General features: G+C 55.7%; 189 protein-coding genes, 3 tRNA genes, 1 pseudogene and 2 CRISPR repeat arrays (1 of these 195 cut by a window edge). Of the genes and pseudogenes, 113 read left to right on the top strand and 80 right to left on the bottom strand.

Annotated elements, in window-relative coordinates; all coding sequences use genetic code 11:
- The 6 genes from tmk to DW133_RS05370 form a co-directional block, all read left to right on the top strand.
- A protein-coding gene (gene tmk / locus DW133_RS05395) for a dTMP kinase (RefSeq protein WP_118275614.1) crosses the window boundary here: on the top strand, positions 1-21 show its 3' end. It extends 591 nt beyond the left edge of the window; only the last 21 of its 612 coding nucleotides appear in the window; its start codon lies beyond the left edge, outside the window; its stop codon occupies positions 19-21.
- Positions 21-1,049, top strand: a complete 1,029-nt coding sequence (locus DW133_RS05390) for a DNA polymerase III subunit delta (protein WP_158571124.1) — start codon at positions 21-23, stop codon at positions 1,047-1,049. The genes tmk and DW133_RS05390 overlap by 1 nt, the downstream gene beginning before the upstream one ends.
- A 14-nt stretch (positions 1,050-1,063) precedes the next feature.
- On the top strand, positions 1,064-1,876 hold the full coding sequence (gene panB, locus DW133_RS05385; protein WP_118275612.1) for a 3-methyl-2-oxobutanoate hydroxymethyltransferase: 813 nt from the start codon (positions 1,064-1,066) through the stop codon (positions 1,874-1,876).
- A 65-nt stretch (positions 1,877-1,941) separates the two neighbouring features.
- On the top strand, positions 1,942-2,811 hold the full coding sequence (panC, locus tag DW133_RS05380; protein WP_233542124.1) for a pantoate--beta-alanine ligase: 870 nt from the start codon (positions 1,942-1,944) through the stop codon (positions 2,809-2,811).
- A complete protein-coding gene (gene panD, locus DW133_RS05375) occupies positions 2,801-3,187 on the top strand; it encodes an aspartate 1-decarboxylase (protein WP_118275611.1) in 387 nt (128 codons plus the stop codon). Before panC ends, panD begins: the two co-directional genes overlap by 11 nt.
- Before the next feature lie 99 nt (positions 3,188-3,286).
- Positions 3,287-4,474: an aspartate aminotransferase family protein gene (locus tag DW133_RS05370; protein WP_118275610.1), complete on the top strand. Its 1,188-nt coding sequence runs from the start codon at positions 3,287-3,289 to the stop codon at positions 4,472-4,474.
- A 427-nt stretch (positions 4,475-4,901) separates the two neighbouring features.
- Here the strand turns inward: DW133_RS05370 and DW133_RS05365 are convergent.
- Positions 4,902-4,991: transfer RNA gene (locus DW133_RS05365), tRNA-Ser, on the bottom strand.
- A 208-nt stretch (positions 4,992-5,199) separates the two neighbouring features.
- Here DW133_RS05365 and ppk2 point away from each other — a divergent pair.
- Positions 5,200-6,339: a polyphosphate kinase 2 gene (gene ppk2, locus DW133_RS05360; RefSeq protein ID WP_233542123.1), complete on the top strand. Its 1,140-nt coding sequence runs from the start codon at positions 5,200-5,202 to the stop codon at positions 6,337-6,339.
- Positions 6,340-6,532: 193 nt separating this feature from the next.
- On the opposite strand, the gene DW133_RS05355 is transcribed toward ppk2, so the two are convergent.
- Positions 6,533-6,802, bottom strand: a complete 270-nt coding sequence (locus tag DW133_RS05355; protein ID WP_118275609.1) for a heavy-metal-associated domain-containing protein — start codon at positions 6,800-6,802, stop codon at positions 6,533-6,535.
- Positions 6,803-6,906: 104 nt separating this feature from the next.
- Here DW133_RS05355 and DW133_RS05350 point away from each other — a divergent pair, with 104 nt between their 5' ends.
- Positions 6,907-7,674 (top strand): HAD family phosphatase, encoded by a 768-nt coding sequence (locus tag DW133_RS05350; RefSeq protein ID WP_118275608.1) that lies wholly within the window; start codon positions 6,907-6,909, stop codon positions 7,672-7,674.
- Here DW133_RS05350 and DW133_RS05345 read toward each other — a convergent pair.
- Both DW133_RS05345 and rpsT read right to left on the bottom strand, forming a co-directional pair.
- The gene (locus DW133_RS05345; protein WP_118275607.1) at positions 7,671-12,125 is read right to left on the bottom strand and encodes an acyl-CoA dehydratase activase; all 4,455 of its coding nucleotides are present in this window, start codon (positions 12,123-12,125) and stop codon (positions 7,671-7,673) included. The genes DW133_RS05350 and DW133_RS05345 overlap by 4 nt on opposite strands.
- 382 nt (positions 12,126-12,507) lie before the next feature.
- Complete coding sequence (gene rpsT / locus DW133_RS05340) at positions 12,508-12,771, bottom strand: 30S ribosomal protein S20 (RefSeq protein ID WP_118275606.1); 264 nt, start codon at positions 12,769-12,771, stop codon at positions 12,508-12,510.
- A gap of 332 nt (positions 12,772-13,103) precedes the next feature.
- Here rpsT and murJ point away from each other — a divergent pair, with 332 nt between their 5' ends.
- Together murJ and DW133_RS05330 are read left to right on the top strand one after the other, a co-directional pair.
- Positions 13,104-14,648 (top strand): murein biosynthesis integral membrane protein MurJ, encoded by a 1,545-nt coding sequence (murJ, locus tag DW133_RS05335; RefSeq protein ID WP_118275605.1) that lies wholly within the window; start codon positions 13,104-13,106, stop codon positions 14,646-14,648.
- A 26-nt stretch (positions 14,649-14,674) separates the two neighbouring features.
- Positions 14,675-15,262, top strand: a complete 588-nt coding sequence (locus DW133_RS05330; protein WP_199588804.1) for a macro domain-containing protein — start codon at positions 14,675-14,677, stop codon at positions 15,260-15,262.
- Between the two features lie 66 nt (positions 15,263-15,328).
- On the opposite strand, the gene hypE is transcribed toward DW133_RS05330, so the two are convergent.
- From hypE to DW133_RS05275, 11 genes are all read right to left on the bottom strand, one after another.
- Entirely contained in the window at positions 15,329-16,375 is a 1,047-nt protein-coding gene (hypE, locus tag DW133_RS05325; protein ID WP_118275604.1) for a hydrogenase expression/formation protein HypE, read from the bottom strand.
- Positions 16,376-16,404: 29 nt separating this feature from the next.
- Positions 16,405-17,523 carry a hydrogenase formation protein HypD gene (hypD, locus tag DW133_RS05320; RefSeq protein WP_118275603.1) on the bottom strand — a complete coding sequence of 373 codons (1,119 nt, stop codon included), beginning with the start codon at positions 17,521-17,523 and terminating at the stop codon, positions 16,405-16,407.
- 17 nt (positions 17,524-17,540) lie between these two features.
- Positions 17,541-17,780 carry a HypC/HybG/HupF family hydrogenase formation chaperone gene (locus tag DW133_RS05315; protein ID WP_118275638.1) on the bottom strand — a complete coding sequence of 80 codons (240 nt, stop codon included), beginning with the start codon at positions 17,778-17,780 and terminating at the stop codon, positions 17,541-17,543.
- 18 nt (positions 17,781-17,798) lie between these two features.
- Positions 17,799-20,138: a carbamoyltransferase HypF gene (hypF, locus tag DW133_RS05310; protein ID WP_118275602.1), complete on the bottom strand. Its 2,340-nt coding sequence runs from the start codon at positions 20,136-20,138 to the stop codon at positions 17,799-17,801.
- Positions 20,139-20,150: 12 nt separating this feature from the next.
- Positions 20,151-20,939 carry a hydrogenase nickel incorporation protein HypB gene (gene hypB, locus DW133_RS05305; protein WP_118275601.1) on the bottom strand — a complete coding sequence of 263 codons (789 nt, stop codon included), beginning with the start codon at positions 20,937-20,939 and terminating at the stop codon, positions 20,151-20,153.
- Between the two features lie 37 nt (positions 20,940-20,976).
- Complete coding sequence (locus tag DW133_RS05300) at positions 20,977-21,330, bottom strand: hydrogenase maturation nickel metallochaperone HypA (RefSeq protein ID WP_118275600.1); 354 nt, start codon at positions 21,328-21,330, stop codon at positions 20,977-20,979.
- Positions 21,331-21,334: 4 nt separating this feature from the next.
- Positions 21,335-22,453: a hypothetical protein gene (locus DW133_RS05295; RefSeq protein ID WP_118275599.1), complete on the bottom strand. Its 1,119-nt coding sequence runs from the start codon at positions 22,451-22,453 to the stop codon at positions 21,335-21,337.
- Positions 22,450-23,277 (bottom strand): [NiFe]-hydrogenase assembly chaperone HybE, encoded by an 828-nt coding sequence (gene hybE, locus DW133_RS05290; protein ID WP_118275598.1) that lies wholly within the window; start codon positions 23,275-23,277, stop codon positions 22,450-22,452. Before hybE ends, DW133_RS05295 begins: the two co-directional genes overlap by 4 nt.
- A gap of 3 nt (positions 23,278-23,280) precedes the next feature.
- Entirely contained in the window at positions 23,281-23,535 is a 255-nt protein-coding gene (locus tag DW133_RS05285) for a rubredoxin (RefSeq protein ID WP_118275597.1), read from the bottom strand.
- A 27-nt stretch (positions 23,536-23,562) separates the two neighbouring features.
- Positions 23,563-24,369 (bottom strand): hydrogenase expression/formation C-terminal domain-containing protein, encoded by an 807-nt coding sequence (locus DW133_RS05280; protein ID WP_118275596.1) that lies wholly within the window; start codon positions 24,367-24,369, stop codon positions 23,563-23,565.
- Positions 24,370-24,434: 65 nt separating this feature from the next.
- Positions 24,435-24,905, bottom strand: a complete 471-nt coding sequence (locus DW133_RS05275; RefSeq protein WP_118275595.1) for a hydrogenase expression protein HyaE — start codon at positions 24,903-24,905, stop codon at positions 24,435-24,437.
- A gap of 759 nt (positions 24,906-25,664) precedes the next feature.
- Between DW133_RS05275 and DW133_RS05270 the strand changes: the two genes are divergently transcribed.
- Both DW133_RS05270 and yddG read left to right on the top strand, forming a co-directional pair.
- Positions 25,665-26,375 carry a YggS family pyridoxal phosphate-dependent enzyme gene (locus tag DW133_RS05270; protein WP_118275637.1) on the top strand — a complete coding sequence of 237 codons (711 nt, stop codon included), beginning with the start codon at positions 25,665-25,667 and terminating at the stop codon, positions 26,373-26,375.
- Positions 26,376-26,390: 15 nt separating this feature from the next.
- Positions 26,391-27,317, top strand: a complete 927-nt coding sequence (yddG, locus tag DW133_RS05265) for an aromatic amino acid DMT transporter YddG (RefSeq protein ID WP_118275594.1) — start codon at positions 26,391-26,393, stop codon at positions 27,315-27,317.
- 62 nt (positions 27,318-27,379) lie between these two features.
- Here the strand turns inward: yddG and ilvD are convergent, their stop codons facing one another.
- Entirely contained in the window at positions 27,380-29,038 is a 1,659-nt protein-coding gene (gene ilvD, locus DW133_RS05260) for a dihydroxy-acid dehydratase (protein ID WP_118275593.1), read from the bottom strand.
- Positions 29,039-29,461: 423 nt separating this feature from the next.
- On the opposite strand from ilvD, the gene ccmA reads away from it, so the two are divergent.
- The 10 genes from ccmA to DW133_RS05210 all read left to right on the top strand — a co-directional run bounded on the left by ccmA (position 29,462) and on the right by DW133_RS05210 (position 37,916).
- Positions 29,462-30,154 carry a cytochrome c biogenesis heme-transporting ATPase CcmA gene (gene ccmA / locus DW133_RS05255; RefSeq protein ID WP_118275592.1) on the top strand — a complete coding sequence of 231 codons (693 nt, stop codon included), beginning with the start codon at positions 29,462-29,464 and terminating at the stop codon, positions 30,152-30,154.
- Positions 30,147-30,815, top strand: coding sequence for a heme exporter protein CcmB (gene ccmB / locus DW133_RS05250; RefSeq protein ID WP_118275591.1), 669 nt, complete (start codon positions 30,147-30,149; stop codon positions 30,813-30,815). Before ccmA ends, ccmB begins: the two co-directional genes overlap by 8 nt.
- A gap of 18 nt (positions 30,816-30,833) precedes the next feature.
- Positions 30,834-31,562, top strand: a complete 729-nt coding sequence (gene ccmC / locus DW133_RS05245; protein WP_118275590.1) for a heme ABC transporter permease CcmC — start codon at positions 30,834-30,836, stop codon at positions 31,560-31,562.
- A 29-nt stretch (positions 31,563-31,591) separates the two neighbouring features.
- On the top strand, positions 31,592-31,777 hold the full coding sequence (gene ccmD, locus DW133_RS05240; protein WP_118275589.1) for a heme exporter protein CcmD: 186 nt from the start codon (positions 31,592-31,594) through the stop codon (positions 31,775-31,777).
- Between the two features lie 76 nt (positions 31,778-31,853).
- Entirely contained in the window at positions 31,854-32,342 is a 489-nt protein-coding gene (ccmE, locus tag DW133_RS05235; RefSeq protein ID WP_118275588.1) for a cytochrome c maturation protein CcmE, read from the top strand.
- A gap of 113 nt (positions 32,343-32,455) precedes the next feature.
- On the top strand, positions 32,456-34,432 hold the full coding sequence (locus DW133_RS05230; protein ID WP_118275587.1) for a heme lyase CcmF/NrfE family subunit: 1,977 nt from the start codon (positions 32,456-32,458) through the stop codon (positions 34,430-34,432).
- Positions 34,433-34,434: 2 nt separating this feature from the next.
- Positions 34,435-34,965, top strand: coding sequence for a DsbE family thiol:disulfide interchange protein (locus DW133_RS05225; RefSeq protein ID WP_199588802.1), 531 nt, complete (start codon positions 34,435-34,437; stop codon positions 34,963-34,965).
- A 15-nt stretch (positions 34,966-34,980) separates the two neighbouring features.
- Positions 34,981-35,499 carry a cytochrome c-type biogenesis protein gene (locus tag DW133_RS05220; RefSeq protein ID WP_118275586.1) on the top strand — a complete coding sequence of 173 codons (519 nt, stop codon included), beginning with the start codon at positions 34,981-34,983 and terminating at the stop codon, positions 35,497-35,499.
- A gap of 17 nt (positions 35,500-35,516) precedes the next feature.
- The gene (gene ccmI, locus DW133_RS05215) at positions 35,517-36,806 is read left to right on the top strand and encodes a c-type cytochrome biogenesis protein CcmI (RefSeq protein WP_118275585.1); all 1,290 of its coding nucleotides are present in this window, start codon (positions 35,517-35,519) and stop codon (positions 36,804-36,806) included.
- A 276-nt stretch (positions 36,807-37,082) separates the two neighbouring features.
- Positions 37,083-37,916, top strand: coding sequence for an SIMPL domain-containing protein (locus DW133_RS05210; RefSeq protein ID WP_118275584.1), 834 nt, complete (start codon positions 37,083-37,085; stop codon positions 37,914-37,916).
- 106 nt (positions 37,917-38,022) lie between these two features.
- Here DW133_RS05210 and DW133_RS05205 read toward each other — a convergent pair whose 3' ends face one another.
- The 6 genes from DW133_RS05205 to DW133_RS05180 all read right to left on the bottom strand — a co-directional run bounded on the left by DW133_RS05205 (position 38,023) and on the right by DW133_RS05180 (position 46,545).
- Positions 38,023-39,093 (bottom strand): hypothetical protein, encoded by a 1,071-nt coding sequence (locus tag DW133_RS05205; RefSeq protein WP_118275583.1) that lies wholly within the window; start codon positions 39,091-39,093, stop codon positions 38,023-38,025.
- A gap of 312 nt (positions 39,094-39,405) precedes the next feature.
- Entirely contained in the window at positions 39,406-40,398 is a 993-nt protein-coding gene (locus DW133_RS05200; RefSeq protein ID WP_118275582.1) for an asparaginase, read from the bottom strand.
- A 36-nt stretch (positions 40,399-40,434) separates the two neighbouring features.
- The gene (locus tag DW133_RS05195; RefSeq protein ID WP_147408878.1) at positions 40,435-41,682 is read right to left on the bottom strand and encodes a hypothetical protein; all 1,248 of its coding nucleotides are present in this window, start codon (positions 41,680-41,682) and stop codon (positions 40,435-40,437) included.
- Between the two features lie 88 nt (positions 41,683-41,770).
- Positions 41,771-43,051 carry a citrate transporter gene (locus DW133_RS05190; protein ID WP_118275580.1) on the bottom strand — a complete coding sequence of 427 codons (1,281 nt, stop codon included), beginning with the start codon at positions 43,049-43,051 and terminating at the stop codon, positions 41,771-41,773.
- 199 nt (positions 43,052-43,250) lie between these two features.
- Positions 43,251-43,976 (bottom strand): response regulator transcription factor, encoded by a 726-nt coding sequence (locus DW133_RS05185; RefSeq protein WP_118275579.1) that lies wholly within the window; start codon positions 43,974-43,976, stop codon positions 43,251-43,253.
- Between the two features lie 37 nt (positions 43,977-44,013).
- Entirely contained in the window at positions 44,014-46,545 is a 2,532-nt protein-coding gene (locus DW133_RS05180) for a sensor histidine kinase (RefSeq protein ID WP_118275578.1), read from the bottom strand.
- Between the two features lie 580 nt (positions 46,546-47,125).
- Between DW133_RS05180 and rpmF the strand changes: the two genes are divergently transcribed.
- The 6 genes from rpmF (at position 47,126) to fabF (ending at position 52,119) form a co-directional block, all read left to right on the top strand.
- Entirely contained in the window at positions 47,126-47,317 is a 192-nt protein-coding gene (gene rpmF / locus DW133_RS05175; protein WP_118275577.1) for a 50S ribosomal protein L32, read from the top strand.
- A 363-nt stretch (positions 47,318-47,680) separates the two neighbouring features.
- Positions 47,681-48,676, top strand: coding sequence for a beta-ketoacyl-ACP synthase III (locus DW133_RS05170; RefSeq protein ID WP_233542122.1), 996 nt, complete (start codon positions 47,681-47,683; stop codon positions 48,674-48,676).
- 25 nt (positions 48,677-48,701) lie between these two features.
- Positions 48,702-49,634, top strand: a complete 933-nt coding sequence (fabD, locus tag DW133_RS05165) for an ACP S-malonyltransferase (RefSeq protein WP_118275575.1) — start codon at positions 48,702-48,704, stop codon at positions 49,632-49,634.
- Positions 49,635-49,655: 21 nt separating this feature from the next.
- Positions 49,656-50,411 (top strand): 3-oxoacyl-ACP reductase FabG, encoded by a 756-nt coding sequence (gene fabG / locus DW133_RS05160; RefSeq protein WP_118275574.1) that lies wholly within the window; start codon positions 49,656-49,658, stop codon positions 50,409-50,411.
- 102 nt (positions 50,412-50,513) lie between these two features.
- Complete coding sequence (gene acpP / locus DW133_RS05155; protein WP_118275573.1) at positions 50,514-50,753, top strand: acyl carrier protein; 240 nt, start codon at positions 50,514-50,516, stop codon at positions 50,751-50,753.
- A 130-nt stretch (positions 50,754-50,883) separates the two neighbouring features.
- The gene (gene fabF, locus DW133_RS05150) at positions 50,884-52,119 is read left to right on the top strand and encodes a beta-ketoacyl-ACP synthase II (RefSeq protein WP_118275572.1); all 1,236 of its coding nucleotides are present in this window, start codon (positions 50,884-50,886) and stop codon (positions 52,117-52,119) included.
- A 190-nt stretch (positions 52,120-52,309) separates the two neighbouring features.
- Here fabF and DW133_RS05145 read toward each other — a convergent pair whose 3' ends face one another.
- From DW133_RS05145 to DW133_RS05125, 5 genes are read right to left on the bottom strand one after another with little or no spacing between them, the layout of a single operon-like run.
- Entirely contained in the window at positions 52,310-52,819 is a 510-nt protein-coding gene (locus DW133_RS05145; protein ID WP_118275571.1) for a hypothetical protein, read from the bottom strand.
- 24 nt (positions 52,820-52,843) lie between these two features.
- The gene (locus DW133_RS05140) at positions 52,844-53,968 is read right to left on the bottom strand and encodes a DUF4143 domain-containing protein (protein WP_118275570.1); all 1,125 of its coding nucleotides are present in this window, start codon (positions 53,966-53,968) and stop codon (positions 52,844-52,846) included.
- A 4-nt stretch (positions 53,969-53,972) separates the two neighbouring features.
- A complete protein-coding gene (locus DW133_RS05135) occupies positions 53,973-56,348 on the bottom strand; it encodes an ABC transporter permease (protein WP_118275569.1) in 2,376 nt (791 codons plus the stop codon).
- Positions 56,349-56,362: 14 nt separating this feature from the next.
- Complete coding sequence (locus DW133_RS05130) at positions 56,363-57,370, bottom strand: HlyD family secretion protein (RefSeq protein WP_118275568.1); 1,008 nt, start codon at positions 57,368-57,370, stop codon at positions 56,363-56,365.
- A 10-nt stretch (positions 57,371-57,380) separates the two neighbouring features.
- Entirely contained in the window at positions 57,381-58,739 is a 1,359-nt protein-coding gene (locus DW133_RS05125; protein WP_118275567.1) for a TolC family protein, read from the bottom strand.
- A gap of 88 nt (positions 58,740-58,827) precedes the next feature.
- On the opposite strand from DW133_RS05125, the gene DW133_RS05120 reads away from it, so the two are divergent.
- From DW133_RS05120 to pepE, 31 genes are all read left to right on the top strand, one after another.
- Positions 58,828-58,911 (top strand) — tRNA-Leu (locus tag DW133_RS05120).
- 199 nt (positions 58,912-59,110) lie between these two features.
- On the top strand, positions 59,111-60,583 hold the full coding sequence (locus DW133_RS05115; RefSeq protein ID WP_118275566.1) for a DEAD/DEAH box helicase: 1,473 nt from the start codon (positions 59,111-59,113) through the stop codon (positions 60,581-60,583).
- Between the two features lie 93 nt (positions 60,584-60,676).
- A complete protein-coding gene (gene dusA, locus DW133_RS05110) occupies positions 60,677-61,657 on the top strand; it encodes a tRNA dihydrouridine(20/20a) synthase DusA (RefSeq protein WP_118275565.1) in 981 nt (326 codons plus the stop codon).
- Between the two features lie 45 nt (positions 61,658-61,702).
- Entirely contained in the window at positions 61,703-62,536 is an 834-nt protein-coding gene (locus tag DW133_RS05105) for an ADP-ribosylglycohydrolase family protein (protein ID WP_118275564.1), read from the top strand.
- 93 nt (positions 62,537-62,629) lie between these two features.
- Entirely contained in the window at positions 62,630-63,982 is a 1,353-nt protein-coding gene (locus tag DW133_RS05100) for a sodium:solute symporter (RefSeq protein WP_118275563.1), read from the top strand.
- A gap of 206 nt (positions 63,983-64,188) precedes the next feature.
- The gene (gene rpsB / locus DW133_RS05095) at positions 64,189-64,932 is read left to right on the top strand and encodes a 30S ribosomal protein S2 (RefSeq protein WP_118275562.1); all 744 of its coding nucleotides are present in this window, start codon (positions 64,189-64,191) and stop codon (positions 64,930-64,932) included.
- 228 nt (positions 64,933-65,160) lie between these two features.
- Positions 65,161-66,051, top strand: coding sequence for a translation elongation factor Ts (tsf, locus tag DW133_RS05090; RefSeq protein ID WP_118275561.1), 891 nt, complete (start codon positions 65,161-65,163; stop codon positions 66,049-66,051).
- A gap of 276 nt (positions 66,052-66,327) precedes the next feature.
- Complete coding sequence (pyrH, locus tag DW133_RS05085) at positions 66,328-67,050, top strand: UMP kinase (protein ID WP_118275560.1); 723 nt, start codon at positions 66,328-66,330, stop codon at positions 67,048-67,050.
- A 64-nt stretch (positions 67,051-67,114) separates the two neighbouring features.
- On the top strand, positions 67,115-67,678 hold the full coding sequence (frr, locus tag DW133_RS05080; protein ID WP_118275559.1) for a ribosome recycling factor: 564 nt from the start codon (positions 67,115-67,117) through the stop codon (positions 67,676-67,678).
- A gap of 114 nt (positions 67,679-67,792) precedes the next feature.
- Positions 67,793-68,494 (top strand): polyprenyl diphosphate synthase, encoded by a 702-nt coding sequence (uppS, locus tag DW133_RS05075; protein WP_118275558.1) that lies wholly within the window; start codon positions 67,793-67,795, stop codon positions 68,492-68,494.
- Positions 68,495-68,603: 109 nt separating this feature from the next.
- Positions 68,604-69,440: a phosphatidate cytidylyltransferase gene (locus tag DW133_RS05070; RefSeq protein ID WP_118275557.1), complete on the top strand. Its 837-nt coding sequence runs from the start codon at positions 68,604-68,606 to the stop codon at positions 69,438-69,440.
- A gap of 155 nt (positions 69,441-69,595) precedes the next feature.
- Positions 69,596-71,242: a CTP synthase gene (locus tag DW133_RS05065; RefSeq protein WP_118275556.1), complete on the top strand. Its 1,647-nt coding sequence runs from the start codon at positions 69,596-69,598 to the stop codon at positions 71,240-71,242.
- Between the two features lie 21 nt (positions 71,243-71,263).
- Positions 71,264-72,115, top strand: a complete 852-nt coding sequence (gene kdsA, locus DW133_RS05060; RefSeq protein WP_118275555.1) for a 3-deoxy-8-phosphooctulonate synthase — start codon at positions 71,264-71,266, stop codon at positions 72,113-72,115.
- 64 nt (positions 72,116-72,179) lie between these two features.
- On the top strand, positions 72,180-73,469 hold the full coding sequence (gene eno / locus DW133_RS05055; RefSeq protein WP_118275554.1) for a phosphopyruvate hydratase: 1,290 nt from the start codon (positions 72,180-72,182) through the stop codon (positions 73,467-73,469).
- 174 nt (positions 73,470-73,643) lie between these two features.
- The gene (locus DW133_RS05050; protein ID WP_118275553.1) at positions 73,644-74,057 is read left to right on the top strand and encodes a septum formation initiator family protein; all 414 of its coding nucleotides are present in this window, start codon (positions 73,644-73,646) and stop codon (positions 74,055-74,057) included.
- 54 nt (positions 74,058-74,111) lie between these two features.
- The gene (locus DW133_RS05045) at positions 74,112-74,378 is read left to right on the top strand and encodes a hypothetical protein (protein WP_118275552.1); all 267 of its coding nucleotides are present in this window, start codon (positions 74,112-74,114) and stop codon (positions 74,376-74,378) included.
- Between the two features lie 180 nt (positions 74,379-74,558).
- Complete coding sequence (gene htpG, locus DW133_RS05040) at positions 74,559-76,451, top strand: molecular chaperone HtpG (protein WP_118275551.1); 1,893 nt, start codon at positions 74,559-74,561, stop codon at positions 76,449-76,451.
- A 309-nt stretch (positions 76,452-76,760) separates the two neighbouring features.
- Positions 76,761-77,990 (top strand): sodium/glutamate symporter, encoded by a 1,230-nt coding sequence (locus DW133_RS05035; protein ID WP_118275550.1) that lies wholly within the window; start codon positions 76,761-76,763, stop codon positions 77,988-77,990.
- 125 nt (positions 77,991-78,115) lie between these two features.
- Complete coding sequence (locus DW133_RS05030) at positions 78,116-79,438, top strand: DNA recombination protein RmuC (RefSeq protein ID WP_147408877.1); 1,323 nt, start codon at positions 78,116-78,118, stop codon at positions 79,436-79,438.
- A gap of 46 nt (positions 79,439-79,484) precedes the next feature.
- On the top strand, positions 79,485-82,127 hold the full coding sequence (parC, locus tag DW133_RS05025) for a DNA topoisomerase IV subunit A (RefSeq protein WP_233542121.1): 2,643 nt from the start codon (positions 79,485-79,487) through the stop codon (positions 82,125-82,127).
- A 13-nt stretch (positions 82,128-82,140) separates the two neighbouring features.
- Positions 82,141-84,102: a histidine kinase gene (locus DW133_RS05020; RefSeq protein ID WP_118275548.1), complete on the top strand. Its 1,962-nt coding sequence runs from the start codon at positions 82,141-82,143 to the stop codon at positions 84,100-84,102.
- A 3-nt stretch (positions 84,103-84,105) separates the two neighbouring features.
- Positions 84,106-85,266, top strand: a complete 1,161-nt coding sequence (locus DW133_RS05015) for a metallophosphoesterase (protein ID WP_118275547.1) — start codon at positions 84,106-84,108, stop codon at positions 85,264-85,266.
- Positions 85,267-85,288: 22 nt separating this feature from the next.
- On the top strand, positions 85,289-86,464 hold the full coding sequence (gene dxr / locus DW133_RS05010) for a 1-deoxy-D-xylulose-5-phosphate reductoisomerase (protein ID WP_118275546.1): 1,176 nt from the start codon (positions 85,289-85,291) through the stop codon (positions 86,462-86,464).
- A 312-nt stretch (positions 86,465-86,776) separates the two neighbouring features.
- On the top strand, positions 86,777-88,939 hold the full coding sequence (nrdD, locus tag DW133_RS05005) for an anaerobic ribonucleoside-triphosphate reductase (RefSeq protein WP_118275545.1): 2,163 nt from the start codon (positions 86,777-86,779) through the stop codon (positions 88,937-88,939).
- A gap of 12 nt (positions 88,940-88,951) precedes the next feature.
- Entirely contained in the window at positions 88,952-89,425 is a 474-nt protein-coding gene (nrdG, locus tag DW133_RS05000) for an anaerobic ribonucleoside-triphosphate reductase activating protein (RefSeq protein ID WP_118275544.1), read from the top strand.
- A gap of 133 nt (positions 89,426-89,558) precedes the next feature.
- The gene (gene rseP / locus DW133_RS04995; protein ID WP_118275543.1) at positions 89,559-90,905 is read left to right on the top strand and encodes an RIP metalloprotease RseP; all 1,347 of its coding nucleotides are present in this window, start codon (positions 89,559-89,561) and stop codon (positions 90,903-90,905) included.
- 37 nt (positions 90,906-90,942) lie between these two features.
- Positions 90,943-91,959, top strand: a complete 1,017-nt coding sequence (locus DW133_RS04990) for a nitronate monooxygenase family protein (RefSeq protein ID WP_118275542.1) — start codon at positions 90,943-90,945, stop codon at positions 91,957-91,959.
- A gap of 208 nt (positions 91,960-92,167) precedes the next feature.
- Positions 92,168-93,460: a ferric reductase-like transmembrane domain-containing protein gene (locus tag DW133_RS04985; protein WP_118275541.1), complete on the top strand. Its 1,293-nt coding sequence runs from the start codon at positions 92,168-92,170 to the stop codon at positions 93,458-93,460.
- An 84-nt stretch (positions 93,461-93,544) separates the two neighbouring features.
- The gene (locus DW133_RS04980; RefSeq protein WP_118275540.1) at positions 93,545-94,492 is read left to right on the top strand and encodes a LysR family transcriptional regulator; all 948 of its coding nucleotides are present in this window, start codon (positions 93,545-93,547) and stop codon (positions 94,490-94,492) included.
- Positions 94,493-94,597: 105 nt separating this feature from the next.
- Positions 94,598-96,427 carry a flavocytochrome c gene (locus DW133_RS04975; protein ID WP_158571122.1) on the top strand — a complete coding sequence of 610 codons (1,830 nt, stop codon included), beginning with the start codon at positions 94,598-94,600 and terminating at the stop codon, positions 96,425-96,427.
- Between the two features lie 248 nt (positions 96,428-96,675).
- Positions 96,676-97,542 carry a dipeptidase PepE gene (gene pepE / locus DW133_RS04970; protein WP_118275538.1) on the top strand — a complete coding sequence of 289 codons (867 nt, stop codon included), beginning with the start codon at positions 96,676-96,678 and terminating at the stop codon, positions 97,540-97,542.
- Positions 97,543-97,640: 98 nt separating this feature from the next.
- On the opposite strand, the gene DW133_RS04965 is transcribed toward pepE, so the two are convergent.
- The 5 genes from DW133_RS04965 to DW133_RS04945 all read right to left on the bottom strand — a co-directional run bounded on the left by DW133_RS04965 (position 97,641) and on the right by DW133_RS04945 (position 103,320).
- The gene (locus tag DW133_RS04965) at positions 97,641-98,753 is read right to left on the bottom strand and encodes a porin (protein ID WP_158571121.1); all 1,113 of its coding nucleotides are present in this window, start codon (positions 98,751-98,753) and stop codon (positions 97,641-97,643) included.
- 106 nt (positions 98,754-98,859) lie between these two features.
- The gene (locus tag DW133_RS04960; protein ID WP_118275536.1) at positions 98,860-100,557 is read right to left on the bottom strand and encodes an FAD-dependent oxidoreductase; all 1,698 of its coding nucleotides are present in this window, start codon (positions 100,555-100,557) and stop codon (positions 98,860-98,862) included.
- 58 nt (positions 100,558-100,615) lie between these two features.
- Entirely contained in the window at positions 100,616-100,960 is a 345-nt protein-coding gene (locus DW133_RS04955) for a cytochrome c3 family protein (protein ID WP_118275634.1), read from the bottom strand.
- Positions 100,961-101,200: 240 nt separating this feature from the next.
- Positions 101,201-102,208 (bottom strand): cytochrome-c peroxidase, encoded by a 1,008-nt coding sequence (locus tag DW133_RS04950; protein WP_118275535.1) that lies wholly within the window; start codon positions 102,206-102,208, stop codon positions 101,201-101,203.
- 311 nt (positions 102,209-102,519) lie between these two features.
- The gene (locus DW133_RS04945; protein WP_118275534.1) at positions 102,520-103,320 is read right to left on the bottom strand and encodes a Crp/Fnr family transcriptional regulator; all 801 of its coding nucleotides are present in this window, start codon (positions 103,318-103,320) and stop codon (positions 102,520-102,522) included.
- A 349-nt stretch (positions 103,321-103,669) separates the two neighbouring features.
- On the opposite strand from DW133_RS04945, the gene bamA reads away from it, so the two are divergent.
- From bamA to DW133_RS04905, 8 genes are all read left to right on the top strand, one after another.
- A complete protein-coding gene (gene bamA, locus DW133_RS04940) occupies positions 103,670-106,006 on the top strand; it encodes an outer membrane protein assembly factor BamA (protein ID WP_118275533.1) in 2,337 nt (778 codons plus the stop codon).
- A 184-nt stretch (positions 106,007-106,190) separates the two neighbouring features.
- Positions 106,191-106,700: an OmpH family outer membrane protein gene (locus tag DW133_RS04935; protein WP_118275532.1), complete on the top strand. Its 510-nt coding sequence runs from the start codon at positions 106,191-106,193 to the stop codon at positions 106,698-106,700.
- Between the two features lie 188 nt (positions 106,701-106,888).
- Complete coding sequence (gene lpxD / locus DW133_RS04930; protein WP_147408876.1) at positions 106,889-107,962, top strand: UDP-3-O-(3-hydroxymyristoyl)glucosamine N-acyltransferase; 1,074 nt, start codon at positions 106,889-106,891, stop codon at positions 107,960-107,962.
- Positions 107,963-108,103: 141 nt separating this feature from the next.
- Positions 108,104-108,559: a 3-hydroxyacyl-ACP dehydratase FabZ gene (gene fabZ, locus DW133_RS04925; protein ID WP_118275530.1), complete on the top strand. Its 456-nt coding sequence runs from the start codon at positions 108,104-108,106 to the stop codon at positions 108,557-108,559.
- A 220-nt stretch (positions 108,560-108,779) separates the two neighbouring features.
- The gene (gene lpxA, locus DW133_RS04920; RefSeq protein WP_118275529.1) at positions 108,780-109,574 is read left to right on the top strand and encodes an acyl-ACP--UDP-N-acetylglucosamine O-acyltransferase; all 795 of its coding nucleotides are present in this window, start codon (positions 108,780-108,782) and stop codon (positions 109,572-109,574) included.
- Between the two features lie 86 nt (positions 109,575-109,660).
- Entirely contained in the window at positions 109,661-110,863 is a 1,203-nt protein-coding gene (gene lpxB, locus DW133_RS04915) for a lipid-A-disaccharide synthase (protein WP_118275528.1), read from the top strand.
- Positions 110,860-111,978, top strand: a complete 1,119-nt coding sequence (gene moaA / locus DW133_RS04910) for a GTP 3',8-cyclase MoaA (RefSeq protein ID WP_118275527.1) — start codon at positions 110,860-110,862, stop codon at positions 111,976-111,978. Before lpxB ends, moaA begins: the two co-directional genes overlap by 4 nt.
- Positions 111,979-112,105: 127 nt before the next feature.
- Positions 112,106-112,588, top strand: coding sequence for a hypothetical protein (locus DW133_RS04905; RefSeq protein WP_118275526.1), 483 nt, complete (start codon positions 112,106-112,108; stop codon positions 112,586-112,588).
- A 159-nt stretch (positions 112,589-112,747) separates the two neighbouring features.
- On the opposite strand, the gene DW133_RS04900 is transcribed toward DW133_RS04905, so the two are convergent.
- From DW133_RS04900 to DW133_RS04885, 3 genes are all read right to left on the bottom strand, one after another.
- The gene (locus DW133_RS04900) at positions 112,748-114,241 is read right to left on the bottom strand and encodes an APC family permease (RefSeq protein ID WP_233542120.1); all 1,494 of its coding nucleotides are present in this window, start codon (positions 114,239-114,241) and stop codon (positions 112,748-112,750) included.
- Positions 114,242-114,462: 221 nt separating this feature from the next.
- A complete protein-coding gene (locus DW133_RS04890; RefSeq protein ID WP_118275524.1) occupies positions 114,463-115,671 on the bottom strand; it encodes a porin in 1,209 nt (402 codons plus the stop codon).
- Between the two features lie 317 nt (positions 115,672-115,988).
- Positions 115,989-117,164 (bottom strand): porin, encoded by a 1,176-nt coding sequence (locus tag DW133_RS04885; RefSeq protein ID WP_118275523.1) that lies wholly within the window; start codon positions 117,162-117,164, stop codon positions 115,989-115,991.
- 408 nt (positions 117,165-117,572) lie between these two features.
- Here DW133_RS04885 and dcuC (DW133_RS04880) point away from each other — a divergent pair, with 408 nt between their 5' ends.
- From dcuC (DW133_RS04880) to DW133_RS04865, 4 genes are all read left to right on the top strand, one after another.
- Positions 117,573-118,952 (top strand): C4-dicarboxylate transporter DcuC, encoded by a 1,380-nt coding sequence (dcuC, locus tag DW133_RS04880; protein ID WP_118275522.1) that lies wholly within the window; start codon positions 117,573-117,575, stop codon positions 118,950-118,952.
- 52 nt (positions 118,953-119,004) lie between these two features.
- Complete coding sequence (locus DW133_RS04875; protein ID WP_118275521.1) at positions 119,005-119,790, top strand: hypothetical protein; 786 nt, start codon at positions 119,005-119,007, stop codon at positions 119,788-119,790.
- 100 nt (positions 119,791-119,890) lie between these two features.
- On the top strand, positions 119,891-120,397 hold the full coding sequence (locus tag DW133_RS04870; protein WP_158571120.1) for a GNAT family N-acetyltransferase: 507 nt from the start codon (positions 119,891-119,893) through the stop codon (positions 120,395-120,397).
- 40 nt (positions 120,398-120,437) lie between these two features.
- Complete coding sequence (locus DW133_RS04865) at positions 120,438-121,025, top strand: DUF2271 domain-containing protein (protein ID WP_118275632.1); 588 nt, start codon at positions 120,438-120,440, stop codon at positions 121,023-121,025.
- Positions 121,026-121,117: 92 nt separating this feature from the next.
- Here DW133_RS04865 and DW133_RS04860 read toward each other — a convergent pair whose 3' ends face one another.
- Positions 121,118-121,543, bottom strand: coding sequence for a rhodanese-like domain-containing protein (locus DW133_RS04860; RefSeq protein WP_118275519.1), 426 nt, complete (start codon positions 121,541-121,543; stop codon positions 121,118-121,120).
- 403 nt (positions 121,544-121,946) lie between these two features.
- Here DW133_RS04860 and DW133_RS04855 point away from each other — a divergent pair, with 403 nt between their 5' ends.
- The gene (locus DW133_RS04855; protein WP_118275518.1) at positions 121,947-123,422 is read left to right on the top strand and encodes an aldehyde dehydrogenase family protein; all 1,476 of its coding nucleotides are present in this window, start codon (positions 121,947-121,949) and stop codon (positions 123,420-123,422) included.
- 109 nt (positions 123,423-123,531) lie between these two features.
- Here DW133_RS04855 and DW133_RS04850 read toward each other — a convergent pair whose 3' ends face one another.
- Together DW133_RS04850 and DW133_RS04845 are read right to left on the bottom strand one after the other, a co-directional pair.
- On the bottom strand, positions 123,532-123,855 hold the full coding sequence (locus DW133_RS04850; protein ID WP_118275517.1) for a hypothetical protein: 324 nt from the start codon (positions 123,853-123,855) through the stop codon (positions 123,532-123,534).
- A gap of 507 nt (positions 123,856-124,362) precedes the next feature.
- Positions 124,363-125,214 (bottom strand): AraC family transcriptional regulator, encoded by an 852-nt coding sequence (locus DW133_RS04845; protein ID WP_118275516.1) that lies wholly within the window; start codon positions 125,212-125,214, stop codon positions 124,363-124,365.
- Between the two features lie 141 nt (positions 125,215-125,355).
- Here DW133_RS04845 and DW133_RS04840 point away from each other — a divergent pair, with 141 nt between their 5' ends.
- Complete coding sequence (locus DW133_RS04840; RefSeq protein WP_118275515.1) at positions 125,356-126,204, top strand: aldo/keto reductase; 849 nt, start codon at positions 125,356-125,358, stop codon at positions 126,202-126,204.
- A gap of 15 nt (positions 126,205-126,219) precedes the next feature.
- Positions 126,220-127,083, top strand: a complete 864-nt coding sequence (locus DW133_RS04835; protein WP_118275514.1) for an aldo/keto reductase — start codon at positions 126,220-126,222, stop codon at positions 127,081-127,083.
- Positions 127,084-127,201: 118 nt separating this feature from the next.
- On the opposite strand, the gene DW133_RS04830 is transcribed toward DW133_RS04835, so the two are convergent.
- Positions 127,202-128,770, bottom strand: a complete 1,569-nt coding sequence (locus DW133_RS04830) for a disulfide bond formation protein B (protein ID WP_118275513.1) — start codon at positions 128,768-128,770, stop codon at positions 127,202-127,204.
- A gap of 12 nt (positions 128,771-128,782) precedes the next feature.
- Complete coding sequence (locus tag DW133_RS10105; RefSeq protein WP_199588800.1) at positions 128,783-128,950, bottom strand: hypothetical protein; 168 nt, start codon at positions 128,948-128,950, stop codon at positions 128,783-128,785.
- Between the two features lie 115 nt (positions 128,951-129,065).
- On the opposite strand from DW133_RS10105, the gene DW133_RS04825 reads away from it, so the two are divergent.
- Positions 129,066-130,061 carry a LysR family transcriptional regulator gene (locus DW133_RS04825; RefSeq protein ID WP_118275512.1) on the top strand — a complete coding sequence of 332 codons (996 nt, stop codon included), beginning with the start codon at positions 129,066-129,068 and terminating at the stop codon, positions 130,059-130,061.
- Positions 130,062-130,179: 118 nt separating this feature from the next.
- On the opposite strand, the gene DW133_RS04820 is transcribed toward DW133_RS04825, so the two are convergent.
- A complete protein-coding gene (locus DW133_RS04820; RefSeq protein ID WP_158571119.1) occupies positions 130,180-130,956 on the bottom strand; it encodes a basic amino acid ABC transporter substrate-binding protein in 777 nt (258 codons plus the stop codon).
- Between the two features lie 283 nt (positions 130,957-131,239).
- On the opposite strand from DW133_RS04820, the gene DW133_RS04815 reads away from it, so the two are divergent.
- The gene (locus tag DW133_RS04815) at positions 131,240-132,274 is read left to right on the top strand and encodes a DUF362 domain-containing protein (protein ID WP_118275510.1); all 1,035 of its coding nucleotides are present in this window, start codon (positions 131,240-131,242) and stop codon (positions 132,272-132,274) included.
- Between the two features lie 140 nt (positions 132,275-132,414).
- Here the strand turns inward: DW133_RS04815 and DW133_RS04810 are convergent, their stop codons facing one another.
- Both DW133_RS04810 and DW133_RS04805 read right to left on the bottom strand, forming a co-directional pair.
- Positions 132,415-133,062: a MarC family NAAT transporter gene (locus tag DW133_RS04810; RefSeq protein ID WP_118275509.1), complete on the bottom strand. Its 648-nt coding sequence runs from the start codon at positions 133,060-133,062 to the stop codon at positions 132,415-132,417.
- Between the two features lie 194 nt (positions 133,063-133,256).
- A complete protein-coding gene (locus DW133_RS04805) occupies positions 133,257-133,637 on the bottom strand; it encodes a hypothetical protein (RefSeq protein WP_118275508.1) in 381 nt (126 codons plus the stop codon).
- A gap of 342 nt (positions 133,638-133,979) precedes the next feature.
- Between DW133_RS04805 and dcuC (DW133_RS04800) the strand changes: the two genes are divergently transcribed.
- On the top strand, positions 133,980-135,356 hold the full coding sequence (dcuC, locus tag DW133_RS04800; RefSeq protein WP_118275507.1) for a C4-dicarboxylate transporter DcuC: 1,377 nt from the start codon (positions 133,980-133,982) through the stop codon (positions 135,354-135,356).
- Between the two features lie 19 nt (positions 135,357-135,375).
- Positions 135,376-136,521, top strand: coding sequence for a beta-aspartyl-peptidase (gene iadA / locus DW133_RS04795; RefSeq protein ID WP_118275506.1), 1,146 nt, complete (start codon positions 135,376-135,378; stop codon positions 136,519-136,521).
- A 226-nt stretch (positions 136,522-136,747) separates the two neighbouring features.
- Here iadA and DW133_RS04790 read toward each other — a convergent pair whose 3' ends face one another.
- On the bottom strand, positions 136,748-138,094 hold the full coding sequence (locus tag DW133_RS04790; protein WP_118275505.1) for an ATP-binding protein: 1,347 nt from the start codon (positions 138,092-138,094) through the stop codon (positions 136,748-136,750).
- On the opposite strand from DW133_RS04790, the gene DW133_RS09985 reads away from it, so the two are divergent.
- The 3 genes from DW133_RS09985 to DW133_RS04775 all read left to right on the top strand — a co-directional run bounded on the left by DW133_RS09985 (position 138,093) and on the right by DW133_RS04775 (position 141,015).
- The gene (locus tag DW133_RS09985) at positions 138,093-138,383 is read left to right on the top strand and encodes a hypothetical protein (protein ID WP_147408875.1); all 291 of its coding nucleotides are present in this window, start codon (positions 138,093-138,095) and stop codon (positions 138,381-138,383) included. The genes DW133_RS04790 and DW133_RS09985 overlap by 2 nt on opposite strands.
- Before the next feature lie 424 nt (positions 138,384-138,807).
- Positions 138,808-139,371 carry an IS607 family transposase gene (locus DW133_RS04780; RefSeq protein ID WP_118275503.1) on the top strand — a complete coding sequence of 188 codons (564 nt, stop codon included), beginning with the start codon at positions 138,808-138,810 and terminating at the stop codon, positions 139,369-139,371.
- A 45-nt stretch (positions 139,372-139,416) separates the two neighbouring features.
- Entirely contained in the window at positions 139,417-141,015 is a 1,599-nt protein-coding gene (locus DW133_RS04775; protein ID WP_158571118.1) for a zinc ribbon domain-containing protein, read from the top strand.
- Between the two features lie 374 nt (positions 141,016-141,389).
- Here the strand turns inward: DW133_RS04775 and DW133_RS10025 are convergent, their stop codons facing one another.
- The 6 genes from DW133_RS10025 to DW133_RS04750 form a co-directional block, all read right to left on the bottom strand.
- Positions 141,390-141,806: a hypothetical protein gene (locus DW133_RS10025; RefSeq protein ID WP_158571117.1), complete on the bottom strand. Its 417-nt coding sequence runs from the start codon at positions 141,804-141,806 to the stop codon at positions 141,390-141,392.
- 39 nt (positions 141,807-141,845) lie between these two features.
- The gene (locus DW133_RS10100; protein ID WP_199588798.1) at positions 141,846-142,337 is read right to left on the bottom strand and encodes a hypothetical protein; all 492 of its coding nucleotides are present in this window, start codon (positions 142,335-142,337) and stop codon (positions 141,846-141,848) included.
- A 184-nt stretch (positions 142,338-142,521) separates the two neighbouring features.
- Positions 142,522-147,414, bottom strand: coding sequence for a RecQ family ATP-dependent DNA helicase (locus DW133_RS04765; protein ID WP_118275501.1), 4,893 nt, complete (start codon positions 147,412-147,414; stop codon positions 142,522-142,524).
- A 105-nt stretch (positions 147,415-147,519) separates the two neighbouring features.
- Positions 147,520-148,113 (bottom strand): TIGR00730 family Rossman fold protein, encoded by a 594-nt coding sequence (locus tag DW133_RS04760; protein ID WP_158571116.1) that lies wholly within the window; start codon positions 148,111-148,113, stop codon positions 147,520-147,522.
- Positions 148,114-148,410: 297 nt separating this feature from the next.
- A complete protein-coding gene (locus DW133_RS04755; protein ID WP_118275631.1) occupies positions 148,411-150,786 on the bottom strand; it encodes an aconitate hydratase in 2,376 nt (791 codons plus the stop codon).
- 609 nt (positions 150,787-151,395) lie between these two features.
- A complete protein-coding gene (locus tag DW133_RS04750; protein WP_118275499.1) occupies positions 151,396-152,619 on the bottom strand; it encodes an ATP-binding protein in 1,224 nt (407 codons plus the stop codon).
- Positions 152,620-152,783: 164 nt separating this feature from the next.
- On the opposite strand from DW133_RS04750, the gene DW133_RS04745 reads away from it, so the two are divergent.
- Positions 152,784-153,197 (top strand): autotransporter domain-containing protein, encoded by a 414-nt coding sequence (locus DW133_RS04745; protein ID WP_118275498.1) that lies wholly within the window; start codon positions 152,784-152,786, stop codon positions 153,195-153,197.
- A gap of 115 nt (positions 153,198-153,312) precedes the next feature.
- Here the strand turns inward: DW133_RS04745 and rpe are convergent, their stop codons facing one another.
- Together rpe and DW133_RS04735 are read right to left on the bottom strand one after the other, a co-directional pair.
- Positions 153,313-154,002 (bottom strand): ribulose-phosphate 3-epimerase, encoded by a 690-nt coding sequence (gene rpe / locus DW133_RS04740; RefSeq protein ID WP_118275497.1) that lies wholly within the window; start codon positions 154,000-154,002, stop codon positions 153,313-153,315.
- Between the two features lie 118 nt (positions 154,003-154,120).
- Entirely contained in the window at positions 154,121-155,347 is a 1,227-nt protein-coding gene (locus DW133_RS04735) for an aspartate kinase (protein ID WP_369907929.1), read from the bottom strand.
- Positions 155,348-155,725: 378 nt separating this feature from the next.
- Between DW133_RS04735 and cas3 the strand changes: the two genes are divergently transcribed.
- The 10 genes and pseudogenes from cas3 (at position 155,726) to DW133_RS04685 (ending at position 168,681) form a co-directional block, all read left to right on the top strand.
- On the top strand, positions 155,726-158,299 hold the full coding sequence (cas3, locus tag DW133_RS04730) for a CRISPR-associated helicase Cas3' (RefSeq protein ID WP_118275496.1): 2,574 nt from the start codon (positions 155,726-155,728) through the stop codon (positions 158,297-158,299).
- Positions 158,300-158,342: 43 nt separating this feature from the next.
- Complete coding sequence (gene casA, locus DW133_RS04725) at positions 158,343-159,818, top strand: type I-E CRISPR-associated protein Cse1/CasA (RefSeq protein WP_118275495.1); 1,476 nt, start codon at positions 158,343-158,345, stop codon at positions 159,816-159,818.
- Positions 159,815-160,339 (top strand): type I-E CRISPR-associated protein Cse2/CasB, encoded by a 525-nt coding sequence (casB, locus tag DW133_RS04720; protein ID WP_118275494.1) that lies wholly within the window; start codon positions 159,815-159,817, stop codon positions 160,337-160,339. Before casA ends, casB begins: the two co-directional genes overlap by 4 nt.
- Complete coding sequence (gene cas6e, locus DW133_RS04715; protein ID WP_118275493.1) at positions 160,336-160,947, top strand: type I-E CRISPR-associated protein Cas6/Cse3/CasE; 612 nt, start codon at positions 160,336-160,338, stop codon at positions 160,945-160,947. Before casB ends, cas6e begins: the two co-directional genes overlap by 4 nt.
- 14 nt (positions 160,948-160,961) lie before the next feature.
- Positions 160,962-161,996 carry a type I-E CRISPR-associated protein Cas7/Cse4/CasC gene (gene cas7e / locus DW133_RS04710; protein WP_118275492.1) on the top strand — a complete coding sequence of 345 codons (1,035 nt, stop codon included), beginning with the start codon at positions 160,962-160,964 and terminating at the stop codon, positions 161,994-161,996.
- A complete protein-coding gene (gene cas5e, locus DW133_RS04705; protein WP_118275491.1) occupies positions 161,989-162,699 on the top strand; it encodes a type I-E CRISPR-associated protein Cas5/CasD in 711 nt (236 codons plus the stop codon). The genes cas7e and cas5e overlap by 8 nt, the downstream gene beginning before the upstream one ends.
- Positions 162,665-163,315, top strand: a pseudogene (gene cas1e, locus DW133_RS10280) (type I-E CRISPR-associated endonuclease Cas1e); the annotation flags it as partial. The gene cas5e and the pseudogene cas1e, both read left to right, overlap by 35 nt.
- Before the next feature lie 47 nt (positions 163,316-163,362).
- Positions 163,363-164,492: a CRISPR direct-repeat array (repeat unit 28 nt; unit sequence GTCTTCTCCACGTCCGTGGAGGTGTTTC).
- 93 nt (positions 164,493-164,585) lie between these two features.
- Positions 164,586-164,919: a CRISPR direct-repeat array (repeat unit 28 nt; unit sequence GTCTTCTCCACGTCCGTGGAGGTGTTTC).
- Positions 164,920-164,948: 29 nt separating this feature from the next.
- Complete coding sequence (locus DW133_RS04695; RefSeq protein ID WP_199588797.1) at positions 164,949-166,091, top strand: alanine racemase; 1,143 nt, start codon at positions 164,949-164,951, stop codon at positions 166,089-166,091.
- A 511-nt stretch (positions 166,092-166,602) separates the two neighbouring features.
- The gene (gene trpE, locus DW133_RS04690; protein WP_199588806.1) at positions 166,603-168,102 is read left to right on the top strand and encodes an anthranilate synthase component I; all 1,500 of its coding nucleotides are present in this window, start codon (positions 166,603-166,605) and stop codon (positions 168,100-168,102) included.
- Positions 168,103-168,117: 15 nt separating this feature from the next.
- The gene (locus DW133_RS04685; protein ID WP_118275489.1) at positions 168,118-168,681 is read left to right on the top strand and encodes an aminodeoxychorismate/anthranilate synthase component II; all 564 of its coding nucleotides are present in this window, start codon (positions 168,118-168,120) and stop codon (positions 168,679-168,681) included.
- Positions 168,682-168,753: 72 nt separating this feature from the next.
- Here the strand turns inward: DW133_RS04685 and DW133_RS04680 are convergent, their stop codons facing one another.
- On the bottom strand, positions 168,754-170,598 hold the full coding sequence (locus DW133_RS04680) for a long-chain fatty acid--CoA ligase (RefSeq protein ID WP_233542119.1): 1,845 nt from the start codon (positions 170,596-170,598) through the stop codon (positions 168,754-168,756).
- A 233-nt stretch (positions 170,599-170,831) separates the two neighbouring features.
- On the opposite strand from DW133_RS04680, the gene DW133_RS04675 reads away from it, so the two are divergent.
- The 3 genes from DW133_RS04675 to DW133_RS04660 all read left to right on the top strand — a co-directional run bounded on the left by DW133_RS04675 (position 170,832) and on the right by DW133_RS04660 (position 173,920).
- Positions 170,832-171,710, top strand: a complete 879-nt coding sequence (locus tag DW133_RS04675; protein WP_118275488.1) for a hypothetical protein — start codon at positions 170,832-170,834, stop codon at positions 171,708-171,710.
- A gap of 543 nt (positions 171,711-172,253) precedes the next feature.
- Entirely contained in the window at positions 172,254-173,057 is an 804-nt protein-coding gene (locus DW133_RS04665; protein WP_118275486.1) for an RNA methyltransferase, read from the top strand.
- 104 nt (positions 173,058-173,161) lie between these two features.
- Complete coding sequence (locus tag DW133_RS04660; RefSeq protein WP_118275485.1) at positions 173,162-173,920, top strand: basic amino acid ABC transporter substrate-binding protein; 759 nt, start codon at positions 173,162-173,164, stop codon at positions 173,918-173,920.
- 152 nt (positions 173,921-174,072) lie between these two features.
- On the opposite strand, the gene DW133_RS04655 is transcribed toward DW133_RS04660, so the two are convergent.
- A complete protein-coding gene (locus tag DW133_RS04655) occupies positions 174,073-175,416 on the bottom strand; it encodes a sodium-dependent transporter (protein ID WP_118275484.1) in 1,344 nt (447 codons plus the stop codon).
- 229 nt (positions 175,417-175,645) lie between these two features.
- Positions 175,646-176,977 carry a sodium-dependent transporter gene (locus DW133_RS04650; protein WP_118275483.1) on the bottom strand — a complete coding sequence of 444 codons (1,332 nt, stop codon included), beginning with the start codon at positions 176,975-176,977 and terminating at the stop codon, positions 175,646-175,648.
- Positions 176,978-177,463: 486 nt separating this feature from the next.
- Between DW133_RS04650 and ilvB the strand changes: the two genes are divergently transcribed.
- Genes ilvB through ilvC form a run of 3 tightly spaced genes read left to right on the top strand, consistent with a single transcriptional unit; the run spans position 177,464 to position 180,761 of the window.
- Positions 177,464-179,209 carry a biosynthetic-type acetolactate synthase large subunit gene (ilvB, locus tag DW133_RS04645; RefSeq protein WP_233542118.1) on the top strand — a complete coding sequence of 582 codons (1,746 nt, stop codon included), beginning with the start codon at positions 177,464-177,466 and terminating at the stop codon, positions 179,207-179,209.
- A 2-nt stretch (positions 179,210-179,211) separates the two neighbouring features.
- Complete coding sequence (gene ilvN / locus DW133_RS04640; RefSeq protein WP_118275482.1) at positions 179,212-179,709, top strand: acetolactate synthase small subunit; 498 nt, start codon at positions 179,212-179,214, stop codon at positions 179,707-179,709.
- Positions 179,710-179,744: 35 nt separating this feature from the next.
- On the top strand, positions 179,745-180,761 hold the full coding sequence (gene ilvC / locus DW133_RS04635) for a ketol-acid reductoisomerase (protein ID WP_118275481.1): 1,017 nt from the start codon (positions 179,745-179,747) through the stop codon (positions 180,759-180,761).
- Positions 180,762-180,905: 144 nt separating this feature from the next.
- Here ilvC and bcsG read toward each other — a convergent pair whose 3' ends face one another.
- The 4 genes from bcsG to bcsA are packed head-to-tail and all read right to left on the bottom strand — an operon-like array spanning position 180,906 to position 188,771.
- Entirely contained in the window at positions 180,906-182,558 is a 1,653-nt protein-coding gene (bcsG, locus tag DW133_RS04630) for a cellulose biosynthesis protein BcsG (protein ID WP_233542117.1), read from the bottom strand.
- Positions 182,555-183,946: a cellulose synthase complex periplasmic endoglucanase BcsZ gene (gene bcsZ / locus DW133_RS04625; RefSeq protein ID WP_233542116.1), complete on the bottom strand. Its 1,392-nt coding sequence runs from the start codon at positions 183,944-183,946 to the stop codon at positions 182,555-182,557. Before bcsZ ends, bcsG begins: the two co-directional genes overlap by 4 nt.
- Positions 183,947-183,965: 19 nt before the next feature.
- Positions 183,966-186,182 (bottom strand): cellulose biosynthesis cyclic di-GMP-binding regulatory protein BcsB, encoded by a 2,217-nt coding sequence (locus tag DW133_RS04620; protein WP_118275479.1) that lies wholly within the window; start codon positions 186,180-186,182, stop codon positions 183,966-183,968.
- 21 nt (positions 186,183-186,203) lie between these two features.
- The gene (bcsA, locus tag DW133_RS04615) at positions 186,204-188,771 is read right to left on the bottom strand and encodes a UDP-forming cellulose synthase catalytic subunit (RefSeq protein ID WP_118275478.1); all 2,568 of its coding nucleotides are present in this window, start codon (positions 188,769-188,771) and stop codon (positions 186,204-186,206) included.
- A gap of 800 nt (positions 188,772-189,571) precedes the next feature.
- Between bcsA and brnQ the strand changes: the two genes are divergently transcribed.
- Both brnQ and DW133_RS04605 read left to right on the top strand, forming a co-directional pair.
- Positions 189,572-190,906 (top strand): branched-chain amino acid transport system II carrier protein, encoded by a 1,335-nt coding sequence (gene brnQ, locus DW133_RS04610; RefSeq protein ID WP_118275477.1) that lies wholly within the window; start codon positions 189,572-189,574, stop codon positions 190,904-190,906.
- 164 nt (positions 190,907-191,070) lie between these two features.
- Complete coding sequence (locus DW133_RS04605) at positions 191,071-191,538, top strand: hypothetical protein (protein ID WP_147408873.1); 468 nt, start codon at positions 191,071-191,073, stop codon at positions 191,536-191,538.
- A 337-nt stretch (positions 191,539-191,875) separates the two neighbouring features.
- On the opposite strand, the gene DW133_RS04600 is transcribed toward DW133_RS04605, so the two are convergent.
- From DW133_RS04600 to DW133_RS04590, 3 genes are all read right to left on the bottom strand, one after another.
- Positions 191,876-191,966 (bottom strand) — tRNA-Ser (locus DW133_RS04600).
- A 150-nt stretch (positions 191,967-192,116) separates the two neighbouring features.
- Entirely contained in the window at positions 192,117-193,499 is a 1,383-nt protein-coding gene (hutW, locus tag DW133_RS04595; protein WP_158571115.1) for a heme anaerobic degradation radical SAM methyltransferase ChuW/HutW, read from the bottom strand.
- A 55-nt stretch (positions 193,500-193,554) separates the two neighbouring features.
- Entirely contained in the window at positions 193,555-194,220 is a 666-nt protein-coding gene (locus DW133_RS04590) for a LysE family translocator (protein ID WP_118275474.1), read from the bottom strand.
- 115 nt (positions 194,221-194,335) lie between these two features.
- On the opposite strand from DW133_RS04590, the gene DW133_RS04585 reads away from it, so the two are divergent.
- Positions 194,336-195,328, top strand: a complete 993-nt coding sequence (locus tag DW133_RS04585) for an autotransporter domain-containing protein (protein ID WP_118275473.1) — start codon at positions 194,336-194,338, stop codon at positions 195,326-195,328.
- A gap of 22 nt (positions 195,329-195,350) precedes the next feature.
- On the top strand, positions 195,351-196,013 hold the full coding sequence (locus tag DW133_RS04580) for an NUDIX hydrolase (RefSeq protein ID WP_118275472.1): 663 nt from the start codon (positions 195,351-195,353) through the stop codon (positions 196,011-196,013).
- A 12-nt stretch (positions 196,014-196,025) separates the two neighbouring features.
- Here DW133_RS04580 and DW133_RS04575 read toward each other — a convergent pair whose 3' ends face one another.
- From DW133_RS04575 to serB, 8 genes are all read right to left on the bottom strand, one after another.
- Positions 196,026-196,970 (bottom strand): AEC family transporter, encoded by a 945-nt coding sequence (locus tag DW133_RS04575; protein WP_118275471.1) that lies wholly within the window; start codon positions 196,968-196,970, stop codon positions 196,026-196,028.
- Positions 196,971-197,023: 53 nt separating this feature from the next.
- Complete coding sequence (locus DW133_RS04570) at positions 197,024-198,166, bottom strand: hypothetical protein (RefSeq protein ID WP_118275470.1); 1,143 nt, start codon at positions 198,164-198,166, stop codon at positions 197,024-197,026.
- A 57-nt stretch (positions 198,167-198,223) separates the two neighbouring features.
- Complete coding sequence (locus DW133_RS04565; RefSeq protein ID WP_233542115.1) at positions 198,224-200,248, bottom strand: U32 family peptidase; 2,025 nt, start codon at positions 200,246-200,248, stop codon at positions 198,224-198,226.
- Positions 200,249-200,251: 3 nt separating this feature from the next.
- Complete coding sequence (locus tag DW133_RS04560; protein ID WP_233542114.1) at positions 200,252-201,046, bottom strand: ankyrin repeat domain-containing protein; 795 nt, start codon at positions 201,044-201,046, stop codon at positions 200,252-200,254.
- 1 nt (position 201,047) lies between these two features.
- The gene (locus DW133_RS04555; protein WP_118275469.1) at positions 201,048-201,818 is read right to left on the bottom strand and encodes a TatD family hydrolase; all 771 of its coding nucleotides are present in this window, start codon (positions 201,816-201,818) and stop codon (positions 201,048-201,050) included.
- A 20-nt stretch (positions 201,819-201,838) separates the two neighbouring features.
- A complete protein-coding gene (locus tag DW133_RS04550; RefSeq protein ID WP_118275468.1) occupies positions 201,839-203,620 on the bottom strand; it encodes a long-chain fatty acid--CoA ligase in 1,782 nt (593 codons plus the stop codon).
- A gap of 129 nt (positions 203,621-203,749) precedes the next feature.
- Complete coding sequence (locus DW133_RS04545) at positions 203,750-204,412, bottom strand: CatB-related O-acetyltransferase (protein ID WP_118275624.1); 663 nt, start codon at positions 204,410-204,412, stop codon at positions 203,750-203,752.
- Between the two features lie 13 nt (positions 204,413-204,425).
- Complete coding sequence (gene serB / locus DW133_RS04540; protein ID WP_118275467.1) at positions 204,426-205,304, bottom strand: phosphoserine phosphatase SerB; 879 nt, start codon at positions 205,302-205,304, stop codon at positions 204,426-204,428.
- 337 nt (positions 205,305-205,641) lie between these two features.
- On the opposite strand from serB, the gene DW133_RS04535 reads away from it, so the two are divergent.
- From DW133_RS04535 to DW133_RS04510, 6 genes are all read left to right on the top strand, one after another.
- A complete protein-coding gene (locus DW133_RS04535; RefSeq protein WP_118275466.1) occupies positions 205,642-207,189 on the top strand; it encodes an ABC transporter substrate-binding protein in 1,548 nt (515 codons plus the stop codon).
- Positions 207,190-207,261: 72 nt separating this feature from the next.
- Entirely contained in the window at positions 207,262-209,493 is a 2,232-nt protein-coding gene (locus DW133_RS04530) for an ABC transporter ATP-binding protein (protein WP_118275465.1), read from the top strand.
- Positions 209,494-210,414, top strand: a complete 921-nt coding sequence (locus tag DW133_RS04525) for an ABC transporter permease (protein ID WP_118275464.1) — start codon at positions 209,494-209,496, stop codon at positions 210,412-210,414.
- A 17-nt stretch (positions 210,415-210,431) separates the two neighbouring features.
- On the top strand, positions 210,432-211,289 hold the full coding sequence (locus DW133_RS04520) for an ABC transporter permease (RefSeq protein ID WP_233542113.1): 858 nt from the start codon (positions 210,432-210,434) through the stop codon (positions 211,287-211,289).
- Positions 211,290-211,317: 28 nt separating this feature from the next.
- Positions 211,318-212,856: an alkaline phosphatase family protein gene (locus DW133_RS04515; RefSeq protein ID WP_118275462.1), complete on the top strand. Its 1,539-nt coding sequence runs from the start codon at positions 211,318-211,320 to the stop codon at positions 212,854-212,856.
- A gap of 248 nt (positions 212,857-213,104) precedes the next feature.
- Complete coding sequence (locus DW133_RS04510; RefSeq protein WP_158571114.1) at positions 213,105-213,536, top strand: helix-turn-helix domain-containing protein; 432 nt, start codon at positions 213,105-213,107, stop codon at positions 213,534-213,536.
- Between the two features lie 334 nt (positions 213,537-213,870).
- On the opposite strand, the gene DW133_RS04505 is transcribed toward DW133_RS04510, so the two are convergent.
- Entirely contained in the window at positions 213,871-214,197 is a 327-nt protein-coding gene (locus DW133_RS04505) for a multidrug efflux SMR transporter (RefSeq protein WP_118275460.1), read from the bottom strand.
- Positions 214,198-214,892: 695 nt separating this feature from the next.
- On the opposite strand from DW133_RS04505, the gene DW133_RS09980 reads away from it, so the two are divergent.
- Positions 214,893-215,177 carry a transposase family protein gene (locus tag DW133_RS09980; RefSeq protein WP_147408872.1) on the top strand — a complete coding sequence of 95 codons (285 nt, stop codon included), beginning with the start codon at positions 214,893-214,895 and terminating at the stop codon, positions 215,175-215,177.
- A 476-nt stretch (positions 215,178-215,653) separates the two neighbouring features.
- Here the strand turns inward: DW133_RS09980 and DW133_RS04500 are convergent, their stop codons facing one another.
- Together DW133_RS04500 and DW133_RS04495 are read right to left on the bottom strand one after the other, a co-directional pair.
- Positions 215,654-216,646 carry an asparaginase gene (locus tag DW133_RS04500; RefSeq protein ID WP_118275459.1) on the bottom strand — a complete coding sequence of 331 codons (993 nt, stop codon included), beginning with the start codon at positions 216,644-216,646 and terminating at the stop codon, positions 215,654-215,656.
- Positions 216,647-217,093: 447 nt separating this feature from the next.
- The gene (locus DW133_RS04495; RefSeq protein ID WP_118275458.1) at positions 217,094-218,002 is read right to left on the bottom strand and encodes a LysR family transcriptional regulator; all 909 of its coding nucleotides are present in this window, start codon (positions 218,000-218,002) and stop codon (positions 217,094-217,096) included.
- Between the two features lie 99 nt (positions 218,003-218,101).
- Here DW133_RS04495 and DW133_RS04490 point away from each other — a divergent pair, with 99 nt between their 5' ends.
- From DW133_RS04490 to DW133_RS04480, 3 genes are all read left to right on the top strand, one after another.
- On the top strand, positions 218,102-219,049 hold the full coding sequence (locus tag DW133_RS04490) for a carbon-nitrogen hydrolase family protein (RefSeq protein ID WP_118275457.1): 948 nt from the start codon (positions 218,102-218,104) through the stop codon (positions 219,047-219,049).
- Between the two features lie 17 nt (positions 219,050-219,066).
- Positions 219,067-220,350, top strand: a complete 1,284-nt coding sequence (locus tag DW133_RS04485; protein WP_147408871.1) for a citrate transporter — start codon at positions 219,067-219,069, stop codon at positions 220,348-220,350.
- A 386-nt stretch (positions 220,351-220,736) separates the two neighbouring features.
- Positions 220,737-221,900: an IS3 family transposase gene (locus tag DW133_RS04480; RefSeq protein ID WP_118275455.1), complete on the top strand. Its 1,164-nt coding sequence runs from the start codon at positions 220,737-220,739 to the stop codon at positions 221,898-221,900.
- Between the two features lie 481 nt (positions 221,901-222,381).
- Here DW133_RS04480 and DW133_RS04470 read toward each other — a convergent pair whose 3' ends face one another.
- Together DW133_RS04470 and ompR are read right to left on the bottom strand one after the other, a co-directional pair.
- Positions 222,382-223,758 (bottom strand): ATP-binding protein, encoded by a 1,377-nt coding sequence (locus tag DW133_RS04470; RefSeq protein WP_118275453.1) that lies wholly within the window; start codon positions 223,756-223,758, stop codon positions 222,382-222,384.
- Positions 223,759-223,890: 132 nt separating this feature from the next.
- Positions 223,891-224,634: a two-component system response regulator OmpR gene (ompR, locus tag DW133_RS04465; protein WP_118275452.1), complete on the bottom strand. Its 744-nt coding sequence runs from the start codon at positions 224,632-224,634 to the stop codon at positions 223,891-223,893.
- A gap of 260 nt (positions 224,635-224,894) precedes the next feature.
- Between ompR and DW133_RS04460 the strand changes: the two genes are divergently transcribed.
- Positions 224,895-225,500 (top strand): hypothetical protein, encoded by a 606-nt coding sequence (locus tag DW133_RS04460; protein ID WP_118275451.1) that lies wholly within the window; start codon positions 224,895-224,897, stop codon positions 225,498-225,500.
- Between the two features lie 24 nt (positions 225,501-225,524).
- Here the strand turns inward: DW133_RS04460 and DW133_RS04455 are convergent, their stop codons facing one another.
- From DW133_RS04455 to DW133_RS04435, 5 genes are all read right to left on the bottom strand, one after another.
- Complete coding sequence (locus tag DW133_RS04455) at positions 225,525-226,310, bottom strand: ABC transporter ATP-binding protein (RefSeq protein WP_118275450.1); 786 nt, start codon at positions 226,308-226,310, stop codon at positions 225,525-225,527.
- 11 nt (positions 226,311-226,321) lie between these two features.
- Positions 226,322-227,329 carry an iron ABC transporter permease gene (locus tag DW133_RS04450; RefSeq protein ID WP_118275449.1) on the bottom strand — a complete coding sequence of 336 codons (1,008 nt, stop codon included), beginning with the start codon at positions 227,327-227,329 and terminating at the stop codon, positions 226,322-226,324.
- Positions 227,326-228,396: an ABC transporter substrate-binding protein gene (locus tag DW133_RS04445; RefSeq protein WP_118275448.1), complete on the bottom strand. Its 1,071-nt coding sequence runs from the start codon at positions 228,394-228,396 to the stop codon at positions 227,326-227,328. The genes DW133_RS04450 and DW133_RS04445 overlap by 4 nt, the downstream gene beginning before the upstream one ends.
- 153 nt (positions 228,397-228,549) lie before the next feature.
- On the bottom strand, positions 228,550-228,837 hold the full coding sequence (locus DW133_RS04440; RefSeq protein WP_118275447.1) for an HU family DNA-binding protein: 288 nt from the start codon (positions 228,835-228,837) through the stop codon (positions 228,550-228,552).
- Positions 228,838-229,576: 739 nt separating this feature from the next.
- A complete protein-coding gene (locus DW133_RS04435) occupies positions 229,577-230,638 on the bottom strand; it encodes a tetratricopeptide repeat protein (RefSeq protein ID WP_158571113.1) in 1,062 nt (353 codons plus the stop codon).
- Positions 230,639-230,686 lie beyond the last annotated feature (48 nt).

Here is a 230,686-nt window from a genome sequence, read left to right as displayed (position 1 = left end):
GAAGCAAAAGGATGGCTTTAATGTCTATCAAGCTTTATCCCTGGCAGGATGCGCTTGAAAAGGCGCTGCTCGACCTAAGGGACAGATTGCCCAACGGGCTTCTTGTCTATGGTCCCCGCGGAGCGGGAATTTTTGATCTGGTGCAGGCCTTTGCAAAGTCGCTTTTATGCACGCAGCCAGCCGCCGACGGCACGCCCTGCGGACGTTGCCACGGCTGTCATCTGGTTCGTGCAGGAACACACCCCGACATTCGCTACGTGGTAAGCGAAGCCGAAAGTCTGCCGAGAGAAATTCCGTTTGTGCCGCCCGATACTGCCGCGAGCGATCGTAAGACCGTCTATCGCGAAATTCTGATTCACCAAACGCGAGCGCTCACTGATTTCTTAAATCTCAAGAGTCATGAAGGCGGCGTTCGCATCGTTCTGGTTTATCCGGCCGATCGAATTCGTGCCGAAGCCGCCGCCTCGCTTTTAAAGAGCCTTGAGGAGCCGCCGGAAAACACCGTCTTCATGCTCGTTGCCGATGAAATTGACCGCGTACTGCCGACGATTCGTTCCCGCTGCCGTCTGATTCGCGCCGGAGCACCCACTCGCGAGCAGGCGCTCGAATGGCTTAAGAGTCAGGGCGTGCAGGATGCAGAGCGCAAGTTGACCGAAGCCGGCGGAATGCCGCTTGCTGTGTTTGACGAAGACGCTCGCTTTCGGCTTGCCGATGAGACGCGTGAACGTTTTCTGGCCTATCTGAAACTTGGTCACGCGGCGCCGCCCGCGCAGGCTCTTTCTGTAGCAGACAAGGACGTGACGCTTTCGGCCGCTGCGCTTTTCCTGTCACGTTGGGGCTGGGATTTGGCAAGCGCCAAAGTGGGCTGTGAGCCACAGTACTTCCCTGAATTTGCAGAAGAAATTAAGACTATCGCACAGGCGGCCAATCCGACGGGACTCTATACTTGGATCAATTCGGTTCGGGATATCCGACGTGTTTCCGAGCATCCGCTCAATGCCAAGACAATGATTGAAGCGCTTCTGATTTCCTACGCGCGCAATATTTGAGATTTACGATACGAATGACCACGCAAAAATCAAAAACAACGGTTGCCACATTCGGCGCCATGAAGGCTGAAGGCAAACGCATTTCAATGCTCACGTGCTACGACTACACCACGGCGCGTCTGATTGAAGAAAGTTCGGTCAATGCGATTCTCGTGGGCGACAGCCTCGGCAATGTCATGCTGGGCTATCCGGATACGCTTGCCGTTACGGTTGATGACATGATCACCTACGGTGCAGCCGTTGTGCGCGGCGTGAAAAATACGATGGTCGTGGTTGATATGCCTTTTATGAGCTATCAGGTCACGATCGAAGAGGCCGTGCGCAATGCGGGGCGTATTCTCAAAGAAACGCATTGCAATGCCGTTAAGCTCGAAGGTGGCCAATCCATCCGCGAAACAATCGCAAGGATTGTTGCGGCAGGTATTCCCGTGATGGGACATGTCGGCATGACGCCGCAGTCGGTCATGCAGTATGGCGGTTTTAAGGTTCAGGGCAGGGGCGATGAAGCGGCCGAACGAGTCTTTCAGGACGCACTGGCCGTGCAGGAAGCAGGTGCTTTTGCGGTTGTACTCGAATGCGTGCCTGCGGGACTTGCGTCCGAAATCACGCAAACGCTGCACATCCCGACGATCGGCATCGGTGCGGGCGTGGACTGCGACGGGCAGGTGCTCGTGACGCAGGATATGCTGGGTCAGTACTGCGACTACGGTCCGAAGTTTGTTCGCCGTTTTGCACAGGTGGGTGATACGATGCGCGCAGCATTCAATGCCTACGATGAAGCCGTCAAAGGCGGAGAGTTTCCGTCGGAAAAAGAGACTTTTTCCTGAAGATAACCGCTTCTGTTAATAATTGCTGCTAAAGATAATTTAAATCCGCTGTATCGGATCAAAAAATGGAACTCATGATTTTGTCCAAGCCTGCTCAGGTGCAGGCGCAAGTGATCGCTTGGAAGCGACAGGGATTGACGATCGGTCTGGTGCCGACGATGGGATATTTACATGAAGGTCATGCAAGTCTGATTCGTCGGGCTGCAGCCGAATGTGACCGTGTGGTGGTGTCGGTATTCGTCAATCCCACGCAGTTCGGCCCGAACGAAGATCTGGAATCCTATCCGCGCGACATTGATCACGATACGGCTCTTATCAAAGAGTGCGGCGGAAATCTGGTTTTTGCTCCGCAACCGGCAGATATGTACGGCGAAGGAACCCGCACATGGGTAACGGTCGAAGGTCTGACGAAAGAATTGTGCGGCCGCAGTCGTCCGATTCATTTCCGCGGTGTTGCAACCGTGGTTTGTAAGCTCATGAACATTGCACTGCCAGATCGTGCGTATTTCGGGCAGAAAGATGCGCAGCAGCTTGCCGTAATTCGGCAGATGGTTTCGGACCTCAATATGCCCGTGCAAGTCGTCGGTTGCCCGATCGTACGCGAAGCCGATGGACTGGCGAAGTCAAGCCGCAATACGTATTTGAATGAGCAGGAACGCGCTGCCGCGCTGGTGCTCTCCCGCTCGCTTGCCGAAGGCCGCAAGCTGCTTGAAGACGGATCAACCGACGCGGATCAGGTGATGGCCCGCATTGAGGAAGTTATCAAAAGCGAACCCTTGGCCCGCATTGACTATGTTCAGGCGGTAAACGCCGACACGATCGAACCGGTGCATAAGGTTGAGGGTACGGTGCTGTTTGCCATTGCCGTTTATATCGGCAAGACGCGCTTGATTGACAATTTCTACTGGACTGCCGAAGAAAGCCATGCAAATTGAGATGCTCAAGGCGAAAATTCATCGCGCCACCGTTACGCAGGCCGAACTCAACTACGTCGGATCGATTACCATCGACAGCGATCTTCTGAAGGCAAGCGGCATTTGTGAGTACGAAAAAGTCGACATCGTCAACATCAACAACGGCGAGCGATTTGCGACATATACCATTGCCGGTGAAGCCGGCAGCGGTGTCATTTGTCTCAACGGCGCTGCCGCTCGCTGCGCCTGTACGGGCGACAAAGTGATCATCATGAGTTACTGCACGTTAACTCCTGAAGAAGCTCGTGAGCACAAGCCGACGGTGCTTTTTGTTGATGAGCAAAACAAATTGGCTCGACTTGCTCATTATGAAAAACACGGATGTCTGGAAAACTAAACCGGTAATCCCGCCTAAAATGGAGCACCCTGCAGACGAACTGCAGATTGTTGTGAATTTGTCAGACCAAGCACTTCTCTTTCAGAGGGCCCAGTAAAAATGTCGAAGTCGCACCTGCTTCCGATTTTTTCGCCGCTTCCCGTGTGTTTCCAAAAAGGGGAGGGCGTATGGCTCACCGACACGCAAGGCAACGTCTATCTTGACGGCTTTGCGGGAATTGCCGTTAATGCCGTGGGGCACAATCATCCCCGATTGGTATCGGCGCTTCAAAAGCAGGTGTCCGAGCTGATTCATGTCTCGAACTATTTCCGCATTGACCTGCAGGAAGAGGTTGCCGCCAAGCTCTGCGAAAAAAGCGGCCTGCGCGGTTGCTTCTTCTGCAATTCCGGCCTGGAAGCCAATGAAGCCGCCATCAAGCTTGCACGCAAATACGGGCATCTCAAGGGCTTCAACGAGCCCAAGATCATTGTGTTTGACCATGCGTTCCACGGTCGTTCGATCGCGACGCTCTCGGCAACGGGCAACCCCAACGTGCGCCGAGACTTCGCGCCGTATCTGCCGGACTTTATCCGTGTGCCCGCAGGCGACGTCGAGATGATTGAAAAACTGGCGACCACGACGCCGGGTATCTGTGCCGTCATGTTTGAACCCGTGCAGGGCGAAGGCGGCATTATTCCGATTCCGGATGAAACGATGCGTGCTATTCGCGAGCTTTGCGATCGCCACGATTGGCTGATGATTCTTGATGAAGTGCAAAGCGGTATCGGCCGCACGGGCAAATGGTTTGCATATCAGCATTCCGGCATCGTTCCGGATGTGATGACGCTAGCCAAGGCTTTGGGCGGTGGCGTTCCCGTGGGCGCTCTCGTCTGCGGCGAAAAGGCCTACGGAGTGTTTGCCCCGGGCAATCACGGCTCGACCTTCGGCGGCAATCCGCTGGCAATGCGCGCTGCGACGACGGTGCTTCAGATCATCGAAGATGAGCGGCTGGTGAGCAATGCCGAAAAGATGGGGCAGTATTTGCAGGAAGGGTTCCGCAAGGCCCTGAAGGGTGTGCCCGGCTTTGTTGAAGTGCGCGGCCGTGGCCTGATGATCGGTATTGCCCTCGATCGTCCGGCTCATCAGTGTTTGGCCATCGGCTTGAAGCACCGTGTACTTTTCTCTGTGACCGCAGGAAACATCATCCGCATCGTGCCTGCGTTGAATATCGCACGACGCGAAGCTGACGAGCTCATCGAGCGTGTCACCGCTGTCGTGAAGGAATTTACCGCCGCTACCGCCAAGTAATGAGAGACAGCGATGGATAACGAAAAATTCAAGAAAATTTTGGAAATTGTGGTGCGTGTTGCCGGAGCAGCCGTGCTGATCTACTTCCTCTACAACATCATTCTCACGCAGCACGAATATTTCAGCTGACTTTAGGTGAGAGCGGCCGCTGGCAGAAATGTCGGCGGCTTTGTTTTGTTGGCACAGTTTCAGAACGCTGCATTTGGACGCCCGCAAGACCCGGCTGGAAACGGTGCGCAATCGTGATAGGCTGAACCGCTGCCGTCTTCGGCTCTGGCGTCCGTGACGAGGCCGCAACGGTACGGAAATATCCATTGGACAAAGGCTACGCCAGTCTTGAATAGGACTCAGAAAGAGGCTTGGGCCTGAAATCTCTGGCCAGGGAGGTTTGCGCCAAAAAAAGGCGAAGTGAAAGAGTAAATCGAATTGGCGGAAGCGGTGAGATTCGAACTCACGAACGGGGTTAACCGTCGCCGGTTTTCAAGACCGGTGCATTCAACCACTCTGCCACACTTCCGTTTTGAGAGAATGGCGATATTAGCAAATAACTGGCTCATAAGAAAATTTTGCGTTGCAAAAGTTTGTTCGCAAAAGTCGGCGATTGCCGCAAAATAAGCCGAGCGAATCATTGACATCCCCTTTGTTTGGTGTTGTGATTAACAAATCAGCCTAAAAACGGCAAGGAAAATGCCTTGCATCAGAAAAATTCAACCGGAGGGGAGCTCATGAGCGATAAAGATAAGAAGAAGGATCAAGCCGAAGGCGGCAAGAACGCCAAAGACAACAAGCAGGCTCCGACCTTAAATGACACTTTGGAGAAGGTGTTTCGCGACGTCGCGCTGATTGACCCTAAAGAAAACGTTGAGGGCGTTATCAAGGAGATCCTGCGCCAGGTGCGCGCGATGAAGACCGAGCTTACGGCCGAGGAGATGGCGCAACTTGTTTTTGAAAACATGCAGCCGAGCTCTCGTGATCATATGCTGGCGGGGTTACTCACCGACATCTTTGCGAAGTACGGCGAAATGAAGACGCGCCACACCAGAAATATGGATGAGCTTTCGCCTGACATCAGCAAGGGCGTCTTTCCGTATCTTCATAACTACGATGACGCGCTTTATAAGGAAGAGCTGTACGCTCTGCAGGTTGAGTTGCTCAAGATGCAACGCTACGTCAAGGATGCAGGTCTAAAGATCGCCGTGATCTTTGAAGGCCGTGACGCTGCCGGTAAGGGAAGTACAATTTCTCGCTTTACGCAGAACATCAATCCTCGCGGCGCACGCGTGGTCGCTCTTCCCAAACCCACGGACGCTCAGGCTGGTCAGTGGTATTTCCAGCGGTACGTCGCGCAGCTTCCGAGTCCCGGTGAAGTGGTCTTCTTCGACCGCTCGTGGTACAACCGCGCCGTTGTGGAACCGGTGATGGGGTTCTGCCGTCCCGAACAGACGCAGCTTTTTTTGAACGAAGTGCCGGCCTTTGAGCGCAGCCTTGTTGAGCACGGCATTCATCTCACGAAGTTCTGGCTGGACGTGAGCCGCGATGAGCAAAAGCGCCGATTCAAGCAGCGCCGCGTTGATCCGGTTCGCCGCTGGAAGCTTTCTCCGGTGGATATTGCTTCGCTGGATCGCTGGGACGACTACACGGCTGCCATCGAAGAGATGTTCCGCAAAACCGAGTCGCCTGTTGCTCCTTGGACGATCATTCGCAGCGACGACAAGCGTCGAGCTCGCCTCAATGCGATTCGAGTGTTTCTGCACAGCATCGAATATGCCGAAAAAGACGAAGAACAGATTGGACCGGTGGATGGTCTGATCGTAAAGTCGGTGCCCGAATACTTGCGTGGTTATCGTATGGGGCCTGCCATCTGACAGCGCAATTGACGCGCAACGGCTGCCGGAAGGTAGGCTACACAAAGGTTCGTTAATGAAACTTTATTGGAGCCTGTTTTTTCTGCAGCCGTTTTTTATTGCTGTAAAGAAATTTGACCCAACATACTGATCTTAAAAGAAATTAAATTTTATAAAGGGTCATGAACAGTTTGTTAGATTTTAGACTTTGATGTTACGAGAAAAGGCCTTTGATTTTGACGATGAAGCTTTCGGATTCGTACGGGCCGTACTCGTAGGACAGAAAATCGTAACCTTGCGAGACGATGGCCTGTTGCAGGGCAGCCTTGTCGATGACACCTTCGGATACGATGACGACCTGACGGGTCTTGCGGTTTGCACGGATTGTTTTTGCATCAGGTACAACCGATCGAACGGACTCGTTGATATGCGCTTCGCACATCTGACAGGACATGCCACCTACGCCGATAATGGTTTTAATCACGTTGAGTTCCTTTGGTTAACAATTGCAAAGCAGAATGATAACCATTCTTATTACGCTTGTCCTGACAAGGCTCGATATTGTGTCAACTGAGGTGCACACATAGAATGTCCGCCGGTATTTCCCTTCTCAGCAAAAGCATCGGCATGATTTCTTCCCGAGACTTCTTACGCGGTAAGTCCGCAGCCATTTTTGATTTTGACGGCACGCTAGGCGACACGATCGACCTCTGGAATAAGGTGGATGTGGAATTGGCGACGGAACTCGGATATCCGGGACTTGATTCGCGCGAGTGTCACGCATTTCGTGAAGCTGCATTGAGGCGGTACAAGAACCAAGAGAATCCTTACCGTTGTTATTGCGGCGACTTTGCCAAGAGAATCGGCTGCTCACTTTCGGCTGAAGAGGTGCATGCGCGCCGCTATCGAATTTCGCGCCGCATGCTGCGGGAGGAAGTGCGTTTGCGTGAGGGCGCAGCAGCTGCGCTAAAGCGCATCAAGAGTCTTGGTTTGAGAATGGCGGTAGCGACGACCACGCGCCGCGCCAACATCGAAATCTACTGCCGACAAAATCAGAACATCCTCGACGAGATTCATCTTAACGAAGTGTTCGAACACTTTGTATGCGCCGAGGACGTGCGCAACATCAAGCCTGATCCCGAGTGCTATCTCAAGGCGATTGACTATCTGGGACTGCCCGCTGAAGCGATCTTTGCTGTAGAGGACACGCTCTCCGGGGTGGAGGCGGCAGTACGAGCAGGCCTTGTCTGCATCGGCATCCGAGAGGAGAATTCGGTGCCGGATGCAGAAGAGATCAAAGCCCGGACGGCGATCTATTTTGACGATTACGCCGCGTTTCTCGCCTGGCTCGGTTAGGCGGAGTGCTTTTGCGGCTCAAAGCCTTCCTGATTGGTGCGGTTCGTGTTGGCGTCTTTAGGAACGACGTGAAGCTTTCCTGAGGCCTTGAGTTGATGCGCTCGCGTCATGAAGAGTTTTAGACGGTTGGAGACATTACTCTCGGCCGTGCCGCCTTCAAAGTCGATGCCGATCAGGTTGGCCTTGGGGTAGCGCGCTCGAAGAGCCGACATTACGCCTCGGCCGGTGATGTGATTGGGAAGACATCCGAACGGCTGCAGACAGACGACGTTGTCCGTACCGGTTGCTAGGAACTCAGCCATTTCAGCGGCCAGAAGCCATCCTTCACCGGCTTGCTGTCCCGGCGAAACCATGCCCTCGACGCGCTTGAGGTAAGCATTCAAGGGAGGCATATGACCGAGCGGGTTGCCTTCGCCCATAGCCGCTTGCGCTACGGAACGTAGTTTTTCCAGGTATCCCAACAGGAAGGAGCTTACGATGGCGCGCAGTTTGGAGCCTTCGGTATGCTGACTCTGCCAGATGGGGTCGGCCAAGCAGTATAGGAAGAATGTGGCCAGGTCGGGCAGCATGGGTTCGGCACCGGCTTCGCGCAGACGATCGGCTGTCGCAAGATTGGCCTTGGGATGGTACTGCAGAAGAATTTCGCCGACGATGCCGACTTTTGGCCGTTGTTTGCCGTCAAGTTCAACGGCGTTAAAGACGTTAACGATTTCTCGGACAGCGTCGTCAAACTCCTCGAGCTTGCCTGTGGCTGCCGCTTTGGCAGCCGTGGGCGTAGCCAGTTTAAGCGCGATGTCTGCACTGCCTTTGACGATTTCTCCGGCCTGCGCATGCAGGTACAGGCGCTGCAATACGTCGCCGAGCACGATCGCCATGGAAAGACGCTTGAGCCCCTTGAGTCCCAGTTTGAGGTGAGCGTGGCCGGTAAGGGCTCGGCCCGAAAGTGTAAGCACCGGAAGATTCGGGAAGCCCTTGTCGCGCAAGGCCCAGTCAAGCAGCGTCGGATAATTGGTAGCGCGGCACGGTCCGCATGTTTGGCTAAAAAGAATCGCGCTTTTTTCAGGTACGAAATCTTCGGCTTCCGTGGCTTCGAGAAGCTGACCAATCGTGACGATGGCCGGGTAACAGGCATCGTTGTTGACGTAGCGCAGGCCCAGCGTGACAGCATGATCGGACACGGTCGGCAGAAGCTTCATCGTGTAGCCGAAGTCCTTGAGAACATGCACCAGAAGCGGAAAATGAATCGGTGCCATCTGAGGAACGTAAAGCGTACGTTCGCGCAATTGCTGCGCAGTGAGGGACTGTCCTCGTTGCTGAGCGGTCGCAAGCTGTTCGGCTTCGGTGGGAGCGGGTTTGAAGAAGCGCGAGAAGAATCTGATCGGAGACTCCTTGACATGAACCTTCGGTTCGACGAAGTCGGGCAGCTCGTCAATCGACTGGGGCGTAACCTCGACGCCGTGCACGGCAAAGAGTGAGCGCAGACGGATGCGGGCAGCGCCCAGCGTATCTGTCTCGTCAATCTTTAGCATCGTGTAGAGCAGCTTATTCTTGTGCGCGATGCGCTTCATCTGTTCGCTTGTGATGGCATCGATGCCGCAACCGAAACTCACCAACTGCACGAGTTCGGTGTCGGGGCGAGAGGCGATGGCTTCAAACGACCGATAGAGTCGGCCGTGGAAAGCCCATTGATTGACAACGTCGAGCGTCTCGCGCTTGCCGGGCAGATCTTGGGCGATGAAGCTCACGGCGTCTTCGGTGAGCACGTGTGCGCCCATCGATTCGATCAAAGTCGGGATGCCGTGATGAATGTAGCTGTCGAGGTGATAGGGATGACCGGCGAGCACAACGACAAAGCCGGGCGCATTCCAGATTTCAAGCGCCTTGGCTTTGATGTCATGACGATAAGCTTTCAGCGCGGCAGAGGCTTTTTCGCAGGCCCTTACAACGTCCTTGTGCTTGAGCTGCGGGAACGCTTCACACAAAGCGCGCGCGACGGTTGAAAACTTTTCGATCGATACAAAGGGCGTCAGGATGCGAGTCTTGGGGGCCGCCGTTTCGAGTGCCAGACGCAGAGCCTCAGGGTAGCCGCCGACGACGGGGCAGGCATAAGAGTCTTCAGCTTCGGCAATGAGTTTTTCTTCCTTGGGAATGCAGGGGAACCAAATGTTCCGCACGCCTTTTTCGGCAAGCGACAGTGCATGACCGTGCGCGATCTTGGCGGGCAGGCACAGCGACTGGGAGGGCACGGTGTCCGAGCCCTTGGCCATGATGGCGGCGGTCGTCGGATCGGACAGAACGACGCGGAAACCGAGTTCGGTGAAAAGGGCGTGCCAATACGGATAGTGCTCCCAGGTATTGAGCACGCGCATAATTCCGATCTCGCCCATGGGGGCAGACTCAAAGGGAAGCACTTCGCCGCTAAAGAGACGCTCGATTTTCCAATCAACAAAGCCCTTATGCTTTTTCTTGCCGCTTCCGAGACTCTTCAGACCGAATTCGCATCGATTGCCGCTCACAAATTTGTTGCCTGACGCAAAGCGATGCAAGGTGAGGGCGCAGCTGTTTGAGCAGCCGCGGCAGCGAAACTCTCGCTTGACGATGTCCGAGGTGTCGAACAGTTCTGCCGAAGGTTCCCACACCGGTGTCTGTTCGTTTGTTCGCTCGCGGGCCAGAAGCGCAGCACCGTAGGCGCCCATAAGCCCCGAAAGCTGCGGACGAATCACCTGCAGACCGGTGTACTTTTCAAAGGCGCGCAGCACGCCATCGTTTAAAAACGTGCCGCCCTGAACAACAACCTTGTCGCCGAGGTCTTCGGGAGAGGAGATGCGTAGCACCTTTTCGAGCGCATTGCGAACGACCGAAATGCATAGGCCGGCGGCAATGTCTTCTGAGCTTGCACCGTCGCGCTGTGCCTCACGCACTTTGGAATTCATAAAGACGGTGCAACGAGACCCTAAATCGACCGGATGCTCGGAGCGAAGCGCCGCCTGAACGAATTCGGGCAAAGTAAGTCCCAGTTGCTTGGAAAAGCTCTCGAGGAAGGCGCCGCACCCTGATGAACAGGCTTCGTTGAGAGCCACGGACGTGATGAGACCGTTTTCGACCTGCAGGCACTTCATGTCCTGACCGCCGATGTCGATTACGAAGGTCACGTCGGGAATAAAGGAACTGGCCGCTTTTTGATGCGCAAGCGTTTCGACTTCTGTCATCGAAGAGCCCAAAGCGGCTGCTGCCAGATCGGCACCATACCCGGTGGTCAGGACCGAGCGGATGCGTGCAGCGACAGGCAGCGACTCCGTGAGTTTCTTCACACGCGGCATGAGCTGCTGAAGTGGAGCGCCCTGATTGCCTTCATACCAGGTGCAGCAGATTTCTCCGTCCGAGGTGATCAGGACGCCCTTTGCAGTGGTGCTCCCAAGGTCGATGCCCAAGAAAAGGTCGCCGCTTGCCTGAGAAAGATCAATTGTGGGGATGCGGGCTTTTGCGTGACGGTAAAGAAACGCGCGGCGCTCGTCCTCGTTGTCAAAAAGCGGTTTTGGTCCGGTGCGTTTGTCCAGGTTGACGGCTTCTCGACCGACGGCATCGATCAGGTTTTCTAGCGTCCAGAGGCGTTCATCGGCGTAAGCGCCCCGAGTTGAACTTTCCAGTGCGGCACCGTGCGCAACGGCGTACTGTGCGTCGGCAAAAAGCTCCAGCTTCACGGAATTGCGGGCAAGGCGCCGAGCAAAGGCTGCGCGCAGTTCGCTCAAAAAGGAGAGCGGACCGCCCAAAAGCGCCACGCGTCCCTGCAGAGGACGACCGCATGACAAGCCGCCCACGGCTTGTTCGGCAACGGCGTCGAAAACGGAACGGGCGATTTCGGACTTGGGGATGCCCGAGTTCAGGAGACCGACCACGTCAGTTTTTGCAAACACGCCGCAGCGGGAGGCAATCGGGTGAGAGGTGGCGGCTTTGCCAGCCAGGCAGTTGAGCTCGTCCAGAGGCAGCCCCAAAGCGGCCGACATTTGATCCAAGAACGCGCCGGTTCCGCCCGCGCATGCTTCGTTCATGCGCAGTTCCTGACTGCCCGTCAAATAGAGAATCTTTGCGTCTTCTCCGCCAAGCTCAATGGCCGCGTCCACCGGATGGCCTTCAGTGTCTTCTGCGGCGGCATTCTGGAGGTATTGAGCGGCGGCAATCACTTCCTGCACGAAGCCGATGCCGAGACGTTCGCTCAGAGAAAGGGCGCCGGAGCCGGTCAGGCGAACCCGCGTGCTCAAATGCGGATAGGCGCGCACCAGATCCTGCAGAAGAGAAATAAGCGTGGGAGTCACGGCACTTGCGTGACGCTGGTAGGCGTGTGCCAGGACGGAGCCGTCGGGACTGAGCAGGACGTACTTGACGGTAGTACTGCCCAGGTCAATACCCAGGCTAAATGTTTCTGAGGAGCCTTCAGGAATATCCGTTGTCATTACAAAACCGATGCAGACAAAACGCTGTCAAAAAGCAGACAAATCCGAGCCTAACAGTTTCGAAAAGCAACGGGGGAACACCTAAAAACTAGGGGAATCCCGCAATGCAATCTCAGCGCTCGCACTTACCGCTTGTCAAAAAAAGGTTAACTCAAATCCAATGCGTTTGCTGCGAGAACAATTTAAATTACGGTTTAATTTTCGGATTTTGAAATTTGCACTTTTGTCGATACGGAGGAACTAAACAGCGGAAAAGAATTGGGAAAAGAAAAACGCACCCGAGGAGCGATCGGATGCGTTTTCTTGTCTAAATGGCTAAACCGCTGACCTGAGGGAATCAGGCGTTTTAGCGTAGGAGCCTTCCGGCTCAGTGCCTAGAGAATTAGGCGAGCGCCTTGATGGCAGCAGACAGGCGGCTCTTGTGACGAGCAGCAGCGTTCGTGTGAAGAACGCCCTTGCGGCACATGGAGTCGATCACGCTCTGGGCGTTCTTGAAAGCTTCCTGAGCAGCGGCCTTATCGCCGGCGAGGATGAACTTGCGAACGCGCTTGATAGCGGTACGGTACTGGCTGCGCTGAGCAGAGAGGTGCTGATTGCGGGCAAGGGCCTGACGGGCGCGCTTGCGGGCTTGGTTGGTATTGGCCATTTAGTTTTGAATTCCTGAAAGTGGATGCCGCGGTTTCCGGATTCACGTCAACGAGCGCAAGCCTGTGCTTTTGCTTTCCAGACGAGCCCGTTTGCAGCTCGGCATCTGGCCGAAATCGGCCGGGTCTAAGTTTTACTACAATGTTGCTTTCTGCGCTTCGAATGACTCGCCGCTGCAACTCTGCGTCGAATTCGCCCGAAAGCAGAAAACGCGGCATTGTATCAAATCAGAAAGACCGATACAAGCACTTGAGCATGGAAAAATTTCTTTTGCAAAGAAAGGCCTAGCCGCCGCGCAGTAATCTCAACTTTTTGTCTGACTCACCGCTTCTCATGTCTTTACTCAAGTCGGCGGCCACGGTTTCCGTCTTCACGCTGTTGTCGCGCATCACCGGTCTGATCCGCGATATGCTGATCGCGCGTTATTTCGGCGTTTCGGCTGCAACCGACGCTTTTTACGTTGCTTTCCGGATCCCGAACATGCTGCGCCGCCTGTTCGCAGAAGGAGCATTCAGTCAGGCGTTTGTACCGATGCTCTCGCAGGTAAAGGAGCAGCAGCCCGAAGATGAGCAGAAGACTTTCATCAGCGATGTGTTTTCGCTTTTGGGGTGCGCCGTTTTTCTCGCAAGTCTGCTTGGCATCGCTTTTGCTCCGGTGGTGGTTTGGCTCATCGCCTCTGGCTTCAAGAACACACCGGAAACGTTTGATCTGGCCGTCTTTCTGACCCGCTGCATGTTTCCCTACATCATTTTCATGAGTCTCGTGTCGTTTGCCGCGGCCGTGCTCAATACATGGAAACACTTCGCGATTCCGGCCTTTACGCCCGTGCTTCTGAACGTGAGCTTCATCTGCTGCACGCTCTTTTTGATCCAGTATTTTTCCGTTCCGATCTATACGCTCGCTTTCGCTGTGATATTGGGGGGCGTCCTGCAGCTGTCCATGCAGTTTTTCGCGTTAAAGCGCATCGGCTGCTTTCCGCGCCTTGCAAGCCCCCGAAAGGCGCTTAAAAACGCCAACGTGCGACAGGTTTTGAAACTGATGGTTCCCGCTGTGGTGGGCGTGAGCGTGGCTCCGATTTCGATACTGATCAATACCAACATTGCCTCGCATCTGCAAAAGGGGGCCGTGACGTGGCTCAACTATGCCGACCGTCTGATGGAGTTTCCAACGGCGCTTCTCGGTGTGGCGCTCGGTAGCGTGTTGCTGCCGAGTCTTTCGGCCGCTTTTAACCGCGGGGAACTCGAGCGCTACAACCGGCTGCTCGATCGCGGCCTAAAACTTGTTTTTCTGCTGGCCATTCCTGCGGCCGCCGGTCTGGGTTTTCTCGCCGAAGGTCTCGCCGCGGTGCTGTTCCAGGGTAAAAACTTTTCAGCGGTCGACGTGTCGATGACCGCCATCGCCATTGAGGGCTATGCGGTAGGGCTGCTCGGTCTCATCTCGATCAAGATCCTGGCGCCGGCCTTCTATTCTCGCAAGGACATCAAGACGCCGGTCAAAGGCGCCATTGCTTCGCTCATCGTCGTGCAGTGCTGCAACTTTGTGACGGTCCCGGCGTTCGGGCACGCAGGCCTGGCGCTGTCTGTGGGGCTGGGGTCGGTTTTCAATGCGTTGGTGCTCTTTACACTTCTTAAAAAGCGCGGCTGGTACGCACCCGGCAGCGGTTGGCTTGTCTATGTGCTTCGTGTTTTGGCGGCGAGCGTTGCGATGATCGCTTTCCTTTTCTGGATTCAAACCGGTCTTGATTGGTCGGCCATGCAGGCTCAGTGGCTGCACCGACTAGTTCTAGTGGCGGGTGTCATTCTTGGCGCGGCTGTGACATACTTTGCAGTACTTGCCGTTTTGGGTTGGCGCGCGCGTGAGTTGCGCGGCGCCGACTAGTTATTTTCGCGAAAGAATACAACGACATGATTCCCATATCCGAGGCTTTGCGCAGCCGCTTGCGTGTCATAAAAGCGGACATCACGACGCTTACCGTTGATGCCATTGTCAATTCGGCCGACGCAGATCTCACCGGAGGCGGTGAAGTCGACAAGGCGATTCACAAGGCTGCCGGTCCCGAGCTTCGCAAAGCCTGCCGTACCTATGTGCTCGAGCAAGGCCGTTGCTTTGCCGGTGGCGCCTCCCTTACCGAATCCTTCAATTTGCCGTGCCGTTTCGTCATTCATGCCGTGGGGCCCACCTGGGTCGGAGGCGGCGACGGCGAAGTGGCGCTTCTGGCTCGCGCCTATGCACGCAGCTTTGAATTGGCCCGTTTACACGGCGCTCACACCATCGCGTTCCCGGCCATTGCAACCGGCCAATACGGTTTTCCTAAGCCTACGGCCGCCGCTGTCGCCCTTACCGTGGCAGTTCAGGTGCTTGAGCTCGAACCCCAGTTTGAATCGGTGACGTTCTGCACGTATGACGACGATACGCGCCAGATCTACGAAGCGCTGATCGAAGAGGGGTACCAGAACTACCTTCATCAGGGCAAACAAAGACCGCCCGCTTAACAAACAAAGTCAAAAAAGGCTGCCGTTGCATAAAAAATCGGCAGCCTTTTTTACGCTCTATACGCTTTAGCAGATGCGCGGTAACGGATCGGAGTTGAGCCAGTCGACAAGACGTTTGCCGCCGATGGCCGTCCGCATGCTCACAAGCCCGGGCTGCTCGGCTGTCACATGACCGATCACTGCAGCGTTTTCACCGTACTTGCAGGCGCGAATGATGGAGAGTGCCTCTTGGGAGGCATTTTCTTCCACGATCACGATCAGCTTGCCTTCATTGGCGATGTATAAGGGATCAAGTCCTAGGAATTCGCAGGCCGAAGCGACAGCCGGATGAATCGGTACGGCTTCTTCGTCGATTTCAATGCTCACTTGACTTTGCGCGGCAATTTCATTGAGCGTGGTGGCAAGTCCCCCACGCGTCGGGTCGCGCAGGACATGCACGCGTTCGCCTAAGGCGCTCAAGAGCGCTTCGGTTATTCTGTTTAAGGGCGCTGTGTCGCTTTGTACCTGCGCTTCAAATCCGAGTCCTTCGCGTTGCGAAAGAATCGTGATGCCGTGGTCACCCATCGTGCCCGTCACGAGAACAATGTCGCCGGGCTTTGCCGCCCTACCGCTTACACAGGTGCCGGGAATTTTTTCGCCTAGGCCGGACGTCGAAATGAAGAGGCCGTCGCCGTGGCCTTTTTCTACGACTTTCGTGTCGCCCGTGACGATGCTCACGCCGGCTTCAAGAGCGGCTTGCGCCATGGAGTTGACGACGTCGACTAACGTTTTAACGGCCAGACCTTCCTCGATGATGAAGCTTGCGGACAAATACAGGGGTTTGGCGCCGCACACGGCCACGTCGTTGACCGTGCCGCAGACGGCGAGCCGTCCGATGTCGCCACCCGCAAAAAAGAGGGGATGCACGACGTGTGCGTCGCAGCTCATGACGGGCTCTCCCTTGAGCGCCGGCATTACAGCGCCGTCGTGGGCTTGCGCAAGATAGGTGTTGCGAAAGGCCTTGGCAAAGACTTCGTCGATGAGCTGTGCCGTGGCTCTGCCGCCTGCGCCGTGCGTCATGTCGATGATGCCGTGCTTGATGTCGATCGGACGGATGTAGTTTTCCTTGGCCATGACTTTGGTGTTCCTTGAATTTTGTTCCGTTATGAAATGCGCCGAGATTCGTAGGAGAAGTAGGCGGCGCAGGCGCCCTCGCTTGAGACCATACAGGCGCCGATCGGATGAATGGGCGTGCAGACGGTGCCGAAGGCCTTGCAGTCGCGCGGCTCTTTTTCGCCGCGTAGAATGGCGCCGCATTCGCAAGCCTTGTTGTCGGGGACGTCGTGTTCAATGAGCCCGAACCGTTTTTCGGCGTCAAAAGCTGCGTAAGCCGGAGAGAGCGCGAGCGCACTTGCGGGTAATCGCCCCAAGCCGCGCCAAGCAAAACTGTCGCGCAGCACAAACGTTTCGGAAATGAGAGAGAGCGCGATTCGGTTGCCTTCCGTGGGTACGGCGCGCGAAAACTCGTTTTCCACCTGGGATTTGCCGGCATTGGTTTGCCGTACGAGCATCAGGATGGACAACAGCATATCCAAAGGCTCAAAGCCGCAGATGACAACCGGAATCTTCCACTCGTCGACAAATTTCCGGTAGGGCTCTTCGCCGATGACGGCAGAAACGTGAGCCGGTCCGACGATGCCGTCGATGAAGGGCTTGGCGTCCTTTCCGTGCGAGAGCATGATGTGGCGCATGGCCGCCGGCGTGATGACGTGAGAACAGACAACCGAGAAGTTTCCGACGTTTTGCGCCCTGGCCGCTTTAAGCACCAATGCCGTGGGCGGTGTGGTGGTTTCAAATCCGATCGCAAAAAAGACCACCTGACGGTCGGGATTTTCTTGCGCAAGCTTGAGTGCGTCCGAGGGCGAATAGACCATGCGCACATCGGCCCCCTGCGCCTTGGCCTTAAATAGCGTTTTACCGCCCGAGCCCGGTACGCGCATCATGTCGGCGTAAGTGCAAAGCGTCACGCCCTTGTTTAACGCGAGGTCAAGGGCCATGTCGACACGGCCGATCGGCAGCACGCACACCGGACAGCCAGGTCCGTGAATCATGCGGATATTGGCAGGCAGAAGATCGGTGAGTCCCCAACGCGCCAGCACATGCGTATGACCACCGCAAAACTCCATGTAGCGGTATTGACGCGTGGGATCGACCTCGGTGCGAATGCGATCGGCCAGTGCAAGGGCTTCATCCTTGCTGCGAAATTCGGCGGTGTACTGCATTGCATAGCCTCCCGAGATCAAGACGCCGCCATGGCGTCGGAACCCAGATTGCCGGCGGTGCGCATCGCCGCAAGCGTTTCCTGTGCTTTTAACGGATCTATACGCTGCAGGGCATAGCCTACGTGCACCACCACCCAGTCTCCGGGAACGACTTCGGGCGTGAGCGTGACGTCAATTTGTTTTTTGACGCCCGACATTTCAGCGACGGCGAGCGTGCCGTCAAGCGAGATGATTTGTGCGGGTACTGCTAGGCACATGACATTGCTTCCTTTCATTCAATGGGTAGCGGCATCGAGTCGTTGGCGCGCTACGGCGCACTGGCCGAAGCTGATGGCTCCGTCTCCGGGCGGCAATAGGCTCGGCAAGTATGTTCGATACCCCATCTGCCGCAGACGTCGACTGAGGTCTGCGGCGACAAATCGATTGAGAAACGTTCCGCCTGAAAGACACACGGTAGCTCCGGCAGGGAAACATTCGGCTGCGAGCTTCGCCATCCCGGCGCTGAATGCGGCATGAAAGCGCATCGAAATCGCCTGGGGCGTTCGGCCCTCAAGACGCATGGCAAAGAGGCGCTGTAGGAGAGCGGTGACCTGAAGAACATTCAAGCCTGACTCTTGCGTCACAACAAAATCGTCCTCTTCGTAGGAGGCGTCTGCAAAATCGCCGCCTGCGGCCTCCAAGAGCATCGCGGCCTGAGCTTCATCGCTTTGTTCGTCGCAGAGTCCGGCAATAGCGCTTACGGCGTCAAAAAGGCGACCTGCCGAACTCGTTGTCGAGGTCAGACGCGGATTGGAGGCAAGCGACAACATTGCAGCGACGGGGCGTTGTGGCCAAAGGGCGATCGCGGCACGGCGGCACTCGGCAGTGAGGGCAGCGGCAACGGCCATGCGCCATGGTTCCCGAGCGGCGGCGTCGCCTCCTGGAAGGGGTAGGTTTTGCAGGTGCCCCAAACGCTCAAAGGTGCCGTTGCTTTGGCAAAACAGTGCTTCGCATCCCCAGGCACGACCGTCAGTACCGAGTCCTACGCCGTCGAGCGACAAGCCGTAGACGTCGCCTTCGAGTCCATACTCAAAGGCAACCGCCATCGTGTGGGCGTGGTGATGCTGGACTTCGAACAAGGCAATCTTTCGCTCGGCGGCGATTTCTCTAGCCAGACGCGAAGCGTAAAAATCCGGGTGCAGATCGCAGGCTACGGCTTGTGTCGGGTGTGTTTCCAGAATGTCTTCAAAGTGCAGAAGAGCATCCTTGAGCGCATTGCAGGAGGCGACATTTTTGGTGTCGCCGATGTGGGCTGTGACGAACACTTCCTGTCCGCGGCCGAGCGCGGCGGTTGCTTTAAGTGAGGCTCCGGTGGCGGCGATGCCCGTCATGTCGCAATGTGTTTTGACGGCTAGCGGCGTATAGCCGCGTGCGCGGCGAACGAGTCGAGCGGCTCCGTCAACGACGCGCACCACGGAGTCATCGCAACGGCAGACGATCTCGCGATCGTGTGTGAGAATGGCGTCGGCGATGCCGTTGAGGCGCTCGCAAGCTTCTTTCGTATGAATCACCAAAGGTTCGCCCGAAGGGTTGGCTGAGGTCATCACGAGAGCGTCTTCGGAAGCTGCGTCAAGCCAACGGGGATCCGAGGGAAGTCCCGCCAACGCATGAAAAAGCAACAGATGAACCGGCGTGTAGGCGGTCATGAGCCCGATCTCATTTAGGTCGTCGGCGACATGGATAAACGCATTTCGGCAGCGTTCGGTCTTGCGCGCCAGAACAATGGGCCGAGCAGGCGAGTTCAGAAGTTCGATTTCAATGTCGTTGAAATCACCCCAGAGCCGCGCGCTGGCTGCATTGGTTGTCATCACCGCCAGAGGTTTGGCCTCACGGGCTTTGCGTTGACGCAAGCGGAAGACGGCATTCGCGTTGTGCGCATCGACAGCCAGATGAAATCCGCCCAGACCCTTGACGGCAACGATCTTTCCCTCCTTGATCATCTTTGCGGCGGCTACAACGGGGTCGTTGCAGTCAATGAGGGAGCCCTTCGTGTCGATGAGTCTCAATTGCGGACCGCAGACAGGGCAGGCGTTGGGCTGCGCGTGAAAGCGCCGATCGGCGGGATCGTCGTATTCGTGTCGGCAGTCTGAGCACATGGCAAAAGAGGCCATGGAAGTCATGGGACGGTCGTAGGGGATGCTGCGCGTGATCGTAAAGCGAGGACCGCAGTGCGTGCAATTGGTAAAGGCGTAGCGCCAGCGTCGGTTGCCGGGCGTAAACATTTCAATCGCGCAGGCACGGCAGGTGGCGGCGTCGGGTGTCACCATTGTGTGTGCCGTTCCTTGACGGCTTGCCGTGATCACGAAGTCTGTGGACCCCAGCGCAGGGTTCGTTTGTACGAGTTCCACGGAGTCAATCCGTGCGAGCGGTGCCTCGTCGCGTACGGTCTTGCGAAGTTCTTCTTCGAAACGATCGAGAACATCAACGTCGCCTTCGAGTATGGTGCCGACCCCTTCGGCATCGTTCCAGACCTCACCGGTGAGTTTGAGGGCGTGCGCCACGCGCCAGAGCGTCGGCCGAAAGCCCACGCCCTGCACAAGGCCCGTGATCCGGTAGGTGCGCCGCTCCATGGTCATGACTATCTCGTATTAGAGCTGAGCGATCATCAGGTTGGCCTTAAGCCATGCCCACCACTTTTCCAGCCCTTCACCCGTCGTTGCCGAGACTCGAAGCGAACGGATCGAGGGGTTGACACGACGTGCGTACTCTTCGCACTTGTCCATGTCGAAGTTGACGTAGGGGACGAGGTCAACCTTGTTGATGATCATCAGGTCTGCTGCAGCAAACATGTCCGGGTACTTGAGCGGCTTGTCGGCGCCTTCGGTCACTGAAATTACCACCACCTTGTGCGCTTCGCCCAAATCAAATTCCGCCGGGCACACCAGATTGCCGACGTTTTCGATCAAGACGAGGCTGTTTTCGACAGGTTCGTGCGCGCTCAAAGCCATCTTGACCTGTTCAGCATCGAGGTGGCAGCCCTTGCCGGTGTTGATCTGAATGGCCGCAGCACCCGTAGCGCGGATGCGGTTGGCGTCATTGTCGGTTTGCTGATCGCCTTCAATGACGAGAATTTCGGGGGAGTCGGCCGGTTTGGCACGTACTGTGGCGCACAGAAGTTCCGTTTTGCCCGAGCCCGGTGAACTCACGAAATTGAGCGCGAGGATCTTTTTGGCGGCAAACAGAGCGCGGTTTTCATCGGCAATCGCGTTGTTGCGGGCAAGAATGTCCTGCTCAACGCTGACGGTGCGGCTGTGCGTATGTCCGTGAGCGTGATTGTGGTCATGGTCGCCGTGGTCGTGCGTATGTGTCACGACATTGCCGTTTTCATCGATATGCGTATGGCTGTGAGGATTGCCGCAGCCGCAGGTGGTGCACATGGAAAACTCCTTAAAACGATTAAATGGCGTTGCCTATTTAGGTCTCGTCAAAGCTCAGTTCCAGACTGTCGACCTTGAGTTCATGCCCTTTGACGGGCATGAGCTGATAGCCGCCGCACGAGGGACAAGGATCGCCGTGTCGGTGCAGAGCTACGTTTTTGGCACATTTCATGCACCAGGCTTCACCTGCAACCCGGTTGATCACGAGTTTGGACTCGTCGGCGAGCGTGCCTCGGGTCACTGAATCCCAAGCAAAGAGAAGCGCTTGGATTTCAATGCCCGCGAGCTCGCCGATGCTCACTGTGACGGAAGTCACTTTGGCTTGCGGTTCGTTAACGAGGGTTGACTTAACGGCCGAGAGAATGCCTTCTGCAATGGAGACCTCGTGCATGGCTTTACTCCGTGTCGCTTGTATCGTTGTGGAAGCGAATTTGATAGGGAACGCACGGGTCGATGGCAGTCACGATCCAGGCTGCATCGCGCCGCCACTGATCCTGCGTACTGAACTCGATCATCGAAAGTGCCTGCTCGGCGCAACTGCCGGATGCGAAGTTCCACTCGGTCGGAGCAATAGTCTTGACGCCGGCAATCATGCCGTTTTCAACGATGACACGAACGATCAGGGAGCCGCGGGCGGTTTGTACATGCGCGAGCCCTGTGTGGGGCGCCGTTTGTGCGGCCAGCACTGTCCATTGCGGGGCGCGGCGCACTTTCCAGTAGTTCATGAGATCGATGAGACGCGCGACGAACTGAGCACGAATGCCGCAGCCGTATTGCTCCGCGATTTCATCAAGCAACGGCTGATTTTCGCAGCGACCGAGAGCGCCTGTCTGATGTGCTGTTCCGTTGATGAGTGGACAACTGACAGAAATGTCGCCCGAAACCCATGCCTCAATCGTTTCAAGAGAACAGCGAGGGTTGAGCATGGCAACCGAGGTATGCCGGCGGCAAGGCACGGTTTCCCATAGTTGAGCGTACAGGCGGCTAGCGGCCGTGGCGCCGTGCATCATCCAGGCTTCGAAGTCGGGCAGGGACTGCAGGGCTTCAAACTGATCGGGCGAAGACCCCGTCACAAAAGTCTGAATGGCCGGACCGATGGCTTCATCGAGACGATCGAAATCAGGTTCTTCTTTGGAGAGTTCCACAGTGGCCAGAGCGCGCAACTGACCGAGGCGGCGCACTTCCTCTGCCGGTTTGATGCCTACGGAAACGCAGGCGTCAAACGCGAGAAAGCGCAAGTGCTCGTTGATGATTTCGTAGACCACCTTGCGGGACCGCTGCGGGATTCCCTTTTGCTGTGCCGCGGCCATTGCGCATTCGAAGGCGGCCAGATGCGCCTGAGGGCACAGGGCGTATAGAGACTCGATGAGCGTTTTGGGCAGCGGCGAGTCGGCCGACTGTCCCGTGATGGCGCGGCTGATCTCGCCTTGGCGCGTCGAGCGCGTTGTGACTTTGGGGCGGGCCGGCGACGTAACGTCAACATCAATGAGGACGGAACCTTCTGTGAAACTCATGCTTTTTCCCCGGAAGTGCCGGGCTCAGGAGCGGTTGCATCCTGCGGCGGTTTGTCGGAAGCGCTCGGTCGGCGCTGTTGGTCCAAATCTACAGCAAGCGGCTGTGTGTATCGTCCGAGAAGTTCTCTTCGGGTGAGCTTTTCTTTGATCGGTTCGGGCTGGGGCTCCTGTGGCGAGAGGATGGGGTTTTCGGGCTCAGCTTGCTCTCGGAGCTCTTCGCGGCCGATCAACAGATTCAGACACGTTTGAGCAAAGGCTTTGGCGCTTGCCATATCCTGGAATTCAAAGACCGGGCTTTTCAGAGAAAGACTGCGGTAATGTCCGAGGATACTGTCGGCGCAGGCAACAAAACGGAAGGTTCCGGCGGCAAGTTCAATTTCTTCGATGCCTCCGGCCGGAACAAAACGCCAGCCCTCTCGCAGGGCGGGGGCAAGAATTGCCATGACAGCCCAGGGCGTGACGACAACGCCAATCCAGGCTTGCTTTTGATCAATGTGGATGCGCACGAACGGTGTGGCGGCAACGGAGAGCTTGGCGTTGACGATCGGAAGTCCCGCCATGCGGGTAGCCAGAATTTCCGTAAAGCCCGCTTCAAAGAAGCGTTGCGGGTCGGATGAGAAAATTTTGAGGTTCGTGCCGGCGTGGCGATTCTTCAGAGCCTGCATGCGCGCTTCAAGCGCTTCGGGATGCTCTTTTTCATAGGCACGCATAGCCGCTTCGCGGTCAAAAGGCTTGGGCCGGCGCAGAAAAGAGACCGGAGCCGGGGCGATGTGCTCGAGTCGCGAGCGGTTCTGTTCGGCGCCGTTGGCATCGTTGCGATTCATACACTACTCCGATGCGTCGTCAACGTCCAAAAACGGAATGAAGACATGCTTTCCGTTGCCGCAGTCCGGGCAGGTCCACCAATCGGGCAGATCCTTGAAGGCGGTTCCGGCAGGAGTCTGATTTTCCGGACAGCCTTCCTGAGGATCGTAGACGTACCAGCAGATCTTGCATTGCATCTTGGTGCTGTCGGCGATGCGCGCGTTGCGCTCGGCGTTGAGGCGATCAATGATGTTGAGTCCTGTTGCGATGTCGCTCATGACGCAAAAATCCTTTTCGTTTGCTTTCTAGCCCAGGGCGCCGCGTGCGAGGTCGCGCTCGATCCACTCGATCGTTTCGCGCACGAGCTTGGCGCTGCGCCCCATGTCATCGAGAGAGGCGGGAACTTCGGGCGGAACGTGCGTCACGCACAGACTGTCGAGAAGTACTTTGTGATTGTTGTTGATGATGACCGAGCGCCACAGGCCGCGCACTTTCGTTGAAAAGATGCGGCTTTCGGCAAAGCCCGAAAGCTCGATCGAAACGGGACCTTCGCCGATGCACGTCAAAATGAAGGTGCGGTCGGTGGGCGTGAGCGGCTGGCGCACCATGTCAATCTGGCGCGGCACCGTGTCGGGATCGGTCTTGGAAATGTCGGTTTGCGAGAGTGCGTCGTTGATTTCTCCGAGAATGGCCGGAGCGGCAAAAAGACCGGCCGGAAGCTTTTCCGGGATTTCGATGCGATCGGCCCCGTTCGAGATGGCCGCTTCAATCGAACGCGGAAGCAGAGCGGCAACGAGACTCTTGACTTGTCCGATTTCAAGAAGCCACAGACCGGGGATGGCCGTCTCGCATACTTTGACTTCAGCGTTGTGAAGCGAAATGCGCACTTCGCCCTTGCCGAGAGAATGCAGCAGAAAAGCGGCGCTCTGAGGATCGATTCCGCCAAGGTCGTAGATCCAGTCGGGAGACTTCTGCGTTTCGAAGGCCTGCAGGAATACCTGTTCGAGCTCCTTGAGAACTTTCAGCGACAGGTCGGCGGCGCGTCGTTCGGCGCCTCGATCCAGGTCCGGGCCGTCCCAGCCGGTCTTGCGTTTGAACTTTAATTCGATCATGAAGTGATCCTCTCAGAATTAACCTTGGCGGTTCGGCTTCGTGGTCGTTACCGCCCTCGGTACGATCAGTTTTGAACCGGTGCGATGACGAGCGTCTTCTTATGAGGTTTGGCGCGGGCGGTCAGAATCGCGATGAGTTCGCTCTGGTATTCGCCCCAGGGGCGCAGACCCTCGATGGCGCCCAGCATTTCGCCGCAGCAGTAGACCGCGACGGCCGGCAGTCTGCGGATGCCCAGATGTGTGGCAAGTTCTCTGCCGATGGCGGGCGACGTAAACCAGGCCGCGGCGAGCGTTCCTTCAAAGAGTTTTTTGATTTCGGGGGCAAGCACCGCCATATCGAGCGTTTCCTTGAACATGTTGGGATCGTCAACGATGCATAACAGTCCGAGACCGTTCAAGGATTTCAACAAGTTGACGTCGGCTTTCTCAAGCCACACAAAGTCGCCGGACTTCTTGAGCCGGATAAAGAGCGGATGCTTGTCAGGGTCGATGTGCACGAGCGCTTGCGTGACGGCATTGAGTTTGGTTTTTCCCATAAGAAGCGAAACCCCGACGGTAGAAACAAAGAGCGAAGCGCAACCGGCATAACACGCGATATGAGCTTCGACGGCTACGAACTATTCTCAACGCATTTGGACTCCGATTCAATAATTCAGAAGAATGGTCGGAATTACTTCCCACCTGTTCGAAAGAATTAGTCCTCGAATCAAAAGTGACGTTTTCAAAATAAGTGTCCCGTACATAAGGGTAAACGCTTATAGCGTGCCTCTGGTCGATTTTTGATCCTCAAGGCGGTGTGCCTAATTTTTAGGCACTGTAAAAAGCTACTGATTTTTATGAAAAAAATGACTTTCGTTCACAGTAATTCACAAAACGCGTGAATAAGTGAGCAGGGGTGCGGAAAGACTGATGGCTAGGTGTTAATCGCTTGAATTTAAAAGGAAAAATATAAAGGATCAAAATTTCGCTTGACAAGCTCAATCCGGTTTGCTTGACGGAGGACAGGAAAAAATGCCTGAAAAACGGCCCAAACGCGTCGGAAAGCCGACGGCATCTGCATTGTGGATAACTTAACCTGTTAAAGGCTCCAAATCCCTGAAAATTCAGCGGAAATGTCGCGCTTTTGTTAAGGCAGGCTTCAGCCGGCGGCAACGATGTAATGCAACGCTAAAAGCGAGGAAAATGACAGACCTCAATGCCGTCGGATTCGCTTTGGAGGAACTTTTTGCGCTACGCTTGCAAGCACTGAGCGGCCGATGGCCGCGGATGTGCGCACACAGAGGTTTGAAAGGAAAATGACGCAACGAGATCAGGAAATTGCAGAACGACTGGCACTGGTCAAGGGGACGCTGTCGCAGGTTTGTACACGAACGCAAAGTTCGGTTGAACTTGTGGCTGTTTCCAAGACGTTTCCTGCCGAGGCCGTACTGGCGGCAGCTCTGGCTGGACAGAGCATTTTCGGCGAAAACTATGCCCAGGAAGGATGTGCCAAGGTCGACTGGTTCAAAGAAAACCATCCGGAATGCAAGCTTGTGTGGCACTTCATCGGACCGCTTCAGGCCAATAAAACCCGCCCGGTGGCCGAACGTTTCGATTGGGTCGACAGCGTTGATCGTATGCGTATCGCTAAACGGCTTAACGATCAGCGGCCCGAAGGTTTGCCGCCCCTTAATGTTCTCATTGAAGTCAACATCAGTGGCCAGCAGAGCAAAAGCGGCGTCATGCCCGAGGAACTCCAAGCCGTGGCAAGGGAAATCGCCAAGCTGCCTCGACTCAAGCTGCGCGGGTTGATGGCCATTCCGGAGCCTGCTGAGGAAGATGAAGCGGTTCGTAGTCCTTTGCGTGCCATGAAGGCTCTGTTTGACGCTTATAAGGACGAATTCGGCTGGGATACGCTCTCGATGGGCATGAGCGCCGATATGGTGCAGGCCGTGGAAGAGGGGGCCACGATGGTTCGTGTTGGAAGCGCCATTTTCGGCGAACGACACTATCCGGCAAAGGCCTAACGAAAAGCGTTTTCTATGCTCAAAGTCAGTTCGCTTACGAGCACACAAGCAACGTTGGTCGGGCTTTTTGCGCCGATTTGCTGGGGAATGTCCGTGAGCCTTGTGCGAGGCATTGCCGAAGGTTTCGGAATGGCCCAAGGACAGTTTTTCCTCTACTGTGTGGCAACAACCTGCGTTTTTTTTATCGTGGGCTTGCCCGACTTTCATCGTATCGACAAGCGATATCTCTATTTCGGCATACCGACGGCCAATCTGAGCTCCCTGACTTTCTGTTTGGCCATCTTTACTTCGAGCGGCGGCGCGCAGACGATGGAAGTAGGTATGGTCAACTATTTGTGGCCGTCACTCACAATTCTCTTTGCCGTGCTCTTTAACGGCGTGCGTACACGCTGGTGGCTCTATCCGGGACTTCTCGTCGCTTTCGGCGGCATCATCGTGATTCTGAGTGGCGACAAAGGGTTTTCGGTAACTGAATTCGTAGCGCGTTTTGCTGAAAATCCCGTCTCCTATTTGCTTGCACTCGTTGCGGCCGTCACTTGGGCCGGGTACTCGAGTATGACGCGCGCCTGGGGTAAAGGAATAAATCCGTCGACGATTATTTTTGCCGTTGACACGCTTGTGTTTCTCGTTTTGTGGCTTCTTGACATCGGAGCGCAGCCGGTTGCCGCAAGTGCGCATGGCCTCATGAGCGTGATTTTTGGCGGCATCGCTGTCGGCATGGCATATGTCGTCTGGACGCTTGGCATGAGCAAAGGAAACATCACCGTGCTTGCTGCGGCGTCCTACTTCACGCCGGTGCTGTCTTGCGTTTTTGCGACCTTTTGGATAGGTGCCGAGCTGAATTCAAGTTTTTGGATGGGAGTGGTTTTGGTCGTGGTGGGCTCACTTCTGTGTTGGGACGCTACGGGGCGCGGCATGAAGAAGTTTCGTAAGGCTACCTGAACGAAAAGGCCTTCCGTCGAGAAGAGGACGGAAGGCCTTGCCTATTCAAGCGCGAGCTGACTTTAGCTCAGCACGGCGCCCTTCATGCCGGAACTCACCTGCTTGGCGTAACGCGACAGATAACCCGTCGTTACGCGCGGCTGTCGCGGCTGCCACTGTGCGCGGCGGCGTGCGAGTTCTTCATCGGACACATCAACGCTGATCGCGTTGTTCGGAATGTCGATCGTGATGATGTCGCCTTCTTTGATCAGAGCGATCGGACCGCCCACGGCGGCTTCCGGAGAAACGTGGCCGATGGCTGCACCGCGGGTGGCACCCGAGAAGCGACCGTCGGTGATGAGTGCCACGCAGTGACCCAAACCGGAGCCCATGATGGCCGAGGTCGGGTTGAGCATTTCGCGCATGCCCGGACCACCTTTGGGACCTTCGTAGCGGATCACGACCACTTCGCCTGCGTTGATCTGACCGCCGTAGATGGCGTTCAAAGCGTCTTCTTCACAGTCGAAAACGCGGGCTTTGCCGCTGTGGGTCATCATTTCGGGAGCAACGGCAGCGCGTTTGACCACAGAGCCTTCGGGAGCGAGGTTGCCCTTTAGAACAGCGATGCCGCCTTCCTTGGCGATCGGATTTTCAACCGTATGAATGATTTCCGGGTCGAGAATCTTGGCTCCGGCAATGTTTTCGCCCACTGTCTTTCCGGTTACTGTCAGACAATCAAGATGCAACACGCCGAGTTTGGATACTTCGTTCATCACGGCACGGATGCCGCCGGCTTCATCGAGCTCTTCGATGTAGTGGTTGCCCGCCGGTGCGAGGTGACAAAGATTAGGCGTCTTCTTGCTGATTTCGTTGGCAACCGACAGATCAAGATCGATACCACATTCATGCGCAATGGCAGGCAGATGCAGCATGGAGTTGGTGGAGCACCCCAGAGCCATGTCGACGGCCAGAGCGTTTAGGAACGCATCCTTTGTCATGATCTGGCGCGGCAACACGTTGTTCTTGACGAGCTCCATGACCTTTAGGCCGCTTTCCTTGGCCAGACGCAGGCGAGCCGAGTGCACGGCCGGAATTGTGCCGTTGCCGGGTAGTGCCATACCGAGCACTTCCGAGAGGCAATTCATCGAATTGGCCGTGAACATGCCAGAGCATGAACCACAGGACGGGCAGGCCTTGTTTTCCAGGTCTTCGAACTGGATCGGCGTGATCTTGCCAGTGCGGAACTGGCTCACCGCTTCGCTGATGTTGGAGTAGGAAACTTTGCGACCTTCGAAGTGACCGGCAAGCATGGCACCGCCCGAAATCACGATGGAAGGGATATTGAGGCGCGCAGCAGCCATCAGGAGACCCGGCACGTTCTTGTCGCAGGCGGCGACGAGCACCAGACCGTCAAAGGGATGGGCTGTTGCCATGGCTTCCGTGCTGTCGCAGATGAGTTCACGGGAAACTAGGGAATACTTCATGCCGACGTGGCCCATGGCCAGACCGTCGCAGACGGCAATGGCGGGGAACACGATGGGAACGCCTCCGCCGAGCGCCACGCCTTGCTTGACGGCGTTGACGATTTTGTCGAGGTTCATGTGCCCGGGCACGATGTCGTTTTGCGAGCTGACGACGCCGATCAGGGGTTTGCCGATTTCAGCATCGCAAAGACCGAGTGCTTTCAAAAGGCTGCGTTGAGGGGCGGCATTGATGCCTTTGGTAAGCGGATCACTTCTCATGGCTATCCTTTCTTTTTTTTGAGTACGGCTGCCTGTGGTGGACGAGGCAGAAGTGCAATGACCATCAATTGCGCAGGCGGTGCAAACGAGTCCGCAGGCTCGAGTACACCGCGATTTTTTGATTTTATTGCCGAGTCATTGATTTTCGAAATAAGCAAGATTGCCTAGAAAACGGTCAATGGCGCAGTAAAGCTCGAAAAATCGAGTTTCTTACGTGCCCGGCGCTTAATCCTAAGACTGCGTTAATCGGCCGAAATTAAACTCGCCAAAGACTAAAAAAGACGTATTCCCGAGCCTGTAGCCGCTCTGAATGCAAGGTGCGGACGGAAACGATCCGCAGCCCGACGCCCGATCAGCGTCAGGGTTTTGTTTCGGAGGTAAGGTTCGGCGGATGACTTCCAATTGGACAGATAAATCAAACCCATGACCCAAACAACCGAGGCCGTGTGCCTGAAAGCCGACGCACTCGAATTGGAGCGCGGCGAAAGGCTGCTTTTTACCGGGCTTACCTTTGAAGCTCCCGCCGGTACGCTGGTGCGACTGGCCGGTGCCAACGGCACGGGTAAAACTTCCCTGCTACGTCTTCTCACCGGTCTCATGCAGCCCGACGCGGGCGAAATTCTTTACAAGGGCGAGCCGATCCGCACGCTCAAAGAGGACTACTACAAGGACCTCGTTTACATCGGGCACTTGAACGGAGTAAAAGACGACCTTTCAGCCATCGAAAACGTGCGCATTGCCGCTCGCATGGGCAACATCATTGCCAAAAACGAAGAGCTCGTTGATGCGCTCGAAAAGGTGGGTTTGGGCGACTTTATTGAGCACACGACCGGAGAACTCTCTCAGGGCCAGCGCCGTCGCGTTGCGCTTGCGCGTCTGTTCGTGAGTCTCAGCAAGCCTGTCTGGGTTCTGGATGAGCCCTTCACGGCGCTTGATGTGGCTAGTGTCGCAAACCTTGCCGCGGCTGTAGCCGAACACGTGAAGGCGGGCGGCATCGTGATCTATACGACGCACCAGGAAGTGGAAATGAACCTGCCGCCCGAACGGATGAAGACCGTTGACGTTTCGTCCTTTGCACCGGGCAAGCGTGTTCGCGGGGAGGGGCAACATGCTTAATCTGTTTCTTGCCGTTGTTCGCCGCGATCTGATGCTCGCGCTGCGTCAGAAAAGTGACATCATTCAGACGCTTTTTTTCTTTGCCGTGGTGATCACGCTTGTGCCGCTAGGCGTCGGCGCTGAACAAAACTTGCTTCGTACCATGGCTCCCGGCGTGGTGTGGGTGGCCGCGCTTCTGGCCGCTCTCCTGTCGTTGCCGCGAATCTTTGCATTGGATCACGCCGACGGCACGCTCGAGCAGATGGTGATTTCGGCCGAGCCACTCACGATCATCGTCCTGGCAAAGGTTTTTGCGCATTGGCTCACCACCGGCGTTCCGATTACGGTCTTTACGGCGCTCTTCGGCGTGATGTTCGATCTGCCGCTCGACCAGTGCGTGGTGCTGATGGTTTCGCTGCTGCTGGGCACGCCCGTGCTCAGTCTGGTGGGGGCGATCGGCGCGGCTCTGACCTTGGGGCTTCGCGCGGGCAGCGTGCTCACGAGCCTTTTGGTTTTGCCGCTTTACATTCCGGTGCTCATTTTCGGTGCCGGCGCGACGGTGCAGGTGGCCATCAGCGTTTCGCCCACGGCCTACCTCATGGTGACGGCGGCTCTGTCGCTTTTGGCATTGGCGGCGGCGCCCTTTGCCATCGCCGCAAGTCTTCGCATTTCGATTCAATAACAGGAAACGGGAGAACACATGCGTTCGCTCTTTGATCCCCAGGGCTTTTACTTCTTCGCCGGAAAGACGATCAAGCCGCTGTTTGCGCTTGCGGCCGTGATTGCTGCCGTCGCACTTTATCTGGGCTTTTTTGTCTGTCCGATTGATGCCACGCAGGGTAACTCTTACCGCATCATCTTCATTCATGTTTCCTCGGCCTGGATGAGTATGCTCATCTACGTGCTGATGGCGGTGTTTTCCGCTTTCGCGCTGGCGACCAACAACCGCATGTGCTCGATCTTTGCCGCGGCCATGGCGCCCACGGGTGCCTTCATGTGCTTCCTTGCGCTTTTCTCGGGCGCCGTCTGGGGCCGTCCGACCTGGGGGGCATACTGGGTCTGGGATGCTCGTCTTACGAGTGAACTGATTCTGCTCTTCCTTTATCTTGGCTTTTTGGCTCTTCAGAGTTCCATTGCCGACATCAAGCGCGCCGATAAGGCTTGCGCACTGATCGCTCTCGTGGGTGTGGTCAACGTGCCTATCATCTACTTCTCCGTGCGCTGGTGGAACACGCTGCATCAGGGCGCTTCCATCACTTCACGCGGTAGCTCCATTGCGACCATCATGCTCGTGACGCTGTTGCTGATGGTTGCTGCGTTCTGGCTCTACAGTCTGGCGGCAACCTTTGCCCGCACCCGCACCATTATTCTTGAGCGCGAACGCCGTGAAGCCTGGGCACAGGAAGCGGCCATCAAGGGTGAAATTTAATTCGAGCAACCGACACAAGGAATACGAAAATGGATTGGTCTTCTTTCTCGCATTTTCTTCACATGGACGGTCACGGCGCTTACGTCTGGGCTGCCTACGGTATGTGCGCGCTCTTGCTCGTAATCGAACTTTTCGGACTGCGCAATCGCCGCGCGAAAGCCGCTCAGCGTCTGACGCGCGAAGCCCGTGCTCTTCGCAGTACGCGTGAAATCTGATTTTTGACTAACAAACATTGAACAACAGCGCCGGCCTGACTCAAAGCAAAACCGGCCGCTTTAGGAGGGAACGGATATGGCTAATGCCGCAACTAAACGACTCGCACTGATTGGCGGAGCCGTTGCCGTGGTCGGCGTCGGCGTCTACCTGATGCTCTCGGCATTCAACGACAACCTGGTGTTCTTCTACTCGCCCATGCAGGTCGCCGCCAAGGAAGCCCCGCAGGGACGTACGTTCCGCATGGGCGGCATGGTTGAAGAAGGGTCCGTGAAGCGCCTGCCCGACGGCGTGACCGTTACGTTCGGCATCACCGACACGGCTGCCGTGATCCCGACGGAATACAAGGGTATCCTTCCCGACCTCTTCAAGGAAGGCAAGGGCGTGGTGGCCCAGGGAAAGCTCGATGAGCGCGGAGTGTTCGTCGCAAGCGAAGTGCTTGCCAAGCACGATGAAAACTACATGCCTCCCGAAGCTCAGGAAGCTGTGGACAAGGCTCACGCTGCCATGAAGACCTTCGACGAAAAGGGCAGCAAGGAAGCGGCTGCCCAGGCTGCGAAAAAGTAAATGTTCGGTTGATCCGAACGAATGGATTTCGGCGTCTCGCGTCTGCTTAACGCGGGCTTGAGACGTCTTCAACAAATCAAAGAAGTTTTTTCAACCTTAAGGGAGATAGCTCCGTGATTGCTGAAATCGGTCACTTTGCGCTGATTCTTGCGCTGGTGCTCTCGGTCGTGCAGTGCGTGCTGCCGCTCGTGGGTGCCGCGCGCGGCATCGGTTCGTGGATGGCGCTTGCGCGTACCGCGGCCTACGCCAATGCGCTTTTTCTGACAATTTCCTTCGGCACTCTGGCGTATTCGTTTTACATCAGCGACTTTACGCTTTTGAATGTGGCGAGCAACTCTAACTCGCTGTTGCCGTGGTTCTACAAGGTCGCCGCTACCTGGGGCAGCCATGAAGGCTCCATTTTGTTCTGGGCCTTGATGCTGACCTGGTGGGGATTCCTCGTCGCCTTGACGAGCCGCAAACTGCCGCAGGAAACGGTGGCGCGTGTGCTCGGCGTCATGGGGTTCATCACGGCGGGTTTCGTGGCATTCATGCTCTTCACCTCGAACCCGTTCCTGCGTCTGTTCCCGGCTGCTCCGGAAGGCGCCGACCTCAATCCGTTGCTGCAGGACCCGGGCATGGTCTTCCACCCGCCGTTGCTATACATGGGCTACGTGGGCTTTACCGTTCCCTTCGCCTTTGCCATTGCTGCGCTGATCGCAGGCCGCCTTGACGCCGTTTGGGCCCGCTGGATGCGTCCCTGGACGACGATGGCCTGGATTCTGCTCACTTTGGGCATTTCGCTTGGCTCGTACTGGTCCTACTACGAATTGGGCTGGGGCGGCTGGTGGTTCTGGGATCCGGTCGAAAACTCCTCCTTCATGCCCTGGCTCACCGGTACGGCGTTGCTGCACAGCCTGGCCGTGACGGAAAAGCGCGGCTGCTTCAAGATCTGGACGGTGCTTCTGGCAATCATCACCTTTAGCCTCTCGCTACTGGGCACGTTCCTCGTTCGCTCGGGCATTCTCACTTCCGTGCACGCCTTTGCGACCGACCCGGAACGCGGCATCTTCATTCTGGCCTTCCTGATCGTCGTGATCGGTCTGTCGTTTTTGCTCTTTGCCTGGCGCGCACCGACCGTGGGGCTGGGCGGCAACTTCTCGATGGTGAGCCGCGAATCGTTGCTGCTTGTCAACAACGTGCTGCTCGTTGTGGCGATGGGTGCAGTTCTTCTCGGTACGCTTTATCCGCTCTTTTTGGATGCGCTCAATGCCGGCAAGATCTCCGTTGGTCCCCCGTACTTTGACGCTGTGTTCGGTCCTCTGATGCTGCCGATGCTCTTCCTGCTCGGCGTGGCACCTTTTGCCCGCTGGAAGGAGGCAGACCTTTCGCAGCTTACCAAGCGTCTGTGGATCATCCTTGTGGTGGCTGTTGCCATCGGCGTTGCCGTGCCGCTTCTGATGGGCCGCTGGAGCACCTGGGTCTTCGTGGGCATCACGCTTGCCGCCTGGGTTGCCGTGAGTGCTATTGACAATATCCGCGAACGTGGTCGCAACATGAAGGTGGGTTTCTTCAAGAAACTCGCTAGCCATCCGCGTGCGTTCTGGGGCATGCACCTGGCGCATCTTGGCGTGGCCATGTTCGTCGTGGGCGTTGCGCTCGTGAAGGGTTATCCGGCCGAACGTGACGTGCGCATGATGCCGGGCGAACACGTGTCTGTTTCCGGTTACACATTCACCTTCAACGGCACAGAAGAAGTGCGCGGCCCGAACTACACGGCCACCCGCGGTGACTTCATCGTGACCAAGGACGGCAAGGAAATCGCCAAGCTGCATCCCGAAAAGCGCAATTACTACAGCTCGCGCTCTATGCCGATGACCGAAGCGGCTATCAAGCACTCGATCGACGGCGATATTTACGTGAGCCTTGGTGAACCCGTGGGCGACGGCGCCTGGATTGTTCGAGCCTACCGCAAACCCTTCGTGACTTGGATTTGGTGGGGCACGATCCTGATGTCGCTGGGCGGCTTCATCGCCATTCTCGACCGTCGTTACCGTACTTCCCGTAAGAAGAACAACCGCGCGACGCAAGGCGCGACTGTGGGAGCATGATCATGCTGCGACTGAAGTATCTCATTCCGCTTTTGATTTTCCTTTTCGTGTGCGTGTTCCTGTTCGTGGGTCTGTATCTGGATCCCCGCAAGGTTCCGTCTGCTCTCATTGACAAACCTGCGCCCGAATTTTCGCTTCCTACGATGAGCGGCGAGACCGTTACCAAGAAGGATCTTCTCGGCAAGGTCTACCTGCTCAACGTCTGGGCTTCTTGGTGCGAAGCCTGCCGCTACGAGCATCCGTACTTCATTCAGCTCAAGAATGAAGGCGTCAAGACCACGATGGTTGGCTACAACTACCGCGATAAGCCCGCTCAGGCGGCTCGCTGGCTGCAGGTTTTGGGCAATCCCTACGACGTCATTCTCGTTGACGCCAGCGGCAAGGCCGCCATCGATTTTGGCGTCTACGGCGCTCCGGAAACCTTTGTGATCGACAAGAAGGGCGTGATCCGCTACAAGGTGATCGGTCCGATGACCGAAGAGGTCTGGAAGAAGGACGTCAAGCCCATTGTTGACATGCTCGAAAAGCAGTAAGAAGGAGAGTGCGAAATGATTTTCAGAAAACTCTGTCTTACGGTCGCCTGCACAGCGCTGATCTCGGTTGCTGGCGTAGCGGCGGCTCAGTCGGCTCCTTCGATTGCTCAGGTCGCCGAAAACTCCAAGGAAGCGGTTCCGACGGCGTTTGACCCGGTTGCTCACAAGCGCGTGCTGGGCATTTCCGAGCAGCTGCGCTGCTTGGTGTGCCAGAACCAGTCGATTGCAGACTCCAACGCCGAGCTTGCCGTTGACCTGCGCAATCAGGTGATCGAGCAGATCAATGCGGGGCGTACTGACGAAGAAATCATCAAGTACATGGTCGACCGCTACGGCGACTTCGTGCTGTACAACCCGCCCTTTAAGGCGAGCACGGTGATTCTTTGGGTCGGTCCGGCCGTGCTCTTTTTCGGCGCTGTGATTGCCTTCTACATCAACCTGCGCCGGCGCAAGAGCCAGGTTGCCAAGACGGAGCGTGCGTTGACGCCCGATGAAAAGCGTCGTGCGGAAGCACTGCTGCGCGGTGACAAATAACGAGCGGAGAGTAACAAGTGCTGTCTATTTTTATCGCTATTGCCATTGCGCTCGTCGTTATTGCGCTGGCTCTCGTGGTTTGGCCGCTCGTCAAGAAGGATTACGACGATGGCCTGTCGCGCCGCAAGGCCGACAATTTGGCCATTTTGCGCCAGCAGTACGAAGAGCTTGAGGCCGACCACAAGGCCGGTCGCGTGAGCGACGACGAATACGAGGAAACGCGTGCCGAAATTGAGACTCGCGTGCTGGAAGAGTCCAAGGACCCGGAAGATGCCGTGCCGATGAAGCAGGGCAAGCAGGGCGTTTATGCCGCTTTTGCTCTGGTGGTGCTCATTCCGGTGACTTCGTTCTTGATCTACCTGCAGATCGGCTCTCCGATTGCCATGGATCCTGACTTCACGCGTCAGCAGGAACAGATGCAGAAGATGTCCGGTCAGCACAGTGATGCCGAACTGGCCGAACAGGTAAGGTTCCTCGAAGAACGCTTGAAGGAGCATCCGGACAATGCCGACGGCTGGATGATGCTCGCTCGTACGAGCGCCGCAGTAAAGGACTGGGCCAAGAGCTCGCAGGCCTTTGAACAGGTCAACCGTCTCGTGCCCGATAATGCCGACGTTCTGGCCGACTGGGCCGACGTGATGGCTGCGGCCCAGCAGGGAGACCTCGAAGGTCGTCCGAAGGAGCTGATCGAAAAGGCGCTTGCCGTCGATCCTCAGCACTGGAAGGCGCTCGCTCTGATGGGAACGCTCTGCTACAACAAGGGTGACTACGAAGGTGCTGTGAAGTACTGGAGCCGCATGCTTGCCGGTGTTGAACAGGGCAGCGAAGAGTGGCGCCAGATCATGGAAAACATCGAACAGGCCCGCCGCGCCGGCGGTCTGCCGCCCGATCCCTCGATCGGTTCCATTGAACCTCAGTCCGATGCCTCGGCTGCGGCACAGCCTGCTGCCGCGTCCAACGCCGTGATCACCGGAGAAGTGGACGTCTCGCCCGAAATGAAGAGCAAGATTCGTCCCGACGATACGGTGTTCGTGTACGCTCGTCCGATCGAAGGTAGCAAGATGCCGGTGGCTTTTGCTAGCTACAAGGGAAAGGATCTGCCCATCAAGTTCCGTCTGGACGCTCAGAGCCAGATGGGCATGGGCATGAAGACTCTGGCCGATGTCAAGGAAGCCTATGTTGAAGCCCGTGTGTCGCGCTCGGGTAACTTTATGCCGACTTCCGGAGACCTCGAAGGTGCGGCCGACGGCAAGGTTGCCGTGGGCACCCAGGGTGTTCGTGTGGTGATCAACAGAACACTTCCGTAAAGATTGGTTGACAATTTCCACTGAACGTTGCCGTGGATAGGCACTACAAACCGCCGCAGATGCATGAGATTTCCCAGCGCTGCGGCGGTTTCTTTTCCTTGTTCCGGCCGATCAATGGGGGTGGCAAGTTGCTTGCAACAACTTCTGCCTTTTGCCGTAGCAGATTGAAACGTTTCCAAACGCTCGCTGTTGGGACTTTTTTGCCATCATTGCACTCATCGAACGCGGGATTGCAAAACCGCGGATCTTTTAAAACAACAAAAAGGATGAGCCATAATGCGAGCTAAATCTTTCCTTATCGCTTCCGTATGTGCAGCACTTTTTGCGGCTGCCGGCGTTCAGGCCGCCGCACCGAAACCGCCCCGTGCTACGCAGGGCACGACGGTAACCTTGCCGGTAACGGCCAGTGTGGAAGTGGCTAACGATCAGGCTGTGATTGAACTCTATGTGCTCGAACAGAGCAAGGACATCGCTCAAGCCACGACCAAGGCGATTGAACGCGCCGCCGAAGGTCTCAAGCAGCTCAAGGCTTTGTATCCGCAGGCCGAACTGAAGAACCAGACGCTCACCTCAACGCCGCGCTACAGCAAGGCCAAGGAAGGTGAGGCCCCTGAAATCGTTGGTTGGGAAGTGCGTCAGTCTGTTTCTGCCAAGCTCAAGAATGTCGAGCAGGCTGCTCCGTTCGTGCAGAGCGCACAGAAATACTTTGCTTTCAGTTCCGTCGGCTTCCAGCTGAGCCCAGAGTCACGTGCTGCTATGCAGGATCAGTTGGTTCGCGAGGCCATTAAGAACATGAAGGCTCAGGCAAGGGTCATTGCCGAAGCGATGGTCGGCCAAAACGCTCGAGTTACCTACGAGACGGTCGACTTCCACAACGCGGCCTACGATCGTCCGGTCACGTACCGCATGAACGCCGACATGGTGATGGCCAAGGCAATGGCCGCCGAAGCTGCGCCCGCGCTTCCTGTTTTTGAGCCGGGTATGACGACGCTTAGCCGTAATCTCACGGCCAAGGTCCGTATCCTTCCGAAGGCAAAGGCCCGCGTGAAGGCTCCGAAGCCGGATAACGACAGACCGCGACCGATGCATCCGATCGCCAATGTCAACTGAGATTATTGACTGATTCAACTTAAGCAAAGCGCGAAGACCGGACGTACGATCTTCGCGCTTAAACTTTGTTTGGCTCGTACCGCATCGGCACGGTGTTTTCCCATGATCAGAACATGAGCTTGACGGCTTCTAACGCCTCAAGATGAGCTCGGTCGCCGGCATCCATGAAAGGCTTGAGAGTTTCCGGATTACCGGCCGGGATGATGCCCGAGGGCGTGATGTAGCTCGTGACCCATTCGTTGGGGATGATGTCTACGAAGGGGTGACGGGAAACCGGAACCGTACCGATGTCGAAGTCCTGACCAGCAAACTCTTCGTAGGGTGCTTCTTGGGCCGAGGTAAAGTTGGAGTCAAACACGTGACGGTAGGCAACGATGTAGACAGGAATGCCAAGGTGCTTGGCGATAGCTGCGGGTCCTGTCGCGCCGGCCGGAACCTGAACATCACCGTTGGCGCAGATGCGCACGCCGATGACGTATAGAGCGCGCGCATTTTCGCGCATCATCAAATGTGGAATACCTGCATCGGTTACAAGATCCGCAGGGCACCCCGCCGCTCGTAGTTCCTTCACCGTGTAGTGTGTTTCGGCAAGCGGCGGCGACACCGGACAGTACACGCGCGGGATGCGTTTGCCAGCGTTCTTGCGATCAATCAGGACGGGAACCAGCGTGCCGCGCGCGACTGAATGTTGTGAACCGAAACCTCCCACCGCCGTAATCATGCCGTCCTGAGGAAGCGTGCTTTCGATGTGAGCGCGCATCTGTGCTTCAATCTTGTCGATGCTGTTGCAAATGATCGAATGCATACAGTTGAGCGCCGTGCAACATTCCTGAGGCGAAGCGTTGTGACTCATGAGGGCGGAGACCAGTCGAGACACAGCGTTGGCAGTGCGGCTCAGCGGGAAGCTGTAGGGACGGGCGGCTTTGAGAACTAATACCGCTTCCTGCAAGGTGTAATAGAAAGAGGCGGGAGTCGGGGTGTTGGCGTGAATCTGGGCCTGCAGACAGACGCTGGCAGCCGAAATGCCGGGAATCAGACCGGGGCCGGTCACGATGTAATCTCGCAATGCCTGAGCCAGAGGGTTGATGGACTCAAAACGTACATACTCTTCAGTTTCAAAGTTGCGGCTGTTGCGAATTTGCAGGCCGTCTTCCGTAAGACGATAGCTTTGTGACATGGATGAAATATTCAGAGTGCTCGGTATGGAAGATAGTCGAATTCTAGAGTCGGACAATCGGCACAGGCTTGTTTCAGCATAGTGTTTTGTCCATATCCAGTTGCGGACAAAGAAAAATCGGTGCCTCTGTTTGATCCGATAGGCACCGTTTTGCCGGGATTTTGCCTGCAAAAGAGCACTTTGACCATGCAAGATCGCACAGTGGCAGATTTTGTTGCAAAAAACGTTTGCCAAAAATGTAAAAAAAAGAGCCTCATTCGAATACCGAATGAGGCCTTGTGGAAATGTCAATGATTGGATGGAAAGCGAAAACTAGATGTCAAAGATTTTTTCCAGAGCATCACGATCGGTCGCAAGTTCCGGATGTTCGGAAAGGACGATCATGAGCTTCAGGCGAGCCTTGGCTGCCGAGATTTCGCCGCCCATGGCAAGACCGGCACGGCGGGTGTCCGTCACACTGCCTGGGTAACCGTAGACGTCAAGTACGCGGCCGCCCGGCGTACGCGTGGTGAGAACGACAGCAACGCCGGCTTTGACTGCGTCTTCAATGCCGGGAACCATGGGTGGGGGAACATTGCCGCGGCCGAAGCCCTCAATGACAATGCCTTTGCAGCCCTGAGAAACGGCAAAGTCAATGTAGTCGCGGGTCGAACCAGTCATGCACTTGATGAGGTCGACGCGAGCGGTCAGAGATTTGGGTGCGAAACGCAGTACATTAAGCGGCTTGCGACGAATAATGATCTTGTCAAGATCCACATAGCCGATCGGACCCCACCAAGGAGACTGGAAGGTTGCCGGGTTGGCCGAATGCGTCTTCATCACTTCGCCGGGAGCATGCAGAGTTTCATTCAGACACACGAGAACTCCCATGCCGACAGCTTCCTGACTGGCAGCGGTTTTGACGGCGCAGTAGATGTTCATGGGACCGTCCGGGCTGGTGTCGCCCGCGCCGCGCATGGCGGCGGTTGTGACGATAGGCTTGGGACTGGTGTGAAGTAGATCCAGGAAGTAGCTGGTTTCCTCGAGCGTATCGGTACCGTGTGTGACAATCGCCCCGGCCACGTCGTCCCGAGCCAGAACTTCTTCGAGCTTGAGATGCAGATCCCACATGTTCTGAGGCGTCATACCGGGTGAAGCAATGTTGGAGAACTGAATGAATTCCAACGGAGCAACCTCGCCGAGGCCGGGAACGGCAGCAGCAAGATCTTCACCGGTGCAAGCCGGCACCAGACCGTCTTTTTCCGGGTCGTACTTCATGGCGATCGTGCCGCCGGTGGCTACAACGACAACTTTTTTATCAATCATTTCCAATGCTCCTTGCGGGATAAAGTAGAAAAAAAGTTAGGATGCAAACACTTTGTCGTGCAGTGCCGAGTATCGTGCTGTTGCTGACTTGTACTCGGCCAGAGCTTCATCGATGCGTGCCGCCACTTTGCCGACACCAGTGAGAATCAGCTCTGTAAACTGATCGGCATCATCCATGGTGAGCGAAGGATAGACGACCTGCTCCAATTCTTTTCGTGAGATGAAAAGCGACAGACAACCGGTCGTGCCCGGAATGGAGCCGACGCCGCCCATGAGCTCGTGAATGTCATCGCTCATGAACGTCACGCCACCCAATTCTTCACTTGCATAGCGGTTGATTTCAGCGGCAATTTTGACCTTTTCAGCTGACGTAACGGCTTGCGCCAGTTTTTGTCCGAGGTCTGCGATGTGCATGCCCATCTCATAGGTCAATGCGCGCATGGCTCCGGCTCTACGGGCCAGCAATTCACGAGGGTAAACGATTGGAAAATCCAGTTCGTTTGCTGCTTCTACCAGACACTCGCTGACGACAAAGTTGTCGTCGCCGGGATAGGCTCGCGTGACGAAGGTCGGACAGTCTATTTTCGAACTCACCGGTTCGGCGCAAACTTTGCCTTCAACGAGAATGGTGGGCAGTTCGTCCAGGCGAAGCTGTTTCATCAGCTCCTTTTTTCCTGCAAGGTTCACGTTACCTTCGATGTCTTCATTGGGGCCGAGGCCGCCGCGTGTTGCGTTAGCCAGTGCCAAGAGAGAAACAGTGAGTCCGTCGACGTTTAAGACACAACCGAGCAGACGGCCGAAGTTGTCGTCGATATTTTCGTCGCCGACAATAAAGTAATTCGGCATGCTCTTGGCAAAGGAGTTCAAGGCTGCATTGGCTATTGCTGCCTGCAGTGCAACAGGAACCTCCATTGCACCTTGTCCCAATGTTCTTCCGAAGCATTTCATAGCAAGAGACTGCGTGCAGACTGCTTGCTCACCGACACAACGCTGTGCGAGCTCGGCTTCAAAAGGCGTAATACCTCGGCGCGGACTGGCCGTGCCGATGCCGCCTGAAGCGGTGAGAACCCTGAATTCGCCGTGTTGGCCGACCGTGACTTCGACCTTTTGAATGGTCAAGTCGAGATCGGTGGCAAGTTGCAGAATGCGAAGCGTTGCACAGAGTCCGCCGGAGTCATCCTGAATAAATCCGCAGTGACTGTTGGAGTGACCGCAGCCGGCGTGACCCACGATGCCCACGATGCTGTTGCGGGCATGATCCAATGGCAAAAGGCTTAAATGCATGACGGATCTCAGAAAAAGAGCGCTAAAACATTCGGAGAAGGCTCCGGACGCCATCGTTTGATGGGCGTCCGGATAGTCGGTAATCAGATTAGACGAGTGTCAGGATAACCGTGATCAGGAATGCCATTGCACAGCCGGCCAGAATCGACGGACGCTGGAAGGCATTGGCAGTCTTGAGGTCGCTACCCGGGATCACAGGAATAACCGTAGCCAGTGCGGCAACCGGACCGCCCGTCAGGAAGTACTGAATGAGCGAAGCGCCGGAAGCGGCGGCGAAGCAGGCAGCGAACGGATCCGCACCGGTCTGCAGAACAACCTGCAGGAACGGAACGAGAACGGAAACGCTGGCTGCGTAGGACTGAGTCAGGAAGCCTGTCAGGAAGGCAACGCCGAAAAGAATCAGCACAGGTGCCACGGAGAGCACGGGACCGACAGCGTCGCTCATGGTCTGAACCAGACCGACCTGCTTGATAACGGTGCTCATGAACAGGAAGCCGATGGTGGCAACGATCGGGGTGGCGATAAGGCTCACGCCCTTGAGCATTGCGGCTTCGGCTTCGCGCATCGGCTTGCCGCTCAGAAGCATGCAGACGATGGCGGAAGCAAGACCAACCAGGAAGACCGGGAAGCCGGCTACGAACCCGATGAAGAGAACGAGGAACGGCAGGAAAGCGCGCAGGGAGGTCGTGGAGTATTCACGGTTTTCGATCTCAGCCATGATTCGCGCTTGTTCTTCCTTGGTGATGACCACGCCGCGGCGACGCATGTCGGCGTTGCAACGGATGGCGGAAACCAGGAAGATCGTCAAGCAGGCGATCAAGCCGAGAACATTGAACAGACCGAAGCTGATGCCTGCCGTTGCGACCAGGGCGACCTGCGTCGGGTGCGTGAAACCGGCCAAGTTGCCGATGTGACCGGCGTGAGCCTGAATACCGGCGCACTTGTTGGGGTCAACACCAAGGCGAACAGCAGCAGGACCCGTAATGACAGCCGTGATAACGGGCTGCGTGAAACCGGTCAGAGCGCCGATCACACCTGCAGCGATACCGCCGGCGGAGCAAACGCCGGTGCCGCCGCCGAGCTTGTTGCCGACGCGCACGATGTCGCGAATGATAACGTCAAGGAAGCCGGTGGCCTGCATGATGCCGATGAAGAGCAAGATGCCCGTCATGTCGGCGATCACAGGGTTCAGACCGGTGTTAACCATCTTGGCAATGGTCATTTCGGCGCTTCCCATAATGGGGAAACCGGCAATCAAAGCCGAGAGCGTTGCGCCGACGATTGCGGTCATGTAGATCGGCGTTTTGCCCGTAATCATCAGGAGCAACGTCAATACCATAACCACTTGCGCAATTACGGAAGCTGTCATTTTTCATTCCTTTGGTTTGTCGCGCACGCCTTTTGATGGAGTGCGTGTGTTGATGAAACACTCGTGTCGTAGTGAGTACACTCCGACACTTATCGTTCAGTCTGAAAGAAAAAAATTTCTTTACCGTAAACCAAAGAGTGAAAAACGTTGCAAAAAGATTGCATCAGCGTTATGCGCCGAACGACTTTTGTCCGGAAACTCAAAGCAGAGGATCGCGGACCAGATCGCGTAGCAGGTAACCCACGCCGGAATAGGCGGAGATGACTCCGCCTTGTAGTCCGTTTTCCTCCAGCTTGCGACGGATGCGGGAGAAGGCTACGCGAAGGTTCTGAACGTCACCTATTGAGTGGCCGCCCCAGACTCTTTGCAATAGATGTTCGTGAGAAATAACGCTGCCGGGATGCTTCATCAGGGCAAGCATCAGATGGTATTCGCTGTCAGCGAGCTTGACTTCACGATCATTAATCCAAAGAGAACGGCTCGATTCACTCAATCGCATCGGTCCGTTACGGTACTCACGTTGTGCATTGTGTTCTTCGCTGGTATGCGCACGACGCATGACGGCTCGGATGCGGGCGATCAGTTCCTCGGTAAGAAATGGCTTGGTGATGTAATCGTCGGCTCCGCTGTCAAATCCGCGCAGCTTGAAGGAAGGTTCGTTTCGAGCCGAGAGAAAGATAATCGGAACGTTAGCCGACTTCGAAAGTCGCTCTGCACAGTCAAAGCCGTCCATCCCCGGCATCATGACATCCATCAAAACCAGATCAGGAGTCGGATCGGATTGAGCAAAGACTTCGAGTGCTTGCTCTCCGTCTCCGGCACAAACGACGTCAAAGCCGTTGGCTTCCAATTCCTTAGTGAGCAAGCGACGAATTTTGCTTTCATCGTCAACAACAAGAATCAAAGGCAAACTGCGGGTCGACATGGTTGTTGTGATCTGGATATTGTTGTTCCAATTCGGTTCAAATGAGTTCGGGTGGCATGCTCAGGGGCAGTCTGAGCGTAAATCGCGTACCGAATTCAGGGTTGCTGAAATGAACCGCGATGGTGCCGCCGTGCGCATGAATAATACCGCGTACGATAGTCAAACCGAGACCGCTGCCGCTGTGGCTTCGGCTGGCGGTCATGTCGGCTTGATAAAACTGATCAAAGATGTGCTTGGCTTTGCCCGGCGCAATGCCGATACCCTGATCGGTAATATCGATGACGATTTGCTGTCCGTCGATTCGGGTGCTGACGTCAATGAGAGCAACCTCTTGGGTCGGCTTTTTATAGCGAGCTGCGTTGTTGAACAGATTGACGAAGACTTGCGTCAATCGATCCGGATCCACACAGAAGAGCTCGGCATCCATGTCGATATGTCTTGAAACCTTCATGGGATAGCGTGCTGCAGCGAGCTTTTCTGCCCGATCAATAAGGCTGGCCACGTGAACGACTCGAACATTGAGCTTCATGGCTCCTGCGCGGATTCTTGAAACATCAAGAAGGTCGTCGACGAGTTGGCCCAAATGAATCGTTTCATCGGAGAGATCGCGGACATCGTTGATGGACGGCATTTGACCGTGTTCAATGGTTCGAGTCAGATCGCGCACTTGAAGCTGAAGCAAAGTGAGCGGAGTTTTGAGTTCGTGAGCCACCACGCCGACAATATTTTCCTTGACGGCTTCGAGACTGACTTCTTGGGTGATGTCGCGCAGAATCCATCCGGTTCGCTCGCCGGCAAGTCCCGGCATGTCGGAAACGGTAAACGGCAAGAGTTCCAGCACGCGATTGCCGCCGATGCGAGAACGGACGCGGGTTTTGGTTTTGTTTTGCAGATCATCTGTGATGCGGTTTCCCGTTATGCTCTCCCAGTTGGAGGTCATGATGTCGGAGAACATCAGCATCAATACGCTGTCCCCTTCGTTCAGAAGTTTGCCAGCGTATTCGTTCGCATAACGAATGAGACCGGATTTGCCGATGATCACCACCCCGTCGGTCATGGATTCAAAGACGGTCTGCAAGGCTGCTTGTTCCTGACTGAGGTGTTCGACAAGTTTGGCATTGGCAGAGACAATGGCCAGCGCATAAGCCAGACGCTCCAGCGAATTCCTCTTGTCTGCGGTGAGAATGGCTTCCTGCGGAAGAAGCAGACGGCCGTAGACGGTGCTGCCCAACCGAACATCAATGGAATTGTGCGGTGCTGGAGTCGAGATTTCGGTTTCGAAAACCAGAGAAGAAAGTTCCAGCAAAACTCTGAAGCGCTCAATGCAGTAGAAGATGACCGATGTTTTTGGCATGAAATGACCGGTGGAGGACAGCGGTGCGAGCAAAGTCTGCAATGTTTTTAGTTCTTCGTTTCTTGCAACCAGGTCGCTGGTGCGAGCCTGAACCTCGTCTTCAAGCCTTAGATTGGCTTTTTGCAGCTCTTCTTTGCCTTTGTCGACAGATTGCGCCATGCGGGCGAATGTCTCCTCAAGTTTGACAAGTTCGGTTGTTCCTTCAATCGCAAGCATCTTGTCGATACGAGTGAAATGACCGGTTTTACCGTAGTTTTCGACGCTGGCAACGAGCGAGTCGAAAGAACGGGTAATTGGAACCGCCATGAATGAGCCCAGGAAAAAAGTGCCGGCCAGTGCGGCAAAAAAACCGAGTGCCCAGATCACGGCTGTTTCCTTCATGGCTTCATCACGGGTTTGCTGAGCTTGCGAGATGACCAGTGTCCATCCCATGGGGCCGATGGGTACGAAGGCTTTTATGTGAGAAGAAAATCGGTCGCCTTCAGTCCGAAGCAAAAATGGTTCACCCTTGGATTCATGAAGCTGAGTAAGCTCAATGGGTGTCAGTGGATCGTAGGCGGCGTTGTGATAATGCGAATTGCTTGAGATGGCGTAGATGAGCTGACGATCGGCATTAAAGATAGCCCCGGAGTAGCTTTGCCCGTACAACAGATTGGCGAAGTCTTTGGCAAGCATCGAAATATCTACGGATGCCGTCAGTGTTCGATGAAGAATTCCGTTGGTCCCCGGCTGATCGATATTCAGGGTGAATACACGCGTTGCCAACGAATGCTGGGGAGTTTCGAGTGGCTGATTGTTTCGCAGAGATGTGGTAAAGCCTGTTTCATCGGTGTACGAGAGACTGCGGATGCTTGAATTTTGTGTGAGCAGGTTTTCGAATGTCCTGCTCTTCTGGGAAAGCGGAGCCTCGGGGCTGTAGGTGCTGAGTGCCAACGAGAGTTGGCTTCGGATATTGGATATGCCAGATTCAACATAAAGAGCGGCTTCTCGCGCAACGCCGAGCTGAAGGTTGTTTTGAACTTCAGTGGCGGTTTCGAAGTTTTTCTGCAGAAAGAACAGGAGCAGGATCAGAGGCAGAAGCGTTGTCCAGATCAGGACGTTGATCAGACGATTGCGGAATGACTTCGGCTCAACGATTTCTTCGAAATAGGGAGGTAATTCGCTGTCGCCGTAGAGATTGACCAATGGCTTGGGTGGAACGTTTGCAGTAGACATTGGATCAGTTGTCGTCGGACTCAATTTGATCGAAACATTTCATTTTAGTGAGGTTGACAACACATTCTGTTCGACGGAGAGGCAAATGCTCAAGTCGACAGCGAGCACTTTCTTTTCGTAGAACGCGAGGAAAACTGCGGCGTCAGTCGCGGGTTGCGATACCTGCAATTGACAACTGAGGACCTAAAAAAGCCCAGGCCGAGCAAAAACAGTGAGCCGAATCTGCCGTACCGAGTCAATGATGCCGAATACAGGCGGTACAAGAGCAAAGAAGCGCCCAACAGACAGGCCTTGGCAAAGCTGAAACATTCCTGCTATCAGTCTGGGTGCACGGCAACTCAAATGGAACATGCTTAATGGGAGAGTTCAGCGAAAAACGAAGGATTGAGTATTGATAATTTCTTTTCCAATCAATATAATGGCGCGTTCGACGTGCGTATTGACGGCGGCATCCCCGTTGTCAGTGCGCTCATGTCGCTGAATTTAAAGCATTTGTGTGCCTCATTTCGATGCAAGATGTGGCGTACGGAAGCTTCAAACACTAAAAGTTAACTTTTAACCCACGTGGGGTATTAAGAAAATGGCTGTTCAGCAAAATAAGAAATCCACCAGCAAGCGCGGCAATCACCGTGCTCACGACTTCCTGTCCAACCCGGCTACCGCCGTTGAACCCGGTACCGGTGAAGTGCACCGCCGTCACCACATCAGCCCGAACGGTTTCTACCGCGGCAAGAAGGTTGTGACGACCAAGCAGGACGCTGCTGAAGAATAATCTCGGTTCCGGAATATTCTGACGGTTGGAACGCGAGGAACCGGCTCAGGGGAGATCGGTAACGGGTGAAACACCGCGCCTAACCCCATGTCTCGGTCAATGTCGGAGGCATCCGGCAGCCCGGCAAAGCCGCCCCGGCCTTGAGAGTCGCTGCAGCACTTGATAGGCGCCGCCGCTTCGAAGCACGGCCGACAGAAAAACTGAAACCAAGTGAAAAAGGAGATCGTCTGTACGGACGAATCTCCTTTTTTGATGTCTGTCGTTTGCTAATATCGCTTCGCTAATGCTTTTTGACGACCGGCAGCCAAAACGTGAATCAGCGGTGAGGCGAATCGGTACGTCGTGTTTTTTTAGATGGAACGAATGACAGATTGCACCAACCGCATCTACACCCGAGTGCTGACAACGGGTTCTAAGTTAGCTGATCGTGCTGTGACCAACGGTGATCTCGCTAAAGAGCTTGCCGAGCGCGGCATTGAGACGAGCGACGAATGGATTCGCACGCGCACCGGCATCGGTTGCCGTCACATCGCCGTGGATGGGCAGACGACGCTTTCTCTGGCTGTGGATGCGACCCGCGACGCTTTGACGCGCGGCAATATCGATCCTCAGACAATTGACCTCATCATCGTGGCGACAACCACTCCCGACGGCTTGTTTCCGTCGATGGCCTGCCGATTGCAGAATGCCTTGGGCATCAAGGGGTGCGCAGCGTTTGACGTGCAGGCGGTTTGCGCCGGCTTTGTTTATGCCATGAGCGTTGCCGACGGTCTGATTCGCACCGGAGGTTACAAACGGGCCCTCGTCGTGGGCGCTGAAGTGCTGAGCCGACTGCTTGACTGGAATGACAGAACGACATGCGTGCTTTTTGGCGACGGCGCGGGCGCTGTTGTGATCGAAGCCTGCGAGCGTGAAGGTATTCTTGCGCACCGCATGCATGCGGACGGCTCCTTCGGCGTTGATACGCTTGCATGCGACGCGCGCATTGAAAACGGCAAAATTGCGGGCTCTCCCTTTATTCAGATGAATGGCCGCCAGGTTTTCAAGCTTGCCGTGAGCTCTCTGTCGGAAAGTTTCGTGGAAGTTTGCGGCATGGCCGGAATCGCGCCGGGCGAAGTCGACGTGTGGGTGCCGCATCAGGCCAACATCCGCATCATCGAAATGATTGCCGATAAGCTCGGCATTCCGAAGGACAAGACAGTGGAAACGGTTCAGATGCACGGCAACACGTCTGCTGCGAGCGTTCCGCTGGCGCTGGACTGGGCTGTCAAAAACGGACGAATTCATGAAGGCGACACCGTGATGCTGCAAGGTGTGGGTGCCGGCATGACCTGGGGCAGCGTGCTCCTGAAGTGGTAACAGATACAAAAACCGGAGAACGGAATTGAAATTAGCGTTTGTATTCCCCGGACAGGGGTCGCAGAAGGTCGGCATGGCCGACTGGGCTAAGGAGTCGGAAGCGGCTGCGGCCGTGATGCAGGCGGCCGATCGAGCGCTCGGAGAACCGCTTGGCGAACTGATTGCCAATGGCCCCGACACGGAATTGAATTTGACAGTCAACACGCAGCCCGCATTGCTTGCTACAAGCTACGCCGTTTTTGCGGCCTGGAAGGAAGCGGGCGGACCGATGCCTGAAGTGATGGCAGGACACAGCCTTGGCGAGTACACGGCTCTGACGGCTGCGGGAGTTTTCTCGATCGAGGATGCCGTGCGTCTTGTGCGTTTCCGCGCCAGCGCCATGCAGTCTGCAGTGCCGGTCGGCGTGGGAGGCATGGCTGCCATTTTGGGCTTGAGCGACGACGTTGTGATTGATCTTTGCGCCAAGGCCGCTCAGGATGAAGCGGTCGAAGCCGTGAACTTCAACTGCCCCGGTCAGGTTGTGATTGCCGGTCACAAGGCGGCCGTTGAACGTGCTTGTGCGCTTGCTCTGCAAGCCGGCGCCAAGCGTGCCGTGGTGCTTGCCGTGTCGGCCCCCTTCCACAGCACGCTGCTGCAGCCTGCAGCCGACCGTCTGGCCGAAGAACTTGCCCGCACGCCGATGCAGGAACCGATGGTTGACGTCGTTGCTAATGTAGACGTCGTATGCCACAACACGGTCGGGGAAATCCGCGCCGCATTGGCCAAGCAGGCCGCCAGTGCTGTGCTCTGGACCGGCTGCGTGCAGAAGATGCAGGAAATGGGTGTGACCCATATAGTCGAGTGCGGCCCGGGCCGCGTGCTTGCCGGTCTGGTTCGCCGCATCGCTCCCGAAATCACGGTTGCGAACGTGAGCGATCTGGCAAGCGTCAAGAATGTGATTGCGCAACTCAACGCATAAATCGAGAAGAAGGAAAAGAACATGCAGAACTTTTTTACCGCTGAAAGCTTTGCCGGACGCGTGGCGCTCGTGACGGGGGCAACGCGCGGCATCGGACGCGCCGTTGCCATGGCTCTGGCCGAGTGCGGCGCCAAGGTGATCGGTACGGCCACGTCCGAAGCCGGTGCGGCTCAGATCAGCGAAGTTTTGGGTGACAAGGGTCGCGGCATAGTCCTCAACGTGACTGACGCTGAAGCGAGCAAGGCTGCCGTGGATGCGATCGTCGCCGAATTCGGCCGCATCGACATTCTCGTCAACAACGCCGGCATCACCCGCGATATGCTTGCCATGCGTTTGTCCGACGAAGCCTGGGACGCCGTGATCGAAACCAATCTTACGGCTGTCTTCCGCCTGACTCGCGCCGTGCTGCGTCCGATGATGAAGCAGCGCTTCGGCCGCATCATCAACATGAGTTCTGTGGTGGGTGCCATGGGAAACGCCGGTCAGGCCAACTATGCTGCCGCCAAAGCCGGCATGATCGGCATGAGCAAGTCGGTGGCCCGTGAAGTGGCCTCCCGCGGCGTGACCGTCAACTGCGTGGCCCCGGGCTTTATCGAAACGGACATGACCGCCGCATTGCCCGAAGACGTCAAAACGCACCTCATGGCACAAATTCCGGCGGCTCGCCTCGGCAAAACGGATGATATCGCTGCAGCCGTGCTCTATTTGGCTTCTGAGCCCGCCGGCTACGTCACCGGGACCGTTTTGCACGTCAACGGCGGCATGTTCATGGGATGATGTAATTAGGCCTCAAGCCTGATAAAATCCCCCGATTAGAAAATTTTCTTCGGCAAACGGATGACCGTTTGCTCAACACAGACTAATTCCGCGGAGTAGGAAATGGAAGATTTGGAACAGAAAGTCAAGCAGATCATCGCTGAACAGCTTGGCAAGAACGAAGCCGACATCAAGAATGAAGCCTCCTTCATCGAAGATCTCGGTGCCGACAGCCTTGACACGGTTGAACTCGTGATGGCTCTTGAAGACGCTTTCAAGATCGAAATCCCGGATGAACAGCAGGAAAACCTGCGCACCGTTCAGCAGGCTATCGACTTCATTCAGGCCAACGTCAAGGCCTAATGCCTCTTGAGGCGCTGTCCGAGAGAGGGTAAATGACCTTGTGTCGGGCAGCATGAAGCAAAAGGGGGCGTGAGCCCCCTTTTTTTAGCGGATTTGTATTGCACAGAACAACAGGAAGGAAAACAAAAAGATGCGCCGTGTGGTTGTGACCGGTTTGGGCATGGTATCGCCGCTTGGTCTCGATGTGGAATCGAGTTGGAAGGCTTTGTTAGCCGGCGAATGCGGTATCGGACCGATTACTGAATTTGACGCTTCCGAATTCGGTTGCCGTATTGCCGGGGAAGTCAAGAATTTTGATCCTGCGGCCGGCGGCCTGCAGGCCAAGGAAGCTCGCCGTTATGACCGCTATGTGCAATTTGCCGCTGCGGCTGCGACCGAAGCTCTCAAAGATGCCGGTCTCGATTTCGTCGGCAAAAACGAAGAGGGTGATCGCGCCGGTTGCATTATCGGCTCGGGCATCGGCGGTCTGGAAACCATTTGCGTCAACCACAAGGCGATGCTCGAACGCGGTCCGCGCCGCATCTCGCCCTTCATGATCCCCGGTTGCATCATCAACATGGCTTCGGGTCTGGTTGGCATCATGAAAAACCTGCGCGGTCCTAACCTTGCTACCGTGACGGCTTGCGCCACCGGTTTGCATGCAATCGGTGAAGCGGCTTGGATCATTCGCCGCGGTGACGCCGACGTGATGCTTGCGGGCGGTACCGAAGGCACGGTCTGCGAAGTCGGCATTGGTGGCTTTGACAGCATGCACGCTCTTTCGCGCCGCAACGACGACCCGGCTCACGCTTCCCGTCCGTTCGACGTTGATCGTGACGGCTTTGTGATGGGTGAAGGCTGCGGCCTGCTTGTTCTCGAAGACTACGACCACGCCGTTGCCCGCGGCGCCAAGATCTACTGCGAACTCGCAGGTTATGGTCTTTCGGGTGACGCCTATCACATCACGACGCCTGCTACGGACGGCCCCGTTCGCTCCATGAAGATGGCGCTCAACCACGCCGGTCTGAAGCCCGAGGACATTGACTACCTAAATGCACACGGCACGTCGACCTCCGTGGGCGACATCAACGAATCCCGCGCTGTGCGCGAACTCTTCGGCGAACACACCGACAAGCTTGTGGTGAGCTCCACCAAGGGCGCTACGGGTCACTTGCTCGGCGGTGCCGGCGGTATCGAAAGCGTCTTTACGGTTCTTGCGATTCGCGACCAGGTGGCGCCTCCGACGATCAACATCGTCAACCAGGATCCGGAATGCTGCATCAATGTCTGCAAGGACAAGCCGCAGCAGATGGAAATCCGCGCTGCCGTCAAGAACAACTTCGGCTTCGGCGGCACTAATGCCACGTTGGTGTTCAAGCGCGTCTAATGTTTCAGCGGTGTTGTAACGCATAGAGAAAAAACGGCCTTCGGGCCGTTTTTTCGTACTTGCGGACACAAAAAAGCCCGGAGCGGTTCGCGGCGAACTCCCCCGGGCCTTCGGTCTTTCCTGGAAACGAACAGACATCTCGTCATTGATGCCTGCTCAGGATCAGGTTAACCGATTGTCTGTCAAAAAGTCATTGCTTAGTTGTTTCGACTGTTGCAGACTGTTCGGCGGACTTCTCCGCAGCGGCTTTTTCAGCCGCCTCCTGTTCGGCCTTGGCTTCGGCTTCTTCTTCAGCCTTTTCACGCGCAATGCGCGCGGCTTCAGCGCGAGCGGCGTCCGCTTCGGGCGAATTGTCAATGAATTCCTTCTCCGGTCCCTTCATGATTCCGACGCAGCGGAACACCACGATCGCCTTGACGCCTTCGCCCTTGGGATTCTTGCCGGAAACTCCGTCGATAAGCTGGGCGCCCTGGCCGTTTCTCATGCAGAAGTCATGGGCACGCTGGTAGAGGAATTCGCGCAACTGCAACTGCTGGTTGATGTTCTGACGCGTACCGGAAATGCGGTAGAGGTTGTAGTCGATCTTTTCTACGTCCGTGTAATTGGCGCTTTTTTCGATCGCATCTATCATGCCGCTGCATCCGGTCAGAAAGCCTGCACTAAGAGCCAGAAGCGTCGCGCCCGCCAAAATCTTTCGCATGTTTGTCCTTTCTAAGTGTTTTCTTCAGCGCTTCTGAGAAGCAGCTGAAATTTCTTCGTATGTTATCAGCGCCGGGGCTGTCAGTCCTCCGTACTCGATCAATGCCGCCAACGGATGAAAACGGCCGGTCTTGACGAGAGACTTGTGGTGGCGTAGCGAAAGCTCCCGCTGAACATCGTTCTCGCAGATGTAAAAGGCTCGATATTGTCCGTCGACTTCAACAACCAACGGGCATGTTACGTGATTCGTGTCGGCAAAGTGAGCAAAAGTTGCTTGAGGGTAGATGTCCGTGAGCGCCAAATACACCGCATTTTCAAAGAGGGAGCGGCGCAGTCCTTCAGGACATCCGGTCATTTGACCAGAGAGCCAGAGGCAGAGCCCCGGATGCCGCCAGTAGATCTTGGGACGATCCAACGTGCGACGCATCGGTTTGAGATTGATGGCAGGCACGACTTCAAGAAGCGCGAAATTTTCCAGAAGTCTGACCCATTCGAGAACCGTCACGCTCGGAATGTGCGCCAAGCGACCGATTTCGCTCCAGTTGGCGGCCGAAGCGGTGGTGCGCGCAAGCAGTCGGGCCACCGAATAAAAGGCGTCAGGCTTTCTCAGTCCGCAGCGCATGGCCGGGAGGGACGCTTCGGTTTTCCACAATTGCGTCCAATGCACAGCGCCTCGAACGCCCAGGCCGGGCGCCAGACACGCGGCTAAAGCTTCCGATTCACTTGCAAAGCCGGCGCTCGGTTCAAAAGCAGCGGGAGTGCCGTTAATCACCTCTGCGGTAAAAAGGCGAGGTTCCGGCGTTTCAAAGATTTCAAGTGCTACGCCCAAGTTTTGGGCAGATTCTCGGACAGCTCGAAGCGCACCTTTGGAGAAGCGGCCGGCGAGTACGAGATCCGTGAGAGGCCGACGGGACAGGAACTGAAGGGCGTTGTCCGTCACTGCTTTGCAGGCATGAGCGTTGACGATCGTTGTTCCGTTGCAGTAAAGCGCAAAAAACTCATCGCTCGAAGCTAGATACAACATTCGGTTGCCGTCGTCGGTGATATCGGCAACGGGATTGTCTCTGAGCGCATCGATTTCACGGTGATCCGTTCCGGCGGGCAGCGCAAAAAGGCGCAGGCGCGATTTGAGTTCTGTCTTATCGATCATCGGTCTAAGAGCTTAACTCGGCGGTTTGGATTTTCTTTGCGGCGCGTTTCCAAAGGACGAACGCTAACACACCGTAGGCGACGGCCAAAACAAGCAAATGCGCAAGCTGAGGCATGACGGCGTAGAGCGGCGCTGCGTTTTGGGAGACGGCAACAAGACCGTTGATGCCCGAGGTCGAGGGTAAGAACAAGCGCAAGGCCAAAGCGGGCGGTGTCATATCAAAGAGCGGGTGTACGACGCCCGAAAGAAAGAGCGCCGGAGCCGATATGACCACGAAGAACTGTGCGCCGTATGCGTTCGTGCCCATGGCAAACGTAAAGGCCAGACCGAAACTCACCACGGCAGCGCCGAAAATTGAGGCCAAAAGCAGTGTTGCTCCGGGGTTTTGCATGGAGGCAAAATCAAAGAGCACGAAGTCCGGGCCCAGAGCGTAGGCAAGCCACACGAGACTGAAAAGCCAGAAGGCGGTGTAGAGCGCCGCAAAGCCACGCGTGTTGCGGCAGACGGCACGCAGCACGGATGGAGGTTGGGAACTCGCAAGCCAACCGCCTAAACTCATCACGATGCTTACGAACATCACGGCTTGGATGATGACAGGCATTACGGCGGCAACGATATAGCTTGCGTAGCCCGAAAGCGGGTTGTAGAGGTTGACGTCGGCAAAGGCGACGGGGGCCATTTGAAGCTTTTTGAGGGTTTCGAGTGGAGCTCCGGCGCGAACGAGATTGAGCGCCATGCTCGCGGCCGTCGTTTCTCCGACGACGCCCATGAGGCCTGCCATGACCGCGCGCGACTTCACGGGGAAGGCACCGTTGGCGGTAAGTGCAACGGAGGTGTGTTTGCCGGCAAGCAGGTTTTCTTCGAAATTTTCCGGAATCGTGATCACAGCCGCCGCTTGTTCGGTTTTATAGAGTGTTTCGCCTTTGGCTCGATCCGTTTCGATGGCAACGACATTGATCATAGCCACTGATTTGATGCGTTCGATCATGGCGCGGCTCGCGGCGCTGCGGTCAAGGTCAACTACGGCCGTCTGAACGCTGGTGACGTTTTGCGCCGCATAGGGCCATGCGTAAAAGAGCAGGTAGAAAGCAACGGCGATCACGAAAATCACGAAAGTGTCTTTCGTAAAGGCGCCGCGTGCGAGAACCGTGCGAACTGTTTCCCAGAACCCGACGGGTTCAGGCAAACCGACAGCGGGGTGTGGCTTAAGCTCTTTTTGAGCCCATTTGCGCATTCTCATTGGCAGCAGAGCCAGACCGACGGCGGCCGGGATGATGACGAATAGAGAAAGCATCGAGAGCAGATGGATCGTGTGCGAAAGGTCGCTGCCGAGCACCCACTGCGACGAGTGAAGTCTCAGGTACCACGTCAAGGGCAGGAATTGCGCAAGGAGCTGCGCAACCGAGTCCATCGAATCCAGAGGAAAGGAAAAGCCCGTGAAGGGGAAGATGGGAGCGGTGGTGCCGATTGCAACCGACATGGCAATAATCCATGACGGCGAGAGGCTTGTGTAGAGCATGGCTAGGGCGGGCATGCTCGCGAAAAAGAGCACGATGCCCAGCGCCCAGGCGACGAGACTGCCCTGTACGCCCCAGCCCTCCCAGCCGGTGAACCAGGCAAGGTATGCCAGTCCCATGAGCGAGTAGAGGACCAACCAAAAGATCATGCGACCAAGCAGAAATCCCGTGAGGTGAGAGTAGGTTCCCACGACTTGATGCACGGTCTTGAGTCTCCATTCTCGGGTAAGCGATCCTACACAAGTCAGAATGGCCCCTAAGGCGAGCACGCCGGGCAGAATGGTGGTGAGCAGATATGCTTTGAAATTGAGAGCTGGGTTGCCCGCAATCAAAATGTCGGCGTCGAGCACGGCCAGACGTTCTTTGTTTCCGGCAAAGCCTCCGCCCACGACGGAGGCGGCTTCGAGCATCTGTCCGACTTGGATTTGAGACAGCGCAAGCTTGAGGTCGGTTTCCACCGTGGTCGCGATGGCGTAGTAGCTCTTGTTTAGAAAGAGCTCAAGAGCTGAGTCGGAGCGGCTGCCGGACGTTTTTTCGCTCCAGTTGTGGCCGATGACAAAGAGGGCGTATATGTTGCCTGTGGCAAGATCAGCCGTTGCCGCCTGAGGATTTTCGTAGTTGATGAAATCAACAGAGGCAACCGCATCCAGCGATCGGATCAGATCCCGGCTTTCTGCGGAGTTGTCGTAGTCGACAAGACCGACGGGGATGTTGCGCATCAGCCCGGTGGCAAAGACGGCGACGACGGCCAGGCACCAGAAAACGGGCACCACGATGCCGGTAAGCCACAAAAGCGGCGTATCGGCTGTGGTGCGTGCTTCCTGCACAAAAGCGCGCTTAAAGTCGGAAAGAAACGACGACATAACCGGGAGAAACGTCAGGAGCCTCGGGTAACGCGGTCAACAATCACGCTCATGCCGGGACGCAGATCGCGCATCGGCTCAAGCGGTCGGGCGCGAACTTCGAAGGTGCGCACGTCGTAGCCCGTCGACTGACGGGTGGAACGCCAGGTGGCGTAGTCGGCCCGCGGATTTATCCAATAAACGGTAAAGGCGACGTTGTCGGCACCCAAAGCCGGCACCTTGGCTTTGAGTTCGGTGCCCACTTTGATGTTGGCAAGCTCGTCTTCGCGGATGTTGAAGACCACCCATTTGTCGGAGTGATCCAGCAATGTGACGAGCGGGAAACCGGCCGGCGTTACTTCGCCTTCATGCAATACCACACGCGTGACTTCACCTTGGCGTGGAGCGCGGACCAGACTTTCAGAAGCCAGACTCTGCACTTCGGCGACACCCGAGGCGGCTTGACGCGCCAGTGCTTCTGCGGCTCGCTTTTCGTCTTCGCGCGACCCCGTGAGCGCCATGTCATAGACGCTTTGCGCGGCGCGGGTTAGCCCGCGGGCGGTATCAAGCGCCGCTTTGGCTTCATCGAACTTTTGAGCCGACACAAGTCCTTCCTTGTAGAGGGCATTGACACGGGAAAAGGTTTTCTCGGCAAGCTGCAGTGCACCCTTGGCACTTTCAAACATTGACTTGGCTTCACGAATCTTCTCTTTGCGGGCTCCTTCTTCCACAAGGCGAGCTTTGGCTTGAGCGGCCTGCTCCTGCGCCGTGACTTGGCCGAGTTTTGCGGAGATTTCCGGAATGTCGATTTTGACCATCACGGCGCCGGCTTCGACCGTGTCGCCTTCCTTGACGAGCACTTTCTCGATGCGGCCCGGAATCTTGGGCGCCACTTCAATGGTGCGGGCGTCGACTTGCCCCTGAAGCGGCGCCGGAGCAGGGGTGGCCGCTTTCCACAGACCGATGCCGATAAAGGCAAGAAGTCCTGCGCCGACCAGGGCAACGGCGATTGTTTTAACGGAGACGTTTTTGGATTTGGTCATAGTGGACACATCAATATTCAAAAATGTTTGTCTGACGCGTGACAGATTGCTCGAAGGCGTTCATGTCGCCGCTTACGGCGTTGAGCATGGCCCAGGCGACGACAAAGCGATAGGCAGCCACACGTCGCGCGATTTCAGCGGCCAGAAGCTTGGTGCGCGCATCGTTGACTTCATCGGCCGTCGAGAGCCCCTCGGAAAAGCTCTTTTCACGCAGCCGCAGGTTTTCCTTGGCAAGCGAAAGTGTCGAGTCGGTGAGGCGATAGGCTTCTCGGGCCTCGTTGCTTTTTAGGTACGCTGTCTGAACGGCCGTCTGAATGCGGTTGCTTGCCTCGTCGTGCGCAGCCTGTGCTTTGGTGACGAGCGAATTGGCCGCTGCAATCGACGCGTTGCGATCTTTGTTGTCCCAGAGCGTGAACTTCAGACCAATGCCGGCGATCCAGTCGGGTTCGGGAATCGTCAGATAGTGCTTAATCAGGTTGTAGTTGGCAAAAGCGTATACCTGAGGGTGCCAGGCGGCCTTTGCAGCCGTCACGCCTTGCTCGGCCTGCCGGCGTTGCGCCACTACGCTCTTTAGGACGGGACTTGAGCCCATCGCCTTGTCTTGCCAGCTCTTTAATGAACCGATGTCTTCCGTGACAACAAAGAGGGGGTTTTTGAGTTCTCCCACACTCTCTTCACGCAGAAGTCCGGCCAATTCGCTTTCGGCTACACGGCGGTTTGTCTGAGCGGTCAAAAGCTCTCGCTTGGCCGCGTCTCGGTTGACTTCGACGGCCATGCGTTCGAGTTTGCTGATCGTGCCGGTCTTTTCAAACCGAAGCGCTTTGCGAACTTCCAACTCCTGCTGATGAAGCATTTCGCTTTGCAGTCGTTCAATGCTGCGCGCAAGCTGTACGGCAAAGTATTTCTGCGCGAGCTCGGTGTCAACGGTGTCGCGCTGCGCCTGCGTGCGAGCCTGCGATTCGTAGACGGCTTCGTCGGCTGCGCGTACTTTGGCATTGATGGCGCCGCCCATGTAAATCGGCAGCTGAGCGTTGATGGCCGCACGCGGCCCCCCGATGTCTTCTTCGTGATAGAGGTCGATAGGTGGCAAGGTGGGAATGATCGATCTAAGATTGATCGTGCCGTAATCGAGCGTTTTGCGTCCCCAGATCTGCTTGGAGTCAAGCTCGATCTTAGGTCCGTGCAGGCTGCGCGCGCTCTTGGCTTCGCTTTCGCGCTTGGCCGTTTCGGCGGTTTCGACCTTGATGGCGTCCACCCGGTCGTGAGCAAGCTGCCTTGCCTGTGAGAAATCAAGCGCTGGCGTCTGGGCGTAGCTGGAGCTGAAAGCCCAGCAGAGCGATGCGAAGACGAAGAAAGATTTGACGGCCATCTGAGACTTTTCGTGAAGAAAGAATTTCTATAAAATCACAATTTTAGTGCTGAGAATCCTTCAGCACACCAACTTAATACCGAATGTCGCCCGAATGGCGAAATCGGTAGACGCAAAGGACTTAAAATCCTTGGCCTTTGGCATGCGGGTTCGAGTCCCGCTTCGGGCACCATCTACATTCGGTAAAGTCTGGTATGCCCCGATTTATCGGGGTTTTCTCTTTTCAGTTTCCGCTTTTCTTGGTTGCGGTGCTGCACGGGATTAGCATCAGAGGTACTTTCTGGAAAGCTATTGCGCTGTTTTTGCAAGGTTTTCTTACGGGAAGAACTGTAAAATGCGGCCAATCCGTTTGACAGCCCCGGAAGACGCTGATGTCAGAAATCCTAGATTTTTCTAAATTTCCCCTCGATTCACATATCCAGGCAGCGATTGCCGAAATGGGCTATGTCACGCCCACGCCGATTCAGGTGCAGGCTATCCCCGTCGTGCTTGCGGGGCAGGATGTGATGGGAGCGGCACAGACCGGTACGGGTAAGACGGCCGGCTATGGACTGCCTGCACTGCAGCGAATTCTTCCCAAGGCCAATACGTCGATGTCGCCCGCACGTCACCCCGTGCGCGTGCTGATTCTTGCGCCGACTCGCGAACTGGCAGTGCAGGTTAATGAAAGTCTTGTGAAGTACGCAAGCAAGACGCCTCTGCGCGTGGGCGTGGTCTACGGCGGCGTGGACATCAAGCCGCAGGCCGACATGCTGCGCCGTGGCGTTGAGGTCCTCACGGCAACGCCCGGTCGTCTGCTTGACCACCATGAAGGCGGTTCGGTGAACCTCTCTCAGGTCGAAATCGTGATTCTCGACGAGGCCGACCGTATGCTTGATATGGGCTTTTTGCCCGACATTTCGCGCATTCTGAATCTGTTGCCGAAAAAGCGTCAGAACCTGATGTTCTCGGCAACGTTCTCGCCTGAAGTGAAGAAACTTGCCGGCAACTTCCTGCGCAACCCGGTGCTCGTGGAAGTGGCTCGTGAAAACGCCACGGCCGATACGGTCGAGCAGATTGTCTATCAGGTTCACGACTCCGAAAAAACCGATGTTCTCATCGATATCCTCAAGGGTGACGGCGAAAACGGCGGTCCGATCAAGCAGGTCATCGTCTTTGTGAACGCCAAGATCACATGCCGTCGTCTTGCAAGCACGCTTTCTCGCGTTGGCATTTCGGCCGATGCCATTCACGGAGACAAGTCCCAGGAAGAGCGCATGGCCGCCTTGGAAGCTTTCAAGAAGGGCGAAGTAGAAGTGTTGGTGGCAACCGATGTAGCCGCCCGAGGTCTGGACATTGCCGAACTTCCGGTCGTGATCAACTACGACGTACCGTTTGGTGCCGAAGACTACGTGCACCGCATCGGTCGTACGGGGCGAGCGGGCGCCAAGGGCAAAGCCGTGATGCTCGCAACCGGCGGCGACAGTCGCCTTGTGACGGCCATCGAAGAGCTCACCAAGCAGAAGTTCAAGCCTGCCGAGCGCCGTCCGCTGTCTCGTGAAGAGCGCCGCTCCCGTTATGAGACGCAGCGTCGTGACGGTTTCGGAGAAGATCGTCCGCGCCGCGGTCGCAAGGAATGGCGAGATGACGATCGCGAGGGGCGCCGTCCGGTGGATCTGGATCTGCCAAAGATGCCGGCTCCGGTCTACGATCCGATCTTTGATGCGCCATATGAACCGACCGAAACCACGGCTACGGCCGAGACTGAACGCAATCAGTCGGTTCAGACTACCGTTCGCGGCCAGACTCAAGGCAAGAAAAAGGGCAGAGTTGCCGCGCTTTTGGGCGGCCTGCTTCGCAAATAATCGTTTGACGATCGGCTCTGCGGCCGATGACGATTTCCATCCCATTTCGTCCCCGCGTCTGAGAAAGATGCGGGGCGTTCGTATCGATATTTCATGACTGACACCGAAAAGTTTCGCTTTTGCGTTGCCCCGATGCTCGATTGGACCGATCGTCATTGCCGCTATTTCATGCGGCTGATGACGAAGCGTGCTCGTCTCTACACCGAAATGGTGACGGCGCCGGCCATTTTGTTCGGCAACCGGGATCTGCTTCTGAAGTTTGACGAAACGGAGCATCCCGTCGCCTGCCAGCTCGGCGGCAGTGATCCGGAGGATCTGGCCAAGGCGGCTGCCATTGCGTCGCAATACGGTTACGACGAAATCAACCTCAACTGCGGCTGCCCCTCCGAGCGCGTCCAGAAAGGCTCGTTTGGCGCCTGCCTGATGCTTGAGCCCAAGCTCGTGGCGGAGTGCTTTCAGGCGATCCGAGAAGCGAGCGGTCTTGAGACCACGATCAAGCACCGCATCGGCGTGGATCATCAGGACGACTATCCTTTCGTGCAGAACTTTGTCGGGACGCTTTACGAAGCCGGTTGCCGCGCTTTCATCGTGCATGTTCGCACTGCCTTTCTCAAAGGATTGTCGCCGCGTCAGAACCGCGACGTGCCGCCGCTTAAGCCCGACTATGCCTACCGACTCAAAAAGGACTTTCCGCAGGCGCAGTTTTGCATCAACGGCGGAATCCAGACGCTTGAAGAGTCCAAGACCTTCATTGATAACGGCATGGACGGTGTGATGGTGGGGCGAGCCGCCTATCATGAACCCTGGATGCTGTCTCGCGTAGACGAAGTTCTGTTCGGGGAAGAGCCCCGTGAGCTTCGTCGTGAAGACGTGGTCGAACAAATGACGGCGTACCTGCATCGCGTTGCACCGGAACACGAAAATGCGGTGCGAAACGCAGCTCGCCACACGATGGGCCTGATGAACGGCTTGCCCGGTGCGCGACTCTGGCGCCGTACGCTGTCCGATCCCAAGGCATACAAGGAAGCCGGTCCCAATGTGTTATTGGCGGCGCTTGAGTCCATGAAGGCCTGACGGCCGCAACATTTTTCAACGCACCAAGAGATTCGGAGGCGGAGAATGCTTGGAGCCATTGTCGGAGATATTGTCGGTTCTCGTTTTGAGTTTTCGTGTCAGCCCGAAGACGGCTCGTATTGTGAGTTCACGATGCCGCCGGAAACCGGTTTTGAGTTTCTGTCCTCGGATTGTTTCTTCACTGACGATACGGTGCTCACCGTGGCAATCTGTCAGGCGCTGACCGAAACGGGCGGAAATCCGGCATCTTTGCCGCGACGCGTGGTCGAACTTTTCTGTGAATACGGTTCTCGCTATCCGTTGGCGGGCTACGGAACTCGTTTTGACGAGTGGCTGCACAATCCGCACCGCAAGCCTTACATGAGTCACGGCAACGGCGCAGGAATGCGCGTAAGCGGCTGCGCCTACGCAGCCGAGACACTCGAAGAGGCCTTGCTGTTGTCCGACCTGGTCACGGGAGTGACGCACAACCATCCGGAAGGCATGTTGGGCGCCCGCGCGGTGACAGCGACAACGTTCTTGGCTCGTCAGGGCAAGAGCAAGGAAGAGATTCGCCGCTACATTGTCGAGAACTTCTACCCGCTGGATTTCACGATCGGTGAAATTCAGAACGACTATTGGAAGGGAAGAGGACTGGGCACCTGCGGCAATTCCATCCCACAGGCTCTGCAGGCATTCTTTGAGTCCACGGATTTTGAAAGCGCCATTCGGCTGGCAGTCGGATTGGGCGGCGACACCGACACGCTGGGTGCAATGGTCGGAGCTCCGGCAGGTGCCTACTACGGCGTTCCGGATGAGACGGCGGAGAAGGTCGAAACCTATCTCACGGAAGATTTGCGCAAGGCAATTGCCGGTTTTGAATCGAGCTTTTCTCTTTGAGTGTGTTGCGGGCTGACAAGACCGTCAGAGGCTATCTAAAACTATCATTTAAGAAAAATTGTATCGACAATCGTTCGAATTGGTTTTTATCGCATGATTTGGTTTGTTCTTTATTCGCTTCTTTTTATTGCTCTGGCATATATCGACTTTCGTAAAGGGCAAACGCCGGCCGGCTACTTTCTTAACGATCGCAAATCCAAAACGCATCAGGTCGGTTTTTCGATCATCGCATCCTGCGTGGGCGGTTCGGCCACGGTTGGGATGTGCGGACTGGCCTATGCGGTAGGCACGCCCGCGCTTTGGTGGTTGCTTTCCGGGGCGGCGGGACTTGTGGTGCTGCGTCTCTTTATGGTGCCGCGCATCCGCTCTCGCGGTTCGGCTCTCACAATGCCCGAAATGATTCGGGAGTCCGTCGGTGTTCATGCACATCGCCTGTCCTGCGTGATCATTCTGTGTTCATGGGTGGCGATTCTTGCCGCGCAGTTTTTGGCCATGGGGCGAATTGTGTCGGGTCTGACTGGAATGTCGAGCCTATCGGCGATGGCCTGCGGTGCCTTTGTGATCGTTCTCTACACCTGGCTGGGCGGACAGGCGAGCGTGATCAAAAGCGACGTGATTCAGCTTGTCTGCCTGGCGACTGGACTGATTTTTCTCTTGGGGTTTCTGATTTCGATCAATCCCGAGCCTGTTTCCGAGGTGCGTCTCGAATGGCTCAACGACAAGTTTGAGATCTCGGATTGGTCTCGCTTCATGCTGCTGATCGGCGGCAGCTATATCGTCTGTCCCATGCTATTTGCCCGCATCATGAGTGCGGAATCGGATAAGGCGGCTCGCCGCGGAGCGGAGCTGGGCATCCTGGGCATTGCCCTGATTGCTTTTGTGATCGTGGGCATCGGCTTGGAGGCAAGGGCCTTTTTGGGAGAAGGGGTGGAGGGCGACGCCGTGCTGCCTCAATTGGTCGGACAGTTGCCGACCTGGGTGGGCGTGCTCTTTTTCTTTGTGATGGCAAGCGCCATCTTGTCTTCGGCCGATTCTTGTCTGATCACGGCGGCGACGGTGGCGGCCAACGACATTCTGAAGGCGCCGAGCGTGAAGGTCTCACGGAGGTTGATTCTTGTCATTTCCGCGGCGGCCTTTGTTCTTGCCGGTTCCGGCAAGAGCGTGCTGGGACTGCTTCTGGCGGCCAACACGATATATACCTGTGCGGTGGTCTTTCCGATTTTCGTGACGCTGGCGGCAGGAAGAAAACTCAATGCTGCGGCGGCGCTCGCGACGATTGCAACGGCGGGCAGTCTGGCTCTGGCAAGCGAACTCATGAGTTATGAGCCCTTAAGCTACGTTGCGGCGCTGGTTTCTGTCATCGGCAGTTTGCTTTCTCTTTACGGCGGCGACGGCAGTGAAACGCCTCAGACCGTCACCGTGCCGGTACGTGTTCGAGAGCACTGAAATTAGAGAAAAATTTCGCCCGAGCATTTGATCTCGGCGGTGTTTTCTCATATAATCCGCGCTTCTTTGTGCAAGCAAAGAATTTTCCCGAACCTGCGCTATGTTGGCGCGGGTCAGTAAATAGCACGCCGAAGGCTCTCCGGGTGACCGCAATCGAGCGGTTTTGCCAAGGCCTCGGTGTTAGACATAACCTTGGAGAATAAGAAATGTCCGTCAGCATGCGTGAAATGCTCGAAGCCGGTTGCCACTTCGGCCACCAGACCCGCTTCTGGAACCCCAAGATGGCTCAGTACATCTTCGGCGCCCGCAACAAGATTCACATCATCAACCTCGAAAAGACGGTTGAAAAGCTTGCCGAAGCTGAAAAGTTCGTTCGCGAACTCTCCGCTCGCGGCGGCAAGATCCTCTTCGTGGACACCAAGCGCGGCGGCCGCGACACGATCATCGAACAGGCCCAGCGCGCTGGCTGCTGCTACGTTGATCAGCGCTGGCTCGGCGGCACGCTCACGAACTTCAAGACCGTGAAGCAGACGATCCGTCACCTCAAGGACATGGAAGCCACGCTCGAAGCCGGCGGCCTCGAGAAGATGAGCAAGAAGGAAGCTCTCGACTTCACCCGCGAAGTTGAAAAGCTCAACAAGTCCATCGGCGGTATCAAGGACATGGCCGGCCTGCCCGACGCCCTCTTCGTGATTGACGTCGGCTACCACAAGATCGCCATCCAGGAAGCCAACAAGCTCGGCATTCCGGTCGTGGCTGTCGTCGATACCAACCACAGCCCCGAAGGCGTTGACTATGTCATCCCGGGCAACGACGACTCCGGTAAGGCTGTTGCCATCTACGCTTCCGTGATCGCTGACGCCATCCTCGCCGGCCGTGCCGATGTGGCCACCGGTGAAGAAGAAGCTCAGGAAGAGTTCGTGGAAGTCGAAGAAAAGACCGAAGCCTAATTCTTAGACATCGATCTTTGGCGTCCGACAAGACGCATCCGTCCGACTGATCTCGCGGTCTTTCGGACGGCTGAAGAGAGGGCGCGGCGAAAAATTTTTTAGCCTGCGCCCTTTTTTCTGCTATTTTTTCAGGGTCTGCAAAAGTTGGATCCTGCAGAAACAGAATTTCAATATGTTCGAGAACGGGTATTCTCGGACAATTTTTTTAAGACAATAGGAGCTAAAAGAATGGCCGCTATTACTGCCGCAATGGTTAAGGCGCTTCGCGAAAAGACCGACGCCCCGATGATGGAATGCAAGAAGGCCCTCACGGAAGCTGACGGTGACGCCGCCAAGGCAGAAGAAATCCTTCGCGTCAAGCTCGGCAACAAGGCTAGCAAGGCCGCTGCCCGCGTGACGGCTGAAGGCGTTGTGACGGTTTACGTGAGCGAAGACCGCAAGGTCGGCGCCATCCTTGAAGTCAACTCGGAAACCGACTTCGTTGCCAAGAACGAAGAATTCCAGAAGATGGCCCAGGATGCGGTTCGTCTGGTTGCCGAACAGAACCCGGCTGACATCGCTGCTCTGTCGGCTCTCAACATCGACGGCAAGACCCTCGAAGAAGTCCGTACGGCTCTCGTCGGCAAGATCGGCGAAAACATGACCTTCCGTCGTTTCCAGCGCTTCGAAGCTCAGGGCCAGCTGCACAAGTATGTGCACGGTGGCTCCAAGATCGCTGCTCTCGTTGACGTGGTCGGCGGTGACGACGAAGTCGCTCACGACATCGCCATGCACATCGCTGCTGCAAAGCCGAAGGCTCTCGACCAGTCCGGCATTCCCGCTGAACTGATCGAAACCGAACGCCGCGTGGCCATCGAAAAGGCTCGCGAAGCCGGCAAGCCCGAAGCCATGCTCGAACGCATCGCCGAAGGTACCGTCAACAAGTTCCTCAAGGAAGTGACGCTCCTCAACCAGCCGTTCGTTAAGGACGACAAGGTGACGATCGCCCAGCTTCTGAAGAGCAAGGGTGCTTCCGTGGCTTCCTTCGGCCTGTACGTGGTCGGCGAAGGCCTCGAAAAGCGCAACGAAGACTTCGCTGCTGAAGTCGCTGCTCAGCAGGCAGCTGCTGCCAAGGCTTAATCGGCTCTTCTGGCTGAAAAAATGAGTTAAGGGGTGACGGCTCGGAGAAATCCGGGCCGTTACTTTTGGGAGAGTGTTTGCAAAAACTTGTGTGCATTCGGTACGGCTTGACTCAAACACGCGTTGATTGCTGTATCATCCACACAATTTAGGTAAAAGTGCCCAGATGAGGGCTTTTACCAGGCTTGTTTTGCGCCTGAAATTCGTAAAACTCGCCAAGATTTTCGTGACAACCCTACCTGACGGAGGCGGCGGACAAAATCGCCGTATGTGCCCATGCAAAATCCCACGCCCAAGTACAAGCGCGTTCTTTTGAAACTTTCCGGCGAAGCCCTGATGGGGCCGGATCAGTTCGGTATCAACCGCACGACGCTTTCGGGCATCGTTGAGGAAATCAAGAGCATGCTTGAGCTCGGTGTCGAACTCGGCGTTGTTGTGGGCGGCGGCAATATCTTCCGCGGCGTGGCGCTCGGCGCAACCGGCATGGACCGGGCCACAGGCGACTACATGGGTATGCTCGCCACTGTCATGAATGCAATGGCTCTGCAGGACGCCCTGCGTACCGCCGGCATCGAAGCCCGCGTGCAGAGCGCTCTGACGCTGTCTCAGGTTGCCGAACCGTACATCCGCGGCCGCGCTTTGAAGTATCTGGAAAAGGGCCGCGTTGTGATCTTTGCTGCCGGTACCGGCAATCCGTTCTTCACGACCGATACGACGGCCGCGTTGCGCGGCGCTGAAATCGGTGCTCAGATCGTTCTGAAGGCCACCAAGGTCGACGGCATCTACTCCGAAGATCCCAAGAAGAACCCCAACGCCGAACTCTACAAGGACATCACGTTTGACGAAGCCATGCGCCGCAACCTCAAGGTGATGGATGCCACGGCTTTCGCTCTTTGCCGCGATCAGGGTTTGCCCATCAAGGTCTTCTCGATCACCAAGCCCGGCGCCATGCGCCGCGTTGTGCTCGGCGAAGACGAGGGCACGCTTGTGCATGTCTAAGAATTCGTGGCAAAATCAACAGATTCAATCTTTTTTTCTCTGACTAATCAGAAACAGAAAACAAATGAGTACTATCGCCGAAATTCAACAGCAGTGTGAATACAAGATGAAGCGCACGATCGAAAGCCTGCGTGACGATCTTTCCAAGTTGCGTACGGGGCGTGCCTCCACCGGCATTCTGGAACATGTGATGGTCGATTACTATGGTTCGCCTACGCCGCTGTCTCAGGTTGCCAACCTCGGCGTGGCCGACGCCCGCACGATTACGGTGCAGCCCTGGGATCGCAAGATGATTCCCGTGATCGAAAAGGCGATTCTCATGGCTGACCTGGGGCTGAACCCCGCTGCCTTCGGCGACATGGTTCGCGTGCCGGTTCCGCCGCTCACCGAAGAACGTCGTCGTGAAATCTGTAAGGTTGTGCGCGGCGACGGCGAAGACGCCAAGGTCGCCATCCGCAATCTGCGCCGCGACGCCAACGAACACGTCAAGAAGCTCGAAAAGGCCAAGGAAGTGAGCGAAGACGAACAGAGCCGCAGCGAAAAGGAAATCCAGAAGATGACCGACAAGTACATCGCTGAGGTCGATCAGGTCGTTTCCGCCAAGGAAAAAGAGGTGATGACGGTCTAAGTTTCCGCTACGGCAGCGGAACTAAGATGTTCTCACCCGACAAGCGCCCGGGCTCGGCTTAACCAAGCCGTCAGTGCGGGCGCTTTTTTGTTTGTTAGTTTTGCAATCACCGCCATGTCGCATCCCAACCACCTCGCAATCATTATGGACGGCAACGGCCGCTGGGCTAAGGGGCGCTTTTTGCCGCGCATTGAAGGCCATCGCCGAGGCGTTGAGACGGTTCGGACCGTCGTCAAGGCGGCGCGTAGCCGCGGCATCGAACATCTTTCGGTTTTTGCTTTCTCGAGCGAAAACTGGAATCGCCCGCGCGAAGAAGTCAACGCGCTTCTCAATTTCTTCGTGGCTGGACTCAAGCAGGAGGCCGAACCGCTTCTGAAGGCAGACGTCAGACTGCACGTCGTGGGCGACAGAAGTGTCTTTTCCGACGAGCTGGTGCGAGCGATAGAACAGGCTGAGGACATCACCCGCAACGCCACGGGAATGCACTTTAACGTCTGCATCAACTACGGCGGCCGCTGGGACATTGCGCAGGCCGCGCGTCGGGCTGCCGCTGCCGGCTTTGATCTGACGGTTGAAAACATTGACCGCTATCTCGGCATGCCTTGGTCGGGCCCCGTTGATCTGATGATCCGAACCGGGGGAGAGCAGCGCATTTCCAACTTTATTCTTTGGCAGGCAGCGTACGCAGAGCTTTGGTTTACCGAAAAGCTCTGGCCCGAGTTTTCTGAAGCCGATCTCGATGAGGCGCTCAAGTGGTTCGCCGGCCGCGAACGCCGTTTTGGCAAAACCAGCGAACAGATCCGAAACGGAGCCTAAGGGGCCGATTCCCTAACGTCAAAGGTACGTCGCCAGGCGTCAAAAGCTTTGCGGCATTGCCTTTCTTGTGCCATAGTTTGTTTGTTCGCAGTCCGTTTTTTGGTTGATCATGCTTTTAACGCGAGTTATTACAGCGGCGGTTTTGCTGCTGATCCTCGTGGTTGCGGCGCAGGCCGGCGACCATGTTCTTAACGCCGTTCTGGCAATCGGCTACGGCATCACGCTGGCCGAATGGCTCAAACTCACCAAGCTGCCCGGAACTCCGTCCTATTTTCTGGGCGGCTGCTTTGCGCTAGCGGGAGCAGGTCTCGCACTGGGTGCGGCCGATCTTGACGTTTTCGGTTCCGTTTATCTGGCGTTGCAGCTTGCCGTGGCCTGCATTTGGCTTGCCGTCACGGCCGTGTGCTACAACGCGCGCAACATCGGCTTTGGTGTAGCGCGTTCCGCGGCAACGGTCCTTGCTTTTGTGGTGACGACCGCAACGTGGCTTGCCGTGTGGCAATTCCTGCGTTTGGGCAGTTGGCCGCTTCTTATCAGCGTCTTTATGATCGTGTGGTTGGCTGATGCCTGTGCCTACTTTGCGGGGCGCCTTTTTGGCAAGAACCGCATGGCTCCCGCTATTAGCCCCAAGAAAACTTGGGAAGGCGTGGTGGGCGGCCTTGTTAGTGTCCTGGTGGCGGCGCTTGCGGCTTACCTTTGGTTACCCCACGAAATGGTGCTCACGAGTATTCTCCTTGACAAGGCGGGCTTTGCGGCCGGTCTTCTGATGATTCTTGTCCTGGTGGCGGTTTCCGTTTCGGGTGACCTTTTCGAGTCGAGCCTCAAGCGCCAGGCCGGCGTTAAGGATTCCGGGCGCTTGCTTCCCGGTCACGGCGGCTTTTACGATCGTCTCGATTCGTCTCTGGCCGTGCTGCCTACAGCAGCAGCCATGCTGATGATTGTCTAATGCTTACCGCATCGTTCGCGTTCGGGTATTTCGGCTGAATTTTCTCCAGAAATTAGGCAGAAGTACCCAAAAAAGCGGTTGTGCTTCTTTATAATTCCTTAATTCAAGAATCCCGCGCCGGACACAGACGGCGCTCTTCTTTTTGATTAGAGAAAATGACTAAATACGTATTCGTCACGGGCGGCGTTGTCTCCAGTTTGGGCAAAGGCATCGCCGCCGCTTCTTTAGCTGCAATCCTTGAGTCCCGTGGTCTCAAGGTGACGATGATCAAGCTCGATCCCTACATCAACGTGGATCCGGGCACGATGAGTCCGTTCCAGCACGGCGAAGTGTTCGTGACGGAGGACGGTGCGGAGACCGACCTTGACTTGGGTCACTACGAGCGCTTCATTTCCTCGAAGATGAGCCGCTACAACAACTTCACGACCGGTCAGATTTATAAGAGCGTTCTTGAAAAGGAACGCCGCGGCGAATACCTCGGCAAGACTGTGCAGGTCATTCCGCACATCACCAACGAAATTCAGGAATACGTCGTTCGCGGCGCTAAGAACGCCTGCAACGGCGATTGCGACGTGGCCGTGGTGGAAATCGGCGGTACGGTGGGCGATATCGAATCGCTGCCCTTCATTGAAGCCGTCCGACAGATGAGCTTCCGTGTGGGGCGCGACAACGCTTGTTTCATTCACCTCACGCTGTGCCCCTGGGTGGCCGCCGCCGGCGAACTCAAGACCAAGCCCACGCAGCACTCCGTGCAGAAGCTGCGCGAAGAAGGTGTCTATCCGGACATCCTGCTGTGCCGCGCCGAACGCGAAGTGCCCGAAGGCGAACGCGCCAAGATCGCACTCTTCTGCAACGTGCCGATGGATCACGTGATCAGCGTGACTGACGCGAGCACCATCTACGAGGTGCCTCTGATGCTGCACGCCCAGCATCTTGACGAAATTGTCTGCAAGCGTCTGAATCTCGACTGCAAGCCCGCCGATCTGTCTCAGTGGCAGGAAATCGTTCGCCGCATCCACGAAACGAAGGGTGAAGTGACGATCGGCATGGTCGGCAAGTACGTTGACTACGCCGACAGCTACAAGAGCCTGAACGAAGCTCTGATCCACGCCGGCATCAAGACCGAACACAAGGTCAAGGTCAACCTGATTGACTCCGAAGAGATCGAAAAGCACGGCTGCGACATGCTCAAGGGGCTCGACGCCATTCTGGTGCCGGGCGGCTTTGGCAAGCGCGGTACGGAAGGCATGATCAAGGCGATCGAGTTTGCCCGCGTCAACAAGATTCCGTTCCTGGGCATTTGCCTTGGCATGCAGACGGCCGTGATCGAATTTGCTCGTCACGTCTGCGGGCTGGGCGGCGCCAACTCCACCGAATTCGATCTCGATACTCCGCATCCAGTGGTCGCTCTGATCACGCAGTGGACGGATAAGTCCGGCAAGGTCGAACAGCGCACCGAAAAGAGTGATCTGGGCGGCACGTTGCGTCTGGGCAGCCAGACGGTTCCCGTCAAGGACGGCACGCTCGCTCACCAGATCTACGGCGACACGGTTTGCGAACGCCATCGTCACCGTTACGAAGTCAACAACGCTTACGTTCCGCAGTTTGAGGATAACGGCATGGTGATCTCGGCTCGTACGCCGACGGAAAACCTGCCGGAAATGATGGAATTGCCCGATCATCCGTTCTTCTTCGGCGTTCAGTTCCATCCGGAATTCACCTCGACGCCGCGCGACGGTCATCCGTTGTTTGAAGCGTTTGTGCGCGCTGCCATCAAGCAGCACAATGAAAAGCAGGCCTAACAGAGTTCTGCGGGAGAAACCATGAAGCTGTGCGGTTTTGAAACTGGCAACAGAAATCCGTTCTTTCTGATCGCGGGGCCGTGCGTCATCGAAAGTCGTGAAATGGTGATGGAAATCGCCTCTTTCATGAAAGAGACCTGTGATGAGCTCGGTATTCGCTACATCTTCAAGGCGAGCTTTGACAAGGCCAACCGCACGTCGACGAAAAGCTACCGAGGCCCCGGCATCGACGAGGGTCTCAAGATCCTTGACGATGTTCGCCGCGAAGTGAGCGTTCCGATTCTCACGGATGTGCACACGCCCGAACAGGTGCGTCAGGTGGCCGACGTCGTAGACGTGCTTCAGACGCCTGCGTTCCTGTGCCGTCAGACCGACTTCATCGTCGCTTGTGCCAAGAGCGGCAAGCCCGTCAACATCAAGAAGGGGCAGTTCCTTGCGCCGCACGACATGGTCAACGTGATCGCCAAGGCGCGCGAAGCCGCTCTGGAGGAGGGGCTTAACCCCGACAACTTCATGGTGTGCGAACGCGGTGCGTCGTTTGGCTACGGCAATCTGGTCAGCGATATGCGCAGCCTTGCCATCATGCGTGAAACGAAGGCACCTGTGGTGTTTGACGCCACGCACTCCGTGCAGATGCCGGGCGGCCGCGGTACGAGCTCCGGCGGTGATCGCCGCTTCGTGCCCGTGCTTTCGCGCGCAGCGGTTGCCGTGGGTGTTGACGGACTCTTCTTTGAGACGCATCCCAATCCCGATACGGCACTTTCCGACGGCCCCAACATGGTGCCGCTCAACCGTATGCCGGATTTGCTCGAAGAGCTCGTGCGCATTGACCGCATCGTCAAAGGTTTCGACTACATCGAAAACAGTCTTTAAAAAATTACCCGGCGAGGCGACTTGCCGGGTCTTTTACGATTCTTTCTTTTTTTAGGAAAAAACAATGAGCGCCATCATTGACATCATTGGCCGCGAAGTTCTCGATTCTCGCGGTAACCCGACCGTGGAAGCCGAAGTGTTCCTCGAAAGCGGCGTTTCTGCTCGCGCGGCAGTTCCCTCCGGTGCCTCCACCGGTGTGCGTGAAGCCATCGAACTGCGCGACGGCGATCCCAAGCGCTACTGCGGCAAGGGCGTGTTGAAGGCTGTGGAGCACGTCAACGGCGAAATTGCCGAAGCCCTGCTCGGCGTGGAAGCTTCCGATCAGCCCTACATCGACCGCACGATGATCGAACTTGACGGCACCGACAACAAGTCTCGCCTCGGCGCCAACGCCATTCTGGCCGTTTCGATGGCTGTGGCCCGCGCTGCCGCTGAAGAAGCCTGCCTGCCGCTGTACCGCTATTTCGGCGGCATGGGTGCCGTGCAGATGCCCGTTCCGATGATGAACGTCATCAACGGCGGCGCTCACGCCAACAACAACCTCGACCTGCAGGAATTCATGATCATTCCGCTGGGCGCACCGTCCTTCAAGGAAGCCCTGCGTTACGGCGCCGAAACGTTCCATGCGTTGAAGAAGATCATCAACTCCCGCGGCATGTCCACGGCTGTGGGCGACGAAGGCGGCTTTGCTCCCAAGTGCGAAAGCCATGAAGAAGCCATTGAACTCATCATGGAGGCCATCCGTGCCGCAGGCTACGAACCGGGCAAGGATATCGCCATCGGTCTGGACTGCGCTTCGAGCGAATTCTTCGAAGACGGCTCCTACGTGATGAAGAAGTCCTCCGGCAAGAAGCTCTCCGCAGAAGAATGGGCCGCCGTGCTCGAAGCCTGGGTTGAGAAGTACCCGATCATCTCGATTGAAGACGGCATGGCCGAAGGCGACTGGGAAGGCTGGAAGATGCTCACCGACAAGCTCGGCGACCGCGTTCAGCTCGTGGGTGACGATCTCTTCGTGACCAATCCCGCCATCCTCAAGGAAGGCATCGAAAAGGGCGTGGCCAACTCGATTCTGATTAAGGTCAACCAGATCGGCACTCTCTCGGAGACGTTCGAAGCCATCGAAATGGCCAAGCGCGCCGGCTACACCGCCGTGGTGAGCCACCGCTCGGGCGAGACCGAAGACAGCACGATTGCCGACATCGCCGTTGGTCTTAACGCCGGCCAGATCAAGACCGGTTCCATGAGCCGTTCCGACCGTATGGCTAAGTACAACCAGCTGCTTCGCATTGAAGAGCACCTCGGCCCCAACGCTGTTTATCCGGGCCGTTCCGCTTTCTACTGCATCAAGCGCTAATCGGTGCATCGATTGAGTGCGGCATCCTTCGGGGTTCCGCGCTCCAAGCTCGAGTTGCCTCGCCGTAAGCGGTCTCCCTTCGGAAAAGACTGCCAGGCGAGGCAATTTTTTGCTGAGTTGAGGTAAAGTTCTAACGCCTCGGTTTTAGGTCTTGTTTTTTTCGCCCGGCTCTTCATGCGCGCTCGCTATTTTTTCTACATTTTGCTTGTCTCGGCCGCCATTGCCATTCAGTGGCCGTTGTGGTTCGGCAAAGGAGGCATCTCGCGCATGCATTCGCTTGAGGCGGAATTGACGTCGATTCGCGAGTCCAACGATCGACTGCGAGCCGAAAACGATGCCGTGGCCGCGGAAATCGAGTCGCTGGAAAGCGGCAGCGGTGCCGTCGAAGAACGAGCTCGCATGCGCCTGGGGATGGTACGCAAGGACGAAGTCCTTTTCCGATTCGTTCCCAAGGGTGAAAAGAAGGACATCGAAGCCGACCTGATCCGCGAGTCGGGGAAGAAGGGCAAACCTAATTACTTTGCGCCAAAGCGCAGCAATCTATACACTGACGGAGTCATTCCGCCGAAACATGAGTCCGGCAAGTAGCCGAATTCGGCGGATAAGATTCGCGTGTAGCTTTCGAGAAAGGAGTGCATTCCAATGGCTCAGCAATTCATTCAGCAGTTGACGGTTCACCTCAAGGGCGGCCAGACGGTCGTCGTTCCGTTTAATGCCGAAAAAGCAGAAGTTCTGAATCCGCAGATCGAAGCCTTCATCAAGGCTCTCGGTGATACAACGAAAAAGGACGGCAATTTCCTCTTTCAGGGAGCTCGCGTCGTTCTGTTCCGTCTGAGCGAAGTGTCCGGCGCCGAAGTGGTGAGCCTCGTTCGCAAGGAAAAGGAAGAAAAGCCTCAGGCCGCTGAATAATCAGCGAGATCCTGAATCGAAGCCCGGACCGGCCGCAGTGCTGTTTCCGGGTTTTTTGTCGTCTATGGGTCTTGAAAAAGGTCGTTTCAGCCCCCACATAGCGTAGCAGTGTGAAGCGGCGTCTTGGCGCCGTTTTTGCAACGATTTCGTGAACTTTTGATTTAACAGGTGAAAGAGAAAATGGCTGCTGAAGTCCATGGTTTTCAAACCGAAGTCTCCAAGCTTTTGACCTTGCTTGCCAAGTCCTTGTATTCCAACAAGGAAGTGTTCTTGCGTGAAATCATTTCCAACGCCAGCGACGCCATCGATAAGTTGCGCTTCCTTTCCATCACAGATCCGTCGCTGCTGGGTGACGATGCGGCTTTCTGCATCCGAGTGAAGGTCGACAAGGACGCCAAGACGCTTACCGTGACGGACAACGGCATCGGCATGACGCTCGAAGAAGCCAATCTGCATCTGGGCACGATCGCCAAGAGCGGCACGGCTGACTTCCTGAGCAACCTCTCCGGGGATCAGGCAAAGGACAGCCAACTGATCGGTCAGTTCGGCGTGGGCTTCTACTCGGCCTTCATCGTGGCCGACAAGGTGACGGTGGAATCGCGTTCCGCCAAGGCCGCCGCAAATGAAGCCGTTCGCTGGGAAAGCACGGGTGAAGGCACTTACACGAGCGAGGCCATCACGCGTGAAGCCCGTGGTACGAGCATCACGCTGCACCTCAAGCCCGATTGCGAAGAATTCCTCGAAACCTGGACGGTGCGCACCGCCATCACGAAGTATTCCGACCACATCTCCGTGCCGGTGATGCTCTGGGAAGAAAAGTACGAAGCTCCCAAGGAAGGCGAAGACAAGCCGACGAGCACCTGGGATTGGGTGCAGGTCAATGACGCCAAGGCGCTTTGGACCGTGAATCCCCGAGAAGTGACCGAAGAGCAGTACAAGGAGTTCTATAAGCACCTGAGTCACGACTTTGAGGATCCGCTCACCTGGGCGCACAACCGCGTCGAAGGTGAACTCGAATACACGTCTTTGCTCTATGTGCCGACCCGCGCGCCGTGGGATCTGTACACCCGCGACAAGGTGCATGGTCTGAAGCTTTTCGTGCAGCGCGTCTTCATCATGGACGAAGCCGAACAGTTCCTGCCCAACTACCTGCGCTTCATCCGCGGTCTGGTTGACACGAACGATCTGCCGCTTAACGTTTCCCGTGAACTGTTGCAGGAAAGCGCTGTGACGCAAAAACTCAAGCGTGCGCTCACCAAACGCGTGCTCGGCATGCTCGGCAAGCTCTCTGAAGACAAGGAAAAGTATGCGATCTTCTGGAAGAACTTCGGTAACGTGCTCAAGGAAGGCCCGGTCGAAGACTTCACCAATCGCGAGGAAGTCGCCAAGCTTCTGCGCTTTGCCTCGACCCGCAACACGGGAGACGCTCAGGATGTGAGCCTGGCCGACTACATCGCCAAGATGCCTGAAAAGCAAAAGTGCATCTACTACTTGGTTTCGGGCAGCTACGCGAGCGCGGCCACTTCGCCTTATCTGGAATCCTTCAAGAAGAAGGGCATCGAAGTGCTCCTGATGTGGGAGCGCATCGACGAATGGCTCATGGGTAACCTCACCGAATTTGAAGGCAAGAAGTTCGTGCCGGTGACTGCTGCTGACCTTGACTTGGGTGAACTCGAAGACAAACCCGCCGAAAAGAAGCAAGAGGAAGTTAAGGCCGCTCAGCCGCTCGTTGATCGCTTCAAGAAGGCTCTCGGCGAAAAGGTCACCGATGTGCGCGTTTCCGACCGTCTCGTCGAAAGCCCGAGTTGCGTGACGGCTGAACACGGTCAGATTTTGACGGCTCAGATGCGTCGCATGCTTGAAGCCGCCGGTCAGGAAGTGCCTGAAGAAAAATTCATTCTGGAAATCAACCCTCAGCACGCTCTGGTTCAGAAGGCCGCTCAGACGAGCGATGACGCCGCCTTTGCCAAGTGGGCCGAATTCATTTACGAAGAAGCTCTCTTGTCCGAACAGGGTTCCCTGAAGGATCCCAATGCCTTTGTGCGTCGTCTGAACGAGCTGCTGCTCGCTTAATTTCAATCGACCGGAGGCGGTACTCAAACGAGACCGCCTCAAGTCTGGAAAGCCTCGGAAAGCATCGTGCTTTTCGAGGCTTTCCGTTTTTTGTCCGGGCTTGTATTGGTGAAATGTCTCTTGGATAAACTGCTTAGAGGTGTTTGCCAAATCGGCTTTTCGACTGCACAATCTTTTCTGGCCCGGTTCTCCCGGGCATTTTTTGCCGCGGGTGAAACCGCTTCCGGCTGCAACAAAGCAAAGCCGGGATAACAATATAAGAAAAACGAAAAAGAAAGGGACAGTCAATTGGCGGTAGATACAGCGAACATGCTTGTGGTACATGTTGATATGGTGCAGGCCTTGGCGCTTGCGGTCTGCACTTATTACTTCGGCGTGTGGCTCAAGCACGTCATCCCCGTGTTGGAGCGTTTGTCGGTGCCAAGCCCAGTGGTGGGCGGCATGCCGTTTGCGTTTGTGCTCTCCGTACTGGAAGGCTGCGGCGTTATGCGCGTGGTGTTTGACTCCACTTTGCAGACGGTGCTGATGCTTGCCTTCTTCACGACGATCGGCATGATGGCCAGCCTTAAGCTGATCGGGCAGGGCGGCAAGCTTTTGTTGGGCTTTTTGGTTTCCGTGACCGTACTGGCCGTTTTGCAAAACGTGCTCGGCATAGCGGTGACAAAGCTCTTGGGCGTTGATTTTCACTATGGCTTGCTTGCCGGTTCCGTTTCGATGATGGGTGGTCTGGGCACATCGGCTGCGTTTGGTCCCAACTTTGAACAGCTCTACGGCATTACGGGCGGCACGGTGGTGGCAGTAACCGCAGCCACGTTCGGTATGGTGGCCGCTCTCGTGATCGGCGGGCCGTTTGGCGAATGGCTGATTCGCAAGTACAAGGTGCGCACGCCGATGACCGATCCGGAAATCGCTGCCAAGCTCAACGTTCCCGAAGAAGTCGAAACAGACATTATTGACGAGCACTCCGCCGAGCACTCGACCTTTACCGAACAGCTTTTGAAAGCGGGCGGCATGATTGCCATTTGCATGGCGCTCGGTACGGTCGTGAGCCATTACCTCGGTCAGTTCATCACGTTGCCCGCATACATCGGTTCGATGATCGTGGCGGCCATCGTACGCAATATCGCCGACTTCACAGGCAAGCTCAAGATCGACAAGGTGGGGCTCAATGCGGTGGCCGACATCAGTCTCGTGCTCTTCGTGACGATGGCCATCAATTCACTCAAGCTGCATGAACTTGTCAATCTGGCGTTGCCGCTGGTGGTGACCCTTATCTGCCAGACGATTCTGATGATGGCCTTTGCCTGGGGCATTCTCTTTATGTGCTTTGGACGCAACTTCACGGCCGTGATGCTCACGGTGGGCGGCATCGGCTTTTCGATGGGCGCGACGGCCAATGGTTTGGCCAACATGCAGGCTTTGAGCGAAAAGTACGGACAAAGCCCGCAGGCCTGGCTGATCGTAAGTATCGTGGGCGCATTCCTCATCGACTTGATCAATGCGCTGATTATCACATCGATGGCGCAGATGCCGTTGTAAGAAAACAAATATCCGATACGAGAGGCTGCCAGTTGGCAGCCTTTTCTTTTGGAAAAAAACAACGGCGTCACAACGTCTTTCCTGCTAGTCTTTCGGCCGAGCAAACATGAAAGGAAGCTGTCAAATTGCACGAACTGACACTTTTTTTGTCCCAATATTCGCCAGTGATGCTGTGCGCCGTTCTGGCTGTAGTCGTCGTTTTGACGGCGGTGGTGATTTATCTGGCTGTTCGCACGGCGGACTTGAAGCGCAATCTGGAAGTGAGCGCTGAAACGGCAAAGGCTCTTTCGGCACAAGCGGCCGGCACGACGATTGAGCGCATCGAGGCGCTCTCGCGTCAGATGCAGGCGGCCGACTCTGAACTTAAGAGTTCTCAGAGCAGCCACTTCGTGAATTTTCTCGGTCTGATCAACTCCGGAAGTCAGGCGCAGGAGAGGCGTCTGGCGCAAATGAACGAGACGGTGCAAAACGCAATGATGAATGTCCGAGCCTCGCTTAATGCCGAGCTCACCGCCATTCGAGAAGCCAACGACAAGGCGCTCGAGAGCATGCGCAACACGGTCGACGAAAAACTTTCCGCCACGCTCAACACCCGTTTGACCGAATCTTTCAAAACGGTGGAAGGCCAGCTTCTGGAAGTGCATCGCGGTTTGGGTGAGATGCGCGAAATGGCGCAAAACGTCGACGGCCTGCGTCGCATTCTCACTAACGTCAAGACGCGCGGAACGTTCGGGGAAGTGCAGCTGGCGATGATTCTTTCGGATTTGCTCACGCCCGAGCAGTACGACACCAATGTCGCCACGCGTCCGGGCTCGCGCGACCGCGTGGAATTTGCGGTCAAATTGCCCGGCGCGCAGGCGGGAACGCACGTGCTGTTGCCGATTGACGCCAAGTTCCCGACGGAAGACTACGAACGACTGATCGAGGCGTCCGACGAGGCAGATCCGGAAAAAGAGGCGGCCGCACGCAGGGCGCTTCAGACGAGAATTCTTACGGAAGCGGCAAAGATTCGCGACAAGTACATTGAGGTGCCCTACACCACAGAATTTGCCGTACTCTATCTGCCTGCCGAAAGCCTTTGGAGCGAAGTGCTCAAGATCAACGGTCTGGTTGAGCGCGTGCAGCGCGACTGCCACGTGACAATTGTGGGACCGACCGTGCTGGCAGCCTTCCTCAACAGTCTTCAGATGGGTTTCAAGACGCTTGCCATTGAACAGAAGAGCGCCGAGGTGTGGCGACTTTTGGGCGAGGTCAAGGCTGAATTCGGACGCTTTTCGGAAAGCGTTGGCAGCATGGAAAAACGCATCGACTCGGTCAAGTCGGCCATTTCCGCTATGCGTACCCGTACCAATGTGATGGAGCGCAAGCTCAAAGGTGTCGAATCCGTGTATGCGCCCGCAGCCGACGAGCGCGTTTCGGTTCCGGGGCCCGACGGCGCGAACGACTAAAATGACGCATCTTCGAGAAAGATTTCAGAATTGATTTGGTTTTCCCATGGCTAAGAAAAAAGACAATCCCGGCATGACGCCCGATCTCTTTGCCGATTTCGGTGCCGCTGCCGACACGACGGTCGAACAGCACGAAGAAAAGGCAACGCCGGAAGAAGTAGCAGAACCGACCTCGGCGGCAGCGGCTCAAACCGCTCCGGTAGCCGAAGCTGCCGAAACGCCTGCTGAGGCTCAGAAAGAAGTTCCGACGGTCGAACCTACGGAGCCATCCGTTGCCCAAGCTCAGGTTGAGCCCGAGTCCGAACCTGAACCCGAAGCCAAGCCTGCCGCCGTGAAAAATAAGCTTCCGGCCATTCTTTGTGACGATACGCCGGCGGAACTCAACGGAGAGCTTACGCTAGCCCGTTACGCCGCAAGCGCTTATCTCGAGTACGCGCTTTCCGTTGTGAAGAGCCGCGCTCTGCCCGACATTTTCGACGGCATGAAACCCGTGCAGCGCCGCATTCTCTATGCAATGGACCGCATGCGCCTGAATCCGCCCGCCAAGGCCGTCAAGTGTGCGCGTGTGGTGGGTGACGTTCTTGGCAAATATCATCCGCATGGAGACCAGGCCGCATACGATGCCATGGTGCGCATGGCTCAGGATTTCAGTCTTCGTTATCCGCTTGTGGACGGCGAGGGCAACTTCGGCTCGCGTGATGGCGACGGTCCTGCGGCAATGCGTTATACGGAAGCGCGCCTCACGAAAATCTCGGAGTTGGTGCTCTCGGAACTTGATTCCGAAGACGTTGACTTTGTTCCCAACTACGACGGCTCGTTTAAGGAGCCCGTACAGCTGCCCGCCAAGCTTCCGTTCGTGCTTTTGAACGGGGCAAGCGGCATTGCCGTCGGTATGGCCACTGAAATTCCGTCGCATAACCTAAACGAAGTCGCTCAAGCCGTGTTGCTTCTTTTGAAGAATCCGGAGGCAACGCTTGATGACATTCTCGCGGTCATGCCGGGGCCCGACTATCCGGGCGGCGGGCGCATCATTTCGAGTCCGGCCGAAATCCGACAGACCTACGCCGTGGGCCGCGGCAGCCTGCGCGTGCGCGCTTGCTATCACTTCGAAGAACTGCAGCGAGGCCAGTGGCAGTTGGTGGTCGACGAGCTGCCGCCTGCGGCCAACGCCGAACTGGTGCTTTCGCAAATTGAAGAAATCACCAATCCCAAGCCCAAGGCCGGGAAAAAGACGATCTCGGCCGAACAGGCCAACAACAAGGCCGCGATGCTCTCGGTTCTGGACGGCGTACGCAACGAATGCGACAAGGACACCAAGGTGCGCCTCGTGTTCGAACCCAAGAGCTCAAAGGTTGATCGTGAATTTTTCGTGCAGATGCTTCTGAGCCAGACGAGCCTGGAATGTAACGCGCCGATGAATCTGGTGATGATCGGCAATGACGGCCGTCCGGCTCAAAAGCCTCTGCAGCAGATTCTCGTCGAATGGGTGCGGGCTCGTTTGGAAACGGTGCGACGCCGTACTCAGGCGCGCTTGAACAAGGTCAACACCCGTCTGCACATCCTCGAAGGGCGCACCAAGGCGATCGACAACATTGACCGCGTGATCGAAATCGTGCGTTTCGAGGATAATCCCAAGGAAGCGCTGATGGCAGAGTTCGGTCTTACCGAACTGCAGGCTGAAGACATTTTGGAACTGCGTCTGCGTCAGCTGGCCAAGCTTGAGTACGAGCGCGTGGAGGAGGAGATGAAAAAGCTCAACGCCGAACGCGAAACGCTCGAAAAGATTTTGGCCGATGAAAAGACCCTCAAGAACGTCGTTGCCAAGGAAACGAAAGAGGCGGCCAAGCTCTACGGCGACGCTCGCCGCACCACGATCGAAGAGGCGAAGAAAGCATCGAGCGAACCCGTGCAGGTTTCCGAACCCGTCACGGTCGTCGTTTCGCAAAAGGGTTACGTGCGCTGCCGCACAGGTCACGGTCACGACGCCAAACTCATGAGCTACAAGCAGGGTGACGCCTACCAGTGGTCGGCCGAATGTGAGAGCACCGAAACGCTCATCGTTTGCGGCAGCAACGGCCGCACGTACTCGGTGCCCGTGTCTCAATTGCCGTCTGCACGCGGCGACGGTCTGCCGATCACAAGTTTCATTGAACTCGAAGCCGGCAGCGAAATCGTGGGTTATCTCGCCGGGCCGGACAATCTGGGCGTGATGCTCTACACGACGGAAGGCTTCGGTCTGGCCTGTTCGCTTAAGAACCTCGTCGCGCGCGTGCGATCCGGCAAGGCCTTCATGAGCGTGGGCGAGCAGGCCGTGATGTGTCCGCCCGTTGTCTTGACTGAGGGTTCGCAGTACGTTGCCTGCATGGCTCAGGACGGACGACTGCTTGTCTTTACGCTGGAAGAACTCAGAACGCTTGCGGGCGGCGGCAAGGGCGTGACGCTCATGGGCGGCATCGATCTTTTCTGCGGCTTTAGCCAAGCCTGTGCATTGCGTCACATCGATAGTCTCGAAGTGCAGGGTGCCACGAAGACCACGGGCGAAGTCAGAAGCAAGGTACTTCGTCCGGCCGAATGGCACATGTTCATCGCGCACCGCGCCCGTAAGGGCAAGGTGGTGCCGTGTCGCTTCGAGCCGCACGGTCTGAGCGCCATTGCGGCCGAACCGCAGGAGTCGGAGAAAACCGAATAACAGCCGAGGCGATATGGACTTCAACATCAAACGCATGATTCGTTTCTACGACAGGCTCTCGACGCGTCTGATTACGCTCACGGCCCTGTGGGTGACCTTCATCATCTGCGCCATCGGCTACCAGATGTATCTGAGTCAGCAGGTGCAGACGGCAGGCGCCTATCAGTACGAGGTGGGAAGCCTTCCGGCCCGCGTCTATCGTCTGAATCTTTTTGCGGATCGTGCGTTTGGGGGAGAGGATTTCGCCACGCAATACCGAGCCATTGACGAGGCGATGCGCCGCATCGGCAAACGCGATCTCGGCGACGAGTTTTTTATTGACCGTAGCAAAGAACAGAAGGCCGTTGATGCGCTTCTGAACGAATGGCGCAATGTGGTGGGGCCGCTTTTCTTGCTCGCCCGCGAAAAGTCCAATCCGATCGGCACCGATGAGCTGGAACGCTTCATCACGAAGATCGATACTGTCAACAAGCAGATTGCCGTCAACCGTGACAAGGCTCTGATGATTCAAAGGGGCGTTCAGACGCTTCTGATGTTTCTTGCTATCGGCAGCCTCTTCGGGATCATGTATTTCCTGATGAGCTGGGTGATTCGTCCGACCGAGTATGTCCGAACGGGGCTTTCGGCCGTACGCGAAGGTAAGCTCGATACGAGGCTGCATCTGGTGGGTGCCAGCGAATTCGAAGCCATTGCCGCCGACTTTAATGCTATGGCAGGGCGCTTGCAGGATTTGGTCGAAAATCTGGCGGCCAAGGTAAAGGAAAAGACCGAGGCGGTCGAAGAAAAGAACCGCAATCTTTCGCACCTTTATGAAATGACGAGTTTTGTTTCGCAGCAGCACTCGGTCGACGAAATGTGCGAGGGCTTTGCGGCTCATTTGATGCAGTACACGCCTGCCCAAGCCTGTGCGGTGTTTTTGATTGACCGCAAGCGGGGCCTCATTGAACTTTCCGCGAGCATGGATTTGCCTGCGAAGACCTTTGCGTGGTTCTCCATGAATCCGTTGCCGCTTGAAGGCGTCGAAGAGAGCCTCAGAAGCGATCTGCCGCTGCGCATTACGCCGGGCATGCCCGAAGACTTCCTCTCTCAGCTGCGCGTGGAAACCGAAAAGCAGTTTCGAACCGCATACCTCTTTCATATCCGCAGCGGCTCGAAGGATCTCGGGTTTTTCCTGCTGTACTTCAATCTCGACACGCGTCTGTTGCCGCAGACCTACAAGCTCTACGAAAGTTTCGGATCTCATCTGGGCATTGCCGTCGACAGTCTTCGTCTGGTTGAAAGAGAACAGCAGTACGCCGTTGTTCAGGAGCGCAATCTGATGGCGCAGGGTCTGCACGACTCGATTGCGCAGTCTCTCTCTTTTCTGAATCTGCAGGTGCAGCTACTGGAAAGCGGTCTTCATACCGACGACAAGGAACTCGTTGACACCACAGTGGCTCAGATCAAGGCGGGCGTGCAGGAATCCTACGAAGACGTGCGCGAATTGCTTTTGAACTTCCGCGAGCGCGTGCACACCGAAAGCTTCTCGGAAGCGATCAATACCGTGATCGATCGTTTTGAATCGCAGACGAAACTGCCTGTGAAGCTCACGGTCACGGGTCCCGAAGTTGAACTCACCGATCGACAGAAGATTCAGGTGATCTTCATCATGCAGGAGGCGCTTGCCAACGTGCGCAAGCACTCCAAGGCCACGCAGGTGCTCATCAATATTGAGTACGGAGCCGAATTCAAACTCTCGGTTGTCGACAACGGCATCGGCATCAACCAGGATATTCTGAAAAAGCGCAGCAAGCGTCACGTCGGTCTCAACATTATGGGCGAGCGTGCGCAGCGCATCGGAGCCAAGGTGACGGTGCAAAACGTCTCGCAGGATCTGTTCGAGAGCGGCACCTGCGTGCAGCTGGTGATTTCGGAGACTACCGTAGAAGACCGCAGCAGTCGGCGTTCTTCAGCGGCTGCGTCAAGCGAGGACTAAGTCATGCGCTTTGTGGTGATTTATCTTGTTTTGGCGATCATCATCTATGTGCGCGGCATCTGCCCGGTCATTCACGATCGGCGCAAGCGCCTGTGGTGTCTGTTTGCCGTGCTGCCGGGAGCCTTTTTCCCGAGTGTCACGCGCTTTATCGGGGGCTCGATGGTGGCGCCCGATTTGCCTGTGTGGGTGATGTACGCCGGAAGCATCTTTCAAAATTTCACGCTTTTGGTCGGCATCCTCGTTATCGGGCGAGAGATTCTGAGCGTTCCGCTTCGCATCATCGGTCTGCCGTTTCCGTATCTGGGCCGCAGCCGCATTGTGGCAGGTACGATTCTGGGACTGTCCGTGGCGTTTTCCTGCCTGGGAATGTTCAAGTCGGTGATCAGTCTTGAGGTGGTCGAGCAGGAAGTGGCTGTCAAGGGCCTGCCCGCCGAGCTCGACGGACTGCGCATTGCTCAGTTAAGCGACCTGCATGTTTCATCCGTCTTTACGCGCGAACGCGTCGAAGAGATCGTTGAGCGTACCAATGCGCTTTCGCCTGATCTGATTGCGCTCACGGGAGATTTTGTCGACGGCACGCCTGAAAAGCGGGGTTACGATCTGGAGCCTTTGAAGAACCTCAAGGCCAAGTACGGAGTCTTCGGCATCGAAGGCAATCACGAGCATTACGTTGACTATGATGGCTGGATGCGCTTTATGCCGACGTTGGGCATGACGTGGCTTAAAAATGCTTCCGTTTCGGTTGAGATCAATGGAAAGACGCTTTCCGTGATCGGTCTTACCGACCCGATGGCTCAGCGCTACGGCAGAGAATTGCCCGACATTGTCAAGGCTAGTGCGGCGGTGCCCGAGCAAACATCCTTCCGACTGCTTCTTTCTCATCAGCCCAAGTATGCCGCTCTTTATGCCGGCAAGGCCGATCTGATGCTTTCGGGGCACACGCACGGCGGTCAGGTGCTTGCGCTCAATCCTGTGGTCGGCAAACTCAACAACGGGTTTATTCGCGGTCTCTATGACGTGGGCGATATGAAGCTTTACGTCAACCAGGGTACCGATGTTTGGAATGGCTTTTTGCTTCGCCTGGGCACGGTGGGTGAGATTTCGCTCCTTACGCTAAAGCGCGCTCCGGAAACGGCTGTAGTCGCCGCAACGCAGGACAAGTAACGGACAACGTGGAAGATTTTCGATGCAAAACGTATGTTTATTGGGAGCCACCGGCTCCGTGGGCCAAAGTGCGTTGGAAGTGCTGGCTCTTTATCCGGACAAATTTCGGCTCTTTTCCGTTGCCGCGCACAGCAACGTTGAAAAGCTTGCCGACATCGCGGTTCGTTTCGGCGTCAAGCGCGTGGGAATTGCAGATGCCACCAAGGCTGACAGACTCTCTTACCTTCTGAAGGAAGCCGGAAAAGGTGACGTCGAGATTCTGAGCGGCACGGAAGCGGCAGTGCAGCTTGCTTCCGACAACGAAGCACAGACAGTGATCGTTGCCGTGGTGGGTGCGGCAGGGGTGCCCGCCACCTTTGCTGCAGCCAAGGCCGGAAAGCGCATCCTGCATGCCAACAAGGAAAGCGTTGTTTGCGGCGGAGAGCTGCTTCAGCAGACCGTGCGTGAAAACGGAGCAGTGATGCTGCCCGTTGACAGCGAACACAATGCGATCTTTCAATGTCTGACCGGCGCTTCGGAAGAGGATCGCCGTCAGTGCCGTCTGTGGCTCACTTGCTCGGGCGGACCGTTTCGCGATCGGCCGGAACTTGACCTCAGCACCGTGACGCCAGCGATGGCGCTTGCGCATCCAACCTGGCAGATGGGCCGCAAGATTTCGATTGACTCGGCGACACTGATGAACAAAGGCCTGGAAGTGATCGAAGCGCGCTGGCTTTTCGATGTTCCGCAGGATCGCATTCACGTGGTCATTCATCCGCAGTCGGTGGTGCACTCGATGGTCGAGTACGGCGACGGTTCCTTTATCGCGCAGCTCGGCACCGCTTCGATGAAGCATCCGGTTGCCTATTGCCTGGGCTGGCCCGAAAGGTTGTCTGCGGGCACCAAACGTCTCGATCCGTTTGCACTCTCGCAGCTCAATTTCTGCGAGCCCGACGTCAAGCGTTTCGTGCAGCTTGCATACGCCTACGAGGCGTTGCGAGAGGGCGGCACGGCAAGCATTGTGCTCAATGCTGCCAATGAGATCGGCGTCGAGGCGTTCCTCAACGAACGCATTTCCTTTACGGGCATCGCCGAAGTCTGCCAGCGCACGATGCAGGTGCTTTTCGATCCCAAGACGCCCGCAAGTGTCGAGGAAATTCTGTCGGTTGACGCCGCGGCCCGCCGTGAGGCGGCTTACCAGGTGTCAAAACTGGCATAAGACGGCAGCTATCGAAAAAAATATTTTTCGAGGGATTGTGACGACAAGCGCCTTTTAGGCCTGATGTGCAAGGAAAAAGCGGGTCAAATACCCCCTTTGGGGGATGGAGTAGACCCTCTTGACTCGGTTGCATTGAATCTTAGAATAACAATCCGTTGTGGATTCCTTCGCAATTGGCCCCATATCAAGTGGTGAGTCGGCGAAGGAATTTTTTCCGCCTTTTTGCCTGAAAAGTGCTGATTTGCGGGCAGTTTTTCGGGTTTTTGAACTTTGTATTCGTTGTTTTCGACCCCGTAGCGGGTGGTGAGCCAGATGCCTAAAGTAGTAAAAAAAGACAACACCATCGAGCGTTTCAATGCCGAGAAGATCCAGAGCGCCGTCAAGAAGGCGGCCTTTCGCTGCGACAAGGTCATTGACGCCGACCACCTGAACCAGATCGCCGATGAGGTCTACAGCCGTGTGGAACATCGCGAACAGGTGACGGTTGCCGAGCTCCACGAGATGGTGATCGCCGTGCTCGCCTTCCTGCAGTACAAGGAAGTGGCCGACGCCTACGCCGAATACCGCTACTACAAGCAGACCTACGCAAAGACGTTCGAGCAGCTGCGTCAGGACGCCGACGACGTGTTACGTCTTGGCGACCGTGAAAACGCAAACTTCGACAGCTCGCTTGTTTCGACGAAGGGCTCGCTTATCAAGGGCTACCTCACGAAGTCGCTCTACAAGCAGTTCTATCTTTCCGGCAAGGAAAAGGAACTCATCGAGCGCGGTGACATCTATATCCACGATCTGCGCGACATGATTCTGGGCTGCATCAATTGCTGCCTCTTTGACATCGGCAACGTGTTGAAGGGCGGCTTTGAAATGTCCAACGTGCAGTACACCGAACCCAAGACGGTTCTTTCCGCTCTTCAGGTGATCGGCGACGTTACGCTCGTGGCCACGGCCCAGCAGTTCGGCGGCTTTACGCTCGCCGAACTCGACAAGGTGCTGTTGCCGTATGTTTTGAAGAGCGAAAAGGCCGCGATCGAAAAGTACATGGAACTCGGTCTGGACGAAACCAAGGCCGAAGAGGTGGCAAGTAAGGACGTCATCCGCGAACTCGAACAGGGCTTCCAGTCGCTTGAACTCAAGCTCAACACGGTTCCGTGCAGCCGCGGCGACTTCGCCTTTACGACGATCACGTTCGGGCAGTGGGATCCCGCGAAGTACGACGAACGCGAAAAGAGCTGGCTCTACATGATCGGCAAGATCATGCTGCAGGTGCGCCGCAACGGTCACGGCAAGGACGGCAAGCCCGTGGTCTTCCCCAAGCTCGTGTTCCTGTACGATGACAACCAGGTCAAGGCCGATCCGTTCTCTTCGGAACTCTTCAACGAAGCCGTCAAGACGTCGGCCGAGTGCATGTATCCGGACTACCTGTCGCTGTCGAGCCGCTACGGCAGCGTCTCGCAGATTTTCCAGAAGTACGGTGCCATCACTTCTCCGATGGGCTGCCGCGCCTTCCTGTCGCTGTGGCGCAATGAAAAGGGCGAAGCGATCACGATCGGTCGCTGCAATATCGGTGCGGTATCGCTCAACCTTCCGATCATTCTGAAGCTTGCTCAGATTGAACATCCCGACGACTGGAAGGAAAAGTTCTGGGAAATGCTCGACGATCGCCTCGAAGTGATCCGTGCTTTCTTCAAGAAGCGCTACGACATCGTGCGTCATCAGAAGTGCTCGTCCAATCCGCTCGCCTTTACGCAGGGCGGTCTGTACGAAGGCACGAAGAGCCCGGACGACACCGTCGGGGATCTCGTGCGCTACATGACGGCTTCTTTCGGCATTACGGCTCTTGATGAAACCACTTACCTCTGGACGGGCAAGCGCCTCGTGGACGAAGGCGGCGAAGTTTCGGCTTCGATTCTGCGTCACCTGCAGGACAAGCTTGCCGAGTTCAAGAAGGAAGACGGTTATCTTTACGCCATCTACGGTACGCCCGCAGAAAGCCTGTGCGCCACGCAGGCCGGTCAGTACGACCGTTTTTGCGAGAAGATGGGCGTGGAAAACGTGTTTGCCTCAACGCCGCATTACAGCCCGGAATACTTCACCAACTCGTTCCATGTGAACGTGACGGAAGAAATTTCTCCGTTTGAAAAGCAGGACCACGAGTTTGAAGACTTCCACCTGTGCGAAGGTGGTCATATCCAGTACGTGCGTCTGGACAACCCCGAAAACATGCAGGCCGTGCGCGCCATGATCCGCCGCGGCATGGAAAAGGGGTTCTATCAGGGCGTCAACTTCGACAGCGCTTACTGTGGCGATTGCGGCGAGCACAGCACCAACGTGCTCTTTAAGTGCCCGCATTGCGGCAGCTCCAACCTGTCGGTGATCAGTCGCGTCTGCGGTTATTTGGGCTACTCCAACGTCAACGGCATGAGCCGCATGAATGACGGCAAGATGGCCGAGATCAAGAACCGCGTGAGCATGTAACCGAATTTGGCCATGAACTACATCGGTATTTCTGACTTTGATACGGCAAACGGCCCGGGCGTGCGTGTTTCGCTTTTCGTTTCGGGCTGCCGGCTTCGCTGCCGCGGGTGCTTCAATCCCGAAAGCTGGGACTTTGACGCGGGCAAGCCCTACGACGAAAGCGTGCAGGAGCGCATCCTGAAGGCGCTCGAAGAGGACTACGTTGACGGTCTGTCGCTTCTGGGGGGCGATCCCTTGGAACCCGAGAATGTCGACGTGCTTACGGACCTGTGCCGCGCCGTGCGTGAAAAGTTCGGAAACAAAAAAACGATTTGGCTTTGGACCGGACGCCTTTACGATAAGGTCAAGGATCTTGAGATTTTTCAGTACGTTGACACCGTTGTCGACGGTCCATTCATCGAGAAGTACAAGGTCGAAGGAAAAGGCAACTGGTTTGGGAGCTCCAATCAGCGCGTGATTCCGATACGATGCGAGGTTGCGGCGTAATTCCTGAATTTCGCTTGACTCGATCAAACGGCAAACGTTTTGCCGGTCAGATGCCTGCCGCATGATTCTTTTCCGAAAAAGAATCGTGAACGCAGGCTTTTTTCTTTGTTGGATTTAGACCATTGCAACATCTATGGCAGTGATCGGTTTTCTGATTACGCTCTCCATTCTCGTGCTTGTGCACGAATGGGGGCACTACATCGTCGCGCGCTGGTGCGGCGTCAAGGTATTGGCTTTTAGCATCGGCTTTGGCAAGGTGCTCTACAAGCGCACTGACAAACGCGGCTGCGAGTGGAGAATTTCGGCCATTCCTTTCGGCGGTTACGTCTCGATGCTCGATGAGGGCATGCAACAAGATGAGGCGCAGAAGCATGGCTTGACCGAAGCTGAATTCAAGCGCTGGTCCTTCTCGGAAAAGCCTGTTGGAAAGCGCATTGCGGTGGTGGCCGCAGGCCCCCTGATGAACTTTCTCCTGGCAATTGTGATCTATGCGGCTCTCGCTATGGTGGGCACGTATCAACCCTCGACCAAACTTGCCGAACCGCTTCCCAATACGCAGGCCGCGCAACTTGGCATTGAGGAAGGCTGGAAGGCGACGTCCGTGGAAGGCATGAGCGTTGAGACCTTCAACGACATGCGCATGGCAATGCTGGCGCATCTGGGCGAAAAGGAAGTGCGCGTGGCGTTTGACGAAGCATCCGGACGCAAGACCGAGGTCTACTTCGATCTTTCGGGTGTCAAAAACGACGGCACGGAAGATCCCGCATTGGTCGCTGGACTTTTCCCGTATCAGGGTAAGGTGTCGCTCGTGCAGGTCGAGCCGGGTTCCGTTGCCGAAAAGGCGGGATTGCAGGTTAACGACGCGATCGTGGCGTTGGACGGCGAGCGCGTACGCACCATGCAGGAGATCGTGCGGGTCATTCGCGATAAGGCGGGCGTTGCGGTCAACTTGACTATCGAGCGCGCAGGCGTGCGTCAGGATGTACAGGTGACGCCTGACATGAAGGTCGACGAAAAGGGCAACAAGATCGGACGTTTAGGCGTAATGTTTACGGCCGAACCCGATTTTGTCTACACGCGCGAGGGTCCGATCGGCGCCATCGCCAAGGGCTTTTCCGATACGTGGCGCCTGACGAAAATTACCATCATGGGGCTGGCGGGGCTCTTTACCGGAGCTGTGTCGACCGACAGTCTGGGCGGTCCCGTGCTGATCGGCGAAATGGCGGGCGAAGCGATGAGTTTCGGCGTGCTTTCCTATCTGCTCTTCCTGGCGCTCATTTCCGTTAACCTGGGCATTTTGAACTTGTTGCCGGTGCCTATGCTAGACGGCGGTCATTTGCTTTTCTATTGCTACGAGATTGTGATGCGCCGCAAGCCCGGCGAAAAAATGAAGAAGTACGGCATCTACGTCGGCATGGCCTTCATTTTCGGGCTGACCTTCTTTGCGCTCGGCAACGACATCACCCGATTGTTGCAGTAGGTTTCCAACCTTTAAAACCACGACAGACGACAACACTATGCAGACTGTTCGCAACCGTGTGGCCGACATCCTCGGCATTGATCTTCCGATTGTTCAGGCTCCGATGAACTACATCGCGGGTCACGCTTTAGCGGCTGCCGTGAGCGCCGCAGGCGGTATGGGTGTTCTCGGCCCCAACGCCGGTAAGGTGCAGGGCGAAGAAATCTCCATGCGCGAGCGCACGCTGCGTGAGTTCGCGCGCATTCGAGAAGTGACCGACAAGCCCGTGGGCATCAATGTGGTGGTGCCCGACGGCGAGAACAAGGCGGCTTTGATGTATGCCCGCGGCACGGTGGAAGCGGCAGCCGAGGGCGGGGCGACGGCAGCATTTTGCGTGGGCGGATTGCAGCCAATGATTTTTGAACTCATCAAAGAAAAGGGCATGAAGCTCATCGTGCGACCCCTGACTCCGACGGTGAAAAACGCCCGTGAAGCTCAGGCGATGGGCGCGGACATCTTTGTGGCAACGGGTTACGATGCTGGCGGTTTTCTGCCGAGCCACCACACCGGAACGTTTTCCATTGTGCCGACGATTGTTGACGCCGTGACGATTCCCGTGCTTGCCGCAGGCGGCATCAACGATCTTCGGGGTGTGCGAGCAGCCTTTGCTCTCGGCGCCGAGGGTGTTTATGTCGGCACGCGTTTTATCGCTACCAACGAATGCGCCGCCAACGATCACGCCAAGGAATTGATTTGCAAACTGAGTGGCTCCAATTTGCTTTACGTTGATGAGACGCAGCGGTCGCTTCCGACGGAATTTGCCGCCGAAGCCTACGTTAAGCATCGTCTCGCGCCGACCGTACCGACGACGGTGGACTTGGTGGGGGCGCTTCGCACCGGCATGTATGACGGAGAGCCCGACAAGGGCATCGTGACGGTCAACACCGGCATTGATGTTATCCGCAGCGTGGTGCCCGCTGCCCAAGTCGTGAGCGAACTGATGGCGGACTTCCTGCGCTATGCCGACTTTTTGAAGGCTAAAGCTTCGGCCGAAGAGGCAACGCCGAAGGCTTAATGTCAGCTGCTTAACTCAAAATCGCCGCAGATGTTTCAGGGGCTCTGCGGTTTTTTCGTCAAGCTTCGTTAAGAAATGTTGGGCGCGACGCCGTCAGCGTTAAGATTCGCAAAGCTCTTTCACGCCATTTTGATTTTGAGGCTGATTTCAAAGGAGATTTTTCATAATCTCCGCAAGGCTTCCTTCGGAGTCTTGGCAGGAGAACACAATGAGAAAAATCGTCTTTGGTTTCTGTGCGCTGACAGTAGCAACATGGCTTCTTAATCTGGGATTCAATCCTCCGGCCATGAACGGCAGAAGCTTGACTCACGAAGTCTTTTTCCTCAACGGCGTGTTGGCCTGGGGGTTGATGGCAATGGCCATTGTCATTGCCGCCCGACCGGCTTGGCTGGAAAAAGTCACGGCAACGCCGCTTGATGAGCTCTACAAATGGCATCGCACGCTCGGCATCTGGGCGGCGGTGCTCACGCTTTTCCACTTCTTTACGAAAGACGTGATGCGTCCGGTTCTTTCTCTTTTCACGCTTGAGCCGGTTCCCAAAATCGTGCGCGGCGAATTGACCGGTTTTGATGCTTTCTGGGCTTGGATGCGCGGCTTTGCCGTCGAATCTTCCGAATGGGCGACGTTGCTCGGGCTGGTTCTTTTTGTCGTGTCGTTTATTTCGATCGTGCGGTATCACAAGTGGTTGAGTTCCCACAAGCTTTTCTCCGTTCTTTTCCTGATTCTGGCTGTCCACTGCATCCGTCTGACGGAAACCGAAGACTTCCTGACACCGTTTGGTCTGATCAATGTTGCTGTCACCGTCATCGGTTGCTACTACTCGCTGAAACTCTTGATCCGTGGTGCAGGGCGAGAGAAATCCGTCTCTGCGGAGATCGTTGACGCCAACACGAACAACGGACTGACGCTAATCACGGTTAAGCCCGAAAAGCCTGTTGACATCCGCTACGGTGAATTTGCATTCCTAGGTACGTCCGGTCACGAGAAGCATCCGTTCTCGGTGGCGGGCATCAATGACGACGGTACGCTCACCTTTGCGGTCAAAGCACTGGGCGATTACACGCGAGACGTTGTGCCGATGCTTCAAAAGGGCGAACGCGTGATCGTGGAAGGCCCCTGGGGGAGGTTCCGTCCGGACTTCTCAGCTCAAAAGCAGTTGTGGTTGGCGGGCGGCGTCGGTATCGCACCGTTCTGCGCCTGGATGCAGGATGCGGCGAAAACTGCGCACGGAAAGATCCGCCTCGTTTGGTGCATCAAGTCCAAAGAGTCCGAACCGATGTTCGCCAACGTCGAAAAGATGGCCGAGCGTGCCGGCATCCGACTGGAAGTTTTCGAGTCGGCCAAGAAGCGACTCAATGCCGAATCGCTCTTTGCGGGTGCCGTTCCGGATACGGTCGCGCTGTGTGCCGGCGAAGGACTGGCTTCAGCTGTGAGTCGGGCCTACGTTGAGGCCGGAGGCAATGCCGACAGGGTACGCAAAGAACACTTTAACTGGAGATAAGTCAGAGTATCTGTTGTTCCGAGAAAAGATAGGGTAAATTTTGCTGGTCAGGCGTCGATAGCGGCGCTTGGCCGTTTTTTTTCAATGGCTAACCTGAATATGGCCCGATTATCCGCATATCCGGTTTTTCTTGCTGTCTACGAAGAGCGGCGCCTTGTGAAGGCGGCAGAACGTCTCTGTGTGACGCCTTCTGCGGTGAGTCATGCACTGCGCGACTTTGAGCAAAGTCTCGGAACTAAGCTTTTTGAGCGCACTTCCGAAGGTGTGCAGCCGACGACTGCAGGCCAGCGGCTCTACGCTAAAGTTAAACCGCTTGTGGTCGGCATTGAGGCGGCCGAGCGGGAACTGAGGTCGGAAACGGCCCCTGAGCAAACCGATTTTGCTTTTGCTTCCATCCATACGTTCATCAAGGCGTTTTTTGTGCCGATTCTCGAGCGGATGCACAAGACTTCCGATCCCGTCAAGGTGAGATTTCTCACGCGCTCCATGGCGGCAACGGTGAAGGCCGTGGCCGACGACGAGGCTCTGATTGGAAGCTCTATGTTGCCGCTGGATGGGCCCGAGCGCTTTTATGTCGTGCCGCTAAGGGCAATCCAAGAATGTTTCGTTGTTTCGCCTGCGTACTTTGACGAGCTTCAAAGCAGACGAGTTCATCCACAGGAACCTTGGTCACTCGAAGAAATCTTGCAGCAGCCGCTCATTACCTTGCCTCGAGATTCCGTCTCGTTTGCAGGATACAACCACTATTTCCAGCAATACGGACAGCATATAGAGCCGCGCTACGAGGTGCACCAGGAGGACTTGGGGTTTGATCTGGCCGGACGGGGGCTGGGCATTTTCATAGGTTTTGAACCCGCTCTCTTCGGACATCCGGAGCTAAAGATCCTTTCTTGCCGCTCGACGCTTCCGGCTCGCGAGCTGGTGCTTTTTTGCCGCAAGGAACGAGCAGACGAAGCGACTCGACGCTTGATGGATCGAATGGCCAGCGAGTTTGTTGCACTGCTTCGTAACATGGAAAAACCGGCTCGATGAATTTTTCTCAAATTCAGTGGAGAAAAATTCTCTTTGAAAGTGATTCGGGAAGTCTAAACTCTTAACCTTGGGATAAGAAATTAAAGCCCCAGAGGAGAGATGACTATGACCCCAATCAGAATGCTGCGGACGGCTCTTGCAGCGGCTTCGGCCATGATGCTGCTTGCCGGTACCGCACAGGCGGCCGACGGCATGGACGTCGCTTCGGCAAAGACAATCTACTCACAAGGCGCCAAGGCTGACTATCTGGCCGGCTACCACATGAAAAAGAAGGTGGCCGACTGCTCAACTTGCCATCCCAATGACAAGGTGACGGACAGCCAGTCGGAAATCGACAAAAAGTGTGCCACCTGCCACGGTTCCTACGAAAGCCTCGGCAAGAAGGACATGGCCGCCGGTCAGAAGATCAGCGCTCACGCCGGGCATTTGTCCATTGATTCCTGCACAACCTGCCACGGCGGACACGAAGCCTCGTTTGCCTATTGCAACAACTGCCACATTTTCGACATGCCGATGAAATTCGGCCGTCAAAAGATTGCATACACGCCGGTGGATTTGTCAATCTATCGCGATGCGATGCCGAATCGCACGGAAAAGGCTGACTTTGTGGTAGTCGGTGCGGGCGGCGCCGGTATTGCGGCGGCCATTGAAGCTTCTCGCAAAGGCTTGAAGACCATCGTTCTGGAAAAGATGCCGATCATCGGCGGCAGTTCCTTGCTGTCCACAGGCGGCATGAACGTTGCCGGTTCCAAGCAGCAGAAGGCCGCCGGCATCAACGACACGCCCGAAATGTTCACCCAGGATACATTGAAGGTCGGCAAAGGCACGAACGACAAGGTTCTCGTCAACGTGTTGACCGAACAGAGCAACTCGGCTCTTGAATGGTTCGAAGCACTGGGCGGCAAGCTCGACCTTGACCCGGGCGTCTACGGTGGCTGCCAGGCTCCGCGTATGCACTACACCAAATCGGGCGGCATCGGTCGCTACATGATCAAGGAAATGAAGCCCGCACTGGAAAAGTCCGGAGCCGATGTTCGCGTCAACTCGCAAGTGGTTCGTCTGGAACGCGACAAGAACGGTGCCGTGACAGGTGTGCTCGTCAAGGGTAAGAACACCGGCCTGTACCGCATCAGCGCTCCGACCGTGCTTTTGGCAACGGGTAGCTACGCCAACAACGGTAAGCTCGTGAGCAAGTACCATCCGGAATTCTTCGGCATGGTGACTTCGGCTCAGCCCGGTTCTCACGGCGACGGCATTTACCTGGGGCAGGACGTGGGCGCAAAGGTGACGCATCTCGAACGCGTTCAGGTACATCCGAACATTGCATCCGGCACGAGTCTGATGATCACGCTCGCGATGCGCACCAACGGCGGCATCCTTGTGAACAACAAGGGCCAGCGCTTCTACAACGACAATGCGCCGCGCAACGAACTGGGCGCAGCAATGTTGAAGCAGCCCGCTCAGAAGGTATGGCTGATCTACGACGATGCGGTGGTGGCCAAGCGTCCGAAGGTGCATCAGGGCTACGTGCGTCTCGGTGTCGTGACTGAAGGTGATACGCCTGAAGCGCTTGCCAAGAAACTGGGATTGCCGGCAGAGGAATTTGCGAAGACCATGAAGCGTTACGCAGGTTTCGTAAAGGCTAAGAACGACGCCGACTTCGGACGTAAGGAACTGCCCGAACCGCTCAACCAGGGCAAGATCTACGCGATCGACGTGGTGCCTGCTATCGGCGGTACGTTGGGCGGCTTGCGCACTGACGCTCGCACGCATGTGCTCGACAACAACGGCAAGAAGATTCCGGGCCTGCTTGCTGCCGGTGAAGTCGTCGGCGAATGGCACGGTGATGACCGCTATGGCGGCAATGCCGTGGCCGGCAACATCGTCTTCGGGCGCATCGCGGCTCAGGAGGCGGCTGCAGCCGTCGGGAAGTAATGCTGACTGACAAGCCGCTTGCCGTATGACAAGTCAAGCGGTGACTTCAAAAAACCGGGAGCAGGTCCACTCTGGCAGGCTTCCGGTTTTTTGCTCCAATGAGCAAATGTGTAAAGCTCACTGAGCTAACGCAAATCGGTCTTCTTTTGCGACATTTCTCCATACCTTTCCACGAGGAAGTTAGGTATAACCTCCTAGTCAAAATCACCTAGTTGATCGATGATCAACACAAAATTAGGAGAGAAGGAATGGCTCTAACTCGTCGCAATCTGATTTCCGCAACGATTCTGGGCGCTGCCGCAGTAGCAGCTCCGATGGCTCAGGCCAAGCAAAAAACACCGCTGAAGCCGATGAAAGTCAGTCCGAAGCGCCGCGTACTCATCCAATCAAGCTCCCGCTACCACAATTCCGGTTATCTGGACTTTGCGGGTGATCAGTACGAAAAACTGTTTGGCAAGGAAAAGTACGAAATTCTCTTCATCCCGTACGCCAAGGTGGCGGGCACATACGATGCCTATGAAAAGCAGGTTCAGGATGCCTTCAAGCCTTACGGCCACAAGATCGTGAGCATCCATCGCTTCAAAGATCCGCAGAAGGCTGTTCGAGAAGCCAAGGCAATCGCCGTTGGCGGCGGTAACACTTGGGCGTTGGTGACGCGCATGTACGAAGCGGGTATCATCGATCTGATTCGCGAACGTGTCAACGCTGGTGTTCCATACTGCGGCTGGTCCGCAGGCGGCAACGTCGCTTGCCCGACGCTGCGCACCACTAACGACATGCCGATCGCAGAGCCCCCGTCCTTCAACACTTTCGGCTTTATTCCGTTCCAAACCAATCCGCACTTCATTTCGGGCGGCACGCAGGGCCTTAACAACGAAACCCGTGAAGACCGTCTGGAAGAGTTCTTGTGGTACAACAAGGACGAAGAAGTGATCGGTCTGCCCGAAGGCACGGCTTTGTTTGTGACCGGTGAATACGACTGCGAAGTAATTGGCCCGAAGGACAGCGAAGCTCTCTACTGGTTCCGCCAGTCCGAAAAGGGTATGAAGCTTGAACGCATCCCGCTGGGCACGAAGTTCGATCTGCGTAAGATCGTTCCGGGCGGCAAGCTCTGATTAACGAGAAAGTGAAATGACCGTCGTTCTTTGAACTGACGGTCAGAAAATGGGCGACAAACTTTTTGCGAAGTTTGCCGCCCGATTTGTTTTTGGAATTAGAAGTGATAGGTCATGCCGGCGTAGTAGACCATCGGGTCGTCGCCGAAGGCCACGGGTTCGCCCGGAGAGGAGGATCCGCCGCCGCCGATGCTGTACTGTGCATCGTCGTCGTTCTGGATGCCGGTCAGACCAGTGTAGAGCGTGAGCTTTTTGCTCATCGGGTAGTCGTAACGAACACCCCAAGCCCAGGCGTCACCGTCTTCAGCCGAGTGGTTCTTCAGGTAACCAACGGTGGCGATGAACTTGCCGGGACCGATCGGAGCGCTTGCACCCAACTGCACCATGTCCAGATCGGGACTCTTGGCTGTGTTTGTGCCACCAAGGTTGGAGCCGACGGCTTCATCGGAACCTTCACGGTGCACGTACAGGATCGAAGGTTTGATCACCTCAAAGTCGTATGCCGCACCGAAGGCCCAGTAGCTGTCCCAGTCGGCGTAACCGGAGATCGCCGTGTTCTGGTGCAGGTAGCTTGCCATGACGGACAACGGACCGGACTGATAGCGGAAACCGATGTTGTAGACGTTGCCGCGCGTCGGCGAATTGGAGTTGGCACTCGTCTGTTCGCCCAAAGCAGCGTAAAGTTGAATCGTCAGGCCGCCGAAGGAAGGCGAGTCGTAACTGATCGAATTGCTAAAGCGCGTCGTTTCGTCGGCCGTGTAACCGTTGATCGTGCCTTCAAACTGAGGGCAGGCGAAGTAGTTGGCGGCACTCGACATGGTGAGACCGGCCGGGTCGATCATGGCCATGGTCAGGAAGTGCGGCGTGTACTGACGGCCGAGAGAAAGCGAGCCGTAATTGCCGCGGATGCCGACCAGAGCTTCACGGTCAAAGAGTCGGTTGTCGGCGGCCATGGAGCCGGTGTCGACGAAGATCGTGCTTTCGAGCTTGTAGAAGACTTCGGTGCCGTTGCCGAGCAGTTCGCTGCCCATGAAGCCGAAGTTAGAGCCTTCTCGAAGGCCGCTCGAAACACGGACGTTGGTTTTGTCTCCGTTGTAGTAGACCTCCATGCCGGTGTCGACCGTACCGTATACGGTAACCGGGCCTGCAAGAACGCAGCCGGAAGCACCCAACAGCAAGGAAGCAAACAGAGCGGTTTGATTCATGCGCATGGATTCTCTCCTTTTTGAAGAGTTGTTGGACATACAACCCCGACGAAGAAGGCCGCCCTTTCGGGCGGACTTCCGGGGCTAAGGAAGTATGTGGAGAGAGGAAACGTTAGATGGCGATGCTCTTAACCTTCTTGTCGATGTCGCCGCCGGCGGCCATGATGCCGGCCAGACGACCGAAGGTCAGGCAGCGTCCGTGGTTCATGCCCGGGCAAATGGTCGGGTAGTCACCGGAGCCGAAGTAGTCGCCTGCGGCAGCACCGGCCACCCACAAGCCTTCAATCGGACGATGCTGGGCATCGAGGACATGAAGTGACGGATCCGTATGAAGACCACCGCTCATAGCAAGCAGAGAGCTGGCAAGCTTGCCTGCATAGAAGGGCGGCTTCACGATCGGGGTGAGCAATTCGGTACGCTTACCGAAGTCTTCGTCGCGGCCCTTCTTGACGAGTTCGTTGTAGCGTGCAACGGTGCGCTTCAGGTTGTCGGCCGGAACTCCCATCTTCTTGGCAAGTTCATCGAGCGTATTGGCGACAACAACCTTGCCGTCCTTGATGTGCTGAGCCTGCGTGGCCTTTTCGACGTCCACGTTCCAGCCGGCGCCCCAGGGTTGCCACATCTGGCCGTAGAACAAGCCGCCGCCCATGTTGCCGTCGACCTGCTTCTTAACTTGACCGAGCCATTCGGAGTCATAGACCGACCAGGCGATACCGTGATCCTGAAGTTCCTTACTGCAGGACTTGGACTGGGTGTTGACGTCTTCATTCATGAAGCGGTTGCCCTGACCGTTGACATGCAGGAAGCCGTAGCTCGCGGCACCGGCTTCGAGGTGAACCGTTGCGGCGTGGTTGTCGTTCTTCTGCATGACACCGCCGATCTGCATGGCCATGATATGGCCGTCGCCCGTGTTGGACTTCGTGGGATAGTAGATCTGAGCATCTACGCGCAGCGAGTAGGGCGAATAGCACTTGCGCATTTCCATGTTCGACGCATAGCAGCCGGTGGCGATGATGACGCCCTTCTTGGCATTGATGCGAGTGTAGTTGCCGCGGCGGCCGACGATGAGGCCGGTAACGCGTCCGTTGTTCTTTTCGCGGATAAGCTGTACAGCAGGCGTGCGATACATGATGTTGACGCCTTTGGCCTTGAGTTCCTTTTCAAAGCACGGCATCAGGACGACGTTGCCGATGCCAGTCGAATTACCGTACGTGTAGTCAAGCGACACATCCTTGTTGTAGAAGAAGTGCGTAACCGGGAATTCGGTGTAGGTCGGGCCTTTGTAATAGCCTTCCCAGAGCGTCACCTTAACGTCGTTCTTTGCGGCAAGATCAACGGCCCAATCCATGCAGGCACCGCACTTCTTGGCAAACATCCAAAGCAGACGTTCGTCCATGCGGCCCTGGCCCCAAGCGATCAGACGACGAACAATTTCGGCTGCGTCGACATTGACCTTCATGGACTTCTGCACTTTGCTGCCGAAAGCGGTGATGTGACCGCCACGAGCCGACCAGCTGCGGGTCTTTTCGACGACGACAACCTTGGCACCTTCTTCGGCGGCAGACAAGGCGGCGGAGAAACCGGTCAAACCGGCACCGATCACGACAACGTCCGTGTCAACGGTTTTCTTGATCTGGTCGGCCGGAATCTTTTCCATCGGCTTTTCCCAGGACCAGTTCGAGCATTTCGGCTTGGCCCATTCGGCAGGAATGTCACCGGCGTGCGAAGCACCGGCAAGCGCCACTCCGGCGGTGGCGAGCGTACCCTTCAAAAAGCCGCGACGAGACAGAGCAACATGGTCGTTCGACATATTCATTCTCTCCTTTGTTTATGAGAACAACAATTTGGTGACGCGCTGTTCGATTGTTTTAAGGAACGGACAGCTTGGTCTTATGGCATTCGGAACAGGCGGAAACGCTCGGCTTGTGTCCCTTGTGGCACTGCAGGCATTCATAGGTGTCGAAATGACCGGCGTGCACATTGGGAACTTTATGGCCGTCCATGGTGATGGGCTTACCTTTGGGAGTTTCGGTGTGGCAGTTGATGCAGGATTGTTCGGTGACGTTTGTTGCCGAAGGCTGACCTTCAATATGGCAGGATGTGCAGGCAACGCCGCGTTTGGCGTGACCGTCCGCAACGGCTGCGCTGATCGAAGCCGAGAACACCAGCAAAGAGGAACAAACCACAGAAACCAGGACCTGACTGAACCGCATCGAAGTGATCTCCCAAATCGTGTTTCGCACTGTTTTTAAATGAATTCCGTGCTCAAAGTTCACGATAAAAGGAGCGCAAAACGGCTCTGTCAGCTGGCTGACACTTTTAGTGGAAAAGAAATTTGAGGCGCTCAAAAGTGTCATCTCGCTAACACTTTTGACGGATGCAAAACGGGCCGAAGAAGTATGTCCTCAGCCCGTCGAAATGCTTAACTGGAATAGGAAAAGCAGTATGTCGAATTACTTGGTCTGAGCCTTGGCCCAGGGATCAAACTTGGGAGTGTTGGGTCCGGACGGAGGCAACACAGGATATTCAACCTTGGGCTGATCCCCCGTGAGCGTCTTCAGGAACGCAGTGATGTCGTCGATTTCCTGCTTGGTGTAGCGTTTGCCCAGCTGAAGATCGCCCATGATCGAGACGGATTCTTCAAGCGACCAGACGGCACCGTCGTGGAAGTACGGGTAGGTGAGTTCGATGTTGCGCAGCATCGGAACCTTGAAGGTCATGCGGTCCTGGTCGCGGCCGGAAATGGCCTTGACGCCTTCGGAGGTGTTCGTAGTCTTATAGGGACGCACGACGCCCATCTTCTGGAAGGATTGACCGCCCAGCTGAGCGCCGTTGTGGCAGATCGTGCAGCCGGATTCCTTAAAGATCTTATAGCCGTTCAATTCCTGCTGGGTGATGGCGTTTTTGTCGCCCTTGAGCCACTTGTCAAAGCGAGCGTTCGGGGTGACAAGGGTGCGTTCAAACTCAGCCATGGCTTCGGTGATGCGCTTGATGTTGACTTCAGCGTCGCCGAAAGCCTTCTTGAAGTAAGGAGCGTAGCCGGGAATTGACGCGATCACTTTCACCGCCATTTCGTGGGTGGAGGCCATTTCAAGAGGGTTGGCGATGGGGCCGGCGGCCTGTTCGGCGAGTGTCTTGGCACGGCCGTCCCAGAACTGAGCCACTTGTCCGAATGAGTTCAGGACGGTCGGGGAATTGATCGGGCCCTGCGCCCAGCGGTCGCCAATGGAAGTCTGCAGATTGTCCACACCGCCAGTGGCAAGGTTGTGGCAGCTGTTGCACGAAATAAAGCCGGACCGGGACAGACGCGGTTCGAAGAAGAGCATTTTGCCGAGCTCGACCAGAGCCGGATTTTTGACTTCGACCGGTTCAATCGGATCAATGGGTTCGGCGGCCTGAACGGAGGCGCACAGCGACATCATGGCGCCGGCGATGGCGCAGCTAAGAGCAAGTTTTTTCATCAGTCTCTCCTGTTTTGAGAAGGCTGCTTGCAGTAGAGAAGGTGTCGCAAACAGCTTGCAAGCATCGTAGGGAAGAGCCTGGGAGAGAGTCCAATACTTATTTTCTAACCGGTTAATAGGGGTGGCCTATGGGTGGATTCGGGAATCAATCTGTTGGCGAGAGCAAACAGCTAACTTATTGAAATTAAAGCATTTTAATTCTTAGTCGAAAGCGCTGATCAAGCGGGAAATTACGCAAAAATCATCCCCGACAGAGTGATTGGATTTTTGTCGGGGGTAGATTTAATGAGGTCAAAAAAACGTCCCAACAATTAGCTTCCGCCGTTTGCTTCTGAAGCCGACTGGGAACTTGATGCGCGCCGCTTGACGGCACTCATAACACGGCGGTGACGACGCTTGCGGATCTTGGCTGCGGGTGTGGCTCCGCGATATGTCCAGTCCTGCAATGCAGCGAAGAGCGCATGTGAAACGCACAGATGCTTGTCGACTTTCTTGAGGAGGCCTTCGGCAAGCCATTGGTTGAGAATGGCCGAAACCGTCGGACGGGCCACCGAGACAATCTGGGAGATCTCGATGGTGGTTAGCGAATTCTCCAACGGATAGAAACCTTCGGAATCGGGTTCGGGCCGCAGGTTGTGGATGAGGCTTGCAAAAAGCGTGATGATGCGGTCGGGTGCCGAGAGTGTGAAATTGGCGATCATGCCTTCCATGTCGGACTCGTGATCAGCGATGATGCCGACGGCATGCTTTCTTTGGATGGAAGGATTTTCGGAAAGGAACTGCAGGAAGAGGTCGCGCGAGAGCAGGCGAACTTCGGTTTCCCGTAGCGCGGCGTCCGTGACATTGACCGTACTGCCGGATAAACCGTCGACGTCGCCCATCAGTCTTCCGGGAAGAATCAGCGTGAAGATGTGGTTGCGACCGTGTCTGTCTTGGAAGGAAAAGGCACCGAGACCGGAGAGTACCAGGGCGATTTCTCCTCGGTCGCCGCCGTTGAAGATGCAGCCGCCGGCAGGAAGCTTTGCCCATCGACCGCAAGTATTGAATAGGCGCACAATATCCGGATCGGCCGGCGCGTGAATCCACGGCGAGCCGAGAAAAACCTGTCGCATAGGCTACCTCATTGTTCTGTGGCTGGATACAACTCAATCCGGCCTATGGGGTGTGGCTTTGACTGCAAACGCAATGACAACGGAGCTGAGGTTTATTTCCCACAGATATTAGGACAAAGAAAGACGGAGAGAAAGATTTTTGACGACTGCCGAAGCGGATTGAGAGTGCGGATTTACACCGATTTTGAGCCCAAAGATACAACTCGTCGAAAAATGACCCCATAAAAGTAGCTTACTCGCGGTAAACTTACGCGACATTTTGTTTCTGCGATTCCGTCTTCGGTTGGCATGGCGTTCGACCGAGGGCGGTTTTGTGCATGCACTGACAACACAGATTCATTCTTAACTCATGACGGGTACGTTCATCAAAACAGCCCTGGCAGGGGCGGTTTCGGCTCTTTTGGCCGCGGCTGCATCCGCACAGGTTTTCACAATTTCCGACATTCGCGTCGAAGGCATCCAGCGTACCGAGCCCGGTACGGTCTTTTCGCATCTGCCGTTTCGCGTAGGCGACGAATACAATCCCGAGCGCGGTGCGGAAGCCATCCATCAGCTCTATTCCTCCGGCTTGTTCCGTGACATCGATTTGTCGGTCGACGGTACGGTGCTGGTTGTGAACGTGGTCGAACGTCCTGCCGTTGCAGCCATTGAAACGAACGGCATCAAGGCTTTCGATAAGGACGGTGTGGAAAAGAGTCTGCGTGACGTCGGTCTTGCTGAAGGCCGAATTTTCGACCACTCGATTTTGGAACGTGCCGACCAGGAATTGCGCCGTCAATACCTCTCGCAGGGCTACTACGGCGTTGATATCAAGACCTCGGCTACGCCGCTGGAACGCAACCGCGTCCGCATCACGATCAACGTTGACGAAGGCGCTGCCTCGTCCATCAAGCAGATCCGTTTCGTGGGCAATACGGTGTTTGATTCGGATGAATTGGCCGATCAGATGCAGCTTGCCGAACACAAGTGGTCCAGTTTCTACACTAAGCGCGATCTCTACTCGCGTGAAAAACTCGCGGCTGACTTGGAAACGCTGCGCAGCTTCTACCAGAATCAGGGCTACCTCGACTTCAAAGTCGACAGCGTCCAGGTTTCCGTGGCTCCCAATAAGTCCGACATCTTCATCACGATCAACGTGACCGAAGGCAAGCAATACACCGTCGACAACATCACGTTGGGCGGTGACATGCTGGGTCTTGACGACGAGGTCAAACCTTTGGTCGTGTTTGAACCGGGCGAAATCTACAACGCCGAACGCATCAACGAGATGACGAAGACGATTGTGGATAAGTTCTCGGCTCTTGGCTACGCCTTTGCGACCGTGACGCCCAATCCCGTGCCTATCGAAGGCAAGGACGCAGTCAACATCGTGCTCACGGTTGACCCGGGGCGCCGCGCCTATGTTCGCCACGTCAATATCACCGGCAACACCCGTACTCGCGACGACGTGATCCGTCGTGAAGTGCGCCAGTACGAATCCGCCTGGTTTGACAGTGAAAAGGTGAAGGTCTCACGCGATCGTATCGACCGCTTGGGTTACTTTGATTCGGTGACTGCCGAACCCAAGCCTGTGGAAGGCACGCGTGACCAGGTTGACCTCGAAATCAACGTGAAGGAACGTCCGACGGGTTCCATCTCGCTCGGTGCCGGTTACTCCACGTCCGACGGTGTGATCTTGTCGGCAGGCTTCGCGCAGGATAACGTGTTCGGTTCGGGCAAGTCCTTCAGTGTTGAAGTCAACACGTCCAAGAGTATGCGTACATACGCCGTGAGCTTGGGCGAACCGTATATCACGCCGGAAGGCATCAGCCGCCACATTGACTTGTACGACCGCCGCGTAGACCTGGACGAGCTCGACGTTTCGAACGTGGCTTACGAAACGATCGGTGCCGGTATGAGTTTTGGTATCCCGGTGACGGAATTGGATCGAGTTTTCCTGGGTGCTCGATTGGAACAAACGCAAGTTGACCTTCGCGGCAGTCGTGAGCATGCCAGTGATAGTGACAACAATTCGCCGGAACGTTATTGGAGCTATGTTGATGAATATGGCGACAAGCCGAAGGCCGCGCTTTTGACCCTGGGTTGGTCTCGTGATTCGCGAGACAATGTGCTGGCACCGACCCGCGGCCGTTATCAGCGCTTGTCTGCTGAATTTGCTCTGCCTGTCTGGGATCAGCGATACTACCGTGCCACCTATCAGCTGACGCAATACTTCCCGCTCTCCAAGGCTTGGACGCTCGGCATGAACTTCCAGGTTGGCTACGGTGACACATACGGCGACAAGATGTTCCCGTTCTTCAAGAACTTCTACGCCGGCGGTATCGGTTCGGTGCGCGGCTTTGAAACGTCGTCCATCGGTCCGCGCGATAGCAACGATGACCGTCTCGGCGGTGACCGTCAGTTGATCTTCTCGGCCGAATTGCTGACGCCTCTGCCTGGCGCTGATCGTACGCTTCGCGGTCTTTTCTTCTTTGATGCCGGTACGGTCTGGGGCTACGAGCGTGTTGGTGAGCACTCATACGCTCGCCAGGACATGGACTTCAGCGAACTACGCTACTCCGTCGGTTTCGGTGTGGCTTGGATTTCGCCCTTGGGCCCGTTGAAGTTCTCTCTGGCCTTCCCGCTCAACAAGAAGGATAGTGACGAAGTTCAGCGCTTCCAGTTCCAGATCGGTACGGGCTTCTAAGCGCCGAGGTATAAAATTAAAAAATCGTTTGGCCGAATGCATGGTTTGACCGGCATTCGGTCGACTCCGGAATTCGGCGGATACGCCGTGTAACTCTTTTCATCGGCAAAACGACGTAAAAGCTCCTAAGATGCGAGCAGGACGTTTTCCGAAAAGACTTTCAGACTCGAAAGGAAGCTAACAGATGTTTAAGAAGATTCTGACGGCTGCTGCCGTTGCTGCTGTGATGTGCGGTTCGGCCTCTGCTGTCGCTGCTGACTTCAAGATCGGCCTGGTTTCTCCGGCTCGCATTCTTGCCGAATCCGCTCCGGCTGTTGCTGCTCAGGAAAAGCTCAAGACCTACTTCAAGAAGCGCGAAGACGAACTCAACCGCGACATTCGCGACTTCCGCACTCGTGCTCAGAAGTTTGAAAAGGACGCTCCCGTGATGACCGACAGCGAACGTTTGAAGCAGCGTCAGTCGCTTGCTGAAACCGAACGCGACATCGCTCGCCGTCAGCGCGCTCTCGTTGAAGAACGCAACCAGCGTGCCAACGAAGAAAGCCAAATCATCCTTCAGCGTGCCAACCGCATCATTCAGGACATCGCCAAGAAGCAGAAGTACGACCTGATCATTCAGGACGCCATCTGGGTGAGCCCGAAGGTGGACATCACCGAACAGGTGATCAAGGAACTCAACAAGCCTGCCAAGTAATTTCTACTTGCGCTTGACGGGAATGATCGACAGCTGCACGAATACGTTTTTTCGAGTGCCGTCGGTCGTCCTGCGGGCAGGCGAAGAGAAAGCCGCGCCGACTTTTCCCGGTCGAAGCGCGGTTTTTTGCAGATGAATTTTGCCGATCCTTGCCGCGCAAGGATTTCGGCGCCTCAGGAAATGACGCTATGTTCCGAATCGATGCACTGATCCGTGAAATTGAAACGCTCTCCGAAGGACGACTGACGAGTACGCCGCTGTGCGGAGCTGAAAATGTGACCGTGCGCACGTTTGCGCCGCTCAATCATGCGGCGGCCGACACCGTTGCCTTCCTGGCTCAGTCCAAGTACCGCGATGAAGCCAAAGCTTCGCAGGCGGGGGTTCTGGTGATTTCTCAGGCCGACAGCGAGGTCATGTATGGTGAAGAGGGACCCCGACGTCCCGTTGTCATCACCAAAAATCCCTATGCCTGGTTTGCCTACGCGCTGCAGATCATGACCCGTCGTCCGATGCCCGCAGGCGGCATTCGCGAGGGCGCTCATGTCGATCCGACCGCCAAGGTTGCGTCCAGCGCCGTGATCGAAGCCGGGGCTACGGTGGCCGCAGGCGCTGTGATCGGTGAAAACACGCGCGTTTATCCGGGCGCCTACATCGGTGAAGGCACGGTTGTGGGTGACAACACGATCATCTACGCCAACGCGACCGTTTATCACGGCTGCCGCATCGGCAATCGCGTCATTCTGCACTCGGGATGCGTGATCGGTGCCGACGGCTTTGGCTTTGCTCCGCTCGATGGCCACTGGGTCAAGATTCCGCAGATCGGCGGCGTGACAATCGAAGACGATGTCGAAATCGGCGCCAATACGACCATTGACCGCGGCGCGCTTGAAAACACGCTGGTTCGTAAGGGCAGCAAGCTCGACAACCAGATCCAGCTAGGACACAACTGCAAGGTGGGTGAATGCTCCGTGATGGCCGCCTGCACGGGCGTTGCGGGCTCTACGCACATCGGCAGCCACTGCATCATCGGTGGTGCGGCCAACATCAACGGTCACATCGAAATTCCCGATGGCGTAAGCGTTGGCCCGGCTACCTCTCTCATGAGTTGGCACAAGGGCGAAAAGGCCATGTCTGGCTTCTTCCCGGCCATGGGCCACCGTGAATTCGAACGTGCTGCCGTGCTCGTGATGAATTTGCCCAAGATGCGCAAGCAGATCAAGGAACTTGAAACGCGTCTTGCCGCTCTTCAGCCGAAAGGTTGAAGCGCTCTTTAAAGCTCGGTGTTAATATTTTTTCGTCTTGCGCCCGCCGTCTGCGGGCGTAGACTCCGATTCGGCTTGTCGATAATTCGACCACATTGAACTTTCCAGGACTGCCCGAAGAAGGCAGATGAGATAACCCCAATGGCTGACACGAAAACCATTCATGACATCATGCGGATTTTGCCGCACCGTTTTCCATTTCTTCTGATTGACCGAGTGCTGGAGATCAGCGATGATCACACAACGTGCAAGGTTCTCAAGAACGTGACGGCAAACGAACCGCAGTTCACCGGGCATTTTCCCGAATACCCCGTGATGCCCGGAGTGCTCATCATCGAAGCAATGGCTCAGGCCTGTGCCGTGCTCGGCATCGCTCGTCTGACGGAAGAAGAGCGCCGGGAAAAGGCTCTGTTTTTCTTTGCCGGCATTGACGAGGCTCGTTTCAAGCGCGTTGTTCAGCCCGGCGACCAGCTTATTTTTGAGTGCAAGTTCGTTAAGGCTCGTGCCGGTATCGGTTGGTACGAGGCCCGCGCACTTGTTGACGGCCATGTGGCCTGCGAGGCCAAACTGATGTGCGCTCGCCGTAAGGCTGAGTAATTGCATCGGTTTCGGCGCGAATTTTTTTCGGACTCATTTCGAAGGCGCACATGGGATAATTCCCGTGTGCGCTATTATTCGCGCAGGCGCGTGAAGAATTTTCACGGGCCCGATAACATACGGCGGGGGAAAACATCCCCCGAGCGATCTCCCAAACACGAGGAGACACTTTTTTATTGCTGCCAGTAATGGGCTCAAGAGGCCCTGCGAAAGGATAGTCATGGCCAAAATCCATCATTCCAGCATTATCGATATTCGAGCCGAACTTGACGATGATGTTGAGGTCGGTCCGTTTTGCATGGTGGGGCCGCACGTTCGCATCGGCGCCGGTACCGTTCTCGAAAGTCACGTGGTTGTCAAAGGCCTGACCACGATCGGTCGCAACAATCGATTCTTCCAAGGTGCCGCCGTCGGTTGCGAACCGCAGGACAAGAAGTACAAGGGCGAAGAAACCTATCTCGAGATCGGCGACGACAACATTGTTCGCGAAAACTGCACGATTTCGACCGGCACGATTCAGGATCAGAGCATTACGCGCGTCGGCAGCCGCAATCTGCTGATGGCCAACGTTCACGTGGCGCATGACTGTGTTCTCGGCAACGATCTGATCATCGCCAACAACGTGGCCCTGGCAGGACACGTGCATGTCGACGACTTTGCCGTGATCGGCGGCCAGACCGGTGTGCACCAGTTTGTTCACATCGGCACGCGCTCCATGACGGGGGGTGTCTCCGGTCTTTCGCACGATTTGCCGCCGTACGTGATCTGCGCGGGCAATCCCGCCAAGAGCTTCGGGCTCAATCTTGTGGGGCTGCGCCGCGCCGGCTATTCGAGCGATACGATCGGCCGCATCAAGGCTCTGTATAAGGCTCTTTACATGGAAGGCCTCACGGTGGCGCAGGCCGTTGAACAGATGGATACGCTGATTGCCGACGCTCCCGAAGAAGTTCGTCCGATTCTTGCCGCGATGCGCGACTTCGTTGCCAACAACACGCGCGGCATCGTTCGTCCGTAATTCAGATTTAAGACCGAAAAGCCCGTTGGGAAGGTCGTTTCCTGCGGGCTTTTTCTTCTGTAGTTCACTGATACCCCGAGGTTTGTATGACTGAGCAGGACGCCGATTTCAGCGCCGAAAAGGCCCAGCCGTTGACCTATGCCGACGGTGCCGCGTGGCTTGCCGGCGAAGCCAGCGGAGATTTTCTCGCGAGTCTTGTGCTCCCTGAAGTTGCCAAGCGCATGGACGGTGCGCCTCAGTTCGGCGTGGGCGGCGAAAAAATGCTCGCTGCAGGCCTTGAAGGCTGGTATCCGGCAAACCGCCTGTCGGTGCGCGGTTACGTTGAGGTACTCAAGAAGCTTCCGGGTATTCTGATGTTGCGCCGCGCCATGCTCAAGCGCGTCTCGGATATTCGTCCGCGCGTTTTCGTGGGCGTTGACGCACCGGATTTCAATCTCGGCGTAGAAGCAAAACTCAAGGCAGCCGGCATTCGTACGGTTCACTTTGTTTCGCCCTCAATCTGGGCCTGGCGTCCCGAGCGAATTCATAAGATCCGTGCAGCGGTTGATCACATGCTTTTGGTGTTTCCGTTTGAAGAGGAAATCTATAAGCGCGAAAACGTGCCGGCGACTTATATCGGTCATCCGCTTGCGGGCGTGATTCCGATGGTGCCGGACACCGAAGGCGCACGCCGCAAGCTCGGGATCGAAACCAACGGTGAACCGGTCTTTGCCGTTCTCCCTGGTTCGCGCAAGGATGAAATCTTCGGTTGCGGTCCGGTGTTTTTTGAAGCTTGCGAGCGCGTGATCGAACGTATCGGGGCGGGGCATTTCGTAGTGCCCGCCATTGACGCCCAGGCGCGAGAATGGATTGCATCGGTTGCTACGCGCAACCGCCGACTGAGCGAACGTCTGACAGTGGTGACCGGTCAGTCGCATGCCGTATTGGAATCGGCTGACGCCGTGCTTGTGGCTTCCGGCACGGCTGCTCTGGAAGCGGCGCTTTATAAGAAGCCGATGGTGGTGGGTTACGCTATGCCCGCATTGTCCGCATTGATCATGAAGGATAAGGGGCTGATTCCGTACGTGAGTCTTCCGAACATCCTGGCAGGCCGCGCCATCGTGCCGGAATTTCTTCACTACTACTGCACGGCCGACGCGATGGCATGCAGCCTCATTGATCAGCTCAAGGACAGCCGCCGCAAGACGCTTGAGGATATTTTCACGGGTATGCACGAGTCGCTTTTGCGTCCCACTGCGGATTTGGCAGCTGAAGCCATCATGCAGACTGCAGGAGCAGCCCGCCGATGAGTTCCAAAACAATTCCGATTGCCGACGAGTCACAGGCAAGTTCCCCCATGCGCCTTCCTGTGCCGATCACGGGGCGCATTCGGTTTGAAAACGGTCATTTGATTGACGAGCGCGGTCGCCCCTTGCGAGACCTGCGCATTTCGCTTACCGATCACTGCAATTTCCGTTGCCGCTACTGCATGCCCAAGGAGAAGTTCGACTCCAAGCATCAGTTCCTCGCGCACACGGAGTTGCTTTCGTTTGAGGAAATTAAGCGTCTGGTCGGCATTTTCCTGCGCTTTGGTGTACAAAAGATTCGTCTCACCGGCGGTGAACCGCTGCTTCGCAAGCATGTTTGCAATCTGATCGCCGATCTGAAATCGATGCGCACCACGAGCGGCAAGAGCCCGGATATTGCGATGACGACCAACGGTACGCTCTTAAAGCGCATGGCGGCCGACCTGAAGGCTGCAGGGCTCGATCGCGTCACGGTGTCTTTGGACGCCTTGAATGAAGATCTTTTCCAGTCGATTAACGACGTGGGCTTCCCGGCCGCCAAGGTGATCGAATCCATCGAAGCGGCGCAGGCGCTCGGCATTCCTGTAAAGATCAACACTGTCGTCAAACGCGGCATGAACGAAGGCGAAATCATTCCGATTCTGGAGCGCTTCCGCCACACGGGCGTGATCGTGCGCTTCATCGAATACATGGATGCGGGCACAGCCAACGGCTGGCGCATGGATGATGTCGTGCCGTCGGCCGAATTGGTCGAACGCATCAATGCCGTCTGGCCGATTGAACCGATCGACCCCAATTACACGGGGGAGACGGCAACCCGATGGCGCTACAAAGACGGGGCAGGAGAGATCGGTTTTATCAGTTCTGTGACGCAGGCTTTCTGCAGGGACTGCTCCCGCGTGCGCCTTTCGATCGAAGGCAGCCTCGTGCTGTGCCTCTTTGCCGATCGTGGTTACGACCTCAGGACGCTGCTACGCGGCGGCGCGACGGATGATGAAATTGCCGACGCGATTGCGCGTATTTGGAGTGCGAGAGACGACCACTACTCAGAAATTCGTCTGTCGGAAACGCAAAAACGCAGCCGCAGCAGAATAGAGATGCAGTTCATCGGAGGCTGAAAGAGTCTGCGGGAAACGTAGCAATCAACGTTTTATCCGAATCCACCGAGCTTTGGTGTTGCTATCATCTGCGAAGCGTCCGGACGAGATTTAGTGCCGACGCAATGTTTGTTGTGAAAGGGTGTTTATGAATCGTCGTCGTCTTTTGTTGTTGGTGTCTTCTTTGGGTGCGGCTGTTTTGGCCGGTTGTGCCTCCTCGCAAAAAGCAGACAAGCTTGTCGGCACGTATCATATCGATCCCAACGACCCCTACGGCAAACTGAAGCAGTACAGAAGTTCGATCAATCTCTTGAGCGCTCGTCTGGCTGTGGCCTTCCAGAATCTCTTTAGCATTGGAGAACTCTACAAGGAAGGCCCCCGCGGCGACGAGATCATGAAGGCGAGCCTTGATGACATCAGAAAACTTCACGCCGAGCTCAACAAGTACCTGCAAAAGGCTCCCGAAATTCGTCAGACGATCCAACCTGAAAACGCCAAGCTTTTGGCCGCTTACGACGAATATATCAAGGCGCTCGCGGGTGTTGCCGCCATTGATTACGGCGATATCAGTCAGGAACGAATCGACGCGCTCGTCCAAGCCGGTTCCAACATGGAGCCGCTGATTCCCTGATTGCGGGATTTTTCAGCATAATCACCTGAAATCAAAGGAAAAAGTTCAGCCGTCCGGGGGTTGATTCGGGCGGCTGAATTGTTTTGGAAATCGTTTGCTGTACAGCATAACGCACGAAAGCCGACAAACGCGGGCTTTCGACTTCCTGCAAAAGTCTGATCAGGCACAGAGATACGGCAAAGCGTAGAGTAGCAGCGCCAGAATGCAGGCAGCGGCGACGATCACCTTCCAGACAAGGTACTCGCGATCCATTGCGGCAATTTCCACGGAGTCCTGCGGCATATCAAGCGCACCGGTTTGTTCAAGCGTCGGAGTGGCGTTTTCTGCCTTGGCATTGTGTCGGCTGCAGTAAAAGTAGATCGCCAGTCCCAACACGCACCAAATGACGCCCGTGATGAAGGCGTTCGTATCCAGCTGGGTCATCATGTACAGGTAAATGAGCGCGGAGACGGGAGCGCCTATGGTTACAAGCGGCGCTTTGTAGGGACGCTGCAGATTCGGGCGACGACGGCGCAGAGCCCAGGCAGCCAGGATGCCGATGACGTAATAGAGCAGGTCGGCAAAGAGCGACAACGAGGCAATGTAGATGAGCGAATCGGTGGCAATCAATGCCATTGTGAGAACGCCCAGCGTGATGATGGCTACATGCGGAGTCTGAAAGCGACAGGTCTTGGCAAAGACGCTCGGCATTACACCGTCGCGCGCCATTGTAAAGAGATAGCGGGGGATAGTGGCGATGGCAGCGTTCATGGTGGAGAAGTCGCCGCCGAAGGCAACGCCCGCAGCCAACAGCGCCAGGGGCAGGCCCAGAATCCCGGCAGCCTTCATCGCATCGGCGTAGGGGGCCTGAGCGGTGGCGAGAGCCGCCAGGCTTTCAGCCGGCGTAATGGCGATCAGGAACCACTGAAAGAGCGCGTTGACCGCAAACACGACGAAAGGCGCCAGAAAAAGCGCACGCGGAATATTGATGCGGGGATATTTAATTTCTTCGCCCATGGCGACACAGGCTTCAAATCCGGCAAAGCACCACCAAATCATGCAGACGCTTGCCGCAAAACTCATCTGCCCTTCCTTGGGCAGGAACGATGGAGCCTGAACGAAAGAGGGGAGATTGATGTTTGGGATCATGGTGAGAAACCAGATCACCGCAACGCCCCAGAAGAAGAACATGAAGCCGTTTTGCAAACGCCCCGCTATTTTGACGCCGCAGACGTTGGCGATGATGAAGCCGGCTGTTACTACGACGGCAATGGCTACGTCGGAGAAGGGGAGCGTCACGCCGAAAGCGGAAAAGAGCGTCTTGAAGTAATAGCTGAAAGCCAGTGCCTCACCGCCGGTGACTGCAACCAACGAGATGATGAAGTTCCAACCGGCAAGAACACCGGCTGCGCGTCCGATTCCGACGGAAGCGAACTGGTAGGTACCGCCGGCATATGGCAGAGCTGCGCCCATCTCGGCATAAAGAAGCGCAGGATAAACGCTGATTAGAAGTGCCACGATGGTGGCAAAAATGACTGACGGGCCCATCAAACCCACGATATTGGAGCCGACGGTGAAAAGCCCCACGCCAATGACGGAACCGGCTGTAATAGTGACGGCTTCGCGCATGCCGAAGCTGCGTTTGAGCGCGGGTGAGCTGTTGATGTCGCTCATGAAAGTCTCCCTGATTTTTTGTTTCTTGTCTGTCGATTCTCTTGACGGAATCGTGTCAGCGCGGTCTGAGGCCGCATGGGAGATTATCGGGCAAAAGGTTTCAGAAAAAAGCGGAGAGTCTAAGCAATTAAGCTTGGAAAGCTTGACGCTGAACAAAAAGAAACCGCCTCGGCCGAAACCGAGGCGGATCGCTAATCAGTGAATCTCAAGAAGAGATCAGATTAGAAGCGGTGACGCAGACCAACGTAGAAGGTGTAGGCAGAGGGATCGGCATCAACTTCAGGATCGACCAGCTGCGGGTTGGTCGAGGTTTCGACCTTGTCCTGCATATAGGAAGCTACAGCATAGACGTCAGTACGCTTGCTGAACGGATAATCGTAACCCACGCTCACGACATAGCGCTTGAAATCAAACGTTTCACCGTAGTGGTTTTCTTCGAAGCTATCTGCAGATTCGGCATCCATGTATGCAACACCGAACATGGCCTTGCCGCCCCAGAGAGGAGCATCACCGGTCAGACTAACGGCATAGCCCTTGACTTTATCGTTAGCGCCAATGGCGTTTTTACCATTAGCGAATTCGATGTTATTGATGACGCCACCAAAGCCCTTAGCCTTAACTTCGTCGAAGTACTGGGCACCGAGGTAGACCTTGACGACTTCGAAGTCGTAGCTACCGCCCAATGTGACGGTCAGGCTGTCGTCCTGATCATAGGGCTGTCCGTCATAGTGAACAGAGCTATAGTTGATCGAGTCAACAGCCAAGTAAGCGGCAAACGGGCCATTGTTGTACGTGGCACCAATGGCGTAGTAGCGATCACTTGAGGATTCGTTTTCGTCACCGTAGGTTACATCCTCTTTAGTTTCGTCATTCTTTTCGGTGACCTGATTGCCCATGGCGTACTGGGCATAAACTTTGAACCCTGCAAAGCTGGGGGTCTGGTAGGCGATCATGTTGTCCCACTGACCAGCAGTTGCCATGATGTTGCCAACCTGGGCGGAGTATCCACCCCAATCAGAGGTACCGAAAGCGTTGATCATGCCGACCGTAGCCCACGAGGACTGACCGTTGTTGATGGAGCCGATGCGACCGAAAGCAACCTTACCGAAACCGCCTTCCAGGAAGAGGCTCGATTCACGGTTGAACATGACGCCACTGTCAACGCCATCGTCGGTGGTGATGCCGTTTTCAAGGATGAAGCCAACCTTCAGGCCATTGCCGAGGTCTTCCGTGCCCTTGATGCCCCAACGGGAACCGGAGGCCTGACCGGACTTCATTTCGAAGGAGTCAGAGTCTTCACCGAGGCCGTCGGCATCAATGTGGTTGTAGCCGACACCCGTATCGATGATACCGTAGAGCTGAACGTCAGCAGCGAGAGCGGAACCGGCAAAAGCGCCGAGAACTGCAACAGCAGCCAAAGTCTTTTTCATTTTTAAATCTCCTACTCATGCAGACCTCTGCATGAGATAAAGTTTTTGCAAAAACCGCCGGACTGGAACATGAGCTATGGACTCTTGCAAAGACATAGCTCAAATCCGGCGGAGTCCTTGCAGGACGGAGACGATCATGTCACTAGAGACTTTTGAGAGACAAGAAAAGAGTGAAAGAAAATGGCTTCGGTGGGGGGTAAACCCTAGGAAAATTTACAACACAAAGAATTGACAGAGAGAAATCGTCAATGAAAAACCCGCCCCGGAATATCCGAAGCGGGCTTAGTCTAATCAGTGAATCTCAAGAAAAGATCAGATTAGAACTTGTGGCGCAGACCAACGATAACGCTGTATGCGCTGGGATTCCATTCCATGTCTTTAAGATTTTCGGACTTGCCTTCGATGTCATCGCACATGTAAGAAGCAACGGCATAAACGTCCGTGCGCTTGCTGAACGGATAGTCGTATCCGACGGACACAACCCAGCGAGAGAAGTCGTATTTGTTGCCCATGTCTTCGTTCACGTCGGACTGCTCAGCGTCAACATAACCGGCGGCAGCCATGATCTTGCCGCCAGCAACCGGGGCATCAACACCGAGGCCTACGCCAAAACCGGTAATTGAAGCGTCCTTCAGGAGATCCGTTCCGTACTGATCCTTGTAGGGAGAACCGACATTGCCGGCGATACCGCCCAAGGTGCTGGGCATGACGGTGTCGAAGTACTGAGCGCCAAGGTAGACCTTAGCAACTTCGAAGTCCCAGCTACCGCCCAAGGTCACGGTCAAGCTATCGTCCTGCTCGTAACCCCAGAACTTGGTGCCGTCATTGCTGGCGTAGTTCAAGGAGTCGACGGCGAAGTAGGCGGAAACAGGACCATTGTCGTAGGTCAAACCGATGGCATAGTAGCGATCAGCCGAAGCTTCGTTTTCTACAGCATCGTCGTGGCCATTCGTGTTGCCCATGGAGTACTGGGCATAGACCTTGAAGCCAGCGAAGTCCGGAGTCTGGTATGCGATCATATTGTCGAACTGACCAGCCAGCGAGAAGATGTTGGAAGCCTGAGCGGTGTAGTCACCAAAAGAGGTGCCGAACGGAGACAGACGGCCAACCAATGCCCAGGAGGACTGGCCATTGTTGAGGGCGCCGATGCGTCCGAAGGCAACCTTACCGAAGCCACCTTCAAGGAAAAGGCTTGATTCACGGTTGAACATCGTGCCATCATTGCCGGTGTCAGCATCGAAGCCATTTTCAAGAATGAAACCAACCGTCAGGCCATTACCCAAGTCTTCTGTACCTTTGAAGCCGAAACGAGAACCGGAAGCAGTACCGGAATCCATCGTGAAGCTGTCGATATCCTTAACGGTGTTGCTGTCCATATCCACATGGGAGTAGTTCAAGCCAAGGTCAACAATACCGTACAGCTGAACATCAGCAGCAAGAGCGGAACCGGCGAAAGCGCCGAGAACTGCAACAGCAGCCAAAGTCTTTTTCATGATTTATCTCCTAGTCTTTTTCTAGACTTGCAAGAGTTGAGTTTTTGCAAAAACCGCCGGACGGAACATGAGTGACGGACCCTTGCGAAGACGCACTCAATCCGGCGGAGTCCTTGCAGGACGAAGACGATCATGGCACCGAAAAGAATTCCCTTACAAGAAAATTGTGAAAGTCAATAGCTCAGGGAGGGGGGTAAACCCTTGGATAAAATGCAACACACAGGGTTGCAAAATGCGTTTAGGCGTATTTTCGGACGTTGTTGATACGTCGAAAGATGGGAGTTGACGACCATCTGAAGACCATATCGAGCAAGAAACCGCAACGCCTTGCAAGCGCCCGTATTCAACGCCTCAGCCGCGGTTTGTTAGACTTCTCCGACAACAACAAAACCTAACAGGAGATCGGTCATGCAAAGCATCCTTCCATGGATCGGCATTGTCATTCTGTTCTTGACGGGGTGGGCCGTTGTCAAGAAGTATCAGGTCAACATGGTGCTTCTGTTGGGCGGCTTGGCGCTCAACATTCTGGCGGTCGCCGGAGGTCTGACGTCTTTCCTTCCCAAAAATGCAGCAGCTACGGGGTTTGTCGGTTTCGATTTCATGGAACTGCTGCGCGCCATTTCACGTACGCAGATTGCCGGCGTCGGTTTCATCATCCTTGTTTCGGGCGGCTTTGCCGAATACATGAAGGCTATCGGCGCATCGGATCGCTTCGTGACGGTTTGCGCCAAGCCTTTGTCCCTTATTAAGAACCCGTACCTGATTTTGGCCGCGGTTTTCATCTTCGGCCACTGCTTGGGACTCATCATCACATCGGCCGCGGGTCTTGCGATGCTGATGGTCGTGACGGTTTATCCGCTCATTATTCGCGTGGGTTGTTCAAGCCTGGCGGCAGCTGCGGTTGTTGCAAGCGTACTTGCCATCGGTTATGCGCCGGCTTCAGGTGTGGCCGTGATGGCTGCCGAACTCGTTCATCTCGATCCCATTCAGTATTTGGTGCAGTACCAATTGCCGATGGCCGTTCCCACGATTCTTGCGATGGCTGTCGCTCACGTGGTGGTTCAGTATTGGTTTGACAAGCACGACAACATCAAGGGAGAAACAGCTGACCTGCAGGAACTTGAAGAAAAGCGCAAGGTGCTTGAAAACGTTCCCGCGATTTATGCGGTGCTTCCGATCATCCCGATCGTGCTGCTGCTCATCTTCAACAAGATGGTGTATCAGAGCATCACCCTCAATGTGGCCACGGCAATGTTCATTGCCTGGGTGCTTTCCTTCTTCGTGGATTTGATCGTTCGTCGCGACGCCAAGAAGTCGTTTGACCTGAGCTTTGCGATGTTTAAGGGCATGGGCAGCATTCTTACGAGTACTGTGGGTCTTATCTTTGTGGCGGCTTTCTTTGCAACGGGTCTTCAGAACATCGGCATCGTCAATATGCTCATCGAAGGCGCCAAGCACATCGGTTTGGGCGAAACCGGCACGGGCGTGTTCCTGTCGGCCGTGATCGGCGTGGTGACGGTGCTTACGGGTTCGGGCGTTGCTGCTTTCACGAGTCTTGCTCACATCATTCCTGACGTGGCTGCGCATCTCAACAGCGACGGCATTTCGATCATGCTGATGATGCACACTGCAAGCGAAATGCTGCGCGCGATTTCGCCGGTGGCAGGCGTCGTCATCATCGTGGCGGGCTTTGCCAAAGTCAATCCTCTGACAATGGTCAAGCGCACGGCCATTCCGTGCTTGGTCGGCTACGTCACGATGCTCATCACAGTTTCCGTAATGTTCTAATTTGCTTCGGGTCGACCGCGTCGGTCGGCCTTTTTTTCATAGGCGGTGAGATATGGCTATCGAATTGACCGGAAAGGTCGAAGGAAGCGTTCGCGAGCACAATGAAGCGACGCTGCAGGCGGTGTGGGATAACGCGCTTTTGGTGTTGCCTCATGAGCAGGATCCCGAGCACGTGATTGAAACGACGCCTGCGGCAGCCTGCAAAGAATGCTTCAGCGACCGCTATCCGACTTTGATGTTTGCGCATGGCAGCTCCGGCATCACGACGGCGATTCGGGAATTCGCGCGCTTCATTGCGCAGGAAACCGGCTGGGCCGTGGTGGTGCCCGATTCGATGCAGACGAAGGATCGCATCACTTATGTCTCTCCCGTTGCCCGAAGCGACTACGAAGCGGTGCACGCGATGCGCAGCGAAGAACTTCTTTATTGCGCAAAAAAGCTTTTTGCCGAACCTTGGTTTGGCGGCACCTATGCCGTCGCGGGCACAAGCGAAGGGGGTGTGGCTGCCGCTCGCTTTGATTCCCGCGCTTTGGCGATCCGCGAAAAGGCCAAGCTCATTTTCTCGTGGTCGTGTGAGTCGAATTACCACGTTGAAGATCCTCGTTCGGTATTGCCTGACGACCTCCCGGTTCTCAACGTCATGAGCCTTGCCGACAAGTACTTCAGTCAGGCCAACTCGTATCTGGACAACGATGCGGCGTTCGGGTATGCCCGCGAAGTGCTTCAAAATAATCCCAACGCTTCGATTCTTCTGTTGCCGCAGGCTCCGCACACGCTTTTGAACCTTCCGCAGGTGCACGCTGCGGCGGCTGAAATCCTACAGCGCGTGGCGCCGTAGGTCATTGTCGGCGTTTCGAAAGTTACATACAATGCAGGCCTTTCGGGGGCGAAAAGGCGCCCTCGAATCCCGTGTGTGTATCCGAGATTGGAGTTCGTTCATGTTTGCTTTGTTTCCGGCTCAATTGTCTGAGGTTGACGTCTGTTACGCCCTGATTGATCAGGGCCGTGCATTTCAGCGCAAACAAGGCTTTGTACAGTGGACGGATGACTATCCGCAGCGAGAACACGTTGCCGACGATATTGAAACCGGAAAAGGCTATGCGTTAAAGGATGAGGCGGGTCGCATCGCCGGCTACATCTGCATTGATTTCGGTGGAGAACCCGCCTACGACGCCATCAAAGGACAATGGCGTTCCAAGGAGCCGAGCGGAGTCCTGCACCGTATGGCCATCAGTCCCGATTACCGCGGACAAGGCTTGGGCGGGGTGCTTTTGCGTGAATGTGAACGAATTTGTCAAGGAAAAGGCGTAACGTATCTGCGCGCCGACACGAGCCCCGACAACACGCGCATGCAGCATGTCTTTGAAAAAGAAGGTTATGTGCGTTGCGGATTCGTGGAACTTCGCGGCTCGGACAAAATCGCCTACGACAAACTTTTCGGATAACACCGTCGGAGGCATCCCGTTTCGGATGAAGGAGACAACCATGAAAAAACTGCGATTGGCAGCTGTTCTTTTCGTAGTCTCCTCATTTCATGCAAGTGGAAATACGTTTGCGGACGATCAATCGCAGCAAACGAGTAAGGTTCCGGAGCGCCTTGACATCACCTTTGATTATCAGCGCGGCGGCATTGCCTCAAGTCAATATGCGATCTGGGTGGAAGACGCGGCCGGCAAGCCGGTACGCACGATTTTCGTGACGCGCTTTACCGCAACGCGTGGGTTTTCCGAGCGGCCGGATGCCGTGCCGACTTGGGTGGCGCGTTTCAATCCCGCCCAAATGACATCCGCTCAGGTTGATGCGGTAAGCGGTGCAACGCCGTCAAACGGCTCTCTGCATTACACCTGGGACGGAAAGGACAACCAAGGCAAGCCTGTTCCTGCTGGCTCGTACACGGTTTTTCTCGAAGGTACGCTTTACTGGGGCACGCGCGTGCTGTATTCGGCTAAGGTCCGGTGGGGCAACGGCAATGCCGGTCAGGTTCCCGTGACGGTGCACAAAACCGGCACGTCGAAACGCAACCGGAACATGATTGCCAACGTCAGGTTCTCGCACACGACGACCAAGCCGTAACTTGCGTTTCCACAAACAAAATCGGCCGGCAAGCCGCATTTTGGCGTTTGCCGACCGATCGCAGGTCTTGAGAATCGCGAGTTGTGAGGCGATTACTTCACGAGACCGTATTTCCACTGAGACGTGCCGTAGGCGTTGTAAACGTTCTTGTAGCCCGTTTCAATCAGAATCTTCGAGGCGTTTTCAGCACGAACGCCTGACTTGCACTGCACCAGCACCTTGTCTTCAAAGTTGGGAACGGCTTTGAGCTTCATGCCGGGCTTGAGAACCGACATCGGCACGTTGACGGCACCCTTGACGTGGCCTTCGGCGAATTCATCGGGTTCGCGAACGTCAATCAACACCACTCCTTCTTCCATCATTTTCTTGGCCACATCCGGCGTCACCTTATGGTAGGACGGATGCACGTAGGTGAGCGGCTTGGCAGGCTGCGGATCCACCGGTTCCTGAGCGCAGGCGATGCCCATGGAAAGAACGGCGGTCATCATGGCGGTAAGGCCGATTCGCATCAAATTCATTTTTTTATCTCCCGATTGAATTTATCTATGTACGCGTATGCAAGCGCGGCTAATGGATTTTCCGATCGGCCGAAAGGAGAGTCAATACGTCATTTGCTCAATTTGTCTTACGCAAGTAACCAAGCAATTGCTGAGAATTGGCGTCGTTCGGGCAATCGGGCGTACTCATGCCAACGTTTCTTTTTCTCGTAACGCGATGACAGACTGAGCCGAACAGACTGACTGAGGGTCTTTTGAGAGAGATTTCTTAGGCCGATCGTCGGAGGAGGACACCGACCTTCGACGTATTGAATCGCCGTTCGCGCTGGATTTACGATAAATCTCAGCGCGGAAGGCTTCAGGACTCTGACGAGGCCGGAAACCAGTTACCGCAACGTTGAAATTAGAGAAAAGGAAATTTGCAATGGCTCAGTTTATTAAGGATCGCTACGGCTTGCTGATTGACGGACAGTGGGTGGACGCCGAAAACGGAGAAACCTTTGTGACGACCAACCCGGCAAGCGGCGAACAGCTCGCTGTCTGTGCTAACGCCTCTCCGGCCGATGTTGATCGCGCCGTTCAGGCCGCTCGAAAGGCGTTTCCCGCATGGGCGGCGAAGTCGCCGGCAGAACGTGCGGCGCTTTTGCTCAAGATTGCCGACAAGATCGACGAACGCGCCAAGGAGCTGGCTGCCGTCGAGACCCAGGATAACGGCAAGCCGATTCGCGAAACGACACTCGTCGATGTTCCGCTGTCTTCGGATCATTTCCGCTATTTCGCGGGCTGCTTGCGCGCAGACGAGGGCGAAGCCGTCATGATCGATGAAAATTCGCTCTCCATGGTTCTGCGTGAACCGATCGGCGTGGTCGGCCAGATTATTCCGTGGAACTTCCCGTTGCTGATGGGAGCCTGGAAGATTGCTCCGGCATTGGCCGCAGGCAACACGGTGGTGATCAAGTCCTCGTCCACGACGCCGCTCTCGCTTCTCGTGCTGGGTGAAATTCTCAATGACGTGCTTCCGGCAGGCGTCGTCAACATCATCACCGGGCGCGGCGCTTCGACAGGTCAGGCCATGCTCGATCACCCGGGCTTTGACAAGCTTGCCTTTACGGGCTCTACTGAGGTGGGCTACGACGTTGCCAAGGCTGCGGCCAACCGTCTGATTCCGGCAACGCTCGAACTCGGCGGCAAGTCGGCCAATATCTATTTTGACGACTGCCAGATTGACAAGGCTATCGAAGGTGCCCAGATCGGCATTCTCTTTAACCAAGGTCAGGTGTGCTGCGCCGGTTCCCGCATCTTCGTGCAGGAAGGCATCTATGACGAATTCGTCGCTAAGCTTGTCGAAGCCTTTAAGGCCGTCAAGGTGGGCGATCCGATGGACATGCAGACCCAGATGGGCTCTCAGATCAACAAGCGTCAGCTCGAAAAGATTCTCGGCTGGGTTGAAACGGCCAAGAAGGAAGGAGCAACGGTTCTGGTGGGCGGCGAAGCTGCCAAGGTGCCCGGTTTTGAAGACGGTGCCTTCATGCAGCCGACGCTTCTCGGTAACGTCACCAACGATATGGCGGTCGCGCAGAATGAAATCTTCGGGCCGGTCGCCGTGGTGATCAAGTTCCGTACGGAAGAAGAGGTTGTTGCCATGGCCAACGACTCTGAATATGGTCTCGGCGGCGCCGTGTGGACGCGCGATATCAATCGTGCCCTGCGTGTGGCGCGAGGCGTTCGTACCGGACGTATGTGGGTCAACACTTACAATGAATTGCCGGCTCACACGCCGTTTGGCGGCTACAAGAAGTCCGGCATCGGTCGCGAAACGCATAAGATGATGCTTGAGCACTACAGCCAGCACAAGAACATCTACATTTCTCTTTCGGAAGCAAAGAGAGGCTTCTTCTGATTTCCATCTCCTAACCTCAGCTAGTCTGTGCTGACTCAAACGCCTGGGACTCGTGAGTTCCGGGCGTTTTTGATAGGAGATGCAGAACAAAGCAGAGTTTGGCAATCAATCACATCGTCTGGCGGCACCCGTCCAATTTCTTCTCGGAAAGCCAATTTTTCAATGCTTGGGCAACTTCCTGATTGTTTCTTTCAGCAAACGGAAAGTGCGAGTTACCGTAAATGCCGACGTCAGGAAGACGAATCACTTTCGTATCGCCGCCGTGACGGTTAACTGCTGCGGCAAAGCGATCGGCCATTTCAGAAGCCGCGCGCCAGTAGTCGTTGTGTGGATGCCTGGTCGGAGTTTTCGGAATGTAGTCGCCGTAGAAGATCACGATGGGAAAGTGCGTGAGCTTCAGGAAAGCATCCATCGGCACTTCTTCGGCTTTCATGTCCCCGAAAAAGCCGGCGTTCTTGATTGGAGACGGGGCTTCGCCTTTGGGAAACAGGTTGTTTCATGGTGGAAAGCATAGAAAGCGAGGTCTATTCAAAAAGGCGCGTTCGTGCACACTTTTTGCTAATTTCTGCCTTTGACGGAATTTTTATGTTGCCTCGAAAGACTGACCTGTCCTTCGGTTTGAGTTGGATAAAGACAGAATTTTGTCTTCTTTAAGGACTATATATGATTTGCAAAACTACGCGGAAATGATTTTGAAATGAGGAATCAAATCCGCAAAAATCGCGGAGACGGAAAGAATGCGGAACATATTCCGAATGAGCGAGCAGCAGTCGACGTGGTCGTAAGCGAATTCGGCAACCAAAAAAGGTCACGCGCGGAGAATTTTTCTGCGTGCGCGATCAAATATAAAAGATTACAAATAGGCGGTTATTTTTTCGCTAAACGGCCGTATTCCTGTCCTATCAGGAGGTGAGGACAGCTGCCGCTGAAGCGAAACGATTTAGTTGGATCCGGCATTGCGAAAGGCCTTGGGCGACATGCCGAAGTGTTTCTTGACGTATCTCGTAAAGTAAGACGCCGAAGAAAACGAAAGCTCTTCGGCAATCTGGGCAACAGAGAGTCGTTTGTCGGCGAGCAGTTTCGCAATCTCCTGTAGCGTAAAGAGGTCGATGAAGTAGCCCGCGCTGCGTCCGCTTGCTCGCCGACAGATTTCCGAGAGGTAGTGCGGCGTGACGCATAGCTTTTCGGCGTACCAATCCAGATTTCGGTAACGGCGATAACTGCCGCTGGCCAATTCTTCGGTGAAGCGGCGCAAGAGTTCTGCGGCGCGCGTCGGGAAGTCTTCCGGCAGGCAATTGCGTGCGTGGATGTCGTAGAGATCAAGAATGTGTGCAGCAAGCAGATGTCCGACCATTTCCTCGTGAAAGTAGTGTCCGGTTGCAAGCCACCGCTCGTGCAGTCTTTCGATGTCGGTTCGGCAGCGCATGAAATCTGCTTCGGCCAGACGCATCACCGGATTTTGCAGCAGCGACAAGTGACCGATGATGCCGTAGTTGGAGCGCAGCGCCAGTCGGTTGCCGATGGAAGGAGACAGTGAAAAGAGCAGCGCCTTGAAGTCGCTTGAGGCTGCAAAGTCCTGAGCAAGCGCTGCATTGGGCAGAATGATGTAGTCGCCCGGAGCCGCGTTGTAGCGCGTGGCCTGATGTAGAAAACTTAAGTTTCCTTGCGTGAGCACGATATGCATGATGCGAGATGAACCGATGTCGTGCAGCAATTCCGACAGATCGCTGTAAAAACGCAACGCGGCGTTGTTCCGGTTTGTTGGCGTTTCGATGGTGTTTGCATTCGACAAGGGTGATCTCCGAAAACCACGAAAAGTGACATTTTCTCCCTTATTTGGCTCTTTCGCCTAAAGACGAAAATTCCTAGGATTTCTGACGAAGAAGTGCGGTGTTAATCGCATAGAAATCTGAAAAACAAAGGAAATTTAAGTATGAGAGAAGTTCGTCTGAATAACGGCGTCATGATGCCGCCCGTTGGTTTCGGAGTCTATCAGATCGACAAAAATGAAACGAAGGCGGCTGTTCTTGAAGCACTGGAAGTCGGCTATCGCATGATTGATACGGCGGCCAGTTACTTCAACGAGCGCGAAGTGGGTGAGGCGATTCGCGAAAGCGGACTGCCGCGCGAATCCGTTTTCGTCACAAGCAAGCTGTGGGTGCAGGACTACGAATATGACGACGCGCTGCGCGCTTTTGATCGCTCCTTATCCGAACTCGGTCTTGACTACATTGACCTCTATCTCCTGCACAAGCCTTACGGCAATTACTACGCCGCCTGGCGTGCTCTTGAGCGCTTGCACAAGGAAGGCCGCATTCGTGCGATCGGCGTGACGAGCTTTTCCAACGAACGACTGCAGGATCTGTTCCTGCACAACGAAATCAAGCCCGCGGTCAATCAGATCGAAACGCATCCTTTCCAACAGCAAAAGGACGCCAACGCTTTTCTGAAGGCCGAAGGCATTGTGCACGAAGCCTGGGCTCCTTTTGCCGAAGGCCAGAAAGGGATTTTCACCAATTCGGTGCTCACTGAGATTGCTGCTTCTCACTGCAAGAGCGTCGCGGCTGTCATTTTGCGCTGGCTCAATCAACGAGGTGTCGTTGTGATCCCGAAGAGCATTCGCGCTGATCGCATCCGCGAGAACTTCAACATTTTTGATTTCCGTTTGTCTGATGCCGAAATGGCGGCCATCTCTGCTTTGGACGAAAAGAAAAGCCCCATTTACGACGACATGGATCTCGCAACCGTGCGTGCGATCGGCACCTACAAGATTCACGATTAAAAAGGAGGCAGCAACATGAAAACGATTACGCTCAATAACGGCGTTGAAATGCCGCTGCAAGGTTTCGGGGTTTTTCAGATTGCTCCGCAGGATTGTGAGGCGGCCGTTCGAAGCGCGCTTGATGTCGGCTACCGCATGATTGATACAGCGCAGGCTTACTACAACGAAGCTGCCGTCGGTCGCGCCTGGCGCACGAGCGGCATTGCGCGCGAAGATCTGTTTCTTGTCACGAAAGTGTGGATTTCCAACGCCGGCGACGAGCGTGCGGCAAAAAGCATCGACGAGTCGCTCAGAAAGCTTGAGACCGAGTACATCGATCTTTTGCTGATCCACCAGGCTTTCGGCGACTACTACGGTACATATCGGGCGATGCAAAAAGCGTTGGAGGCTGGCAAAGTCAGGGCGATCGGACTGAGCAATTTTGTCGACGCACGCTTTGTGGACCTCGTCGAAAATATGGAAGTCAAACCCGCCGTTTTGCAGCTCGAAACCCACGTGTTTTCTCAGCAAAAGCGCATGCGCGAGCTGATGGCTCCTTACGGCACGCGTCTGATGGCCTGGGCGCCGCTTGCCGAAGGCAGAAACGGCATCTTTACGCATCCTACGTTAACGGCAATCGGTGCAAGGTACGGCAAGACGGCAGCTCAGACGGCACTGCGCTTTTTGATGGCCGAGGACGTCATCGCGATTCCGAAGTCGGTGCACCGCGAACGTCTCGTAGAGAACTTCTCGATTGATGACTTTGAACTTTCCGCCGAAGATCTTGACGCCATTCGGGCGCTTGACGGAGGAAAGCCCATGTTTGCCGATTTCAACGATCCAGCGCTGGCGAAGTTCCTGTTGGAGTACGACGCAAAGTTCAACCCGGAGCGTCAGTAGAAAACACAAACAGACTAACGAATAAAGCCTTCCCCGATGCACCCTGAATCGGGTTTTTCGAGGAAGGCTGCAGTCACGCAAATCGACGGTGCCGGTTTGCGGTTGGTTTGCTTTGGTCTTAGAGAGACGGCATTTCGACGCGGTAGATCACGTTCTTGTTGCCTTCAAGGCCGAGGATGAAGAGTTCACCGTTGGCGACGGTAAGCGAGTGCGGCTTGACCATTTCGGGCAGAGCGAACGTCTTTTCAATCACGGCGCGCTCGGGATCAATCACCAGCAACGTGTTGTACTGCGCGGAGACAGCCAGAAGCTTGTTACCCACGGCTTCAAGACCCACGGCGTAGTAGTCGAGCGGCTTGCCGATCTTGCCGAACGATGCGTGCGCCTTAAGGTTGCGCTCGGACAGAACCTTGCGGTCGCTCATGTCAAACGTCGCCAGAATCGAGTGCTTCTGCTTGTTGTCCGGTACGGTCAGGATGTGAGCCTGATTGAGTGCGTCGAATGTGACGTTGGTGGTGTAGCTCAGACGGGCGCGCGAGGTATTAAAGCGTGGACGCGCCGTCTTCCAGACGTCGGCAAAAGCCGGAGATGCTTCGCGGAAAACGCGCCACTGCCACCAGGGATCAACCTTTTCGGGGTCAACGAGCTTTGTCCCCCATAACGTCTTGTTCTGCGCCATGGCCACGAGATTGTTACCCCAGAAGTCGGCGTCGACCGTCACGCGGATGTCGTTGCCGTTAGGTCGATCGAGAATGGCGTGATCAGTTACGTTCTTGATGGCGCTGTCGGTGTAGTAGATGCCGGCATTGTTCGTCACGAAGGCAAACTTATTGAGTTTTTCGTTGAAGCTCACACCCGTGACGGTACCTAGACCGAAGACACCTTCGGGAGCAAACGGCAGTTCCGTCTTGCCGATCAGCTTCAGATTGCCGGAAGTGGGCAGGGGAGCCGCTTTTGGATCCGTGTTGAACGTGCGCTTTTCATTGACGCCGACAACGTAGGGCGTATCAATGTCACGCGGACCGCGAAGAGACCACGAGGAAACTGCACGTTTCCACAAGCTCATCGTCCAGTCTTCGCTTGCCTTGGTGATGTCGAGCGTAAAGCGAATCGGGCTGCCTTTGCCGGCAAACGGAGGAACGCCGTTTTCAAGGAAGGCCTGGAAGGCGTTCGAGCAGCACACGGCAAAGCTCATGACTACTACAAACTTCGAGTACTTGGAAAGTGGCTTGATCACCTTGCGGGTGCCCGCGAGATCCTGACTCACGGGATTGTTCGGACGAACGAACAACAGGATGACGACAAGCGCGAGCACGGACACCCAATACACAAAGACGCCCCAGGAGTATGTGTGGGCACCGAACATGGCGTCGCCGAAGCCCTGTCCTTGATCCTGATGCAGCAGCATGCTTGTGTGGCGCAGGGTCATGTAAAGCCCGAAGAACGAACTAAAGGCCATGGCGGCGAGATAACGCATTCTCAGGCCGTAGCGAAGGACCATGACGCCGAGTACGCCGATCAGAATCATGCCGGTACGTTCAAACCAGCACAGGGTGCAGGGACTTTCGCCGATGATATAGCCGAGCACCACGTTGGCGATGCCCACGGGAATGGCCAGAATCAGCAGAACTTCAGTGGCAATGAGCAGATTGAAGTTCTTTTCGCTTTCGAAAAATTTCTTCAGCATCGCACTCTCTCCTTAGATCGCACCCTGAGGCACAAAAAAGCCCGTAGAGGCAATGAGAAACATCACGACGCAAATGCCAAGGCCGAGAAGAAAACAGGAAAAAGCCAGGTTTTCTTTCTCGGGTTTAAGCCAGGCCAAGCCGACACAGGCCGACAGGGCTGTCAACATCAAAAATTCCATAAGAACACTCCGATCTCGTTGATTGAAAAGTTTTTTTAATTTTCTGGCGGCGGATGGTACAGAGGTTATATATAATTAGCAAATAAGAATTATTTATTTTCCATAATGATTTTTTATGAGATTGTCTGATTATGAATGCGTGCGGGTCTTAAGCGAGGAGGGAGCGTTTTCGGCAGCGGCTCAGCGACTGGGCATGACGCAGCCGGGACTTTCGATTTTGATCGCTCGATTGGAAAAACAGTGCGGAGTCAAACTGGTTGATCGGGCTGCAAAACCATTGAAACTCACGTCAGAAGGCGTCAAGTGGATTGAAGTTGAAGCTCAAATCGAGGCCCTGCGGGAAAACAGAAGGCGTTATTTTGAGGATTTGAATCGTCTTGAGGGCGGTAGCATTACGATCGGTGCAAATGCCTGTCGATCGGTGACAATGCTGCCCGAAACGCTCAGAGAGTTTGTGTCTCGGTATCCCGCCGTTCGCGTACATCTGTGCGAGGTGCCTCCGGGTGCCTGTTCGGATCGGCTCGAGCGCGGAGACTTTGACTTTTCGGTGACGCTTGAGTCATGTCTTTCCGAGAAAATGCTCTACCGCACCGTTGCTGATGAACAGGTCGTCGTTGCCGTGCCGCCGCAGGTCGACGCCAGCCGGCTTTCGACAGGTCACACCTTTTGCGATCGCCCGGTCTTTGATTTTGAAGCTGCAGCTGACGAGCGTTTCATTTTGCTTGATCGCGGCATCAAGTTTCACGACCTTTTTCTGGACGTCTGTCACAAACACGGGCTTGAACCGGACATTCTGCTTGAGACCGAATCGATCACTACCGTGATGGAACTTGTACGGCAGGGACTCGGTTTCGGTGTCGTGCCCGATGTGATCGCGCGTCGTATGCCGGAGACGACCGTTCAGTTTCTGTCGATTCAGCACGTGATGCCGATGAACCGTGTCGTCGTTGCCTGGATGAAGGATCGTTATCTGAGCCGAGCCGCGCAAACCTTCATTGACATGCTCTGCGAGCACTTCCGAGCATGGAACACGCAGTTCATGACGGAACCTGCGAGAGGCGAGGACGCACCGTACTGCGCTCGCGCGGGTGTGCGCAGCGCTGTGGAGTGATCAAACGGATTCCACATATCAAAATGCCGGCAGTCCGAGCGGAATGCCGGCTTTTGTTCGAACGGGTCGGTGTCGGCCGCGGGAACGGAAATTCGACAGTCTGAAGATTGTTACCGATTTATTTCAGCAGTTCCTTGGGCGGTTCTTCGCCGAACCACTTTACGTACATCTTGGTGAATTCGCCGCTGGTACGCGCCTTGTCGATGGCCGCGTCAATGGCCTTCATCAACTCAGGCTTATTCTTGCTCACGGGGAAACCGAAGGATTCGCTGTTGAGAACCGTCGGCAGGTGATAGTAAGTCTTGGCGGTCTCAGGGCGAGCGGCAAGGAAGTAAGCCGTCACGGGGCGATCGGTGATAACGGCTTTGCAGCCCTTGTTGCCGAGCTCGAGATAAGCGTCGTTGATCGTGTTGAAGTTGCGAACCTTCGCGCCCGGGACTTTGGCGGCTCGCATGGACCCCGACGTGCCGATCTGAGCACAGATCGTGCAGTTTTCAATGTCCTTGACGCTCTTGATCTTATCCTTGTCTTCGGCGCGCACGAGAATCGACAGGCCGGAGATGTAGTAGGGCTTGGAGAACAAAACGCGCTTGGCCCGTTCCGGAGTGATCGTGAAAGCAGAGGCGCCGACATCGGTGATGCCCGTGAGCATCGACGGAATGATGGCGTCAAAGCCCATGTTGGTCACTTCAAGCTTGCGGCCCATTTCTTTTGCCACGTACTCGAGCAGGTCGATTTCAAAGCCTTTGAGTTTGCCCGTTTCGCTGTCAAAGAAGACAAACGGCGCGTAAGTGCTCTCGCAGGCCATGCGAAGCACCTTGGCATCTTCGGCGTGAGCCTGAACCGAGAGGGCGGCGGCAGCGGCGCAGACAACGGCCGCGATGGTCTTTTTCATGTGTCGTGACTCCCTTGTGTTTTTTTGCATTCACAACAAGCGCGCAAAGACTAACAACAAACACCGGGTATCGGACTACGACTTTTTCGTTACCGTATCCGATCGAAGTCAAAAAAGTTGAAATTGATCGGGCAATTAATGTCGGCAAGCTTGCGATTGGCTTTGCAAACCTTGCATTGATGCTTGATCTAAATGCGCAAGCTATTGAGATTTTTCTGCATTCCGATTGATGCGAAACAGCCGAAAATAACTTCAGCGGCATTTTGTCGACTGGAGGAAAAAAATGAAGCGCAGAGTATTGATCGGCGGCGCGATGGCCGCAGGAGTCGCAGCCGGATTGCCGATTGCTTCGGCCGCACCGGAAAAGACCGGCAAGGCGGTACGTGCGGTTGCCAAGGTTGACGATGGCAGCGTTGTGAACGTTCCGCTTGCCAAGCGCACGGGGCCGAAGTCGGTGGTCTATTTCACTCGTGATTTGTCAGCTGACGGCTTGCGCAAGATCGTTGCCAAGGTTTCTACCGTTCTCACCGGCAAGGTGGCTGTGAAGCTGCACACAGGCGAAAAGGGAGGCCCCAACATTCTGCCGCGCGAGTGGGTTAAAGAGCTTCTTGCAAACGAAATCAAGAACGCCACGATCGTCGAGACCAACACTTATTATCCGGGGGATCGCGATACGACGGCCAAGCACCTTGACACGCTCAAGGTCAACGGCTGGACGTTTGCGCCCGTGGACATCATGGATGCCGACGGCACCGCGATGATTCCGGTCAAAGGCGCCAAGCACATCAAGGAAATCAGTGTGGGCAAGGGTTTGCTGAAGTATGACAGTCTCCTGACGCTTACGCACTTCAAGGGACACACGATGGGTGGCTTCGGTGGCTCGAACAAGAACATTTCCATCGGTTGCGCCGATGCACACACCGGTAAGAAACAGTTGCACGCCGGAGCTACCGGTCAGCAGTGGGGCATTACCGGCCGTGAATTCATGGAAAACATGGTTGATGCCACCAAAGGCATCACCGACCACTTCAAGGGACACGTCTGTTACGTCAATGTTCTGCGCCGCATGAGCGTGGATTGTGACTGCGCAGGAACGTCAGCCGAACCGCCTCGAGTGCCTGACATTGGGATATTTGCTTCGCTGGATCTGCTCGCGGTGGAACAGGCCTCCGTGGATGCCGTCTACGATCTGGGAGAGGCGAGCGCGCCGCTGCGTGAACGCATCGAAACGCGTCATGGTTTGCGCCAGCTCTCGGCCATGCGTGAAATCGGGCTGGGAAGCGAAAACTACGAGATCGTGGATCTGGACAAGGCCTAAACCGCGTTAGAACCTCTGATTTTGGACTCCGAGTCGCACGATCAGTACCGATCAAGGCGGCTCGGAGTTTTTTCCGGCTGGGCAGAACTTTCTGCCAGACGATGCAATGTTTTTCTTGAGCACCGAAAGAAGGAAGCTTACTAGCCGCCGGCAATGAACGCTCTGGCGCCGGACCCCATGAACTGTACGCCGATGCAGATCAAGAAAAAGCCGATGAGTTTGCTAAAGACAGCCATGCCCGAGGGACCCATACGGGTTGCACAGAATTCGCTTGAGCGCAGCGTGACCCAGGCGATGATGCTCGTGACCAGAATGGCCAACGTGGTGAGCAGGAAAGTTTCTGCCATGGAGGCAAATTCGGGAGCTTCCGCAATTTTTGTGGAGTAGCCGATGACGACGGCGATGGTGCCCGGTCCGGCGATGCCGGGCATTGCCAGCGGGAAGAATGAATAGTCCTCCTTACCGCGCTGAACCGCCGGGGCATTGTTCGGACCTTGGCCTCCGAACAGCATTTGTGTGCCGATGATTGCGATCACAAAGCCGCCCGCAACGCGCATGGCGCCGAAACTGATGCCGAAAAAGGAAAGGATCAGATTGCCGCCGATGAGGCTCACGAACATCACCGCGAACGAGTAGATAGCGGCAAGATTGGCCTGTTGCTTGCGTTGTTCATGCGTCATGCCCGCCGCAAGACTCATAAAGAGCGGAATTTTGGAAAGCGGATTGGTGATGACGACCAGCGAAATAAGTGCGCCGAGAAAATACTTGAAGCTGACGGAGTCCAGCATGATAAGCACCGATTTCGGGAAACAGAACCGAAATGAATGAGCCGCCTTTTAGTGACAGCGGATGTTGTAATTTGGCGCATCATACCAATGCCGGTGAAAATTGCTAAGCGGCACGAAAATTCATGTACAACATTGCGGCAAAACTGCTAACGCGTTTGGGCAGAGAAAGAACTCCGTCTCGGTTGAAGCGCCGGTCAGTCTTCGTTTCTCATAACAGCTCGGGCCGAGCAGCAGCGCGGTAACATCGGAACTTCTTCTGTGCGCGAAGCCGTCGCATCGGGCAACTTCGGCATGAGAGAGAGCGTCACCAGCAAGTGCGGCTGCATCAGGGGCTCCTTGGGAAACGCTTTTTTGAGCGCAGCATGAAATTGTTCATCCAGTGCGGTTTGTAGGGATGGCACGTCCGGTCCCTCGGCACAAATCGGTTTTTTCCGATCGAAGTCGTAGCAGCGGGCCGCAAACTTCTGCGCATCTTTGTCAAACGCCACCAATACTTCGGTTTTGATCGACAGGCCGAGGTGTACGGCCAGTTTCCAGCCGGGCAGACGCAGGGGGTAAGCAAGCGCAGAAGACATGCGGTTTCCTTCGGATTAAAGAGGATAAGTCCCACGCATTTTAGAGGCGGCCGACACGTTGCGAGCCCGCAGGAAAAGAAAACACACAAATATTGCGGCACCGCTTGCTTGCTGCTTGCGCCGACAGGGCTACAAAACGAAAATTGCGCTGCCTTGGGTTACGTCAAAAATTGATGCCGTCTTTACAGGGAAAAGCCCGCTGACGGGGTGGGGTGGCGAATTTCGCCCCTGCTAAAGCAGGCAAGGCACTACTAAAATTCTTAGACTGACTTTCGTGAAGACGGCACAGACCGTTGCCCCAGGAGTCAAACGCAACATCTAACCACAAAAAGGAGAAGTGCTATGTTTGGCGTCGTCGTTACGCTGCTGGCAGTCGTACTGCTCGCGTACTTCGTTATCAAAAACTACTATCCGCCTGTCATTCTTTTGGTGTTGGCTCTCGTCTTGCTGTTGATCGGTGCCTTCATGGGCAACCCGCCGGTTTCTGCCAAGACCGCCACCAACTTCCTCGGCTTTGACCTTGCTCAGGCCTTCACCGATCTCACCAAGAGCCGCATCGGCGGTTTGGGCCTCAACATCATGGCCATCGGCGGGTTCTCGTTCTACATGAACAAGATCGGCGCCTCTACGGCTCTCGTGAAGCTTTGCGTGCGTCCGCTTTCGGCCATTCATTCGCCGTACGTGCTGCTTGGTCTGACCTATGTTGTGGGCCAGTGCATGGCGCTTTTCATTAATTCCGCCGTCGGTCTCGGTCTGTTGCTGATGGCTTCGGTCTATCCGCTGCTCGTTCAGTTGGGTGTTCGCCGCGCCGCTGCCGCCGCCGTGATCGGTTCGACCTGCTGCTTGGACTTGGGCCCGAGTTCGTCCAACGCCATGCGCGCTGCCGACCTTGTCAATACCGACGTTGTGACGTACTTTGTGACCGGCCAGATCCCGGTTGCCATCTGCATCATTATTGCTGTGGCGGTGGGGCACGCTTTGGTGCAACGTTGGTTTGACCGCCGTGAGGCTGCCAAGGGCATCAAGGATGACACGAGCACCGTTGCCGGCGAAACCAAGGATGCCTTTGCCGACGCCGGTCCCGCTCACTACGCCATTCTGCCGATTCTGCCCTTGTTCCTGCTGATCATCTTCTCGCCGATGGTCTACAACGGCATCAAACTCGGTCTGGTGACAGCCATTGTGGTTTCGATTCTGATCGCCTTCCTGGTCGATCTCGTCACTCGCCGTGCCTTCAAGGACGTTTGCAAGAGCTTCCAGGCCTTCTTTGAAGGCATGGGCAAGGTCTTTACTTCGACCGTTTCGCTCATCATCTGTGCTGAACTTTTCGCTTTCGGTCTCACCAAGATCGGCGGCATCTCCACGATGATTCAGATGGCTGCCGCCCAGCAGGACGTCGGTCTGTACCTCATGCTCTTCGTGATGATGGGCATCATGGCCATCGCCACGATCGTGACGGGCTCGGGCAACTCCGCCTTCTTTGCCTTCTCGCCGCTGCTTCCCGAAGCCGCTGCAAGCGTCGGCTACAACACGATGGCTCTGGTTGTGCCCGTGCAGCTTGCCGCCAGTCTGGCTCGTCCGATGAGCCCGATTTCCGGCGTCATCATCGCTGTGTCCGGTATTGCAGGCTTGACGCCCATTGAACTCATCCGTCGCACGATTCCTGTGATGGTCCTGGGTATGATCGTCAACGTCATCGCTGCTCAAATCTTCCTCTAATACGCTAGGAGAGAAACAAATGGCATTGCTTATCAAAGGTGCGCACGTTTATGCGCCTGAAGACCTCGGCATTTGCGACGTTCTGACCGTCGGCAAACAGGTTGTTGCCGTCGGCAAGGACCTGACGGCAACACTGCCCGAACTCGAAACGATCGACGCCAAGGGTTTGATTCTTACGCCGGGCTTTATCGATCAGCACATCCACGTGACGGGCGGCGGCGGTGAAGGCGGCCCCAAGACGCGTACGCCGGAATTGGTTTTGTCCGAGCTGATCGCCTGCGGCACCACCAGCGTGGTGGGCGTGTCGGGTACCGACGGTTCGAGCCGCTCCATGCCCAATCTGCTCGGCAAGGTTCGAGCCCTTCAGGCCGAAGGCGTTTCGGCCTGGATGTACACAAGCAACTATGCTTATCCTCCGACGACGCTCACGAGCTGCGTGCGTGACGACCTGTATTTCGTTCCGGAAGTGTTGGGCGTCAAGATCGCCATGGGCGACCATCGCTCGAGCTTCCCCACGCAGGAAGAAGTGATGCGTCTTCTCACGCAGATCCGCGTGGGCGCTATGGTGGCGGGCAAGCTCGGTGTGCTGCACATCCATCTCGGCAACATCGTCGGTCCCTTCGATATGTTGCTTGAGTGCGTCAAGCGCGGCATGCCGATTCAGCACATCCGTCCGACGCACTGCGCGCGTCACCCCGATGTCTTCAAGGGCGCCATCGAATTCGGTCTTGCCGGCGGCTACGTCGACATCACCACGGGCGGCTCCTGCGCGGTCGGCACGCCTGCTCACGGCGTGAAGTCTGTACTGGAAGCCGGAGTGGCAGCCGACCACATCACGATGAGTTCCGACGGACACGGTTCCGTGCCGCGCTTCAACGATAAGGGCGAAATGATCGGCTTGGGAGTGGGCGGCGTTGCCTGCAACCTCAAGGAAGTCAAGCGCCTGATCGGTGAACTTGGTGTGCCGATGACCACGGCTCTTTCCGTGATCACGAGCAACGTCGCCAAGGCTCTGCAGCTGCCCGGCAAGGGCGTGGTGAAGGCCGGCAACTGCGCTGACCTTAACCTCTTTGACGAAAACATGAATCTGGTTCATGTCTTTGCCAAGGGCCGCCAGATGATGAAGGACGGTGAAATCATCGTGAAGGGCACATTCGAAGAGTAATTGCTCTTTAAGCGATAGGAAGATCCGTGCTGCGGTTCACCACCCGGCACGGATTTTTTGCAAGAATTCCTCAATCACATTTACGCACCGCAAACCAGCAAGGAAAAAGTCGTGCCGCTGTTTCACCGCACAAATGCCGCCAGCAAGCGCAAGACCGACGATATTGGTTCGTTCGGTCGGCTGGCTTTGACATGTGTGGCCGCGGGGTGCATCGGTTTTGCGCAACCTACGGGATGGGACTTCGAAGGTCATCCAACGTCAGGCAAGCAGTCTGAATTTTGTAGCCGGCAAGCACGCTCTTTTTCAGATTTTCGACTTTGTCCAAAAAGACACCTTCTCGGAAGGATTTCTTTTGACGTTTCACTTCGGCAACAAAGGCTGATTTTCTGTCGCGCCCAACCGCAATGATGTCGACTGCGTTCTGATTTCCTTGCGCGCCTCTTTCCTGTTTCCACCAGGAACCGACAGCCGTGTACTTTCTGGTGCGCATCAATTTTTGACGGAAAAACTGTTCAAGCATCGGCCCGCTGAACGTTTCGTAGGATTCTGCGATGTCGTGTTCCAAAACCGAAGACATGCCGTTATCGATCAAGCCTTGGTTGCCTTCAATGTATCGGAACCAAAACCGAAGAAACGGGTCGCAAATTTGCCATCGAACTGAACGAGTGTTGGGCTTGGCCAAGATGGGCCTCATTTTTTCAATGAACCCGTACAGTTCAAGTCGTTCTAGGTAAGAATTCAGAGGCCCTACGCCGATGAGATCTGCAATCCGAGGCGCTTGAGTCTGCCCGTGAGCCAGAGCTCGAAGTATGGAAATATACGTCGATTGACCTGCGCCCACTTCCAAACGCAAAAGGTCGTAGCCTTCGGATAAAAACAACGATCCCGGACGCACCGTCCATTCGAACATTTGTTCCTTATGATAAATGCCGTTGTCGACAAAATCCGCCACATATAAGGCAACGCCGCCGGTAATGCAGTAGAGCGCCAGCAAGTCATCGTTGGTAACCCTGACCGGTGCTTGTTCAACAAGAGAGATCAGCTCATCGGCAGCAAAAGGTCGCAGATGAATCTTTGTCGTTGCACGCCCGAAAAGAGGCTCTCGATCGTCTTCAAAGATTTTCTTCATCATGGAATATGACGAGCCGCTCAGGATCAGGTGCATGTGTGTCTGATCCTTATTGCTGTCCCAGATGTCTTGAATGCGAGCAAACAAACCGGCGTTAACCTTGGCGAGATTCTGAAACTCGTCCATCACCAGCGAAAAATGGTGATGTCGAGCATGAAGCATCAGAACCTCAAAAAGTCCTGCAAACGAGGTCAAACCTTCAGGGACGATCGGGCCCAGCGCCGCAACGGTTGCCTGTGTCAGTCTGGCAACCAAATCCTTCTCCGTAGCGGCAGTCATGAACCACGTCACCGATGGTTTGTTCTTGAGGCTCTCGCGTATCAGCGTTGTCTTCCCGACACGTCTTCTGCCGGTTACAACGGTCATTCGAGATGGACCATGAGCCGCTCCTCTAAAAGCAGTCTCCAATGCTTCGAGTTCTTGTTTTCTACCGATGAAATGCATGGGTTTCCTAATATCTAATAACCACTATTATGATAACTATGGTTATTATAACGGAAGTTTTTTATATTTGACCACGGTCATGTCCGGAAACGCTACGCTATTTGGTGCGTTTGCTTGTGAAGCTGTTTGGTCAGTCGCAGTAGCACGAACTTGCCAAAAGTTCTTGAGCGTTCTGCCCTTTTTTGCTTTCGGCGGAGGCCCTGATGCTGATTGTTTTGGTCAGATCATTGCAGTTGAGGAAACAGCTTCCCAAATCGAAGAGGAAATTGGCAAATCCGGGCTGATTTAGCATTTCTCCGCTTATTTTGCGAAGTGAAGCCTCGGGCGGCAACGCGAAGTCAATGCGTTGGGCTGTGTCGTCCACCTTGATTTCCTTGTCGCAATAGGTACCCCAGAAAGGATCCAGGCAGAGGCGAGTTCGACCGCAATCAAAAATGAGACCGCAATCAAACGGATCTTTTGAGGCCGAGTTTCTTGCATATGTCCAAGTTTGTGGAGTAGCCGTCGGTTCAATCGAAAAGCTGCCGTAGGGAAAACACAGGAACGCACGCCGAGCATCCGACTCGAAACGGTCGGATGCAAAGCGTTCGGAGGAGACAAGAGGGTTTGGCTAGTTAACGAAAAATCTACCCAATCTCCCATAACGGGTTCCATAGCAACGTTAAACTTGGAAAAAGAAGAGACGAGCTCGCTCAAAGACAGCGAAGGCCATCATGACGCTGTACTCCATCGGGATCGTTGCCAAACATTACGGTGTGTCGCACAGCACTATTCGCCGTTGGGCTGAGAAAAGCCTTCTTGCCGTAGCCTGCCGCACGTTTGGCGGTCACCGTCGATTCGATCTGCAATTGAATCCGGTGGCAAGCGGTGTCGAACACAAGCATCTTGGTTATGCCCGCGTCTCTTCCCACGATCAAAAAGAAGACCTGATTCGGCAGGCAGAACGACTCAAGCAGGCCGGTTGCTCGGAAGTCATCACCGACATCGGATCCGGTCTTAACTGCAACAAGCCCGGTCTCAGGGCACTTCTCAACCGCATCCTGAAAGGTCACGTTCACACTCTTTCTGTTGTATACGAAGATCGGCAGCTGCGTTTCGGAACCGCCCTGATTCGATTGATGTGCCGCAAAACCGGGACGGATATGCGAGTTTTGGAGGAAGCATCTCCCAAAACCTTCGAGGAAGAATTGGCCAAGGATATCGTGACGCTGTTGACTGTTTTCTGTGCCCGTCTATACGTAAAACGCAGTCACAAGAACAAAACACAAAGTCTTTGAGCTATGATCGGCGTTCCTTCTCAGCAGTACCGGAAGAAGCCGACCATGCAGCAGACCGAACTGGCCGATCCACATTTTGTCGACGCAAAGCGAATCAAGGAGCTTGGCAACGCCGCCGAGCTTCCCGCTTACCGCACCATGGTCCGTTGTTTGGACGAAATCTCGGTCGAAAAGAACCGGGAGCAGCTCGAAGCGCTTCTGAGAGCCTTCGGCAAAGAACGCCAGCACTTCATTGATCTTCTTTTCACACGCGATCACCGAGCCTTTTGCATCGGCAACCGCTGGCGCAAGCTCAGAGACGCCTTGGTGATGGAGAAGTACCGTTCTTCCTACGGTCTGCAAGCGCGTCATTGGAAGATGGCGCTTCAAACTGCAGCGGCCACCGTTTCCAACTACTGGCGTCTTGTGCAAGCCAACGCTTTGAGCCGAATTCGGAGAAAGGCTTGGTTTGCCCGTCTCAATAAGCTCGAGCAGCGCTACGTGCATTTTCTTCTCGGCTCTCTTTCCGAAGACTTCTTCACAATGCTTGACGGCAAATGTCCCTCAGTCGTGACGGACACTGAGAAGGAGTCCGTCGCCAGCCGCAAGGGATTGTGCAAAGCGATGGTGCGCACGATTCACGACGAGCAAGGCAAAAGACCGAAACACGGCAGGGACGCGAGCGTTTGGTTTGACTGCTCGTGCTACAAAGCTGTCGTTGTCGGAGAGCAGGTACGACTGGATTTGATGTCGCTTACGCCCGGGGTGCGCTTGACGCTCTACGTCAAAGGAAGCATACCGGTCTCGAGCACGCTCAAGCTCGTCAAGCACCCGGACGGGACCATGGCGTTGCACGTTCAGAAATCCATGAGCAAATCGGATATCCGTCCGATTGATTCACCGAAAGCTTCCCGTGGAAAGCTTTATTGCCGTGCGCTTGATCTTGGTTTTACGGAAGTGGCAACGGACGATGCGGGAAATCGTTTCGGTACATGTTTGGGTGAAAAGCTCACGGGCTATGCCCGATATCTCGATGCCAAGCTCAAGGAGAGAAATAAGCTTATGGCTCGGACACAGAAAACGGGTAAGGCCAAGCGACGCCGTATGCTGCGCTGTAATTTGGGTTCAAAGAAATTCACAAAGGAATTGCAGCGCATCCGTACGGAAATCCAAAACACCGTCAACAAGGCGCTAAACGACATCCTCAGGCAAAGCCCGGCGCAGGTCTATGCCTTGGAAGATCTGTCGCATCGCTTTACGTTTGAGGGCAAATACAGCCGAGAGGTGCGCAACCTGTTGAGCAAATGGGTCAGAGGCACGATCAGAGATCGGTTTCTCTTTAAGTCGGCCAAGGCGGGCGTACAGGTGGTGTTTGTGCCGGCGGCCTATTCGTCACAGCATTGCCCGGAGTGCGGCTACACAGCCGGAGAAAATCGACAGGGTGATCGGTTTGAGTGCAAGCACTGCGGCCATAAGGCGCAGGCCGATCAAAACGGAGCGCTGAATCTGCTTCTCAGGGTCAACGATCCGGAGTACAGGCGCTACATGAGTAAGGAAGCGGTCAGGAAATTGGAACGGGGCCGATACGAAGCGTGGTGCAAATCAAGGCAGGAAGAGCCGATCAAGGAAGCCTCGAACAAAAAGAGGCTCAAGAAAGCGGCGTAAAACCAAAGAAACCGACAGAGAACGAACAACAAGCTTAACCAAAGGAGAGCGAAGAGAAATTTAAAAACCGCTGAGGCGCCCACAGGGAGCCCGGAGAAGAGGAAGAAGACAGGGGCGGCGAAGCCGGAGACGGTCTAGTCGCGAAAAGCCCGAAGGGTCGAGTCGACAGACCTCACCGAGGACGAAAGTGGAGTGCTGAAAAGAAAAAGGCGCCGTTGGAATCGAGAGAACCGTTGGGCGCCTGACTGACCTCACGGAGAAATCTGTGGGTGCTCAGAGCGAACAAATGTCAAAAAGCGTGTGCGGTAGATTTGGCGCTTTTTGATAAACGGCATCTATCTCAACCATGCTCATAGGAACCTGCGAAACGCCGTTTATCTAGGACCCGGGCCCGGACCGGGGCCTCCCGATCCCCAACCGCCGGGACGTCCGCCGTGGTGCGGTCCGGGTCCCGGATGATGCGGCGGCGGTGCGGGCCGGCGTGGCGGAGGAGGCGGAGGAGCGGCCGGACGAGGCGGCGGAGCCGGCGGTTGGTAGCGCGACAGCCAATAGTCGCGGTATTCCAACGGCGTGTACCGGTGTCCTCCGTAATTCCAGTAGTGACCGTCCCAGTGGCCGTGACCGTAATTGTCTCGAATCCACTCTCGCTGCAGGGCGTCTCCGACGCCGATCAGGATATCGGCAAGCAGTTGATCGGAATGCGAGTGGGCAAATGCAAGACACGGTACACTCGTAAGCGCCAAAGCGGCAACGGATGTCTGCAGTATGTGGCGTCGAGTCAGTGTGGTCATTTTTTCGGTTCTCTCAAACGGTTCAATCAAATTGGCGGTTTAACGAGGTCCGGGGCCACCGGGGCCGCGATCATTACCCGGACCTCTGCTGGGGCCGTTACCGCCGGGACCCGGGCCTCGACCCTGGTTGCCGGGGCCTCTTCCGCCGTTGCCCGGACCACCGGGACCGCGGCCGGGAGGATTGCCGGGGCCGCAGGGACTGTTGCCGCAGGGCGGGGGATTACGGTTTGGGCCCGGTGCCGGACGAGGTTGCGGGCGCGGAGCGGGCGGCTCATAGCGAGACAGCCAGAAATCTCGATATTGGGTCGGCGTGTAACGGCGGCCTTCATAGTGCCAGTATCGGCCGTCCCAACGACCTTGACCGTAGTGCTCACGGATGTAGTCACGCTTCATGGCGTCGCCCACACCGATCAGAATGTCGGCGAGGAGACTGTCGGCATTGGCAAGCGCAATGCCCGGAACGGCACCGAGTGCGAGAGCCGCAGCAGCGCCCTGAACGAGACGGCGACGGGAAAGAGTGGTGTTTGTCATGTTCGTCTCCTGGGAAGACTTGGAAAAGATCGCTGAAAAAGACTTTTGTTCCTGGCAATTATCTTATTCCGCGAAAAAGTAAGTCAGCGTAAAGATTTACTCTCAAAGTGCGAAATTGTGAGCGAAATCAGTACGAACCGAGATTCAGTTTACAGCCGCAGACGAGCAACTTGAGCCGGGGAAGTCAAAAAATCAATTCAGATTGGGCACTGTTGCCGCGTTTGAGGTGTAGGGTCGGCAGGACAACGGCAAGTTCCGGATCTTCCGGGGTTTTGCGCCAGGCGACGATAAAGCCGATTTCGGCGGACTGCACCGTAAAGCCGCTCTTTTTGAGCTGCGCTAGGCGAGCTTGGAAAGCGCGGGAGTAAACGACAAGGCGCACGACGTCGGTCGATGTGCGGATCGTGAGGCCCTCTTCGATGGGGGTGAGAGGAAAACCCGAGCGCATCGACAGAATCAATCGCTTCTTGTCTTCGAAGTAGTCGAGCCACACGTCTTCGTGAGTAAGCGTAAGCGTGAGTTCGTCGGGCGCGTTGTATGCGGTTTTGTCAATCGACGGATGAACGGCATCGGGAAGCGTCTGATTGAGGAGCGCTCCGCGGTAGTGAATGGTAAGGTCAAAGCGCGCGCGGGTCATGCCCACATAGAGCTTGCGCCGGGCGTCGTCGTCTTCAAAGGAGCGCGAAGCGTAGAGAATGTAGACGTGATCGAACTCGCGCCCCTTGGCTTTGTGTATGGTGGAAACAACGATGCTCGAAGCCGTGCGCTCGAACGTGTCCTCAAGTACCGATTCGCGCAGGAATTCCTCAAAGTCGGCAAGGTAGAAAAAACCTTCGGCGGGCAAGATGGCTGTGAAGGACTCGATGAGGCGCAGGACGTTGTCGATCCAGATGCTTGCGCCGTAATTGGCTCTGAGCCACTGCGCGGCGTCGGCAAAAAGACGCACGGAGGCGCGCTTTTGGCCGTGCATCTGCGCCGTCATGTATTTGAGCAGCGCACGCACTTCGGCAAGATTGGCAAGGCTCACGCTCTTTTGCGACTGGATGAGCGAAACGGCAACTCCCGTTTTCTTCAGCATGGCGCACAGCGTGAAGGCCTCTTCGTTGGTGTTGGTGAGTACCGCGCAGCTGCCCGAAAGTTTGCCGCAGGAAAGATCCGCAATGATGCCCTTGACGAGTGCTTCTTCGAAGTGTTCGAACGTGTGACTCACGAGACGCACCGATCCCGTGTCGTTTCGTACCGCCGTCAGAGCGTGTGTCTTTAAACGCGCCTTGATTTTGCTCACGAACGCGTTGCTGAAGTCGACCACAGCGGGCGTGCTGCGGTAGTTTTCCGTCATTTCGTGGCGCACGGCGTCGCGTTTGGCAAGCAGATCCTGCATAAAACGTCCGTCGGCGCCGCGGAAGGCGTAGATGTTTTGGTCGTCGTCGCCCACGGCGATCACGCGCAGGGTTTCGTTGTGTTCAATGAGCGCCTCGACCAATTCGGCTTCGGAGGCGTCCATATCCTGCGCTTCGTCGATTACAAGCACCGTCTTGCCAATGCGCGAGGGCTCGGCGTTGCCCGAGGCGATCTCTTTGGCCGCTTTGCGGACAATGCCGTCGGCTTCCTGCAGCGAACCGTAACGCCCGAGCACGTCAAAAGCATAGGAGTGGAAGGTCTTGATGTCGACGAAGTAGGCCGCTTTGCCTACGAGCTCAATCAGGCGGCGCTTAAATTCCGTGGCGGCCGCCCGCGAGAAGGTGAGCATCAGGAGCTGTTCGCTGCGAACGTCTTCGCGCACGAGAAGGCTCGCGAGCTTATGCACGAGGACGCGCGTCTTACCGCTGCCGGGACCTGCGGCCACCACCACGAACTGAGCTTGCTCATCGATGATCGCGCGCTGCTTTTCGGAGAGCTGGCCGAAGATGCGGTTGCGCAGAGCCGGAGTCAGGCCCAAATTGAGTTCATCGGCGGCGGTTCCTGCAAAATACTTGCTCAGGAATTCCTGATAGTCGAGTTCGAAGTAGTCGCGCACGTATTGCAGAGCCGCTTCGTAGTCGGCAAGCATCAGGTTGGCGTAGCGACCGACGATGTGTACCTGCTGAACTTTCTGGCGGTAGTGTTCCGAAAACTGCGCGTAGTCCTGCTTTCGGTAGCGGCGCTTGTTGTCGAGCTCGACGCGTTCAAGCGTCATGCCCTGATACGAAACCATGAAGCCGCCTTCAAGCGAGAGGACACCGGTGCGGTGCAGGAACAAAAGCGCGTTTTCGACGTCGCGCAGCGTGACAGGCGTCTCGGTGAGCCAGCTCTGCTGTCGGTAGTCTCGCAGCAGTTGCACGGCCGAAAAGGAGAGCGCAACGTAGTCGGAAGACCCGGCACGTGCGCCGTTTTGGGCCATCGCTTTGAGCGACTCCACGATAAAGGCGCACAAGTCGGCCCGCATCTGCGCGGCGGCTTCAAGTTCCTGCGTCGAACGTTTGGTCACGAGCGATACATTCTGAGAGCCTCGCGTGCGGCGCATTTCATCAAGCAACCCAGCCGCTTTCAGGTACATCAAAAGGGTCGTGATCTTCTTGACATCGCTTGCCGAGCCGCCTGCCAAGGCTTCGTTATTGAGTTCCTTGAGATTGAAGTCGGCGCGGCCGCCGTCGGAGAGCCGCCGGATGAGCAGCGATTCGAGATTCTGATAGGTTCCTAAGACAGCGGAGGCCGATTTGAGCTGGCGTCGGCTCACCGTGGCCGACATATCGTTGTCGTCGTGCAGAACGCCCGCTTGCCGCAGTTTCCCGATGACGGCGACGACTTGAGGCAGGGCGATGCCCAGACGGTCGGCCAGCCAATCGGTGCGTGTCTCGGCCGGTTCGCCCTTGGTTTTATAGCCGCTGCGCGCAGAAATGAGCGAAGCGACGATGCGCACGGCTTCGTTGCGTTCGGCTTCGGTTGCAAAGAGAGGACTTGCCTCGATGCGTTCTCGGGCCTCGATCGTGCTTTTAACGGCAACGCTTGTGGCGTAGACGCGCGGCGCGTTCATGGAGCGGCGCACGTAACCGGCGATTTCCAAGGCGGCGATCGCGTTCTTAACTTTGGTGTCAAGCTGCAGTTCGTCGTACTCGAGGCCGGCTTTACGCGCGAGTTCGAGCGGCGAAATCGAGAAGCGCCTGCTTTTTACCGACTTTATGGCGTTCCAAATGAGCTGAATGTCGGCAAGCGTCAGCTTGGACTGCCGCAGCAGCGCAAAGTGCGTGTTGAGGTCTTCCTCGTTAAAGAGAATGCAGCACTGAGCCTGCAGCGACTCGTCCCGACCTGCGCGGCCCGATTCCTGAACGTAGTTTTCAAGCGATGAGGATATGTTGTAGTGCACCACCAGGCGCACGTCCTTTTTGTCGACGCCCATGCCGAAGGCGTTAGTGGCGACGATCGTCTTGACCTGGCCCGCGATGAACGCATCCTGATTGGCGCTTTTTTCGGCAGCATCCATGCGTCCGGCAAACGCGACGGCTTCCAGACCGTCGGCGGTGAGAGCCGCGGCAAGTTCCTTGGTTTCCCGCACGGTGGCAACGTAGACAATAGCCGGACCCTCGGCGGCCTCGAGGAGTTCTCGCAGACGCGCGTAGCGATCCGCGTCGTTTTCAACGTGAATGACGCGGTAGCTCAAGTTCTTGCGTTCGGCAGACGTCGCAAGGATGCGCAATTCCAGTCCGAGTCTTTGCTTGAAGTAGTCGCAGATGTCCTGAATAACTTTCTGTTTGGCCGTGGCGGTAAAGCAGGAAACGGCAATTTTGCTGTTTGCACCGTAAAAATCTTCCAGCTTTTTGATGAAGTCCGCGATGAAAAGATAGTCGACGCGGAAATCGTGCCCCCAGACCGAGAAGCAGTGCGCTTCATCGATTACAAAGCGTGTCACGCGGCGTTGCTGCAGTGCGGCAAGAATGGAGCGGGAACGCAGTGACTCAGGGGCGATGTACAAAAGCGTTGCTTCGCCGCTGATGACGGCTTCAAGAGCGCGCGAGCGCTCGATCGGGCTCAAAAGTCCGTTAATCGTGACCGCGCGGCTGATACCCTTGGAGACGAGGTTTTCTACCTGATCCTTCATCAGAGACTGCAGAGGCGAAATGACAACCGTAAGCGCACGGGTGAGCTCGCCCTGCATCAAAGCGGGCAGTTGAAAAGTGATGGATTTGCCGCCGCCCGTGGGAAAGACCGCAAGCAACGACTCGCCGCCCACCGCAGCACGCGCGGCCATTTCCTGCAGGGGTTCGTCGTTGTAGGTTCTGAATGAATCAAAGCCGAAAAAGCGAGAAAGCCCCGTCTTGACGTCGAGCCTTTCCTTGCAATACGGACAGCCCTTGCTGCAGGGCGTAAATCGCAGCGCCTCGAGCACCGCCTGCGTGGCCGGGTAATTGGTGTTGACCCAGGGCGGAATGACATCGGCGGGTTCTGCCGCGCGAATGAATGCAAGCGCGTAGGCAAGTTCAGCCGGTCGGCGCTTGGCCAGACCGTCGAGATCGGCGTGAATGCACAACCTGTCGGCCATCAGGCGCTTGATCACGCCCGCAGGATCGGCAAAGGTTGGCGTCTGAACGTTAAGGCATCGGAAAAAGCCCGCAAACTCCGGTCGGTTTTTGAGCATCGCGCAGAAAAGTCGCTGCAGTACGCCGGGCAACTCATTGAAGGCCGCCACTTCCTCTTCGAAAAGAGACATCGCTTTGCGGGCGTCCGACAGGGGATTGTTGAGTTCGTCGGTGAGCAGCTTTTCGTCCTTGAGAAGCTTGTGAAAGCGCTTGCGCGGAAAAAGAAGCGCCGAAAGCGGCAGGGTATCGACAGGCTGCGGTCCGTCGCCCAAAACGGGGCGCAGATACTGCATGTCGAAGGCCACGATGTTGTGGCCGCACACATATTCGGCACCCTTGCAGAATTCTTTGAAGGCCGCGACGTTGCTGGAGTGAAAAAAGCGACCGTCGGGGCGGCAGGCTCCCAAATCAACGATTTTCCCGGTTTCGGGAGACACTTCGGCATCAATAAAGACAATCGTGTCCCGATTGATGGTGCCCGGCAGCTGCACGGGACCTGCGGCCAAAGTGGGTAGGTTACTCATTGATTTTCGAACAAGGTTTGACTCAAAAAGTGCGGGTTTACTCACGCGCTTGGATTTTAAGGCGCGCAATGCGCTTTGTCCCGAACCGAAGCCATAGATTTTGCGTTACTTGTGGCCAAAACAGTCCGCATTGCAGGGCAGTTCGGGGGCGCAACGCGCTGAGACGAGTTTGTCAAGCAATCCTGCGGCCGTATTGTCTACAATGGCGCGCTCGTAACATGGGACAGGCATGAAGCCCGCGTCGACGGCGTCTTTGAGAAAGGCAAAGAAGGAATCGAAAAAGCCGTTGACGTTCAAAAAGCCCACAGGTTTGTTGTAAAGACCGATCCAGTTGCCTGTGATCATCTCGCAGGCTTCTTCCATCGTACCGATGCCGCCAGGAAGCACGACGAACATGTCGGAGAGCTCCGCCATTTTGGCTTTGCGCTCGTGCATATCGGCTACGACCAACAGTTCCGAGAGATCTTCAACCGGCGTTTCCTGATTGATGAGAAAGGTCGGGATGATGCCGGTGACGGAAACGCCCAGATCTAGCGCCGTGCGTGCGGTTTCTCCCATGAGTCCCGTGCCGCCGCCACCGAAGACAAGCTGCATGCCGCGAGATGCCAATTCCTGAGCCACGGCGTGAGCTGCGTCGGTGTAGGCAGGATTGTTTCCGGAGCGGGAGCCGCAGAAAACACAGACTTTGAATTCGGTCATGGCTTGGCTTCCTTTGCAAAAGAGGAAAAGAGCCATTTTAGTGAGTGTCACGGGATGAGTGCTGTAAAGAATGAGCGACAAGTCAAAAAAGAGTAAACAGTCCTAGGCAAACATCAAAAACTTGACTGCTTATTCAGTCATTCCGCTAGAAACTGTCAACCAATTTCAGGCAAGGACAACCTAAAAAAATGCGCACACGATCACTACGAATCGCATGCGCTAAAAGAAGGAAGTGTTGGAGATCCATGAAGGAAAGGCACCTGAGAGAGCGTGGCGCCTTTCCTTCGTAACGCACTATCAGAGAGCGTTCAAAGCGGAGCCAGCCTTGAACCAAGCCAGTTGCTTGGCGTTGTAGCTGTGCTTGGCTTCGAAGCGTTCCTTCTTGCCGTCGGCGTGCGTGAGTTCGATGGTGACGTTCTGGCCCGGAGCGAGCTTGTCAAGACCGAGGACCGAGACGCGATCCTTTTCCTTGATCTTGTCGTAATCGGCCGGGTTGACGAACGTCAGAGCGAGCACGCCCTGCTTCTTGAGGTTGGACTCGTGGATGCGAGCCAAGCTCTTGGTGAGCACAACGCGAACGCCCAGATAACGCGGTTCCATAGCGGCATGTTCGCGGCTCGAACCTTCGCCGTAGTTGTCGTCACCGATAATGACCGAATCAATCTTGTGATTCTTGTAGTAGCGGGCGACCTTAGCGGGCGTGTCGTACGTTCCGGTCTCATAGTTGAGCGTCTTGCCGGCGGCGTCGGTGAAGCCGTTGACGGCGCGTTCAAGCAGGTTGTCCGAAATACGATCGAGGTTGCCGCGGTAAGCAAGCCACTTGCCCCCCGGAGAGATGTGGTCGGTCGTGCACTTGCCCTTGGCCTTAATGAGAATGGGCAGACCCACGAAGTCCTTGCCGTCCCATGCGGGGAACGGTTCGAGAAGCTTGATACGCTGAGCGTTGGGGCTTACCTTGATTTCAATCTTGGCAAAGTCCGGACGGATGCAATCGGTGAGGTCCGTCACGAAGCCCTTCACGGGCAACTCGGTACCGGTCGGAGCCTTGAGTTTGATCGTCGTACCCTTGGCGGTCGTGTAGGAACCCTTCATGGGATTGAACGTCAGATCGCCGTTGATGGCCATGGCCATGACGATTTCAGGCGAAGCGAGGAAGGCGTGCGTCTGAGCGCTGCCGTCGTTACGACCCTTGAAGTTGCGGTTGAACGATTCGATGATCGAGTTCTTTTTGGTCGGATCACCGATCGTACGCTTCCACTGACCGATGCAGGGACCGCAGGCGGTGGCAAGCACGGTGGCGTTGAGCTTTTCAAACACGTCAAGAATGCCGTCGCGTTCGAGCGTCTTGTAAATGCGCATCGAGCCCGGAACGATCATGACGGGGGTCTTTACCTTGATGCCGTTGTCGAGCGCCTGCTTGGCGATGGAGGCGGCGCGCGTGAAGTCTTCGTAGGAAGAGTTCGTGCAGGAGCCGATCAGAGCGACTTCAAGCAGCTGCGGATAACCCTTTTCCTTGACACGATCGGCCACCTGATTGAGCGGCATGGCAGCATCGGGAGAGTACGGACCGTTGATGTGCGGTTCGAGTTCGGAAAGGTTGATTTCGATGATGCGGTCGTAGTACTTGGCGGGATCGGCCATGACTTCCTTATCGGCGCGCAGATCGGCAGCGACGGCCTTGGCCATGTCGGCAACGGCGGCGCGGCCCGTGGCGTTCAGATAACGAACCATCGAATCGTCGAACGGGAAGACGGAGGTAGTGGCGCCCACTTCGGCACCCATGTTGCAGATCGTACCCTTGCCGGTGCAGGACAGCTGCTGGCAGCCGTCGCCGAAGAATTCGATGATGGAGTTCGTGCCGCCCTTGGTCGACAGAATGCCCGAGAGCTTCAGGATCACGTCCTTGGCGCTGACCCAGCCGCTCAACTTGCCGGTGAGCTTCACGCCGATGATCTTGGGCATCTTCAGTTCCCATTCCATGCCCATCAATGCGTCGACGAGGTCGGCGCCGCCCACGCCGATGGCGAGCATGCCCATGCCGCCTGCAGTCGGGGTGTGGCTGTCGGTCACGAGCATCATGGCGCCCGGGAAGTCGTAGTTTTCAAGGAAAACCTGATGGCAGATGCCCGTACCGGCCGGCCAGAAGTCAAAGCCGTAGCGGCGGGAAACGTCACGCAGGAAGCTGTAGGTTTCAACATTGTCGCGGTCGGCGATCTGAAGATCCTTGCGTACGCCCGTCTGAGCCGTCACGAGGTGGTCGGCAACGAGAGCAGCGGGCAGAGCAATGCGTTCTTTGCCGGAGGTGAGGAACTGCAGAATGGCCATCGGACCGCCGATGTCGTGCGTGCCGGCACGGTCCGGACGAAGTTCGATGTAGTCCTGGCCGCGCTTGAATTCGGTGAGGCTTTCCGGATGGTAGAGGTGTACGAAAAGCAGCTTTTCGGTGAGTGTCAGCGGACGACCGAGCTTGGCGCGCACGGCGGAGAGCTTCTTGGGATAGTTGGCGTAGAAAGCCTTGATCATGTCGAAGTCGCGGATCTTGGACGTATCCTGTGCGGCAGACGAGGCTTCCTTAGCCATCAAGAGGCTCGGAGCCGAAATCGTGGAAGCAGCCATTGCGCCGGCAGCGCTTGCCTTGAGCAGCTTACGGCGGGAAATTTGCAGTTCAGACATCAGTTCTTCTCCTGTTTCTCTGTGTCTCAGGCAATTGTCGGTGTGGTACCGACGCTTGCGAACGACGTTTTGTCGGGACGGTGTCTGGCCGTCCTCTTTGTCACGGTTGCAATTTTTCGCCCACGTAGGTGCTACGTAGTTTTGATTTATGTCAAAGGTTTCAGGAGTTGACTTCTGATGCTTTTTTCGGCATTTTTCGCGCAAGTGCGCTCGTGCGAAGGAAAAAATTGCAAAAAAATATTAGCTGGCTAATAAAAGATTCAAATGATCGTCATAAAGCGAACCGCTAAGATCACAGTAAATCAGTGATGTACTGAAATTCTGCTCAAGCGACGGGAGCTTTAGATGAAAATTAACTATACGGCAAAAGAAAATTTGATATTTTTGCCGGATAGAGATTGGGGGCTGTTCGGTGTGAGGCGTTGGATGCCTATTGTCACCGAATGGACTTCTTAATCTGTTTGAGTTGCTATCTTTGATAGGTTTCCAAAACCAGTGGGGCAGTAGGAACGGCTGTGTACTGCCTCATTGCCTGCAACCGGAAGGCGTTGCGCATTTCACTTCGATAGCTTGAGTTTCCTCTATGGTGAAGGTGTCTATTGACAAAGATCACACGTCTGGCTGAAGAAGCCACTGTTGAAGATTACGGTGTTCGATACCTAGCGTTGATCGATTGACTTCGTCAAGAGAAAGTATGAGTTTTGGCCAGTTGTCTCGGATAGCCTGAAGCGGAGAAAATTCGCGTTCCAGGGTTTGATCGGACGCAAGTAGATAGCAGACCTGGACGTACATTCTCCGGCCGTTTTTGTCAGCGACGAAGTCGACTTTTTTGTCCGACACCGATCCAAAGCGCAAGCTCCAGCCGCGTCTGGTTAGCTCTGTGGCGACGATGTTCTCGAGAACTTGCTCAATATTGCGGTTGTTGGATCCGCTGAAGAAAGCCTCACGGAAACCATGATCGGCGCAATAGATTTTAGGTCGCAATCTAAGAATGTTTTTGCCGATGCAGTCCACGCCGTCGACACGCAGGTGCATAAATGCCTCTCTGCCGGCACGAAGGTAGTCAAGCAAAGTGTCGCGCGACAACCGCAAGCGCTCAGACTTTAAAAACTTCTCGATGCTGTCTGGAGAAATTCTGTGTCCTACCTGCTCAAGCAGATAGGCATACGTCATCTCAAGGAGTGCCGTTTGCCGGATGTTGTGTCGGTCTGTGATGTCTTTGAGCAGAATTGAGCGATAGACATCACGCAAGTAAGTCGCAGCTACCGATAAATCCGGGTACCGCACGATTCCGGGCATGCCACCCCAGGTCAGGTACTCTTGCCATATTTGGGCGTCGGTGATGTTGTCTTCAAAAAGTCTCTTTCGAGCTACTCTGAATTCAGCGTATGAAAACGGATAAACCTCCACTTGGATGGCTCTTCCGGCGAGGTGAGTGGCCAATTCGCCCGAAAGCAGCTGAGAGTTGGAACCTGTGACGTAGATGTCGCAGCAGTCTCGGAAGCGGATTGAGTTGACTACCGTTTCCCAACTTTCCACGTTTTGAATCTCGTCGAGGAAGACCGTCAAGCGTTTACGAGCTTTTGAGATACGATCGAGCAAAAAGTCGTGAAGAGCTTCGGGGTGGGTCAAGTTTCTCAACCCAAAGTCTTCGAAGTTCAGAAATAAGAAGTCTTCCGATGGTCGGTCGAGGCGATTCTCAATGTCCTTTGCCAACAGATGCATCAGAGATGACTTGCCGCTGCGTCGCAGACCGGTCACGACCTTGATTAGACCGTCTTCGTAATAAGGACGGAAGCGATCAAGCAGCTGAGGTCTGTCAACAAGCGTCATAACTATCACTCCGGGTGTTTCCGAGCTCGAATTTGTGAGCTCAAAGTCGAATCATAAGCCCCTGAAGAACATCGATTACGATCGACAATTTGTAGGTAACTTCTGCTGGCATCGATTGTAATCGATAAAAATGTATAAAAAGGAGAAATTATCGACCGCAGTCGATGTTTTTGTGTTGCACATATGCAGTTCAGTTGTCCTACAGCTGGCTGCGTGCTTCGGACTACTCCACCAACGTTCGCAGCGTTGATTTCGAGACGATCGAAAGCTTGGTGGCTCGCGTCGGCATCATGGGTGGCATCAAGTTCAATGAAAACCGCGGTGCAGCCTACCTGAAGGCCTCCTACAATCACGACTTCCTGGGTTATGTTGACGCCGAATACACTGCTTTCGACGGCTCTATGAACCATCTGTTCAAGATCAGCGATGAACTCGACGACAACTGGGCTGAAGTCTCTTTGGGCTTCTCCTACAGTGTGACGGACTCCTTCAACACGTTCCTTGATGTCGGCACTGGCTTCGGCGGTGACATTGATCAGAAGTGGCGTGTTAATTTCGGTGGTCGCTACACGTTCTAAAGTAGGAACGATCAAAGGTTGAAAATAATCCTCTGGTCAATTCCTTCCGGCAAAAAGGCCGCGCTCCTGACTATTCAGAAGCGCGGCTTTGCTATGAGAAAATTAGTCGGATGGCTTACCGAACGGAGGCCACAGCCGCCTTCATGGCGGAAATCACTTCTTTGTACCCCTCGGGGGACTTCATGCCGAACACGGCGGAGCCGGCCACGAAGGTATCAGCACCGGCCTTGGCGACTTCAGCAATGTTGTTCGTCTTGATGCCTCCGTCGACCTCCAGGCGGATGCTGCGGCCCGTACGGGCTTCGTAAGCGTCGAGCTTAGCGCGCATGGCGCGAATCTTGTCGTAGGCCGAGGCAATGAAACTCTGGCCGCCGAAGCCTGGGTTGACGCTCATCAGGAGCACCATGTCGACCTTGTCGATGACGTAGTCGAGGTATTCGAGCGGGGTGGCCGGATTGAAAACGAGACCGGCCTTGCAGCCTTCGTTGTGAATCAGCTGCAGAGTGCGGTCAATGTGACGACTTGCTTCGCAGTGGAAGGTGATGATGTCGGCACCGGCCTTGGCAAACGCAGGCACCAGGCTATCGACGGGCTCAATCATCAGGTGCACGTCAATGACGGCTTGCGTGTGCGGGCGGATTGCTTCGCACACAAGCGGACCAACGGTGAGGTTCGGGACGTAGTGATTGTCCATTACGTCAAAGTGAATCCAATCGGCCCCGGCCGCAACCACATCTCGGACTTCTTCGGCAAGACGTCCGAAATCGGCAGAGAGAATGGAGGGAGCAATGACGGTGTTTTGCATGAGCGAACCTTTTTAATGGTAGGTAACAGGCAGGAACGGTTGCGCGAATGATAACGAAAAAAGTCCCGTCGGCGAGAGCCGGCAGGACTTGTGAGTCATGGCAAATCAGCCCGGTTGATCAGCGTTTGACTTTGTCTTCTTCGAGGTTGAAGGCCTTGTGCAGAGCGCGTACGGCAAGTTCCATGTACTTGTCCTGAATCACGAGGCTCACCTTGATTTCAGAAGTGCTGATCATCTCGATATTGATGCCTTCGGCAGCAAGCGACTCGAACATGCGGCAGGCTACGCCTGCGTGGGTGCGCATGCCGATGCCCACAACACTCACTTTGGCAATGTCGGCGTTCGTGTGAATGCCTTCGGGATGGCAGACCGGAACGACTTCTTCATTGAGGACCTTCAGGCATTTGTCAACGTCGCCGCGCGGAACGGTAAAGGAGAAGTCGGTCGTGCCGTCGAGACCGTCGTTTTGCACGATCATGTCGACGTCAATGTTGTGCTGGGCTACGGGGCCGAGAATCTTATAGGCCACGCCCGGGGTGTCGGGAACGCGCGAGAGCGTGATTTTGGCTTCATCGCGGGTGCAGGCGATGCCGGAAACAAGGGCTTTCTCCATCTTCGGATCATCCTCAAAAGAAATCAGGGTACCGCTGGACGCTTCGACGTCAACGGGAATATTGGGGTCAGTAAGGCTCGAGAGAACACGCACGGGAACGTGGTATTTGCCGGCGAACTCCACGCTGCGGATCTGCAGCACCTTGGAGCCGAGGCTCGCGAGCTCGAGCATTTCTTCAAAGCTGATGACGTCAAGTTTGCGGGCTTTGGGTTCGATGCGCGGGTCGGTGGTGTAAACACCGTCAACGTCGGTAAAAATGAGGCATTCCTGAGCCTGAAGAGCCACGGCAAGTGCCACGCCCGAAGTGTCCGAGCCGCCGCGGCCGAGGGTGGTGACGTTGCCTGCGCTGTCTCGTCCCTGAAAGCCGGCGACGATGACAACTTTGCCGGCGTCAAGTTCACGCTTGACCGGTTCGCTGTCAATGGACTCGATACGGGCCTTGGTAAAGGCGCTGTCTGTGTGTACGGCAACCTGGGAGCCGTTGAAGCTCACTGCGTCGACGCCGATGCTCTTGAGAGCCATCGCGAGCAGGCCGATGGAGACCTGTTCGCCGGTACTTGCAATGACGTCGAGCTCCCTGGGATCGGGATTGGGCATGATTTCTTTGGCAAGCGCGATGAGGCGATTGGTTTCTCCGCTCATCGCAGAAACCACCACCACCATCTGATAGCCGGCGCGGTGCCACTTGGCAACACGCCTTGCGACATTCTTGATGCGCTCGACGCTACCCATTGAGGTGCCGCCGTACTTGTGAACAATAATGGCCATAAACGTCTCTGTTTTGGTTGAATGTGGCGTGCCGGCAAACAAACCCTCCGAATGAGGTGCCGAGCACAAAAGACTTCACGATTGTCGCAAACTTTGACCGCATTTCGGCGCCGTCGCGCAGAATCGGTACAAGTTAAAAGGGAAACATTGATCTTTCCCAAGTCAAACAGGCAAAGCCGCTTAGGAGGTATGTCTCAGTTTGCGCCTTCGCAAGTTGGTTTGCTTGAGAAGTAACCTTGCCACCTGCATTTTGAGGTCTGATGTTTGGATGCGACGCAAAATGACGTATCTTCCGCTAGAGTAGATCAGAATTGAATATCTGTTCGGCTCGTGAGACAGATCATGCGCATTCCCAAATTGAAGAAAATCCAAACAAAGGTATTGCCCCTGGAACAAAATTTCGCCAAAACATACGTGGACGACAACGGTGTCTGTCGCTTGGGACAGACCGTGCTGGAACATGCACTGACTTCCGGTCTGGTTGCCCGTGAATTGTGGCAATGGTGGCCCGACGCGTTACAGAAGAAATGGTTCCCCGACGGCTTGGATTTTCTCGTCAGTGAACACGACGTCGGCAAGATGACGCCTGCGTTTCAAGAGAAACTTCGACGAGCTACTTCGGATTATTTTCCGAACAGCATTCCGGAATTGGCCACTGCGGATCCGTCTCTGGAAAAACGATGGGGAGGGCACAGCGGTGCCAGCTTGTTGACAGTGACGGCGTTGACGCATGACGCGCGTGTTCCGCTGATTCTCGGGTTACATCACGGCAGACGTCCCAAGACGGGGATGTTTCGTGCTGCTGATGATGTTCTGGGAGGCAAAGCTTGGCAAGAGCAACGCGAGCTCCTTACGCAAAAACTCAAAGCTTTTTTCAGTGCAGAGTTTCCGGTTGTCAAAAGTGACCTTCAGGCCAAGGTTTTGGCCGGATTCACGACTGTGGCCGACTGGATCGGTTCTAACGATGCCTTGCTCCAGGGCAAGGTTTGCGATGCCGCCGCCGCCCGCAGGGCGGTCATGTCCGCAGGCTTCTATCGTCCTCGCGTCAAACAGAAATTGAACTTTGCCGATATTTTCGGCTTTACTCCGAATGACGCTCAGAAAGCGCTGGCAGTCAAGTGTTCCGGTCCCGGCGTATACATTCTTGAAACGGTGATGGGGGCCGGAAAAACCGAAGCGGCGCTGTATGCCGCCTACCGCTTGCTTGCTCAAGGCCAAGCCACAGGACTTTATTTTGCTTTGCCTACCCAGACGACCTCTAATGCTGTGTATACCCGCGTCAATTCTTTTCTCGACAAGATTCTCGAAGACGATGATGCGGCTAAACGTGCTTTGCTGGTTCACGGTAAAGCCGATTTGGTGATGCAGGAAATGGGCGAGGAGGCGGCTCCCGGCGGCGGTTGGTTTGCGCCTCGCAAGAGAAGCATTCTCGCTCCCTTCGGAGTCGGAACGATTGATCAGGCTCTCATGTCTGTAATGGGGGTTAAGCATTCGTCCGTACGAACTCTGGGACTGTTGGGTAAGGTTGTGATACTTGACGAGGTACACAGTTACGACATGTACACGGGCACCATTGTCGATGCGCTTGTCAAAGAACTCCGGGAACTAGGCTGTACAGTCATCGTCCTGTCAGCAACGCTTACGCAGCAACGCAGGGGCATGCTTGCCGATCAACCGTCACCCGCAGAGGCCTACCCGCTTTTGACTGCGGTTGACCAAAAGGGACAGTTGGTTGAAATTCCGATTGAAGCGCCGTCAGCCAAGAAAGTGGAACTCTCGTATGCCTCTGATGATTCGATCGTTCTGAAACAGGTTATCGAGCGAGCAAAAGGCGGGCAACAAGTCTTATGGATTGAAAACACTGTCAATGAAGCGCAAAAGCTCCATGAAAGGCTGTCCGAGGCTTTGTCAGGGACGACCGTCGAGCTCGGCATTATTCATTCCCGATTCACCGTGGCTGATCGCGAGGTGAACGAACATCGATGGATAGATGTCCTCGGAAAAAAATCGACCACCAGGGCGCAACGCGGAAGAGTTCTGGTCGGGACGCAAGTTTTGGAGCAGTCGTTGGATATTGATGCGGATTTTTTGGTTACGCGTTTGTGTCCGACCGATATGCTTCTGCAGAGAATGGGGCGTCTTTGGCGTCATGCCGTAACCGAGCGTCCCGATGGTGCCCGCTGTGAGGCCTGTGTGATATGCCCCGATGAAAATTTGATGAAAAAGGACCCCAAAAAAGCGTTTGGAGCATCGGCGCATGTCTACGCTTCCTATGTTTTGTGTCGAACACTCGAAAGTCTGGCCGGTCGTGCATCAATAACACTACCGACGGACATACGGCAGATCATGGAAGACACATACCGAGAACGCCCAGAGTCCGGGGTTCTCTCCGATTTGTTAAACGAACTTGAGGAAGGTTCCGGCTCGACCGTAGGAAGAAGAGCGCTTCGGCAATTGGCGCAGCTCACGTTGACGGATGCGTTCGGAACCATCGATGATAACGATGAGAGCAATCTGGCAACCCGCTACTGCCAGATGCCCACGGTCGACGTCTTGCTTCTTCGTCGCATTTTGAATCGTGACGGAAAAACGGAAATTGAGTTTTTGAGCGGGAAAAAACTGGATTTGCCCGACGGCACTGGGCTGAGCTACTCGCAAAAGGTATCAACCGCGTTGATATTGATGAAAAACTGTGTCCGTACCCCGATCTACCTGGCACCGACGGCCGATGAGCAGCGCAGTCTCTCCTGGCTTGCTCCGTACCTTTTCGTAGCCGCCCATGACGGTATGCGTATTCGAGTGGGTCTTGTTGATGATGACGGAAGCGTTTATCACATGGACGGGACACCGGCCTTGCCTAACCGAAGAGTTTTCTACGACAAATCCGGATATCGATGCCTGAATCCGGACGAATGAATGATTAAACCTGTATCGCTATATTTTGATCTTCACCAAAGCTATGACAACCGATAAAAAGTTCAATTTGATTGATGAACAGTGGATTCCCATTCGGGAAAGGGGGTTGTTCAGTCTCCGAGACATCTTTTCGGATCCGTCTCTAAGGAGAATCGGTGGCAACCCGATCCAGAAAACGGCTATCTTCAAGTTGCTGTGCGCTATCGCCCAATCAGCATGGACACCGAAGACCGAAGAAGAATGGCGGCAATCGACTGTCGAGGATTTTTGCCGGAAATGCCTTGCTTATCTTGAAAAGTGGCATGAAAAGTTCTGGTTGTACGGAGACGAGCCGTTTCTTCAAGTTCCCGCGGTTGCGGACTTGACTGTAAAAGTCTATTCCTTTGCGACATTGAATCTGGAAAAGGCGAGTGGGAACACAACGGTTCTTACGCAATTTCAGTTGCAAGCGGAGCCCACCGATGCTGATAAGGCCTTGTTGCTGGTAACGCTCATGTGCTTTGCTATTGGAGGGAAAAAGGCAGACAACTCCAAAGTTCTTACTCCGGGCTACAAAGGAAAAAGCAAATCGGGTAAGGCTGGTGCCTCTTTGGGCACTAGGGGATATTTGCACTCATATGTGCTAGCCGATTCCGTTGCCTCAACAGTGTGGCTAAATCTTTTTTCCGAAGAACGCCTTAGCAAGTTGCCGTGTTTCCCCGAAGGTGTCGGAACGGCTCCTTGGGAAAAGATGCCGGCGGGAGAGGATTGCGATGTCGCACGCAAACTCAAAGATTCGTTGATGGGACGTTTAGTTCCGTTGGGCCGATTCTGTCTCTTGACTGACGATGGAATGTACTGCACGGAAGGTATAGCGCATGATGACCATCAATCCGGTCGTTTTGATCCTACTCAATCCGTGGAACGTAAAAAAAATAAGTTCAATTCTCTCTGGGCTGATCCGGACAAGAAGCCCTGGAGGTCACTGACATCGATCTTGAGTTTTTTGGGATCTCAGGATGCGTCTCGGTACGTTTGCTGCCAGGTGGAATTGGGAATGTCCCGAGCCAGAGATTGTTTTGAAAGTGTCGAACTTTGGTCCGGAGGCGTAAGCGTGACTTACCAATCCGGAGAGCAGTACATGGCAGGATCCGATGATTTTGTGGAGTCGTGTTTTGATTTTTCTCCACAAGATGTTGGCGAACAGTTTTTCGAGACATTTTCGGCTTCAGTAGAACAGCTTGATCGTCTTTCTAAACAGCTCTACAAGTGCGTTCTTGGCTACTACACGGCTATGGGTACCGAAGGAAAGACAATGGCAGGGAGAGCTGCATCCCAGTTTTGGGAAATTGCCGGATTGCACGCTCAAGAACTTATCGACTCATGTGTTCCCGGTGAAGACCCCGAACCCGTGAGATATTTTTTCCGAGCCACGATGCGAAATACCTATAACGAATCGTGTCCTCATTTCACCCCTCGCCAGCTGCAGGCCTGGGCCAAAAATCAACCTAATGCATCACAGAAAGGAAAAGAACGATGAGTGAAATGCCTGATAAAAACGCCTTGGAAACTCGCGGCCAGGCTTTCGTGCGCTACGTGATTGACAGATGCAGCAGAGACAAAGGTGCTGCCGCGGCCATGCGCCGTGCAGATAATCCTGCCATGCAGCATCAGAGTTGGAACATTCTGATTGACTTTCATGTCAACTTGGATAACTCGATCGAGCGAACCGCCTTTGCTTGCATTGGTGCCGCCGTGATTCAAGCCAAAGCAAATCGCAACGGAGATACGCCTTTGACGCGCGCGCTCTCGCTTGCCTACTCGGGGACGGAGGGACAGGGAGCAAGCCGCCTGCGCCGACTTTTAGCCTGCTCTACGACCGAGGAGTGCTGCAGTTGTTTAAGGCCGCTGTTTCGCCTCCTAGCGGGTAAAACCAGTGCAACCATCGACTATGCACAGCTTCTGGATGATTTGCTCGCATTTCCACGTCGAAGCGAAAAAATCAAGGCCAAGTGGGCGACATCGTTTTACCAACGAGAAGCGCGAGAGGAGCAGTCATGATTGCCGGAGTATTGGAACTAAGTTGGAGAGACATTAGAGAGCTCCGGGTTACGGATCCGTATTCCGTGCATCGAGTGATCTACAGCCTGTTTCCCGATGAGCGCACGCCGGAGCAAAAGAATGCGCATCAGCCGGCTGGTTTTCTCTATGCGGACAAAGGGGGCGACAAAGTCTCCAGGCGCATTTTGTTTCTCTCAAACAGGGAACCATTGGAGCCGGCATACGGCACAGTGCGCACTCGGTGCATTCCGGACAAATTCTTGCAGCACGATGCATACGCGTTTGAGGTCGTCGTCAACCCCACCAGGAGGTCGGTAAACGGCAACCTTGTTCCTATCAAGCAAAGGGAAGACATACGGACGTGGTTTGAATCACGCACGGCATCGTGGGGTTTCAGGTGTCTTCAGACCGAGGTCTTAGAAGTCAATGTTCAACAATTTCGCAAGGGAGAGCATCGTGTGACGCTTGAGCAGGCGGTGCTCAAGGGCGTGATGAAGGTCACGCAAAGAGATCTTTTCATCAAAAGTTTCGAAACAGGTATCGGACGAGGCAAAGCTTTCGGTTGCGGCCTGCTTCAGATTGTTCCCATTCAAGTTTCCGGCAATTGATCAAGGAGATAAACATGTCTATCAATCCTTTTTTGAATACTCGCATTGAATTCCACATTCTTCAGTCTTTTCCCGTCACCTGTCTGAATCGTGACGATGTTGGTTCGCCCAAGACGGCAGTGGTCGGGGGTGTGACGCGCGCTCGAGTCAGTTCTCAGTGCTGGAAGCGTCAGGTTCGCATGATGCTCCATGAGTTCGGAGTGAAAATCGGTACTCGCTCCAAATTGGTCAATCAACAGATTGCCGCCAAATGTCGGGAACTCGGCGCGACGGATGAACAGGCTCAGGCTTGCGGTGACGTCATCGCCAAGGCCATTGTGAAGGACACACTCTACTTCTTCACTGATACAGAAGTCGAAGAATTTGCCGCTTATGCACAGTCGAAAAACTTTGATGCGGGAGCTGTTTCAGACAAGGATATTCAGAAGCGTTCAAAGAAAGTTCTGAAACTGGCTGTCGACGGTCTTGACATTGCTCTTTTCGGTCGCATGGTGGCTCAGGCACCGGAGCTCAACGTTCAGGCTGCAGCTTCGTTTTCTCATGCGATTTCGACACACGCCGTGAATAACGAAATCGAATTCTTTACAGCGTTGGACGACCTCGATACCGCAGCCGGTCACCTTGACAATCTCGAGTTTTCTTCTGCGACGTACTATCGCTACGTTTCTCTTGATCTCGGGCAGCTGTATGAATCTTTGCAGGGCGAACAGATCCAGGAAAGCGTGCAGGCCTTTACCAAGGCTCTCTTCTTGGCTATTCCAGCAGCACGACAGGCCACGATGTCCGGTGCTTGCGGGTGGGACTACGCGAAAGTACTGGTGCGCACGGGGCAGCGTGTCCAGCTCCCGTTTGACAAGCCTGTTCGAGCCAATGACGGTTTCCTCAAACCTAGTATCGAAGCGCTCAAGAGCGATCTTGAAAAGAAGGAAAAACTTTTTGGTTCCTTGTTCGGCAAGAAGATGGAATTCGAATTCGGCGGCAATGACAATGAAGGCATTGACGAATTGCTTGAAGCCCTGAGCAAGACGATCGGAGAAATCAATGGCTGATTCATATGTGCTGTTGTGGTTGGAGGCGCCTCTCCAGTCATGGGGCTATGAGTCGCGATTCAACAGAAGAGAAACGCTCGGCTTTCCGACGAGATCCGGCGTACTGGGACTGATTCTTTGTGCAATGGGGGCAGGAGGCCCCCAGTCGGAATGGCTGGAAAAGATGTCGCGGTATGGACAAACCGTGTTGGCCTTTGGTAAGAAAGGGCCTTCTCGGAAGTTTCGTGAAAATCTGCAATTAGTGGATTTCCAGATGGTTGGAAGCGCGTATGACGATTCCGATCCATGGCAAAAACTCCTAATTCCCAAGAAAATTGACGGAACCAAACCTAAAAATAGCGGTACGAAACTGACGTATCGCTACTACCTGCAGGATGCAAAATTTGCCGTCATTGTCTGCGTACCGGAGGAATTGCGGAAAACGATTGAGTCTGCGCTGCAAAATCCTCATTGGGACCTGTATTTGGGGCGCAAGTGCTGTGTGCCGACGGATCTGGTATATCGAGGATGCTTCTTTTCGGAAGAGGAGGCCAGGCGGGAGGCTTTGAACATTGCCGATGGCAAGGCTCTTGAGTGCCGTTTTACGGTGCTCGAGGGACAGCATCCGGAAAGGGGCGAGGTTATGACGCTGTCGGACGTGCCGGTGCAGTTTGGAACGTTCAAGAAATATGCCGACAGACAAATCACAATCATCGATGCCTGAAACGACTCTTCGTAGGTCTTCACCTCGGCTGTTCATCAAAGTTACGAGGGATAACCTTCCTCAAATTAAGGATCGCTATCCCTATATCTACCTTGAGCACGGTCGACTTGAAGTTGATGACAGCAGCATCAAGTGGATTGATGCTCAGGGTGGTGTTGTCAGGATCCCCGCAGCTTTGCTTCAGTGCTTGTTGCTTGGGCCGGGAACATCCGTTACGCATGAGGCTGTCAAAGTATTGGCCGCGGCGAAATGTGCCGTAATGTGGGTGGGTGAAGACAGTCTGCTTTACTACGCAAACGGCATTACGCCGACGGCTGATACCCGCAATATGCTCAGGCAGATTAAAGCGGCAGCCGATCCGGTGTTGTCTCTCGACGTTGCCCGACGGATGTTTGCTCGTCGGTTTCCTGGTGTGGATCTCCGAGCGAGAACGCTGCCGGAAATGATGGGCATGGAGGGAGTGAGAGTAAGAAACTTGTACAGGCAAAAGGCTGAACAATATGGCCTGCGCTGGAAAGGAAGACGGTTCATTCCCGGACAATTTTCAGCGAGTGATACTGTCAATAGAATTTTGACGGCATGCAACGCTGCATTGTACGGAATCTTAAATTCAATCGTTCATTCTGCCGGTTTTTCACCGTACATCGGCTTCATTCATTCCGGGTCTTCTCCACGTCCGTGGAGGTGTTTCTGACAAGGTCTCGGGCTGCATTACACTCACTAAGTCTTCTCCACGTCCGTGGAGGTGTTTCCAACTTGGATTCAGCACCCGAAAGCTTGCGCACGTCTTCTCCACGTCCGTGGAGGTGTTTCTCTCCAGCGTTACTTGAGCGCCGTTTTTGTCTAGTCTTCTCCACGTCCGTGGAGGTGTTTCCGGTGACACGGACAAGGGCCAGATCATCACGAAGTCTTCTCCACGTCCGTGGAGGTGTTTCTAGACACCATGAATCTGAACGGCCGCAAGGATGGTCTTCTCCACGTCCGTGGAGGTGTTTCCTTGGACAAGATGTGGCTCCGTGTGGTGCCGCCGTCTTCTCCACGTCCGTGGAGGTGTTTCTTCCCCCAGGCCGTACATGCAAATGACCATCGTGTCTTCTCCACGTCCGTGGAGGTGTTTCTCCAAAGCTGTGAACCATCAAAACTGCGTTTGTAGTCTTCTCCACGTCCGTGGAGGTGTTTCCTCGGCATACGGCTTCAACTACTTCATTTTGGGGTCTTCTCCACGTCCGTGGAGGTGTTTCCTTGCACTGGCTGCGGACAGTCGCTTGCGATAAGTCTTCTCCACGTCCGTGGAGGTGTTTCCAAACTCCGAGCTTCAGACATCAAGAAACTGCCGTCTTCTCCACGTCCGTGGAGGTGTTTCTCAGGATGCACCAATAAAAAAGGGGACGGCTTTGAGTTTTCTCCACGTCCGTGGAGGTGTTTCCAGCCAACTGCTGGATGCCACAACCAACACGTGGTCTTCTCCACGTCCGTGGAGGTGTTTCGTAAAGCATCCTGAGGCTTCCTCGCTCGAGTATCGTCTTCTCCACGTCCGTGGAGGTGTTTCTCTCGCAGGATATAACGGCAATGGCGCACAGTAGTCTTCTCCACGTCCGTGGAGGTGTTTCCTCCCGCAGATCAAGGGAAAACAGAATGATGTCGTCTTCTCCACGTCCGTGGAGGTGTTTCCTCCCGCAGATCAAGGGAAAACAGAATGATGTCGTCTTCTCCACGTCCGTGGAGGTGTTTCCTCCCGCAGATCAAGGGAAAACAGAATGATGTCGTCTTCTCCACGTCCGTGGAGGTGTTTCCTTGATGCACGGAATGAGCCTCACACCGCGGGAAACCTGAGACGTATCGCCGGGTGTTTCCTTGATGCACGGAATGAGCAGTAGAGCGTTCGGGTCTTCTCCACGTCCGTGGAGGTGTTTCTCAACTGCACGTGCGTAGTCGGATACCATTCACGTCTTCTCCACGTCCGTGGAGGTGTTTCTCCGTCGTAGCTCGAGACACTGATGTCAACTGTGTCTTCTCCACGTCCGTGGAGGTGTTTCCGCACGCGTAACGGAAATGTCGTCCTCGTTGAAGTCTTCTCCACGTCCGTGGAGGTGTTTCCAAGGTCTTCCGACGCGCCGAATGGTTCTCTGGGGTCTTCTCCACGTCCGTGGAGGTGTTTCCCACCCGGGACTGCTGAAGCTCCTTGCTCGAGCGTCTTCTCCACTAAAATCACCGAGGTGATTTCAGATAATTCAGTCCGGAGAGGAGACATGTCTATCAGTCTGAAGTTGAGCGAACTCGACACACCGAGCCTTTTGATCGACAAGGCCAAACTTTTCGAAAACGTTGATTATTGTCAGAGGCGCGCTCACGAGCTCGGCGTCAACTGGCGCCCGCACGTCAAGACGCATAAGTGCGCGCCGATTGCCGCCATGCAGGTTCAGGGCATGTTCGGCGGCATCACGGTCTCGACTGTCAAGGAAGCCGAGTACATGTTCGATGAAGAGGGCATCACGGACATCATTTATGCCGTGGGCATCGCTCCGCAGAAGTTGCCGCGCATCGCGCTTCTCAACAGCCGCGGTGCCGACGTCAAGATCATTCTCGACAATCTCGCTAGTGCGATGGCGGTCAGTGAATTCTGCTGCACTCACAACACCAGAATTGGTGTGCTGCTTGAAATCGATTGCGACGGACATCGTTCCGGTCTCAAGCCCGATGATCCCGCGTTGGTGACGGTAGCCAAGGCGCTGACCGACGGCGCCGTTTTCAAGGGGGTCCTGACGCATGCCGGCGACAGCTACCTTTCCCGCAATCGTGAGGAACTGGAAGCCTGCGCAGCCAACGAAGTTCATCAGATCATGGAGGCTGCCAATGTGCTTAAGGACGCGGGCTACCCGTGCGAGATAGTCTCCGTGGGGTCGACTCCGACCTTTACGGCCGTCAAGGATACTGAAGGCGTCACGGAATACCGTAGCGGCGTGGGCGTCTTTCACGACCTGGTGATGGCAGGACTCAATGTCTGCAAGGTTGAAGAGATCGCTTTGTCCGTTTTGGTGACGGTGATCGGCCATCAGCCCCAAAAAGGCTGGATCATCACGGACGGCGGCTGGATGGCGATGAGTCGAGACCGCGGTACGGCCGCTCAGGCGGTCGACTGGGGTTACGGTCTCGTGTGTGACGAGGCCGGCAAGCCGATTGAAAACCTCTGGATGAAATCGGCCAACCAGGAGCACGGCATCGTCTGCAGCCGAGACGGCTCAGCAATTGATCCCGAAGCGTTCCCGGTGGGCACGCGCCTGAGAATTCTTCCCAACCATGCCTGTCCGACGGCCGCCGCGTTCGACAAGTATTTCGTTGTCGACGAGAACAACAACGTGCAGACGATCTGGCCCAAGATCAACAACTGGTGATAACAACCCCGGTGCATTGACATCAGATTGGCGGAAGCGGAGAACCAGGTTCGCTTCCGCTTTCTACATTCTTTTGCTTATTGCAACCTGTTTACGATTTCGCTACAACTAAAGGGCAACCGAAACCGGTTCCTTTCTACCTCTCATGTTTTTGCCCATCGGCAGTTCCGACGCCATGATTTTGTCTGCAGCACAATTTGCGCACATTCGTTCGGTACGCCGCGTGCATAAGCCGTCCGGCTGGTATGCACGGGGGGCTTGGTGCTGGCGCTCCTAAAACTTCTCCTCATTAAGCCGATGCTCTCCGGCGGATTGTCGGGGTCATCGTCTGCGCACGTTTTAATAGCTTGTTTATGAGCTGTTGAATTTCTTCTCCGATTTGCTTTCAGTGATTTCCGTCTGCCGGCTGGCGATACCTCAGTTGAGGATATGCGCCAAAAGGCGCCCAAAGTGTGCTTATTTCAAGGTCTGGCCCGGGCGGAATCCGTTCTTGAGGAAATTTTCAATCATGATGACCGAAATCGAGTTTGAAGCGATTGCACGTGAAGGCTATAACCGTATCGCCTTGGTAAGTGAATGCCTGTGCGATTTGGAAACGCCGTTGTCAATCTATTTGAAGCTTGCTGGCCGGGACACTGACACTTTTTTGCTGGAAAGTGCGGAAGGCGGCAAAAGCTTTTCACGATACAGCTTTGTGGGGTTAAAGGCTCGTACAAAGATCGTTAGTTATCTGACGGATACTGGCTTTTGCTCTCAGGTTCTGACTGACGGACAAGAAACCGAACGCGACACTGAAACCAACCCGCTTGATTTTGTTCGCAGATTCTTCAATCGTTTTCGTGTTGCCTTGCCGAAGGGATTGCCTCGCTTGACGGGCGGACTGGTCGGGTACTTCGGTTATGACACGGTACGATTGATCGAGCAAAGCAAACTGGGACGCAAAAAGTCCGGAGGGATTGGTGGACCGGATATTTGCTTGCTGTTGTGTGAAGAGCTCATCGTGATAGACAGTTTTAAGGGTCGTATGTACATTGTTATCAATGCCGATCCGAGAGTTCCGGGGGCGTACTCAGCGGCCGTTCATCGCATCCGAAGGCTCAAGCAGTCGTTGACCCGTCCGGTGGAAGCTCCGTATGCCGCCGGTGGCATTGTTCACGAAACAGAGCGTCCGTTTGCCAAAGAAGACTATTTGAAGGCTGTACGAAAAGCCAAGGACTACATCCTGGCCGGCGACTGCATGCAGGTGCAGATCGGGCAGCGCATCGAACGCGGTTTTACTGAAAACCCGATTTCTCTGTACCGTGCGCTGCGAAGTCTCAATCCATCGCCCTACATGTACTTCTACAACTTTGGAGACCACTTTGTTGTCGGAGCTTCGCCGGAAATTCTGGTGCGGCAGGAGTTGCGTGACGGAAGACGGATCGCGACGATTCGACCCATTGCTGGAACTCGACCCAGAGGAGTTGATGTGCAGGACGACCGCCGACTTGCCGAAGACCTTCTGCATGATCCTAAAGAACGAGCCGAGCACCTGATGCTGATTGATCTGGCACGCAATGACATTGGCCGTATCGCCAAACCGGGCACCGTTCGCGTGACAGACAAGTATGCCATTGAGCGCTACTCGCAAGTTCAGCACTTGGTCAGTCATGTCGAAGGGGAACTCCTCGACGGACTCGACAATTTCGATGTTTTGAAAGCGACTTTTCCGGCGGGAACACTCACCGGAGCGCCCAAAGTCCGAGCAATGGAAATCATCGACGAGCTTGAGCCCGTGGCGCGCGGTATTTATGGGGGTGCGGTCGGCTACCTTTCTTTTGCCGGGGACATGGATCTCGCAATTGCCATACGAACGGCCGTCATCAAGGACAAACGGCTCTACGCTCAAGCCGCCGCCGGCATTGTCGCCGACAGTATCCCCGAGATGGAATATGCGGAAACGGAACATAAGGCACGCGCAGTTTTGAGAGCGGCGGAACTGGCGGAGTCCGGTTTCGAAAGCGGAATCTGAACGAGGAGAAACAAAATGCTCCTGATGATCGACAACTACGACAGTTTTACGTACAACCTTGTGCAGTACTTTCAGGAACTCGGAGAGCAAGTGCAGGTTGTGAGAAACGACGAGGCAACCGTCGAGGAACTTTTGAAACGCAAGCCCGACCGTGTCTGCATTTCACCGGGACCGTGTGCTCCGGCGCAGGCAGGCATCTCGAAGGAGGCCATTGTGCGTTTTTCTCAGTATGTACCGGTTCTGGGCGTATGTCTTGGCCATCAGGCCGTAGGAGAAGTGTTCGGCGGGCGCGTGGTGCGGGCCGGACATGTCATGCACGGCAAGACGGATTGCATCACACATGACGGAAAAGGACTTTTCAGCGGACTGCCGTCGCCGATGACGGTTGCGCGCTATCACTCGCTCGTGGTGGAACGCGAAACGTTGCCTGACATTTTGGAGGTGACGGCTGTCAGTTCAGACGGAGAAATCCAGGGACTCAGGCACAAGGAATTGCCGATTGAGACGACTCAGTTTCACCCGGAATCAATCGCCAGCGAATTCGGTCACGAACTGCTGAAAAACTTTCTGCGTCTCTGACGATGAAATGGCAACGGGCCTCAGCTCACAAAAGCAGAGGCCCGTTCAACACAGGAAACCGACTTCAAAAGCTTAACCGCGGCGATCGCCGTAGAGCTCGTCGATTTCGGCGTGGAAACGTTCGCGTATCTTGGCGCGCTTGAGCTTTAACGTAGGCGTGAGCAGACCGCTTTCGATCGTCCAGGGCTCGGCGAGCAGACGCACGTTGCGCGGGATGCCGTAGTTCGGGAAGTCGCGCGTCAACGCCTTGATGCGGCGCAGTGCGGCGTTGCGCACTTCCTTGTCCATCAAGATGCCTTCGTCTTTGGGATCTTTGCCGAGTTCCTTGACGAACTTGTCGAACTGCTCGGGATTTACGACCGCCAGGCAGGCGATGTAGGGGCGATCTTCGCCGACGGCCATCACCTGATCGAACAGATTGTCGGTTTCGATGGCCTGTTCCAGGTCTCCCGGCGGGATCTTTTCGCCCGTGCTCGTGACAATGATTTCTTTGATGCGGCCCTTGATGCGGATATGGCCGCTCTTGTAGATGTCGGCCTGATCGCCCGTCTTGAGCCAGCCGTCTTCGGTGAGAACGGCGCGGGTGTCTTCCGGACGCATCCAGTAACCGACCATCACGTTCGGGCCGCGCACCATCAGTTCGTCGTTGGGACCGAGCTTGGTCTCGAGATTGTCGAGCGGAATACCGACAGTCTGCGGATTGTTGCTGCCGAGCTTATTGACGCACACCACGGGCGAGGCCTCGGTCATCCCGTAGCCCTGAAGAATTTCAACGCCCAGGGCGAGGAACACCTTGGCTACGGTCGGATTGAAAGCAGCTCCGCCCGAAATGTAGACATAAGGACGACCGCCGAAGATGTTGCGGATGCCGGCACCCACTTTCCTGTCAAGGAATCCTGCCACCAACGGATCGAAAAGCGCAGAGAAGCCCGAAGGGCAGGGCAGGCCGTTTTTGCGGCAGAAGCGACGCCAGCCGACGTCAACCGCCCACCGGAAGATCTTCTGCACAAAGGGCGACTGCGTCGCAAGTCGATCCTGAATCTTGGAGTAGATCTTTTCATAGACGCGCGGCACGCTCAGCATGATGGTGGGACGGATGACGCGCATGTCTTCCTGCAGGAGACCGATGTTTCGGTTGAACGCCACGAGGTTGCCCATGCCGAGCGCGAGGTAATAGGTCGCGATGCGCTCGAGCGTATGCGAAAGCGGCAGAAACGAGAGCCATACCTCGTCGACGCGCGGACAGATGCTGCTCAAAATGCCGTTGATGTTTGCAAGAAGCGCGCGGTGCGTGAGCATGACGCCCTTGGGTTTGCCCGTCGTGCCCGACGTGTAGACAAGGGCGGCGAGGTCGGTGGGCTCGGGGCCGGGCGGCAGTTCGACGCCTTGGCCCGTGGCAAGCCAGTGATCGACGCTCGTGACGGTTCTACCGTCGGAGACGGTTGTCTCAACGCCTTCTTCGGTGATCACCACGGTCTGCAGATCAGGTAATTCCATAGCAGCGCCGATGTCGCGCCAGCGATTGAACTTGGTCGTGACGAGGAAGCGGGCGCCTGAGTCGCGAAGAATAAAGGCCGAGGAGCCCGCCGTGTCGATCGCGTGCAGCGGCACGGGCACGAGAGCGCACATGAGGGCAGCCATGTCAAAGCAGATGGCGTCAATGCTGTTGGGAAGGAGCATGGCGACGCGTTCGCCCTTTTTGAGGCCGAGAGCCGCAAAGGCATGGGCCCAGCGCATGACGCGCTCGTACGTTTCCTGAACAGTGAGGGTCTGCCACTGTTTGACGCGGTTGTCGTAGTACATGTAAACCGGAATCTGCGGCCGCTGCTCCAGATGGTGTGTGAGCAGTTCGGGAAGCGTGCGCAGAACCTGAAGCTCGGCGCGGCGCGTTTGCATGGTATCGGTTTTATCGGTCACTGCAAATTCCTTTGTGGAGACGGCGATTTTGCAGGCTAGGCGTGCGCAAAACCCTTGCCGTCGAAGTATTCGTTTAAGCAATCCCCGAACTATACCGCGCGCCCGATTCAATGCCGTTGAGCATCATCCGTTCGGATGATGTCTAGCGTACTTATTAAATCCGTTAAGTGCGTCCCTACAATTCCGAAAGACAAAACTTTTGACGTTTCCTACCTTTACTCCTTCTTTAGCGGATGTTTCGCAGCAACAAGTACACGCGGCAAGTGCTCTTTGCCTGTCTTTTTACTGTCTGCTTTTTCGTAGGCTATGCCGCGCTTGCCACCGTAATGCGCCTTTGGCTTGTACCGGCGGGCTTTGTTGCGTGCACGGCTTTTGCGGCGGCGCTGCTGGCGGCTTTCGGAGCTGTTGTGCGAAAAGGAACGCGGGCCATGAAGGGTGTTACTGCTGAGGATGGGATTGTCATCTATCCGGATCTGCTCAGCTTTTCGGCGGCCTGCACTGCTGTTTGGATTCTTATCTTTGCCGATGCCTCTCGTTTTCCGTCGGCCTATTTCGCCTGCATCGCGGCTTGCGTGCTCTTTTGCACGATTCAGGCCTGCCGCTACAACCGAGAAGAAGGAGCTTTGCTGGCGTCTCTCGTACAGTTTGCATTTCCTGTGGTGGTCCCGTTTCTGGCTGTCTTCGTCGTGTGCATGACGTTTGGGCGACGAGCCGATTCGCGCATGGTGATCCATTACAAAGTAAGAAATGACGAAGAGGGACTCTCGCAGTACATGGAGGAAATCAACGAACAACGCTGTCTGGCGCAGCAAAAGCGAAGCGCAGGTTTCAGAGCGCTGCTTGCAATGAGCGTTTTGTCAGCGGCGGTTCCTGAAAAACAAAGGCGCGAGGAGCTTTTGCGCCAGCGGGAAAGCAGATCTGATCTGTGTATGTCGCTTGCGCTTTTGCCCATAGCTTTTCTGATAGCCGTTCGCCTGGCGGCCGGACACAACAGCGCAGACTTTCTGAAGGACGCCTACACCAAGCGCGTCTTCATTCGTGACGAAGCGGAGCAAGTACAGGATCGAACCGAGGAGACGCACCAAAAGAGAGCATTTCTAGACGGTGTGTAAGTTGATGTGCACGTAAACCCTTATGTAGTCTTTCTGATGGATAAATACCGCCCTTTCGAGGAGTCTGCTGACGTGCTACCTTGACAACGATCGCAGACACACATATGCGTTGCTCCTCAACTGCTCCTCAGAATTTGAAGCTCGGTTTGGTCGCCGAAGACTTCAAGCAAGCGATCCGAAAAAGGTTGACGTCGGACAAACTCAGGAAAACGATGTCAACCTTTTTGCTTGACCGGTAATTTTTTTCTTGACCATTCTCCCCGGCACGGCTTCCGCGCCTTCTGATTGTCTTTTTCGTTGTTGCAGCCGGTTGTTGACTTACAGCCATCACTTTGTCAATTGCTTCCGAAAAAGAAATTTCGTGTTTGATCTAAATCAAATAAACAATACTCTTAAGAAAGCGACAAGCACAAGGTGCCCATCGAACATGCACCGTCTTGGTGCAAAGTCTTACTTCAGCTGCGCATTTGAAGCGAGCGAAATCGCCGAATGCTTGCCGCGATTACAATTCATCTTTTATGTTGCTACAGCTGTTTTAAACCCATGACGCTCATCAATTCCGCAGCCAACGAAAACATCAAGCGCTGGAGAAAGATCTCCGAACATCCGAGAGGTGCAAAGAAAATCGGAACGACGCTTGCCGAGGGCATTCATCTGGCGGAAGTGATCTGCGAAAAGCGTCCTGAGACGCGAGCCGTTGTTGTGCGTGAAAACAACGTCCATCCGGATGTCCATGCGCTTGCCGAGCGCGTGGCCGAGGAAACGGGGGCCAAATTTCTGACCGTGGCCGACAAGCTCTACGATGCGGTCTGTCCCGTCGAAAACGGCACGGGCATCATGGTGGAAGTGGCAGTCGAGTTTGCCCAACGTCCGATGCAGCCGATTGTCGAGGACGCGCTTTATCTCGACGGTGTCCAGGATGCGGGCAATATGGGTACGCTCATTCGCACCGCTTTGGCTGCGGGCGTGCGTCACATCGCGGCCAGTTCCGGTTCGGCCGGTTTCTGGGCACCCAAGGTGTTGCGAGCCGGTATGGGAGCTCACTTCAGCGCCAAACTCTACGACAATGTCTGTGCCGAAGAAATTCACACGCTTTTCGCTGGACGCGTGCTGGCAGCAGACGCCCGAGGCGGAATGGACTTGTTCCGCACGCAGGGCTGGGAAAAGGGACCCGTGGTGTGGATGATGGGCGCCGAAGGCCCGGGGCTTTCTCTGCAGGCTCTGGCCGTTGCCGACGAACGCTATCTCATTCCGATCGAGCAGGCATGCGAGTCGCTCAATGTTGGGGCGGCCGCCGCGGTCTGTCTTTTCGAGCAGCGCCGCCGCCGACTTTTGGCCGACGCTTAAGCTACAGCGCTGAATCGACAGGCTTTTGCTAACAAACACGCGTCTGTATAATCCGATCTTTGCTTTTTGCGTACGGTTGACCTTCCGGTTCAACCACTAGACACATGGTTTTTAAAAAATTGCTCCTGAGCGTCTGCGCAGTCGCAACGCTCTCTGTCGCGGCGGCTGATGATGCCTTGGCTCGCGACAAGCTTCGCGTGGGCACCGAGCCCACGTTCGCTCCCTTTGAATTTATGGACACCCAGACCCGCGAATTCGTGGGTTACGACATTGACCTCATTCGTGCCGTTGCCGATAAGGCCGGCTACGACATCGAAGTCGTCAACATGGGTTTTGACGCGCTGATTCCCGCTCTGGGTATGGGTGTGGTCGATGTGGTGGCCGCAGGCGTCACCATCACCGAAGAACGTTCCAAGCGAGTAGACTTCACGGCTCCTTACTACACGGCCGGCCTTTCCATGCTCGTTCGCAAGGAAGACGCCGCCAAGTATCCCGACTTCAAGTCTCTGGAGAATCAGGCGATCGCCGTGCAGATCGGCACGACCGGTGCCGACAAGGCCAAGGATATTCCCGGTGCCAAGGTGACCAATTACAACGCCACGAGCGAAGCCTTCATGGCTCTGACGAGCCGCAACGCCGAAGCCGTGGTGCACGATCGTCCCGTGCTTGCCTACTTCATGAAGACCCAGCCGCGTATGTCTCAGTCTCTGCAGCTACAGCCGGCAATCGAAGACGCGCAGCAGTATGGCTTTGCCGTGAAGAAGGGCAACAAGGAACTCCTTGACAAGCTCAACAAGGGCCTGGAAGCCGTTCGACAGGCCGGAGAAGATAAGCAGATCTACTCCAAGTGGTTCGCTCAGTAAGCTGAATTTCTTTCGGAGCGGCCCGCAGGGTCTGCACGCGAACCGGATTGCTTTTCATGGGCAGTCCGGTTTTGTTATGGACCGCAAAAGAAAAGCGGCGCGCCTGTCGACAGGATCGCGCCGCTTTTGGCCTTGGATGAATGTCAAAGCGCTTAGCTCGGCATCAGGCCGGAAATCAGCACCACGACGATAAGAAGCGGGCAGCCGATCGTGAGAATGCCGCGAAAGATCGACATCATCGAGTCGGAAACGCCTGAACCCATGCGGATTTCGTCCTTCATCATCGACCAGCGCTTGATGCCCACCAGAGCGCAGATCACGAGACCGCCGATCGGAAGCGACAGGTTGCTCGTGAAGTAGTCAAAGAGATCAAAGAAGTTGCGCTCGAAAAGGGGCTTGACGTCAGCCAGAGGTCCGAAAGAAAGGGTGCAGAGCGACCCGACCGCAAGCATCGCGACGCAGCTCACCAGAGAAGCCGTCATGCGGCGCATCTTGAGTTCGTCGACAAGGAAAGCAACCACGAGTTCGAGAAGCGATACGGAACTGGTGATGGCCGCCACGGCCAGGCACAGGTAGAAAGCAAACGCAAAGAGCTGTCCGAAGGGAAGCTGCGCGAAGACGACCGGCATCGTCATGAAGGTGAGGCCGGGACCGGCGGACGGATCGAGATGGAATGCAAAGACCGCCGGCATGATCATCAGGCCGCCCAGGATGGAGGCGGCAGTTGCCAGGAATGTGATCCAGGCGCAGCCGTTGATGAGGTTTGAATCCTGCGAGAGGTAGGAGCCGTAGGTGAGCATGCAGCCGCAACCGATGCAAAGCGAGAAGAAGGTAAAGCCCATTGCGGCGAGCAGGCTCTTCCAGCTGAAGGCTTCAGGATTCCAGCTAAAGAGATAGGCGAGACCTTCGGAGGCGCCCGGCAGCGTCACGCCGCGCACGATCACGATGATGACGAGCACGAGCAGAAGGGGCATGAGCACCTTGGAGATCTTCTCGATGCCGCGGCTGATCTCATAGGCGACGACCCACCCGGTCAGAAAGAGAAAGAGCGCCTGAAAGCCCAGCGATTTGACGGGATCGGACACAAGGCCGCCGAAGAGCGCACTGAGCTCGTCCTGGTTGGATACAAGTCCTCGGCCAACGGCCGAATCGATCAGATAGGAAAGCGTCCAGCCGCCGATGGTGGAGTAAAAGCACAGCACCATGAAGCCCGTGAGAACGCCCAGATAGCCCCAGATCGTCCAGTTCTTGCCCGCAATGGCTCGGTAAGCGGTCACGATGCAGCCTTTGCCCGTGCGGCCCAGACCGACTTCGGCGATCAGAAGCACGAGGCCGATCGTAAACGACAGGACGATGTAGGGGAACATAAAGACGCTGCCGCCGTTGGTTCCTGCCAGATAGGGAAATTTCCAAATGGCGCCTAAGCCGATGGCGGCACCCGCACTGGCCAGAATGAAGCCGATGCGGCTTGTCCATGTTGATCTGTTGTCAGACATTGATGTGTCCCTGAAATATTCTTATACGTAGGGCGATTTAAGCCAAGACTTATTGCAAACCGCTCTGAATTCATCTTTATAGCATCTTTGGGATGCTAAAACGGATGCCGACGGGCAAACAATCACTCAGCAAACAAAAAAATACACCGAAGCTGGAAAAAAACAGCGCCGCAGGCAGCCTCGGCGAGAGGCGTACGATGCGGCGCAGTTTGTGCGTTTGCGGTGAGCCTCAGACGCCCGTGGCGACCACAACGAGCACCAGCAAGGGGGCAAGGAAGCGCAGCGAGAACTTGATGAAGGCATTGGCCGAAGCGCTGTACTTCTTAACCAGATTGACTTGCACGTAGGTCGAGTTCCAGGCCTTCCAACCTGCCAGAAGCGCAATCGACAGACCGCCCAGCGGCATCATGATGTTCGAGCAGAACCAGTCGAGGAAATCGAAGATGATGCGATCGAAGATCTTCACGTCGCTCCATATGCCGAAGGAAAGCGCCGAGACGAAGCCCAGCAGGGCAAGGCCGACGTAGCACAGGATCGAAGCGCTGATGCGTTTCATGTGCCATTCGTTCTGCAGATAGGCGATGCAGACTTCCAGCAGCGACACCGAACTCGTCAACGCGGCTACGAGCAGGCACACGCTAAAGAGAATCATGAAGAACCAGCCAAACGGAATCTGCGAGAAGATAAACGGAATGGTCACAAATACGAGCCCGGGGCCTGCATTGGGATCTTGTCCCATGGCGAACACGGCGGGCATGATCATGAGACCGGCGAGAAGCGCTGTCTGAATGGCGAGGTAGGCGATCCACAGCGAGGAGTTGGGAATGTCGGTGGAGTCCTTCAGATAGGCACCGTATGTCACCATGATGCCGCACCCCAGAGACAGACTGAAGAAGGTAAAGCCCATGGCGTTGAGAACACTCATCCAGGTAAGCTTGTCAAAGCTGAAGTCAAAGAGGAACTTCACGCCCTCCATGGCTCCGGGCAACGACAGCGAACGGATCATGATGACGATCATCAGGATGAAGAGCGTGGGCAGCAGGTACTTCGAGAGGCGCTCGATGCCGTTTACCACACCCAGGGCCACCACGCCGCAGGTGAGCGTGAGGAAGGAGAGGTGCCACAGCGAATTGGTGAGGCCGTCGCCCACCAAAGCGCCGAACGTTGCCTGCAGAACCTTCGGGTCGTTGGTCACGAGACTGCCGCCGAGGCTGTCAAAGAGATACTTCACGCACCAGCCGCCGACCACGGAGTAGTAGGACAGAATCACGAAGGACGTGAGAACGGCTATGCCGCCCATGATCGAGAAAGCCGGTCCGCCGAGGTGCTTGAGTGCATGCAGGGCCGAACCGCGGCCGGCGCGTCCCACGACGAGTTCGGCGATCAGCAGCGTGATGCCGATCGTGAACGTAAAGATAATGTACGGAATGATGAAGCCCGAGCCGCCGTTGATGCCGGCCCAGAACGGGAATTTCCAGATGGAGCCCAGGCCGATTGCCGAGCCTGCGCCGGCCAAAATAAAGCCGATCCTGGAACCCCAAGTTGTTGCGGTGGTAGCCATGTTTTTTTTGGTTTGTTTGTGTTGAGTGAGGGGGAACGGAAGGCGCCGGCTGTTAGCCGACTGTTATCTGAGGTCGATCTCGTGCAAGGGCTTCTTGGATATTAAAAAATGGTATCCGACAGACGCGCACGGAGCCGTTCTAATAAATTCTCCCTAAGAACGGCATCTTACCGCATTTGACAAAAGCTTAAAACCCGCAAGGAAACCAGCCTCAAGTTGTTTCGCCCCTTTGGCTTTTCGTTTGAAAAACGATAAATTAGTTGATGCGTTGTGAAATTCTTTGCATACCACGGCACGCAACGCACCTTCGGACGTCTTCTGTTACCGCAGAGGCGGGCGGCGAACGGTGTCAAGCCGGTACCTGTGCTCCCACGGGCAGCACGCCACCGCACAACCTTACCCTGCTGCCGCCCCACGGCACGAAGCACATCCGAAGATACCCCATAACAAAGCCATGGATGTGAAACAACAGGGAACGATTTTCCTATGCAGACCACAGAAGAGAACGGCGCCGCCGCACCGGTGATGACCGGCGCGAAGATTCTCATCGAAGCTCTTCATGCCGAGGGAGTCGAATACGTTTTCGGCTATCCGGGAGGAGCGGTTCTTCCGATCTACGATGAGATCTACAAGCAGAAGTACTTCAAGCATGTGCTCGTGCGTCATGAACAGGCAGCGGTTCACGCCGCCGACGCCTATTCGCGCTGCACGAACAAGATCGGCGTTGCTTTGGTGACGTCCGGCCCCGGAGCCACCAACGCCGTCACGGGCATTGCCACGGCCTATGCCGACAGCATTCCGATGGTCGTCTTCAGCGGCCAGGTCGGCACGAGCCTCATCGGCACTGACGCCTTCCAGGAGTGCGATACGGTGGGCATTACCCGTCCGTGTGTCAAGCACAACTACCTTGTCAAGGACGTGCGCGATCTTGCGGCCACCATCAAGAAGGCTTTCTATATTGCAAGAACCGGCCGCCCCGGTCCCGTTCTGGTGGATCTGCCCAAGGACGTGCAGTGCGGAAGCTGTGCCTTCGAGTATCCCAAGAGCTGCGACATCGTGAGCTACCGTCCTGTGACGCGCGGCCACAGCGGCCAGATCAAGAAGGCCATGCAGGTTCTGCTTTCGGCCAAGCGTCCGCTTCTGTACGTGGGCGGCGGTGCGACATCGACGTCCGCAAGCGAGCTGGTCAACCGTTTTGCGCAGCTCACCGGCTACCCGGTGGTCTCGACACTTATGGGCCTGGGTGCCTTTGACGGATGTGACGAAAAGCATCTGGGTATGGTCGGCATGCATGGCACCTATGAAGCCAACATGGCCATGCAGCACTGCGACGTTCTTTTTGCCGTCGGCGCCCGATTCGACGACCGTGTGATTGGCTGCCCCTCGGATTTTGAAGCCAATCCCCACACGATCGTACAGATCGACATCGACCCGAGCTCGATCTCCAAGAACGTGACGACGGACATTCCCATCGTGGGCGATGTCTATGAAGTGCTCAAGGAAATGGTCGGCATTCTGGAAACGACGACCGAGAGGCTCGATGAAAACGAACTGGCTGCATGGAATAAGCGTATCGACGGTTGGCGCGCGATGCAGTGCCTCAAGTACACCGTCAATCCTGAGGGCCCGATCCGCCCGCAGGCCGTGATCGAACGCGTCTGGCAAAAGACCAAGGGAGAGGCCATTTATGCCACCGACGTGGGCGAGCATCAGATGTGGTGCGCTCAATACCTCAAGCTGCGCAAACCGCGCAGGTGGCTTACGAGCGGCGGTCTGGGCACGATGGGCTACGGATTCCCGGCAGCGATCGGCGCGTGCTTTGCGCATCCCGACGAGGACGTCGTGTGCTTTACCGGCGACGGTTCCATTCAGATGAACATTCAAGAACTGGGCACCGCCAAGCAGTATGGCGTCAAGCCCAAGATCTTCCTGCTCAACAACGCCTACCTCGGCATGGTCGCCGTTTGGCAGCGCGCCTACTACAACGGTCACATGAGTGAATCGGTGATGGAGGTTCAGCCCGACTTCGTCAAGCTCGTTGAGAGCTACGGTCACGTCGGCTTGCGCGCCACCACCTACGAAGAGCTCGATCGCTGCATTGAGGAGGCCTTCGGCAAGTACAAGGACGACCTTGTGTTCGTTGACGTGCACATCGAGCGCGAAGAGCCGGTGCGTCCGATGGTGGGACCCGGCCAGGGGCTTACCGAGATGGTTCTTTCGGAGGAGAAGTAAGAATGCAGACGCGTCATATTCTTTCGGTTCTTCTCAAGAACACTTCGGGGGCGCTCTCGCGCGTCGTGGGTCTTTTCTCGGCCCGTGGCTACAACATTGAATCCTTGACGGTCGCTCCGACGGAAACCGACAGCATCTCGCGCATGACCATCGTGTCGTACGCCGATGAAAAGAAGATGGAGCAGATCACCAAGCACTTGAATCGCATCATCGAGGTGATCAAGGTCTACGACCTGATGGAAAGCGATTACGTCGAGCGCGAACTGATGCTCATCAAGGTGCGCGCCATCGGTCGCGACCGCGACGAGATGCTGCGCATCACGGAAATTTTCCGTGCGCGCGTCATTGATGTCACCGACAAAACCTACACGATCGAAGTCACGGGCGACAGCCGCAAGCTTGACGCCTTCATGAAGTCGATTGACGAAAAACTGATTCTGGAAACGGTGCGTACCGGCGCAAGCGGCATCGCTCGCGGCGAGCGCATCCTCAAAATCTGATCTACATACCTGTTTGTTTAAAAGGGAGACCAAACATGAAAGTTTTTTACGACAAGGACGCCGATCTTTCGCTCATCAAGGGTAAGAAGGTTGCCATCATCGGCTACGGCAGCCAGGGTCACGCACACGCCCTGAACCTGCACGACTCGGGCTGCGACGTTGTCGTCGGTCTTCGCAAGGGCGGTTCGTCCTGGGCCAAGGCTGAGAATGCCGGCCTTACCGTCAAGACCATCGAAGAAGCGACCCAAGGCGCCGATGTCGTGATGATTCTGCTGCCCGACGAATTCATCGCCGATGTGTATCACAAGCAGATCGAACCCAACATCAAGGAAGGCGCAGCCCTGGCTTTTGCCCACGGCTTTAACATCCACTACGCGCAGATCGTTCCGCGCAAGGACCTCGACGTCATCATGATCGCCCCGAAGGCTCCGGGCCACACGGTGCGCTCCACGTATGTCGCAGGTGCCGGCACGCCGATGCTCATTGCCGTCTATCAGGACAACTCCGGCAAGGCTCATGACCTGGCTCTTTCCTACGCATGCGCTGCGGGCGGCGGCCGTGCGGGCGTGCTCGAAACGACCTTCCGCGCCGAAACCGAAACCGACCTCTTCGGCGAACAGGCTGTGCTTTGCGGCGGTCTCGTCGAACTGATCAAGACGGGCTTTGAAACGCTCGTGGAAGCCGGCTACGAACCCGAAATGGCTTACTTCGAGTGCTGCCATGAAATGAAGCTCATCGTCGACCTGATCTACGAAGGCGGCATCGCCACGATGGACTACTCCATCTCCAACAACGCCGAATACGGCCAGTATTACACCGGCCCGAAGATCATCAATGACGAAAGCCGCAAGGCAATGAAGGAATGCCTGCGTCAGATCCAGAACGGCGAATACGCCAAGAGCTTCCTCTTGGAATGCGGTCTGAAGTATCCGACCCTTTCGGCCAACCGCCGTCTGACGAGCGAGCACGGCATTGAAGTGACCGGCGCCAAGCTGCGCGCGATGATGCCTTGGATCAGCGCTCACAAGCTCGTGGACAAGTCCAAGAACTAAAAATTGAGCCCTGAGGCCTTTTCCGGTCTCGAGCCGCTGATCTGAAGCCCCGGAAAGAAGTCTGTTTTCTCCGGGGCTTTTTTTGCCGGATAGCAAAAAGTCCGCCGAAGCGGACTCTTTGCGAGGGTGTGAAGCGGACGTCGACTAATCGGCGTCGTACGGGCGCCAAGTGCCCTTGGACATCTTCAGATAGTCCTTGCCCTTGTATTCGAGCACCATGGCCTGAGCGTTTTCGCTTACCATGTGTGTCGTGGGCAGGTCGTTCACAAGATCGGCCATCGGAACGGCGCCTTCGGGCTTACTGAAGTAGTTCGTTTCGATGACACGGCCGATGAGCGTCGACAGGGCGAGGTAGCTCGTATCGGACGTAACATGCACCGGGGTCTTCGGCAGCTTGTTGAGACCGAAGAACTTCACCATCACCGGCACCTGCGTAATGCGGCGGCTCGGGATGTCGCGCAAACGCGGGGTCTGGATGCGATCGCCTCGAACGGCAGCGCCGTGTTCCGGAACGATGATGAGCATCACCTTGCGCTTACTCTTTTGCAGATCGGCGATAAAGACGTCGAGTGCATCAATAAAGGCGCGGGCGCGCGGTTCAAACTCTTCCCAACGCGACTTACCGGGCTGACGGTTGCCGTCGTGCAGGGCGATGAAGTTAAAGAGAGAGACGCTGCGCGGGTCCTTAGCCTTGTTGACGACGCTGCGCCAGTGGCGGAACACGGAAAGCGTGTCGGCAATTTCCTCGTCGTTAAAGCTCACGTACTTCACAGGATAGCGGCGGCGCTCGAAGGGAGCGGTGAGACCTGCCTGCGTGCGCATGGCGTTGAGGTAGTTGTCGTAAACGCCGCTGTGGTCGAGGAACAGGTGCTGCTTGAAGCCGAGCGAATCGAGTCGGTTCATGATCTCGCATTCGGGACGACGCGTATCGTAGAGCGCTTCGTGAGAAGGCTGACCGCAGGCGCCGTTTAACAGACGCAATGCGGCCGGGCCCGAGTACGAGGTGGCCGAATTGAAGTGATCAAAGCGGATGTTGAACTGACTGAAAGTACGGTTATTGATCAGGTTGGACGCAATCAGGTCGTCGGTCGAAAGCGAGCAGATGTTAAGGATCACGATGTCAAAGGGAGTGTCCTTTGGTTTGATCGAGTCCGGGAACTGCGCCACGCGGTCCTTTTCATATGCGATGAACGTCTGGTACCACTTGTCGATTTCTTCGGAAGTGACTTCTCCCTGAGCGGTACCCTTGGCGGCGGCCAAAGCCGCGGCCGTATCAGCCGGGTTGCCGACGGCGGTTTTGCCTGCGGCCGTCTGCGGCACGAGATTGCTCTGCTGAGAGGGGGCCGAACCGAAGAAGGGCGAGACCACGAGGAACAGCAGCCAGCAGCCGGTGATGGCCGTAACACGAATGAAGTCGCGCGCGGCGTAGTAGATCAACAGGATCGCAAAGCCCGCAAAGACCATGCGCCAGTTGATGAAGTCCCAGATGAGCTGCAGGACGTAGTTCACAGAAAAGCCTGTGATGCCTGAGGCATTGGCCATGATGCTCTGCGGTCCGGGAAGCCAGCTTTCTGACCACAGAAGCGCAATGCCGCAGCCAAGCGCGATGAGCTGCTTCAAAAAGCGCATGCCCTTGGAGTTGGCGGGCAGCAGCAGGAAGCAGAAAAGGGCGATGTTGGCGAAAAGCTCAAGCCTCAGATAGCCGAGTTGGGTGAGGAAGAACTTGCAGATGAAGTAGACGTTCCATAACCCGAGGCCGCCGACCATGCGTCCGGTAAAGTTTCCGACGGATTTCACTTGTTGGTTTCCTCAGTCGTTGCAGGAGCGCTGCTCACAGGAGCCGGTGCCGAAACGGCGGCAGGGGCGGGTGCGGCAGCAGCGGGAGCGGCCGGTGCGGCGTTGTCGGCAGGAGCCACGGGGGCAGCGGCCTGTGCCGGCAGCTGCACAGCCTTCGGAGCGTTGTCTGCGGGCGCAGGCGTAGCGTTGCCCGCGGCCTGGTTTTGCTCGGGCGCCTCTTCGGATTCTTCCTGATGTTCGTCCTTCTCGACGGACTTGTCGACCGGCACGGCGGCCTTGGGCGGAACCTGGGTGAGCTGCGCCTTGGGTGAGATCAGCAGGTAGCCGTTACGATCAAAGCGATACAAACCGCGGTCAAAGCCGATGGCGTAGAGCATCAGCGTGTTGCGGTAGTAGTTTTCGCCGATGATCGGATCGTTTTCGATCACGGTGCGCAGGTAGTCCTGCGTGGGGCCCTTACCGAGAAGTTCAAGCACGCAGGCGGCAAACCCCGGCGAACCGTAGCCGTGACGTTCGCCCGTGATGATGTTGATCTTTTCGGGCGGCATATTCGTGTCGCGCGTGAGCTTGGCAAACGGTTCGAAATGTTCAACGAGCACGTCATGCACGGGGTCAGCAGGCGACATCATTGCGGCCCACATATAGGTGCGGATGGCGTTGTAGGAGCCCAGAACATAATCGGCTCCCTTTTCAGGAATAACCTTGCCCTGGCGGTCGAAACGCACCCAGTCGGGGGCGTATCCGCGCGGAGCGGAACGCACGAGCGAGCGCACCGTGCCTTCGACGATCGTATTCCAGTCCTTATCCTCCATCGCAAAGCGGCGCATGATGAAGACCGGATAGTAGGACGGGTTGAGCGTGACGAAGTTTTCCTGCTCAAAGCCCTTGTAGCCGGGAAGCAGAACCTTGCCCAGCCCCTTGACGTCGCGCACGTCCTTCTTAAGAAGGTCCATCATGGCCTTGCCCTTGGCCGTATAGTCGGGACGATCCCATAGGCGGCCGGCTTCAAGCAGACAGTAGGCGATCCACATGTCGCTGTCGGCGGCATTGTTGCTGTCGATGATGCCCCAGCTGCTGCCTTGTTTGCCCCAGAGCCATGCTGGCTTGTACTTGGTGATGTCGCCCGAGGCGAGATTGTTTTCCGTCCACACGAGGAGCTTGTCAAAGGCGTCTTTGTCGCCCGCAACCAGCGCAAAGAACATGGCGTAGGACTGACCTTCGCTGGTGGTGATGCGGCGGATGTCGCTGTAGTCCACCACACGGAAGGATTCGTTGACGTTTGCGGCCTTGAAGGCATCCCACTTGTCCCAGGCTTGGGCCGAGGCGGACAGACCGGCGAGCACGGCACAGACGGAAGCGGCGCAAATCGAACGGGAAAGGAATTTCATGATTTGTTCTCCCATCGGATTAGAGCGACGAACGGCCGCGCAGCCAACGGCGCATGCCGGCGAAGATGCCCCAGCCGGCCACAACAGCGGCGATCAAGGCGCAGAGCACCAACAGGAACGGACGGTTGGCAAAGGAGACCCAAACGCGCTGGTACCACGGCAGATCGCCGACCCACCAGGTTTGCGAAGGCTTAAAGGAGGTCAACCCTTGCGAAGAGACGAACACCGTGCCGCCCGAGGCGTCCTGCAACAGGGCGCGGTCGGCCAGCGAATCGTTCAAAAGCTTTGCGCCGCGCGAGCCGTCGGAGAGCAGCGCCACCACGGCGCGACTGCTGTCAACTGGCGACTTCACGGAAAGCAGAGCTGCCAGAGGTGCGTTTTCCGGATCTTCAACGCCGGTCTTGCCGGACTTGCCGCCGAGCGTTTCGGTTACGGCCTTTTCAAGATTCTGAGCCGTTTCGTTGTTAAGGCTCGTGATGTTTGCGGGCAGTCCGCCCACGTAGAGCACGTCCTTATCCTTCAAAACATCGTTGCCGAGCTTTGAGGTGACGGTCACCTGCAGCGGTACCGATCCCGTGGCCGACGAGATGCGGGCGATGGCGTTCAGAAGCGTTGTCACGTACTGAGCGTTGGAGGCGTCCGAGAGGACAGCCACCGTTTGCGACAGATCGGCGTACTTGGAGAACGGGAAGCCGCCCTTCGTGTAGAGCGCGATTTCAGGCAGCTGTGCGTAGTGATAAAAGCCGCTGAAGGCGATGCTCGAAGAGGGATCAATTTGGAAGTTGTGGCTCGGAAGGGCTACGGTACGGCAGTTTTCGGGCGTACCCTCAAGAGCCTGCGTACCGTAGAAGGCTTCGATCGAAAGGTCGTTTGTAAGAGACATGCCGTCGCGCGGACCTACGGCCGAGAAAAGCGGGCCGGGAGCGGCCTGGACAAGCACTTCGGAGCGGGCGCGGTCTGTGCCGCTGTCCATGTTGTCGCTGCCGGCAAGAGCCGTATTCATGAGTACGCGCATCTGAGCGACCTGACCTTCGGCCGGTTTGCTGTAGCGATAAAAGAGGTTGAGTTCAGCCTTGGCCCCATCGATGGCGTAGATGTCGGGCGCCATGTTGAGGTTGAGGTGAATGGCAGGCAGAACGGCACCGCGAGAGGTGAGTTGCGTCGGGTAGCGCATCAGAGAACTGAGCGTCATGGCCTGCTGCGGATCGATCCAGTTCGGAGCCTGGTAGGCGCCTTGCACGGGTTCGTCCTTGAAGTCGCGCACGCGGTGGTTGTCACCGATCATCTGCGTACCGGACGTGAGAACCTTGGCGGCAACGACCAGATCTTCGTCATTGCGGCCGCTGATGATGAGCATCTTTTCATGCTGACCGCCCGGAACGTCGCGCAGTTCAATGCGGGGGCCTTCGAAGGCGGGAAGTTCCGAAAGGAATGCCGGTTTGCGCTCGTTCGTGGCAAACACGACGAAATGGCCCTTGGCAGGAACTTCACCGAAATAGACCGGAAATTCGGCCTTGCCCCATTGAGAGAGGCTGCCGGTGTAGCCCGCGACGATCGCTGCGGCCGTGGCTTCCTTGTCGGTGGGTTGCTGCGCAAAGACGATCGGCAGAGTCGTGTTCTGTCCGGAGTTGCCTTCGGAAATGAACGGGGCCGGGAACTGCGACAGGTCGTTGGGCAGTCTCACGAAAGCCTTGTTGAGCGCGAGTTCGCTTTCAGGGGCAATGTCCATCCAAAGCGAAGGGTTGGATGCGTTTTCGCAAACCGTCTGATAGTGGCCGACGAATTCCACGCGGACTTGGTTTTGGCCGGTTCGGAAGGACTTCGAGTCGAGATTGAAGACGAGCGACTGGGGCTTGCCGATCTGCTTTGCCGACAGTGCGGCCGTCTGCTGCAGTTCGCCGTTAAGGAAAATGTTGAGCTGCGTAACGTTGGCGAGCATTGAGGGCGAGACGGTGAAGTTGAGCGTCAGTTCGCCGCTTGTCACCACTTCATCGGGCTTGACCGTGAAGTCGAAGTAGCCCGAATTATTCGAACCCGTGAGCTTGACTGGCTTGCCCGCCATGCCGGGAGCGAGGTCGGAGAGCGCGTACGTCGTCGTTTCGCCGCCCGTCAGGTCGGTACGCCACACGGGAGCGTCGCCGGTCTGAGCCAGAGCGGCAGTTGAGGAAAAAGCCAAAAGGGAGCAGACCGACAACGTCGTGAGGGAATGCTTGAAAGAGAAATCTCTTTTGTTCATTTGGTGTGAGACTCAAAAGTATTAGAGGCCGACGGACGTCTTGGGCATGCGCGGCAAGAAGCTCACGACATAGCGCACAAAACGTCCCGCCGTCCCCGGCAGAAATTCAACAAGCGACTTGAAGCCGTACGCGGCAAAGCCGACCAAACGCAGGAAGCCGGCGATGAAGCGATCGTCGACATGACTGTCGAATTTGTCGCCCCAATGGCCTTCCCGCGCAAACGTCTGGCGGTTGAAGCGAATTTCATCTTCAACCGACTCGAAAACAAGATCAAATTCCGTAAAGCCCTTGGCTTCGCGTGCAACCGTGGCTTTGAACGTATCCGTATGACCGTTGCCCGTCATTTCGATAACGACGGATTCACCCGCGGCAAGCCCCTTCATGTCGAGCACGAGCTCGGTCTGGCTGAATTCGACGACCGACACGGCGTGCTTGGTGCCGTCGGAAGTCGTTACTACGGCGCCCGCCTTCAGCGGCACGCGGGGCAGCGGATGCTCCATGATCTCTTCCACAGCCACGGCAAAGGCAGCACCCAAAACCAACAGGTTGTAGGCGATCCACGCGATGTTGATGATCAGCGTGGAGACTTGCGGGTCTGCAGCGGTTACCGTCTTGTAGATGCCGATGGCCAGGCCCAGAAGGTTCAAAACCATCAGAATGAGCACCGGCGTGGCGATGTGCCAGTCGACGTACTTCTTGTCGATGGTCATGCCTTTGGCCGTCACGTTGAACTTGCCCTTGTGCGGGAAGATCAGGGCGACGGTCGTCGGCAGCAGAATGTACCAGGACAGCACCGTTTCGTAGACACCGCCCAGGAACGGATAGCGATAACCGCGCTGCAGCTGCTGATTGGTGATGGCCGCGTGAACCATGTGCGGAATCACGTAGGCGAAAATGGCCGCTGCCGTGGCGTAGATGACGTAGATGTCAAAGAACATATAGGGCAGGGGCGCGAGCAAAAAGATGATGCGCGGCAACCCGTGCAGGAAGTGAATCATGGCGTTCATGAAGCACAGACGCTGGGGCAGGGTGAGGCCCTTTTTCAGCAACGGGTTGTCCAGGCGGAAAATCTGGATCATGCCGCGGGCCCAGCGGATGCGCTGACCGATGTGCGCCGAAAGCGATTCGGTCGAAAGGCCCGAAGCCAAAGGCTTGGAGATGCAGGCCGACTTCCAGCCGCGGCGGTTGAGCTTGAGCGACGTGTGCGCGTCTTCGGTCACTGTTTCCACAGCGATGCCGCCGATTTCTTCCAGGGCGCTGCGGCGCATCACGGCGTTGGAGCCGCAGAACATGACCGCATTCCAAGTGTCGTTGCCCTTTTGGATGTAGTCGTGAAAGAGCGAGTTCTCAAACGGCATGGCGCGGTCGAGATGCAGGTTCTTTTCAAAAGGATCGGGTGAATAGAAGTGGTGCGGCGTCTGAACGAGCGCGATCTTCTTGTCGTGCACGAGCCAGCCCACGGTGCTCGTGAGAAAGTCCGAAGAGGGGACGTGGTCGCAGTCGTAGATCGTGATGAACTCGCCCGAGGTGAGCTTCATCGCGTTGTTGATGTTGCCGGCCTTGGCGTGGTTGTGTTCGTCGCGCTTGATGTAATGAACGCCGGCGGCCTTGGCAAAATCCTCTACCCAATCTCGACTGCCGTCGTCGAGGATGTAGACGTTGATCTTGTCTTCCGGCCAGTCGAGGTTCTTGGCGGCGAAGACCGTGGGTTTAATGACTTCAAGCGACTCGTTGTAGGTCGGAATGAAAATGTCGACTGTGGGCCAAGTCGAGCGGTCGGCGGGGAGCCGCTTCGGACGGCGGTCCAGCGGCCAGCAGACCTGGAAGTAGCCCAGGACCATCACGATGAAGGCGTAGGTTTCAGCGGCCAGAAGCAGGCATGACAAAAAGAGGCTGATCGCGCCGTCGGCGTGAATTGTTGAGGTGTAGCGCCACCACAGGTAGCGGCCCGAAACGGTCACCGAAAGCACAAAAAGGAGCATCAGTGAGATACGGGCCTTGATGTGAGTGAGCGACCATGCCGATAAAAGCACGATGGAAAGGAACACCACCTGGCCTTGCACATTAAAAGGCTGGGTGATGCAGAGGATAGCAAGAAGACCAGCCACGATGCCGGCGGCCCAAAAAATCGAGTTTTGGAACTTAGAAACCTGCTTTCGACCGACGCGGCGGCGGCTTTTGACCAAATTGGCGCCGATGTTGAAGATAATCCGTCCGCCCAGACGCCCGATAGCGTCGCCGATGCGGCCCACTAAACGGATGACGGCGCGAATGAAACGCGCGAGCGGATTGAACTGCCAGAAGTCGCGTACGGGCAGCGCTGTAAAAAAGGCCAGAAAAATCGTCTGGATGCAGATGCGCAGGACATCGGCAAAGCACAGATGATCAAAATTGACGTGCGGATATAGCTCGCGGCGGCGCGCGATGATGCCCTGCCAGAAAGCGCGTTCTAACGGAATAAAGATCGAAATCAGGAAAAAGGCAAAAGCCGCCGGCAGGGTGTGCTTGGTGGCGGGGCTTTTTTCCGATCTCTTGGGACTGGGCTTCAGTAAGCGGTCTTTAAAGTCCGACAGAGTTTTACTGGGCATGGGCGGTTGTAATTCTTTTAATCGAAATGACCCGAACATCGCTTGACGGGCGCACGGCGCCGGCGCAACCGGGATGTCCGACAAAACAAAAAAACAGGGGCGGGTCGAAGCCGGTTACCTGTTTCGGAAGCTGAGGCATGTCGGACGCAGAGGCGCATCGAGCCTTTAGGACAACATTTTAATGGTAACTACTACTTTTGCCCGATAGATTACGCAACGAGGCCGTAAAAAACGAGAACCGAATTGTAAAAATCTTGCAGATTGACCGTGCTTTGACGTCGGCCAAATCCAAAACGAGGAGCCTGTCGTTTGGATCGAAAGCGGAAAGACGTCAAAAGCGCGAGACCTTGTGTTTTGTTGCCTTTTACGCCCAAGTTTTAGGGAAAATGCCTTAATTCTGATGTTTTTAAACACGAAAATCCGAAAATAATCGCATTTTTAACGATTTTTCTTAGCGGGAGCGCTTGCTTATTCGTAGAATCGGAGTTCGGAAACCAATGCCGCCGTCAAGTTTGTGATCCAAGCTCCGACGGACAGGAATTCGTTTGTAAGGATGAAACGGGTTCCCGCTCGCGCACCCCCGAAGCCTACCCTCAGCTTCATGCGCACGCCTTTAAGCATTGGGACCGCACTTTCGGCAGCCGGTCACGCGGTACAAACAGGCGACCCCTGATGCTGTTTGCCGTATGTCGATATTTTTTCCGGATCCAAGACTCGGAAAGCGTGGATTTGCGTTGGCGCTCCACGGCGGTTCCCGACATTCTTTCATAACAAAAAGCTGATAAATACAAGGTGTATTCATGCAATCGGATTCCCGAACGCGATTTATTCCTATTGGTCTGATGCTCTTTGCGCTCTTCTTCGGCGCGGGCAACCTCATCTTTCCGGCCTCCATGGGACAGGCCGCCGGCACCGATGTCTGGTGGGCTTTGCTGGGCTTTTGCATCACCGGCGTCGGTCTGCCTCTACTCACCGTGATGGCCGTGGGCTATTCCGGTCTTCCCGGTGTGCGTGAAATTGGCAACCGCGTCCATCCGTGGTTCGGCGTTTTCTATTCCACAGTCTGCATTCTGGCCATCGGTCCTTGCTTTGCTGTTCCTCGTACCGGTACGGTCTCCTGGGAAATTGCAATTGTTCCTTTCCTTGAGCCGTCTCAACTCGAAGTCGGCATGCCGATCTTTCTGGCTGTCTTTTTGGGCGTAGCCGGATGGCTTGCTGCGTCTCCGTCCAAACTTGTGGATCGTGTCGGCAAGATCCTGACGCCGCTGTTGGTTTTGACGCTGTTGGTCTTTATTATCAAGAGCTTCATCACTCCGATGGGCGAACCGCAGACACCTGCCGCTCCCTACGCGACTCCTGTGATGGCTATTGTCCAGGGAATCCTTGATGGCTATAACACGCTCGACGCTATTGCCGCGTTGATCTTCGCGTCTCTCACCATTGGGGTCGTCCGTGATGCCGGCTTTACCAAGCAGTCCGACATTGCACGCGAAGTGTTCAAGGCCGCGTTGATTGCCGCTCCGATGCTCGGCGTTATCTATATCTTCATTGCGAAGATCGGTGCGGAGAGCGTGAGCGCGATCGGCATTCAGGAAACCGGTGCTCCGATTCTTGCTTTGAGTGCCAAACTTCTTTTCGGTAACGGCGGTGCGATGCTCCTGGCGGCCATGGTGATTTTGGCTTGCTTGACGACCGCGATCGGTTTGATCAGCTGCACGGCCGCTCACTTCATGAATTTGTCCGGCGGCCGCATCAAGTACGGCGTTTGGGTTGTCATCTTTACTGTGATTTCCTATCTCATCGGCTTGTTCGGTTTGAAGACCATCATCGTTTCGACCATTCCGGTGTTGATGTTCTTGTACCCGCTCTGCGTGGCGTTGGTGATTCTTTCGTTCCTGCACAACATGATCGGCGGCCGTCGTTGCGTGTGGGCATGGACGATCGGCTTTACGTTCGTGATGGCGCTATACAACGGATTGCAGACGGCCAAGATTGCCATGGGCGGACTTGAAGCCATTCTTGCTCAGTGGGTGCCGTTGCATACCTATGGGCTAGGTTGGATTCCTTTTGCTGTCGTCGGCTTCGTAATCGGTATGATTCATAAGTCGCTTACGAAGGGGCCGGCCCAGCCGTAACCCATCGTTATTCCAAACGAATGCAGGCTGCTTCCAAAGAGGCAGCCTGTTTCGTCTGTGCGTTCATATAAATCCGCGAGGGAACCCGCGGCTTTTAGTCGCGGGTTGTTTACTTGAGTGGATTGACAAACGAAAAATACGTCTGATTTTGAGGAGAAATTAAGTTGAAGATAACGTTTTTGGCGGTTCTTGCATGCTTGGTGGTGTCCCCGGTATTGGCGGCTACTGACGCCGAAGAGCTTGGTCGTTGCATCTATAACAACACGAGTTCCGCGGATAGAGATACGCTCGTGCAGTTCATGTACGTTTCGCTTGGTTCGACCAATGCCGCCAGAAAAGTCCAGTCGATTCCTCAGACCAAGATCAATCAGGTTAACAGCAAGACGAAGGCTCTTGCATCCAAACTGGTGCTCGGTCCTTGTCGCAAGCAGGCTGCGCGTGTTCTGCTGTCTGATCCGAGAAACGGTATGCAGCAGGCTCTTTCCTACACGGTTGAGCGATTGGTGGCAGACAGAATCGCCGAGAGTACATCGGGATGGCTGTCAAGTTTGGGTGGCAGCTCGGAAAACGCAAGTAAAGTGCGAAACGCAATCGAGTTTGGAAGCGCGTTGATGGATGCTTTCAAGAAGTGATACTCCGATTCCTTGGAGCTTTGAACCTATTGAAAAGTCTTCGCAGGACTGTTGTCAAATGACTCGTGGTATCCGGATGGTTTGACTCCCATGGTGTCCAAAAATTCATGACCACTTCAAGCAGTAAGTGGTCTGCATGTTCTGGCCATAATTGATGGATAAATTGATGGATAAATGCGGTTTTTTCAATGACCGAACCATTCTATCCATCAATTTATCCATCAATTCGCCTCGGATTTGGCCGAACCAGGTAGGGCGGCAAGGAATGAAAAATTGATGTAAGTGACTGAATATAAAGAAAAAACCGAACGATCATGAATCGTCCGGCTTTATCTGCTGGCGGAAGGAGAGGGATTCGAACCCTCGATGCCCTAAACGGACATGCCGCCTTTCCAGGGCGGTACAATCAACCACTCTGCCATCCTTCCGCGGTCTCTGTTTTACAGATCAAATTGTGTGTTCTCCTGAATCGGAGAATGCGCATTATGCACATTCTTTTGCGATTGTGCAAGAGATTGACCGCTAATTCTGGGCAGAAAATTCGTTTTGTGTGTCTACGGCTCTGAATCCAAAAGAAATCACGTTTCCGCTCGCAATCGCTTCGAAATGACATTGACCAAAAATTGCGCCATTGTGACGTGCCAGAACATTCCGGCAACGGTCGGGTAGTAGGTGTCTTGGCTTTTTTCGAGCAATCCGGCCGCAATCCACTGTTCGAGCAAAGAGGCTGCTGCACTGTCGACGTCCTTCCCGAACGAGGCTCCGATTTCCGTGAGGTTGAACGGGCCGTTTTCCACTGCACAGGCGACTGTTCGCAACAAGTGCCAATTTGCCGTGGGCTTCATCAAAGCAAAGACTGGCTTTTCACCTCGCATCACCTGTTTTTCCCAAGCCGCGAGATTGCGCTCCTGCATGAACGCGTGTCCGAAAAGTTTGCCGCCCGCTCCGCAACCGAATGCCAGACAATCACAGGCGCCTTTACCCAGTGAGTTGTATATATTGCGCTCCTTGGGCGTGCGTCGCCAGTGGGTGTTGGAGATACGTTCCCAATTCGGATCGGCGCTCAGAATGGCGTCCGAAGCGGCAAATTGATCGGCGGCCTGAGCGAGCGTTGCGGCAGGCGGCATCTTTCCGGCTTCGATGCGTTTGGCAAGCGGCGACTTCTGAAAAAGGTTGAGTTGATAGCAGTCGACACCGTCCAAAGGAAGAGACGCGGCGGTGCGCACATCGTTTTCCCAGACGGATTCCGTTTGCATCGGAAAGCCGTAGATCAGGTCGATAACAGTTGCGATCTGCGGGTACTGCGCGAGCAACTCAATGCGCTTCACCATTTCGTCCTTGTCGTCCAGACGTTGCATGGCCAGACGAATCTCGTCGTTGAAAGTTTGTACGCCCAGAGAAACGCGGTTGACACCGCCTTTTACAGCCGCATCGAGTCGCTCGGTTGTCATGTCGTGCATACGACCTTCGAGCGTGATTTCGCAATCGGCAGCCAGAGGCAGATAGTTGTGCGCAGCCTTCAAAATGCGGCTAAGGTTGGCCGAGGATAGTGCGCTTGGTGTACCGCCACCGAGATAAAGCGCGCAGATGTCTCCTTCCTTCTGAACCGGGCGGTCGGCCCAAATCTGCATTTCCTTGATCAGAAGATCCGTGTAGTGATCGGCCAGTTCGTCGGTGTAAGCGTTCTGGTAGAACATGCAGTAGAGGCAACGCGTCTCACAAAACGGCACGTGTATGTAGGCAAGAGCCTTTCCTTCGCGCTTATGGTTGGATAAGGAATTGAGCTTGCCGCGCGCCAGAGCCCAGATCATCGGCATGCCCATCGGACCGGCATGGACAGCAGCTTTGGCGCGGAATGCGGCATGCAGAGGATCGGCGACATTGGCATGGTAGGCCTCTTCGCCTTTGAGGCCCACAAAATGCATCAGACTGTCGAGACCGGATTCGAACGTCAAAGCCATCGGTTTTCTCCCAATCGAGAACCATTCTTGGATTATGGCATCGGTGAGTTCGATCTTAGGCGTGCCAGTTGGAGAACATTTGCCAAAGGAACGCCACACCGAGGAGCCAATAGGCAATGCCTGCGACGCGGTTGATCCAAATGGCGGCATTGGGTTTTAACAACGTTCCGGCAGCCCATGAGCCGAGCCAACCGTACATTGAGTGAATGATCCAGACAAGCAAACAGTAGTTGAGAGTCAGGATTGTCACCTGAGGCCAGTAGTCCAGCGTCTTGTCGATGCATTGCGGAAACAGCGACAGGTAGAAGATGATCAGAGCCGGATTGCTGATCTGCAGCAGGACGCCTTCAATGAAGAGTTGCCTTTTGTTGACATTTTCAACCGGAGTGTCGGCGTATTCCTCGTTTTCGATGTGCGCAAGTCGAATGGCGAAGGGCTTGGCGCGAAATTTCTTATAACCCAGATAGAGAAGAAAAAGGATGCCCATCACGCGAATGGCACCGTAAAGAGTTTCGGATGTCGCGATGATGACGCCCAAACCGGTGACGGAGACGAACCCCACCACAAGCGTGCCGGAAGCAACACCAGCGATGCCGGGTTGAGCCGATTTAAGGCCGTAGCGCATGGAATTGGTAAGCGACATGAGCACCCCAGGACCAGGGGAGAGGATTGTGGGAATGGCAACGAGAAGAAAGACCCAATACAAATGCGTGTTGATCATACGAGGTCGTGAAGTAAAAACGAGTGTTGCAAAGTGACCGCAGGAGGTGCAGTTTAAAAAATGGAATTAGGTGGCAACGTATCAAAGAGATTAAACTCAAACGTTGCCCTGATTTATGGTTATCTCCTTACAACTTTTCGGCTTTGCTGCACCTATGTACCTCAAACCGCTTTTCATCACCGGTCTGTCCATTGCCGCCGCTATGACGGCAAATTCTTCTGTTGCTTCGCCCTTCGTGAGTTCGGGTTTGGCGATTTCCGCTTTTGAAACGGCTCGCACGGTCCGTGAAAGCGCCGATGAACGCATGACGCAAGCAGTGACAGATACATCCCGCGCCGACGGCGGTTCAATCTGGCTTGATCTCAAAGCCGCAAGTGACGAGGCGGATACCATGGTCAACAATGCCGGTTTTGAAAACGATCTCGCTGTCGTCAATCTCGGTGCCGATATACGACTGGGCGAAGCTTTCTTCGGGGTAGTGTACACCTATGCAAGAGCCGATACCGAGAGTCGTGGGGTACCGAATAAAGCGGACGGTGAAGGCGATATTTTCGGTATTTCAGCTTTCGGTCAGCGCAACTTCGGTGGTTTGAATCTGGCGCTTTCGGCCGGGTGGATCTATATGTCGGGTGACTCCGACATGGGCGGCATGGCCTACGAAACCAACGCCAATCTTTGGACGTTTGACGCCGCCGCCCGCTACGGCATCGAAATCGGCAACCTTGACCTCGTGCCCTACGCTAAGATCGAATACACGATGTTCCGCCCTCGTCACCACGGCGACTGGAATCTCGATAACGCCAACATCTGGCAGTTCCCGATCGGTCTTAACGCCGCTTATACGTTCGAGTTCGAAAACGGCATGAAGTTGCGTCCGCATATCGACTTTGCGGTAATCCGCACGGCAGGCGACACCGAAATTGAAGCCTCCCGCGCCGGAGAGCTTTTTGAAGAAACGCTTACCGGCAGCCATACGCTCTACCGCGGTATGGTAGGTCTTGCCTGGACGACCGGTAAGGGCACGCTGCACGCCGGCTACCGGTATCTCGGTAGCGAACAGGGGCGTGAATCGCACGCTTTCCAGCTGCAGGCCGATTACGTCTTTTGAGTATTGAGCTCTGTTCGGCGCCATGACGACGGTCTTACATCCATGCTTGGACGAAAACGGCAAGCCTGTCGTGGTGGCGCATCCCACGCAGCCGACAAGCCGAGACACCTGGCTTGATTCGCGTTGCACGGCCACGCTTTCCCGTACGGCAGAGCCTGATTTGCCGTCAGCTCTCAATGGTCTCGCACTAACCGGCAATCCGGGTATTCCGGATGAGAATCCCTGGTATTGGCGCGATGTCGTGCCCGATGCCGTAAAGGGAGAACCTGACTTCGTTATGCCGCCGGGCTTTCGCGCCACCTCCGGGTGCGTTGTCATTGAACCAGACCGGCGCATTTGGATTGTGCATCCCACAAACGAATTTATGGGCACCAAGGCAACTTTTCCCAAAGGACGCCTTGAGCCGGTGCTGTCGCTTGCGCAAAACGCCGCAAAGGAAACGTGGGAGGAAGCTGGTCTTCTGGTGGAGCCTTATGCTTTTCTCGTGGACGTACCCCGTCGCATCGTTGTGACGCGGTATTTTCTTGCCCGACGCGTAGCCGGCTCTCCTGCACTTGCCGACTGGGAGTCGCAGGCCGTTTCACTAATGCCGTTTGAAGAGGTTAAGAAGGCATTGAACCGCGAGGGAGATCAAGCGGTTCTACCGGCGCTTGAAGCGTATCTCAGAACTCTTGCGAAGACCTGACTGCTTTTCTTGCTAGAAGACAAACGCTTGCAGTGCCATGCACCACATCGGAATGGTGGCTAGACTCACGAGCACTTCAACGCTGGTGAGGTCGCTTACGACCGGACCATTGCCGCCCATGCGAGCCGCCATGATGTAGCATGAGTTGGCCGTCGGCACCACGGCGTAACACATCAATGCGGCCGTCTGTGTATCGGCAAGGCCTGTGGCTACTGCAACTGCTAGCGCTACGGCGGGCAGAACGATCAGACGCTGAATGGTCGAAAGTGCAATGAGCTTCTTATAACGAGCGAAATCTTCAACGGCCAGCCCCGCGCCAATGGCAAGCAGTGCCGTAGCCATTGAGGCGGAACCCAGGGACGAGAAGATCTTTGTGATGAAATTGGGAACCTGAAATCCCGTCAGATGTGAAAGGATGTTGGCAAAAAGTCCTGCCAGCGTCGAGACGATCAGCGGATTGGTGAAAATCGACTTGACGATGCTGCCGACGCTTGTCTTGCCGCCTGTTTTGGCTGCGTACGAGAGATCAGCCACGGCAATGGCGTTGGAGATCGGCACCCAGATGCCGGTGAGAAGCGCCACCAAAGCGAGCGCTTCCTGACCGTACATGTTGAGGGCAAGAGCAAAGCAGATATATGAGTTGAAGCGGTAGCCTGTCTGGCGCACGGATGCGTCTGTCATGGGATCGGCGGGAGCCATCTTGCTCACGGCCTTGGCCATGAAGACGCCGGTAGCCATCGCAAGCGTGCCGAATAGCAGAAATTCCGCGGTATCGAGTCCGGTGAGTTTGGCGTGCGCCACGCTGTTAAAGAGCAAAGGCGGGAACAACACCCAAAACACCAGTTTTTCGACGCCGTCCCACAACTCCTTGGCTCCGAACCGTTTGGTGCCTCGAAGGGCGTAACCCAGGGCGATCAGGAGGAAGGGTTCCAAAACGGCGGAAAGCACAGAGAACATGGCAGTCTCGACGACGACAAATCTGAAGCGTTAACCCTACTACGATAGCAAACTTATCGTCGAGCAGCTTTCGCGGACTTCAGTCGAGCGGTGAGTGAATCGAATTCCCGACGCAGTTCTTTGTCATAGAAGGCTTCGAGCTTGGGCGGTTCAAACGAGAAGATGCTTTCGAGATCCTTTTCGCCGGCTTTGATCACTTCAATGAGCTCGCCTCCCACCTTAATGGTGCGGAAGGTGTTGCGCGCCAGAGCAAAATTGAGTCGCATCTCGCGCTTGAGCGTATCGAGCGCCACCCAACGGCTCTTGAGATGATCTTCGTAGAGCTGCGCGAGATTGATGGTGCGCGCATTGATGTCGAGATTGTTTTGAGCAATTTCCACCGTCTTGGAGGAGCGACGACTCAGTTCGTCGGCTTCACGCATCATGCTGTCAGCTTCATCGATGATCTCGCCGAGCTCAAGCAGATACACCGTCTCAATCTTACGCATTGTGCGCTCGATCGCTTCGATGTAGACGCGGTAGCTCATCATCAAAAAGCCCGTATAGGCCTTGATCTGTTCGGGACCGGCGTCAGGCCCTTTAAGCGACTGCGCCAGATTTTTTTCAATGGCTTTGATGTTTTCCGCAACGGCCATGACCTGCGCGAGTTCCGTACCCTCGGCCGAGTAGAGGATTCCGTCGAGCTGCTCGGGCGTCATGCCGATGCCGTCTTGCTCCAGTCGCGCGAGCGTTTCGGTTTTGAGCGTTGCAATGCGTTTTCTGTCGGTGTCGATGGCCTGCCGTTCACGCTCGATGCGGCGAGCCAGAGCCGAGCGGGTCATTTTCAGGGGCGAAAGCGACGTGGAAGGGGCAGCGATACTCGCCAGTTTCCAGGCGTTAATTTGTTCTTGGCGCGCACGGATACTGTCTTCGATTTTCTGGACGTTGGAGATGAGCATCAGCACATCGGAGTGTAGGAATTCCTTCAGGCAGCCGTCGACGATGCGCGTGATTTCCGGATCACGAAACGTGATGCGCTCCAGAAACGTTTTGTCCGCTTCCAGTCCGGCGCTGTCATGCTTTTCGAAGTAGCCGACGCCTTCGGCCAGTTTCGGCGACACACGGCTCCAGAATGCCGCAAATGTCTTGGCGGCAAGCGTATGCGAGGTGAGCAGGATAGCCGCTTCAGCAAAGGCCTTGGCAAAAATCGATTTCATGGAAACGGATAAAAAGTGGATTAGGTGCTTCAAGCCGACAATGCTAACGCAAAAAGGTTAATTCAAGGTTGCGCACTGCGTATCGGCGAGACCTTTGAGTTCTTCGGCTGACATGTTCTTGGGTATCAGCGACACTGTCATTTCGCAGGCGCGGCAGTCAAAGCGTGCCAGAAGACGCGTGCCTCCCGAGGCGGTCAAAATCAGAGGCTGAGGCTTCATGCGTCCGCCGTTCATTCGTTTGAACCTCTCCTTTTTGATCGGATCTTTGCCATACTGCTTTGGGCACAAACCGAGCGTGTGGCGCACGCAATGGCGGCATTGCATCAAGGCGGCCGAAAGAAGATCAGGGGTGTTGCCTGCTTGAAGAAGCGTTTCAAAGGCATTGTTGACGCGGCTTGCACCGTGTTCCTTATAAAAGGCTATGGCGCAGACATTGGCTGCATTGGCGCGGAAGTCGAGAAATTTGCCTTCGAACGGCTCAATCGGAGAGACCGTTGCGGGCAACCGACCGAAACGCGGGTGTGTGTCGCAGATGGTGCGCGCCAGTTTTTCAAGACAGTCGCGGCGCAGACCATTCAATACGGAAACAGGGACGAAAGGAATGTCCGGGCCGCCCTCAGCCGTAACGGTGATGTCGGTTATCTGAAAAACGGTGCCGCCGGCTTTCGAAAGAGAAGCCTTGAGCTTGTCAAGCGCCTGAGGATTGCGGGCAGGCTGTACGGGACCGTCAAGACGAACCGTTGCGGAAAGTTCAAGCGTTTTGCCGGTCAGTTCCAAAGTATTGCTGCGAACCACGAGTTCGAGAGTGGCCGGAATCGTACGTTCGGCACTTTCCTGCGCAAGGAGCTTTTCAAAGCGATGGTCTTTATTGCGGTTGACGACAACGCCCGGCAAGAGTCCCGGGTGGCGTTTGAGGGGTTCGTGCAGAGAAACGCGTACCAGGCCCGGACGCAGCTGCTCGGCGCGATTGACGCGCAGACCTTCGAGTTCTTCCTCGGGCGTCAGATACACCAGGCCGTCGCCGTTGGCGATTTCGGCTTTGGTGGCGATGTCGACGGTGGAGCAGCCAGAGTTTATTGCTACGACCTTGCCCACGGTCTCTCCCGTGCTCTTGGGCGTATCGAGTGCCGCAATCTGGGGGCGTCTGCCGTTGACGAAGTAGTCCGTTGCGCCGCGTCGAAACGTTTTCTCGGGGTCCGGCTCAAAGGTAAAAGTCGAGACGCCCACAGAAGCGCGCTGCCAGTTCTCGCCAGCGTGTTTTTCCAGCAGGGCGTCAATTTTACGGCGGTAGTATGCCGTGAGATTTTTGACGTATTCGGGGCCTTTGAGGCGTCCTTCGATCTTAAAGCTTGAGACGCCGGCGGCGATGAGTTTTTCGAGATTGGCGGACTGATCGTTGTCCTTGAGGCTTAAGACGTGCTTGGAGCGGACAATCGATCGCCCCGAAAGGTCGGTGACGTCGTAGGGCAGGCGACAGGGCTGAGAGCATTGTCCGCGGTTGGCCGAGCGTCCTGTGAGCGCCGCCGAAAGATAGCATTTGCCCGAATAACTCACGCACAGGGCGCCGGCAATGAAAAACTCGATGCGGGCGCGCGGCATCGCCTTGCGGATGGCCGCGATTTCGTCGAGCGTCAGTTCGCGGGCCGGCACGATCTGTGCGAATCCCAGACTGTCGAGAAACGCCGCTTTGTCAGGCGTGCGGATGTCGCATTGGGTGGACGCGTGAATTTCGATGTCGGGAAGCTGTCCCTTGAGCAGCCCCAGATCCTGCACGATCAAGGCATCGACTCCGGCCTCTTTGGCCTTCCAGGCGGCTTCGACTGCTTGATCGAACTCGTTGTCGTAGATGAGCGTATTGAGCGTCATGTAGACGCGGGCTCGATACTGATGCGCAAACTCGGCGATGCGAGCGATATCCTCAAAGGAGTTGCCTGCGGCCTGCCGTGCACCGAACGCGGGCCCGCCGATGTAGACGGCGTCGGCACCGTGCAAGACCGCGGCACGAGCCGTTTCAAGGTCTCGTGCGGGGGAAAGGAGTTCAAGCGGAGCAAAGGGACGCATGGACGGAGTGCGTTCGAGCATTGATTATTTGGCGCTCTGCACGCGCAAGCGCTGTTCGCTTTTCGTTTTGGTGCTGCGAATCGGAGCGCGCATGAGCGGTTCTGGCTGGACGCACTTTTCAATGGCGAGGAACTTCGAGAGTTCCTCGTCGCCCGCGTTGCTTGCGGCATCGGCTGGAGACTGGCCTTTATCGTTGCAAAGATCGCGGTAGGAGCCTGCGCGCAGAAGCGTCATCACGACTTCGCGAGAGGGCTTGCGGGCGGCCATGTAGAGCGGCGTGATGCCCGAGTAGGTCTGTACGTTGACGCGAGCACCTTTTTCAAGCAGGAGCTTGACGATTTCGTTGTGACCTTCGGCAGCAGCGTAATGCAACGGTGTCCAACCGCCGATGCGGTTTACTGAAGCGCCTTCGGCAAGGAGCCGCTGTACGAGTTCCATATTGCCCTTGAATGCGGCAAGCATCAGAGCCGTTTCGCCATATTCGCTTGCCGTGTCGACTTCAATGCCTTTGGCAGACAACAGCGCATCGACCACCGTGTACGAGTCCATGCGGATGGCGCGCACGAGAGCCGGATCGCCGCCGTTGACGATCGTATTGGGGCTGATGCCCTGAGAGAGCATGTACAGCACGACGTCGGCGCGGTCGCGATCAACGGCGCCCGCAAAGTTTGCCCAGTTTTCTTCGGGGCCGGCCATCTTGACGGGGCCTGCAGCGGCCGTTGTCGCACGATCGCCCGTCGCGGGCTGGTTGGAGGCGCAGCCCGCAAGCAGGCCGAGCGAAATCAGACACGTGCAGATCAGGGAAGCGGTTTTCTTCATATCAGTTCAGTCCAAAAAAATTCTTGGCCGTGTCGGTTGTAACGGCGGCAGCATAGTCCGGTTCGACGTTCTTGACGAGTGCCAGCGTTTTGGCCACTTCGGCGACATAGGCCGGTTCACAGCGCTTGCCGCGATGGGGGACCGGCGCCATGTAGGGACAGTCGGTCTCGATCATCAGACGATCAAGCGGCAGGGCCGAGGCAATTTCGCGCAGTCCCGATGCATTCTTAAAGGTGAGCACTCCCGTAAAGGAGACGAGACCGCCGAGGTCAATCGCGCGTTTGGCGTCCGCGAGGCTTCCGCCGAAGCAGTGCATCACAAAGCCCACGGAACCGGCGTCGTGCGCGGCCAAAAGGTCGAGCGCATCGCTTTCGGCTTCGCGAGCGTGTACCACAAGGGGCTTGTTGAGCTTACGCGCGGCTTCGATGTGGTGTACGAAGCGCTCTTTTTGCCAGGTCAGGTCGCCCTTGCACCAGTGGTAGTCAAGGCCGGTTTCTCCGACGGCGCAAATACGCGGATCCCCGCAAATCGCGACGATTTCATCCACGTCGCATTCACGGCGATCTTCGTACTCAGGATGCAACGCCCAGGCTCCGAACAGAAACCCCGGCGCCATGTCCAGAACGGCGAAAAGATCCTTTTCCTCACCGTAATCGCAGGCAACGACGAGCGCACCTTCGAGTCCTGCCTCGCGCATGCGGGTAATCACCTCGGCGCGGTCGGCATCGAACTCGCGGGCGTTGATGTGTGAGTGAGAATCAAACAAGCGCATGACGACTCACTGCTGCGGACTCAGGCGCCGTGGCCCTTGTAAAGTTCTTCGATTTCGGCGGCATAACGCTCGGCAATCTGACGGCGGCGCAGCTTCATCGTGGTGGTGAGAAGGCCGTTTTCGGTCGTCCAGTTGTCGGGCAACACGGCTACGTTGCGCGGCTGCCCGTAACGCGGGAAGAACTTCGTGGCGCTGCGCACGCGTTTGAGAATGGTGTTGCGCACTTCTCGGCTGCCGCGGGTGGACGGATCGTCCGGATTGACCTGCAGATCGGCGCACAGGGCGCGCCAGCGTTCGTTGTTGAGCACCACCAGAGCGGCCACATACGGACGGTTTTCGCCGACCACCATGACCTGGTCGAACAGGGGATCCTCGAGAATCGCAAATTCGAGGTCAACGGGGCTCACTTTTTCGCCCACGCTCGTGACGATGATTTCCTTAATGCGCCCCTTGATGCGGATGCGTCCGCCGTCGCTCAAATCGGCCTGATCACCCGTACGCAACCAACCGTCTTCGGTAAAAGCTCGGCGGGTGTCTTCCTCGCGGTTCCAGTAGCCCTTCATGACCTGAGGACCGCGAACCTGCAGTTCGTCCAGTTCACCCAGGCGCGCTTCAATGCCGATCAGAGGTTTGCCGACTGTGGAGGGATGGTTTCCCTTGACTTCGCACATGGAAATCACCGGAGACGATTCGGTCAAGCCGTAAGCCTGGCGGATCGGAGCGCCCATGCCGCAGAAAAATTTCGCGACGTGCAGGTTAAGGGCGGCACCGCCCGCCATCAACACGTTGATGCGGTTGCCGAAAACGCCCTTAACCGGATCGGCGATCTTGCGCTTGAGGTAGGGCCACATGATGAAGTCAAGGCACTCGCGGGCAGTATGTTCGACAGGCAGCCCGTTTTCCTTGCAGAACCGCCGCCAGCCGACTTCCGCTGCCCAGTCGAAGAAGTAGCCCTTCTTCTTGGTCATCTTGCGGCGCACCATCAGGATCTGATTGTGGATGCGCTCAAAGACACGCGGCACCGAGCACATATTGGTCGGGTTAATCGCGTGCAAATCATCGGTGATGTGCGCCACGCCTCGGGAGAATGCGAGAAGCGCACCGGTGGCAAGCGCGTGGTAGTAGGCAGCACTTCGCTCGAACGAGTGCGACAGCGGCAGATACGACAGGAACACATCGTTTTCATCGATCGGCATGTAGCGGGAAATCTGCTGCACGTTGCTCACCACGTTGCGGTGTGTGAGCATCACTCCCTTGGGACGACCCGTGGTGCCGGAGGTATACACGAGCGCGGCCAGATCATCGGCATCGGGACCGGCAGGCAGTTCGGTCACATCGTTTCCGGTGGCTAGCCATTCTTCAACGCCGCAGTACGGAATGTGACCGAGGCTTACTCCTTCGTCGGTTTCGCCGGTAAGAACGACCTGGCGCAGGTTGGGCAAATCAACGCCCGCCGTGGCAAGAGAATTCCAGCGAGCGAAGTTGACCGTGACGAGAAATTCGGCGCCGCTGTCGTTGAGAATGTAATTGGAGTTGCCGGCCGTGTCGGTGGCGTGCAGCGGCACGGGAACCAATGCGTTGCAAAGGGCGGCCATGTCGAACGTCAGTGCGTCGACGCTGTTGGGCAGAAGCATGGCCACGCGCGCGCCGCGCTGCAGGCCCATCTTCGCAAAGGCCTTGCGCCAGCGCATCACCCGTTCGGAGAATTGACGCCAAGTGATACCCACCCATTCGTTGGTGCGGTGTTCAAACCACTTGTAGGCTTCACGGTCGGCATAGACGCGCACCGTGCGCTCAAGCATTTCGGGAATCGTTTTGAATTGGTCGATAAATCGGGAGGACAAAATCGCGGCTCCGGCTTTATTGGTAGTGTTCGGATAACCCGCTTATTGTAAATTTTCTCGACCTTCTTCGGTGGGCTTCAAAAACGTCTATTTCGCCAAAAGCGCTCTAATTTGCAAGCGCACGTTACCGAGATCGGGATTGACCAGGATCGACAGGCTTTCGAAGAGTTTTTCGCCTTCGAGATCCCACCATTTCCACTGCAGCAAAAGCGAGATGAGTTCGTCGTCGAAACGTTTCTTGATGAAGTGCGCCGGATTGCCTCCGACGACGCTGTAGGGTTCGACGTCTTTGGTTACAACGGAGTATGCGGCAACGATGGCTCCGTCGCCGATCGTGACGCCCGGCATGATTACGCATTCGCGTCCGAGCCAAACGTCGTTGCCGATCACGATGTCGCCCTTGTGCGGCAATTCGCTCAAGTGGTCCGGTGTTGCCTTGTTCCAGGTCTTTCCCATCACGTTGAACGGATAGGTGGAAATGCTCGAGAGGCGATGATTTGCCGCGCCCATGATGAAAGTCGTGCCGTGCGCGATTTGACAGAATTTGCCGATGACAAGCTTGTCGCCGAAAGCAGGATGGCTGAAAAGAACTTGCGTTTTTTCAAAATCTTCCGGATGTTCCGCGCTGTCGTAGTAGGTATAGTCGCCCACAGAAATATTGGGTGCAGATACGACATTTTTCAGAAAGACGGACGTTTTGTATTCGTTCGGAAAAACAACGTTCGGATCCGGATTCTTCGGTTGGGTCACGGCTTTCTCCCGGTCAGGTCCAGCTTTCAATAAACCAGTCGCCGGCAACAGAGAAAGTGCCGACGCTAATCTTGTACGGAGCCGCCTGAGCCACTATGGGTTTGGCGTGATAGGCAAAACCGAAACCCGCCGCACCGATCATTTCTAGATCATTGGCGCCGTCACCGCCTGCAATGCACTGCGAAAGACTCGCACCGTTGAGCTGCGCGATCACTTCCATGGTGCGGCGCTTGCCGGCACGATCGAGAACCTTGCCGCCCGCAGGGCCCGTCGCTTCGCCGGTAAGTCGACCGTCTTCAATGACCAGGCGATTGCACACGAAACCGGACATGCCGTAGTCGCGTGCGACGATTTCGGCAAATTGAGTAAAGCCGCCCGAAGCGATGTACGTCTTGACACCAAACGCGTGGAAAAGGGCAAGTGTCTCTTTGGCTCCGGGTGTCGGACGGATAAGAGCGGCGGCATCATCAATGATCGAAGCGGGGGCGCCTGCCAGAAGCTTCACGCGCTCACGCAGGCTGTGTTCGAAATCGAGTTCGCCGCGCATCGAGCGCTCGGTGATTAGCGCGACCTGTTCCTTGACGTTGTGGAGCGCCGCAAGTTCGTCGATGCATTCGTTGCCGATCAGGGTGCTGTCCATGTCAAAGAAGGCGCAGCGGAAATTTTTAAGCGAAAGACCGGCAGGCACAAGGGCGGCATCGCGCTCGGTCAGATTCGGAAGAACATCCCGACGAATTGTCTCGCACGTGTTTTCATCAATTGCGCAAAGACGCAGTCTGTTTTCTTCGCGAAGAAGCCTGGCTTCGGCGGCAAGCGAGGACAGAGCAGCACAGAGATCATCCGTGATGAGGCCGGAGATCACCAGGTCGCGAAGGGAGCAAGCGGTAGTCATAGGTAGTTCGGTTCAAAAAGCGAATGTACGGTGACTGACAGTGCCCGAGAAAAAGGGCTACATGTCGTTGGATGTCGGCATCATGCCGCAATCGATATGGTTTTGCACGCTTTTTTGCTCTTTTTCGTCTTTGTCATCGTTTTGTTATCGAAGTGTCAAGAACTTGTCTCAAAACTGCCACGAAGCTGTCAGATTCGACCTCGACAATGTGCGCCATCACAACGGGAGGTACTTCGAAGCGGAGCAAGACATCGTTTTCCGCTCGGTTGTGACGAAACGCGGCGCCGACTCCCTGTGCGGGCAGCGCCTGACATTGACTGACACATAGATTGAGAAGATGAATCCTAAGAATTTCGCCAAAGCCGGCCTCGTTGCCGCCCTCGTCGCCGCTGCCAACGCATCGTTTGCCGGCCCCGACAACATGGTCGTTGCCGTACAGCAGTTGCCCGTGATCGTTGAGCCTCAAGGCATCAACAACAACGCGCTCGATCGAGTGGCTTACTCCATCTACGAAACGCTGATTCGCGCCGATCTCAAGACCGGAGAACTCTTCCCGGGACTTGCAGAAAGCTGGAAGCGTATCTCGCCTGAAACCGTTGAGTTTAAGCTCCGCAAGGGTGTCAAGTTCCACGACGGCACCGACTTTACGGCCGACGATGTGGTCTTTACCTTCGGCGAAGAACGCTTCATGGCCAAGGATGCTCCGGGGCGCGCTGCGGCCGTCGAATTCCTGGGCGGTCTCAAGAGCGTCGAAAAAATCGACGACTACACCGTTCGAGTGACGATGCAGCAGGCCGACCCCCTGATCGAACGCCGCTTTGCCGCACGTATGTCTGAAATCATCAGCAAGGACGGCTGGATGAAGGCAGGCGGTTGGGACAACTGGATCAAGAACCCGATCGGCACCGGACCGTACCGTATCACAAGCTTTAAGGTCGGCAACCGCCTGGCTCTTGAACGCTTCGACGGCTATTGGGGGGATAAGGCGCCGGCAGCTAAGCTCACGTTCGTGGAAGTGCCCGAACTATCCTCTCGTGTGGCCGGTCTTCGCTCCGGAGAATTCGACCTCATCACCGAAGTACCGCCCGATCAGATCAAGCCTTTGAGTAAGGACGGCAAGATTGACGTCGTGGGCGGCGCGATCGACAACATCTACGCGCTCGTCTTTGATGCCAAGTCCAATCCGGTGATGGCAAACACGCAGCTGCGTCAGGCCATTTTGCACGCTATCGACCGCGATCTTCTCGTACAGGCTCTTTTTGCCGGCAAGACCACTCCTGCCAACAGCTTCCAGTCGAAGACCTTTGGCGACATGTATCTGCCGGAATTCGAAACCAAGCTCTACGATCCGCAGAAGGCTCGCGACCTCATCAAGGCTTCGGGTTACAAGGGCGAACAAATTGTCTGGCGCATTCAGCCTTCTTACTACACGCTTGAAATGACCGTGAGCCAGGCCGTGGCTTCCATGTTGAAACAAGTGGGCCTCAACGTTCGCATCGACGTCAAGGAAAACTGGACGCAGGTCGAAGCCGCAGGCAAGGACCGCATGATCAACAACGCCAGCTTCTCGGCTTACTTCCCGGATCCCGCAAGCCAGCTGTGGCGCCGCATGAAACCGGGCAGCTTCTGGGAGGCCGAGGGGTATTTCCCGGCGTCAGACGAATACAAGCGCATCTGCGAACTCGGCAAGGAACTCGATTCGAGCGTCGATCCCGCCCGCCGCAAGGCTGCCTGGGGCGAAATGCTCAAGCAGTTCAATGCCAATCCTTATGCTTGCCCGCTCTATGCGCTGCCGATGATCTACGCCAAACAGAAGAACGTGGTGTGGGAACCCGGCACTCAGGGCTCGCTTGATCTGAGCGCCCGCAACCTGAGCTTCAAGTAAATCCTTCTCATGGGGCTGCGGGATTGGTTTCCGCAGCCCTAGTTTCTCTGACAAATCAAACCGAAGACATCTATGACAGAACCTCACGGGACATCGGAACAAACGCTGCTTGCGATCCGTGGTCTTCGCACGTCGTTTGGCAACACCGAAGTGCTCCACGGCGTGGATCTCGAAATCCGCCGCGGCGAAGTGCTCACCCTGATCGGCGAATCGGGGTCGGGCAAATCGGTACTCGCCCGATCAATTCTGGGCCTGGCCGGCAAAAATGCGCGCACCAACGGTGAAATCGAATTCGACGGACGCAATCTTCTGAAGTTGAGCGGCGCCGAGATGCACAAGCTGCGCGGAGCCGACATCGGCATCATCGTGCAGGACGCGATGGCCGCGCTAAATCCGATGCGTACCATCGGATATCAGCTCTGCGAAACAATCGTTTACCGCCATCCCGACTACCGCGACAAACCCGGCAACAAGACAACCTTGATGGCAAGCGACGAAGTCAAGACGTTGGCCGTCAACTATCTCAAGCGTGTGGGCATCACGGCTCCGAATGAACGCATGCGAAGCTACGCGCACCAGCTCTCGGGCGGCATGCGCCAGCGCGTGATGATTGCGTTGGCGCTCATCGGAGCACCCAAGCTGTTGATTGCCGACGAACCGACCACCGCTCTTGACGTGGTGGTGCAGCGCGAAATCCTCAAGGAACTGCGCGAAATCGTCAAAAGCGAATCGATGAGCATGCTGCTTGTCACGCACGATTTGCATCTGGCGCGCGACGTTGCCGACCGCGTAAGTGTCATGTACGCGGGCTACATTCTGGAAACCGGTCCCGTGCCCCGCGTTCTTCCCAATCCCGCCCACCCCTACACCGAAGGACTGCTTGAGGCCATGCCCGACATGGAAAGCGAGAAGGGGACGTTGCAACCCATTAAGGGTGAAATTCCGCCGCCCGAAAAACTCGGTCACGGCTGCCCCTTTGCCGGCCGCTGCCCGCTTACCCGCGTTCAGTGCCGCATGAGTTTGCCGGACATGCAGCCCGTTGAAGACGGCTGGCAGTCGCGCTGCATGGAAGCACAGTGCCACGCCGCGCAACTCGACGAAGCCTTCAAGGCGCAGGAGCAAAAGCGCGATCAGAGCGTTGTCAAAAACCTCGACAAAGTGCAGAAGATCGTTCAGGCGGTCGAAGGAATCCAAGAGATTCAAGACGACGGACAACCTCGGCAAAAGCCCGTGTTCGGCGCCGATAATGACGACGAAACGCCGCTTGTTGCCGCCGACATACCGAAGCACTGTTACTACACCCGCAAGGGCTTTTTCGGTCGCAAAAAGCCCTGGAACGTGCTCGAAGACATTACGCTGACGATCGAGCGAGGTGAAGTTCTGGGGCTGGTTGGGGAATCGGGTTGCGGCAAGTCCTCGCTTGCCCGTTTGCTGCTCGGTCTTATGCGTCCCACGGCCGGGCGCGTGACCTTTGACGGCGAGATCTATCCCGAACCGAGATCGCGACAGTGGCGCGCACAGCGTCCCTTGGCGCAGATGATCTATCAGGATCCGTTCTCGTGCTTTGACGAACGCCTGAGCATCGTCGAGCAGGTGGCCGAACCGCTGATGGTTCACAAGGGCATGACGCAGGCCGAAGCCCAGACGGTGGCTTTGCGTTTCCTCAAGGCCGCGGGCCTGCCGGAACACCATGCGGTCAAGCGACCCGGGGTGATGTCGGGTGGACAGCTGCAGCGTGCGGCCATCGCGCGTGCCATTGCTCTGGAACCCAAGCTTTTGGTTTGCGACGAACCGGTCGCTTCGCTCGACGTCTCGATCCAGGCTCAAGTGCTCGAACTGTTGAACAACCTGCGCCGCGCCACCGACATGTCGATGCTTTTTGTGTCGCACAACCTCAACGTCGTTCGCTACATCTGCGACCGCGTGATAGTGATGTATCTCGGCCGCATTGTGGAGACGGGCAACGTCGAAGAGGTTTTCCGCCATCCTGTGCATCCGTACACGAGGCTTCTTACGGCCTGTACGCCGGGCGCCAACGGCCAGATCGTCAACTTTTACCCGAAGGGGGCGATGCCAAGTCCCATGAATCGCCCAACGGGGTGCGTCTTTGCCAATCGTTGTCCGCTTGCAAGTGCTCGCTGTCAGGCCGAAGTGCCGACGCTCGAAGAAGTCCTTCCGGGACGATGCGCGGCCTGTTTTGAAGCCCAAAAGGCGATGAAGCTCGACGACATTTATTTATCTTCGATTGCCCGCGAGGCCGATCAGACACAGCGGCCGGGCGTAGGTATGGAGGAGGCTGCGTAAATGGCTGCACTCGTTTTTCGAATTCTGGGGCGGGCGGTTCTGACGCTCCTTCTGCTCACGGCCTGCGTGTTTTTCGTGCTGCATCTTACGGGCGATCCCGCCCGTCTGATGCTCGGCAGCGACGCTTCGACCGAGGCTATCGCAGCATTCCGTCATCAGTGGGGGTTAGATAAGCCTCTGTGGGAACAGTTTGGGATCTATCTCCTCAATGCGCTCAGTCTTGACATGGGCAGAAGCTACGCCACCGGTCTTCCGGTGAAGGAAGTCTTTCTTCAGGCGCTCGGTCCCACGCTTGATCTGATGATCCCGACGGCGATCGTGACGCTTCTGATTGGCATTCCCGCGGGCGTCTTTGCCGCGCTGCGCCGCAATACGCCGGCCGACCGCGCGATGATGGTCGCATCTGTCATGGGCTACGCCGTCCCGAACTTCTTCATGGGCATTCTGCTTTTGCTGGTGTTCTCGATCTGGCTCGGATGGTTGCCTTCATACGGCAACGCTACGGCCGCGCACTACATCATGCCGATCATCACAATGGCAACGACCGAAGCGGCCATCTTCTCGCGTTATGCACGCAGTGCCATGATCGAATCCATGCGCCTGCCGAGCGTCAAAGCCGCCATGATGCGAGGGCTTCCGCGCACCCGCATCATCTGGCTGCATGCGCTGCCCAACGCCATGCTATCGATTCTTACCATTCTGGGCTTTTTCCTGGGTACGCTCGTGGCAGGTGCCGTGATTACCGAAACGGTCTTCTCATGGCCGGGCGTGGGCAAGCTTCTGGTCCAGTCCGTTGCCAACCGCGATATTCCGGTGGTGCAGATGATTGTTCTGGCAACCGGCGCCTCGCTTATCGCCGCCAACCTTCTGATGGATCTTCTCGCGCTCGTCTTCAATCCGCGTCTGAGAAAAGCCAACTAATCCAACGTACGAACGCTATGACTACAGCAACAGCTACAACAACGATGTCGGCCTGGGCGGCCAACCGCCCGTCGCCGCTGGCGGCAACCGCGGCGCTCATCCTTGCGGTCCTCTTTACGGGCGGACTGCTGGCGCCCTGGATTGCCCCCTACGGTCTTGAAGACATGGATCTGATGGCCCGACTGGTGGCACCCTTTACGTCGTCAGCGCATATTCTCGGCACCGATGAGCTCGGGCGCGACATCTTGACGCGTCTTCTATACTCCTTGCGCCTATCCTTTGTCCTGGCCGTCTGCGGCACATTGATCGGCGCCATTCTCGGTACGGCTCTGGGCTTTTTGGCCGCGCGCTTCGGCGGCGTCGTTGACGATCTCGTCAACGTCGGCGTCGACTTTACAGCCTCGCTTCCGTTCATCATCCTGGCGCTCACGATCCTCGCGTTTCTCGGTACCGACGTCAAGGTGATCATTGTGATCATGGCCTTCTACGGCTGGGACCGATACGCCAAGCTCTCGCGCAACCTTGCCCGCTCGGCATACACCGAAGGCTACGCCGGCGCTCTCGAAGGCCTGGGATTGCCGACTCGCCGCATTCTTCTCAAGCATATCCTGCCTAACATCGCGAGCGCTCTTGTGGTGAACATGACTCTTAACTTCCCGGGCATGATTCTTCTTGAAACGAGTCTGTCCTTTCTCGGCGTCGGCGTTCAGCCGCCGATGAGTTCCCTTGGAACCATGCTGGGCTTCGGGCGTGATTACCTCACTACCGCCTGGTGGATTGCCGTGGTGCCCGGTGTCACGATCGTGATTTCGACGCTTTCCATGTCCGTGCTGGGCGACTGGGTGCAGCAAAAGCTTGAGCCGCAGTCCCGCTGACCATGAATGACTCTATCGACTGATTCAAATGACCGATACGAATTCCTTTCCCTGCAAGTTTCTATTGGTGGGCTTCGACGGCCTGCGTCCCTGCGACATTACGCCCGATGTGATGCCCAACCTCGCGCGTTTTCGCGATGAAAGCCACACCTGGGAAAACTATCTGGCGAGCTTTCCCACCGAAACGTACGTTAACCATCCCGTGATCTTTTCGGGGTTTCGCCCCAACGGTCACGGGCTGATCGCCAACAGCTTCTATTGCCCTGAACTTAAGGGCAAGGCGCGGCTTTTCTGCGGTTGGGATACTGAGAGTGTGATCGCTCAGGACGAAGCGCGTCCCGAAGGGCTCTATGCCGTGCCTGATATGGCTGAACTTCTTGCTCAAAAAGGTAAGACCATGCGCGTATTGTGTGCCAATTCTGCCGGCAGCACTCGCCTTCAGAATATGCACGCTGATCGTTATCCGGGGCACTTGAACGCCTGTATTCATGCGCTGGAGAAAGCCATTCCGATCAATGAACGCAATCGTTTGCTGCAGCACAGTCCGGCCACGATGCCGCTTACGTTCCCTGACTTTGCCGCGCAGTCGGAGATGCTCGACATTCTGTTTCGTGATGAGCTCAATAACGGCGTACAGAACCTGGCCGACATGACGGTGTTCTGGATCGGTGAGCCCGATCATTCGAGTCATGAAATCGGACTCAAGAGCGAACTTACGGAACGCGCCCGCACACACGCCGACAAGCTCTTCGGGCGCATCTACGATTGGTGGCTCAAGGAGGGGCGCAGCCGGAACGTTCAGCTTGTGACGATGTCCGATCACGGCCACGGCGAAATCGCCGGTCACGTCGACTTTGTCGGCATTTTGAGGCAGGCCGGTTGCACGGTGGTGACCGATCAGGAGATTCTCGGTGGCGCCGATCCGAGTGATGCGGAAATGGTGCTGGTGGGCGACTACACCGCAGGCCTCTGGGTTAAGGATAACAGCGTTGAGAATCTTACGAAAATTGCGCAGATACTGACGTCCGATCCCGGCGTCGGGCTTGTGTTCTCTCAGCCCAACGAACAATACCGAGACGCCGTGGCAGGCCGCGTTCCCGGTACGCTTTCGGAAGCATTGGTTTTCAGTGAAAGCGTTCGCGGCCCGGATCTGCGAATCGTGGGTCGAGGCGACAACAGCACCGGACGTATTTTGAGCGGCGGTCATTACTCATTGGGTTGCGGCAACCATGGCGGTCTGACGCCGGCTGAGCTGCACGCGCATCTGTCGTGTGCGGGTACGGCATTCACGCAACAGACGCGCCGACATAAGGCACCTGCCGGCCACGATGATCTGGCCAAAACCATACTCACGCTGATGGGAGCTGAAGCAAACCATTCGCCTGCGAGAGTCCTTGACGAAGCACTCAAGGATGATGTTGATGAGTCCTACGGCGTCTTTACCCTGCGTTTGTCGCAAGGCAAGCTTAGTATGACGATTGAGCATGCGCACTACGCGGGGCGACGTTATGTGTTAAGCGGCGAGAGAGAAGACGGAGCGTTGCCGGCTTTCAATACAGTCGGTTAAGAGTCACCGAAAGGCAAGCTTCAAAATACGGGATGTTTTGACGTACTTCGCTCGTGCTCCCAATAGCGCGTGCCTGTTTATGTGGTTGATGTTGAGATCGCACGGTTAATGATTTTGCCCGGTTCTGTGAGGCGATTGGCTAAACATTCGACAATCGGGAGTCTCTCGAGTTTAGCTAGCGTTTAATTGTAGAAATTAATTAACTAAAGCGTGATAGGATGCTCCGTGTCCGGAAACGCGGAGCAGCCATGTCAAGAAAGCCGCAGGTTGTCACAGCCGGCAACGAAGTCAAGGAGCAACTCCAAAACATCGTCAACAGGCGTAAAAGCGAACAGCGTCTTGTAGAACGGGCCAGGATCATTTTGAAATGTCTCGAAGGCATGCCTCTTGAAGATATTGCCAAGCAAGTAGGCGTTTCCAAAGTTACCGTTAGCAAATGGAAAAGTCGTTTTTTGAGCGATGGATTCCAGGGGTTGTTCGATATGCCCCGATCCGGTCGAACGGCAAGCTACACGAAACAAGATGAGCAACGAGTCATCGATCAGATAAGTCAAGAACCGCCGAACGGGTTGTCCAGGTGGGATGGAACAACGCTTGCCCGAGAGTTAGGCTATTCCGACGACTTTGTCTGGCGCGTCATGCGTAAAAACAACCTGCACTTGAATCGCAGTCGAAGCTGAATGGAAGCGGCCATCTCCATTCTGGAAAGCTGCTCTTCGAAAGCTGTCCATCCGGTTTGACGATCGTCACATCTCCTTTGTTGATTAACAACCTAAAACAAGTCGTCCGCAAAATCTTTTACATTCTCCCTGCAGGCGCAATCGTTTGAGCTTTTCAAGCTCATTGCGTTGTTGCTCAGGTATACGAGTTTGTGTTGCGGTGGCCCAGTGGCTGACTGTAATGCTTTGACATTCTGAAACCTTCTGTTGATACATGGCTTATAGCTGTGTTCGTTTTGGGATTCAAAATTCCGCAATGATGCCCTCAGTTCAACTCTTTAGGAGGATGAGGATACTAATGAGAACTCAGATGTAAGCCGACAACACCGACAATGCACACGCAGATAAAGAAAATTTGACCCTTGTTGAGGCTTTCATTGAACAGGAAAGCCCCGACTATCAGAACGCCAGCAGCTCCGAGTGTTGTCCAGACGGCATACGTGAGTCCTGACGGGAGAGTCTTCATCACCCGTGCGAGAAGGTACATGTTGGCGCACGTTAGCGCGATGGGTACAAGAGCAAAGATTCGGTCAAGCGAATAATAGGACAATGCCTTGAGACTGCAGCCCCAGGCAATTTCAGTCACGACAGCGATCATTAACAGAGCCCAAGTTGAAAGCATTATGTGCCTCCCTTATTCCGGGCTCATGAAGAAACAATCCTTCTGTCAGCATGGAAACCCTCAGATGCAGGCAGAAGAAGGACGAGGTCACGTCAGGCGCGCTCATTGTAGCGCCTTCCGGCCAAAAAGGCTTTTTCTATTTCGACCGTGTTAAGCCAACGCGATTTTTAGAAAAACTACAGCGGGATTCTTGGAAAGGCAACCTCCGCACCCCTCCAAGACGTTTCCTCATGCTTGCGCGACGGCGGCTCTAGAAATCCTGTTGCAGGTCTTTAAGTTTTCGCGTTGTGTACGGTCGGTTTACAACTCGATTCATTGAATTTCTACAATGCAATTTCTTGTTGGTTGACGCAGTAAGCTTCCACAAAACGACAAAGAATTGAGCCGTCCCCAACAAGGGAAAAAATGAGTCAGACAACATCAAGCGCAATGAGCGAAGGTCCACATCTTTGTCTCAAAAACATGCTTAGCAAAACAGAGATCGTTCAGTTCAAAGCGCTTGCAGCCAACAAGTTGCCTATCCGTCGAATTTTCGAACTGACGGGATTTGTTGTGCCGTCGTCCAACGCAATTTGCAGGAACAGAGTGTCAGGATCGGATCGCGACAGCTTCAGCGTTTCAGTGAGCCGTAGCGACTGCAGTACAAGGCCGTCAGGAAATACGGTTGACGTTACGAAACCGCACCGGGCGATCACATGCAGATTGACTTTTGCGAGAAAACCATCATGGGCAACAACGAGGCCGTCAAAATCCACGTGTTCGTTGCCGCATTAGTTTTCTCCAGACGGATTTTTGCCAAGGCTTACCCTGCGAAAAATCAAACCGCATGGCTTGATGGCATCAAATCGGCATTTTTTTCTTCAAGGCGCGTCCGAGAGCGTTTGTCTGCGACAACACCAGATGTTTGGTTCGCGCCCACAACCGCCGCGGCTCAACCGAATGGACGCAAGCCTATTGCTTGTGCGTCGTATCATCCGTAGTCAAAAGGTAAGGTGGAAAGAGCAGTGCGCTATGTACAAAGCAATGCCTTGTAAGGCAAACCGTTCGAAAGTTCGCAGGCAATCAATCATTGGCTGGAGCACTGGTCCCTGACATACGCTGACGAGCGCCTGCTCAACGATTGTCTCAACTCACAGAGAGCGTTTCTTAGTAAAGAGACAAGCGACGAAGGCATTGAAGGCTTGCCTGGATTCGTGCGCGTAGGGAAAGAAACAAGGAAAGTCGATGCGACAGGCTTCATCCGCATCGCTCCATTCTTGCTTGCGGGGAAAAACTCTCCGAAGATCTCAAGGCTTCTTGCGGCGACAGGCAACGCAGTGCCCTTGAGAATCTGAGATTTTGAGAGCTTGGTCATGGCACCTCCCTACTGAGACCAAAAGGTCTCCCCGGTAGCTCTCAAAATCAACACTTTGCTTTAACAGAGCCTTTCTGTCATTGAGCCTGACAAATTACGACTTTAGACGTCGAATAACTTTTCGAGCGCATCGCGGCTGCTAGCGATTTCGGGGTGCTCCGAGAGGGCGATCATGAGCTTTAGACGTGCTTTGGCGGCAGACGTTTCGCCTCCCATTGCCGCGCCGACGCGACGCGTGTCGGTAACGCTGCCGGGGTAGCCGTAAACATCAAGCACGCGCCCGCCTGCTGCTCGGGTCGTGAGCACAACGGCAACGCCTGCTTTTACGGCGTCTTCAATGCCTGAAACCATGGGGGGCGGCACGTTGCCACGGCCGAATCCTTCGATGACAATGCCCTGGCAGCCCTGTGAAACAGCAAAGTCAATGTAGTCGCGAGTCGAGCCGGTCATAGCTTTGATTACGTCAACGCGGGCGGTAAGCGCTTTTGGGGCAAAACGAACAGAGTTAACGGGTTTGCGGCGAACAACAACTTTGTCGACATCAACGTAGCCTACAGGGCCCCACCAGGGCGACTCGAATGTGGCAGGGTTGGCCGAATGGGTCTTTGAAACTTCGCCTGCGGCGTGTAGTGTTTCGTTCATGCAGACTAGTACACCCATGCCGCGAGCCTGTTCGCTTGAGGCAGTTTTGACCGCGCAGTAGATGTTCATGGGGCCGTCGGGGCTTGCCTCATCAGCGCCGCGCATCGCAGCCGTCATCACGACGGGCTTTAGGTTCTTGTGCAGCAGATCCAAAAAGTAGCTCGTCTCTTCGAGTGTATCGGTGCCGTGTGCGACGATGGCGCCGGCAACGTCGTCTCGAGCGAGAACCTTCTCAAGTCTGACGTGCAGATCCCACATTGTCTGAGGCGTCATGGCCGGAGAGGCAATGTTGGAAAACTGAATAAATTCTAAAGGGGCGACTTCGCCTAGACCCGGCACGGCCGCAGCCAAGCCTTCACCCGTGCAGGCCGGTACCAAGCCCTTTAGCTTCGGGTCATATTTCATGGCGATGGTGCCGCCCGTGGCAAGCACAACAACTTTTTGATCAATCATTGCGAAACCTTAAGAGACAACTCCTCAGCAGATTTTGGTTTTACCTGAACGCTAGGTTGCCAGATTACTAAAAAGGGTTACTGGAGAGTTTTTGGAATTACGGAATCGGTGGCAAATCAAGCGGTGGGAGTATATCCCAAAGTTTTTTGCTAGGGACGTGACACCCCATGCATTGGAACTTTCTCGATGCTCAGCGCGAATGTTGCGCAGCAGGGCATGGATCATATTGACTGAGTCGTTGGAAACTTTGATTTTCAGAGCATCCGCATTCGCGTGGTTCCGGGTCAAGATCATCTGGCGCGCGACGCCGCCAACATGCAGATATCACTCGCGTAGCTTCTTTGAAGTTCGCAGGGCCAACTATTGATCAGGCTGCGTCGCCTGCTGTGGCGGCGCCGAGTCTTGAGAGTCAAACGTGCTTCGGGATGTGTTTTGCAGTGCGTTTTTTCACAAAAGTTCTGCAAGGTGGCTGCGTAGTGTGGCTACGATTTTGCGGATTACAGGGTCTTTTTCCGCCGAACGCCGGAATCCCAGTTCGACCGGGTAGACGGGGTAGGCGATCGGGCACTCGTGGTACTCCAGAGATGTGATGGCAGCGATGCTTTTGGCAGCGTGCCGAGGCATGGTGATGATGGAGTCGGTGCCTTTTAGAAGAAACGGTGAAGCTGCGAAGTGCGACGTCGAAACGCGGATGAAGCGCCTGGCACCGCGTCTGCCGAGCACTTCGTCGACGACACCGAAGAAACCTCCAAAGCTCACCAGGATGTGCTCATGAAGAATGTAACTTTCGTAGCCGAAAGGGGAATTGAATGTTTCGGGATCGATTAGGCATCCATAGGTGCCCGAGCCTACTGATTCGTGCTGAAGCAGTTCACTGTTGATACCGCCAGCGGTGATGGACAGGTCGATGTCGCGGTTGATCAGCATATCGCTGACGAAAAGAGAGTTCGTCTGCCGGAATCTCAAGCGTCCGCCCGGAATGAGTTCTCTTGCCATCTCCACCATTTTTGAGCCCAGAGCAATTTCAAAGTCGTCCGACATCCCTACCGTAATGGTTCTGCCTTCGAAAAGTCCTTTTCTACCGGCATACAGCTCGAATGTCTTTTTGGCTTGATTGAGTGACTCGGAGGCAAACGGGTAGATCTGTTGGCAAAAGAGAGTGGGCTTGAGTCCACGACCGGTGCGCACAAACAACGGGTCGTTGTATGCGTTTCGCAACTGTGCCAAAGCGGCCGAAACAGCCGATTGCGTGATGTTTAAACGGATTGCCGCGCGTGAGGCACTGCCCTCTTCAAATACGGCCTCCAATACGCGGAACGCATTGAGATTGAAGTTGTCGATATAAGAGTTGCTCATATCAGATTCTCATGTCCATCTGTATTCACAGGGAGGTGACAGTCGAATAATAACCGCATTACTAACACCGGACATACCGGCCACATAAGGAGGTTTGATATGAGCAAGCATGTTGTAGCAGCTTTGCAATTGGGTTCTGATCCGCGTGGCAAGCAGGCTACGCTCGAAAAAATTCTCTCGTACGAGGACCAGATCAAGGAAAGCGGCAGTGAACTCGTCGTGCTCCCGGAAGGTCTCCTCGGATCCTATCCCAAGGGTGAAATTTTCGGAACCTACCTTGGCTACCGCCTTGATGAAGGCCGCGAAAAGTTTTGCCAGTACTTCAAGAACGCCATCACGGACAACGGCCCTGAGAGCGAAGAGCTCGCAGGCCTTTCCGCCCGCACCGGCGCTTCTTTGGTGGTGGGCTGCATTGAGCAGACACAGCATGCGCTCTTTTGTGCCGCATTTTTCTATGACCCGGAAAAGGGGCTTGTCGGCAAGCATCGCAAGCTTATGCCGACGGCGTCCGAACGTCTGATCTGGGGACAGGGCGACGGCTCGTACATGCCGGTGGTTGAAACCAAGGTCGGTCGCGCAGGCGCCGTCATTTGCTGGGAAAACTATATGCCGCTTTTCCGTGCCTACATGTATAGCCAGGATCTTGAAATTTACTGTGCTCCGACCGTCGCTGTGACGGACATCTGGCAGGCATCCATGCGGCACATTGCGCATGAAGGCCGTTGCTTTGTAGTCTCTGCGGTTCAGTATTTGCCGCCGCCTGAAGTCCTGGGCGTTGATGTTCCGCACTGGGATCCCAAGGAAGAACTCATGCGAGGCGGTTCAGTCATCATTGATCCGCAGGGCAACGTTCTGGCGGGGCCTCTCTATCACGAAGAAGGCCTGCTGACAGCTGAAATTGATACGGACGATATTGTTCGCGCCCGCTACGACCTCGATGTTTCAGGACACTACGCGCGTCCCGACGTCTTTAAGCTTGTCGTCGACACTCGCCGCAAACTCAACGTGGAAAAAGTGACGGAAGACTGCTGCTGTCAAGACAAATAGGGGGGAGAGACATGGAAATGCATTTAATCATTGCTCAGCTCATCATTGCCGCCACGTTGATTTTGATGGTCATTGGCAGAACGCCTCTGTTCATGACAGCCATGTTCGGGGCGACCCTTGCGGCTCTCGTGGGCGGCATTCCGCTCACGGCGGCGCAAGGAGTCTCCATCAAGTCGCTTCTGATCGGCGGCTTGAACCCGGTGCTCGTTGATATGGCAGGTATTCTGCTTTTCATCGGCATCATGAAGACCTCAGGCTTCCTCTCAGTCATCATTAAGGAAGTCATCAAGTTCGGCAACTATGTGGGCGGTGGCCCGGGCATTATCACGGCTGCGGCATTCGTTGCTGGCGTGATCGGCATGTTCGTGGGCTACACGCAGGCTGCCATTACGGGTGTGATTGCCGGTCCCGCGGCTATCAAGCTCGGCGTCAAGCCCAATGAAGCGGCTGGCGCCCTGCAGCACGCCAACAACCTCGGCTGCGGCGCAGGCTTCGCACATCCGACCGAATTGAGCATTCTCGCGTTGACGGGGCTTACCTTCGGCATGTTCAACATCTGGATGGCCATTTCTGCCTTTGCCATCATGGGCGCCGGCTGGTGGCGCATGAGAAATCGCATCGTTGCAGAAGGCGGTCAGGTTTCGAAGTTCTCCAAGGAACAGATCAAGTCGATTTTGGACGGCTTTGACAAGACCGACCACATCAACCCAGTGAAGGCCTTTATCCCGTTCATCGTCCTGCTCGTGTTTGCTTCAAGTGGCATCCCGGTCTTCGTGGTCTGCTTCGTTGCAGCGCTGCTCACGATTCTGCTTTCCGGCAGAAACATCATGCAGAGCGAGACCGATATGGTCGAAGGCGTCAAGATGCTGTCGGTTCCGTTTACGGCCATCATCATCTTCCTGTTTCTTTCTGGCGTTATCAACAACGTTGGTGTGATCGATACGCTCAAGAACTTCTTTGAGCCGATCCTCAACACGGCTCCGATCGCCCTGATGTTTGTCGTGTCCATGATTGCGGGCGTTGTGACCCAGTCCTATACGGGCGCTGCCGCCATCATCTTGCCCTTTGTCACTCTCGTGATGGGCTCGGGTGCTGATCCGATGGCCACCGCTGTGGCGGCTGCTTCGGGAGGTAACATCGGCCAGTACTACCTGACCGGCGGACCGGTGTCAGGTCTAAACACTGTGACGCCTGTGGTTCCGGGTTCTGACCTGCGCGGCGCCAACCTGTTCCAGCGTCCGAACCATATCGTGGGTGCCATTGTGGCCGCCATTATCACGGTTGGTCTTGCACTGGTCTAGCAACAAATCGTCAAATCCATCATCGACATCTCGTCGTTTTAATAGCCCGGTTGTTCCTATGTGTCATCCGGGCTCTTTTTTCAAAAATGCAAAACGCACACTCCTCATAGAAGTTTGGAATCAAAAGACGGGAAGCTCTTGTTTTCTCCGACTTGGCTAGAAGAAACCAAAAGCGCTCCAAAAGGCGAAAAAGGAGACAAGTTATGAAGAAATTGAGAATCGCAGTTACGGCAGACACCATGCCTGAAATCTCCCACGTCACCAACATCATCCGGGCGCCGTTCAGTCCGCGTCAGCTCGTTGGTCTGAACTAAGGTCATCGTTGCGGAATTTTGAATCTCAAAACGAATACGGCTATAAGCCATGTATCAAAAGGAGGTTTCAGAATGCCGAAACGTTACAGTCCAGAAATCAGAAGAACAGCTCTTGAGCTCGTCAATCAGGGACAGACACAAATCGAGGTTGCTCAAGCTTTGGGAGTTAACCCCAAGACACTCAGCCACTGGGTTACCACGGCACAAGCCCGTATGCCTGAACAACAACGCAATGAGCTTGAAGAACTCAAACGATTGCGCCTGCAGGTTCGCCAGCAACAGGGCGAAATCGACTTCTTAAAAAAAAGCAGCAGCGTACTTTGCCAAGCTGCCCAAGTGAAGTACGCTTTTTTAAAGACTTGTTTGGACAGCAAACTCATTGGGCGCAAAAAACTCATCAGTGTTCGAAAGGCTGCCGCCCTGCTGAGGATCAGTACCAGCGGCTACTATCAGTGGCTAAAGGTTGATCGATACCACCGCCACGGAGTGCATCACAGCGATGCGGAGTTGCTTTGTCATGTGCGCTCCGTTATCAGTCGCTGCTGCAAGCAGGTTCCCGGAGTGATGCGCCTGTACCTTGCGTTGCGCCAACAGGACTTGAGCGTTGGTTTTAAGCGCCTGCGCAGACTTTTACGAAGCAACGGCATCTTCCATCGCTACCATCGCAAATACGTTGCCACCACAGACAGCAACCACAATCTGGCACGGCTACCGAATTTGATTGACCGTCAGTTCAACCGCTATGCGATCAATCAGGCTTGGTGCGGAGACATCACTTACATCCCAACCGACGAGGGCTGGCTATTCATGGCCAGTGTGCTTGATCTGGCCAGTCGTTGCCTGGTTGGTTACAGTTTTGACTCCACCATGAAAACGTCTCTGGTTGTGGACGCCCTGCGTATGGCTATTGCCAATGAGCACCCGGCTCCTGGCTTGATTTTTCACAGTGATCAAGGCTCACAGTACTGCAGCCATGTTTTTCAGGAATTTTTGCTGCGCCAGGGCATCAGTGGCTCTATGAGCGAGCGTGGGCAATGCTGGGACAACGCTCCGGCCGAATCATTTTGGGCAACCCTGAAGCGGGAAACGCTACCGTTATCCGGATGCTTCAGCAGCCGAAAGGAGGCGCAGGATACTGTGACTCGTTGGATATCTTATTACAATGGAACTCGGCCCCATTCACAGCTGGGGATGCGATCCCCTTATCAATTCAGACTAAGGGCGCAGGCCTTGTAATCCGGGCTTTTATATCGAGATTCGAAATTCCGCGCCCACGTCCCAGTTCCAGTTTGCGTGACCGAGCAATTTCATCCATCGCAAATAGTTCTTCTGCAGGCATTGTTCTGCGTGCTGTAACGCACCATCGATTAAGTGTTTTGCTACTGATTCCCAAGTGGCGAGCAACCGACAGTTACGATTCACCATTTTGGACTCGTGCAACAGCTACGCGTTTGAATTCTTCTGAAAAGCTTCTGTGCATTTCTGATCCTCTTTTGTTTCCGATTTTAAAAGTGAGGATCAGAATTCCGCTTCTTCAACTTGGTTCAAAGTCATGAGAAACTTGTCCGAAAGACGCTCAAACGCCGATTTTATAGATTCAGCGAGCTCGATCGCAAAATTGATAGAGTTATCGCGAATTTTATATAAAAAGAGGATTGCCTCGCATTTTTGATACGAAGCAATCCTTCGGATAGCTCAAATCAGCGTGGCGCAGAAGTCAAACGGTTTTGCTAACTTTTGCTTTTTGATCGGCCAGCGGCAGGCGGATCTTAACGCGCAGACCGTGAGGCTTGTTGTTTTCCAGCGTGACCATGCCGTCGCTGCGGCGTACGATGCGATCGACAATGGCAAGGCCTAAACCTGTCCCCGTGACACCTCCGCGGGCGCTGTCGCCGCGCTCAAACGGACGCATCAGGCGATCGGCCTGGCTCATGTCAAGGCCGGGACCTTCGTCGCTCACCGTCAGGATGGCGCTCGTCTTGTCTCGGTAAACCTCGACTGACAGATGAAGTAGATCGTCGTCGCTCTTGCCGTAGCGCAGAGCGTTGGTAAAGAGGTTTTGCACGACACGCGAGAACTCGATCGGGTTGGCCTGAATGAGTATGTCGTCCTCAATGTCGACCTTCAGTTTGACCGCTGGATCGATTTCAAGGCGGGCCGAAGAGATGGCACGCTTGACCGTTGCGGCAAGGTCGACCTTTTCCATGGGCTGCGTGCTGCGACGCGCGTAAGCCATGAATTGGTTGACGATGGTTTCCATCTGCTCGAGGTCGCTGATCATGTTGTTGCGGGTGTCATCGGGCAGATTGGCCATTTCAGTTTCAAGACGCAGACGGGTGATCGGCGTGCGCAAATCGTGCGAGACACCGGCAAGCAGCATTTCGCGGTCGTTTTCCACGCGGGTGATGTCCTGCACCATGCGGTTGAAACTCGAATTCACTTCACGCAGTTCGATGGGCCCGCTTTCTTCGGGGAGATTGGCGGGCATCGTGCCTCGGCCGAACGCACGCGCGGCCGCTGACAGTTTGTTTAAGGGATCGATCACTCGCCTTGTGAGTGCCGTGGCGCCCAAAATGGATGCTACAAGAGAAGCAAGAGCCCACCATATCCATGTCGTACCGTAACTGGGATTGATGAGCGTGAGATTGCTCATCAGCCAGTATTCGTCGCCGTCGATCGAAATCGAAACCCACAGGCCGTGTTCGCCGTTGACCGAGCTCGCGATCACGGTTTCAGGGCTCAGGTGCGTGTGCACGTAGTTTTCGATGTCGGCTACCGACCAGGGCGAGCCGACGTCGGAAGATAAGGGCATGGCGACGTCGGTGCTTTCTTTGGGAAGAATGCGAAGACCTTCGCGGCTGGCGAGCACCATCAGCAGGTCGGGACGATAGAAGGGATCTGCGCTGATGAGTGCGTAGCGCGTGAGGTTTGCCATCGTAACGATTTGGCGTGCAGCACCGATCGCGTACGGCGTTTCGTTCAATACGCGGAAACTTTGAAGCCAACCCATCACGCAGAAGACGATGAGCAGCATCATGAGAATGAAGGTGCGCCAAAACAAATTGGGGGCGCGGGTGTTATTGGGGGTGGCCATTACAACGGGACCGCAGAAAGCTGTCGATCGAATATCAAGAAAAGGGTTTGCGCATTGTAGCCGCGGCAAAGAGCGAAAAAGGCTGCCTCAAGAGAATTCCTGAGACAGCCTCGGATCGAGCGGAGACGAAAATCAGGCCTTGTTGGCGTCCTGAGGATCGTCCGGAATGAAGACGTAGCCCAATCCCCAAACCGTCTGCAGGTAGCGCGGCTTGCTCGGATCGGGTTCGATGAGCTTGCGCAGACGGCTCACCTGAACGTCGAGCGAACGGTCAAAGGCCTCGTATTCGCGGCCGCGGGCCATTTCCATGAGCTTGTCACGGGACAGCGGTACGCGCGGGTGACGGGCAAAAGCCTTGAGCACGGCAAATTCGCCGGTTGTAAGTGACACGGTTTCGCCGTTCTTGCGCAGTTCGCGACGGCCGAGGTCGAGTTCAAACTCGCCGAACACCACTACTTCCTTGTCCAAAGAAGGGGCGCCCGGTTCGTCGGCGCGCGGGCGGCGGCGAAGCACGGCGTGGATGCGGGCGAGCAGTTCGCGCGGATTAAAGGGCTTGGCGATGTAATCGTCGGCACCGAGTTCCAGACCGACGATGCGATCGACGTCTTCGCCACGGGCGGTGAGCATCAGCACCGGCGTCATGTCCTTGCTTGCACGCAGACGGCGCAGAATCTGCAAGCCGTCTTCGCCGGGCAGCATCAGGTCGAGAATGAGTGCATCGAAGCGTTCGCGCATCCAGATGCGGTTCATCGCCGGAGCGCCGTCGGCCACCGAAACGCTAAAGCCGTTATCGCCGAGATAACGGCGCAGCAGGTCGCGAAGACGGGGATCGTCGTCAACAATCAAAACCTTCGGCGTGCGTTCTTGTTCAGCCATGTGACATCCTTTTCAATATGTTCTTGTTCTCATTGCGGCCCCGCACTGCGGATAGGTTGTCACCTATCAAAAAGGCAGAAATAGCGGCCGCTTTACGTTTTGCTTATTGTGCCTGTTACAAATTCGAGTTGGGGAAACCAACAACCTCTGTTACAAATTTCGCAGCGCTGTTGCCAAATGGCCTAAATGCCGACATTCTCAGTACGTGAAAAACAGGTTAAGCTTCCAGAGTCTCAAAGAATGGACATATTTCTGCTCTGATGATCCTCAGTCTGCGTCAATTTTTATTCTCTGCCTGTGCATGCGGATGCTGCAGCGTTGCTGTTGCCCAAGACACCTCGGTGCAGTTCTTCGTCTTTGGCCCGAGCTTGGACGAGCAGCCCAAGGTTTTGATGTGGGAACAGATGACGCCCGAACAGCGGGCGCAGCTCTGGCCGCTTCTGACGCACGAGCAGCGTCTTTTGCGTTGGCGGCACATGACGCAGGACGAACGGCGCATCATGCGCAAGAACATGACGCCGGTTGAGCGCAAGAACCTCAAACGTCGTTTTGTGATCGACCGTTTGCCGCCTGAGGAAGCCAAGAATCTCAAAACCCGCAAGATGACGCCTGCCGAACGCGAACTGCTTCGTCGGCAGGTGATTGAAGTGCATGTGGAAATGCGCGGCGGCGTTCCCTACAACTGCAACGACCCGACTGACTGTCGGCGAGCCCGTAAACAGTCCGGCCTTGACGTTCATCAACTCCGTCAAACGGTCCCTGCCGAAACCAAGGTCGCAAAGCCGGCAGCGACCCTGACTGTTCCTGCAAATCCACCGGCTCCTGCAGGTGCTTCCGAAAGCGCCCGCGTACTCACAACACCTTAAGTTCCGAGGCGCCAAACATTCTTGTTACGCTGAAACAGCGGTGACGTTGCTCACGATTCTGCCGTCGGCCAATTGCGTCTTGAAAATCGTCACCTCAACTCCGAAGGCTTCGGTCAGCGTCTCGGCGGTGAGCACTTCCTCGGCTTTTCCGAAGACAAAACGCTGTCCGGGCAGCATCACCAGCGCCTGATCGCTGATCTCAAGCGCATGCGCCGGGTAGTGTGTGTTGATAAGGCAACCTACGCCTCGCTGGCGCAGGTCCCGAATGCAGGAGAGCACCTTGAGCTGGTTTTTGAAGTCAAGATTGCTCTCGGGTTCATCCATCACGAGAAGCTCCGGTTCGGCGGCAAGCGCACGGGCGATCAGAACCATCTGATATTGGCCGCCGGAGAGCTGTGAGCAGCTTTGATGCAACAGATGCTGCACTCCGACGAATTCGATTGCCCGATGCGCAACCTCAAGATCGTGAACCGAAGGTTTGCCGAACAAAGCGACGCGGGAGCTTCTGCCGAGAAGTACTGTTTCTTCAACGGTGTAGGAAAAGGGCGCGCTCTTGGCTTGCGGCACATAGGCAATGCGTTGCCAGAAGCGTTGAGAGGACATGTGCGCGGCGTCGGCTCCGTCCAAAAGAACACTGCCTTGAGACCACTTTTCAAACCCGAGGATGCACTTTAAAAGTGTGGTTTTACCCGCGCCGTTGGCTCCGAGAACGCTCATGACCGAGGGAGTGGCGAGTTCAAAGGAGAGGTTTTCAAAGAGAGGGCGGCGGTTCGGATAGTGAAAAGCCGCATTTTCAACCGAAAGAATCACTCGTGCCTCCCTCAGAGAAAAGTGCTTTTGCGGCGCAACAGCATCAGGAAGATCGGCGCGCCGACAAGACTCGTGAGTACGGAAACGGGAATTTCCATCTGTGCGGCGCTGCGTGCAATCGTGTCGCAGACCAAAAGGAAAACGGCGCCGAACAGAAAGCTTGCAGGCACGACCGTGCGGTTGTCGCTGCCGCAGACAAGGCGCACGAAATGCGGAATGAGCAGACCAACCCAGCCGATCAAACCGCACATGCTCACGCATGCGGCGGTGACGGCCGTGGCTGCCGTGACGATGAGAAATCGCAGACGCGCAACGGGCAGGCCCAGACTTTTGGCTTCGTCTTCGGAAAGCGAAAGCGCATTGAGTTTCCATCGCAGGGCCCAGATTGCGAGAGAACCGATCACGATAAACGGAAGACCAAGCTTAAGAGACTTCCAGTCGGCCCCCGTCAAAGACCCCATGAGCCAGAACGTGACGGCGGGCAGTTCATCCTGAGGGTCGGCCGCAAATTTCACCAGACTGATGAGTGAGCTGAAAAGCGCCGCCACCACCAGACCGGAAAGAATGAGCAGCAGAATGGAACTTCTGCCTTGTCGTAAAGAGAGGCGCCAGACGCCGAACACGGCAACTAAACCGACGCCAAGAGAAAGAGTTTGCACGCCGAAGGCATCGAGCCCTAAAAGAATGCCGAGCACAGCTCCGAAGGCAGCTCCCGTTGAAACACCCAGAGTGTCGGCCGTTGCCAGAGGGTTTGAAAAGAGAGCCTGAAAGGCGGCACCGGCCGCAGCAAGACCTGCACCGCAAATCAGCGCCGTGAGGATGCGGGGAAGGCGCACATTAATGACAACAGATTGCGTCTGTGTCGTGATGTTGATGTTGTCAGAAATTGAACCTAAAAGAGCGTATATAACCTCTTTAATAGGTAGAGAAAGCGCTCCGATTCCTAATGAAATCAAAGATGTAGCAACCAAAAGCAGAAGGCCGATAAACAAGACGGCTCTGTTTTTATTAGAGTTCATTTGTGATCTATTGGGAAGAGTGTGCGTGCGCGTTCGGGAGTGAGTTCAATGCCGTAGCAGTCGCGGTAAAACGCGCGCACTTCATCTTCAATCTTGATGTCGGCAAAACGCTCGGGGTAGAGCGTTGCTGCCAGCCATAAGAGCGTCATCGGAGAGTCGGCAGAGGGTGTGTAGCTTCGATAGAGTCCCAAGGGCATCTTGTAGACGTTGTGACGCTTGACGGCTTCGACGCTCGACCAACTGTGGTAGGTGTTGCCGTATAGGTCAGAAGGCTTGGCTTTGGTGAAGTTGGTGAGAAAAACTGCATCGGGGTTCCAAGCGAGGATTCGCTCGAAGTCTATTGCGGCGTTTCCCTTTTCAAGAGTGACTTCGTGCCCGACGTTGATGGCGCCGGCCGCGGTGGCCCAATACTGCCCGAAGAAGCGGCTACCGCTCGTGACGATGCGCTTGCCGTCGTAATGCACAAGGAAGAGAACCTTGCGGCGTTTATCGGGGGCAATGTCCGCAGTACGTTCTGCAACAAGCCTTTCGATGCTGCGCGCTTTTTGAAGAGCCGCTGCGGCGTTACCTTCGCCCGGGAAGGTCTTGTCGAGCAGAGCAATCCAGTTCTCGTAGGTCTTCATAACATCGTAGTCCCACTTGCCGGTGCTCACGGCAAGGGCGGGCAGGCCTGCAGACTCAAGGCGCTCAATCAGACGCTTGTTGCCGGCATTGACGAACACCACGTCGGGCTTGAGTCCCATCAGAGCTTCGAGATTGACTTCTGCGCCCTTCATGACGCTTGTATTGACGCTGGTCACCTCGGGGTACAACTCCTTTAAGAGACCGCTTTTGGCGGCCGCCATGCTGCTCGGATGCATCGCCACGATCTTGCGGCAACTACCCAGATATACGCATGTTGCGGAGGCATAGGGAAAGATGTCGGCCACGGCCACACGCTCTATGCGCTCGGGCACATCTACAGTACGATTGAGATGGTCTGTAACGGGACGGGCAATGGCGGACTGTGCAAGGCTCAGGGAAAGGGCCAGGACGCCTGCGACAAGGAGATTCTGACGGATGAACATGGCTAAAGAGGCGGCCGAGAGCGCTGGCTCAAGGCTGTGCCGGAACGTAGATGAAAGAATTTTACGCGGCCGCAGCAAGCAAAACAGACAAAAAACAAACCCGCTCTCGAATGTGTCGAGCGCGGGTTCGTCATCGAAAACAACCGAGCAGAATTACTTCTTGCAGCAGCAGTTCACAGCGGCCTTAAAGGCAGAGCTCGGAACGAACTTCGGAACTTTGGCAGCCGGGATGGTAATGGCATCGCCCGTGGCCGGGTTGCGACCGGTGCGTTCCGGACGATCCTGAAGCTTGAAGGTGCCGAAGCCGACGAGCGTGAGGGATTCACCAGCCTTCACGGCAGCCATAACTTCTTCGATCACCGTACCGAGAATGCGGTTGGCTTCTGCCTTGGAAATGGCGTTCTTTTCGGCAATCTTTTCGACAAGATCCATGCGATTCATAGGCTATCTCCGTATTTGTTTGTGCAATGTGCCGCTTCACCGAAAGAAAAAGTTGCGCGGCAACGAAACCGAATCTTCGATCAGCCGCCTGTGGAAAGTTGAATCCGCTTTCGAGGCACAAGAAGCACCGCCGAAACGAACCCGGTGAAACAACGCCTTTATGATAGCCCCGCAAATCAAGGAATGCAGTAGTTCTTCGGGATAAATGGGGCAAAACTCGTAGTGATTCTTTGAGCTAACGCAAGACTTTTTCCCGAATTTCACGGGGACGCGGATTCTGCTTGTGAAGTTTCGTTTTCTGAAACAGTCTTCTACGGAGACAGAGACGGAAAACCGGCGTGCCGACAATTGCAAAAGTTTCCTTTTGTAAATTTTCTCAGACTACATTGCGACGTCCAAATACTGGGGAGCAGGTCGGATGGCCTGAATTGCGCGGTATTCTCAGTTTAACTATCTCTAAATGGGTATATTGGGGATAGCCCTGCTGTAAACAACTCTTTGCAAAAGGCAACCGTCAGAGGCAGCACAACGATTGTTTCTTAAGCGAAAAAGTGTTCTAATGCGCAGTACAGAGAGGGAGCGGCCAGAGCCGTTTCAAACTCTGGCATCTCCTTAAGTGGTATTTTCCGCTGCAGTCCCTCCAAAAAGCTGCAGCGTTTTTTTTGTCTTTAAAAAAGGCAGACAGCGCGTGTACCTATTAAAGAGTAGGTTCAAACCACTATAAATAAGTGACGCCAGGTCACGACTCCAAGAGCGACTGCAGCAGGGACGTGGTGTCCGGATGCGCTTTGCAGACTTCTTCAGCACTTTGAATACTCTCGGCCGAGAGCTTGAGTGAAAGCTCTCGCAGACGCAACTGTGCTTCTTCTTTGGCCCCATCGTTTGAAGCAACGTCCATAGCGCGTAATGTAAGCGCGTAAGCGGTCTGTGCGTCCGCGGGCCCTGCCTCACCGTTTTCCATGAGTTTAGAAAGCAGCAGCAAGGCGGCGTCGGAGTCTTTCGAAGCCGCACGCATTGCCCAGGCGTAGGCTTGTCTGGGACTTCGCTTGACGGCTCTGCCTGCCCAGTAAAAGAGTGCGAGCGTGTACTGGGCGGCCACAAAACCCGCACGAGCGCTTTCGGCTACCCACCGGAAGGCTTCGGCATTGTCTGCAGAAGGGTTATCGGGGCGAAGATAGAGTTCTCCGAGTCGGAAGGCCGCCTCTGCATGGTGGCTCATCGCCGCCTTGCGCAACCAAGAAGCCGCCTGCGTGAGACTGGGCTCACAGCCTCGTCCTCGCGCGTAAGCGACTCCCACGGCAAATTGAGCGGGCACGTGGCCCTGAGCCCCAGCCAAGCGGAACCATGTTAGTGCTTCACGGGGATTTTCTTCGCAGCCAAAACCCCAATCCAGCGCTCTTCCAAGATCGTATTGCGCATTGGCGTTGCCCATAATGGCCGCAGCACGGAAAAGCGCGGCCGCTTTGGCTGGATCGGCGCGCACACCCTGACCGCGGGCGATCAAAACGCCCAGCATATGCTGGCTTTCGGCGTGCTGCTTTTCTGCCGCCTTCTTTAACCACTTGACGGCAGCGCGGTTGTCGGCAGAGACCGGCTCGCCACTTGTGAGCATCTTGGCGAGTTCATACTGTGCGTTGGGCGAGCCTTCGGCCGCCTCACGCTGCCACATTGCCACCGTTTTCTCATCGGGCAGAGCATTGCCTGAGGTCTGTACCTGCCCCTGCAGAAGCGCCAAAACGCCGCCGGGTGATGAAACTTTGCTCTGCGGCAGTTCAAACCGAAGATCCGTGTTGCGCTTCATAGAAATTCGGCGCGGAAACCCCTGCATTCATGCAGGTGAGGAAGCGCC

Source organism: Sutterella sp. AM11-39, from assembly GCF_003472385.1.
Lineage (GTDB): Bacteria > Pseudomonadota > Gammaproteobacteria > Burkholderiales > Burkholderiaceae_F > Duodenibacillus > Duodenibacillus intestinigallinarum.
This window is presented reverse-complemented; position numbering and strand designations above follow the sequence as displayed.

What these genes read in the sequence shown, in the direction of transcription:
- DW133_RS05390 (WP_158571124.1), top strand. Translation starts at nt 21, where the DNA reads ATGTCTATCAAGCTTTATCCCTGGCAGGATGCGCTTGAAAAGGCGCTG.
- panB (WP_118275612.1), top strand. Translation starts at nt 1,064, where the DNA reads ATGACCACGCAAAAATCAAAAACAACGGTTGCCACATTCGGCGCCATG.
- panC (WP_233542124.1), top strand. Translation starts at nt 1,942, where the DNA reads ATGGAACTCATGATTTTGTCCAAGCCTGCTCAGGTGCAGGCGCAAGTG.
- panD (WP_118275611.1), top strand. Translation starts at nt 2,801, where the DNA reads ATGCAAATTGAGATGCTCAAGGCGAAAATTCATCGCGCCACCGTTACG.
- DW133_RS05370 (WP_118275610.1), top strand. Translation starts at nt 3,287, where the DNA reads ATGTCGAAGTCGCACCTGCTTCCGATTTTTTCGCCGCTTCCCGTGTGT.
- ppk2 (WP_233542123.1), top strand. Translation starts at nt 5,200, where the DNA reads ATGAGCGATAAAGATAAGAAGAAGGATCAAGCCGAAGGCGGCAAGAAC.
- DW133_RS05350 (WP_118275608.1), top strand. Translation starts at nt 6,907, where the DNA reads ATGTCCGCCGGTATTTCCCTTCTCAGCAAAAGCATCGGCATGATTTCT.
- DW133_RS05345 (WP_118275607.1), bottom strand. Translation starts at nt 12,125, where the DNA reads ATGACAACGGATATTCCTGAAGGCTCCTCAGAAACATTTAGCCTGGGT.
- rpsT (WP_118275606.1), bottom strand. Translation starts at nt 12,771, where the DNA reads ATGGCCAATACCAACCAAGCCCGCAAGCGCGCCCGTCAGGCCCTTGCC.
- murJ (WP_118275605.1), top strand. Translation starts at nt 13,104, where the DNA reads ATGTCTTTACTCAAGTCGGCGGCCACGGTTTCCGTCTTCACGCTGTTG.
- DW133_RS05330 (WP_199588804.1), top strand. Translation starts at nt 14,675, where the DNA reads ATGATTCCCATATCCGAGGCTTTGCGCAGCCGCTTGCGTGTCATAAAA.
- hypE (WP_118275604.1), bottom strand. Translation starts at nt 16,375, where the DNA reads ATGGCCAAGGAAAACTACATCCGTCCGATCGACATCAAGCACGGCATC.
- hypD (WP_118275603.1), bottom strand. Translation starts at nt 17,523, where the DNA reads ATGCAGTACACCGCCGAATTTCGCAGCAAGGATGAAGCCCTTGCACTG.
- DW133_RS05315 (WP_118275638.1), bottom strand. Translation starts at nt 17,780, where the DNA reads ATGTGCCTAGCAGTACCCGCACAAATCATCTCGCTTGACGGCACGCTC.
- hypF (WP_118275602.1), bottom strand. Translation starts at nt 20,138, where the DNA reads ATGACCATGGAGCGGCGCACCTACCGGATCACGGGCCTTGTGCAGGGC.
- hypB (WP_118275601.1), bottom strand. Translation starts at nt 20,939, where the DNA reads ATGTGCACCACCTGCGGCTGCGGCAATCCTCACAGCCATACGCATATC.
- DW133_RS05300 (WP_118275600.1), bottom strand. Translation starts at nt 21,330, where the DNA reads ATGCACGAGGTCTCCATTGCAGAAGGCATTCTCTCGGCCGTTAAGTCA.
- DW133_RS05295 (WP_118275599.1), bottom strand. Translation starts at nt 22,453, where the DNA reads ATGAGTTTCACAGAAGGTTCCGTCCTCATTGATGTTGACGTTACGTCG.
- hybE (WP_118275598.1), bottom strand. Translation starts at nt 23,277, where the DNA reads ATGAATCGCAACGATGCCAACGGCGCCGAACAGAACCGCTCGCGACTC.
- DW133_RS05285 (WP_118275597.1), bottom strand. Translation starts at nt 23,535, where the DNA reads ATGAGCGACATCGCAACAGGACTCAACATCATTGATCGCCTCAACGCC.
- DW133_RS05280 (WP_118275596.1), bottom strand. Translation starts at nt 24,369, where the DNA reads ATGATCGAATTAAAGTTCAAACGCAAGACCGGCTGGGACGGCCCGGAC.
- DW133_RS05275 (WP_118275595.1), bottom strand. Translation starts at nt 24,905, where the DNA reads ATGGGAAAAACCAAACTCAATGCCGTCACGCAAGCGCTCGTGCACATC.
- DW133_RS05270 (WP_118275637.1), top strand. Translation starts at nt 25,665, where the DNA reads ATGACGCAACGAGATCAGGAAATTGCAGAACGACTGGCACTGGTCAAG.
- yddG (WP_118275594.1), top strand. Translation starts at nt 26,391, where the DNA reads ATGCTCAAAGTCAGTTCGCTTACGAGCACACAAGCAACGTTGGTCGGG.
- ilvD (WP_118275593.1), bottom strand. Translation starts at nt 29,038, where the DNA reads ATGAGAAGTGATCCGCTTACCAAAGGCATCAATGCCGCCCCTCAACGC.
- ccmA (WP_118275592.1), top strand. Translation starts at nt 29,462, where the DNA reads ATGACCCAAACAACCGAGGCCGTGTGCCTGAAAGCCGACGCACTCGAA.
- ccmB (WP_118275591.1), top strand. Translation starts at nt 30,147, where the DNA reads ATGCTTAATCTGTTTCTTGCCGTTGTTCGCCGCGATCTGATGCTCGCG.
- ccmC (WP_118275590.1), top strand. Translation starts at nt 30,834, where the DNA reads ATGCGTTCGCTCTTTGATCCCCAGGGCTTTTACTTCTTCGCCGGAAAG.
- ccmD (WP_118275589.1), top strand. Translation starts at nt 31,592, where the DNA reads ATGGATTGGTCTTCTTTCTCGCATTTTCTTCACATGGACGGTCACGGC.
- ccmE (WP_118275588.1), top strand. Translation starts at nt 31,854, where the DNA reads ATGGCTAATGCCGCAACTAAACGACTCGCACTGATTGGCGGAGCCGTT.
- DW133_RS05225 (WP_199588802.1), top strand. Translation starts at nt 34,435, where the DNA reads ATGCTGCGACTGAAGTATCTCATTCCGCTTTTGATTTTCCTTTTCGTG.
- DW133_RS05220 (WP_118275586.1), top strand. Translation starts at nt 34,981, where the DNA reads ATGATTTTCAGAAAACTCTGTCTTACGGTCGCCTGCACAGCGCTGATC.
- DW133_RS05210 (WP_118275584.1), top strand. Translation starts at nt 37,083, where the DNA reads ATGCGAGCTAAATCTTTCCTTATCGCTTCCGTATGTGCAGCACTTTTT.
- DW133_RS05205 (WP_118275583.1), bottom strand. Translation starts at nt 39,093, where the DNA reads ATGTCACAAAGCTATCGTCTTACGGAAGACGGCCTGCAAATTCGCAAC.
- DW133_RS05200 (WP_118275582.1), bottom strand. Translation starts at nt 40,398, where the DNA reads ATGATTGATAAAAAAGTTGTCGTTGTAGCCACCGGCGGCACGATCGCC.
- DW133_RS05195 (WP_147408878.1), bottom strand. Translation starts at nt 41,682, where the DNA reads ATGCATTTAAGCCTTTTGCCATTGGATCATGCCCGCAACAGCATCGTG.
- DW133_RS05190 (WP_118275580.1), bottom strand. Translation starts at nt 43,051, where the DNA reads ATGACAGCTTCCGTAATTGCGCAAGTGGTTATGGTATTGACGTTGCTC.
- DW133_RS05185 (WP_118275579.1), bottom strand. Translation starts at nt 43,976, where the DNA reads ATGTCGACCCGCAGTTTGCCTTTGATTCTTGTTGTTGACGATGAAAGC.
- DW133_RS05180 (WP_118275578.1), bottom strand. Translation starts at nt 46,545, where the DNA reads ATGTCTACTGCAAACGTTCCACCCAAGCCATTGGTCAATCTCTACGGC.
- rpmF (WP_118275577.1), top strand. Translation starts at nt 47,126, where the DNA reads ATGGCTGTTCAGCAAAATAAGAAATCCACCAGCAAGCGCGGCAATCAC.
- DW133_RS05170 (WP_233542122.1), top strand. Translation starts at nt 47,681, where the DNA reads ATGACAGATTGCACCAACCGCATCTACACCCGAGTGCTGACAACGGGT.
- fabG (WP_118275574.1), top strand. Translation starts at nt 49,656, where the DNA reads ATGCAGAACTTTTTTACCGCTGAAAGCTTTGCCGGACGCGTGGCGCTC.
- acpP (WP_118275573.1), top strand. Translation starts at nt 50,514, where the DNA reads ATGGAAGATTTGGAACAGAAAGTCAAGCAGATCATCGCTGAACAGCTT.
- fabF (WP_118275572.1), top strand. Translation starts at nt 50,884, where the DNA reads ATGCGCCGTGTGGTTGTGACCGGTTTGGGCATGGTATCGCCGCTTGGT.
- DW133_RS05145 (WP_118275571.1), bottom strand. Translation starts at nt 52,819, where the DNA reads ATGCGAAAGATTTTGGCGGGCGCGACGCTTCTGGCTCTTAGTGCAGGC.
- DW133_RS05140 (WP_118275570.1), bottom strand. Translation starts at nt 53,968, where the DNA reads ATGATCGATAAGACAGAACTCAAATCGCGCCTGCGCCTTTTTGCGCTG.
- DW133_RS05135 (WP_118275569.1), bottom strand. Translation starts at nt 56,348, where the DNA reads ATGTCGTCGTTTCTTTCCGACTTTAAGCGCGCTTTTGTGCAGGAAGCA.
- DW133_RS05130 (WP_118275568.1), bottom strand. Translation starts at nt 57,370, where the DNA reads ATGACCAAATCCAAAAACGTCTCCGTTAAAACAATCGCCGTTGCCCTG.
- DW133_RS05125 (WP_118275567.1), bottom strand. Translation starts at nt 58,739, where the DNA reads ATGGCCGTCAAATCTTTCTTCGTCTTCGCATCGCTCTGCTGGGCTTTC.
- DW133_RS05115 (WP_118275566.1), top strand. Translation starts at nt 59,111, where the DNA reads ATGTCAGAAATCCTAGATTTTTCTAAATTTCCCCTCGATTCACATATC.
- dusA (WP_118275565.1), top strand. Translation starts at nt 60,677, where the DNA reads ATGACTGACACCGAAAAGTTTCGCTTTTGCGTTGCCCCGATGCTCGAT.
- DW133_RS05105 (WP_118275564.1), top strand. Translation starts at nt 61,703, where the DNA reads ATGCTTGGAGCCATTGTCGGAGATATTGTCGGTTCTCGTTTTGAGTTT.
- DW133_RS05100 (WP_118275563.1), top strand. Translation starts at nt 62,630, where the DNA reads ATGATTTGGTTTGTTCTTTATTCGCTTCTTTTTATTGCTCTGGCATAT.
- rpsB (WP_118275562.1), top strand. Translation starts at nt 64,189, where the DNA reads ATGTCCGTCAGCATGCGTGAAATGCTCGAAGCCGGTTGCCACTTCGGC.
- tsf (WP_118275561.1), top strand. Translation starts at nt 65,161, where the DNA reads ATGGCCGCTATTACTGCCGCAATGGTTAAGGCGCTTCGCGAAAAGACC.
- pyrH (WP_118275560.1), top strand. Translation starts at nt 66,328, where the DNA reads ATGCAAAATCCCACGCCCAAGTACAAGCGCGTTCTTTTGAAACTTTCC.
- frr (WP_118275559.1), top strand. Translation starts at nt 67,115, where the DNA reads ATGAGTACTATCGCCGAAATTCAACAGCAGTGTGAATACAAGATGAAG.
- uppS (WP_118275558.1), top strand. Translation starts at nt 67,793, where the DNA reads ATGTCGCATCCCAACCACCTCGCAATCATTATGGACGGCAACGGCCGC.
- DW133_RS05070 (WP_118275557.1), top strand. Translation starts at nt 68,604, where the DNA reads ATGCTTTTAACGCGAGTTATTACAGCGGCGGTTTTGCTGCTGATCCTC.
- DW133_RS05065 (WP_118275556.1), top strand. Translation starts at nt 69,596, where the DNA reads ATGACTAAATACGTATTCGTCACGGGCGGCGTTGTCTCCAGTTTGGGC.
- kdsA (WP_118275555.1), top strand. Translation starts at nt 71,264, where the DNA reads ATGAAGCTGTGCGGTTTTGAAACTGGCAACAGAAATCCGTTCTTTCTG.
- eno (WP_118275554.1), top strand. Translation starts at nt 72,180, where the DNA reads ATGAGCGCCATCATTGACATCATTGGCCGCGAAGTTCTCGATTCTCGC.
- DW133_RS05050 (WP_118275553.1), top strand. Translation starts at nt 73,644, where the DNA reads ATGCGCGCTCGCTATTTTTTCTACATTTTGCTTGTCTCGGCCGCCATT.
- DW133_RS05045 (WP_118275552.1), top strand. Translation starts at nt 74,112, where the DNA reads ATGGCTCAGCAATTCATTCAGCAGTTGACGGTTCACCTCAAGGGCGGC.
- htpG (WP_118275551.1), top strand. Translation starts at nt 74,559, where the DNA reads ATGGCTGCTGAAGTCCATGGTTTTCAAACCGAAGTCTCCAAGCTTTTG.
- DW133_RS05035 (WP_118275550.1), top strand. Translation starts at nt 76,761, where the DNA reads ATGCTTGTGGTACATGTTGATATGGTGCAGGCCTTGGCGCTTGCGGTC.
- parC (WP_233542121.1), top strand. Translation starts at nt 79,485, where the DNA reads ATGGCTAAGAAAAAAGACAATCCCGGCATGACGCCCGATCTCTTTGCC.
- DW133_RS05020 (WP_118275548.1), top strand. Translation starts at nt 82,141, where the DNA reads ATGGACTTCAACATCAAACGCATGATTCGTTTCTACGACAGGCTCTCG.
- DW133_RS05015 (WP_118275547.1), top strand. Translation starts at nt 84,106, where the DNA reads ATGCGCTTTGTGGTGATTTATCTTGTTTTGGCGATCATCATCTATGTG.
- dxr (WP_118275546.1), top strand. Translation starts at nt 85,289, where the DNA reads ATGCAAAACGTATGTTTATTGGGAGCCACCGGCTCCGTGGGCCAAAGT.
- nrdD (WP_118275545.1), top strand. Translation starts at nt 86,777, where the DNA reads ATGCCTAAAGTAGTAAAAAAAGACAACACCATCGAGCGTTTCAATGCC.
- nrdG (WP_118275544.1), top strand. Translation starts at nt 88,952, where the DNA reads ATGAACTACATCGGTATTTCTGACTTTGATACGGCAAACGGCCCGGGC.
- rseP (WP_118275543.1), top strand. Translation starts at nt 89,559, where the DNA reads ATGGCAGTGATCGGTTTTCTGATTACGCTCTCCATTCTCGTGCTTGTG.
- DW133_RS04990 (WP_118275542.1), top strand. Translation starts at nt 90,943, where the DNA reads ATGCAGACTGTTCGCAACCGTGTGGCCGACATCCTCGGCATTGATCTT.
- DW133_RS04985 (WP_118275541.1), top strand. Translation starts at nt 92,168, where the DNA reads ATGAGAAAAATCGTCTTTGGTTTCTGTGCGCTGACAGTAGCAACATGG.
- DW133_RS04980 (WP_118275540.1), top strand. Translation starts at nt 93,545, where the DNA reads ATGGCTAACCTGAATATGGCCCGATTATCCGCATATCCGGTTTTTCTT.
- DW133_RS04975 (WP_158571122.1), top strand. Translation starts at nt 94,598, where the DNA reads ATGACCCCAATCAGAATGCTGCGGACGGCTCTTGCAGCGGCTTCGGCC.
- pepE (WP_118275538.1), top strand. Translation starts at nt 96,676, where the DNA reads ATGGCTCTAACTCGTCGCAATCTGATTTCCGCAACGATTCTGGGCGCT.
- DW133_RS04965 (WP_158571121.1), bottom strand. Translation starts at nt 98,753, where the DNA reads ATGCGCATGAATCAAACCGCTCTGTTTGCTTCCTTGCTGTTGGGTGCT.
- DW133_RS04960 (WP_118275536.1), bottom strand. Translation starts at nt 100,557, where the DNA reads ATGTCGAACGACCATGTTGCTCTGTCTCGTCGCGGCTTTTTGAAGGGT.
- DW133_RS04955 (WP_118275634.1), bottom strand. Translation starts at nt 100,960, where the DNA reads ATGCGGTTCAGTCAGGTCCTGGTTTCTGTGGTTTGTTCCTCTTTGCTG.
- DW133_RS04950 (WP_118275535.1), bottom strand. Translation starts at nt 102,208, where the DNA reads ATGAAAAAACTTGCTCTTAGCTGCGCCATCGCCGGCGCCATGATGTCG.
- DW133_RS04945 (WP_118275534.1), bottom strand. Translation starts at nt 103,320, where the DNA reads ATGCGACAGGTTTTTCTCGGCTCGCCGTGGATTCACGCGCCGGCCGAT.
- bamA (WP_118275533.1), top strand. Translation starts at nt 103,670, where the DNA reads ATGACGGGTACGTTCATCAAAACAGCCCTGGCAGGGGCGGTTTCGGCT.
- DW133_RS04935 (WP_118275532.1), top strand. Translation starts at nt 106,191, where the DNA reads ATGTTTAAGAAGATTCTGACGGCTGCTGCCGTTGCTGCTGTGATGTGC.
- lpxD (WP_147408876.1), top strand. Translation starts at nt 106,889, where the DNA reads ATGTTCCGAATCGATGCACTGATCCGTGAAATTGAAACGCTCTCCGAA.
- fabZ (WP_118275530.1), top strand. Translation starts at nt 108,104, where the DNA reads ATGGCTGACACGAAAACCATTCATGACATCATGCGGATTTTGCCGCAC.
- lpxA (WP_118275529.1), top strand. Translation starts at nt 108,780, where the DNA reads ATGGCCAAAATCCATCATTCCAGCATTATCGATATTCGAGCCGAACTT.
- lpxB (WP_118275528.1), top strand. Translation starts at nt 109,661, where the DNA reads ATGACTGAGCAGGACGCCGATTTCAGCGCCGAAAAGGCCCAGCCGTTG.
- moaA (WP_118275527.1), top strand. Translation starts at nt 110,860, where the DNA reads ATGAGTTCCAAAACAATTCCGATTGCCGACGAGTCACAGGCAAGTTCC.
- DW133_RS04905 (WP_118275526.1), top strand. Translation starts at nt 112,106, where the DNA reads ATGAATCGTCGTCGTCTTTTGTTGTTGGTGTCTTCTTTGGGTGCGGCT.
- DW133_RS04900 (WP_233542120.1), bottom strand. Translation starts at nt 114,241, where the DNA reads ATGAGCGACATCAACAGCTCACCCGCGCTCAAACGCAGCTTCGGCATG.
- DW133_RS04890 (WP_118275524.1), bottom strand. Translation starts at nt 115,671, where the DNA reads ATGAAAAAGACTTTGGCTGCTGTTGCAGTTCTCGGCGCTTTTGCCGGT.
- DW133_RS04885 (WP_118275523.1), bottom strand. Translation starts at nt 117,164, where the DNA reads ATGAAAAAGACTTTGGCTGCTGTTGCAGTTCTCGGCGCTTTCGCCGGT.
- dcuC (WP_118275522.1), top strand. Translation starts at nt 117,573, where the DNA reads ATGCAAAGCATCCTTCCATGGATCGGCATTGTCATTCTGTTCTTGACG.
- DW133_RS04875 (WP_118275521.1), top strand. Translation starts at nt 119,005, where the DNA reads ATGGCTATCGAATTGACCGGAAAGGTCGAAGGAAGCGTTCGCGAGCAC.
- DW133_RS04870 (WP_158571120.1), top strand. Translation starts at nt 119,891, where the DNA reads ATGTTTGCTTTGTTTCCGGCTCAATTGTCTGAGGTTGACGTCTGTTAC.
- DW133_RS04865 (WP_118275632.1), top strand. Translation starts at nt 120,438, where the DNA reads ATGAAAAAACTGCGATTGGCAGCTGTTCTTTTCGTAGTCTCCTCATTT.
- DW133_RS04860 (WP_118275519.1), bottom strand. Translation starts at nt 121,543, where the DNA reads ATGAATTTGATGCGAATCGGCCTTACCGCCATGATGACCGCCGTTCTT.
- DW133_RS04855 (WP_118275518.1), top strand. Translation starts at nt 121,947, where the DNA reads ATGGCTCAGTTTATTAAGGATCGCTACGGCTTGCTGATTGACGGACAG.
- DW133_RS04850 (WP_118275517.1), bottom strand. Translation starts at nt 123,855, where the DNA reads ATGAAAGCCGAAGAAGTGCCGATGGATGCTTTCCTGAAGCTCACGCAC.
- DW133_RS04840 (WP_118275515.1), top strand. Translation starts at nt 125,356, where the DNA reads ATGAGAGAAGTTCGTCTGAATAACGGCGTCATGATGCCGCCCGTTGGT.
- DW133_RS04835 (WP_118275514.1), top strand. Translation starts at nt 126,220, where the DNA reads ATGAAAACGATTACGCTCAATAACGGCGTTGAAATGCCGCTGCAAGGT.
- DW133_RS04830 (WP_118275513.1), bottom strand. Translation starts at nt 128,770, where the DNA reads ATGCTGAAGAAATTTTTCGAAAGCGAAAAGAACTTCAATCTGCTCATT.
- DW133_RS10105 (WP_199588800.1), bottom strand. Translation starts at nt 128,950, where the DNA reads ATGGAATTTTTGATGTTGACAGCCCTGTCGGCCTGTGTCGGCTTGGCC.
- DW133_RS04825 (WP_118275512.1), top strand. Translation starts at nt 129,066, where the DNA reads ATGAGATTGTCTGATTATGAATGCGTGCGGGTCTTAAGCGAGGAGGGA.
- DW133_RS04820 (WP_158571119.1), bottom strand. Translation starts at nt 130,956, where the DNA reads ATGAAAAAGACCATCGCGGCCGTTGTCTGCGCCGCTGCCGCCGCCCTC.
- DW133_RS04815 (WP_118275510.1), top strand. Translation starts at nt 131,240, where the DNA reads ATGAAGCGCAGAGTATTGATCGGCGGCGCGATGGCCGCAGGAGTCGCA.
- DW133_RS04810 (WP_118275509.1), bottom strand. Translation starts at nt 133,062, where the DNA reads ATGCTGGACTCCGTCAGCTTCAAGTATTTTCTCGGCGCACTTATTTCG.
- DW133_RS04805 (WP_118275508.1), bottom strand. Translation starts at nt 133,637, where the DNA reads ATGTCTTCTGCGCTTGCTTACCCCCTGCGTCTGCCCGGCTGGAAACTG.
- dcuC (WP_118275507.1), top strand. Translation starts at nt 133,980, where the DNA reads ATGTTTGGCGTCGTCGTTACGCTGCTGGCAGTCGTACTGCTCGCGTAC.
- iadA (WP_118275506.1), top strand. Translation starts at nt 135,376, where the DNA reads ATGGCATTGCTTATCAAAGGTGCGCACGTTTATGCGCCTGAAGACCTC.
- DW133_RS09985 (WP_147408875.1), top strand. Translation starts at nt 138,093, where the DNA reads ATGGGTTTCCTAATATCTAATAACCACTATTATGATAACTATGGTTAT.
- DW133_RS04790 (WP_118275505.1), bottom strand. Translation starts at nt 138,094, where the DNA reads ATGCATTTCATCGGTAGAAAACAAGAACTCGAAGCATTGGAGACTGCT.
- DW133_RS04780 (WP_118275503.1), top strand. Translation starts at nt 138,808, where the DNA reads ATGACGCTGTACTCCATCGGGATCGTTGCCAAACATTACGGTGTGTCG.
- DW133_RS04775 (WP_158571118.1), top strand. Translation starts at nt 139,417, where the DNA reads ATGCAGCAGACCGAACTGGCCGATCCACATTTTGTCGACGCAAAGCGA.
- DW133_RS10025 (WP_158571117.1), bottom strand. Translation starts at nt 141,806, where the DNA reads ATGACCACACTGACTCGACGCCACATACTGCAGACATCCGTTGCCGCT.
- DW133_RS10100 (WP_199588798.1), bottom strand. Translation starts at nt 142,337, where the DNA reads ATGACAAACACCACTCTTTCCCGTCGCCGTCTCGTTCAGGGCGCTGCT.
- DW133_RS04765 (WP_118275501.1), bottom strand. Translation starts at nt 147,414, where the DNA reads ATGAGTAACCTACCCACTTTGGCCGCAGGTCCCGTGCAGCTGCCGGGC.
- DW133_RS04760 (WP_158571116.1), bottom strand. Translation starts at nt 148,113, where the DNA reads ATGACCGAATTCAAAGTCTGTGTTTTCTGCGGCTCCCGCTCCGGAAAC.
- DW133_RS04755 (WP_118275631.1), bottom strand. Translation starts at nt 150,786, where the DNA reads ATGTCTGAACTGCAAATTTCCCGCCGTAAGCTGCTCAAGGCAAGCGCT.
- DW133_RS04750 (WP_118275499.1), bottom strand. Translation starts at nt 152,619, where the DNA reads ATGACGCTTGTTGACAGACCTCAGCTGCTTGATCGCTTCCGTCCTTAT.
- DW133_RS04745 (WP_118275498.1), top strand. Translation starts at nt 152,784, where the DNA reads ATGTTTTTGTGTTGCACATATGCAGTTCAGTTGTCCTACAGCTGGCTG.
- rpe (WP_118275497.1), bottom strand. Translation starts at nt 154,002, where the DNA reads ATGCAAAACACCGTCATTGCTCCCTCCATTCTCTCTGCCGATTTCGGA.
- DW133_RS04735 (WP_369907929.1), bottom strand. Translation starts at nt 155,347, where the DNA reads ATGGGTAGCGTCGAGCGCATCAAGAATGTCGCAAGGCGTGTTGCCAAG.
- cas3 (WP_118275496.1), top strand. Translation starts at nt 155,726, where the DNA reads ATGCGCATTCCCAAATTGAAGAAAATCCAAACAAAGGTATTGCCCCTG.
- casA (WP_118275495.1), top strand. Translation starts at nt 158,343, where the DNA reads ATGACAACCGATAAAAAGTTCAATTTGATTGATGAACAGTGGATTCCC.
- casB (WP_118275494.1), top strand. Translation starts at nt 159,815, where the DNA reads ATGAGTGAAATGCCTGATAAAAACGCCTTGGAAACTCGCGGCCAGGCT.
- cas6e (WP_118275493.1), top strand. Translation starts at nt 160,336, where the DNA reads ATGATTGCCGGAGTATTGGAACTAAGTTGGAGAGACATTAGAGAGCTC.
- cas7e (WP_118275492.1), top strand. Translation starts at nt 160,962, where the DNA reads ATGTCTATCAATCCTTTTTTGAATACTCGCATTGAATTCCACATTCTT.
- cas5e (WP_118275491.1), top strand. Translation starts at nt 161,989, where the DNA reads ATGGCTGATTCATATGTGCTGTTGTGGTTGGAGGCGCCTCTCCAGTCA.
- DW133_RS04695 (WP_199588797.1), top strand. Translation starts at nt 164,949, where the DNA reads ATGTCTATCAGTCTGAAGTTGAGCGAACTCGACACACCGAGCCTTTTG.
- trpE (WP_199588806.1), top strand. Translation starts at nt 166,603, where the DNA reads ATGACCGAAATCGAGTTTGAAGCGATTGCACGTGAAGGCTATAACCGT.
- DW133_RS04685 (WP_118275489.1), top strand. Translation starts at nt 168,118, where the DNA reads ATGCTCCTGATGATCGACAACTACGACAGTTTTACGTACAACCTTGTG.
- DW133_RS04675 (WP_118275488.1), top strand. Translation starts at nt 170,832, where the DNA reads ATGTTTCGCAGCAACAAGTACACGCGGCAAGTGCTCTTTGCCTGTCTT.
- DW133_RS04665 (WP_118275486.1), top strand. Translation starts at nt 172,254, where the DNA reads ATGACGCTCATCAATTCCGCAGCCAACGAAAACATCAAGCGCTGGAGA.
- DW133_RS04660 (WP_118275485.1), top strand. Translation starts at nt 173,162, where the DNA reads ATGGTTTTTAAAAAATTGCTCCTGAGCGTCTGCGCAGTCGCAACGCTC.
- DW133_RS04655 (WP_118275484.1), bottom strand. Translation starts at nt 175,416, where the DNA reads ATGTCTGACAACAGATCAACATGGACAAGCCGCATCGGCTTCATTCTG.
- DW133_RS04650 (WP_118275483.1), bottom strand. Translation starts at nt 176,977, where the DNA reads ATGGCTACCACCGCAACAACTTGGGGTTCCAGGATCGGCTTTATTTTG.
- ilvB (WP_233542118.1), top strand. Translation starts at nt 177,464, where the DNA reads ATGCAGACCACAGAAGAGAACGGCGCCGCCGCACCGGTGATGACCGGC.
- ilvN (WP_118275482.1), top strand. Translation starts at nt 179,212, where the DNA reads ATGCAGACGCGTCATATTCTTTCGGTTCTTCTCAAGAACACTTCGGGG.
- ilvC (WP_118275481.1), top strand. Translation starts at nt 179,745, where the DNA reads ATGAAAGTTTTTTACGACAAGGACGCCGATCTTTCGCTCATCAAGGGT.
- bcsZ (WP_233542116.1), bottom strand. Translation starts at nt 183,946, where the DNA reads ATGAAATTCCTTTCCCGTTCGATTTGCGCCGCTTCCGTCTGTGCCGTG.
- DW133_RS04620 (WP_118275479.1), bottom strand. Translation starts at nt 186,182, where the DNA reads ATGAACAAAAGAGATTTCTCTTTCAAGCATTCCCTCACGACGTTGTCG.
- bcsA (WP_118275478.1), bottom strand. Translation starts at nt 188,771, where the DNA reads ATGCCCAGTAAAACTCTGTCGGACTTTAAAGACCGCTTACTGAAGCCC.
- brnQ (WP_118275477.1), top strand. Translation starts at nt 189,572, where the DNA reads ATGCAATCGGATTCCCGAACGCGATTTATTCCTATTGGTCTGATGCTC.
- hutW (WP_158571115.1), bottom strand. Translation starts at nt 193,499, where the DNA reads ATGGCTTTGACGTTCGAATCCGGTCTCGACAGTCTGATGCATTTTGTG.
- DW133_RS04590 (WP_118275474.1), bottom strand. Translation starts at nt 194,220, where the DNA reads ATGATCAACACGCATTTGTATTGGGTCTTTCTTCTCGTTGCCATTCCC.
- DW133_RS04585 (WP_118275473.1), top strand. Translation starts at nt 194,336, where the DNA reads ATGGTTATCTCCTTACAACTTTTCGGCTTTGCTGCACCTATGTACCTC.
- DW133_RS04580 (WP_118275472.1), top strand. Translation starts at nt 195,351, where the DNA reads ATGACGACGGTCTTACATCCATGCTTGGACGAAAACGGCAAGCCTGTC.
- DW133_RS04575 (WP_118275471.1), bottom strand. Translation starts at nt 196,970, where the DNA reads ATGTTCTCTGTGCTTTCCGCCGTTTTGGAACCCTTCCTCCTGATCGCC.
- DW133_RS04570 (WP_118275470.1), bottom strand. Translation starts at nt 198,166, where the DNA reads ATGAAATCGATTTTTGCCAAGGCCTTTGCTGAAGCGGCTATCCTGCTC.
- DW133_RS04565 (WP_233542115.1), bottom strand. Translation starts at nt 200,248, where the DNA reads ATGCTCGAACGCACTCCGTCCATGCGTCCCTTTGCTCCGCTTGAACTC.
- DW133_RS04560 (WP_233542114.1), bottom strand. Translation starts at nt 201,046, where the DNA reads ATGAAGAAAACCGCTTCCCTGATCTGCACGTGTCTGATTTCGCTCGGC.
- DW133_RS04555 (WP_118275469.1), bottom strand. Translation starts at nt 201,818, where the DNA reads ATGCGCTTGTTTGATTCTCACTCACACATCAACGCCCGCGAGTTCGAT.
- DW133_RS04550 (WP_118275468.1), bottom strand. Translation starts at nt 203,620, where the DNA reads ATGCTTGAGCGCACGGTGCGCGTCTATGCCGACCGTGAAGCCTACAAG.
- serB (WP_118275467.1), bottom strand. Translation starts at nt 205,304, where the DNA reads ATGACTACCGCTTGCTCCCTTCGCGACCTGGTGATCTCCGGCCTCATC.
- DW133_RS04535 (WP_118275466.1), top strand. Translation starts at nt 205,642, where the DNA reads ATGAATCCTAAGAATTTCGCCAAAGCCGGCCTCGTTGCCGCCCTCGTC.
- DW133_RS04530 (WP_118275465.1), top strand. Translation starts at nt 207,262, where the DNA reads ATGACAGAACCTCACGGGACATCGGAACAAACGCTGCTTGCGATCCGT.
- DW133_RS04525 (WP_118275464.1), top strand. Translation starts at nt 209,494, where the DNA reads ATGGCTGCACTCGTTTTTCGAATTCTGGGGCGGGCGGTTCTGACGCTC.
- DW133_RS04520 (WP_233542113.1), top strand. Translation starts at nt 210,432, where the DNA reads ATGACTACAGCAACAGCTACAACAACGATGTCGGCCTGGGCGGCCAAC.
- DW133_RS04515 (WP_118275462.1), top strand. Translation starts at nt 211,318, where the DNA reads ATGACCGATACGAATTCCTTTCCCTGCAAGTTTCTATTGGTGGGCTTC.
- DW133_RS04510 (WP_158571114.1), top strand. Translation starts at nt 213,105, where the DNA reads ATGTCAAGAAAGCCGCAGGTTGTCACAGCCGGCAACGAAGTCAAGGAG.
- DW133_RS04505 (WP_118275460.1), bottom strand. Translation starts at nt 214,197, where the DNA reads ATGCTTTCAACTTGGGCTCTGTTAATGATCGCTGTCGTGACTGAAATT.
- DW133_RS09980 (WP_147408872.1), top strand. Translation starts at nt 214,893, where the DNA reads ATGCAGATTGACTTTTGCGAGAAAACCATCATGGGCAACAACGAGGCC.
- DW133_RS04500 (WP_118275459.1), bottom strand. Translation starts at nt 216,646, where the DNA reads ATGATTGATCAAAAAGTTGTTGTGCTTGCCACGGGCGGCACCATCGCC.
- DW133_RS04495 (WP_118275458.1), bottom strand. Translation starts at nt 218,002, where the DNA reads ATGAGCAACTCTTATATCGACAACTTCAATCTCAATGCGTTCCGCGTA.
- DW133_RS04490 (WP_118275457.1), top strand. Translation starts at nt 218,102, where the DNA reads ATGAGCAAGCATGTTGTAGCAGCTTTGCAATTGGGTTCTGATCCGCGT.
- DW133_RS04485 (WP_147408871.1), top strand. Translation starts at nt 219,067, where the DNA reads ATGCATTTAATCATTGCTCAGCTCATCATTGCCGCCACGTTGATTTTG.
- DW133_RS04480 (WP_118275455.1), top strand. Translation starts at nt 220,737, where the DNA reads ATGCCGAAACGTTACAGTCCAGAAATCAGAAGAACAGCTCTTGAGCTC.
- DW133_RS04470 (WP_118275453.1), bottom strand. Translation starts at nt 223,758, where the DNA reads ATGGCCACCCCCAATAACACCCGCGCCCCCAATTTGTTTTGGCGCACC.
- ompR (WP_118275452.1), bottom strand. Translation starts at nt 224,634, where the DNA reads ATGGCTGAACAAGAACGCACGCCGAAGGTTTTGATTGTTGACGACGAT.
- DW133_RS04460 (WP_118275451.1), top strand. Translation starts at nt 224,895, where the DNA reads ATGATCCTCAGTCTGCGTCAATTTTTATTCTCTGCCTGTGCATGCGGA.
- DW133_RS04450 (WP_118275449.1), bottom strand. Translation starts at nt 227,329, where the DNA reads ATGAACTCTAATAAAAACAGAGCCGTCTTGTTTATCGGCCTTCTGCTT.
- DW133_RS04445 (WP_118275448.1), bottom strand. Translation starts at nt 228,396, where the DNA reads ATGTTCATCCGTCAGAATCTCCTTGTCGCAGGCGTCCTGGCCCTTTCC.
- DW133_RS04440 (WP_118275447.1), bottom strand. Translation starts at nt 228,837, where the DNA reads ATGAATCGCATGGATCTTGTCGAAAAGATTGCCGAAAAGAACGCCATT.
- DW133_RS04435 (WP_158571113.1), bottom strand. Translation starts at nt 230,638, where the DNA reads ATGAAGCGCAACACGGATCTTCGGTTTGAACTGCCGCAGAGCAAAGTT.